General features: G+C 70.2%; 217 protein-coding genes, 5 tRNA genes, 4 pseudogenes and 1 riboswitch (2 of these 227 only partly in view). Of the genes and pseudogenes, 68 read left to right on the top strand and 158 right to left on the bottom strand.

Annotated elements, in window-relative coordinates; genetic code table 11:
• From QC385_RS09010 to QC385_RS08965, 10 genes are all read right to left on the bottom strand, one after another.
• On the bottom strand, positions 1 to 397 hold the 5' end (the start) of the coding sequence (locus QC385_RS09010; protein ID WP_279540712.1) for a quaternary amine ABC transporter ATP-binding protein. Its footprint begins 677 nt before the window's first position; only the first 397 of its 1074 coding nucleotides appear in the window; the start codon lies at positions 395 to 397; the stop codon falls past the left edge of the window.
• A 32-nt stretch (positions 398 to 429) separates the two neighbouring features.
• A complete protein-coding gene (locus tag QC385_RS09005; RefSeq protein ID WP_279540711.1) occupies positions 430 to 1962 on the bottom strand; it encodes a GMC family oxidoreductase in 1533 nt (510 codons plus the stop codon).
• 102 nt (positions 1963 to 2064) lie between these two features.
• On the bottom strand, positions 2065 to 3585 hold the full coding sequence (locus QC385_RS09000) for an aldehyde dehydrogenase family protein (RefSeq protein WP_279540710.1): 1521 nt from the start codon (positions 3583 to 3585) through the stop codon (positions 2065 to 2067).
• Positions 3586 to 3996: 411 nt separating this feature from the next.
• A complete protein-coding gene (locus QC385_RS08995) occupies positions 3997 to 4647 on the bottom strand; it encodes a hypothetical protein (protein ID WP_279540709.1) in 651 nt (216 codons plus the stop codon).
• A 218-nt stretch (positions 4648 to 4865) separates the two neighbouring features.
• Complete coding sequence (locus QC385_RS08990) at positions 4866 to 5243, bottom strand: hypothetical protein (RefSeq protein ID WP_336621280.1); 378 nt, start codon at positions 5241 to 5243, stop codon at positions 4866 to 4868.
• Positions 5236 to 6951 carry a hypothetical protein gene (locus QC385_RS08985; RefSeq protein WP_279540707.1) on the bottom strand — a complete coding sequence of 572 codons (1716 nt, stop codon included), beginning with the start codon at positions 6949 to 6951 and terminating at the stop codon, positions 5236 to 5238. Before QC385_RS08985 ends, QC385_RS08990 begins: the two co-directional genes overlap by 8 nt.
• Positions 6952 to 7166: 215 nt before the next feature.
• A complete protein-coding gene (locus tag QC385_RS08980; RefSeq protein WP_279540706.1) occupies positions 7167 to 8156 on the bottom strand; it encodes a malate dehydrogenase in 990 nt (329 codons plus the stop codon).
• A gap of 359 nt (positions 8157 to 8515) precedes the next feature.
• A complete protein-coding gene (locus QC385_RS08975) occupies positions 8516 to 9772 on the bottom strand; it encodes a helix-turn-helix domain-containing protein (RefSeq protein ID WP_279540705.1) in 1257 nt (418 codons plus the stop codon).
• 379 nt (positions 9773 to 10151) lie between these two features.
• Positions 10152 to 10616: a DUF3017 domain-containing protein gene (locus QC385_RS08970; RefSeq protein WP_279540808.1), complete on the bottom strand. Its 465-nt coding sequence runs from the start codon at positions 10614 to 10616 to the stop codon at positions 10152 to 10154.
• 352 nt (positions 10617 to 10968) lie between these two features.
• The gene (locus tag QC385_RS08965; protein WP_059423424.1) at positions 10969 to 11823 is read right to left on the bottom strand and encodes a bifunctional methylenetetrahydrofolate dehydrogenase/methenyltetrahydrofolate cyclohydrolase; all 855 of its coding nucleotides are present in this window, start codon (positions 11821 to 11823) and stop codon (positions 10969 to 10971) included.
• Between the two features lie 272 nt (positions 11824 to 12095).
• On the opposite strand from QC385_RS08965, the gene QC385_RS08960 reads away from it, so the two are divergent.
• Together QC385_RS08960 and QC385_RS08955 are read left to right on the top strand one after the other, a co-directional pair.
• Positions 12096 to 12701, top strand: coding sequence for a hypothetical protein (locus QC385_RS08960; RefSeq protein WP_279540704.1), 606 nt, complete (start codon positions 12096 to 12098; stop codon positions 12699 to 12701).
• A 178-nt stretch (positions 12702 to 12879) separates the two neighbouring features.
• A protein-coding gene (locus QC385_RS08955; RefSeq protein ID WP_279540703.1) for an IS5 family transposase occupies positions 12880 to 13697 on the top strand; the annotation gives its coding sequence in 2 pieces (ribosomal slippage) (positions 12880 to 13222 and positions 13222 to 13697; 819 coding nt in all).
• A gap of 28 nt (positions 13698 to 13725) precedes the next feature.
• Here QC385_RS08955 and QC385_RS08950 read toward each other — a convergent pair.
• Both QC385_RS08950 and QC385_RS08945 read right to left on the bottom strand, forming a co-directional pair.
• Entirely contained in the window at positions 13726 to 13863 is a 138-nt protein-coding gene (locus QC385_RS08950) for a hypothetical protein (protein WP_279540702.1), read from the bottom strand.
• Positions 13864 to 14186: 323 nt separating this feature from the next.
• Positions 14187 to 14642, bottom strand: coding sequence for a hypothetical protein (locus tag QC385_RS08945; protein ID WP_279540701.1), 456 nt, complete (start codon positions 14640 to 14642; stop codon positions 14187 to 14189).
• A gap of 1357 nt (positions 14643 to 15999) precedes the next feature.
• On the opposite strand from QC385_RS08945, the pseudogene QC385_RS08940 reads away from it, so the two are divergent.
• The 5 genes and pseudogenes from QC385_RS08940 to QC385_RS08920 form a co-directional block, all read left to right on the top strand.
• Positions 16000 to 16107: pseudogene (locus tag QC385_RS08940) on the top strand (FHA domain-containing protein); the annotation flags it as partial.
• A gap of 71 nt (positions 16108 to 16178) precedes the next feature.
• Positions 16179 to 17738, top strand: coding sequence for a protein kinase domain-containing protein (locus tag QC385_RS08935; protein WP_279540700.1), 1560 nt, complete (start codon positions 16179 to 16181; stop codon positions 17736 to 17738).
• Between the two features lie 213 nt (positions 17739 to 17951).
• Positions 17952 to 18695 (top strand): FHA domain-containing protein, encoded by a 744-nt coding sequence (locus tag QC385_RS08930; protein ID WP_279540699.1) that lies wholly within the window; start codon positions 17952 to 17954, stop codon positions 18693 to 18695.
• Complete coding sequence (locus QC385_RS08925) at positions 18692 to 20074, top strand: protein kinase domain-containing protein (protein WP_279540698.1); 1383 nt, start codon at positions 18692 to 18694, stop codon at positions 20072 to 20074. The genes QC385_RS08930 and QC385_RS08925 overlap by 4 nt, the downstream gene beginning before the upstream one ends.
• A gap of 143 nt (positions 20075 to 20217) precedes the next feature.
• On the top strand, positions 20218 to 20616 hold the full coding sequence (locus tag QC385_RS08920; protein WP_279540697.1) for a peptidase inhibitor family I36 protein: 399 nt from the start codon (positions 20218 to 20220) through the stop codon (positions 20614 to 20616).
• Positions 20617 to 20682: 66 nt separating this feature from the next.
• Here QC385_RS08920 and purH read toward each other — a convergent pair whose 3' ends face one another.
• Together purH and purN are read right to left on the bottom strand one after the other, a co-directional pair.
• Positions 20683 to 22248, bottom strand: a complete 1566-nt coding sequence (gene purH / locus QC385_RS08915; protein ID WP_279540696.1) for a bifunctional phosphoribosylaminoimidazolecarboxamide formyltransferase/IMP cyclohydrolase — start codon at positions 22246 to 22248, stop codon at positions 20683 to 20685.
• On the bottom strand, positions 22245 to 22883 hold the full coding sequence (gene purN, locus QC385_RS08910; protein ID WP_150482607.1) for a phosphoribosylglycinamide formyltransferase: 639 nt from the start codon (positions 22881 to 22883) through the stop codon (positions 22245 to 22247). Before purN ends, purH begins: the two co-directional genes overlap by 4 nt.
• Before the next feature lie 321 nt (positions 22884 to 23204).
• Between purN and QC385_RS08905 the strand changes: the two genes are divergently transcribed.
• Positions 23205 to 23981, top strand: coding sequence for a hypothetical protein (locus QC385_RS08905; RefSeq protein ID WP_279540695.1), 777 nt, complete (start codon positions 23205 to 23207; stop codon positions 23979 to 23981).
• 16 nt (positions 23982 to 23997) lie between these two features.
• Here QC385_RS08905 and QC385_RS08900 read toward each other — a convergent pair whose 3' ends face one another.
• On the bottom strand, positions 23998 to 25752 hold the full coding sequence (locus tag QC385_RS08900) for a cell division protein PerM (protein ID WP_279540694.1): 1755 nt from the start codon (positions 25750 to 25752) through the stop codon (positions 23998 to 24000).
• A gap of 96 nt (positions 25753 to 25848) precedes the next feature.
• Between QC385_RS08900 and QC385_RS08895 the strand changes: the two genes are divergently transcribed.
• Positions 25849 to 27222 carry a helix-turn-helix domain-containing protein gene (locus tag QC385_RS08895; RefSeq protein ID WP_279540693.1) on the top strand — a complete coding sequence of 458 codons (1374 nt, stop codon included), beginning with the start codon at positions 25849 to 25851 and terminating at the stop codon, positions 27220 to 27222.
• A 159-nt stretch (positions 27223 to 27381) separates the two neighbouring features.
• Here the strand turns inward: QC385_RS08895 and sucD are convergent, their stop codons facing one another.
• The 5 genes from sucD to QC385_RS08870 form a co-directional block, all read right to left on the bottom strand.
• On the bottom strand, positions 27382 to 28266 hold the full coding sequence (sucD, locus tag QC385_RS08890; RefSeq protein WP_279540692.1) for a succinate--CoA ligase subunit alpha: 885 nt from the start codon (positions 28264 to 28266) through the stop codon (positions 27382 to 27384).
• Positions 28267 to 28287: 21 nt separating this feature from the next.
• Positions 28288 to 29466 (bottom strand): ADP-forming succinate--CoA ligase subunit beta, encoded by a 1179-nt coding sequence (sucC, locus tag QC385_RS08885; RefSeq protein WP_279540691.1) that lies wholly within the window; start codon positions 29464 to 29466, stop codon positions 28288 to 28290.
• 593 nt (positions 29467 to 30059) lie between these two features.
• Positions 30060 to 31223: a VWA domain-containing protein gene (locus QC385_RS08880; protein ID WP_279540690.1), complete on the bottom strand. Its 1164-nt coding sequence runs from the start codon at positions 31221 to 31223 to the stop codon at positions 30060 to 30062.
• A gap of 139 nt (positions 31224 to 31362) precedes the next feature.
• Positions 31363 to 33774 carry a DUF5682 family protein gene (locus QC385_RS08875; RefSeq protein WP_279540689.1) on the bottom strand — a complete coding sequence of 804 codons (2412 nt, stop codon included), beginning with the start codon at positions 33772 to 33774 and terminating at the stop codon, positions 31363 to 31365.
• 115 nt (positions 33775 to 33889) lie between these two features.
• Positions 33890 to 35065, bottom strand: coding sequence for an ATP-binding protein (locus QC385_RS08870; protein ID WP_279540688.1), 1176 nt, complete (start codon positions 35063 to 35065; stop codon positions 33890 to 33892).
• A 145-nt stretch (positions 35066 to 35210) separates the two neighbouring features.
• On the opposite strand from QC385_RS08870, the gene QC385_RS08865 reads away from it, so the two are divergent.
• The gene (locus QC385_RS08865; protein WP_279540687.1) at positions 35211 to 36566 is read left to right on the top strand and encodes an SWIM zinc finger domain-containing protein; all 1356 of its coding nucleotides are present in this window, start codon (positions 35211 to 35213) and stop codon (positions 36564 to 36566) included.
• A gap of 169 nt (positions 36567 to 36735) precedes the next feature.
• On the top strand, positions 36736 to 38430 hold the full coding sequence (locus tag QC385_RS08860; RefSeq protein WP_279540686.1) for a DUF5691 domain-containing protein: 1695 nt from the start codon (positions 36736 to 36738) through the stop codon (positions 38428 to 38430).
• Positions 38431 to 38642: 212 nt separating this feature from the next.
• Here QC385_RS08860 and QC385_RS08855 read toward each other — a convergent pair whose 3' ends face one another.
• On the bottom strand, positions 38643 to 39059 hold the full coding sequence (locus tag QC385_RS08855) for a cobalamin B12-binding domain-containing protein (protein WP_037673345.1): 417 nt from the start codon (positions 39057 to 39059) through the stop codon (positions 38643 to 38645).
• A gap of 500 nt (positions 39060 to 39559) precedes the next feature.
• On the opposite strand from QC385_RS08855, the gene QC385_RS08850 reads away from it, so the two are divergent.
• A complete protein-coding gene (locus QC385_RS08850) occupies positions 39560 to 40423 on the top strand; it encodes a lipase family alpha/beta hydrolase (RefSeq protein ID WP_279540685.1) in 864 nt (287 codons plus the stop codon).
• Between the two features lie 105 nt (positions 40424 to 40528).
• A complete protein-coding gene (locus tag QC385_RS08845; RefSeq protein WP_279540684.1) occupies positions 40529 to 42181 on the top strand; it encodes a M23 family metallopeptidase in 1653 nt (550 codons plus the stop codon).
• A 46-nt stretch (positions 42182 to 42227) separates the two neighbouring features.
• Here the strand turns inward: QC385_RS08845 and pcrA are convergent, their stop codons facing one another.
• Positions 42228 to 44732 (bottom strand): DNA helicase PcrA, encoded by a 2505-nt coding sequence (pcrA, locus tag QC385_RS08840; RefSeq protein WP_279540683.1) that lies wholly within the window; start codon positions 44730 to 44732, stop codon positions 42228 to 42230.
• Between the two features lie 289 nt (positions 44733 to 45021).
• A riboswitch (cyclic di-AMP (ydaO/yuaA leader) is annotated at positions 45022 to 45195 on the top strand.
• Between the two features lie 8 nt (positions 45196 to 45203).
• Here pcrA and QC385_RS08835 point away from each other — a divergent pair.
• Together QC385_RS08835 and QC385_RS08830 are read left to right on the top strand one after the other, a co-directional pair.
• Positions 45204 to 46385, top strand: coding sequence for a C40 family peptidase (locus tag QC385_RS08835; protein WP_279540682.1), 1182 nt, complete (start codon positions 45204 to 45206; stop codon positions 46383 to 46385).
• A 137-nt stretch (positions 46386 to 46522) separates the two neighbouring features.
• A complete protein-coding gene (locus QC385_RS08830) occupies positions 46523 to 47536 on the top strand; it encodes a hypothetical protein (RefSeq protein WP_279540681.1) in 1014 nt (337 codons plus the stop codon).
• Here QC385_RS08830 and QC385_RS08825 read toward each other — a convergent pair.
• Positions 47514 to 47867: a hypothetical protein gene (locus tag QC385_RS08825; protein ID WP_279540680.1), complete on the bottom strand. Its 354-nt coding sequence runs from the start codon at positions 47865 to 47867 to the stop codon at positions 47514 to 47516. The two genes, QC385_RS08830 and QC385_RS08825, sit on opposite strands and share 23 nt — an antisense overlap.
• Before the next feature lie 425 nt (positions 47868 to 48292).
• Here QC385_RS08825 and QC385_RS08820 point away from each other — a divergent pair, with 425 nt between their 5' ends.
• Positions 48293 to 49360 (top strand): C40 family peptidase, encoded by a 1068-nt coding sequence (locus QC385_RS08820; RefSeq protein ID WP_279540679.1) that lies wholly within the window; start codon positions 48293 to 48295, stop codon positions 49358 to 49360.
• Between the two features lie 72 nt (positions 49361 to 49432).
• On the opposite strand, the gene QC385_RS08815 is transcribed toward QC385_RS08820, so the two are convergent.
• Together QC385_RS08815 and QC385_RS08810 are read right to left on the bottom strand one after the other, a co-directional pair.
• On the bottom strand, positions 49433 to 50176 hold the full coding sequence (locus QC385_RS08815; protein ID WP_059424955.1) for a LuxR C-terminal-related transcriptional regulator: 744 nt from the start codon (positions 50174 to 50176) through the stop codon (positions 49433 to 49435).
• Entirely contained in the window at positions 50173 to 51465 is a 1293-nt protein-coding gene (locus tag QC385_RS08810) for an ATP-binding protein (protein ID WP_279540678.1), read from the bottom strand. The genes QC385_RS08815 and QC385_RS08810 overlap by 4 nt, the downstream gene beginning before the upstream one ends.
• A gap of 178 nt (positions 51466 to 51643) precedes the next feature.
• Between QC385_RS08810 and QC385_RS08805 the strand changes: the two genes are divergently transcribed.
• Positions 51644 to 53137 (top strand): PspC domain-containing protein, encoded by a 1494-nt coding sequence (locus tag QC385_RS08805; protein WP_279540677.1) that lies wholly within the window; start codon positions 51644 to 51646, stop codon positions 53135 to 53137.
• On the top strand, positions 53124 to 53366 hold the full coding sequence (locus tag QC385_RS08800) for a hypothetical protein (RefSeq protein ID WP_279540676.1): 243 nt from the start codon (positions 53124 to 53126) through the stop codon (positions 53364 to 53366). The genes QC385_RS08805 and QC385_RS08800 overlap by 14 nt, the downstream gene beginning before the upstream one ends.
• A gap of 37 nt (positions 53367 to 53403) precedes the next feature.
• Here QC385_RS08800 and QC385_RS08795 read toward each other — a convergent pair whose 3' ends face one another.
• Together QC385_RS08795 and QC385_RS08790 are read right to left on the bottom strand one after the other, a co-directional pair.
• Entirely contained in the window at positions 53404 to 53934 is a 531-nt protein-coding gene (locus QC385_RS08795; protein ID WP_279540675.1) for a DoxX family protein, read from the bottom strand.
• 182 nt (positions 53935 to 54116) lie between these two features.
• The gene (locus QC385_RS08790; RefSeq protein WP_279540674.1) at positions 54117 to 55367 is read right to left on the bottom strand and encodes a hypothetical protein; all 1251 of its coding nucleotides are present in this window, start codon (positions 55365 to 55367) and stop codon (positions 54117 to 54119) included.
• A 339-nt stretch (positions 55368 to 55706) separates the two neighbouring features.
• Between QC385_RS08790 and QC385_RS08785 the strand changes: the two genes are divergently transcribed.
• Positions 55707 to 56603, top strand: a complete 897-nt coding sequence (locus QC385_RS08785; protein WP_279540673.1) for a DUF4429 domain-containing protein — start codon at positions 55707 to 55709, stop codon at positions 56601 to 56603.
• Between the two features lie 11 nt (positions 56604 to 56614).
• Here QC385_RS08785 and QC385_RS08780 read toward each other — a convergent pair whose 3' ends face one another.
• Entirely contained in the window at positions 56615 to 57409 is a 795-nt protein-coding gene (locus QC385_RS08780) for a class II aldolase/adducin family protein (protein WP_279540672.1), read from the bottom strand.
• A gap of 243 nt (positions 57410 to 57652) precedes the next feature.
• Between QC385_RS08780 and QC385_RS08775 the strand changes: the two genes are divergently transcribed.
• Positions 57653 to 58126: a pyridoxamine 5'-phosphate oxidase family protein gene (locus QC385_RS08775; RefSeq protein ID WP_059424941.1), complete on the top strand. Its 474-nt coding sequence runs from the start codon at positions 57653 to 57655 to the stop codon at positions 58124 to 58126.
• A gap of 3 nt (positions 58127 to 58129) precedes the next feature.
• Here the strand turns inward: QC385_RS08775 and guaA are convergent, their stop codons facing one another.
• Positions 58130 to 59710 (bottom strand): glutamine-hydrolyzing GMP synthase, encoded by a 1581-nt coding sequence (guaA, locus tag QC385_RS08770; RefSeq protein WP_086843299.1) that lies wholly within the window; start codon positions 59708 to 59710, stop codon positions 58130 to 58132.
• 325 nt (positions 59711 to 60035) lie between these two features.
• On the opposite strand from guaA, the gene QC385_RS08765 reads away from it, so the two are divergent.
• Positions 60036 to 60317, top strand: coding sequence for a chorismate mutase (locus QC385_RS08765; protein ID WP_150482579.1), 282 nt, complete (start codon positions 60036 to 60038; stop codon positions 60315 to 60317).
• Positions 60318 to 60901: 584 nt separating this feature from the next.
• Here QC385_RS08765 and QC385_RS08760 read toward each other — a convergent pair.
• Positions 60902 to 62020, bottom strand: a complete 1119-nt coding sequence (locus QC385_RS08760; RefSeq protein ID WP_279540671.1) for a hypothetical protein — start codon at positions 62018 to 62020, stop codon at positions 60902 to 60904.
• Positions 62021 to 62233: 213 nt separating this feature from the next.
• Here QC385_RS08760 and QC385_RS08755 point away from each other — a divergent pair, with 213 nt between their 5' ends.
• Positions 62234 to 63220 (top strand): LAETG motif-containing sortase-dependent surface protein, encoded by a 987-nt coding sequence (locus tag QC385_RS08755; RefSeq protein ID WP_279540670.1) that lies wholly within the window; start codon positions 62234 to 62236, stop codon positions 63218 to 63220.
• Between the two features lie 90 nt (positions 63221 to 63310).
• On the opposite strand, the gene QC385_RS08750 is transcribed toward QC385_RS08755, so the two are convergent.
• The 8 genes from QC385_RS08750 to QC385_RS08715 form a co-directional block, all read right to left on the bottom strand.
• The gene (locus QC385_RS08750; RefSeq protein WP_279540669.1) at positions 63311 to 65098 is read right to left on the bottom strand and encodes a GMC family oxidoreductase; all 1788 of its coding nucleotides are present in this window, start codon (positions 65096 to 65098) and stop codon (positions 63311 to 63313) included.
• Positions 65099 to 65115: 17 nt separating this feature from the next.
• Positions 65116 to 66744, bottom strand: a complete 1629-nt coding sequence (locus tag QC385_RS08745; RefSeq protein ID WP_279540668.1) for a succinic semialdehyde dehydrogenase — start codon at positions 66742 to 66744, stop codon at positions 65116 to 65118.
• A 161-nt stretch (positions 66745 to 66905) separates the two neighbouring features.
• Positions 66906 to 68588 (bottom strand): serine/threonine-protein kinase, encoded by a 1683-nt coding sequence (locus tag QC385_RS08740; RefSeq protein WP_279540667.1) that lies wholly within the window; start codon positions 68586 to 68588, stop codon positions 66906 to 66908.
• 61 nt (positions 68589 to 68649) lie between these two features.
• Entirely contained in the window at positions 68650 to 70302 is a 1653-nt protein-coding gene (locus QC385_RS08735) for a serine/threonine-protein kinase (protein ID WP_279540666.1), read from the bottom strand.
• 128 nt (positions 70303 to 70430) lie between these two features.
• Positions 70431 to 71651 (bottom strand): serine/threonine-protein kinase, encoded by a 1221-nt coding sequence (locus QC385_RS08730; RefSeq protein ID WP_279540665.1) that lies wholly within the window; start codon positions 71649 to 71651, stop codon positions 70431 to 70433.
• 120 nt (positions 71652 to 71771) lie between these two features.
• Positions 71772 to 73586: a serine/threonine-protein kinase gene (locus QC385_RS08725; RefSeq protein ID WP_279540664.1), complete on the bottom strand. Its 1815-nt coding sequence runs from the start codon at positions 73584 to 73586 to the stop codon at positions 71772 to 71774.
• 167 nt (positions 73587 to 73753) lie between these two features.
• Positions 73754 to 76252: a protein kinase gene (locus QC385_RS08720; RefSeq protein WP_279540663.1), complete on the bottom strand. Its 2499-nt coding sequence runs from the start codon at positions 76250 to 76252 to the stop codon at positions 73754 to 73756.
• Between the two features lie 153 nt (positions 76253 to 76405).
• On the bottom strand, positions 76406 to 78436 hold the full coding sequence (locus QC385_RS08715; RefSeq protein WP_279540662.1) for a serine/threonine-protein kinase: 2031 nt from the start codon (positions 78434 to 78436) through the stop codon (positions 76406 to 76408).
• Positions 78437 to 78618: 182 nt separating this feature from the next.
• Between QC385_RS08715 and QC385_RS08710 the strand changes: the two genes are divergently transcribed.
• Positions 78619 to 79662, top strand: a complete 1044-nt coding sequence (locus QC385_RS08710; RefSeq protein WP_279540661.1) for a serine hydrolase domain-containing protein — start codon at positions 78619 to 78621, stop codon at positions 79660 to 79662.
• Between the two features lie 87 nt (positions 79663 to 79749).
• Here the strand turns inward: QC385_RS08710 and QC385_RS08705 are convergent, their stop codons facing one another.
• The gene (locus QC385_RS08705) at positions 79750 to 81456 is read right to left on the bottom strand and encodes a glycerol-3-phosphate dehydrogenase/oxidase (RefSeq protein ID WP_279540660.1); all 1707 of its coding nucleotides are present in this window, start codon (positions 81454 to 81456) and stop codon (positions 79750 to 79752) included.
• Positions 81457 to 81746: 290 nt separating this feature from the next.
• Here QC385_RS08705 and QC385_RS08700 point away from each other — a divergent pair, with 290 nt between their 5' ends.
• Positions 81747 to 82955: a nucleotide sugar dehydrogenase gene (locus QC385_RS08700; RefSeq protein ID WP_279540659.1), complete on the top strand. Its 1209-nt coding sequence runs from the start codon at positions 81747 to 81749 to the stop codon at positions 82953 to 82955.
• A gap of 659 nt (positions 82956 to 83614) precedes the next feature.
• On the opposite strand, the gene QC385_RS08695 is transcribed toward QC385_RS08700, so the two are convergent.
• The 4 genes from QC385_RS08695 to QC385_RS08680 all read right to left on the bottom strand — a co-directional run bounded on the left by QC385_RS08695 (position 83615) and on the right by QC385_RS08680 (position 88356).
• Positions 83615 to 84739, bottom strand: a complete 1125-nt coding sequence (locus QC385_RS08695; RefSeq protein ID WP_279540658.1) for a GuaB3 family IMP dehydrogenase-related protein — start codon at positions 84737 to 84739, stop codon at positions 83615 to 83617.
• A 116-nt stretch (positions 84740 to 84855) separates the two neighbouring features.
• Positions 84856 to 86361, bottom strand: a complete 1506-nt coding sequence (gene guaB, locus QC385_RS08690; RefSeq protein ID WP_279540657.1) for an IMP dehydrogenase — start codon at positions 86359 to 86361, stop codon at positions 84856 to 84858.
• Between the two features lie 139 nt (positions 86362 to 86500).
• Complete coding sequence (locus QC385_RS08685) at positions 86501 to 87088, bottom strand: sigma-70 family RNA polymerase sigma factor (protein ID WP_010036508.1); 588 nt, start codon at positions 87086 to 87088, stop codon at positions 86501 to 86503.
• Positions 87089 to 87744: 656 nt separating this feature from the next.
• On the bottom strand, positions 87745 to 88356 hold the full coding sequence (locus QC385_RS08680; RefSeq protein WP_003948568.1) for a response regulator transcription factor: 612 nt from the start codon (positions 88354 to 88356) through the stop codon (positions 87745 to 87747).
• A 380-nt stretch (positions 88357 to 88736) separates the two neighbouring features.
• Here QC385_RS08680 and QC385_RS08675 point away from each other — a divergent pair, with 380 nt between their 5' ends.
• The gene (locus QC385_RS08675) at positions 88737 to 89066 is read left to right on the top strand and encodes a WhiB family transcriptional regulator (RefSeq protein WP_086561542.1); all 330 of its coding nucleotides are present in this window, start codon (positions 88737 to 88739) and stop codon (positions 89064 to 89066) included.
• 97 nt (positions 89067 to 89163) lie between these two features.
• Here QC385_RS08675 and QC385_RS08670 read toward each other — a convergent pair whose 3' ends face one another.
• The gene (locus QC385_RS08670; RefSeq protein ID WP_279540656.1) at positions 89164 to 90060 is read right to left on the bottom strand and encodes a LysR family transcriptional regulator; all 897 of its coding nucleotides are present in this window, start codon (positions 90058 to 90060) and stop codon (positions 89164 to 89166) included.
• 80 nt (positions 90061 to 90140) lie between these two features.
• Here QC385_RS08670 and QC385_RS08665 point away from each other — a divergent pair, with 80 nt between their 5' ends.
• The 3 genes from QC385_RS08665 (at position 90141) to QC385_RS08655 (ending at position 92539) form a co-directional block, all read left to right on the top strand.
• Positions 90141 to 90809 (top strand): MOSC domain-containing protein, encoded by a 669-nt coding sequence (locus tag QC385_RS08665; protein WP_279540655.1) that lies wholly within the window; start codon positions 90141 to 90143, stop codon positions 90807 to 90809.
• 94 nt (positions 90810 to 90903) lie between these two features.
• Positions 90904 to 91677 (top strand): SDR family NAD(P)-dependent oxidoreductase, encoded by a 774-nt coding sequence (locus QC385_RS08660; RefSeq protein WP_279540654.1) that lies wholly within the window; start codon positions 90904 to 90906, stop codon positions 91675 to 91677.
• Between the two features lie 154 nt (positions 91678 to 91831).
• Positions 91832 to 92539, top strand: coding sequence for an ester cyclase (locus QC385_RS08655; RefSeq protein WP_279540653.1), 708 nt, complete (start codon positions 91832 to 91834; stop codon positions 92537 to 92539).
• A gap of 79 nt (positions 92540 to 92618) precedes the next feature.
• On the opposite strand, the gene groL is transcribed toward QC385_RS08655, so the two are convergent.
• From groL to QC385_RS08635, 4 genes are all read right to left on the bottom strand, one after another.
• Positions 92619 to 94244 carry a chaperonin GroEL gene (gene groL, locus QC385_RS08650; RefSeq protein WP_279540652.1) on the bottom strand — a complete coding sequence of 542 codons (1626 nt, stop codon included), beginning with the start codon at positions 94242 to 94244 and terminating at the stop codon, positions 92619 to 92621.
• A gap of 116 nt (positions 94245 to 94360) precedes the next feature.
• The gene (groES, locus tag QC385_RS08645; RefSeq protein ID WP_003974211.1) at positions 94361 to 94669 is read right to left on the bottom strand and encodes a co-chaperone GroES; all 309 of its coding nucleotides are present in this window, start codon (positions 94667 to 94669) and stop codon (positions 94361 to 94363) included.
• Between the two features lie 281 nt (positions 94670 to 94950).
• Entirely contained in the window at positions 94951 to 95706 is a 756-nt protein-coding gene (locus QC385_RS08640; protein ID WP_279540651.1) for a polysaccharide deacetylase family protein, read from the bottom strand.
• Entirely contained in the window at positions 95703 to 96626 is a 924-nt protein-coding gene (locus QC385_RS08635; RefSeq protein WP_443032860.1) for a polysaccharide deacetylase family protein, read from the bottom strand. Before QC385_RS08635 ends, QC385_RS08640 begins: the two co-directional genes overlap by 4 nt.
• A gap of 879 nt (positions 96627 to 97505) precedes the next feature.
• Here QC385_RS08635 and QC385_RS08630 point away from each other — a divergent pair.
• Positions 97506 to 98669, top strand: a complete 1164-nt coding sequence (locus QC385_RS08630; protein ID WP_279540650.1) for a class I SAM-dependent methyltransferase — start codon at positions 97506 to 97508, stop codon at positions 98667 to 98669.
• A gap of 33 nt (positions 98670 to 98702) precedes the next feature.
• Here QC385_RS08630 and QC385_RS08625 read toward each other — a convergent pair whose 3' ends face one another.
• From QC385_RS08625 to QC385_RS08605, 5 genes are all read right to left on the bottom strand, one after another.
• Positions 98703 to 99926: an RNA polymerase sigma factor gene (locus tag QC385_RS08625; RefSeq protein ID WP_279540806.1), complete on the bottom strand. Its 1224-nt coding sequence runs from the start codon at positions 99924 to 99926 to the stop codon at positions 98703 to 98705.
• Between the two features lie 281 nt (positions 99927 to 100207).
• Positions 100208 to 100564 (bottom strand): YciI family protein, encoded by a 357-nt coding sequence (locus QC385_RS08620; protein ID WP_279540649.1) that lies wholly within the window; start codon positions 100562 to 100564, stop codon positions 100208 to 100210.
• A 129-nt stretch (positions 100565 to 100693) separates the two neighbouring features.
• Positions 100694 to 101698: an LCP family protein gene (locus QC385_RS08615; protein WP_279540805.1), complete on the bottom strand. Its 1005-nt coding sequence runs from the start codon at positions 101696 to 101698 to the stop codon at positions 100694 to 100696.
• Between the two features lie 131 nt (positions 101699 to 101829).
• Positions 101830 to 103179, bottom strand: coding sequence for an endo-1,4-beta-xylanase (locus QC385_RS08610; protein WP_279540648.1), 1350 nt, complete (start codon positions 103177 to 103179; stop codon positions 101830 to 101832).
• A 99-nt stretch (positions 103180 to 103278) separates the two neighbouring features.
• Positions 103279 to 104343 (bottom strand): LacI family DNA-binding transcriptional regulator, encoded by a 1065-nt coding sequence (locus QC385_RS08605; RefSeq protein WP_150482557.1) that lies wholly within the window; start codon positions 104341 to 104343, stop codon positions 103279 to 103281.
• 163 nt (positions 104344 to 104506) lie between these two features.
• On the opposite strand from QC385_RS08605, the gene QC385_RS08600 reads away from it, so the two are divergent.
• Positions 104507 to 106819, top strand: a complete 2313-nt coding sequence (locus QC385_RS08600; protein WP_279540647.1) for a glycoside hydrolase family 3 N-terminal domain-containing protein — start codon at positions 104507 to 104509, stop codon at positions 106817 to 106819.
• A gap of 7 nt (positions 106820 to 106826) precedes the next feature.
• Positions 106827 to 107000: a hypothetical protein gene (locus QC385_RS08595; protein ID WP_279540646.1), complete on the top strand. Its 174-nt coding sequence runs from the start codon at positions 106827 to 106829 to the stop codon at positions 106998 to 107000.
• Positions 107001 to 107070: 70 nt separating this feature from the next.
• Here the strand turns inward: QC385_RS08595 and QC385_RS08590 are convergent, their stop codons facing one another.
• The 4 genes from QC385_RS08590 to tsaB are packed head-to-tail and all read right to left on the bottom strand — an operon-like array spanning position 107071 to position 109610.
• Positions 107071 to 107328 (bottom strand): hypothetical protein, encoded by a 258-nt coding sequence (locus QC385_RS08590; protein ID WP_279540645.1) that lies wholly within the window; start codon positions 107326 to 107328, stop codon positions 107071 to 107073.
• A complete protein-coding gene (gene tsaD / locus QC385_RS08585; protein WP_279540644.1) occupies positions 107325 to 108437 on the bottom strand; it encodes a tRNA (adenosine(37)-N6)-threonylcarbamoyltransferase complex transferase subunit TsaD in 1113 nt (370 codons plus the stop codon). Before tsaD ends, QC385_RS08590 begins: the two co-directional genes overlap by 4 nt.
• A complete protein-coding gene (gene rimI / locus QC385_RS08580; RefSeq protein ID WP_279540804.1) occupies positions 108430 to 108927 on the bottom strand; it encodes a ribosomal protein S18-alanine N-acetyltransferase in 498 nt (165 codons plus the stop codon). Before rimI ends, tsaD begins: the two co-directional genes overlap by 8 nt.
• Positions 108928 to 108956: 29 nt before the next feature.
• Positions 108957 to 109610, bottom strand: coding sequence for a tRNA (adenosine(37)-N6)-threonylcarbamoyltransferase complex dimerization subunit type 1 TsaB (tsaB, locus tag QC385_RS08575; protein ID WP_279540643.1), 654 nt, complete (start codon positions 109608 to 109610; stop codon positions 108957 to 108959).
• 137 nt (positions 109611 to 109747) lie between these two features.
• Between tsaB and QC385_RS08570 the strand changes: the two genes are divergently transcribed.
• The gene (locus QC385_RS08570) at positions 109748 to 110305 is read left to right on the top strand and encodes a hypothetical protein (RefSeq protein ID WP_279540642.1); all 558 of its coding nucleotides are present in this window, start codon (positions 109748 to 109750) and stop codon (positions 110303 to 110305) included.
• Between the two features lie 616 nt (positions 110306 to 110921).
• Here the strand turns inward: QC385_RS08570 and QC385_RS08565 are convergent.
• From QC385_RS08565 to QC385_RS08540, 6 genes are all read right to left on the bottom strand, one after another.
• Positions 110922 to 111107, bottom strand: a complete 186-nt coding sequence (locus QC385_RS08565; protein ID WP_279540641.1) for a hypothetical protein — start codon at positions 111105 to 111107, stop codon at positions 110922 to 110924.
• Between the two features lie 142 nt (positions 111108 to 111249).
• Positions 111250 to 111771 carry a tRNA (adenosine(37)-N6)-threonylcarbamoyltransferase complex ATPase subunit type 1 TsaE gene (gene tsaE, locus QC385_RS08560; RefSeq protein WP_279540640.1) on the bottom strand — a complete coding sequence of 174 codons (522 nt, stop codon included), beginning with the start codon at positions 111769 to 111771 and terminating at the stop codon, positions 111250 to 111252.
• Positions 111737 to 112996: an alpha/beta fold hydrolase gene (locus tag QC385_RS08555; RefSeq protein ID WP_279540639.1), complete on the bottom strand. Its 1260-nt coding sequence runs from the start codon at positions 112994 to 112996 to the stop codon at positions 111737 to 111739. The genes tsaE and QC385_RS08555 overlap by 35 nt, the downstream gene beginning before the upstream one ends.
• Positions 112997 to 113123: 127 nt before the next feature.
• Positions 113124 to 114293, bottom strand: a complete 1170-nt coding sequence (gene alr, locus QC385_RS08550) for an alanine racemase (RefSeq protein WP_279540638.1) — start codon at positions 114291 to 114293, stop codon at positions 113124 to 113126.
• A 60-nt stretch (positions 114294 to 114353) separates the two neighbouring features.
• A complete protein-coding gene (locus QC385_RS08545) occupies positions 114354 to 115241 on the bottom strand; it encodes a L,D-transpeptidase family protein (RefSeq protein WP_279540637.1) in 888 nt (295 codons plus the stop codon).
• 364 nt (positions 115242 to 115605) lie between these two features.
• Positions 115606 to 117066, bottom strand: coding sequence for an NAD(P)H-hydrate dehydratase (locus QC385_RS08540; protein WP_279540636.1), 1461 nt, complete (start codon positions 117064 to 117066; stop codon positions 115606 to 115608).
• A gap of 160 nt (positions 117067 to 117226) precedes the next feature.
• Between QC385_RS08540 and QC385_RS08535 the strand changes: the two genes are divergently transcribed.
• Positions 117227 to 118381, top strand: a complete 1155-nt coding sequence (locus QC385_RS08535) for a hypothetical protein (protein WP_279540635.1) — start codon at positions 117227 to 117229, stop codon at positions 118379 to 118381.
• A gap of 56 nt (positions 118382 to 118437) precedes the next feature.
• On the opposite strand, the gene QC385_RS08530 is transcribed toward QC385_RS08535, so the two are convergent.
• Together QC385_RS08530 and QC385_RS08525 are read right to left on the bottom strand one after the other, a co-directional pair.
• Entirely contained in the window at positions 118438 to 119442 is a 1005-nt protein-coding gene (locus QC385_RS08530) for a BtrH N-terminal domain-containing protein (RefSeq protein ID WP_279540634.1), read from the bottom strand.
• A 33-nt stretch (positions 119443 to 119475) separates the two neighbouring features.
• Positions 119476 to 119847 carry a holo-ACP synthase gene (locus QC385_RS08525; RefSeq protein ID WP_150482540.1) on the bottom strand — a complete coding sequence of 124 codons (372 nt, stop codon included), beginning with the start codon at positions 119845 to 119847 and terminating at the stop codon, positions 119476 to 119478.
• 56 nt (positions 119848 to 119903) lie between these two features.
• On the opposite strand from QC385_RS08525, the gene QC385_RS08520 reads away from it, so the two are divergent.
• Positions 119904 to 120578, top strand: a complete 675-nt coding sequence (locus QC385_RS08520; protein ID WP_279540633.1) for an ankyrin repeat domain-containing protein — start codon at positions 119904 to 119906, stop codon at positions 120576 to 120578.
• Between the two features lie 93 nt (positions 120579 to 120671).
• On the top strand, positions 120672 to 121019 hold the full coding sequence (locus tag QC385_RS08515; protein WP_279540632.1) for a hypothetical protein: 348 nt from the start codon (positions 120672 to 120674) through the stop codon (positions 121017 to 121019).
• 57 nt (positions 121020 to 121076) lie between these two features.
• On the opposite strand, the gene glmS is transcribed toward QC385_RS08515, so the two are convergent.
• The 3 genes from glmS to QC385_RS08500 all read right to left on the bottom strand — a co-directional run bounded on the left by glmS (position 121077) and on the right by QC385_RS08500 (position 124840).
• Positions 121077 to 122924, bottom strand: a complete 1848-nt coding sequence (glmS, locus tag QC385_RS08510) for a glutamine--fructose-6-phosphate transaminase (isomerizing) (protein WP_279540631.1) — start codon at positions 122922 to 122924, stop codon at positions 121077 to 121079.
• Between the two features lie 96 nt (positions 122925 to 123020).
• Entirely contained in the window at positions 123021 to 123830 is an 810-nt protein-coding gene (locus QC385_RS08505) for an ABC transporter permease (RefSeq protein WP_279540630.1), read from the bottom strand.
• The gene (locus QC385_RS08500; protein WP_279540629.1) at positions 123827 to 124840 is read right to left on the bottom strand and encodes an ATP-binding cassette domain-containing protein; all 1014 of its coding nucleotides are present in this window, start codon (positions 124838 to 124840) and stop codon (positions 123827 to 123829) included. Before QC385_RS08500 ends, QC385_RS08505 begins: the two co-directional genes overlap by 4 nt.
• Before the next feature lie 191 nt (positions 124841 to 125031).
• On the opposite strand from QC385_RS08500, the gene coaA reads away from it, so the two are divergent.
• Together coaA and QC385_RS08490 are read left to right on the top strand one after the other, a co-directional pair.
• Positions 125032 to 126021, top strand: coding sequence for a type I pantothenate kinase (coaA, locus tag QC385_RS08495; RefSeq protein ID WP_279540628.1), 990 nt, complete (start codon positions 125032 to 125034; stop codon positions 126019 to 126021).
• A gap of 32 nt (positions 126022 to 126053) precedes the next feature.
• Complete coding sequence (locus tag QC385_RS08490; RefSeq protein ID WP_279540627.1) at positions 126054 to 126974, top strand: DUF389 domain-containing protein; 921 nt, start codon at positions 126054 to 126056, stop codon at positions 126972 to 126974.
• 110 nt (positions 126975 to 127084) lie between these two features.
• On the opposite strand, the gene glmM is transcribed toward QC385_RS08490, so the two are convergent.
• The 4 genes from glmM to QC385_RS08470 form a co-directional block, all read right to left on the bottom strand.
• Positions 127085 to 128443: a phosphoglucosamine mutase gene (glmM, locus tag QC385_RS08485; protein ID WP_279540626.1), complete on the bottom strand. Its 1359-nt coding sequence runs from the start codon at positions 128441 to 128443 to the stop codon at positions 127085 to 127087.
• Positions 128444 to 128617: 174 nt separating this feature from the next.
• A complete protein-coding gene (rpsI, locus tag QC385_RS08480) occupies positions 128618 to 129130 on the bottom strand; it encodes a 30S ribosomal protein S9 (protein ID WP_059424859.1) in 513 nt (170 codons plus the stop codon).
• 42 nt (positions 129131 to 129172) lie between these two features.
• On the bottom strand, positions 129173 to 129616 hold the full coding sequence (gene rplM / locus QC385_RS08475; protein WP_010036634.1) for a 50S ribosomal protein L13: 444 nt from the start codon (positions 129614 to 129616) through the stop codon (positions 129173 to 129175).
• 214 nt (positions 129617 to 129830) lie between these two features.
• Positions 129831 to 130142 (bottom strand): hypothetical protein, encoded by a 312-nt coding sequence (locus QC385_RS08470; RefSeq protein ID WP_279540625.1) that lies wholly within the window; start codon positions 130140 to 130142, stop codon positions 129831 to 129833.
• Positions 130143 to 130216: 74 nt separating this feature from the next.
• On the opposite strand from QC385_RS08470, the gene QC385_RS08465 reads away from it, so the two are divergent.
• Entirely contained in the window at positions 130217 to 131089 is an 873-nt protein-coding gene (locus tag QC385_RS08465) for a hypothetical protein (RefSeq protein ID WP_279540624.1), read from the top strand.
• 19 nt (positions 131090 to 131108) lie between these two features.
• Here QC385_RS08465 and QC385_RS08460 read toward each other — a convergent pair whose 3' ends face one another.
• The 5 genes from QC385_RS08460 to QC385_RS08440 form a co-directional block, all read right to left on the bottom strand.
• Positions 131109 to 132194 (bottom strand): NlpC/P60 family protein, encoded by a 1086-nt coding sequence (locus QC385_RS08460; RefSeq protein ID WP_279540623.1) that lies wholly within the window; start codon positions 132192 to 132194, stop codon positions 131109 to 131111.
• A gap of 39 nt (positions 132195 to 132233) precedes the next feature.
• The gene (locus QC385_RS08455; protein ID WP_020276280.1) at positions 132234 to 132716 is read right to left on the bottom strand and encodes a poly-gamma-glutamate biosynthesis protein PgsC/CapC; all 483 of its coding nucleotides are present in this window, start codon (positions 132714 to 132716) and stop codon (positions 132234 to 132236) included.
• A gap of 87 nt (positions 132717 to 132803) precedes the next feature.
• Entirely contained in the window at positions 132804 to 134315 is a 1512-nt protein-coding gene (pgsB, locus tag QC385_RS08450; protein ID WP_279540622.1) for a poly-gamma-glutamate synthase PgsB, read from the bottom strand.
• Between the two features lie 7 nt (positions 134316 to 134322).
• A complete protein-coding gene (locus QC385_RS08445) occupies positions 134323 to 136569 on the bottom strand; it encodes a HAMP domain-containing protein (protein ID WP_279540803.1) in 2247 nt (748 codons plus the stop codon).
• Positions 136570 to 136773: 204 nt separating this feature from the next.
• Positions 136774 to 137916, bottom strand: a complete 1143-nt coding sequence (locus QC385_RS08440; RefSeq protein WP_443032859.1) for a CapA family protein — start codon at positions 137914 to 137916, stop codon at positions 136774 to 136776.
• 137 nt (positions 137917 to 138053) lie between these two features.
• Between QC385_RS08440 and QC385_RS08435 the strand changes: the two genes are divergently transcribed.
• Positions 138054 to 138962: a hypothetical protein gene (locus QC385_RS08435; protein ID WP_279540621.1), complete on the top strand. Its 909-nt coding sequence runs from the start codon at positions 138054 to 138056 to the stop codon at positions 138960 to 138962.
• Positions 138963 to 138980: 18 nt separating this feature from the next.
• Here the strand turns inward: QC385_RS08435 and truA are convergent, their stop codons facing one another.
• The 39 genes from truA to QC385_RS08240 form a co-directional block, all read right to left on the bottom strand.
• The gene (gene truA, locus QC385_RS08430) at positions 138981 to 139835 is read right to left on the bottom strand and encodes a tRNA pseudouridine(38-40) synthase TruA (RefSeq protein ID WP_279540620.1); all 855 of its coding nucleotides are present in this window, start codon (positions 139833 to 139835) and stop codon (positions 138981 to 138983) included.
• Between the two features lie 143 nt (positions 139836 to 139978).
• Complete coding sequence (gene rplQ / locus QC385_RS08425) at positions 139979 to 140464, bottom strand: 50S ribosomal protein L17 (RefSeq protein ID WP_086842624.1); 486 nt, start codon at positions 140462 to 140464, stop codon at positions 139979 to 139981.
• Positions 140465 to 140645: 181 nt separating this feature from the next.
• Positions 140646 to 141668 carry a DNA-directed RNA polymerase subunit alpha gene (locus QC385_RS08420; RefSeq protein ID WP_003966937.1) on the bottom strand — a complete coding sequence of 341 codons (1023 nt, stop codon included), beginning with the start codon at positions 141666 to 141668 and terminating at the stop codon, positions 140646 to 140648.
• A gap of 151 nt (positions 141669 to 141819) precedes the next feature.
• Positions 141820 to 142224: a 30S ribosomal protein S11 gene (gene rpsK, locus QC385_RS08415; protein ID WP_003956432.1), complete on the bottom strand. Its 405-nt coding sequence runs from the start codon at positions 142222 to 142224 to the stop codon at positions 141820 to 141822.
• 66 nt (positions 142225 to 142290) lie between these two features.
• Positions 142291 to 142671: a 30S ribosomal protein S13 gene (gene rpsM, locus QC385_RS08410; RefSeq protein WP_004984507.1), complete on the bottom strand. Its 381-nt coding sequence runs from the start codon at positions 142669 to 142671 to the stop codon at positions 142291 to 142293.
• Positions 142672 to 142854: 183 nt separating this feature from the next.
• Positions 142855 to 142968 carry a 50S ribosomal protein L36 gene (gene rpmJ, locus QC385_RS08405; protein WP_003998809.1) on the bottom strand — a complete coding sequence of 38 codons (114 nt, stop codon included), beginning with the start codon at positions 142966 to 142968 and terminating at the stop codon, positions 142855 to 142857.
• A gap of 56 nt (positions 142969 to 143024) precedes the next feature.
• Entirely contained in the window at positions 143025 to 143246 is a 222-nt protein-coding gene (gene infA / locus QC385_RS08400) for a translation initiation factor IF-1 (protein WP_003948620.1), read from the bottom strand.
• A 237-nt stretch (positions 143247 to 143483) separates the two neighbouring features.
• Positions 143484 to 144320, bottom strand: a complete 837-nt coding sequence (gene map, locus QC385_RS08395; protein WP_279540619.1) for a type I methionyl aminopeptidase — start codon at positions 144318 to 144320, stop codon at positions 143484 to 143486.
• Between the two features lie 130 nt (positions 144321 to 144450).
• Positions 144451 to 145113 (bottom strand): adenylate kinase, encoded by a 663-nt coding sequence (locus QC385_RS08390; RefSeq protein ID WP_279540618.1) that lies wholly within the window; start codon positions 145111 to 145113, stop codon positions 144451 to 144453.
• On the bottom strand, positions 145113 to 146426 hold the full coding sequence (gene secY / locus QC385_RS08385) for a preprotein translocase subunit SecY (protein WP_279540617.1): 1314 nt from the start codon (positions 146424 to 146426) through the stop codon (positions 145113 to 145115). The genes QC385_RS08390 and secY overlap by 1 nt, the downstream gene beginning before the upstream one ends.
• Positions 146427 to 146662: 236 nt before the next feature.
• Complete coding sequence (rplO, locus tag QC385_RS08380) at positions 146663 to 147118, bottom strand: 50S ribosomal protein L15 (protein ID WP_059424841.1); 456 nt, start codon at positions 147116 to 147118, stop codon at positions 146663 to 146665.
• 2 nt (positions 147119 to 147120) lie between these two features.
• The gene (gene rpmD / locus QC385_RS08375) at positions 147121 to 147303 is read right to left on the bottom strand and encodes a 50S ribosomal protein L30 (RefSeq protein WP_005481207.1); all 183 of its coding nucleotides are present in this window, start codon (positions 147301 to 147303) and stop codon (positions 147121 to 147123) included.
• A complete protein-coding gene (rpsE, locus tag QC385_RS08370; RefSeq protein WP_030671799.1) occupies positions 147303 to 147911 on the bottom strand; it encodes a 30S ribosomal protein S5 in 609 nt (202 codons plus the stop codon). Before rpsE ends, rpmD begins: the two co-directional genes overlap by 1 nt.
• Before the next feature lie 43 nt (positions 147912 to 147954).
• A complete protein-coding gene (gene rplR, locus QC385_RS08365; protein WP_007494754.1) occupies positions 147955 to 148338 on the bottom strand; it encodes a 50S ribosomal protein L18 in 384 nt (127 codons plus the stop codon).
• A 3-nt stretch (positions 148339 to 148341) separates the two neighbouring features.
• A complete protein-coding gene (gene rplF, locus QC385_RS08360) occupies positions 148342 to 148881 on the bottom strand; it encodes a 50S ribosomal protein L6 (protein ID WP_059424839.1) in 540 nt (179 codons plus the stop codon).
• Between the two features lie 23 nt (positions 148882 to 148904).
• Positions 148905 to 149303, bottom strand: a complete 399-nt coding sequence (gene rpsH / locus QC385_RS08355) for a 30S ribosomal protein S8 (protein ID WP_003992367.1) — start codon at positions 149301 to 149303, stop codon at positions 148905 to 148907.
• A gap of 213 nt (positions 149304 to 149516) precedes the next feature.
• Positions 149517 to 149702 (bottom strand): type Z 30S ribosomal protein S14, encoded by a 186-nt coding sequence (locus tag QC385_RS08350; protein WP_003948630.1) that lies wholly within the window; start codon positions 149700 to 149702, stop codon positions 149517 to 149519.
• Positions 149703 to 149707: 5 nt separating this feature from the next.
• Entirely contained in the window at positions 149708 to 150265 is a 558-nt protein-coding gene (rplE, locus tag QC385_RS08345; protein WP_086842632.1) for a 50S ribosomal protein L5, read from the bottom strand.
• The gene (rplX, locus tag QC385_RS08340; protein WP_003992365.1) at positions 150265 to 150588 is read right to left on the bottom strand and encodes a 50S ribosomal protein L24; all 324 of its coding nucleotides are present in this window, start codon (positions 150586 to 150588) and stop codon (positions 150265 to 150267) included. Before rplX ends, rplE begins: the two co-directional genes overlap by 1 nt.
• Positions 150589 to 150590: 2 nt before the next feature.
• Complete coding sequence (gene rplN / locus QC385_RS08335; protein WP_003998823.1) at positions 150591 to 150959, bottom strand: 50S ribosomal protein L14; 369 nt, start codon at positions 150957 to 150959, stop codon at positions 150591 to 150593.
• 226 nt (positions 150960 to 151185) lie between these two features.
• Positions 151186 to 151473 carry a 30S ribosomal protein S17 gene (rpsQ, locus tag QC385_RS08330; RefSeq protein ID WP_059424838.1) on the bottom strand — a complete coding sequence of 96 codons (288 nt, stop codon included), beginning with the start codon at positions 151471 to 151473 and terminating at the stop codon, positions 151186 to 151188.
• A complete protein-coding gene (gene rpmC / locus QC385_RS08325; RefSeq protein WP_059079052.1) occupies positions 151470 to 151694 on the bottom strand; it encodes a 50S ribosomal protein L29 in 225 nt (74 codons plus the stop codon). Before rpmC ends, rpsQ begins: the two co-directional genes overlap by 4 nt.
• Entirely contained in the window at positions 151694 to 152113 is a 420-nt protein-coding gene (gene rplP, locus QC385_RS08320) for a 50S ribosomal protein L16 (RefSeq protein ID WP_059424836.1), read from the bottom strand. The genes rpmC and rplP overlap by 1 nt, the downstream gene beginning before the upstream one ends.
• A 5-nt stretch (positions 152114 to 152118) precedes the next feature.
• On the bottom strand, positions 152119 to 152943 hold the full coding sequence (gene rpsC, locus QC385_RS08315; RefSeq protein ID WP_086560684.1) for a 30S ribosomal protein S3: 825 nt from the start codon (positions 152941 to 152943) through the stop codon (positions 152119 to 152121).
• Positions 152943 to 153290 carry a 50S ribosomal protein L22 gene (gene rplV / locus QC385_RS08310; protein WP_010036727.1) on the bottom strand — a complete coding sequence of 116 codons (348 nt, stop codon included), beginning with the start codon at positions 153288 to 153290 and terminating at the stop codon, positions 152943 to 152945. The genes rpsC and rplV overlap by 1 nt, the downstream gene beginning before the upstream one ends.
• Before the next feature lie 42 nt (positions 153291 to 153332).
• A complete protein-coding gene (gene rpsS / locus QC385_RS08305; RefSeq protein ID WP_003992359.1) occupies positions 153333 to 153614 on the bottom strand; it encodes a 30S ribosomal protein S19 in 282 nt (93 codons plus the stop codon).
• A 12-nt stretch (positions 153615 to 153626) separates the two neighbouring features.
• Positions 153627 to 154463 (bottom strand): 50S ribosomal protein L2, encoded by an 837-nt coding sequence (gene rplB / locus QC385_RS08300; RefSeq protein WP_010036731.1) that lies wholly within the window; start codon positions 154461 to 154463, stop codon positions 153627 to 153629.
• A 38-nt stretch (positions 154464 to 154501) separates the two neighbouring features.
• A complete protein-coding gene (gene rplW / locus QC385_RS08295; protein ID WP_279540616.1) occupies positions 154502 to 154921 on the bottom strand; it encodes a 50S ribosomal protein L23 in 420 nt (139 codons plus the stop codon).
• Complete coding sequence (rplD, locus tag QC385_RS08290; RefSeq protein ID WP_279540615.1) at positions 154921 to 155577, bottom strand: 50S ribosomal protein L4; 657 nt, start codon at positions 155575 to 155577, stop codon at positions 154921 to 154923. The genes rplW and rplD overlap by 1 nt, the downstream gene beginning before the upstream one ends.
• A 4-nt stretch (positions 155578 to 155581) precedes the next feature.
• Entirely contained in the window at positions 155582 to 156226 is a 645-nt protein-coding gene (gene rplC, locus QC385_RS08285; protein WP_059424828.1) for a 50S ribosomal protein L3, read from the bottom strand.
• 17 nt (positions 156227 to 156243) lie between these two features.
• Positions 156244 to 156552: a 30S ribosomal protein S10 gene (rpsJ, locus tag QC385_RS08280; protein ID WP_003948644.1), complete on the bottom strand. Its 309-nt coding sequence runs from the start codon at positions 156550 to 156552 to the stop codon at positions 156244 to 156246.
• A gap of 441 nt (positions 156553 to 156993) precedes the next feature.
• Entirely contained in the window at positions 156994 to 157962 is a 969-nt protein-coding gene (locus QC385_RS08275) for an SUKH-3 domain-containing protein (RefSeq protein WP_279540614.1), read from the bottom strand.
• Positions 157959 to 158489 carry a hypothetical protein gene (locus QC385_RS08270; protein ID WP_279540613.1) on the bottom strand — a complete coding sequence of 177 codons (531 nt, stop codon included), beginning with the start codon at positions 158487 to 158489 and terminating at the stop codon, positions 157959 to 157961. Before QC385_RS08270 ends, QC385_RS08275 begins: the two co-directional genes overlap by 4 nt.
• A gap of 76 nt (positions 158490 to 158565) precedes the next feature.
• Positions 158566 to 159066, bottom strand: coding sequence for a hypothetical protein (locus QC385_RS08265; RefSeq protein ID WP_279540612.1), 501 nt, complete (start codon positions 159064 to 159066; stop codon positions 158566 to 158568).
• Positions 159067 to 159080: 14 nt separating this feature from the next.
• On the bottom strand, positions 159081 to 163553 hold the full coding sequence (locus QC385_RS08260; protein WP_279540611.1) for a DUF6531 domain-containing protein: 4473 nt from the start codon (positions 163551 to 163553) through the stop codon (positions 159081 to 159083).
• A 222-nt stretch (positions 163554 to 163775) separates the two neighbouring features.
• Positions 163776 to 164423, bottom strand: a complete 648-nt coding sequence (locus QC385_RS08255; protein ID WP_279540610.1) for a hypothetical protein — start codon at positions 164421 to 164423, stop codon at positions 163776 to 163778.
• A 70-nt stretch (positions 164424 to 164493) separates the two neighbouring features.
• Positions 164494 to 165090, bottom strand: a complete 597-nt coding sequence (locus QC385_RS08250) for a hypothetical protein (RefSeq protein WP_279540609.1) — start codon at positions 165088 to 165090, stop codon at positions 164494 to 164496.
• Between the two features lie 3 nt (positions 165091 to 165093).
• The gene (locus QC385_RS08245) at positions 165094 to 165300 is read right to left on the bottom strand and encodes a DUF397 domain-containing protein (RefSeq protein ID WP_279540608.1); all 207 of its coding nucleotides are present in this window, start codon (positions 165298 to 165300) and stop codon (positions 165094 to 165096) included.
• Positions 165297 to 166175, bottom strand: coding sequence for a helix-turn-helix domain-containing protein (locus QC385_RS08240; RefSeq protein WP_279540607.1), 879 nt, complete (start codon positions 166173 to 166175; stop codon positions 165297 to 165299). The genes QC385_RS08245 and QC385_RS08240 overlap by 4 nt, the downstream gene beginning before the upstream one ends.
• 152 nt (positions 166176 to 166327) lie before the next feature.
• On the opposite strand from QC385_RS08240, the gene QC385_RS08235 reads away from it, so the two are divergent.
• The 5 genes and pseudogenes from QC385_RS08235 to QC385_RS08215 all read left to right on the top strand — a co-directional run bounded on the left by QC385_RS08235 (position 166328) and on the right by QC385_RS08215 (position 169039).
• Positions 166328 to 166741, top strand: coding sequence for an ATP-binding protein (locus QC385_RS08235; RefSeq protein WP_279540606.1), 414 nt, complete (start codon positions 166328 to 166330; stop codon positions 166739 to 166741).
• Positions 166742 to 167015: 274 nt separating this feature from the next.
• Positions 167016 to 167880, top strand: a pseudogene (locus QC385_RS08230) (helix-turn-helix domain-containing protein).
• Positions 167877 to 168206, top strand: a complete 330-nt coding sequence (locus tag QC385_RS08225; RefSeq protein WP_279540605.1) for a hypothetical protein — start codon at positions 167877 to 167879, stop codon at positions 168204 to 168206. The pseudogene QC385_RS08230 and the gene QC385_RS08225 overlap by 4 nt, the downstream one beginning before the upstream one ends.
• Positions 168207 to 168384: 178 nt before the next feature.
• Complete coding sequence (locus tag QC385_RS08220; protein WP_336621279.1) at positions 168385 to 168567, top strand: hypothetical protein; 183 nt, start codon at positions 168385 to 168387, stop codon at positions 168565 to 168567.
• Between the two features lie 85 nt (positions 168568 to 168652).
• Positions 168653 to 169039: a phage holin family protein gene (locus QC385_RS08215; RefSeq protein WP_279540604.1), complete on the top strand. Its 387-nt coding sequence runs from the start codon at positions 168653 to 168655 to the stop codon at positions 169037 to 169039.
• Positions 169040 to 169138: 99 nt separating this feature from the next.
• Here QC385_RS08215 and tuf read toward each other — a convergent pair whose 3' ends face one another.
• The 16 genes from tuf to QC385_RS08135 form a co-directional block, all read right to left on the bottom strand.
• The gene (gene tuf / locus QC385_RS08210; protein ID WP_279540603.1) at positions 169139 to 170332 is read right to left on the bottom strand and encodes an elongation factor Tu; all 1194 of its coding nucleotides are present in this window, start codon (positions 170330 to 170332) and stop codon (positions 169139 to 169141) included.
• Between the two features lie 156 nt (positions 170333 to 170488).
• Positions 170489 to 172615: an elongation factor G gene (fusA, locus tag QC385_RS08205; protein WP_279540602.1), complete on the bottom strand. Its 2127-nt coding sequence runs from the start codon at positions 172613 to 172615 to the stop codon at positions 170489 to 170491.
• A 39-nt stretch (positions 172616 to 172654) separates the two neighbouring features.
• On the bottom strand, positions 172655 to 173125 hold the full coding sequence (gene rpsG, locus QC385_RS08200) for a 30S ribosomal protein S7 (RefSeq protein ID WP_003998848.1): 471 nt from the start codon (positions 173123 to 173125) through the stop codon (positions 172655 to 172657).
• Positions 173126 to 173127: 2 nt separating this feature from the next.
• Positions 173128 to 173499 carry a 30S ribosomal protein S12 gene (gene rpsL, locus QC385_RS08195; protein ID WP_003948652.1) on the bottom strand — a complete coding sequence of 124 codons (372 nt, stop codon included), beginning with the start codon at positions 173497 to 173499 and terminating at the stop codon, positions 173128 to 173130.
• A gap of 339 nt (positions 173500 to 173838) precedes the next feature.
• The gene (locus QC385_RS08190) at positions 173839 to 174360 is read right to left on the bottom strand and encodes a DUF1707 and DUF4190 domain-containing protein (protein WP_279540601.1); all 522 of its coding nucleotides are present in this window, start codon (positions 174358 to 174360) and stop codon (positions 173839 to 173841) included.
• A 141-nt stretch (positions 174361 to 174501) separates the two neighbouring features.
• Positions 174502 to 178401: a DNA-directed RNA polymerase subunit beta' gene (locus tag QC385_RS08185; RefSeq protein ID WP_279540600.1), complete on the bottom strand. Its 3900-nt coding sequence runs from the start codon at positions 178399 to 178401 to the stop codon at positions 174502 to 174504.
• Positions 178402 to 178494: 93 nt separating this feature from the next.
• On the bottom strand, positions 178495 to 181980 hold the full coding sequence (gene rpoB, locus QC385_RS08180; RefSeq protein WP_279540599.1) for a DNA-directed RNA polymerase subunit beta: 3486 nt from the start codon (positions 181978 to 181980) through the stop codon (positions 178495 to 178497).
• Positions 181981 to 182553: 573 nt separating this feature from the next.
• Positions 182554 to 182940 carry a 50S ribosomal protein L7/L12 gene (gene rplL / locus QC385_RS08175; RefSeq protein WP_059424784.1) on the bottom strand — a complete coding sequence of 129 codons (387 nt, stop codon included), beginning with the start codon at positions 182938 to 182940 and terminating at the stop codon, positions 182554 to 182556.
• Positions 182941 to 183055: 115 nt separating this feature from the next.
• Complete coding sequence (gene rplJ, locus QC385_RS08170) at positions 183056 to 183586, bottom strand: 50S ribosomal protein L10 (protein WP_279540598.1); 531 nt, start codon at positions 183584 to 183586, stop codon at positions 183056 to 183058.
• A 294-nt stretch (positions 183587 to 183880) separates the two neighbouring features.
• A complete protein-coding gene (locus tag QC385_RS08165) occupies positions 183881 to 184705 on the bottom strand; it encodes a DUF1396 domain-containing protein (RefSeq protein WP_279540597.1) in 825 nt (274 codons plus the stop codon).
• 92 nt (positions 184706 to 184797) lie between these two features.
• The gene (locus QC385_RS08160) at positions 184798 to 185655 is read right to left on the bottom strand and encodes a hypothetical protein (protein ID WP_279540596.1); all 858 of its coding nucleotides are present in this window, start codon (positions 185653 to 185655) and stop codon (positions 184798 to 184800) included.
• A gap of 141 nt (positions 185656 to 185796) precedes the next feature.
• Positions 185797 to 186522: a 50S ribosomal protein L1 gene (gene rplA, locus QC385_RS08155; protein WP_010036794.1), complete on the bottom strand. Its 726-nt coding sequence runs from the start codon at positions 186520 to 186522 to the stop codon at positions 185797 to 185799.
• Between the two features lie 76 nt (positions 186523 to 186598).
• Positions 186599 to 187033 (bottom strand): 50S ribosomal protein L11, encoded by a 435-nt coding sequence (rplK, locus tag QC385_RS08150; RefSeq protein ID WP_086842667.1) that lies wholly within the window; start codon positions 187031 to 187033, stop codon positions 186599 to 186601.
• A 162-nt stretch (positions 187034 to 187195) separates the two neighbouring features.
• Positions 187196 to 188041 carry a transcription termination/antitermination protein NusG gene (nusG, locus tag QC385_RS08145; protein ID WP_279540595.1) on the bottom strand — a complete coding sequence of 282 codons (846 nt, stop codon included), beginning with the start codon at positions 188039 to 188041 and terminating at the stop codon, positions 187196 to 187198.
• An 80-nt stretch (positions 188042 to 188121) separates the two neighbouring features.
• On the bottom strand, positions 188122 to 188406 hold the full coding sequence (gene secE / locus QC385_RS08140; protein ID WP_150482511.1) for a preprotein translocase subunit SecE: 285 nt from the start codon (positions 188404 to 188406) through the stop codon (positions 188122 to 188124).
• Between the two features lie 108 nt (positions 188407 to 188514).
• A tRNA-Trp gene (locus QC385_RS08135) sits at positions 188515 to 188587 on the bottom strand.
• A 306-nt stretch (positions 188588 to 188893) separates the two neighbouring features.
• Here QC385_RS08135 and QC385_RS08130 point away from each other — a divergent pair.
• Together QC385_RS08130 and QC385_RS08125 are read left to right on the top strand one after the other, a co-directional pair.
• Positions 188894 to 190120 carry a pyridoxal phosphate-dependent aminotransferase gene (locus tag QC385_RS08130; protein WP_279540594.1) on the top strand — a complete coding sequence of 409 codons (1227 nt, stop codon included), beginning with the start codon at positions 188894 to 188896 and terminating at the stop codon, positions 190118 to 190120.
• 131 nt (positions 190121 to 190251) lie between these two features.
• Positions 190252 to 191283 carry an adenosine deaminase gene (locus tag QC385_RS08125; protein ID WP_279540593.1) on the top strand — a complete coding sequence of 344 codons (1032 nt, stop codon included), beginning with the start codon at positions 190252 to 190254 and terminating at the stop codon, positions 191281 to 191283.
• 57 nt (positions 191284 to 191340) lie between these two features.
• Here QC385_RS08125 and QC385_RS08120 read toward each other — a convergent pair whose 3' ends face one another.
• The 6 genes from QC385_RS08120 to QC385_RS08095 form a co-directional block, all read right to left on the bottom strand.
• Positions 191341 to 192396, bottom strand: coding sequence for a UDP-N-acetylmuramate dehydrogenase (locus QC385_RS08120; protein ID WP_279540592.1), 1056 nt, complete (start codon positions 192394 to 192396; stop codon positions 191341 to 191343).
• 93 nt (positions 192397 to 192489) lie between these two features.
• Positions 192490 to 192918, bottom strand: a complete 429-nt coding sequence (locus QC385_RS08115) for a MaoC family dehydratase (RefSeq protein ID WP_279540801.1) — start codon at positions 192916 to 192918, stop codon at positions 192490 to 192492.
• Positions 192919 to 192926: 8 nt separating this feature from the next.
• The gene (locus QC385_RS08110; protein ID WP_279540591.1) at positions 192927 to 193379 is read right to left on the bottom strand and encodes a MaoC family dehydratase N-terminal domain-containing protein; all 453 of its coding nucleotides are present in this window, start codon (positions 193377 to 193379) and stop codon (positions 192927 to 192929) included.
• A 100-nt stretch (positions 193380 to 193479) separates the two neighbouring features.
• A complete protein-coding gene (rpmG, locus tag QC385_RS08105) occupies positions 193480 to 193644 on the bottom strand; it encodes a 50S ribosomal protein L33 (protein WP_003948671.1) in 165 nt (54 codons plus the stop codon).
• A gap of 88 nt (positions 193645 to 193732) precedes the next feature.
• Positions 193733 to 193805, bottom strand: a tRNA-Met gene (locus tag QC385_RS08100).
• Between the two features lie 46 nt (positions 193806 to 193851).
• Positions 193852 to 193924 (bottom strand) — tRNA-Thr (locus QC385_RS08095).
• A gap of 235 nt (positions 193925 to 194159) precedes the next feature.
• Here QC385_RS08095 and QC385_RS08090 point away from each other — a divergent pair.
• Together QC385_RS08090 and QC385_RS08085 are read left to right on the top strand one after the other, a co-directional pair.
• Positions 194160 to 195419, top strand: coding sequence for an amidohydrolase family protein (locus QC385_RS08090; RefSeq protein ID WP_279540590.1), 1260 nt, complete (start codon positions 194160 to 194162; stop codon positions 195417 to 195419).
• A gap of 73 nt (positions 195420 to 195492) precedes the next feature.
• Positions 195493 to 196149, top strand: a complete 657-nt coding sequence (locus tag QC385_RS08085; RefSeq protein WP_279540589.1) for an NAD(P)H-binding protein — start codon at positions 195493 to 195495, stop codon at positions 196147 to 196149.
• A 19-nt stretch (positions 196150 to 196168) separates the two neighbouring features.
• On the opposite strand, the gene QC385_RS08080 is transcribed toward QC385_RS08085, so the two are convergent.
• Together QC385_RS08080 and QC385_RS43975 are read right to left on the bottom strand one after the other, a co-directional pair.
• Positions 196169 to 196381, bottom strand: coding sequence for a hypothetical protein (locus tag QC385_RS08080; RefSeq protein ID WP_279540588.1), 213 nt, complete (start codon positions 196379 to 196381; stop codon positions 196169 to 196171).
• 28 nt (positions 196382 to 196409) lie between these two features.
• Positions 196410 to 196484 (bottom strand): annotated as a pseudogene (locus tag QC385_RS43975) (FAD-dependent monooxygenase); the annotation flags it as partial.
• Between the two features lie 158 nt (positions 196485 to 196642).
• Here QC385_RS43975 and QC385_RS08075 point away from each other — a divergent pair.
• The gene (locus tag QC385_RS08075) at positions 196643 to 197716 is read left to right on the top strand and encodes a terpene synthase family protein (protein WP_279540587.1); all 1074 of its coding nucleotides are present in this window, start codon (positions 196643 to 196645) and stop codon (positions 197714 to 197716) included.
• 15 nt (positions 197717 to 197731) lie between these two features.
• Here QC385_RS08075 and QC385_RS08070 read toward each other — a convergent pair whose 3' ends face one another.
• Positions 197732 to 198292 carry a CAP domain-containing protein gene (locus tag QC385_RS08070; protein WP_279540586.1) on the bottom strand — a complete coding sequence of 187 codons (561 nt, stop codon included), beginning with the start codon at positions 198290 to 198292 and terminating at the stop codon, positions 197732 to 197734.
• Positions 198293 to 198513: 221 nt separating this feature from the next.
• Here QC385_RS08070 and QC385_RS08065 point away from each other — a divergent pair, with 221 nt between their 5' ends.
• Positions 198514 to 198747 (top strand): hypothetical protein, encoded by a 234-nt coding sequence (locus QC385_RS08065; RefSeq protein WP_279540585.1) that lies wholly within the window; start codon positions 198514 to 198516, stop codon positions 198745 to 198747.
• Positions 198748 to 198946: 199 nt separating this feature from the next.
• On the opposite strand, the gene QC385_RS43970 is transcribed toward QC385_RS08065, so the two are convergent.
• The 5 genes from QC385_RS43970 to QC385_RS44195 all read right to left on the bottom strand — a co-directional run bounded on the left by QC385_RS43970 (position 198947) and on the right by QC385_RS44195 (position 201686).
• Positions 198947 to 199225 (bottom strand): ABC transporter permease, encoded by a 279-nt coding sequence (locus QC385_RS43970; RefSeq protein ID WP_336621278.1) that lies wholly within the window; start codon positions 199223 to 199225, stop codon positions 198947 to 198949.
• Complete coding sequence (locus QC385_RS43965; protein WP_336621277.1) at positions 199222 to 199707, bottom strand: ABC transporter permease; 486 nt, start codon at positions 199705 to 199707, stop codon at positions 199222 to 199224. The genes QC385_RS43970 and QC385_RS43965 overlap by 4 nt, the downstream gene beginning before the upstream one ends.
• A complete protein-coding gene (locus QC385_RS08055) occupies positions 199704 to 200588 on the bottom strand; it encodes an ABC transporter ATP-binding protein (protein WP_279540584.1) in 885 nt (294 codons plus the stop codon). Before QC385_RS08055 ends, QC385_RS43965 begins: the two co-directional genes overlap by 4 nt.
• 220 nt (positions 200589 to 200808) lie before the next feature.
• Entirely contained in the window at positions 200809 to 201339 is a 531-nt protein-coding gene (locus QC385_RS44200; protein WP_443032857.1) for a polyprenyl synthetase family protein, read from the bottom strand.
• Complete coding sequence (locus QC385_RS44195; protein WP_443032868.1) at positions 201264 to 201686, bottom strand: polyprenyl synthetase family protein; 423 nt, start codon at positions 201684 to 201686, stop codon at positions 201264 to 201266. The genes QC385_RS44200 and QC385_RS44195 overlap by 76 nt, the downstream gene beginning before the upstream one ends.
• A 551-nt stretch (positions 201687 to 202237) precedes the next feature.
• On the opposite strand from QC385_RS44195, the pseudogene QC385_RS08045 reads away from it, so the two are divergent.
• Positions 202238 to 202901 (top strand): annotated as a pseudogene (locus tag QC385_RS08045) (HNH endonuclease family protein).
• Between the two features lie 499 nt (positions 202902 to 203400).
• On the opposite strand, the gene QC385_RS08040 reads toward QC385_RS08045, so the two are convergent.
• From QC385_RS08040 to QC385_RS08020, 5 genes are all read right to left on the bottom strand, one after another.
• Entirely contained in the window at positions 203401 to 203637 is a 237-nt protein-coding gene (locus QC385_RS08040) for a hypothetical protein (RefSeq protein WP_279540583.1), read from the bottom strand.
• Between the two features lie 77 nt (positions 203638 to 203714).
• On the bottom strand, positions 203715 to 203948 hold the full coding sequence (locus tag QC385_RS08035) for a hypothetical protein (protein ID WP_279540582.1): 234 nt from the start codon (positions 203946 to 203948) through the stop codon (positions 203715 to 203717).
• 55 nt (positions 203949 to 204003) lie between these two features.
• A complete protein-coding gene (locus tag QC385_RS08030; protein WP_279540581.1) occupies positions 204004 to 204585 on the bottom strand; it encodes a hypothetical protein in 582 nt (193 codons plus the stop codon).
• Positions 204582 to 204995, bottom strand: a complete 414-nt coding sequence (locus QC385_RS08025; protein WP_279540580.1) for a hypothetical protein — start codon at positions 204993 to 204995, stop codon at positions 204582 to 204584. Before QC385_RS08025 ends, QC385_RS08030 begins: the two co-directional genes overlap by 4 nt.
• The gene (locus tag QC385_RS08020; RefSeq protein ID WP_279540579.1) at positions 204970 to 205149 is read right to left on the bottom strand and encodes a hypothetical protein; all 180 of its coding nucleotides are present in this window, start codon (positions 205147 to 205149) and stop codon (positions 204970 to 204972) included. The genes QC385_RS08025 and QC385_RS08020 overlap by 26 nt, the downstream gene beginning before the upstream one ends.
• 868 nt (positions 205150 to 206017) lie before the next feature.
• Here QC385_RS08020 and QC385_RS08015 point away from each other — a divergent pair.
• Entirely contained in the window at positions 206018 to 206404 is a 387-nt protein-coding gene (locus QC385_RS08015) for a hypothetical protein (protein ID WP_279540578.1), read from the top strand.
• A gap of 173 nt (positions 206405 to 206577) precedes the next feature.
• Here the strand turns inward: QC385_RS08015 and QC385_RS08010 are convergent.
• The 3 genes from QC385_RS08010 to QC385_RS08000 form a co-directional block, all read right to left on the bottom strand.
• A tRNA-OTHER gene (locus tag QC385_RS08010) sits at positions 206578 to 206687 on the bottom strand.
• A 797-nt stretch (positions 206688 to 207484) separates the two neighbouring features.
• The gene (locus tag QC385_RS08005) at positions 207485 to 208486 is read right to left on the bottom strand and encodes a hypothetical protein (protein ID WP_279540577.1); all 1002 of its coding nucleotides are present in this window, start codon (positions 208484 to 208486) and stop codon (positions 207485 to 207487) included.
• A gap of 211 nt (positions 208487 to 208697) precedes the next feature.
• Complete coding sequence (locus QC385_RS08000; RefSeq protein WP_279540576.1) at positions 208698 to 209879, bottom strand: restriction endonuclease; 1182 nt, start codon at positions 209877 to 209879, stop codon at positions 208698 to 208700.
• Between the two features lie 1181 nt (positions 209880 to 211060).
• On the opposite strand from QC385_RS08000, the gene QC385_RS07995 reads away from it, so the two are divergent.
• Positions 211061 to 212074, top strand: coding sequence for a hypothetical protein (locus QC385_RS07995; protein ID WP_279540575.1), 1014 nt, complete (start codon positions 211061 to 211063; stop codon positions 212072 to 212074).
• Between the two features lie 121 nt (positions 212075 to 212195).
• Here QC385_RS07995 and QC385_RS43960 read toward each other — a convergent pair whose 3' ends face one another.
• Both QC385_RS43960 and QC385_RS07985 read right to left on the bottom strand, forming a co-directional pair.
• Positions 212196 to 212561, bottom strand: coding sequence for a hypothetical protein (locus QC385_RS43960; RefSeq protein WP_336621276.1), 366 nt, complete (start codon positions 212559 to 212561; stop codon positions 212196 to 212198).
• Between the two features lie 328 nt (positions 212562 to 212889).
• Positions 212890 to 213651, bottom strand: coding sequence for a GntR family transcriptional regulator (locus tag QC385_RS07985; protein WP_279540573.1), 762 nt, complete (start codon positions 213649 to 213651; stop codon positions 212890 to 212892).
• 408 nt (positions 213652 to 214059) lie between these two features.
• Here QC385_RS07985 and QC385_RS07980 point away from each other — a divergent pair, with 408 nt between their 5' ends.
• From QC385_RS07980 to QC385_RS07920, 13 genes are all read left to right on the top strand, one after another.
• Complete coding sequence (locus tag QC385_RS07980) at positions 214060 to 214239, top strand: hypothetical protein (RefSeq protein WP_279540572.1); 180 nt, start codon at positions 214060 to 214062, stop codon at positions 214237 to 214239.
• Positions 214240 to 214334: 95 nt separating this feature from the next.
• Positions 214335 to 214628 carry a DUF6284 family protein gene (locus QC385_RS07975; protein ID WP_279540571.1) on the top strand — a complete coding sequence of 98 codons (294 nt, stop codon included), beginning with the start codon at positions 214335 to 214337 and terminating at the stop codon, positions 214626 to 214628.
• Complete coding sequence (locus QC385_RS07970) at positions 214609 to 216204, top strand: hypothetical protein (protein WP_279540570.1); 1596 nt, start codon at positions 214609 to 214611, stop codon at positions 216202 to 216204. The genes QC385_RS07975 and QC385_RS07970 overlap by 20 nt, the downstream gene beginning before the upstream one ends.
• A gap of 4 nt (positions 216205 to 216208) precedes the next feature.
• Positions 216209 to 216547 (top strand): RRQRL motif-containing zinc-binding protein, encoded by a 339-nt coding sequence (locus QC385_RS07965; RefSeq protein ID WP_279540569.1) that lies wholly within the window; start codon positions 216209 to 216211, stop codon positions 216545 to 216547.
• A gap of 184 nt (positions 216548 to 216731) precedes the next feature.
• A complete protein-coding gene (locus tag QC385_RS07960) occupies positions 216732 to 218237 on the top strand; it encodes a hypothetical protein (RefSeq protein ID WP_336621275.1) in 1506 nt (501 codons plus the stop codon).
• A 2-nt stretch (positions 218238 to 218239) separates the two neighbouring features.
• Positions 218240 to 220357 carry a hypothetical protein gene (locus tag QC385_RS07955; protein WP_279540567.1) on the top strand — a complete coding sequence of 706 codons (2118 nt, stop codon included), beginning with the start codon at positions 218240 to 218242 and terminating at the stop codon, positions 220355 to 220357.
• Between the two features lie 209 nt (positions 220358 to 220566).
• On the top strand, positions 220567 to 220875 hold the full coding sequence (locus QC385_RS07950; protein WP_279540566.1) for a hypothetical protein: 309 nt from the start codon (positions 220567 to 220569) through the stop codon (positions 220873 to 220875).
• 87 nt (positions 220876 to 220962) lie between these two features.
• Positions 220963 to 221655 carry an SAM-dependent methyltransferase gene (locus tag QC385_RS07945; RefSeq protein WP_279540565.1) on the top strand — a complete coding sequence of 231 codons (693 nt, stop codon included), beginning with the start codon at positions 220963 to 220965 and terminating at the stop codon, positions 221653 to 221655.
• Positions 221652 to 222578, top strand: a complete 927-nt coding sequence (locus tag QC385_RS07940; protein WP_279540564.1) for a bifunctional DNA primase/polymerase — start codon at positions 221652 to 221654, stop codon at positions 222576 to 222578. Before QC385_RS07945 ends, QC385_RS07940 begins: the two co-directional genes overlap by 4 nt.
• On the top strand, positions 222575 to 222997 hold the full coding sequence (locus tag QC385_RS07935) for a hypothetical protein (protein WP_279540563.1): 423 nt from the start codon (positions 222575 to 222577) through the stop codon (positions 222995 to 222997). The genes QC385_RS07940 and QC385_RS07935 overlap by 4 nt, the downstream gene beginning before the upstream one ends.
• The gene (locus tag QC385_RS07930; protein WP_279540562.1) at positions 222994 to 224247 is read left to right on the top strand and encodes a DUF3631 domain-containing protein; all 1254 of its coding nucleotides are present in this window, start codon (positions 222994 to 222996) and stop codon (positions 224245 to 224247) included. The genes QC385_RS07935 and QC385_RS07930 overlap by 4 nt, the downstream gene beginning before the upstream one ends.
• A gap of 159 nt (positions 224248 to 224406) precedes the next feature.
• Positions 224407 to 224595, top strand: coding sequence for a helix-turn-helix transcriptional regulator (locus tag QC385_RS07925; RefSeq protein WP_234846103.1), 189 nt, complete (start codon positions 224407 to 224409; stop codon positions 224593 to 224595).
• A gap of 69 nt (positions 224596 to 224664) precedes the next feature.
• Positions 224665 to 226032 carry a tyrosine-type recombinase/integrase gene (locus tag QC385_RS07920; protein WP_279540561.1) on the top strand — a complete coding sequence of 456 codons (1368 nt, stop codon included), beginning with the start codon at positions 224665 to 224667 and terminating at the stop codon, positions 226030 to 226032.
• 164 nt (positions 226033 to 226196) lie between these two features.
• Here the strand turns inward: QC385_RS07920 and QC385_RS07915 are convergent.
• A tRNA-Tyr gene (locus QC385_RS07915) sits at positions 226197 to 226278 on the bottom strand.
• Between the two features lie 221 nt (positions 226279 to 226499).
• Here QC385_RS07915 and QC385_RS07910 point away from each other — a divergent pair.
• Positions 226500 to 226988, top strand: a complete 489-nt coding sequence (locus tag QC385_RS07910) for a YajQ family cyclic di-GMP-binding protein (RefSeq protein ID WP_086842684.1) — start codon at positions 226500 to 226502, stop codon at positions 226986 to 226988.
• A gap of 272 nt (positions 226989 to 227260) precedes the next feature.
• Here the strand turns inward: QC385_RS07910 and QC385_RS07905 are convergent, their stop codons facing one another.
• On the bottom strand, positions 227261 to 227527 hold the full coding sequence (locus tag QC385_RS07905) for a GlsB/YeaQ/YmgE family stress response membrane protein (RefSeq protein ID WP_279540560.1): 267 nt from the start codon (positions 227525 to 227527) through the stop codon (positions 227261 to 227263).
• A gap of 191 nt (positions 227528 to 227718) precedes the next feature.
• Here QC385_RS07905 and QC385_RS07900 point away from each other — a divergent pair, with 191 nt between their 5' ends.
• Positions 227719 to 227863 carry the start of an APC family permease gene (locus QC385_RS07900; protein WP_279540559.1) on the top strand. 1112 nt of this gene lie beyond the right edge of the window, so only the first 145 of its 1257 coding nucleotides appear in the window; the start codon lies at positions 227719 to 227721; its stop codon lies off the right edge, out of view.

The raw sequence follows: 227863 nt of genomic DNA, 5'->3' as shown, positions 1-227863 counted from the left end.
AGGCGACGTTGTCGAGGACCGTGCGGTGCGGCAGCAGGCCGAAGTGCTGGAAGACCATGGCGGCGCGGTGGCGGCGCAGTTCGCGCAGCCGGGAGCGGTCCATGGCGCGGACGTCCTCGCCGTCGATGGCGATGGTGCCGGCGGTCGGCTCGATCAGCCGCGTCAGACAGCGCACCAGCGTGGACTTGCCGGAGCCGGACAGGCCCATGACGACGAAGACCTCGCCCTTGCGCACGTCGAAGCTGACGTCGCGGACGGCGGCCGTGCAGCCGGTGCGGGCACGCAGCTCGGCGGGGTCGAGGGCGGTGAGCTCGGGGTCGGCGGGAACGCGCTCGGCCTTGGGGCCGAACACCTTCCACAGGCCCTCCACCGAGAAGACAGGCGTCGTGGTGTCCATGGTCTGCTCCGTGGGGGGTTCGAGGGTCGCGGTCACTGGGAACCACCACCGATCAGCTCGGCGGCCTTCTCCCCGACCATGAGCACGCCGATCATCGGGTTGACGGTGGTCATCGTGGGGAACACGGAGGCATCGGCGATCCGGATGCCCTCCAGGCCGCGGACGCGCAGCTCGGGGTCGACGACCGCGAGCCCGTCGTCGGCGGCGCCCATCTTGCAGGTGCCCGCGGGGTGGTAGACGGTGTGCGCGACCTTGCGGGCGTACTCGCCGAGCTCCTCGTCACCGGTGACGTCCGGGCCCGGGGCCACCTCGCGCTTGAGCCAGCCGGCCAGCGGTTCGGTCTTGGCGATCTCGCGGGCGATCTTGATGCCGTCGACGAGGGTCCTGCCGTCGTAGTCGTCCTCGTCGGTGAAGTAGCGGAAGTCCAGGGCGGGCTTGGCCTCGGGGTCGGCGCTGGTGAGGTACAGCCGGCCGCGGCTCTTCGGCTTGGGGATGTTCGGGGTCATCGAGACGCCGAACTCCGGCCGCTGGTAGCCCAGTCGCTCCGGATTGTCCGTGAAGGGGATCTGGTAGAAGTGGAACATCAGGTCCGGGTGCGGCAGTTCGGGGTCGCGGCGCACGAACAGGCCCGCGTCCGAGTCCATCGCGGAGTTCTCCGGGATGGGGCCGTCGGTCTCCCACACGATGACCGACTCCGGGTGGTCGAGCAGGTTCTCGCCGACGCCCGGCAGGTCGTGCGCGACGGGGATGCCGAGCTTCTCCAGGTCCGCCTTCGGGCCGATGCCGGAGTGCATCAGCAGCCGGGGCGAGTCGACGGCTCCGGCGCACAGCAGGACCTCGCCCCGCGCCTTGACGAGGATCTCCTCGCCGTCCTTGGTGCGGACGTGCACGCCCTCGGCGCGGTTGCCGTTCAGCTCCAGCTTGTACGCCCAGGTCTCCAGCCAGATCGTCAGGTTGGGGCGCTCGTCCATCACCGGGTGCAGGTACGCCACCGACGCCGAGGACCGCTTGTTGTTCTCGGGGTGGTAGGCGAGGTCGAAGAAGCCCACGCCCTCGGTGAACGGCTTCTTGTTGAAGCCGTCGACGCGCGGCACGCCCAGCGCCTCCTGTGCGGCGTCGACGAAGTCACGGGCGATGGCGTTCCGGTCCTTCTCGTCGACCGGGACGATGTTGTTGAGCAGGCGCGCGAAGTACGCCTCCATCTGCACCGCGCCCCAGCCCTTGGCGCCGGCGGCCTCCCACTCGTCCCAGTCGGCGGGCAGCGGCTTGAACGCGATCAGCGTGTTGTGCGAGGAGCAGCCGCCCAGGACGCGGGCCCGGCTGTGCCGGATGTGCGAGTTCCCGCGCGGCTGCTCGGTGGTGGGGTAGTCGTAGTCGAGCTCGCCGCCCAGCAGGCCCATCCAGCGGCGCAGGGTCAGCACGTCGTCGCGGCCGACGTCGCTCGGGCCGCCCTCGATGACGGCGACGGTGACGTCGGGGTTCTCGGTCAGTCGGGAGGCGATGACGGAACCAGCGGTTCCGCCGCCTATGACGACGTAGTCGAATTCGTGGGTGTTATCGGGCATGGGGGTGGTACTCCAGTGGGGGCTGAGGTCCAAGGGGCTGAGGTCTGCGGGGAGTCGGGGATCCGGGGAACGAGGTGCGGAGGATGCCGTCAGGGGTGCGGGTCAGCCCGCGAACCAGCGCACCGGCTTCGGCGCGAGGTTCTGGTAGACGTGCTTGGTCTCGCGGTACTCGGCGAGGCCGGCCGGGCCGAGCTCGCGGCCCACTCCGCTCTTGCCGAAACCGCCCCACTCCGCCTGCGGCAGGTAGGGGTGGAAGTCGTTGATCCAGATCGTGCCGTGCCGCAGCCGGCCGGCCACGCGCCGGGCGCGGCCCGCGTCGGTGGTCCAGACGCCGCCCGCGAGCCCGTACTCGGTGTCGTTGGCGAGGGCGACGGCCTCGTCCTCGGTGCGGAAGGTCTCGACGGTGAGCACCGGCCCGAAGACCTCCTCCCGCACGACGCGCATCTCGCGGTGGCAGTGGTCGAGGACGGTCGGCTCGTAGAAGTAGCCGTTCTCCGGGCGCTCGGGGGACGGCTCGGGGCGCTTGCCGCCGGAGCGCAGCACCGCGCCCTCCTTCAGCGCGGACTCGACGTACATCTCGACCTTGGCGCGCTGCTGCTCGGAGACGAGCGGGCCGCACTCGACACCGTCCTCGGTGCCCCGGCCGAGCCGGATCTTCTCGGCCCGGCGGGCGAGTTCGGTGACGAAGCGGTCCCGCACGGACTCCTCGATGATGAGGCGGGCACCGGCCGAGCAGACCTGGCCGCTGTGGATGAAGGCGGCGTTGAGGGCCTGGTCGACGGCGGTGTCGAAGCCCTCGTCGGTGGCGCAGGCGTCGGCGAAGACGACGTTGGGGTTCTTGCCGCCGAGTTCGAGGGCGACCTTCTTGACCGTGGGCGCGGCGGCCTGGGCCACCTTGGTGCCGCTGATCAGGCCGCCGGTGAAGGAGACGAGGTCGACGTCGGGGTGCTCGGAAAGGCGCGCGCCGACCGAATGACCCGGCCCGGTGACGATGTTGGCGACTCCGGCGGGCAGTCCGGCCTCGACGAGCAGCTCGATCAGCGCGATGGTCGTCATCGGGGTGATCTCGCTCGGCTTGACGACGAAGGTGTTGCCGGCGGCCAGGGCCGGGGCGATCTTCCAACTGGCCTGGAGCAGCGGGTAGTTCCAGGGCGTGATCATCGAGCAGACGCCGATGGGCTCGTGCACGACGACGCTGTGGATGTCGGACGAGCCGGCGTCCACGACCCGGCCCGGGCTCTCGGCCGCGACCAGGTCGGCGAAGTACCGGAAGGCGTCGGCGACGCAGTCGATGTCGACGCGGCCCTCCTCGACGGTCTTGCCCGCGTCACGGGCCTCCAGCAGCCCGAGCTGCTCGCGGTCGCGCACGAGCAGATCCGCGACGCGGCGCAGCAGCGCGGCCCGCTCGGCGGCGGGCGTCCGCGGCCACTCCCCCTCGTCGAAGGCGCGCCGGGCGGCGGCGATCGCCAGATCGGTGTCCTTCTCGTCACCCTCCGCGACCACGGCGAACGGCAGGGCGTCCGCGGGGTCGAGGATCTCGCGCGTGGCGCCGGAGACGGCCGCACGCCATTCCCCTCCCGCGTGGATGGTGCTGCGCGCCTGGAGCTCGTTGCTTTCCGCCATGATCGCTTTCGCCTTCCGTTCCTGATCAGCGCCCCTGTGTCACAGATGTGTCACTAAGAGACCGAGTGCGCATGCCCTGGTCCCCCGGATGCATGCGCGATCGGTGGCCGAAAGTGGGCTGTGTCACGGGAGATGCGGGCAAAGCGCCGCAAAATACCCGCCCATCAGGGGCGCCGACGTCACCCGAGGTCGAAAGTTTCCGGTCGGCACTCGGGACGCAGGGGATGATCCGGACGGGCGTGCATCCGGACGGGCGTGCATCCGGACGGCAACCGGCTGCGGCCGGTCGAGCCGCCCCCGGCCGGACGCGTCGAGGTCAAGGAGCGGAACGCCGGGCCGACGCGTTCGCCGCGGGCGGGCGGCTGCACGGAGTTCCCCTTCCACCACGACGGGGTGTGCGCGGCCCGCTTCTCAGCACCCTCCGCCGAGGCAGAGGGAATCGGCCGCCGTGTCCAGGATTTCGCCCTGCTCGGGGTGCGCATCGGCCGGGCCGGTTGCCAGAACGCCGTACAGCTGGGTCTCGCCGGCATGGATGACGCGGTAGTGGCTGCGCATCACCGCTCCCGACTTCTCGCTCCGGTAGGAGTAGGCCAGCTCTGCCGCCTCACCCCTGGGGTCCGGCACCGGGCCCAGGTCGATCCGCCGGTACTCCTTGGCCCGCACCAGATCCTTCTCGGCCGTCTCGAGCGTGCCGAGCGGGGTGGCGCCCGGCTCAGTGACCTTGAAGACCAGGAGGTGAGAGGGTGGTTCGCCGCCCGGTTTCTCGTAGTAGTACTTGGTGGCGCCGTTCTCGCCCGGCTCCGTCCGCTGCTGCCACCCCTCCGGTACGACGATGTCGAACTCCCCCTCCGAGACGCTCCGGTAACCCGGCGGAGGTTCGCTGGGCGACGGGGACGCGGAGGTGCCCTGCGCGGTCCGCACGGATTCGGACGGCGAGGCGCCGGTGGTCGCCGTCGGGGAGGTGGTCGCGGCAGCGGTGGGCGTGCCGTTACCGTCACGGTCCGCCAGATACCAGCCGCCGAACCCCGCCCCGGCGCCGACCAGGACGGCGGCCGACACCACCGCGACCACCTTCCTGACGCCCCTGTTCGGGTCTTCTCCAGAACCAGGGCCGGGCCCGGGACCGGGTGCATGAGTCGTCTCGCCCCTGGGAGCGGAGTCCGGCGTCGGCTCGAACTTGGGCCGGGGCGGCGGCGGTGCGGTGTGCGGGCGCCGCGGAGCGCCGGTCTCCCAGCGCTGCGTCTGAGGATTCCACCGCACCTCGCCCTCACCGGCCACGCTCAGCCCCCCGTCAGCGCGCCGACCGCCTGACCCACCGCCGCGGCGGAGGCCAGCAGTCCGGTCAGCGCGCCCGCGTCCGCGAGAGCCTGCCGGAGACGGGCGAGCCGGCCCTCGCCGGCCCGACCGGTCGCCTCGATCTCGGCCTGGGCGCCGGCGAGTTCGACGTCCAGGGCGGCCGTCCCCTCGCTCTGGACCAGCCGGTCGAGGTCGGCGCGGAGTTCGCGCACGGCCCGCAGCAACTCCTGCTGCTGGGCGTCCGTTTGCGGAGCGCTCACGTCTGTCCGGCTGACGATGGTGTTGCTGTCACCGATGGCGAACGATCCGTTGACGTTGCTGATGGTGATGTCGCCTCGCCCGGCGCTCCGTTCCTCAGCCATTCCCATCTGCTCCCCCCGTACTCGACGCGCCCACGACACCCGGCGCCTTGTGGGTGACGACGTTGTTGTCGCCGATGGCGAACGACCCCTTCACGTTCTCGATCAGGGTGCTGCCGCCACTCACGTTCACGATCTTCTGGGCGAACTCGTCTGTCCGGTAACCCGCTTCCTTCAGCACCTGTCGCACGCCCTGGGCGACGCGGTCCTGGATCGACTTCAGATAGCGGCTGACGTCCATGTCCTGGAAGAGCGAGGCCGCCTCGCCCGACGCCAGCTCGCGGACCGAGCGCGCCGGACCGTCGGGCAGCGCCCCGCCATAGCCGGCGGTCTGGGTCCGAAAGGCCAGGGAGGCGCCGCGGACCAGTGTCGCGATGGCCTCGATCACCGAGCGAGGCGTGTGCGCCAGAGCCCACACGGCTTTGCCCAGCGGGGTGTTGTTCCGGTACTGGTGCGCGACGCGGTCCGCGTTCTCGAAGTCGGCGCGCACCGGAAGCAGGACGTGCGGCGCGATCTCCAGCATCAGCATCCCGCCCTGGGTGTGCACGCGGACGAAGACGGTCGTGACCACCTCCTCCTCCCAGCCGCCGACCCTGGCGCGCAGGAAGTGCCGCCGTGACTCGCCGCCCTCCTCGACCGCCTCGGTGCGGTGCGCGAGGAAGGCGTCCGGGTCGTACGGCGCGAGGTCCCGGCGTGGCAACCCGGCCACCGGAAGGAACACGCACTCGTCGAGCTCCAGAGCGCGCAGCCGGTCCCGCACCGCGTCGCCCGCGTGCGGCGAGGGCAGCCGCAGCCTGGCGAGCAGTTCGTGGACCTTGTCCAGGATCACCCGGTTGTTGACCGGCAGCGGCGGCTGAGTGCGGTCCGGGTCGGGCCGCAGCTCCACCGCGAGAGTCCAGGTGTCATGGGCCTGCCCGGCACCGCAGAAGGGGTGCGCTCCCTGGTACATGACCAGTGGTGAACGCTGCTCGGTGCGGATGCGCTCCCGCAGCCGCTGGAAGCGCCGCCCCGTGAAGTGCTCGGCCGGGTCGGCGGCCATGTCGCCGAACCGCGACGGGTGCAGTTCCTGCCCAAGCGTCCGGGCGAACTGTTCTTGTTGCGCCGCCACGCACCCCGCCACCAGCCCGAGGACGATGAGCGCGGCCCACGCCTGGAGTGGCGCGGTGATCCCACCGGTCGACCCGGGGACACCCGCGGGCATCAAGGCCGCGCCGACCGCGGAGAACACCTGGTCTCCCCCGCCGAAGGCCGCCTGCACCGTCGCGCCCAGGAAGCCGATCAGCGTGAGGATGCCCCACCAGCGCATCGCCGTGGCAGGCACCCGCCGGTACCAGGGCGGTCGTCTCTTGGGGCCGCGGATCCAGGAGGCGGCCGTGAGCAGAAGGTAGGAGAACAGGAAGGAGAGCAGCGAGAACCCGGAAAGCGGGAGGCCCACCAGCCACAGCGCCAGGATCGCGCCCGCCCACCCCAGCTCCATCCGGCGTGCGCGCAGGGCATGGGCCAGGACACGCGCCGCGTCGAAGCCGAGGGAGGGGGCGACGATGCGCTCCTCGTGCACGTACAGCTCATCGATGACCGCGTCGCGGTACGCCGCGTCGGAGTAGGTGCCCGCGCACATCAACCGGGTCGCCTCGCTCGCGCCGGGCGGCACGGGGGGCTCGTCCGGCACACCGGCCTGCGGCTGCCGCGGTAACTGGGGCGTCTGCGTCAACAATGCTCCCCCGAGGTACGAACGACCGTACGTCACGGCGCAATTGCCGTGTGTGACAAGACAGCATAAGGGGAGCGCGGCGGCACTGGTACCGCGCTTGCGCAAGCTGTGCACCGGTTCCCCGTATACACCACGGGAGCATCGCAGAACGACCGCAGGCGCCGGTCCGGATTCCCGGACCGGCGCCTGCCGTCTTGGGGTGGTCGACCCGTCGGCTAGATGAGGCCGAGGCCGCGGACCGCCTCGCGCTCCTCCTCGAGCTCCTTGACGGAGGCGTCGATCCGGGCGCGGGAGAACTCGTTGATCTCCAGGCCCTGGACGATCTCGTACTTGCCGTCCTTGCAGGTGACCGGGAAGGAGGAGATCAGGCCCTCCGGGACGCCGTAGGAGCCGTCCGACGGGATGCCCATGGAGACCCAGTCGCCCTCGGCGGTGCCGTTGACCCAGGTGTGGACGTGGTCGATGGCGGCGTTGGCGGCGGAGGCGGCCGACGAGGCGCCACGGGCCTCGATGATGGCGGCGCCGCGCTTGGCGACGGTCGGGATGAAGTCCTCGGCCAGCCACTTCTCGTCGTTCACGACCTCGGCGGCGTTCTTGCCGGCGACCGTGGCGTGGAAGATGTCCGGGTACTGGGTGGCGGAGTGGTTGCCCCAGATGGTGAGCCGCTTGATGTCGGAGACCGCAGAGCCGGTCTTCTTCGCGAGCTGGGTCAGGGCGCGGTTGTGGTCCAGACGGGTCATCGCGGTGAACCGCTCGGCCGGTACGTCGGGCGCGGCGGCCTGCGCGATGAGCGCGTTCGTGTTGGCCGGGTTGCCGACGACGAGGACCCTCACGTCGTCCGCGGCGTGGTCGTTGATCGCCTTGCCCTGCGGCTTGAAGATGCCGCCGTTGGCCTCCAGCAGGTCGCCGCGCTCCATGCCCTTGGTGCGGGGGCGGGCGCCGACGAGCAGGCCCACGTTCGCGCCGTCGAAGGCGACGTTCGGGTCGTCCGTGATGTCGATGCCCGCCAGGAGCGGGAACGCGCAGTCGTCCAGCTCCATGGCCGTGCCCTCGGCCGCCTTCAGGGCGGGCGTGATCTCCAGCAGGCGCAGCTTCACCGGCACGTCCGCGCCGAGCAGCTGACCGGAGGCGATGCGGAAGAGCAGGGCGTAACCGATCTGGCCGGCCGCGCCGGTGACGGTGACGTTCACGGGAGTGCGGGTCATGGCGTTCTCCGTATGACAGCTGGCGGTGGGGCGTCCCTGCCCCGGACGTTTGATCGATCTCTTGGCGTCAAGAGATCCATCCAGCGGTCAGGCTATCGCGCATCCGGGATCCCGGACGGCCGGGTCGGTGTGGCCCACCCCACAACTCACCCCGCACCCGCACAAAAGGCGGCCGCCCGTCCGGGAGAGGTGGACGAAGGCGGCCGCCTGGGGGGAACCGACCAAGCCGGACTCCCGTGGGGGTACGGTTCGCCTGCCCCCGATTCCGCCGGGCAATCCTCCCTCTCCGGAATTCGTTTCCCCGACAGGTTCTGCTGCCGGGAACCCTGATACCCGGGGCAGCCGGAGCCGGGGCGCCCCTACTCCGTGCAGCCCTGCCGGCCGGACGCGAGTGTGGCGCAGGCCTTGGCGTCGGCGGCGTTCTTGACGGACACCATCGGGGTGTACGCGATGGAGTCGCCGGCGACGGTGATGTTCCCGGTCTGCTTCGCCTTGCCCGCGCTGACCTGGACCTCGTCGCCCTGTGCCGCCTGGGTGATACGGCCCCAGGCCGCCTTGCAGGTGTCGCTGTAGCGGACCTCGACGACGGTCGTGCCGACGGTCGCGGTCTGGGCCGTGGTCACCAGGTCACCACTGCACCCCATGCTCTCCGCGTCCTTGCCGGTGCAACTGTCGCCGCTGCACTTCACGCCGGGCGGCAGATCCGGGTTCGTGCTGGCGGTCGGCGTGGGCGACTTGGTGCCGCCCTTGGCCTCGTCGTCGCCACCGCCACCCGTGAGGTAGAACGCACCGGCGATCACCACGAGCACGCCCACGACACCCGCGAGGAACGTCGCGGTCCGCCGCTTGCCGCCAGGAGCACGAGAACCGCTGGAACCCGGAGAACCGCCAGCGTCACCGGCCCCACCGGCACCCGCCGGGACGGCGTCCTGGGGCGATGTGCCGTACGAGCCCGCCCCGGCGCCCGGGGGCCGGACGGTGCCGGAACCCGAAGCGGGCGTGGAGCCGGTTCCCGGACCTGCGGTGCGCCCGCGACCCTGGGCAGGGCGCTGGTACCCGGCCACTCCCCACGAGTTGACGCCGGTCGAACCGCTGCCGGTGGAGTCCTGCACCTCGGGGGCCGCCGGCTGCGGCGGCACGGTCGGAACCACGCCTGCCGGGCCCGCGATCCCCGGCGTGACCGTGGCGCTGCCGCTTCTGCGGGCCGACTTGCCGTCGCCCTTGGAGCCGGTGGAGCCGGTGGAGCCGGCCGAGGAAGTCCCGAAGTCCTGCCCGCCGAACTCCCCGAGCGCGGCGCGCGCCTGGGAGATCCGTATGGCCTCCATCGTCATGTCGTGCCGCATCTCCGAGCGGCTCCAGGCGCGCTCGGCGAGCTCCCACATGGTGGTCAGGTGCACCGGATTGGTCCCCGTGACCTCGGCCAGCGCCACGATCGCGCCCTTGGGCGCGAGCAGCCGGCCGTTCAGATAACGCTCCCACGACGTCTTGCTGTAGCCCGTGCGGTCCGCCACCGACGCGATGCTCAGACCACTGCGGTCCACGAGTCTGCGCAGCTGGCTGGTGAACTCCCTGATCTGTGGATCGAGCTCATCCGGCAAGGCCCTCCAACGAGGCATTGCGTCCCCCTCTTCCCCCCGGTACGTGCTGTTATTACCCGCGCTGTTCGCCTCGCGCGTCGGCGGCCTTGGCCGAGTCCTCGTTCTGGCTACCCACAGGGATGCGTCCACTCAGGATCTCAGTTCCCTGAGCGGGGGCGCACAGAAGCATAGGAGCCGCGCGCGATACACCCTGGACCGTCCCGATTGTCCATGCCAACCCCGTGGTTGCACCAGTTCGTGCCGAATCTGCCGGAGGAAGTACCGGAACCAGTACCGGAACCGTCACTTCCGTGCCACAGCGCACTGACAGCCGTTGAACAGGCTCTTCGCCGTGCAGGAGGGTTGGCCGTGACGGCGGTCCGTCCTTCCTCGGGGGAGAGGACGGACCGCCGTCCGGTCACTCGCTGGTGACCGTGAAGTGCAGCGTGTCCTTCAGGAACGGGAGCTGGAGCCAGGGATTGGGCTGCGCCATCAGCGCCAGCAGGACGATCGCCAGGCCCATGACGCCGTACGTGACGATGTCCGTGAACCGGGAGCGGACGGCGAGCATACCGACGCCCGGCAGCAGCCACCGCATCGCGCCACCGCCCAGCAGGGCGATGCCGATCAGCAGCGTCCCGACCCGGAACTGACCGAACGCTGTCACCAGCAGTCCGAGTCCGACCAGCCCCAGCACGGCGAGGACGGGCCACTGCCGCGCCGGCGCGAACGCGTCCCCGGGCGCGGCCCGGCCACCGCCCTCGGGTCGCGCGGTGTCCTTGGTGAACAAGGGAAACCGCCGGGTGACCCGCCGCGGGCGCCCCTCGGCATCGGGCGCGCTGACGGGATCCCGCACGGTGAGATCGTCGCCCTCCACCCGCACGCCCGAGTCGGCGTCCCCGTCGCGCCCACCCGGGTCGGCGTCACCGTCGCGCCCACCCGGGTCGGCGTCACCGTCGCGCACCCCCGGGCCGGCGTCACCCTCGCGCGCACCCTGCGCCTCCGCCTCGCTCTGCCCGGCCCGCGCACCCCCGCCGGCCTGAGTGCCCTCCGCGCCCGCGCCGCTGTGGGCACTCCGGCCGCTGGACACTCCGGCGGCGCTCGGAACGGCGGCCGGGGCACTCCGGGCGTCCCGCACGCCCGGGGCACCCTGATCGTCCCGCACGCTCCGGACGGCCGACGCACTCTCCGTGCTCCCGGCACCCGAGGCGCTGTCCGCGCTCCCCGCGTCCCGTTCAGCCGACACTGCGCTCCGCCGCCTCGACCACGTTGACGAGCAGCTGGGCGCGGGTCATCGGGCCGACTCCGCCGGGGTTCGGGGAGATGAAGCCCGCGACCTCGGCCACGTCGGGGTGGACGTCGCCCACGATCTTGCCCTCGGCACTGCGGGAGACACCGACGTCCAGGACGGCCGCGCCCGGCTTGACGTCCTCGGCGCGGATCAGATGGGCGGAACCGGCCGCGGCGACGATGATGTCCGCGCGCTTGAGGTGCGCCGACAGGTCACGCGTGCCGGTGTGGCACTGGGTCACGGTCGCGTTCTCGCTGCGCCGGGTCAGCAGCAGCGGCATCGGCCGGCCGATGGTCACACCCCGGCCGACCACCACGACCTCCGCGCCCTTGATCTCCACGCCGTAGCGGCGCAGGAGGGTCAGCACGCCGTTGGGGGTGCAGGGCAGCGGGGCCGGCTCGTTCAGGACCAGACGGCCGAGGTTCATCGGGTGCAGGCCGTCCGCGTCCTTGTCCGGATCCATGAGTTCCAGGATGCGGTTCTCGTCGATGCCCTTGGGCAGCGGAAGTTGCACGATGTAACCCGTGCAGGCCGGGTCCTCGTTCAGCTCGCGGACGGCAGCCTCGATCTCCTCCTGCGTCGCCGTGGCCGGCAGCTCGCGCTGGATGGAGGCGATGCCGACCTGCGCGCAGTCACGGTGCTTGCCGGCGACGTACTTCTGGCTGCCGGGATCGTCCCCGACCAGGATCGTGCCGAGGCCGGGCGTGACGCCCTTCTCCTTCAGCGCCGCCACGCGGGCGGTCAGGTCGGACTTGATCGCGGCTGCGGTGGCCTTGCCATCGAGAATCTGGGCGGTCATGCCCCCATCCTCGCGGATGACCCGCCCGCGGTTCCAATCCGGCCGCAATCCGGGCACCGCGGGGTCCGTCCTCCCGTATCCGCCCATGATCAGTGATGTTGCACTTGCACAACACATGGGGAATGCGGCTGGACAAGCCCGTCAGTGGTGAAGAACGATGACCTGACAAGTGCCGCGGGCAGCTCAACGGGGGGACGGCCGCAATCTGAAGAACTTTCCTCCGCGGATGCCACGCGTCGTCCCCGCACTCGGACCAACGGAGGAAAGCCCCCATGAGCTACGGCGACCCGAACAACCCCTACGGCGCTCCCCAGGGACATCCGCAGCAGCCGCAGCAGCCGGGCTACGGCTACCCGCAGCAGCAGGGGCAGGCCCCCGGTTACGGCTACCCGCAGGCCCCTCCGGTGTCCCCCTACGGCGGGCCCGCCGCGCCGACGACGATGCCGGGCTCGGTGAAAGCGGCCCGCGTGATGATGTTCGTGCTGGGTGGCTTCCAAGCGCTGGGCGGTGTGCTGATGATGGTGGCCAGTTCCATGTTCGCCGACGCCTTCGAAGACGCTGTCTCGTCCGATGCCAGCGTCTCCTCCCAGGACGCTGACACCATCGCCAATGTGGGCGCGGGCGTGATCATCGTCCTCGGTGTGATTGTGCTTGCCTTCGCCTTCTGGGCAATCTTCACCGGCGTGAAGTTCTCCACCGGCCGTGGTGGCGTGCGCGTTTCAGCGATCGTCTACGGCTCGGTGGTCACGCTGTTCAGCGTCCTTAGCCTTTTCGGAGCCAACGTCTTCGCCCTGTTCAGCCTTGCCGTCGGCATCCTGATCATTGTCTTCTGCGCAGGCAAGCAGGGCAGCGCCTGGTTCAACCGCCCGCGTTACTGACCGCGCCGACAGTTGTGAGTGCGTCAACGCGCCCTGCAGTGACGGGTTGGCGCGCAAAGGCGCACCACCGGGGGCCCTCTTTTCCCTTGTCCGGCGAGACATGACCCTGGACCATGCGTCGCTTGATCAACCTGGCCTAAGACCGTGTCCTACGTGGTGAGGGGTCGTTGACCTCGGTATGGGGCGGGGTACGTGGAGTTGGATTGTTCCGGACGGACTGTGGGAGATCGCGAAGCCGCTGATTCCTCCGTCGAGGGTGCGGCCGCAGGGCGGCGGAACACAGGACACGCCTGATGAGACGCTGTTCGCAGCCATCATCTACGTGCTGGTCAGCGGCTGTGCCTGGCGGGCCTTGCCGCCGTGCTTCGGCATCTCGAAGTCCACTGTTCACCGACGGTTCCTCATCTGGTCCAGGGCCGGCGTCTGGGGCCGCTTGCACGAAGCCGTGCTGCACCGACTCGACGACGCCGGCCTGATCGACGTCACCCGCGTTGTCCTCGACTCCGCCCACGTGAGGGCTAAAAAGGGGGCGAACTCACAGGTCCGAGCCCCGTGGACAGGGGCAAGCCGGGTTCCAAGATGCACGTCCTGTCGGACGCGAACGGACTGCCCCTCCTCGTCGGCGTCTCAGCCGCCAACGTCCACGACAGCGAAGCGCTGAAGCCGATGATGGCCGGTCACCAAACGAGACACGACCCCCACCGCGGCCGCCACTTCAAGCCCCAGCGCCTCCACGCCGACAAGGCCTACGACGTCCCTCACGTGCGGAAATGGTTACGCGGCAAACGCATCGGCGTACGCATCGCGCGCAAGGGCATCGAGTCCAGCGAACGACTCGGCCGCCGCAGGTGGGTCATCGAGCGGACCATCTCCTGGCTGAGCGGCTACCGACGACTCAACCACCGCTACGAGCGAAATCCCCGGAACTACCTGGCCTTTCTCGGACTCGCCGCAGCCCTGTGCTGCTACAAGCGACTCATCCGCCTCACCACGTAGGACACCGTCTAAATGGCCGGAGTTTCATTCAAGACAACAGCTTCTTGTTGGACAGTGCCAAGGCGTCCACGCGGGGAAGGGAGAAGGGCTTCATGACGGAGAGCATGGGCAGTTGAACGTACCGAGCGCCGAGTCGTAGCCGGTCGGGCTGATGCTCAGGCTCCACGCGCTCCTTGCTTCCTCGCTGCCGGGCTCAGCCGGCGGCTTGATGGGGGGGAAGCGGGCAGGGATCGAGTGCCCAGGACGCCCACAGTAGCTTTCCCTCTGTCACGCCAAGTCATGGAGCGTCTGAAGGGCGACTCGTTCATACAGAACCTGCAGGCTGTCCAATCGCGGAAGCTCCGGTCAGCAGGGCGACCCGAGAGGTCACCCGGTCTGACCGGAGCTCCCTTGCGTTGCGGACACCCCTAATGCGAGCTGTCACACGGCCCGAATTGGCACTTCAAGCAGCCAGCGGAGTCCGGAACAACCCGACAGGGCCTAGGCTGATCAGTGATCGTCACCGAAACCCACCACCGAACTGTAGTAGCCGGCGGCTATCGCGACACACGTGTAGCGCAGGGGATTCGCCGAGCCGTAAGCGTAATAGCAGTTTTGCGTCATCTGGGTGTTCAGGACGGCGTCGCATGCCTTCTTGTGGTTGCCAGGTTTGGCGTAGCACAGGTCATGCCGGGCGCAGGGGCCACGGAAATCCGCCTTGTTCCAGCTGTCGGGCGAGCTGGTGCAGTAATCGTGCAGACTGCCCTTGCTCGGCTTGTAGACGTAGTTGGAAGGCACTGTGACCTTACCCGAGGCCATGACAGTTGCGACGTTCGCCGCGGCCGTAGTCCGAACTTCAGCCGTCGCGTTGCCAGTCGCCTGTGCTGGCGCAGCAGTGAAGGCGCCGATTGCCACGGCGGCGAGAAGACCAGTGGCCATCGATCCACGCAAGCGGAACTTACTCATTTACTTATTCTCCCGTTGATTCAAGCGAATGCACACCGCGCGTCAGTACGTGACGCAAGCGCGCTCGTACAGTCAAGAAGAGCGTGAGATGTTAAGCGGTCAGCCGGAGAAAAATTGCAGTGTCACAATGCGTCCCTACGCACACATCACCACAGCTACTGTGCGCCTCTAACAGTGGTCGGCATTCCCGCGACGGCCGATAGGCCACTTCAGCACGGCGCGTGTCACATCTTCGCGAGTCACGACTGCGGCTCGCGGCTCCACCACTGCCGACACAGCTGGGCTCAAAAAGCCCAGTGCCAGCACGAAGCGTCACGCCCACACGGACGGCTATGCGCCGTGCATACCGGCGGTAGCGAACCTAATTCCGACACGAGCTCAGCGCCCGGCATTAGGCAGTGAGGATCACGGCGTTGGCGACAGAAGGCGAATCGTCACCAATACTCAAGCCGCTGCGCATTTGGGGACGGTCATCATCCCACTGGCCCGCTTTCACAAAATCCCCCTTTTGATCCGTACAGCAACTGGTCAGGAAGCTGCGCGCGCACGCCTTCGCGTCTTGCTGCATTCGGTCAGGCGCTGCGCCTCTATTAATACGCGCTTTCGGTGCATCACGCAAGTTCCCAACATCAGACGATGCAGTACGTCATGAGCTGGCATTGCAGACCGCTCACGCACGCTCGCCGAATCTCAAAAAAACCTCAAACACTCGACTCCGATGCGTTGATTTTTCCGTGCACCCGCGTAAGGGACATGTCGGTCCTGAAATTCTTTGTCCTGTCCAGAGATGTGGTGCGCCCTTGCCGTTGCACGTCCGCTGGCTGCTGTGAGTCCAGGTCACGGTGGTGCGACGGCTTGCACCGCACCATTCGCCTTTCGCTGCCCGCGTCGCCTGAGCTTGGCAACCTTGTAGACCCGCTCGGCATCGATGCCGGCGAACGCCAAGAGCACCCGGGCGGGCCCGGCGAACGACTCTCACTTCGCCGGTCCGTGCACGACACCGGCCTCTCCATCAGCCATCACGGATCCTGTCGCGGGGCTGGCGGCAATCACCGCGCAAGCGCCTCCTGAAACTTCAGCGGCTTCAGCCCCGAACGGGATCTACATGGTGGCGAGCACATCTAGGCCGTACCCAAGCGACTGGCCGCGCCGACTGCCAAGCCTGCCTGCTTGGCTGCAGACGTCCCGCTGCCCGTCGACCAGGTCCCCTACCGCCCGGTACTGAACGGGCCAGGTCGACCGGACCAGTTCACGCCATTCACTTCCAAGGGCCGTGTCTCACCCGTTCGAGGGGGGCACGGCCCTGGTGCGTCGCCCTAGTCTGACGTGCATAGCCGTCAGGCACGGGGAGAGCACCTTGTACAGCATCATCGTGGTACCTCCGCCGACCACGGAGGACGAGCGAGACCGCGGCCGGATCCGACTCGCGCCCGGCGAACGCCTCATGTCCGGCCGGTCCGCGCCCGACGACCGTGCCCACCGCTTCGCCCCCGCACGCGAGGACGGTCAGGCCGCCCCGCCGGGTGAGGTGACCCGGTGACCGAGCCCTACGCCGTGCCCGTACCGAAGGGGTACCGGGTCGGCGTCTGGGAGGTGCGCGAGGCCATCGCGACGGGCGCCTTCGGCAGCGTGTACGCGGCCCGGCGCATCGGCGACAGCACCGAGCTGCCGCCCACCGCCGCCCTGAAGTTCCTGCCCACCGGCACGGCCACGCCCCGGCGGCTGACCCATCTGCGCGAGCTGATCGAGCGGGAGGTCGAGCTGTACCGGCGGCTGAGGTATCCGCGGCTGGTGCGGATGTACGAGACGCTGACCGTGGACGACCCGGACCGCCCGCAGCTGGACGGCGCCACCGTCCTCGTCCTGGAGCGGGCCGAGGGCTCCCTGTCCGCCCTGCTCGCCGCCACACCCCGGCCCGCGGCCGGCCCCGCCCTGCTCGCGCAGATCTGCGAGGGCCTGGCCCAGCTGCACGACGCCGGCTGGGTGCACGGCGACCTGAAGCCGGCCAACGTGCTGCTGATGGAGGACGGTTCGGTCCGGCTCGCCGACTTCAACATGGCCGCCGAACTGGAGGGCACGCACGCCTACACGCCCGCCTTCTCCACCCCGGACTACACCCCGCCGGAACTGCTGTGGACCGAGATCGGCGAGCGCGGCCGCCGCATCCGCCCGTCCGCCGACGTATGGGCCTTCGGCGTCCTCGCGCACCTGGTGCTCACCGACTCCTTCCCGTTGCCCGGCGCCACCCCGGCGGCCCGCCGCGACGCGGCGGCGGCCTACGCCCGCCGCACCGACGCGCTGCGCCTGTCGCCCGAACTGCCCGACGACTGGCGGCAGATCATCACCGCCTGCCTGACCCGCACCCACAAGGACCGCATCACCGCCGGGGCACTGCTGTCCCGCGTCCGCGCGGCCACCGGCACCGCGCACCGCCCTTTCCGCCTGCCCCTTCTGCACCCGGGCCGCCGCCGCATCCGCCGCACGTTCCTCGCGGCGGCCGTGGCCGCTGCCGCGTCCGCTCTCGCCGCCCTGGCCTACGGCATCAGCGTCTGGTCCGGCGGGGCCCCGGGCGGCACGGGCTCCGGTTCGACCGCGAACGTCTCCGCCGCGTACGGCGCCTCGGAGCTCCGCACCGACCGGGGCATCCCGCCCGCCTACCGCCTGCTGATCGTGGAGACGGCACACGACTGCGACCAGAAGGAGGTCACGCCGGTCCTGATCGCCGCCATGCTGAAGGTGGAGAGCGACTTCGACCCGGACCTCTCCGACCCCGTCAACGACGAGTACGGGATCGCCCGCTGGACCCCGCGCGTCCTGCGCTGGTGGATGAACGAGGACGGCACGCCCGGCGAGACCGTCCCGCAACCCCCCTTCCCACCCGCCGAGTCCATTCCGGCGATGGGCCGCTACCTGTGCTGGATCGCCCCGCGCCTGCACGGCGACCTCCCGGGCGACCGCCGGGTCCTGATCGCCACCGCGTACCGCAGGTCGTACCGGACGGTGAACAAGGCGGGCGGGGTGCCGCCGGACGTACGCGGCTACGCCGACCGCATCGCCCACTACCTCGAGCAGTACGCACCCGAGGGCCGCAAGTGACCCTGGCCGCCCCGGCCGGTGCCCGATTCGGGGCCGCTCTCTCACGGAACGCGGTCACGGTGACGCGTGCGGCCAGGTTCACGCCCGTTGCCCGCACGAACCCGCCGTACCGGGCGAAAGCTTCGTAGCCGTACGGCACCGTCCCTTACCCTGCCCCTGATCCGTGTCGGACGGAGAGGGTGGCCCTCATGACCAGGGGGAGGGGGACGGCCCATGTACAGCATCATCGTCGTGCCGCCGCCGAGCGGCGGGCCGGCGGAGCAGATCACCATCGCGCCGGGTGAGGTGCTCGCGTTCGGCAGAGCCGCCCCGGACGGCGTCGGTCTCACGATCGCCCACGCCGGGGTGCCGAGAGTCGCCGGAGAGATCACGGCGCACCGCAGCTACTGGCTGCTGAGCAACCTCAGCGAGGACCAGACCTACGTGGTGGAGAACCCGGAGGGCGCGGGTGAACACATCAAGCTCGTGCCGGGACGTCTCGACGCGCCCGTGCCGTTCGAGTTCGCGCGCGTGGTCCTGCCCGCCGCCGGTGACCTGCTCAGTTTCGACGTCTGGGCGCCGCGCCACGCGTTCCGCAGCGTCGCCCGCCATGGGCTCCCGGGAGCGGCCACGGCTCCCGCGTTCGCGCTGGACCGCACCAAGCGGTACTTCGCGGTGCTGGCAGCGCTGTGCGAAGCCCGACTGCGCGGCGAACCCCACGCCCCGATCCCGGCCGTCGACCAGCTGGTGGAGCGCCTGCGGTGTGCCTGGCCAGCGGTCAACCGGTCCGCCGTGTACTGGAACATCGACTACCTGGCCGTCAAACTGCGCCTGCGCCCCGGCCCGGACACGGCGGAACCAGGCCGGCGCGTCAACGGCAAGAAGGAGACCCTGGTGTCCCTGGCGCTGCGGTTCGGCCTCGTGACCGAGGAGGATCTGACCGTGCTGGCCGCGGCCCCGAGCGGGGTGGGCCGATGACCGGGCGGCCGTACGCGGTGCCCGTCCCGAAGGGCTATCGCGTCGGGGCCTGGGAGGTGCGCGAGCCCCTCGCGTCAGGGGCGTTCGCCACGGTCTACGCGGCCCGGCGCACCGCCGGGAACGAAGAACCCCGCCGGGCGGCCCTGAAGTTCCTGCCGACCGGCACCCGCACTCCGCGCCAGCTGCACCACCTGCGCGAACTGGCGGAGCGCGAGGTCACGTTGCTGAGACGGCTGCGCTCGCCCCGGCTGATCCGCATGTACGACACGCTGACCGTCGACGCCCCGGACCACCCGGAGCTCGACGGCGCGACGGTCCTCGTCCTGGAGCGGGCGGAGCACTCCCTGGACGTCGTGCTCACCCGCACGCCGGTTCCGGAGTCCGGGCCCGCCGTCCTCGCCCAGGTCTGCGAGGGCCTGCACCAGCTGCACCGCGCGGGCTGGGTGCACGGCGATCTCAAACCGGCCAACGTGCTGCTGATGAGGGACGGCTCGGTCAGGCTGGCCGACTTCAACATGGCCGCCGAACTGGAAGGCACGCACGCGTACGCACCGGCCTTCGCGACCCCTGACTACACGCCGCCGGAGCTGCACTGGCCGGAGCTCGACGAGCGGGGCACCCGCGTCCGCCCGTCCGCCGACGTGTGGGCCTTCGGGGTCCTGGCCCATGTGGTCCTGACCGGCACGTACCCGTTGCCGGGCGGTTCTGCGGAGGCCCGTACCGAGGCGGCGATGCGCTACGCCCGCGGCCTTGAGGAACTCCGGCTGTCGCCCGGACTTCCGGATGCCTGGCGGGAGATCATCAGCGACTGCCTCGCCCGCACCCACCGGGAACGCGCCGCCCACGGCACGACCGCACTGCTGCGCCGCGTGGAGAAGGCCGCGGGCACCCCCCGCTCGCCCCGGCTGCTCCGGCTGCCCCGGCCGCGCCCCGCTGCCTGGCGGCGTCCCGCCCTGGTGGCGGCCGTCTCGGCGGCGCTCCTTGCGGGTGCGGTGACGGCGACGTACGCGACGCTGCGGGACGACGAACCGTCGTACGGCTACCACCGCTGCCCGTTCGGATCCGTCTGCTTCTTCAGCGAGCAGAACGGCACCGGTGACATGTGCAGCTGGAGCGGGAACGACCCGGACTGGCTCTCGGGCCGGGACACCTGCGAGTGGAGCCGCAGCAAACCGGTGCGGTCCGTCTTCAACAACGGTGACGACTCGGGCGGTCTGGGGGGTGTGGCCTACTTCCGGGGCCGTGACTACGTCCCCGTGGGCCCGGACATCAACCGCCCGAACAACCGGAAACGCACCGGCTGTACGTCCGTGCGCGCCCAGGGCAACCTGGCCGGCACTTACGCACCGCTGTCCCACCGCTTCATCGAGCACTGCTGAAAAGCGCCCTGGAATGTTCCAGGTTCCCCCGGCCCGCTCCGGCGGACACAGTGGTGACGCGCCGCACAGGCGTCACGAAACGGGGGCGAGGGCAGCCCAGCGGTGCATGCTCTCAGCCACTCCATGACCTGGAGGACGTACACATGAAGCGAGTACGAGCGCTGCGCAGCAAGGCGTCTCTCTTCGCCGGAGCCACGCTGCTCGCCGGCCTCGGCGTCGGCGTCGCCGCCTCACCCGCGCAGGCCGCCTACTCCGACTGCGACAAGGGAGAGATCTGCTTCTACACGGGCGACGACGGCACCGGGAAGATGTGTGCCTGGTCCGGCAACGACAACGACTGGCGCAACGGGTCCACCACCTGCTCCTGGGCCGCGGACAACAAGGTGCGGTCCGTCTACAACAGGGGCACCAGCGGCATGGCGGTCGTCTACTACTCCGGCGCCAACTACGAGGACCGTGAGGGCTGTACGACCAGCGGCAAGAAGGGCAACCTGTCCGGCAAGTACATGCTCCGCTCCCACAAGTGGGTCAACAAGTGCTGAGGCACCGCGCATGACGGGGCCCCGCCGGTGACGCACCGGCGGGGCCTTCGCGCTGCCACGGCGGGCTCAGTGGAAGAAGTGCCGCGTCCCCGTGAAGTACATCGTGATGCCGGCCTTCTGCGCGGCCTCGACCACCAGCTCGTCACGGACCGAACCGCCGGGCTGCACGATGGCCTTGACGCCGGCGGCGCCCAGGACGTCGATGTTGTCGGGGAACGGGAAGAATGCGTCCGACGCGACGTACGAGCCCCGGGCCCGCTCGGCCCCGGCCCGCTCCACCGCCAGCTTGCAGGAGTCGACCCGGTTGACCTGGCCCATGCCGACGCCGACCGAGGCACCGTCCTTGGCGAGCAGGATCGCGTTGGACTTCACCGCGCGGCAGGCCTTCCAGGCGAAGGCGAGCTGCTGGAGCTCGTCGGCGTCCAGCGCCTCGCCGGTCGCCAGCGTCCAGTTGGCCGGGTCGTCGCCGTCGGCCTGGAGCCGGTCGGTCACCTGGAGCAGCGCACCGCCGTCGATCGGCTTGACCTCGACCGGGGCGGAGGGCCCGTCGGGGCAGCGCAGCACGCGGATGTTCTTCTTCTTGGTGAGGGCCTCCAGGGCGCCCTCCTCGTAGTCCGGCGCGACGATGACCTCGGTGAAGATCTCGGCGACCTGCTCGGCCATCTCCTTGCTGACCGGGCGGTTGACCGCGATCACACCGCCGAACGCCGACAGCGGGTCACAGGCGTGCGCCTTGCGGTGCGCCTCGGCGACGTCCGCGCCCACCGCGATGCCGCAGGGGTTGGCGTGCTTGATGATCGCGACACAGGGCTCGGCGTGGTCGTACGCGGCACGGCGGGCGGCGTCCGTGTCCGTGTAGTTGTTGTACGACATCTCCTTGCCGTGCAGCTGCTCGGCCTGGGCGAGGCCGCCGCCCTCCGGGGAGACGTAGAGCGCGGCGGGCTGGTGCGGGTTCTCGCCGTAGCGCAGGGTGTGCTCGCGCTCCCAGGTGGCGCCGAGGAAGTCGGGGAACCGCGACTCGTCGACGGGCGCGTAGGAGGAGGCGAACCAGGAGGCGACGGCGACGTCGTACGCGGCCGTGTGCTGGAAGGCCTCGGCGGCGAGCCGCTTGCGGGTGGCGAGGTCGAAGCCGCCGCCCTGGACGGCCTTGAGCACATCGGCGTAGCGGGCCGGGCTGGTGACGACCGCGACCGAGGGGTGGTTCTTGGCGGCCGCCCGGACCATCGACGGGCCGCCGATGTCGATCTGCTCGACGCACTCGTCGGGGGTGGCCCCGGAGGCGACGGTCTCGCGGAACGGGTAGAGGTTGACGACGACGAGGTCGAACGGCTCGACACCCAGCTCGGCGAGCTGCCGCTGGTGGTCCTCCAGGCGCAGGTCGGCGAGGATGCCGGCGTGGACCCTGGGGTGCAGCGTCTTGACGCGGCCGTCCAGGCACTCGGGGAAGCCGGTGAGCTCCTCGACCTTGGTGACCGGGACGCCGGCGGCGGAGATGCGGGCGGCCGTGGACCCGGTGGAGACGAGCTCCACACCGGCCTCGTGCAGGCCGCGGGCGAGCTCCTCCAGCCCGGTCTTGTCGTAGACGCTGACGAGCGCCCGGCGAAGGGGCCGCTTGTTGCTCTCGGCGGTCACTGGATAACTACCTTTCGTCCCTCAATGCGATAGCCGTTGCGGGCGAGCCGCCCCACGACCTCGACGAGCAGCCTTCGCTCGACTTCCTTGATGCGCTCGTGCAGAGCGCTCTCGTCGTCCTCGTCCCGGACCTCGACCACGCCCTGGGCGATGATCGGTCCGGTGTCGACGCCGTCGTCGACGAAGTGGACGGTGCAGCCGGTGACCTTGGCGCCGTACGCGAGCGCGTCCCGTACGCCGTGGGCCCCCGGGAAACTCGGCAGCAGGGCGGGGTGCGTGTTGACGAACCGCCCGCCGAACCGCGCCAGGAACTCCTTGCCGACGATCTTCATGAAGCCGGCGGAGACGACGAGGTCGGGCTCGAAGGCGGCGACGGCCTCGGCGAGCGCGGCGTCCCACTCCTCGCGGCTGCCGTAGTCCCTGACCTTGCGCACGAAGGTCGGCAGCCCGGCGCGCTCGGCGCGGGCCAGCCCCTCGATGCCCTCACGGTCGGCGCCGACGGCCACGATCTCGGCCCCGTAGGCCTGCGCACCGGCGGCGTCGATCTCGTCGAGGAGCGCCTGAAGGTTGGTGCCGGATCCGGAGACCAGCACGACCAGGCGCTTGGCGCGCTGGGCCACGGGCTTGGCGGCCACGGTGGGGGGCCTTTCTCGGGGGAGCGTCTGTCCAGGCGGCCGGCCTCGGGGTTTGTGCATTCATACGAATGCTTCGCGCCCCCGGATACGGGGAAGCCTACGAACCGGCCGACCGTCAGCAACGATACCGGCACACCGGGCGGCCCCCACGGGACGGGGGGACGGCCGGAAGGTAGCGTCTGGGCGGAGCCGGTTCGGGAACGCCGTCCGGACGTGATGCGTTCACGAGGTGTCGGACCCGGGTCCGACACCGTTCGGTTCTGTCCACTCGTCCCTACTCTTCGATTCATTCCTACTCATCCACGGGAAGACGCTCACTTGATGCCGGACCGCAGCATGCGACTCCTCACGTTCCCCCAGCTCTCGGCGCAGGGAGGGGAGCGCGGCAGCGTGCTGCTGCGGGAGCGCCCCAGCTCCCCACCCGACGCACCTTCGGAGGGCGACCGCGGCGACGAGCGGGGGCGCGGGTCCCAGGAGGACAACCCGTTCGCCCCGCCGCCCGAGGGCACCCCGGACCGGCCCTGGCAGCCGCGGCGCCCGTCGGGCGACGACTCCCAGGACGGCGGGGAGGGCGACCGCGGGCCGTGGGCCAGGAAGTGGAGCGACCGGCAGCCCGGCCGCTCGTCCGGCGGCTTCGGCGACCGCCCCCGCGGCGGCCCCGAGGGACCGGGCGACCCCAAGGGCGGCCAGAACCCGCGCTGGGACCCGACGGATCCCGCCCAGCGTCATGCGCGCTACGCCCTGCTCTCGGGCATGTGGGCCTTCTTCTTCGCCCTCTTCAGCTGGCCGTACGTGGCACTGCTGCTGGGCGCGCTCTCCCTCTACTGGGGCATCAGCGCCCTGCGCGCCAAGCCCCGCAGGGCCGACCCGGACAGCCCGGTCCCCGAGCAGACGGGCCGCCCCCAGACGACGGCAGCGGTGAGCGGCCTGGTCACGGCGTCCCTGGCCATCGCCCTGGTCGCCGCGTCCTTCACGGCCCAGCTGGTCTACCGCGACTACTACACCTGCACGAACGACGCCCTCACGAACGAGGCCCGGCAGTCCTGCACGGAGCTCCTGCCGAAGGAGCTGCGGGGGTTGCTGGGGGCGAACGACTGACGCCCGGCCCGCCGCCTCACGGGGTGTCCGGCTCGGGCGCGGAGTCAGGCGGAGGCAGGGCGTCACAGGGCTCGGGGGCCGGGTCGGACGGCAGGAAGTCGTACGGTTCGAACGCGGTGTCGCCGGTGTCGTCCCGCTGGTCCCGGAGGCCGTACAGGGCGTCGTGACCGAAAGGAGCGTAGGGGGCATCCGCCGTGGCGGGTGAGGTGTTCGGCTTCGCGTCCCCGTCGGGCGGGAAGGCGTCGCCCCCGGCGACTCCGGCGATCCCGGCGACTCCTGTGCGGGTGAACCAACCCCGGGCGGAGCGCGTGCCCTTCCAGGGTCGCCCGGCCTTTCGGACACCCTCGGCCGGCACCTCCCGCTGCTTGCCGATCCTCGGACCGTCCGCCTCGGGTGCACGGCATCGCCAGGCCCGTACGGTCACCGCCGTCGGGACGGCCACCAGCACCAGCCACGCCAGTGCCGCCGCACCCACCTGCCACCACACCGGACCGAACCGGGCCAGGACGGTGACCCCGAGCGGCCCGCCCGCCAGCGCCGCGAGACCCGCGAGTGCGGTCGCGCACAGCACGGCCGCGAAGGCGGCGGCACGGGCGGTGCGCCCCGGCGGCCAGACGGCACCGCACCCGCCGCCCGGCCGTGTCCCGCCGCGCTCTGCGGAGGCCGCCCCTCGCGCCACGACCCAGCCGACGACCACCCCGGCGGCCACCGGCACGGCACCGGCCGCCGCCCAGTGCACCAGCCGCCCCTCCCCCGCCTCCGGCACCGCCGCCAGCAGCGGGAACGGCGGCAGGAACGGAACCGGCGCCGAGGACAGCGGACTGACGACATGGCCGGCGCCGAGGGCGAATCCGGGGCCGAGGGCGTAGGCGGCACCCCACACCGCCGCGTTCGGCACCAGCGCCGCGCACAGCAGCAGCACCGCGAAGCGTCCCGACCACCCCTCCGTCAGCCGCAGCAACGCCGCCTGGGCCGCCGCCCCGTGCCCCAGCAGCGACACCGCCACCAGCAGCGCACCGCCCCCGACGAGCACGGCCGCCCCGGCCGCCGCGGCCCGGGCGGCGACACCGGGGCGCCCCTCCGGCCCGAGGACCAGCGGCCGTACGCCCACCGGCAGCCCGCCCAGCAGCCGCCGCAGCGGCCCGCCCGGACGGCCGTACGCCGACCACACGCCCGCTCCCGCCGCCACGACGGCGACCAGCGGCACGCACACCCCCGCCCACACCCACGACGGCCGCAGCGCACCGCCCGCGGCGTACAGGGCGGCGGGCGCGGCGACGGCGAGGTAGCCGAGGACGACACCCGTCCACGCGGTACGGACGGAGACCAGCGGCGGCCCCGCGACCACCGCGATGTCCACGACCTCCTCGATTCCGTCGTCGAAGCCGTCGTCCCCGGCCTCGGCCCCGCCGTCCGTGGCGTCCCGCGCCGCCCGGTGCAGCAGCCACACCGGCAGCGCGAGCAGCAGCAGCGGCGGGACACCCACGGGAGCCGGGACGCCGGCGAGCGTGTCGGTGCGGACCAGTTCGGCTCCGTGGGCCAGCAGCCACAGCGCCGCCGCCACGTGCAGCGCGCCGCCGGGCCCGCTGTCGGGATACGGCGAGGTGATCCACAGCATCATCACCAGCACGGCGAACGACGCGAGTCCGAGTCCGGCCGCGACCGCGCCGCCCACGAGGGCGCCGGCCAGTCCAGGCGAGCGGTCGCGCATCCGGGTGAGCAGGGGTGACGGCCTACGTCGGCGAGCGGTCATCTCGATCACGCCCGCCATGCTCCCAACGACACGCGCTTTCCCGTCGCAACAGGCGAAGTATCGCTGTGTCGCTCAATATACGTTTATGTACTTTTCCGTACGGAGGGGCGTCCTGTGACACAGAGCCCTGCCATCCCGCTCCCCCCGCCCAAGGAACGCCGACGCCTGCGCGAGGCCGCCTCGCTGACGCGGGCTCAGCTGGCCTCCCGGGTGGGCGTCACCAGCGGAACGGTGCGCGGGTGGGAGACCGGCCGCTCGACGCCGCGCGGCCGGAAAGGGGAGAAGTACGCGAGGCTGCTGAACTCACTGGGTGCGCAGGCGGAATTGACACCGCCTCATACGGAGCACGAGACCTCCGCCGCGAGCGATCGGAGCCGTACCTCGGCCGGGGACCGAAGCCGCGCCTCCGGCAGGAGCCGGGGCGGCCGCACCGCCCGCACCGCCAGTACCGGCCAGGACCACACCGCCGTCGGCCAACGCAGCCGCGCCTCGGCCGCCGAACACGGCCGCGTCGCCGACCGGAACCACGCCACCGGCGCCCACCGCGGCCACACCGCCGAGACCGGCCATCGCCACACCACCGTCACCGTCACCGACCGCGACCGTGACCGTGACCGCGCCACTGTCACCGGCCGCCGCCCCGTCCCGGCCGGCGCGGCCACCTCGCTGCGGCCGGATGACGCGGCCGACGCCCTGACCCCCGATCAGGCCTTCGACGCGCTGTACGCGTTCTGCGCGCCCGCACTCGTCCGGCAGACCTATCTGCTGACCGGCCGCCGTGAACTGGCGCGGGAGGCGGTCGAGCGGGCCTTTCACATCGCCTGGCAGCGCTGGCCCGAGGTGGCCCGCGACCGCGACCCGGCGGGCTGGGTACGGGCGGTGGCGTACGACTGTGCCCTCTCCCCGTGGCACCGGTTCCGCCTCCGCCACCGGCACCCCGAGCCACCGCCCTCCGACGCGTTCGACCGCGCGCTGCTGGACACCCTGCTGAAGCTGCCGCCCTCGTACCGCCGCACGCTGCTGCTGTACGACGGTGTCGGTCTCGGCCTGCCGGAGACGGCCGCGGAGACGGAGGCGAGCAGCCGGGCGGCCGCGAACCGGCTGACGCACGCGCGGGAGGCGGTCGCCGAGCGGCTGCCGGAGCTGGCGGACCCGGAGGTGCTGCACTGGCGGCTGGTCGAACTGGCTTCCATCGAGCGGCTGCGGGCCGCCAAGCCGCTCGTCGTGCGCCGCGCCGGGGAACGCCGCGCCCGTTGCTGGACCCGGGCCGCCATCGCCTTCACGATCGCCCTGATCGGAGCCACGGCCCTCACCGCCCGCACGGCCCCCACGCGCTACGAGCCACCGGTGCCGCCGGGCGAGACCGTCCAGGGCGTGCCGCCCCCGATCGCGCCCGGACCTCTGTCGGAGTCGGAGCGGGAGCTGCGGGCGAAGCTGCGCGAGGAGGAGCTGCGGGGACCGGTCCGGCTGATGCCGCAGCCACGTTGACGACGCCTGCTTGGGCGCTTGTTTCCGCTTCCTCTTCCACTTCCGCTTCCGCTTCCACGGAACGGCGGTGGGCCCGCCCCCGTGCGGGGAGCGGGCCCACCTGTGAGCTGTACGACTGAGCCGTAGGGCGCTGAAGCCCTGCTCAGCTCGCGCGGCTGCTCAGCCGGCGAGGATCCCGCGCGCCAGCTTCGCCGTCTCGGTCGGCGTCTTGCCGACCTTGACGCCGGCGGCCTCGAGGGCCTCCTTCTTCGCGGCGGCCGTGCCGGAGGAGCCGGAGACGATGGCGCCGGCGTGGCCCATGGTCTTGCCCTCGGGCGCGGTGAAGCCCGCGACGTAGCCGACGACCGGCTTCTTCACGTTCTCCTTGATGAAGGCCGCGGCCCGCTCCTCGGCGTCGCCGCCGATCTCACCGATCATGACGATCAGGTCGGTGTCGGGGTCGGCCTCGAACGCGGCGAGGGCGTCGATGTGGGTCGTCCCGATGACCGGGTCGCCACCGATGCCGACGGCGGAGGAGAAGCCGATGTCCCGCAGCTCGTACATCATCTGGTACGTCAGCGTGCCGGACTTCGAGACCAGGCCGATGCGGCCCGGCTTGGTGATGTCGCCCGGGATGATGCCGGCGTTCGACTGGCCCGGCGTGATGAGACCGGGGCAGTTCGGGCCGATGATCCGGGTCTTGTTGCCCTTGGACACGGCGTAGGCGTAGAACGCGGCCGAGTCGTGGACCGCGATGCCCTCGGTGATGACGACCGCGAGCGGGATCTCGGCGTCGATGGCCTCGACGACGGCGGCCTTGGCGAAGGCCGGCGGGACGAAGAGGACGGATACGTTCGCGCCCGTCTTCTCGATCGCCTCGGCGACCGTGCCGAAGACCGGGATCTCGTTGCCGTCGATGTCGACCGACGTGCCCGCCTTGCGGGGGTTCACGCCACCGACGATGTTCGTGCCGTCGGCCAGCATGAGCTTGGTGTGCTTCATGCCCGTGGCACCGGTCATGCCCTGGACGATGACCTTGGAGTCCTTGTTGAGGAAGATAGCCATGGCTGTTTAGTCCCTCGTCCCTTACTTCGCAGCCGCGAGCTCGGCGGCCTTGTCGGCCGCGCCGTCCATGGTGTCCACGCGCTGGACCAGCGGGTGGTTGGCGTCGGAGAGGATCTTGCGACCCAGCTCGGCGTTGTTGCCGTCGAGACGGACGACGAGGGGCTTGGTGACTTCCTCGCCCTTGTCCTTGAGCAGCTGAAGCGCCTGCACGATGCCGTTGGCGACCTCGTCGCAGGCGGTGATGCCGCCGAAGACGTTGACGAACACGGACTTGACGTCCGGGTCGCCGAGGATGATCTCCAGGCCGTTCGCCATGACGGCGGCGGAGGCGCCACCGCCGATGTCGAGGAAGTTGGCGGGCTTGACGCCACCGTGCGCCTCACCGGCGTACGCGACGACGTCCAGGGTGCTCATGACGAGACCCGCGCCGTTGCCGATGATGCCGACCTCGCCGTCGAGCTTGACGTAGTTGAGGTTCTTCTCCTTGGCGGCGGCCTCGAGCGGGTTGGCCGCCTCCTTGTCCTGGAGGGCCTCGTGCTCCGGCTGACGGAACTCGGCGTTCTCGTCCAGGGAGACCTTGCCGTCCAGGGCGATGACCTCACCGGAGGCGACCTTCGCCAGCGGGTTGACCTCGACCAGGAGGGCGTCCTCCTTGATGAAGGTGTCCCACAGCTTGACGAGGACGTTCACGACCTTGTCAGCGACCTCGGCCGGGAACTTGGCGGCCGCGACGATCTCGCGGGCCTTCTCCTCGGTGACACCCTCGTTGGCGTCGATCGGCGTCTTGGCGACGGCGTCGGGGCGGGTGGCCGCCACCTCCTCGATCTCCATGCCGCCCTCGACGGACGCGATGGAGAGGAAGGTGCGGTTGGCACGGTCCAGGAGGAAGGAGACGTAGTACTCCTCCACGATCTCCGGGGCCGTCTCGGCGATCATCACCTTGTGGACCGTGTGGCCCTTGATGTCCATGCCGAGGATGTTGGTCGCGTGCTCGACCGCCTCGTCGGGGGTGGCGGCGAGCTTCACGCCGCCGGCCTTGCCACGGCCGCCGACCTTCACCTGGGCCTTGACGACGGACTTGCCACCGAGGCGCTCGGTGGCTGCGCGGGCCGCCTCAGGCGTGTCGATGACTTCACCGGCCAGCACCGGTACATCGTGCTTGGCGAAGAGGTCCCTCGCCTGGTACTCGAACAGGTCCACGCGCTTCCGTCCCTATCAGTGATCTCGCGGTTCGTTGTCTGCGTGGGCGTGCCGCGAGGGCAACGTGACGTCCGCCGTCTGTCACAAGGGAGGCGCACACGGTGTCCGAGCGCGCGGCATGTCCGTCTCGCAGGTTATCGCTGCTTGCGGGGGGCCTCTAAATCGAGGGTCACACCTGAGCGGTGATACCTGTCACATGATGCCGCACTCTCTGGCACGGCGTGCCTGGAGTGAGGGGCCTCACCGGGCCGGGGTTGACCCGGTGAGGCCCGACTGACACCCCCAGAGGCCCACAACACCGGGCAGGAGGCTCGGCGGGGCCCGGTCGCCGTGGGTGACAGCGCGCGGGTCGTCGTGGCGCGACGTGCCGGTGTCGGCGGCGGACCAGTTGCCGAGCGTGGGGTCAGGCCGGTCGACGGGCCCGTGCGTGCCCGGGGCCGTGTCCGGCGTGGACGGACGGTCCGGCGTGGGTGCGGGTCTGGTGTGGTTTGCGGGTCTGGTGGTCTATGGCCTGGTGTGGTCTGTGGGCCTGTGTGGTCTGTGGGCCTGGTGTGGCTCGCGTGGCTCGCGGGCTCTGTCCAGCCGGCGGCACGTCACGCCGCATCCGGTACCGGCAGCGGACGCTTCTCGATCGCCGCCGCCATCACTTCCGGGAACAGATCGGGCGTGCAGGCGAACGCCGGTGCTCCCAGCGCGGCCAGCGCGGCCGCGTGCTCCCGGTCGTATGCCGGCGCCCCCTCGTCCGAAAGCGCCAGCAGCGTCACGAACTGCACCCCCGAGGCCTTCATCGCCGCGACCCGCTTGAGCATCTCGTCCCGTATGCCTCCCTCGTAGAGGTCGCTGATCAGCACGACCACCGTCTCCGCGGGCCGGGTGATCTGCGACTGGCAGTAGGCGAGTGCCCGGTTGATGTCCGTGCCGCCGCCCAACTGCGTCCCGAACAGGACGTCGACGGGGTCGTCGAGCTGGTCCGTGAGGTCGACGACCGCCGTGTCGAAGACGACGAGTCGCGTGGAGATCGTCCGCATCGAGGCGAGCACCGCTCCGAACACCGATGCGTACACGACCGATGCCGCCATGGATCCCGACTGGTCGATACAGAGGATGACCTCCTTCTTCGTGGACTGGGACGCCCGCCCGTACCCGATGAGCCGCTCCGGCACGATCGTTCGGTACTCGGGCAGGTAGTGCTTGAGGTTGGCCGCGATCGTGCGGTTCCAGTCGATGTCGTGATGGCGGGGCCGGCTGATCCGGGCGCTGCGGTCGAGGGCGCCGGTGAGGGTGGCCCGGGTGCGGGTGGCGAGCCGCTTCTCCAGGTCCTCGACGACCTTGCGCACGACGGCCCGTGCCGTCTCCTTCGTCGTCTCGGGCATGGCCTTGTTGAGCGACAGCAGCGTGCCGACGAGATGTACGTCGGCCTCCACCGCCTCGAGCATCTCCGGCTCCAGCAGGAGCGTGGCGAGACCGAGCCGGTCGATGGCGTCGCGCTGCATGACCTGTACGACGGAGGAGGGGAAGTACGTCCGGATGTCGCCGAGCCAGCGCGCCACGGACGGCGCCGACGCCCCGAGCCCCGCCGAACGGTCCCGGCCTCCCTGCGGCTTCTCGCCCTTGCCGTAGAGCGCGGTGAGCGCTCCGTCCACCGCGGCGTCCCGCCCGGACAGTTCGCACCCGGTGCCGTCCGCCGCGTCGCCCCCGAGCACGAGCCGCCATCGCCGCAGCCGCTCCCGCGCCGGGTCCGTCACCTCGGCCGTCATCCCCGTCCTCCCTCGCGAGGCCGTTCCCACAGCGGGATCACCGGCACGGCCGTCGTCGGCCGGCCTTCCGCCGGCGCCCCGTTGCCGACGCCGCGTCCCGTCTCCGCGCTCGGAGCCGGCTGCCTCAGTCCGTCGGTCGTCATCCCGTCGCCCCCACCAGGTCGTTGCCGATGTGCTCTTCCTCTTCGTCCAGCCCGAGCAGCAGCCGCACGACCGGCAGCACGGCGTCCGCGCGCACCGTGTCGAGCTCTGCCGCGAAGCCGGGTATGCCGGAGCCTGTTCCTGCCGCACTGCTCCCGGCCTCCGGTCCGCGCCGGACCAGTTCGCCGAGGGTCCGCCGCACGCCGGGCTCGTACGCCGAGAACGTCCGCCGCAGCAGGGGCAGCACGTCCGTGAAGGCCTCCGCCGGAACCCCGGTCAGCCACGCGTCGACCAGCCCGAGCAGCCGCTCGTCGTGCACCAGGAGCATTCCGCCCCCAAAGCCGCCTCCGACGAAGCCCTCGATCCACGCGGCCGCGTCCGCCGGCGGCGTGCCCGGGGACAGGACGAGCCCCATGAGGCGCGCCGCCTCGTCCTGCGCCAGCTCCCCGTCGTCGAGCAGGAGCCGCACAGCGCGCCCCCTGATCACCCCGGGTACGGTGTCCCGCCCGCACAGCACACGCAGCACGGACTGCCATCGGGCTCGCAGGTGGCCTTGTCCCGCCGCGGGCGCGTCCCCCAGGAGCCCCACCGCCCCGTGCACCGCGTCGACATGACGCCGCATCTCCTCGGCACCGTCCGCGTCGAGCCCGGCGCAGGCCGGGGGCAGGCCGACGAAGACCCGTTCGGCCAGACCCGCCGCGACCTCTCCCAGGGCCCCGGTGTCCGTGCCGCGCACATCGCCGTAGCGCAGGGAGCGGACCAGCGCCGGCAGCGCGCGGGCCAGCTGGCCGACATCACTGTCCAGGGCCGCCCGGTCGGCGAGGATCCGCATCACCACCGGCAGCGCGTCGGGCAGTTCGGCCAGCAGGCAGCGCTCCGCGAGTGCGGTGACGTCGGCGAGCCCCTGCGCGGCGACGGCGTCCGCCTCGGCCTTCGCGGTCGCGGCGGACAGGACGGTCGTCCCCCACACCCCGGCCTCGGCGACCCGTACGGACAGCTCGGGCTCCCAGCGCAGCCGCCACGTCTCCCGGAACGTGCCCGTGCTGCCCCGCGAGGCGGCCGGTTCGCCCCACGCGACACCGAGCAACCGCAGCCGGTGCAGCAGTCTGCTGCGGGCGGCGTCGGTCTCCTTGCGCAGGTCGAGCTCCAACTCCCGCTCCAGCGCCTCCGGCTTCAGCCGCAGCCGGCGCTGGAGCCGGACGAGGTCCCGCTGCAACGGAACCGCCGGCGCCGTCGCGGGCACCTCCCCCAGCACGTCCCCCACGATCAGCCGGTCCCGCACCAGGGCGAGCGGCACGTCCGAGCCCTCGCACATCACCGCCCGCACCGCATCGGTCGTCTCGCTCAGGCCGGGCAGCGGACGGCCGCGCATCGCGGCGAGCGTCTCGGCCAGCCGCACGGCCTCGATGACGTGCGCGGAGGATACGAGCCGGTCCTCGGCGCGCAGCAGCCCCGCCACCTTGGTCATCCACCGCTCGACCGGCCGGTCCGGGGCGCTGAACAGGTGCCCGTACCAACCCGGCGAGTCGATACCGGCGCCGTACCCGCTGATCCGGGACAGCCGGCGGTGGGTCCACGGCACCCACGTCATGTCCGTCTTGACCTTGGGCAGCCCTTTCAGCAGCGCCTTGTCGGCGGTGACGGTGATTTTCCGCCGCAGGGCAGGCACATGCCACGCCCCGCACACCACGGCCACGCCGTCCTCGAACTCCCGCTGCGCGGCCCGCACCTGGATCCGCATGTACGCCTCGCGCACCAGGTCACGGTCGTGTCCCCCGCTGCCGTAGGTCTCCCGCAGCGCCCCCATCGCCTCCTCGAGCACGGTGAACGGCGCGAGCCCGTCCCCCTTCCCCGCGCCCCGGTGTTCCACCACGTCCTCCCACCACCGCTCCGGGTCGTCGTAGCCGGCGGTCTCGGCGAGCACCCCGAGCGGATCGATCCGCAGGTCGGCGGGGCCGGGGCAGGGGTCGGAGCCGGAATCGCCCTCGCTGTCCGCCGTCTCGGCGTCCGCAGGGGATTTCCCCTCCGCTCCGGCCTCGTCCTCCTGCGTCCCCCAGGCCAGCGTGTGCGTGGCCGGCAGGTCGATGAAGCGGGCCGGGACGTCGTGTTCCAGGGCCCAGCGGATGGCGACCCACTCCGGGGAGAACTCGGCCAGCGGCCAGAACGCCGAACGGCCGGGCTCGTCCACGGCATGGGCGAGCAGGGCGACCGGCGGCTGCATCTCCTCATCGGCGGCGAGCGGAATCAAGGCATCGGCCTCGGGCGGTCCCTCGATCAGCACGACCCGCGGCCGGGCCTCCTCCAGCGCCGCCCGCACCGCCCGCGCCGACCCCGGCCCGTGATGCCGCACCCCGAGCAGCAACGGCCCCGCCCCGGTCACCCGGCCCACAGCCCTTTCCCCGCCGGTCATGTCGGCCCCCTCCCGATCCACGCCCACCTCTGACGGCCGCACGCCATGCCGTCACCGAACACGCCACCGAAGACGGCGTCGAGCCGCGCGCGCGGCCGTTCCCGCCGCATGCCGCTCACACGCTCACCTCCCGGCAGGCGCGATAGAAGTCCTTCCAGCCGTCCCGCTCGCGGACCACCGTCTCCAGGTACTCCTGCCAGATGACGCGGTCGGCCGCCGGGTCGCGGACCACCGCGCCGAGGATGCCCGCGGCCACGTCGCCCGGCCGCAGCACGCCGTCGCCGAAGTGGGCCGCAAGGGCGAGTCCGTTCGTGACGACGGAGATCGCCTCGGCCGTCGACAGCGTGCCGCTCGGCGACTTCAGCTTCGTCCGGCCGTCGGTCGTGACACCGTCGCGCAGCTCGCGGAAGACCGTGACGACCCGGCGGATCTCGTCGAGGCCGTCGGGCGCGGCCGGCAGGTCGAGGGAACGGCCGATCTGGTCCACGCGGCGCGAGACGATGTCGACCTCGGCCTCGGGGCTCTCCGGCAAGGGCAGCACCACCGTGTTGAACCGGCGGCGCAGGGCGCTGGACAGGTCGTTGACCCCGCGGTCGCGGTCGTTGGCCGTGGCGATCAGGTTGAAGCCGCGGACCGCCTGCACCTCCTGGCCCAGCTCCGGTATCGGCAGTGTCTTCTCCGACAGGATCGTGATGAGCGTGTCCTGCACGTCGGCCGGGATGCGGGTCAGTTCCTCGACGCGGGCGGTCATGCCGTCGGCCATGGCCCGCATGACCGGGCTGGGCACGAGGGCGTCGCGGCTGGGGCCGTGGGCGAGCAACTGTGCGTAGTTCCAGCCGTACCGGATGGCCTCCTCCGGTGTGCCGGCGGTGCCCTGCACCAGCAGCGTGGAGTCACCGCTGACCGCGGCGGCCAGATGCTCGGAGACCCAGGTCTTCGCCGTGCCGGGCACGCCGAGCAGGAGCAGGGCGCGGTCGGTGGCGAGCGTGGTGACGGCGACCTCGACGATGCGGCGCGGGCCGACGTACTTCGGTGTGATCACCGTGCCGTCCGGCAGCGTGCCGCCGAGCAGGTACGTCGCGACGGCCCACGGCGACAGCTTCCAGCGGACCGGACGCGGACGGTCGTCCTGCGCGGCCAGCGCGGCGAGTTCGCCGGCGAAGGCGTCCTCGGCGTGCGGTCGCAGCGCTTCCGCCTCGGTTACGTCCGCGGGTGCGCCCGCCCCCGTGTTCGCGGGCGCGGACCCGTTCTGGCCCGGGTCGACGGACGTCGGTTCTACGGACACAGGCATGGCTGAGTCCCCCTCCAGCTCGGCCGGTTCGGATCTGGCATCCACGTTGCACCACACCACTGACAATGCGTTCCGACCTGCGCAAACGCCCGGCCTGAGGCGCTCGCCGACCCGATTGTCAGTGGTGGGACCTACCTTCGATGGCATGACTCAGCAGGGGGTGCGCTGGACCGCGGACCAGGTGCTGGCACTGGCGCCTGACGCGGCATCACGCAAAGCGGGGAGCAAACTCGGCGCGGCGGGGCCGTGGTCCGAGGCGGGGAGTTCCGACGAGGGGACGGTGTGGGGGCTGTGCAAGGGCAGCGGCAGCAAGCCGTATCAGACGGTCGTCGACATCGCGGACGCCTCCGGGCCCGCGTACAAGTGCAGTTGCCCGAGCCGCAAGTTCCCGTGCAAGCACGCGCTCGGGCTGCTGATCCTCTGGGCGGGCGGCGAGGGAGCGGTGCCGACGGGAGAGGCACCGGAGTGGGCCGGGCAGTGGATAGCGGGGCGGCGTAGCCGCGCGGAGGAGAAGAAGGCCGCGGACAGCTCCGGTTCGCCGTCCGGATCCGCTGATCCGGAGGCGGCGCGCCGCCGGGCGGAACGGCGGGCGGAGCGGGTCACTTCGGGTGCGGTGGAGCTGGAGCAGCGCCTGGCGGATCTGTTGCGCGCCGGTCTGGCGACGGCGGAGCAGTCGGGTTACGGCCTGTGGGAGGAGACGGCGGCCCGCATGGTCGACGCCCAGGCGCAGGGCCTGGCCGGCCGGGTACGGGAGTTGGGGGCCATCCCGTCCACGGGGCCGGGCTGGCCGGTGCGCCTGCTGGAGGAGTGCGCGCTGCTGCATCTTCTCGGTCAGGGCTGGCTGCGCCGCGAGCGGCTGCCCGAGGCCCTCGCCGCCACGGTCCGCTCCCGCATCGGCCTGCCGGCCTCCGCGGACGGCAAGCCGGTGCGGGACCGCTGGCTGGTGCTCGCCCAGTACGACACGGCGGACACGCGCCTGACGACCCGCCGGATCTGGCTGCACGGCGCCGACTCGGACCGGACCGTGCTGCTCCTCTCCTACGGCGCCGCCGGCCGCGCCCCGGAGCTGGCGCTGCCGGTGGGACTGGCCCTGGAGGCGGAGGTGTCCGCCTACCCGGGCGCCGGGCAGCTGCGGGTGGCCCTGGGCGAACAGTTCGCACCGCCCGTGCCGACGGCGATACGCCCGCGGGGCGTGACGACGTCCCAGGCGGCCGCCCGTTACGGCGACGCCCTGCGCGACGATCCCTGGCTGGAGTCCGTCCCGGTGACGCTGGGCCGGGTCGTCCCCACTCCGGACGGCGACTCCTGGCAGTTGGCGGACGCGGACGAGGACGCGGCGTTGCCGCTCACTGCCTCCGCGCGCTCCCGGCCGGGTCTTTGGCGGCTCGTCGCGCTGTCGGGCGGCGCGCCGGTCAGGGTCTTCGGCGAATGCGGCCACCAGGGCTTCACGCCTCTGACGGCCTGGCCCGAGGGCCCGGGCGACGCGATAGCCCTGTGCTGAGCCGACTTCGATCCCGACACCAACGTCAACGTGATCGCCGGAGCCGACGGCCCGGCCTTTCCGACCCGGCCCACGCCTCTCTCAAATCCGCGAATTTTTCAGGCATCCCGGGACAACCGGTAAGGGTGAGCCTTCAACCACCCCCGGGCGCCCCACGGAAAGGAAGCTCATGAACAGGACCTCCGCTCCTGTGGACGCGCCCGCGACGGGCGCCTGGGAGGGGCTCGTCACCACGGCTCTGCTGGGCACGGACCGGCGCACCCCGCCGGGCACCGGGCCGGGCCCGGAGGCACCGGTGGCCCTGCTGGACGCGGCGGCCGTGGAGACCGTACGCCGACGGGCCGGTCTGCGTCCGGCGCGGGCGGCGGAGCGTCCGCAGCCGGCCCCGGAGGACCCGCGTCCGCCGCTGCCGCCTGCGGCTGCCCGCAGACTCGCGCTGCTGCTGGCCGACCGCCCCGGCGCGTCCGGCGGCGGCCGCCGGGGCACCGCGCCCGACCTGACGGAGCTGCTGCCCCAGTGGCTCACGGCGGCCAACGCCCGTGGTTTCGCACCGCCTCCGCAGCTGCTTCCCGCGTTGCTGGACGCGGCCCGGGGGCGTACCGACCTGCGTCCGTCGGCGCTGGAGTTCGCGGGGCCGCGGGCCCTGTGGCTGGCGCGGCTGAACTCTGACTGGCGGTTCGCCCTGCGCTCGACACCGGGCGGCGGAGCGGCCCTGCCCCATCTCGAGGACGACGACGGCGTCCGGCAGCTGTGGCAGGAGGGTCTGTTCGCCGAACGGGTCGCCCTGCTGTCCGCCCTGCGCTCCCGCGACCCTGCCGCCGCGCGCGATCTGCTCGCGACGACCTGGTCGACGGAACGGGCCGAGGACCGGCTGATGTTCCTCGACTCCCTGCGCACGGGCCTGGGCCCGGACGACGAGCCGTTCCTGGAGCAGGCTTTGGCCGACCGCAGCCGCAACGTCCGGGCGACGGCGGCGGAACTGCTGTCGGCGCTGCCCGGTTCGGCGCTCGCCGCGCGGATGGCGGTCAGGGCGGAGGCGTGCGTGGCGATCGACCACACCCAGGCCACCCAGGACAACCGGGCCAACCAGGCCAATCAGGCAGCGGGGGTCACCCAGCCTTCGGGAGGCACCGTGGCCACGCCGACGATCGCCGTCGAAGCGCCGCACGAATGCGATCCGGGCATGGAGCGCGACGGCGTCGTGGCGAAGGCGCCCACCGGACGGGGTGAACGGTCCTGGTGGTTCGGCCAGTTGGTCGAGGCGGCCCCGCTGGGGACCTGGCCGCGGCGGCTGGGCGGGCGGACGCCCCGGGAGATCGTTGCCCTGCCGGTCACGGACGACTGGCAGGGCGAACTGCACGCGGCGTGGTGCCGGGCCGCCGTGCGTCAGCGGGACGCCGAGTGGTCGCGCGCGCTGCTCGGGGAGCCCTCGGCGCCGGAGGCGGGCGGCCCAGGCGCGGTGTCCCTGGCCGAACGCGCCAAGCTGCTCGGCGCGCTGGACGCCGCCGAGCGGGCCGAGTGGGTGGCCGGCTTCATCGCGACGCACGGCCTGTCCGAAGCGTTTCAGCTGCTCGGGGTGTGTGCGGTGCCGTGGGCGCCGCCGCTTGGCCGGGCGGTGGTGGACGCGCTCAACATCGCGCGGGACGCGGGGAGTTATCCATGGAGTTTCAGCGGAGTCATGGGCCTGGCGGAGCGTTGCCTCGATCCGTCCGAGGCCGGCCGCCTCGACGCCCTGCTGGCCGTACCGGACGAGCCGGAGAACGCCTCACCCGGCGCCGGGGGCTACTGGGCGGAGGCCTTCCAGCGCCTGGTCACGACGTTGCGCCTGCGGGCGGCGATGACCGAGGAGCTGAACACTCCCTGACCACGGCCCGCTTCTCGGAGCCGACAGGAGCCGCAGGGGCCGAGCCTGTTGCCGTCACGGCAGAGGGCGATCACCCACCGACGACACCCCGGGCCACCGGTCCGAACCCCGGTGCCACCGGCCCGGATCTGGGCGCCACCGGCCCGGACTTCGGCGCCACCGGCCCGAACCTCAGGGCCACCGGCCCGGACCTCGGCGCCACCGCCGGAGGCCTACGCCCCGGCCGGCTGGCGTGCGTTCGCCCGGACCCAGTCCACGATCGACGCCGTCGTCGCGCCGGGCGTGAAGATCTCCGCGACGCCCTTCTCCTTCAGCAGGGGAATGTCCGCCTCGGGGATGATCCCGCCGCCGAAGACCAGGATGTCCTCCGCGTCCCGCTCCTTGAGCAGGTCGATCACCGCCGCGAAGAGCGTGTTGTGCGCGCCGGACAGGATGGACAGCCCGATCGCGTCGGCGTCCTCCTGGAGCGCCGTGTCGACGATCTGCTCGGGAGTCTGGTGGAGCCCGGTGTAGATGACCTCCATACCGGCGTCGCGCAGGGCCCGTGCGATCACCTTTGCCCCGCGATCGTGGCCGTCGAGCCCCGGCTTCGCCACCACCACGCGGATCGGACCGGCTGCCACACCCATCACTGCCTCCATGAAGCGACTACATCCATCCGTACCGACAAGTACCGCACACATCGCGCACGCCGTACAGCACGGACACCCCGCCCCGAAATGTCCGGGCAAGTGAACGAACGTTATCTCCGCGATCCCGCGACCGGCAGTTTCACGGTGCGGACCGAGGGGGAAATCACACGATGGGACAAGCGCAAGGGGAGCCGCGACGAAGTCGCCGTACCGCCACCCCACCCACCACGCACAGCGGCGGTACGGCACTTCGGCGAAGGCACGCGGGACACGCAGGGCACGCACAGCACGCAGGGCAGACACGGCGCAACAGCGGGGAGCCTCGTCGCCGCACCGGCAGGGGACCTCGTCGTACCACTGGCGTCACATGCGCCACTAGCCGCGCTCCTTCCCCGCGGCTCACGCCGCTCACGCAGTCATCGGCCGTCTTCGCCGCTGCTTTCCACGAGTGCACACGGGGGGCGGCTGTCCTCCCGCGTGCCGACAGGAGGTCGGCCATGAAGGTCACCAGGGCTGCTCTGCCCTTTCTTCCGTTCTGCCAGCGTCTGCTGCCGAGCCGCCTGGCGGGACTCTCCCTGGCGCTCCTGAAGGCCACGGCCCTGGAGATCGCGATTCTGGCCGGGCATCTCCTCCTCTATCCCTCCGGCATCACGCAGGAGCGACGGGCCCCCACCCCGGCCCTGCCCACGGCCGGCGCCGCCCAACTGCCCACGGAGGCCAAGCCCCCGGTCGTCCTGCTGCACGGCTTCATCGACAACCGCTCGGTCTTCGTCCTGCTCCGCCGCAGCCTCGCCCAGCACGGCAGGCAGCAGATCGAGTCCCTCAACTACTCGCCGCTGACCCGCGACATACGCGCCGCGGCCGAGCTGTTCGGCCGGCACATAGAGGAGGTCTGCGAGCGCACCGGGTCCCCACAGGTCGACGTCGTCGGGCACAGCCTCGGCGGCCTGATAGCGCGTTACTACGTGCAGCGCCTCGGCGGCGACACGCGCGTGCGGACCCTCGTGACACTCGGCACGCCGCATTCGGGCACCCGAGTGGTGCCCCTGGCCGACGCACACCCCATCGTGCGCCAGATGCGCCCCGGCTCACCGGTGCTCGAGGAGCTCACTCGGCCGGCCCCGGGCTGCCGTACGCACTTCGTCAGCTTCTGGAGCGACTTGGACCACGTGATGGATCCGCTGGAGACGGCCTGTATCGACCATCCCGATCTGACGGCTGAGAACGTGCGGGTGACCGGCATCGGCCATCTCGCCCTGCCCGTGCACCCCGCTGTCGCCAACGGAATACGACAGGTCCTCGACACGGCCCGCCCGGGTGAACCGGCCGCCGGCCGGACCGGCGGTCTGACGGTGGCCTGAGACTCGTCATACAGCCGGCACACAGCGTCGAAGCACCGATCAGCCTCGAACAAACTTCGAACACAGGGCCAAGCTCGTGCCCGCAGTCCGCCAAAACACGGCCGAATGCCCGTTTCCTGCGCGCGCGAAACCTGCCGAAGATTGTCGTGCCCGCGTACCGCCGGGTACAGTCGCCGCACTGCTCTGGCAGCCCCTGTTGTCGAGGCGAAAGAGAAGTTGGTGAACGACCGTCACCCGTCGGGGACCATCACCCCGGCTCCGGCTTCCGACGCCGACTCGGCGCACTACGCGTCGTACGGCACCCAGGAAGCCCAGTACGGCGACTTCACCACGTACGGCGACCACGCCGCTACTGGATTTGACGCCACGGGTACCGACGGCACCGGTTTCGCCGCCACCGGCCACACCACCGCGACCTTCGCCACCGATCCCCTCTTCGGTGACATGCCGGGCAGCGGCCACGACACGGGCACGTACGACACCGGCCACTGGCCCACCGGCCAGCACGAGAACCCGCATTACGACGCGTACGCGGCCCAGCACCACGCCTCCTACGACACCGGCGTCTACGACACGACGACCTGGACGGGCGAGCAGCAGCCGCTCTCGGTCATCCCGCCGCAGGCCACCTCCCCGGACGCCACCGGGCAGTGGGACGCCGACGCCTGGCTCCAGCCCGACCAGTCCGGCAATCCGGCCGACCGGACCCAGCAGTGGGAATGGGGCACGCAGGCCTTCGACACCGGTGCCTACGACGCCACGCAGTGGAACACCGACGGCGCCGCCGCCTCGGCGCCCGACGCGTACGAGCAGCACGGCGAAACCTTCGAGCAGCACGAGACCGCGACGTTCGAGCAGGTCGCCTACGACGAAGCCGCCGGAGCCGCCGACCACGACCCCACCGCGGACGGCGGCGAGCCGGCCGCCACGGGCGAACTGCCCACCGTCACCCCGCTCCTGGACGGCCAGGAAGAGGCCGGCCCGCGCGCCGCCTCACGGGCGGCCTCGCGCGCCGGGTCCCGTTCCCGCCGCCGTACGCCCCCCAAGCGCTCGGCGCTGATGACCATCGCGGTGCCCTCGGCCTGCGTGATGGGCGTCGCGGGGATCGCCGCCGCCTCCGTCGGCAGCCTCACCGACGACGGCGCCGTGGAGGCGCAGACGACCGCGGCGGACGTGCAGCCCGTGAAACCGGCCACCGCCAACAACAAGCTGGACACGCAGCTTCAGAGCCTCGCCGCCGGCGCCGACGACTTCGCCGACCGGGCCAGCCGCACGCAGGAGCGCATCGACCTCAAGGCCCAGCAGGCCGCCGAGCGGAAGCGAGCGGCGGAGGAGGCGGCCCGCAAGGAGCGGCTGCGCCCGAAGTTCGCCCTGCCGGTCGCCCGGCACGGACTCAGCGCCTACTACGGCCAGTCCGGCATCAACTGGATGTCCCTGCACTCCGGCATCGACTTCCCCGTCTCGTACGGCACGACCGTGATGGCCGCGACCGACGGCACCGTGCGCACGCAATGGAACAGCGCGTACGGCAACATGATGATCGTGACCGCGAAGGACGGCACGGAGACGTGGTACTGCCACCTCTCCACCTACACGGTCCCCTCCGGTACGACCGTGAAGGCCGGCGATCCGATCGCGCGCTCCGGCAACTCCGGCAACTCGACCGGTCCTCACCTGCACTTCGAGGTGCGCCCGGCCGGCGGCTCGGCGATCGACCCGCTCCCGTGGCTGCGCAGCCACGGCATCGACCCGACGTAACGTCCCGGCAGCCCCCGCCGGTCGCCCGGCAGGGGCTGGTCTCTGCCTACAACTTCTCCACCGGCGCGTACCGCAGCAGCAGCCGCTTGGGCTTGGTGTCCCCGAAGTCGATGGTCGCCTCGGCGTTCGCGCCCGTGCCCTTGACCCCGACGACGGTCCCGAGACCGAACTGGTCGTGCGTGACCCGGTCCCCGACCGCCAGCCCCACGACCGGCTTCTCGGAGGTGCGGCGCGTGGCGAAACCGGACGCGCCCGACGCCGACGAACGCGAACGGGACGACGACAGCGAGGCCGCCACCCCGGAGACCGGCCCGGAGGACGCGGGCGCGGTCGCTCCCGTCCGCTTCCACTCCACGTAGGTCGGCGGGATCTCCTCCAGGAACCGGGAGGGCGGGTTGTACGAGGGCTGGCCCCAGGCGCTGCGCAGGGTGGACCGCGTCAGATACAGCCGCTCCCGCGCGCGCGTGATGCCGACGTACGCCAGGCGCCGCTCCTCCTCCAGCTCCTTGGTCTGGCCGAGGGCGCGCATGTGCGGGAAGACGCCGTCCTCCATGCCGGTGAGGAAGACGACAGGGAACTCCAGGCCCTTGGCGGTGTGCAGGGTCATCAGCGTGATGACGCCGTCGCCGTCCTCCTCGTCGGGGATCTGGTCGGAGTCGGCGACCAGCGCGACCTGTTCGAGGAAGTCGGACAGCGTGCCCCCCGGGGCGGCCGCTCCCGGGGTCTCCGCGCCCTCGCCGCGCTCCTGCTCGAACTCCATGGCGACGGCGGCGAGTTCCTGGAGGTTCTCGATCCGGGTCTCGTCCTGCGGGTCGGTGGAGGCCTGCAACTCGGCGAGGTAGCCGGTGCGTTCCAGCACGGCCTCCAGCACCGTGGCCGGTCCGGCGCCGGACTCGACGATCGTACGGAGGTCCTCCATCAGCGTGTTGAACCGCTTGACGGCGTTGGTGGAGCGCGCGGCCATGCCGTACGCCTCGTCGACGCGCTTCAGCGCCTGCGGGAAGCTGATCTTCTCCCGCTGGGCCAGGGCGTCGATCATCGCCTCGGCACGGTCGCCGATGCCCCGCTTGGGGACGTTGAGGATCCGGCGCAGCGGCACCGAGTCCTCCGGGTTGGCGAGCACACGCAGGTAGGCCAGGACGTCCCGGACCTCCTTGCGCTCGTAGAAGCGGACGCCGCCGACGACCTTGTAGGGCAGGCCGACGCGGATGAAGATCTCTTCGAAGACACGGGACTGGGCGTTGGTGCGGTAGAAGACGGCGACGTCGCCGGCCTTGGCCTCGCCGGCGTCGGTGAGGCGGTCTATCTCGTCGGCGACGAACTGCGCCTCGTCGTGCTCGGTGTCGGCGACGTAGCCGGTGATCGTGGCGCCCGCGCCCGCGTTGGTCCACAGGTTCTTGGGGCGGCGGGACTCGTTGCGCTCGATGACCGCGTTGGCCGCGCTGAGGATCGTCTGGGTGGAGCGGTAGTTCTGCTCCAGCAGGATCGTCGTCGCGTCCGGGTAGTCCTCCTCGAACTGGAGGATGTTGCGGATCGTCGCGCCGCGGAAGGCGTAGATCGACTGGTCGGCGTCACCCACCACGCACAGCTCGGCGGGCGGGACGTCGTCCGGGCCGGGCGGTACGTCGACGGGGTGCTCGGAGGTGCCGACGAGCTCCCGGACGAGGGCGTACTGGGCGTGGTTGGTGTCCTGGTACTCATCCACCAGCACATGGCGGAAGCGGCGGCGGTAGTGCTCGGCGACGTCCGGGAAGGCACGGAGCAGGTTGACCGTCGTCATGATCAGGTCGTCGAAGTCGAGGGCGTTCGCCTCGCGCAGCCGCGACTGGTACATCGCGTAGGCCTGGGCGAGGGTCTTCTCGAAGCCGTCGGAGGCTTGGGCGGCGAAGTCCTCCTCGTCGATCAGCTCGTTCTTCAGATTGCTGATCTTGGCGCTGAAGGACTTCGGCGGGAAGCGCTTGGGGTCGAGGTCCAGGTCGCGGCAGACCAGGGCCATCAGGCGCTTGGAGTCGGCGGCGTCGTAGATCGAGAAGGAGGACGTGAAGCCGAGCTTCTTGCTCTCGCGCCGCAGGATGCGCACGCACGCGCTGTGGAAGGTCATCACCCACATCGCGTTCGCCCGCGGGCCGACGAGCTGCTCGACGCGTTCCTTCATCTCGCCCGCGGCCTTGTTGGTGAAGGTGATCGCGAGGATCTGGCCCGGGTGCACTCCCCGCTCGGCGAGCAGGTGGGCGATGCGGTGCGTGAGCACGCGGGTCTTGCCGGAGCCGGCGCCGGCCACGATGAGCAGCGGGGAGCCGGAGTGGACGACGGCGGCGCGCTGGTTGTCGTTCAGCCCCTCCAGGAGGGTGGCGGTGTCCACCACCGGGCGCGGGGCGCCGTCGCGGTAGTAGGCGTCCCGGTCCGGGGGCACGTCGAACTTCCCGCCGAACAGATCGTCCGGAACCGGCTCCGGTACGTGATCGTCCTCGGGTGGCGGCGGGGGCTCGTCCGCGGGGCCCCGCTGGGCCTGGAGGTCCGCCAGGAAGCTGTCGTCAAAGAGGCTGCTCATCGCTCTCCGAGTCTAGGGCGCCCCACTGACAGCCCGCCGCCGCCCCGAGAACATCGCCGAAAGGATCCCCTCGTCACCCTGCATCCCCGCACGATCACAGCCCGCTACGCCGTCACAATTATGACGAACTCATGACCAAACCTCCTCCGCCGATGACGCTCGGCGACGCCCTCGGCTAAGGTCACGAAAATGTATCGGGCATATCGCCCATCAACCTTCACAAGGGCCACACGAGTTGGCTACCGTGCGGGCAGGCCGCACGACCCCCACCGGCGAACGTCGCCGGGCCGCGCGGCCTCCGCCGAGTCCGGTGTGCCGCAGCGGCAGCCGGAGCCGGGGACCCAACCGAGAACTCTGGGGTGAATCGGCCCCGCTCCCTTCGCGGAGACGGCCGTAGGGCAACCCTTCCGATGTACCCGCCCGAACCCGACAGCTAACCCGGTAGGCGGAGCATGGAAGGAGTCGCCTCCCTTGGCGTCGCACCGCAAGTCGCGTCCCGCGGGTACGCGCGTCGCAGGCATACGGACCCCCGCCCTCGCAACGGCGGCCCTCACGTCCGTGGCCCTGCTGTCCCAGTCGGCCAACGCCGCCCCCGAGGCCGACGACAAGCCGAGCCTGGAAGAAGTCGAGAAGAAGGTCGACGACCTCTACCGCCAGGCCGAGTCGGCCACCGACAAGTACAACGCGGCCAAGGAGAAGACCGCGAAGCAGCGCAAGCGCGTCGACACCCTCCTCGACGGTGTCGCGCAGCGCACCCAGAAGCTCAACGAGGCACGGGAGAAGCTGGGTTCCTTCGCCGCCGCCCAGTACCGCACCGGCGCCTCCGCGCCGGACACGGCGACGTTCCTGCTCGCGGACACCCCGCAGGACTACTTCGACCAGACCCAGCTGATGGACCGGATGACCGGCCGTCAGAAGATCGCGGTCGACGACTACGTCACCCAGCAGTCCGAGACGATGAAGAAGCGTCAGGAGGCCACCGAGAGCCTCCAGACGCTCAACGAGACGCAGGGCGACCTGAAGACGGCCAAGGCGACCGTCCAGCGCAAGCTCGCCGACGCGCGCGAACTGCTGTCGAAGCTGACCGCCGAGGAGAAGGCGCGGCTCGCGGCGATCGAGAGGGAGAAGCAGCAGGAGGCCGCCCGCAAGGCCGCCGAGCTGGCCCGGCAGCAGGCCGCACAGCAGCGGGCGCAGGAGGAGGCCGCCCAGCAGCAGGAGAGCGGTTCGTCCTCGCCGTCGGGCTCGTCCTCCACGGGCTCGTCCTCCTCGACGGCCCCGGCAGACTCCTCGTACGCCACCAAGGCCGAGAAGGCCCTCGCCTTCGCCCGCGCCCAGATCGGCAAGCCGTACGTCTGGGGCGCCGTCGGTCCCGGCTCCTACGACTGCTCCGGCCTCACCCAGGCCGCGTGGAAGGCCGCGGGCGTCACCCTGCCGCGCACGACCTGGGACCAGGTCAACGCCGGCACGACCGTTTCCCTGGCCAACGCACAGCCCGGTGACCTGGTCTTCTTCTACGACGACCTCTCACACGTCGGCATCTACATCGGCAACGGCATGATGATCCACGCCCCGAAGCCCGGCACCTATGTGCGCGAGGAGTCGATCTACTACGACGGCGAGTCGTCGATCCACAGCGTGGTGCGGCCGGCCTGAGAGCCCGTACGTCACCGAGGGCACGCGCGCGTGAGGGCGCTCACGCTTTTTGAAGCGCACGCGCGCGTGCCCCGTTTTTGAAGGCAGGCGCGCGTGCCCCGCATGGAACGGACGCGGCGCCTCCTAGCATCGGCTCCATGCCCGGCCCCTCCCCCTCCACCGCCTGGTGGGCGCAGCGAGCGCCGTCCGCGAGTGCCGCCGTGCTGGCGACCGGCACCCTGGCGGTCGGACTGGATCTGGCGGGGTACGGCGTCCTCTCCCGCATCGCCCTCGGCCTGGCCTGCGCGGCCTGGCTGATGCTCGCCGCGGACTTCACCCTGCGGCTGCTGCTCGCCGGCACGCGATGGCGGGCGTACGCGGCGGTGCCGGGCCTCCTGGACACCGTGGCGACGGCCGCCCTCACCACCGTGGCGGCGACGGCCGTCCTGGGCACCGGCTTCTCGGCGGCCGGCTCGCAGTCCCTGGCGGCGGCACTGCTGGTGCTGGCCGTACTGCTCTGGCCCGTGCCGCTGGCCCTCCCCGCGCAGGACGGGGAGCGGCGCCGGCCCGGGACGGTGTTCGCGCGCTGCATGGCCACGCAGGGCCTAGCCGTGCTCGGTGCCACGCTGGCCGCGGCCGAGTCGGCGGCCTGGCTCGCGCACGCGGCGCTGGTGCTGTTCTGGCTGGGGCTCGTGCTGTACGTCCTCGCCCTGGCCCGTTTCGATGTGCGGCAGGTGGCCGAGGGGCGCGGCGACCACTGGCTCGCGAGCGGGGCGCTCGCCATCTCGGCACTGGCCGGGGCGCGGCTCATCAGCTCCGACAGCGCACGCCTGTACCTGTGGAACGACGACGACCGCGGCGTCCTGCGCCGTGTGACGGCCGTACTGCTCGTGCTCGCACTGGCCGGCTGCGCCGTCCTGCTCGCGGCCGAGTTCCTGCGGCCGCGGCCCCGTCACGACATCCGGCGCTGGGCCAGCGTGTTCGCCTGGGCCAAGACTGCGGCGGCGGCACTGGCCGTCGCCGCGGCCCTCGACGTCTCCTGGCTCGACGGCCTCGGGGAGGTCTTGCTGTGGGTCACGGTGGCCGCGTGGCTCGCAGCCACTTCCTGGGCGGTCGCCTCGGCCCGGACCTACGTCCTGCCCGGCCGGGTCAGGTCCAGAGCACGGCGATGAAGATGTTCGCCGTGGTCAGCGCCCCGACCAGGCCGAACAGGCCCTTGTCCACCTTCTCGTCGTCCCGTTTCACGTAGACCAGGCCGAGGATCACGATCAGCAGGGCCAGCTTCACGCCGATCTTGATGTTGTTCACGGTCTGGCCGTCGGCCTGGTTGAGGCCGACCAGGATCACACCGGTGACCAGCATCGTCAGCGCGCCGTGCAGCATCGCGGGGGTGTAGCGGGCGGTGCCCGCGCCCATCGCCTTCATCTGGGTGAGGAAACCGCCCAGGAGGGCCGCGATGCCGATGATGTGGAGGCCGACGAAGAGGTGGATGAGTACGTCCATGAGGCCGGAGCCTAATCAGGGGCTCCACAGCCGCCCGACACCGGCCCGTCGGATGCATATATGCGCCCCATAGCACCCGCCGACGGTCCCGCGCCCATGATTCTGCGCATCGGTCATCACGCTGAGTTAAGACGACGGCGGCGAGACCACCTCACGGTCGCATACGGTCACCGCCGGTCCTCTCGGAACACTTCCGCGCACCCGCCACCGGGCCGCCGCGGCGAGGTTTAGCGTCCTCCCCCAGGTGCCCGGCTCCCCACCGCCGCCCGGGCCAGGGGCGGCAGTCGGACACCACCGCCGAGAAGGTCCGGCGGCGGTCCGCTTCCCCTGTGCGGGCCGTCGCCGGACGCGCAGGCCGCCCGTCCGCTCCCCCCTGGCGGCCGTACGCACCCGTCGGCGGTCGCAGGAAAGGACGTGGCCCCCAGGTGGCAGCGCATCGCAAGCCCCGCCAGCGCTCCGCGAGCGGCAGCAAGGCCCGTACGGCCGCCACGATCGCCCTGGCGGGCGCGGCGACCGCGACGGGCTTCGACGGCACCGGACACGCCGAACCCGAGCTCACCCCCGGCCAGGTCAGGGCCAAGGTGGACGCGCTGTACCAGGAGGCGGAGGCCGCCACCGAGAAGTACAACGGCGCGAAGGAGAAGGCGGAGGCGACCGGACAGCGGCTGAAGGACCTCCAGGACCAGGCGGCACGCAAGGAGGAACGGCTCAACGCCGCCCGCGAGGCACTGGGTTCGGTCGCCGCCGCCCAGTACCGCGGGGGCGGCCTCGACCCGGCGGTCCAGCTCGCCCTGTCCGACGATCCCGACCGGTACCTCCAGAACGCCGAGTTCGTCGAGCGGACCGGCAACCGGCAGCAGGCCGACGTCGCCCGCGTACGCCGCCAGCTCCGGGAGATCGAGCAGCTGCGCGGGGCCGCCCACATCGAGCTGACCTCCCTGAAATCACGGCAGACGGAGCTGACGCGGCACAAGAAGACGATCACCGGCAAGCTGGGCTCCGCGCGTCAGCTGCTGTCCCGGCTCAGCGCGCAGGAACGTGCCCGCATCAGCGACACGAGGGGCGCGGACCGCGCCTCACGCTCCTCGGCGGGTGCCCGTGACGGCCTGACCACCCCCGGGTCCGTCAACGCCCAGGCACCCAACGCCCGCGCTGCCGCCGCCGTGTCCTACGCCTACCGGAAGCTCGGCAGCCCCTACGTCTGGGGCGCGACCGGACCGAACGCCTTCGACTGCTCGGGCCTCGTCCAGGCCGCGTACCGCTCCGCGGGTGTCTCCCTGCCCCGCACGACGTACTCCCAGATCGACGCGGGCCGCCGCGTCTCCCGCTCCGAACTTCTCCCCGGGGACCTGGTGTTCTTCTACGCCGGCATCAGTCACGTCGGCATCTATGTGGGCAACGGCCGGATGATCCACGCCCCGAACCCCTCCGCGCCGGTCCGGGTCGCCCCGCTCGACGAGATGCCGTTCACGGGCGCCACCCGGGTGGTGTGACCGGGTGTGGCGGCAGCACCGTCACCGCACCTGCCGCTTCCCCCCGTCGTCAGACGGCCCGGGCTTCCCGCGTCACACCAGCCGCCGTGCCGTCGCCCACCGCGTCAGCTCGTGCCGGTTGGAGAGCTGGAGCTTGCGCAGGACCGCCGAGACGTGCGACTCGACCGTCTTCACCGAGATGAACAGCTGCTTGGCGATCTCCTTGTACGCGTATCCCCGGGCGATGAGCCGCAGCACCTCACGCTCGCGCTGGGTGAGGCGGTCCAGGTCCTCGTCGACCGGCGGCGCGTCCGTGGAGGCGAAGGCGTCGAGGACGAACCCGGCCAGCCGCGGGGAGAAGACCGCGTCGCCCTCCTGGACACGGAAGATGGAGTCGACGAGGTCCGTGCCGGTGATCGTCTTGGTGACGTACCCGCGGGCCCCGCCCCGGATCACGCCGATCACGTCCTCGGCGGCGTCCGACACGGACAGCGCCAGGAAACGGACGGGCTGCTCGGCGTCGGCCATCAACGGGGCGCAGCGGCGCAGCACTTCGACACCGCCGCCACCGGGCAGGTGCACGTCGAGGAGGACCACCTCGGGCCGGGTCGCGGTGATGACCGTGACCGCCTGGTCGACGTCCGCGGCCTCGCCGACGACCTCGACACCGGTCTGCTCGGTCTGGCCGATCTCGGCCTGGACCCCCGTACGGAACATGCGGTGGTCGTCCACGAGGACCACGCGCACACGACGCCCGCCGGTGCCACCGCCCGGCTCCCCGGGCCCGGCCGCCTCCGCCGATCCCGCCGTACTGTTCGCTTCGGTCGGGTCGCTCATGACGTCTTATCCGCCCTCTCCATCTCCAGCTCGACCTCCGTGCCGCCGTCCGGTACCGCGCGCAGCCGCGCCGTACCGCCGTTGCGCTCCATGCGGCCGATGATCGATTCTCTGACACCCATCCGGTCGGCGGGTATCGAGTCGAGGTCGAAGCCGGGGCCGCGGTCACGGACGGACACGAAGACCGTCTTCCCCTCGACCTCGGCGAAGACCTGGACGGCTCCGCCCTCGCCACCGTACTTGGCGGCGTTGACCATTGCCTCACGCGCGGCCTGCATCTGTGCGGCAATTCTCTCGTCGAGCGGGCAGTCGCCCACGACCACGACCTCGATGGGCACGCCGTGCTTGTCCTCCACCTCGGCCGCGTTGCGCCGCACGGCGTCGGCGAGCGTGGTGGGTTCGTCGGCCTCGTCCTTGCCGGTGCCCTCGGGCTTGTAGAGCCAGGTGCGCAGATCGCGCTCCTGGGCGCGGGCGAGGCGGCGCACCTCGTTCGCGTTCTCCGCGTTGCGCTGGATCAGGGTGAGGGTGTGCAGCACCGAGTCGTGCACATGCGCGGCGACCTCGGCGCGCTCCTGGGCGCGGATGCGCATCAGGCGCTCCTCGGAGAGGTCCTGGGTCATGCGCACCAGATACGGCCCGGCGAGCAGCGTTATCCCGACGAGGACCGCGAGCGCCGCCTGAAGGACGGAGCCGAGGTGGGCGGCGGAGCCCTGCAGCACGAAGATGCCGGAGACGCCGGCGGTCACCAGCAGCACCCCGCCCACCGAGCGCAGCAGCGTGACCGTGCGCCGGCGGCGGCCGACCTCGACCCAGCGGGCCCGGCGGGCGTTGTCCGCCTGCCGCCAGACCAGGGCGACGCCCGCGCCTACGAGCACGGTCGGCCACAGATACGCCCTGGCCCCGCCGCTGAGGTTCACATTGCCCACGAACACCATGGCCACGACGACCATCAGGAGCAGGGCCACGATCTGGCCCTTGTCGGGTCTGCGGGCGACGAGTCTGCGGCGGCCGTCGGGAGAGGTCTCCGAGGCGACCAGCGACGGCGGCTTCTGTGCGTCGACCCCGCCGACGCCGAGCGGGACGAAGAACCAGAACGCGGCGTACAGCAGCGCACCGAGGCCGTCGGCCATGAACAGGCCGACGAAGACGAGCCGTACCCAGATCACGGGCAGCCCGAGGTGCCCGGCGAGCCCTCGCGCCACACCACCGAGCCAGCGTCCGTCACTGCTGCGGTAGAGCTTGCGCGGCGGCCGCGGTTCGGCGAGTGGCGCTGCTGCGGCTTCCGACATGCCATTGATGGTCACACGGCCGCAAGGCCGGAGCATCAGGGTCGACCCCGGAGACTCCCCTGATCTCCGCACCCGGGCCCCTCGAACGCCTCCCGGGCCGTCCCTCAGGGCCGATATCAGGGTCCGGCCAGGGTCATTCCGACTGCCGCCGCACCGCCGCGCCCGTCACCATGGACCCATGACCGATCACGACCACGCCGCGACGGGTCCGGGACCCGGCTCCGGCCCGCGCCCCGCACCGGGCGCCGGGCCGCAGGATGCCGCGCCCGCCGCGGGCGCCGCCCCCGCCGGCTCCCCCGCTCCCCCGGGCGCGCACGGGCACGGGCGCGCGGGCGCGGAAGAACAGAGAGGGGGTTCGTCCGACGCGGCCGCCCCGGCCGGGGAGGCCGTCCCGCCCGGGCCACCGCACAGATTCCGGCGCGACCGCCGCCACAAGGCCCTGGCCGGCGTCTGCGCCGGGCTCGGGCGGCAGTGCGACATGGACCCGGTGATCTTCCGGATCACCCTCGCGGTGCTCTCCGCCACCGGCGGCATCGGCCTCATCTTCTACGGCTTCGCCTGGCTCCTCGTCCCGTACGACGACGAGGACGAGAACGAGGTGCGCAAGCTGCTGACCGGCCGCGTCGACGGCCAGGCCCTGACGGCCGTGCTGTTCGCGCTGGTGGGCTGCGGAGTGTTCCTGACCCTGCTGAACAACGGCGGGGTGCTGACCTTCGCCGTCGTCCTCTCCCTCCTCCTCGCCGGCGCCGGTTACTGGTCGCGGCAGCGCGGCACCCCGAGCCCCGATCCGCTGGCGGTCCAGGCCGTCGCCGATGCCCCGCCGGAGCCGCAGGCGCCGCCGGTGTTCATCACGTACCCCTCCTGGTGGCGCGACCCCATCGTCAAGGACGGCACCCACATCGGCGGTACGGGCTACCTCTGGGGCCCCCGCGACTCCCGCGACCTGGACGTCGCGGCAGCCGTCAACATCGGCCTCGGCGTCCGGCCCCGCGACCGCGAGGACATGCCCGCCCCGCACACCCGGCCGCCCAAGCCGCGCGGCCCCCGCTGGATCGGCGGCTCGGTCTTCCTGCTGGCCCTGCTGGCGGGCGCCCTGGGCACGGGCCTGACCTGGGATCAGCACCCTCTCGGCACGAGTCTCCAGACCGGCCTGTCCTGCGCACTCGCCGTCCTGGGCCTGGGCATAGCGGTCAGCGCCTTCCTGGGGCGGACCGGCGCGGGCTCGATCCTCCTGGCGATCATCACGGCCGGTCTGCTCGCCGGCTCGGCGGCACTGCCCAAGAACATCGGCACCCAGTGGGACCGCACGACCTGGCAGCCCGCCTCGGTGACGGACGTACGACAGCGGTACGACCTGGGCACAGGCGTAGGGACCCTGGACCTGACCCGGGTGGACATAGGCCGGAACCAGACCGTGACGACACGCGCCGACGTCGGCGTGGGCCAGGTGAAGGTGCTCGTGCCCGAGGACGTGACCGTGCGGCTCAGCGTCGACGTGGGGATCGGAGACCTTCAGCTGCCGGGCGACGACAAGAAGGACGTGGACGTGAAACCGGGCCAGCACCAGGAGATAACCCTCTCCCCCGCCGCGGGCGTCGAGAAGTCGGGCACCATCGACCTGGATCTCCAGGTCGGCATGGGACAGGCGGAGGTGGCCCGTGCTGCGTCATGAACTCCAGCCCGGAAGGCTGGTCGCCGGCACCCTCCTCGTCCTGGTGGGCGTCCTCTACGCCGGTGACGCGGGCGGCGCCTGGGAGACGCCCTGGTTCGTGGCGATACCCCTCGTCACGGGCGGGCTGTTCCTGGCCGGCGCGGTGGGGTTCCTGACGGGCCGTGTCCGCCGGCGCCGCGCGTCGGGCCGTACCGCCACCGACGAGCCCGGGCCGGACATGGCGGCCTGACGAGAGGCCCGCCCGCCGCCCGGCCCACTGCCGCTCGCTACCGGTAACCGCCTGTCCTCTGCCGTCGCCGCGACCGCAGCGCGGCATCCACGGAGAGGAGGGGAGCGCCCGCGAGGACGAGAGGAATCCAGGCCATGAGATAGGCGAGGTCGTTGCCGTAGTAGTACGGGTCGGAGGCCCAGCTCACGGTCAGCCACAGGCTGAGGGAGATGAGCGCGCCGCCGAGTGCGGCGAGGCGGGCGAAGAGGCCGAGCAGGGTGCCGATGCCGACGGCCAGTTCGCCGAAGGCGATGGTGTAGCCGAAGGCGACAGGGTTCTTCAGGGAGAGGTCGACCAGGGCGGGGATGGCTGAGGAGTCGCGGATGGCACGCATCATGTCGCCGATCGAGCCTGAACCGGCGTCCTGCATGAAGGCGCTGTCGGTGAGCTTGTCCAGGCCGGCGTAGATGAAGGTGACGCCGAGGAAGATCCGGAGCGGGAGGAGGGCGTAACGGACGGCGGTGTCCCGCCAGTCTCCTCCGCTGCCGAAGTGGGGGGTGTGCGTGTCCGATCTCATGCCGTGCGTCATCGCTGCTAGCCGCCTCTCGCCCGCCGGTGCCGAGACCCCCTCAACAGACCATACGTACGACAAACCGACCCGGCTCAATCCTGTGCGGCCGCTTTTGTTACCGGGGGGCCCGGCCCCGAGCGGCACGACCGCCCGCAGCCGGGCAGGACGGCCGGCCCTCACTCCGTCACGTCAGCCGGCCTCTACTCCGTCACATCAACCGCGTACCGGTTCGTCTCCACCCCCGCCGCCGTGACCACCTGTACCTCCACCCGCCCCGGCTCCACATCCGCCGGCACCGGCACGGTCAGCAGCGTGTCCGTCGGGTTGCTGAATCCCCCGGGTACCGGCACCAAGGGGACGTGCACATGCACGGCACCGACCCGGACCACCATCCGGGCCAGCCGGTCCGCCCCCTGCGCGCCCGGCGGCACGAACCCGGCGCCCCGGATCTCGATGTCGTCGCCCGTGCGGATCGGCCCGTCCAGGTCTCCCGCCTCCCTCGACCGCACGACGGAGAGGATGACCGGCCGGCCACCTTCCGCGTACTTGCCGGCCAGGTACGTCACCGCCGACACCAGGACCACCACCGCCAGCCCCCACGGCAGATCCGGCAGCTGGTCCGGCCGCCTGGCCAGCCGTACCGCCGCGAAGACCAGGGCGACGCCGCTGATCACGACGTACTGGATGTCGGCGAAGGTGCCCCGGCCCGCGTCGTCGGTCAGCAGGTCGGCGGCTCGCGGCCGGTCGGCCGGCACCTTCTGGAGCCGTTGCCCCAGCACCCGCAGCCCGACCACCCGCCGCACGAGCACGGCGATCCCGCACACCACGGCGAGCACGGTCACGACCCCCGCCCCGCGGGCGAGTTCCAGCCCGGACAGCAGCGCGTCCCGGTCGGTGTGCCGGGAGGCGCCCGCCAGCCGTCCGGCCAGCACGAGCACCGAGTAGGCCACGAAGAGCACCCACGCCCCGGCGACCGTACGGGAGGTGGACAGCCGGTTGTCCTCGCCGATGAGGGGCGCCAGCGCACCGCCCTTCGCCCGGTGGAACCACGACGCCGCCGTCAGCGCTCCGGCGACCGCCAGCGCGGCGGCCAGCCCGGCCGTACGGGCCGCCGTCCAGCCCGCACCGACCGCGGTGAGGGACTGACCGAGCAGCAACAGCACGACGGCCGCCCACACCACACCCGCCGTGCGGCGCCACAGGCCTGCCAGCCAGGCCTTGCCCTCGGCCCGGCCGCGCTCGGCGACGAGTTCCGCGGACTGCGCCAGTTCCTCCGAGACCCACTGGCGGGAAGCCGAGGCGGAGTGGGCCACCGCGGCCGGCAGCCCCTGCCCGGCCGCGAACTCGTCGCGCCTGCGCAGGAACGCGGCGACGGCCCGCCGGTGCCCCTCCCGTGCCCCGTGCGGACAGTCGCCGCAGGCGCACCCGCCTCCGTGCACACCGCTGCGCATATCTCCGGGCGCACCTCCCCGCACACCGCCGTGGCCGCCCGCATACCCACCGCCGTACGCGCTCCCGGCCCCACCGGTGTACCGCCCCGCATACGCACCCGCGTCCGCATACCCACCCGCGTCCGCGCCGCCCTGTCCCGTCTCGCGCACCGTCACGCCCGACGCCCGCCTTCCCGCGACCCAACCACCGTCGGTCTTCCGGACCCCGGAAACACCGCTGTACAACTCCCGTGCGACGACAGCGGATTATCCCTTCACCACCCGGTCCGCGTCCGCCCCGTCCGGTCACCACGGGTGAACTTCCGCGTGTCGTGTTGACCCGGCTGCGAGAATTCCCCTATGGCCGAGATCATCCAGCGTGACGGGACCTGGGCCTTCGACGGCAGCACGGTCCGGATCACGCCCGGTCTGCACCGCTCCGTGCCGCTGTTCCGGCAGACGTACGGAGAGGTCGCCGTGCCGCTGGAGGCGGTGTCGGGGGTCGCCATCGAACCCGAACGCAAGCGCGCACGACTCCGCTTGCGGCTGCGGGAGGGCGCCGACCCGCTGCTCCAGGCGACCGGCGGGCGGCTGCCGGACGCGGCCGACCCCTACCGGCTGGCGGTGGACGTCGACCGGACGGGGGTCGCCGAGTACGTCGCCGAGGAGATCCGCCGCGCGCTGCTGCTCGACCGCATCCCGAAGGAGGCGGCGAAGGCCTATCTGCTGCCCGGCCCGCCGGTTCCGGTGTCGGTGCGTTCGTCCGACGGGACGGTCTCATTCGACGGGAGCCGGGTACGGATCGACTGGGCCGACACCTCCGAGCGGGTCAAACGCGCCACCGGCCCGCGCATCATCGGCCTGGGTGACCTGGTCCGGGTCGAGTGGCTGCCGAACTCCGGCCACGAGGACGGCTTTCTGCGGTTCGTCACCCGCGAGACGGTGTTCTCGAAACTGCCGCCCGAAAAGGACCCGTACGCCCTGGACCTGTGGGGCAGCACCCGCCGGGACCTGCTGACCGCGCTCGTCGCGACGGCGGTGACCGCCAGGCTGCCGCACCCGTCCACCCACGCCGCGGCCGGGAACCACGAGGCCGACGCCCACGGCTCCCGCCCGGCACCCGCCGTGCCGCCCGCGGCCGACCACCACGACGTACTGCTGCGCCGCCTGCGCGAGCTGGGCGCGCTGTACCGGGACGGTGTGCTCACCGACGAGGAGTTCGCCCTGACCAAGGCGGCAGTGCTCCGCGGCTTCTGACGGCCGGCCGCTCAGCTCATCAGATCCGGCTCACTCCGGCTGACCTCCTGCCACATCGGCTGGTAGTTGATCCACGCCACCAGGTCGCCCCCCAGCTGCTCCCGCGTCGCCACCGCCATCCGGTGGTCGATGCGGACCGGCCGCCCGGCCGCCTGCGCCGTCAGCTGCACCTGGCACGACCGTTCCATCGACACGAACCACCAGGCGGCGGCGTCCACCGAGTCGCCGACGGTCAGCAGCCCGTGGTTGCGCAGCACGAGCGCCTTGCGGGAGCCGAGCGCGGCCGCGATGCGCCGCCCCTCCTCGGCGTCGACGACGACGCCGGTGTAGGCGTCGTAGAGGGCGTGGTCCTCGTAGAAGGCGCAGCTCTCCTGGGTGATCGGCTCCAGCAGCTCGCCGAGGGCGGCGAGCGCCCGGCCGTGCACGGTGTGGCAGTGGGCGACGGCGACCACGTCGGGGCGGGCGGCGTGGACCTGGGCGTGCACGGTGAAGGCGGCCTGGTTGACGTGGTAGCGGCCGTCGACGACCTGGCCGTCCTGGTTGGCGAGCACCAGGTCGCTCACGGTGACGTGCCGGAAGGGAATCCCGAACGGGTTGACCCAGAAGCAGTCGCTGTACTCGGGGTCGCGGGCGGTGATGTGCCCGGACACGCCGTCCTCGTAGCCGAGCCGTCCGAAGATCCGCAGGGCGCCCGCGAGCCGTTCCTTGCGGTGGCGGCGCTCGTCCTCGAGCGACTCGTGCATCGGCGGCATGGCGAACCGCAGCCGGTCGGTGGGCAGCGGCAGGGGCGGGGTGGGCCCGTGCATAGGTCCTCCAGCGCTGGTGCTACGTACGGGGCGGAAGCTACCGCCGGTCGGGCAGGGAAGAACAGAACCGTTTCGTGAAGATGAGGCGAGCGCCCCGGCGAACACCTCGGGAGCGCCCCGCCGAACACCTCGTGAGCACCCGCGCGCTCCGCGCGCACCCGTGCGCACCCCTTTCGCCCCCGGTCACCCCGACCCCACGAATAGCGGACAGAGGATGTCGGGTTTCGGCGCCAGACTCTCCGTATGACAGAGAACTGGGCGGCTTTCGCCACCGCCGAACCGGATCTGGCCGGCACCGTCGAGAAGCGCTTCGGCGCCTACACCCACCACATCCTCGCCACCCTCCGGAAGGACGGCTCGCCCCGCACCAGTGGCCTGGAGGTGCGGTTCCTGAACGGCGAACTGTGGCTCGGCATGATGCCGAACTCGCTCAAGGCGCTCGACCTGCGCCGCGACCCGCGCTTCGCGCTCCAGGCCAACCCCGGGGAGGGCACCGGCATGGGCGGCGGCGACGTCCGGATCAGCGGCCGGGCGATCGAGGTCGACGACGTGGAGACGAAGGCCGGGTACGTGGAAGAGGTGGAGCCGCCCGAGCCGTTCCACCTCTTCCGTACCGAGCTCACGGAGGTCGTGCGGACCTACGTCGAGGACGACAAGTACCTCGTCGTCCAGATCTGGACACCCGGCGAGCCCCTGCGCACGATCAAGCGCACGTAGGGGTCACTCCCACTCGATCGTCCCCGGCGGCTTCGAGGTCACGTCGAGGACGACGCGGTTGACGTCCCGCACCTCGTTGGTGATCCGGGTCGAGATCTTCGCGAGGACGTCGTACGGCAGGCGCGACCAGTCGGCCGTCATCGCGTCCTCGGAGGAGACGGGCCGCAGGACGATCGGGTGGCCGTACGTACGGCCGTCGCCCTGGACGCCGACGCTGCGGACGTCCGCGAGCAGGACCACCGGGCACTGCCAGATGTCACGGTCGAGGCCGGCCGCCGTCAGCTCCTCGCGGGCGATGGCGTCGGCCTCGCGCAGCAGGTCCAGACGCTCCTTGGTGACCTCGCCGACGATCCGGATACCGAGGCCGGGGCCGGGGAAGGGCTGGCGCTGGACGATCTCGTCCGGCAGGCCGAGCTCCTGGCCGACCATGCGGACCTCGTCCTTGAAGAGCTTGCGCAGCGGCTCGATCAGCTGGAACTCGAGGTCCTCGGGGAGGCCGCCCACGTTGTGGTGGGACTTGATGTTGGCGGTGCCGGTGCCGCCGCCGGACTCGACCACGTCCGGGTAGAGGGTGCCCTGGACGAGGAACTCCACCGCCGGGCCCTCGTCCGCGATGATCTCGGCCTGGGCCTGCTCGAAGACCCGGATGAACTCCCGGCCGATGATCTTCCGCTTCTCCTCGGGGTCCGAGACCCCGGCGAGCGCCTTGAGGAACCGCTCCTCGGCGTCCACGACCTTCAGCTGCACGCCGGTCGCAGCGACGAAGTCCTTCTCGACCTGCTCGGTCTCGCCCTTGCGCATCAGGCCGTGGTCGACGTACACGCAGGTCAGCTGGGAGCCGATGGCCTTCTGGACGAGGGCGGCGGCGACGGCGGAGTCCACGCCGCCGGACAGCCCGCAGATGGCGCGCTTGTCGCCGACCTGCTCGCGGATCGCGGCGACCTGCTCCTCGATCACGCTGCCCGTGGTCCAGGACGGGGTCAGGCCCGCGCCCCGGTACAGGAAGTGCTCCAGCACCTGCTGCCCGTGCGTGGAGTGCATCACCTCGGGGTGGTACTGGACGCCGTACAGCTTCTTCTCGTCGTTCTCGAACGCGGCGACCGGCACGACGTCCGTGGAGGCCGTCACGGAGAAGCCCTCGGGGGCGGCGGAGCAGGCGTCGCCGTGCGACATCCAGACGGCCTGCTCGGCGGGGGTGCCCTCGAAGAGGGTGGAGGACGACTTGGACACGTGCAGCTCGGTGCGGCCGTACTCGCGGGCTCCGGTGTTGTCGACGGTGCCGCCGAGGGTCCGCGCCATCAGCTGGAAGCCGTAGCACATGCCGAAGACGGGGACGCCGGCCTCGAAGATCTCGCGGTCCAGGCTCGGGGCGCCCTCCTCGTACACCGACGAGGGGCCGCCGGAGAGGATGATCGCCGCGGGGTTCTTGGCGAGCATCTCGGCGACCGGCATGGTGCTCGGCACGATCTCGCTGTAGACCCGCGCCTCGCGGACACGACGGGCGATGAGCTGGGCGTACTGCGCGCCGAAGTCGACGACCAGGACGGTGTCGGTGGCGCTGGCAGCGGGAGTCGCTGATGACACAGGGTGCCTTCCGGCGGTGGGGCGGGAGTCTTGTGCCACCCGATTCTACCGGGGTGCCGCCGGGCACCGTCCGGGGCCGGGGACCGGGGCCGTCTCAGGATGCGAACCGTGTTGGACGTCCTCGGGGAGCGGGGCATACTTGCCCCATGCTCCAGCACCAGACGTTCGTCTTTACCTATGGCACCCGGCCCGCCGGCTGCCATGGTCGTGCTGCTTGAGCAACTGACAAGCGACTTCCCAGGCGCCCCGGGCCGACAAGGCCCGGGGCGTCTGCCGTCGTCCGGGCCTTGCCGCTCCGGGGCACCCTTTGATGACAAGGAGCCCCATGAACGCCACCGAAGTGACCGGCGCCCGTACCCCCGAGGCCGCCGGCGTGATCACCGGCGCGCGTGAGCGCATCGACGCGCTGGACGACCGGATCATCGGCCTGATCCAGGAGCGGGCGGCGGTCTCCGCCGTCATCCAGGAGGCCCGGATCTCCTCCGGCGGCCGGCGCGTGAACCTCTCCCGCGAGATGGAGGTCCTCGGCCGCTACCGGGAGGCGCTGGGCAAGCCGGGCACGGCCCTCGCGATGACCCTGCTGGAGCTGTGCCGCGGCAGGATCTGAAACCCCGTTCCCAGGACAGACGTGCGCCCCCTTCTCACCCGTACGGCACGTGACCGTCCCGCGGGCCGCTTCGTTGGTCCCGGTGTCCGCGCCAGCCAGGCGCGGGCCCGAGAGAAACCACGCGTGGCTCGCTGGAGCGATGAGACGCACGGATCGTGCCGTGCGTCGTGGGACCTCGCTCCAGGGACGTGACCGGACGGCAGGGGACAGCAGCCCGGTCACCCCAGAGAACGGCCGGCTCCGGGGACGCCCGGGGCCGGCCGGCGGACCTTGCAAAAACGCACCGAGGCCGGGCCGAACGGTTGCGGGCGCCGCATTCATCCAGCACGATGCGTAGACAGCCCAAGTCCCCCCGCGGACACCCGCATTGCCCGACCGCCAAAGGTCGAGACCAATGGTCCGGTCGGAGTCCGGCCGAGACCAGCGGCGCAACCCCCCGGCGCCGCTTCCCGGCACCGGCGCTGCCCTGACGTCGGTGCTGACGAGAAGAAGGGCCCCGCGGCTCCACCCCGCGGGGCCCTTCGCTCTGCGTCGGCAGTGGTCCTGCGCCGGCAGTCGTTCCGGGGACCGTCACTCGAGGGCCGTCAGGTGCGCGACACCGTCCCGCACTCGTCCGGGTCGCGGTCGAGGTCCTTGCTCCGGTCGTACGGATCCGTCGTCGGGCCGCTCGGCGGCGCGCCCGTGGGCTCGCTCGACGCGAACTCCGGGTTCAGATAGCCGTCGTGGACGTCGCAGGAGGAGTTGCCGATCTCCTGGTCGTACTCCAGGAGCAGCAACCGGCCCGGGGTGACCTCGTACTGCGCGGGGTCGGCGAGTTCGACGTCGAGCACCCGGCGCACGATGGTGCGGGTGACCTCGACGGGGCCGTCGGCGCGCACGACGGGGTAGACGAAGGTGTAGTCGGCGCGTACCGCCACGCCCCCGTGCGATCCCTTCTTGAGCGTCATGCGCCCGCGTGTCTTGATCACGTCACCGGCCGGCCGCACCTCGTCGGGGTCGAAACGGCTGAACAGCGTCACCGGGTCGTGCTTCGCGCTCGGGGAACGCAGGGCGGTGTCGAGCTCGTCCAGGAGCTTCGGCTGCTTGGGGTCGAGCACGGAGAGCGCGGCCTCGGGGCGGGCGCCGCGCACCGCCTTCGGGTCGAGGTTGGCGCCCACCAGCAGCTTCTTCGTCAGCTTCAGCGCCTGCCGCACGCGCTCCTCGGGGACCGAACCGACGGCCTTGGCCTCGGGCAGCACGATGCCGGCCTCGCCATCGGCCCAGCGCAGCGCCGGGGAGCCGGCGAACGGCTCGTCCAGGGTGGGGGTTTCGGGGTCCGACGCCCCGGGCGCGGCGGTGGGGGCGGCGGTCTCGGCGGGCAGCGGTGAGGCCGCGGCGCCCGTCTCGTCCGTGCCGAAGGGGTCGCCGGGCAGCAGCGACGGTTTCAGCGCCACCACGGCGACGGCGACGGGCACGCCGAGAAGGGCCCACAGCTTGCGGCGTCGTGCCACACGGCCGTTCGATATGGCCGGGCCCGTTCGCCAGCCCGGAGGCGACTCCCCCCGGGCCTCCTGCTGCCGCAGCCGCTCGGTCACCATGCGCGCCCGCGCGGAGGGTTCCTTCGGGGCGGAGGTGTTCCGCGCGGTGTCGCGGGTGAACTGCTCCCAGACGTCGTCGGGGATCTCCGGGGCCGACGGCTGATCGTCGGACGGCTTCTCAGACACGAAGTCCAGATCTAAGCGGATGGGAAGCGCCTTCACAAGAAGATCTTGGATGTGACCCAGCCCACATAAAAATTCTGTGAGTGCCAGCACAACCATTCACAGGTCTCACGGATCAAACCTGCCGAACCACGGGCACTCCCGCGCCCCACACGCGGAGGCCTCCCCCAACGTTCGTACCGCCTCCCGCGGTACGCCGGACTCTCCGAGGTCTTCATGAAGCTTCGCCGCGCAATGGCAGCAGCGGCCGCTACGGCGGTCATAGCCCCGGTGGCACTGCTCGCGGCACCGGCCGCGTACGCGACCGACGAAACGACACCCACCCCGAGCCCGTCCGTGAGCGAGTCCACTCCCGAGACGTCGCCCTCGCCGAGCACCTCCGTGAGCGAGTCCGCCCCGGAGACGTCGCCCTCGCCGAGCACCTCCGTGAGCGAGTCCGCCCCGGAGACGTCGCCCTCGCCGAGCACCTCCGTGAGCGAGTCCGCCCCGGAGCCGAGCACGTCGGCGCCCGAGGAGTCCGAGACCCCGGACCCCGAGCCCTCCGTGTGCGAGGACACCAAGGTCGACGTGAGCATCACCGGCCTGCCCGGCAAGATCGCCGCGGGCAGCGGCTGGCACAAGTTCTCGCTGAACGTGGCCAACAACTCCGACTCCACGCTGAACGACCTCGACTTCTTCGCCGGGGCCTCCCCCGACAAGAACGGCGAGGAGCTGTTCTCCAGCAAGCAGGTCCAGCTCCAGGCCTGGGACCCCCAGGACAAGATCTGGGTCGACCTCAACGAGGGCGGTTACGCGGTCGGTTACGTCGGCTACACCGACGAGCTGAAGCCCGAGTACCAGGTCAACATCCCGCTGCGCCTCAACGTCAGCAAGTCCGCCCCGGTCGGCGCCGGCTTCTCGCTCGGCGCGACGATCTACGGCGACAACGACGACGAGTGCATCGGCTTCGGTGACGTCTCGTACAAGTTCCAGATCGTCGCCGCGGGTACGGACACCGGTGGCACCAAGCCGACCGAAGGCGGCAAGGCGCCCGTCACCGACGAGAAGCCGAGCGGCGACACGCCGGAGGTCACCGGCAGCCTCGCCGAGACCGGCTCCAGCTCCGCGCTGCCGATGATCAGCCTCGTCGGCGGTGCCGCGGTCGTCGCCGGTGCCGGTGCGGTCTTCGTGGTGCGTCGCCGTAAGGCCGGCGTCCAGGCGTAAGCCACAGCGGCCGGCAGGCCGTTGCACAAGCAGAAGAGGGACCTGTGCTCGGAGGGGGGTGCAGGTCCCTCTTCTGCTGTCCGCCGCCGGTCAGTTCTTCGGCGGCACGGCCGGCATGCCCAGGAACGGCAGCCGCAGCGCGCCGAACGCCTCCGCCGGGACCGCCGGGGACTTCGGCTCGACCGGCTGGAGACGCTCGTAGGCCGCGCCCTGCCGCGGACGCGGGTCGGGCTCGCCCTTGTTGGGCCAGAACGACATCGCCCGCTCGGCCTGGGCGGTGATGGTGAGGGACGGGTTGACGCCCAGGTTGGCGGAGACCGCGGCGCCGTCGACCACCGAGATGCCCGGGTGGCCGTAGAGGCGGTGGTAGGGGTCGATCACGCCGGTCTCGCGGGAGTCGCCGATCGGGCAGCCGCCCAGGAAGTGGGCCGTGAGCGGGGTGCCCATCAGTTCGCCGACGTTCGAGCCCGCGAAGCCGTTGATCTCGGCGGCGAGCGCCGACGCGCTCTGCGTGGCCGCCTCGATCTGCTTCGGGTTGGGCGCGCCGTGGCCCTGGCGGGCGGTGAGCAGCCCGCGGCCTACGCCCGACGGTTTCAGGTAGGTCGTCAGCGAGTTGTCCAGCGACTGCATCACCAGGCCGATGATGGTCCGCTCCGACCAGCGGCGGTTGGACAGGGAGCGCAGCACCAGCAAGGGGTGTTTCGCCGCGTGGGCGAGGAAGCCCAGCACCCGGGAGGCACCCGAGTCGTTCCCGGCGTACGGGACCTGGAGGATCGACAGGCTGCCCATCGAGTTGGAGCCCTTGCCGTAGCGGACCGGCTCGATGTGGGTGTTCTGGTCCGGGTGGATCGAGGACGTGATGGCCACGCCCCGCGTGAAGTCGGCCTTCGGCGCGCCGTGCGCCTTGCGGTAGCGCCGGTCGTCGGTCTGGGCGCCGACCAGGGCCTCGGAGTTGGTGCGGGTCAGCCCACCCAGCTTGTCCGATATGTGCGGCAGCTGGCCGCCGGCCTTCATGCGGTGCAGCAGCGTCTGGGTGCCGTACGTGCCGGCGGCGAGGACGACTTGGCGGGCCCTGTAGGTCCGGCCCTTGGCCTTGCGGCGGTCGTCGGTGGGCAGGGTGGCGACCGCGTACCCGCCGCGCGAGTCGTCGGTGACCGAGACGACCGTGGTCAGGGGGTGCACGACCGCGCCGGCCTTCTCGGCGAGGTAGAGGTAGTTCTCGTTGAGGGTGTTCTTCGCGCCGTGCCGGCAGCCGGTCATGCACTCGCCGCACTCCGCGCAGGCCCTGCGGGCCGGGCCCGCCCCGCCGAAGTACGGGTCGGGCACCTCCTGGCCCGGCTTAGCCTTCGCCGTGCCGTCCGCGTCCTCCCCGTCGCCGAAGAAGACGCCGACGGGTGCGAGGTGGAAGGAGTCGCCGCAGCCCATGCGTTCCGCCGCGGCCTTCAGGTGCACGTCGGACGGGGTCATGGTCGGGTTGAGCCGTACGCCGAGCATGCGCCGGGCCTGGTCGTAGTACGGCTTGAGCTCCTCCTGCCAGTTGGTGATGTCCCGCCACTGCGGGTCCTCGAAGAACGGTTCGGGCGGGACGTAGAGGGTGTTGGCGTAGTTGAGGGAGCCGCCGCCCACGCCCGCTCCCGCCAGGACCATGACGTTGCCCAGCAGGTGGATGCGCTGGATGCCGTACATGCCGAGTTTCGGCGCCCACAGGTAGTTCTTGAGGTCCCAGGAGTTCTTGGGGAGCGTCTCGCGGGTGAAGCGGCGGCCGGCCTCCAGGACGCCGACCTTGTAGCCCTTTTCCGTGAGGCGCAGGGCGGTCACCGAGCCGCCGAAGCCGGAGCCGACCACGATGACGTCGTAGTCGTAAGCGTCCTGAGGCACGTGCTCTCCTCGCTGCATCACCGGAACCGGAACGCCTTCATCAGGCGCAGGCTCCTGCTCATGAACTGTGCGTACTGCTCGTCGTCCATGCCCAGCGCGGGGGCCATCGGGAGCACACGCTGGTGGGCGACCGTCTGGGCCTCGGTGTACTTGAGGATGCCCTCGGCACCGTGGCGGCGGCCGAGGCCGGAGTCCTTCATGCCGCCCATGGGCGACTGGACGCTGCCGTACGCGGGTGCGTAGCCCTCGTTGATGTTGACGGTGCCGGTGCGCAGACGGGCGGCGACCTCCTGGCCGCGTCGGCCGTTCTTCGTCCACACCGAGGAGTTCAGGCCGTACGCCGTGGCGTTGGCGCGCTCGATCGCCTCGTCCTCGCTCTTGAAGCGGTAGACCGAGACGACCGGGCCGAACGTCTCCTCCGCGCAGACGGACATGTCCGTGGCGATCCCGTCGAGGATCGTGGGCTCGAAGAAGTAGGGGCCGATGTCCGGTCGGGCCACGCCGCCGGCGAGGACCTTCGCGCCCTTGGCGACCGCCTCCTCGACGTGCCGCGTGACGGTCTCCAACTGGCGTTCGCCGACCAGGGAGCCCATGTCGGCGCCGTACGCCAGGGACGTGCCGAGGCGCATGGCCTTCGTTCGGGCGGCGAAGCGCTCCAGGAAGGCGTCCGCGATCGACTCGTGGACGTAGAGCCGCTCGATGGAGATGCACAGCTGGCCGGCCGAGGAGAAGCAGGCGCGGACGGCGCCGGCCGCGGCCTTCTCGATGTCGGCGTCCTCCAGCACCAGCATGGCGTTCTTGCCGCCGAGTTCGAGGGAGACGCCGACCAGCCGGGCGGCGGCGCCCTGGGCGACCTCGCGGCCGGTGCGGGTGGAGCCGGTGAAGGAGACGTAGTCGGCGTGCCGGACGACCTCCGGACCGACGACCGGGCCGTCGCCGAGGACGACCTGGAACACGTCGGCGGGCAGGCCGGCCTCGATGAGCAGGTCACGGGCCCAGAGGGCGGTGAGGCAGGTCTCCGTGTCCGGCTTCATGACGACGGCGTTGCCCGCGACGAAGGCCGGCAGCGCGTCGCCGACCGACAGCTCCAGGGGGTAGTTCCAGGGCGCGATCTGGCCGACGACACCGCGCGGGTGGCGCCGTTCGACGACCTTGGTGAGGGTCGGCATGGCACCTGCGTGCCGCTTCGGGCGGAGATACGAGGAGGCCCTGCGGCCGTAGTGCCGGGCTGCGACCGCGACGGCCTGGACCTCCTCGTGGGCGTGCAGCCGGGCCTTGCCGGTCTCCAGCTGGACCAGGTCGAGCACCTCGGCCTGACGCTCCAGCACCAGGTCGTGGAAGCGCAGCAGGACGGCGGCGCGCTGCCGTATCGGCGTCTGCGCCCACACGGTCTGGGCGGCGCGGGCCAGTTCGAAGGCCCTCGCCACGTCCTCGGGCGTCGACTCGGGCAGGTCGGCCAGCTTCTCACCGGTGAACGGCGTGTGGTTGGCGGTCCGGCCGGAGCCGGTCACGCCCTTGGTGAGCTGGGCGACCAGCTCGGGGGTCACCACGTCGGCGGCCGTGCGGGCGCCCTCCGGGGCGGGGGCGAGGGGGTTCGTGCCGGCCTGTGCCGTGCCGGGCTTCTCCAGGGCGTGCGCGTCCGTCATGAGCCGCAGGGTATGCCCCGGCGAAGCCTTTGGGTACCCGTCGGTAATACGGCTTCACCGAGTGCACACAAGGCGCCAGTGGCTGCTGGCAACGAACGCCCTGATCAGGGCGTTGTGCGGTGACGAGTTGGTGTGATTCAGCCTTTTACGATCCCGGTGATTCAGCCTTCCACGATGTCGAGCCGCTCCCGGGCCCCCTCGAACACCGAGGTGCCCTCCGTCTCCTCGGGCGTGCCCTTGGGCATGTCGACGCGCAGTTCGTACAGGCGGTCGTCGTCGGTGCGGATCATCACCCGCATGACCCGCCTGGTGTCCTCGCCCCGGCGGTAGGTGGTGTCGGCGAGAGCGGCCTCGTACCCCTGGACGCTGGTGTGCGTGTACTGCGTGTCCCCGCGGACGACGGGTGCGTTCCGGAGCTGGTCCATCGGGGAGCCCGGAGCCCGGTCCCAGAGGAGGAGGCGGACCTGGACGGTGCCGCCCTGTTCGTCGCCGTAGAGCACCGTGCGGGGCTGGTCGGTCGCGCTGCCGGTCCGGTCGAGTTCGCGGTAGCGGCGCGGGAGATGGAGTACGGCCGCCAGGTCCGGATCGCTGTGCGGGGTCCAGATCTCCGTCGCTTCGGCGGTCTCCGCGCTGCTGGTGTCGCCGAGGTGAGTGACGGCACTTATGCCGCCGGTGAGCAGCGCGCCCAGCAGGGCGATGGGGGCGGGGCGCAGGAGGCTCTGGCGCTTGGGGGGTGAGGGGTCCTGCCGCTCTGCGGTGCCGGCCTCCGGCGGTTCGGCGGCCCCTGGGCGTTCGGTGGCCTCGGGCGGTTCGGCCGCCTCCTCGGGCCGTGGCGTGCCGGGGTCCTCCATGAACTGCTGTATGTGCTCGGCCTCTATGTGCCCGGCCCCCTGAGCTTCTTCCGGCACCTCGGCCGCCGCCGGCCCGGCCGTCTGCGCCAGCGCCGCCGCGACCTCCTCGGCGTCCGGGCGCTGGTCGGGGTCCCGCCGCAGCAGTCGTGCGATCAACGGGCCGAGGGGTCCGGCCTGTTTCGGTTCGGGCGGCTCGGCGGCGAGGATCGCGGCGAGCGTGGCCTCGGGTGTGGTCCGGCGGAACGGGGATTCCCCCTCGACGGCGGCGTACAGCAGTACGCCCAGGGACCACAGGTCGGAGGCGGGTCCGGCGATGCGGCCGGACATCCGCTCGGGGGCGACGAACTCCAGCGAGCCGACGGACTCCCCGCCGGCCGTGAGCAACTCCTCGCCCTGCACATGGGCGATGCCGAAGTCGGTGAGGACGACGCGCCGGTGCGGGCCGAGCAGCACATTGGCCGGTTTCACGTCCCGGTGCACGATGCCGACGGCGTGCGCGGCACGCAGGGCACCGAGGACGGCGAGGCCGATCCGGGCGGCTTCACGCGGGTCGACCGGGCCGCGCCGGAGCACCTCGTGCAGGGATTCGCCCCGCACCAACTCCATGACGATCCAGGGGAATCCGTCGAGCGCCGCGTCGATCGCGTTCAGCCCGTCGCGTCCGACCGGCCGGTGGCGATCGATCCGCCCGTCGCGTGCGTCCGGCTGCCGCTCCGGCTCGACGACCACGTCGTGGATGGTGACGGCGGCGGGGTGGTCGACGCGGGCGGCGGCGCGGGCCTCCCGGTAGAGCCGGTGGGCCGCGCGCCGGCGGCTCTCGTCCTCCGGGTCGCCCGGCAACCGGGGCTGCTTGACGGCGACGTCACGCTGCACGAGTTCGTCGTAGGCCCGCCAGACGGTGCCCATCCCGCCGGAGCCGATGCGCTCGATCAGCCGGTACCGCCCGCCGACCGACCGGCTCTGGGCGCCCGTCCCGCCCCCGTCGTTGCTCATGCCCCATCAGTACCCCGCGGGGCGGCGGCTTGTCGAAGCGGGTCAGTGGCCGGACACCGGTTCAGGTCCCGTCGATGTCCAGGTTCGCGATCGCCGTGTCGGCGACCTCTCGCCCGCGATCGGTGAAGTCGCCCTTGCCCGGGTAGCCGACGGTGAGCTTGTACATGTCGCCGCCGGAGGTCTTGTAGTAGAAGATCCTGAGCTCGCGGGGGCGGGGGTTCTCGCTGTCGTCGGTGTCGTAGGTGACGGTGTTCTCGGCGGCCTTCCCGCCCCTGTACGTGGTGTCCTTCGGCTTCGTCCCCGGGTTCTCCGGCATGTCCAGGCGGTAGTTGCCGCTGTCCTTGAACGCACTGTCGTCCTCGTACATCTCGGCGGCAGCGGAGCCGGCGATGGCGCTGCCGGTGTCCTCCGCCTTCTTCTCGAGCGCCAGGCTGATCCAGATGCTGCCGCTCCAGTCGGTGTACGTGACCCAGTGCGTCTGGTCGGACTCCCGGTCGGGCACGGTCCGCCGGTAGTCGCCGGGCACGGCCAGCGACGCGGCGAGTTCCTTCTCCTGGCGTGTCTTCCAGCCCTCGGGCAGCGGCCCGGCGAACGGGTTCGCGAGCACCAGGTACGCCGTCACCGCCGCCGCGACGACCGCCGCACCGAGCCCGGTCCACCCCTTGCGTCCGAGCCGGAGGCCTCGGCCCCCGCCGCCCTGGCCGCCCATGACCTGGACGACCTGCGTGGGCCGGTCCGCCGGCGGGTTCGCGGCGGCCTCCAGCAGGGCTCGCACCCGGGCAGCGTCCGGGCGGCGGGCCGGATCCTTGTGCAGCAGGCCCGTGATGGCCTCCGCGAGGGGGCCCTGGGCGGAGGCGGGCGGCGCGGGCGTGGCGTTGAGGACGGACTGGAGTGTGGCGGGGGTGTTGCTCCGGCGGAACGGCGAGACGCCCTCCGTCGCCGCGTACAGCACCACGCCCAGGGACCACAGGTCGCTGGCCGGGCCCGGGCGCTGGCCCAGCACCCGCTCCGGCGCGATGTACTCGGGCGAGCCGACGAAGCCGCCGGTGTCGGTCAGGTTGGTCTCGCCCTCGATCTGCGCGATGCCGAAGTCGGTGAGGACAACCCGGTCGTAGCGGCCGAGCAGCACGTTGTCCGGTTTCACGTCGCGGTGCAGGATGCCCGCCGCGTGCGCGGCCTCCAGCGCGCCGAGCACCTCCAGGCCGATCCGGGCCGCCTCGCGCGCGGACAGGGTGCCCTCCTGGAGCGCGTCGCCCAGCGAACGGCCCCGCACGAGCTCCATCACGATCCACGGCTGTCCCTCCACGACCGCGACGTCGTGGACGTCGACCACCGCCGGGTGGTCGAGCCGGGCCGCGGCACGTGCCTCGCGGCGCATCCGCTCGAAGGCGTTGGCGCGTTCGCGTTCGGGAAGGTGCTCTGGGACGCGGGGTTCCTTGACGGCGACCTCCCGGTCCACCGTCTCGTCCTTGGCGCACCACACCGTGCCCATGCCGCCGTGGCCGAGCTTGGCGATCAGCCGGTAACGCCCGGCGATGAGCCGACCGGCACCGGGATCCTGGACCGCTGCCACCGACTGGGTCGGTACGACCTGGGTGGGCGTCGCGTACGGGTTGCCCGGTACCGGCGCCGGCGGATTCGACGGATTCGGTGGTTGCAGAGCGAAACTCGTTGGCTCGTCGGCCCCGGATCGGGCTCCCCCGTTGTTGCTCATGAGGTCATCCATATCGCGCCAAGCCCTTGCGCATCCAGCACGGGCGCGTCCCGGTCACAGACCCGTGACGCGATCCGGGGCTTATCTCCTCTTCATCCCGGTTACGGGGCTCGTCGGATGCCGCCGAGTCAGGGCGAGGGTGAGGTCGTGCCGGTGGCAGCGGTCGTGGTGGCGCCGGTGGCCGCCGGAGTGCTCGGAGTGCGCGTGCCGTGGGTGGACGGTGCGGCCGAAGGCGTCTTGGGCGCGGAACTCGTCGGCGTGCGGCCGCCGTCACCGCCGCCCCCGTCCATGAGCAACGCCGCCGCCGACACACCCGCCCCGGCCATCGCGGCGACCAGCAGCGCGGCCACGAGTACCCGGCGCGTGGGCTGCCGGAGCATCTGCTCGTACCGCTGGTCCGGGCCGGGCATGCCCGTCGGCGGCACCGGCGGTCGCTGACCGGCGTCGTCCTGCGGCCGTCCGTGCGGGGCACCGCGCACCGTCGGCGCGTACCCGGGCGGCGGAGCCTGCGGCGTGCTGCCCGTCTCGCGGAACACCCGCAGCATCCGCTCCGCCCGGTCCGCGTCCAGCCGCCGGTCCGGGTCGCGTTCCAGCAGGCCCTGTACGACGGGCAGGAGCGGCCCGGCCTGCGCGGGCGGGCGTATGTCGCCGACGACGACCGCGTGCAGGACGCCGCCCAGCGAGTCCCGGTGGAACGGCGACTCGCCGCTGAGGGCCGCGCACAGCAGCGCGCCCAGGGACCACAGGTCGGACTCGGGCCCGGTCCGGACCCCGGACATCCGCTCGGGAGCGGTGTACTCGGGCGAGCCGACGAAGGAACCGTTCTCGGTGAGCGTGGGGGCACCCGCGACCTGGGCGATACCGAAGTCGGTGAGGACGATCCGGTCGGTACCGTCCTCCAGCAGCACGTTGTCGGGCTTGAGATCGCGGTGCAGCACCCCGGCCGCGTGCGCGGCCCGCAGCGCGCCGAGCAGGGCGATACCGATCCGTGCGGCCTCGGCGGCGTCGACCGGGCCCTGGGTGGCGAGACGGTCGGCGAGCGAGCCGCCCTCGATCAACTCCATGACGATGTACGGGCGTTCGTCGTCCTCCACGACGTCGTGGACGACGATGATGTGCGGGTGGCTCAGCTGCGCGACCGCCCGCGCCTCGCGCAGCGTGCGGTCCCGCTGCCGGCGCGCTTCCGCCGCGGAGAGCGACTCGTCGAAGGGGAGCTCCTTGACGGCCACGCCCCGGCCGAGCAGCTGGTCGGTGGCCCGCCAGACCACGCCCATGCCACCGCGCCCGAGCCTCGCCTCGAGCCGGTAACGGCCCGCGATGACACGCGTGTTGTGCCCCTCGGTCCCCATGCGGCAATCATGCCCCAACGGAGGGACGGGCTCCGGGGCAGCGGCCCGCGGGTGGCCGAAACGCACGGCCCTGTGACGACGGCGCTGTGACGCACGGTCCCGTGTCGGGGACCTGCCGCGTCAGGGGGTCTTCTCGTGCCAGCCCTGCAACAGCGACGTGAACTGCTTGCGCGCCTTCGCCCAGTCCTGCGCGGGCGCCGACATGTAGAGCGCGTACTCGGTGCCGTCGCGGGCGACGTACGTCTCCTCGATGGCCCGGCGCGGCCCGGGGAACTTGGTGTCCTTGGCCTGCGCGGTCCAGGTGTACTCCCACAGCGCGCCGTCCCGGTCACGGTAGACGTTGCGCTCCAGCTTCACCCGCTTGTAGTCGACCAGCCGCTGCAACTGCTGTTCCAGGTCGAGCTGGTGGGCGTACGGGTCGGCGAAGTCCGGGGAGGTGTCGACGGCGATGCGGACGAAGTGCCGGCCGCCGTCGGGCGTGTAGTCGATCTGCTTGAGCTCACCCTGCGGCCCGAAGGTCTTGCGCTTCCAGCCCTTGGGCAGGTAGAGGCTGAAACCCGCGGGGTCGTCGCGACGGGTCCAGCCTGCGGGAACCGAGCCTCCGGGCTGCTCCACGGTCGTGGAACCGGCCGATCCGGATGCGCCGCCCGTCTGCCGGCTCTCGTTCCACTGCTGGAGCACCACCGCGGTGCCTCCGCCGATGATGGCCGCGAGCGCGACGACGAGGGCGAGGGTCCGAAGCCGGCGGCGCCGGCCCGAACCGGTCGGCTGCGGGCCCATCGCCGTCGGGCCGACGGAGGTGGGCCCGGTCGTTCCGTGCCCGGTGGCGAAGGCCCCGGCCGCGGGAGGGCCGGCCGTGGCGGCGCCGGCCGTCGGCGTCCCGGGGGCCGATGCCCCGGCCGGCGGCGGGAGCGGAGTCCGGCTGTGCGGTCCCGAGCCGGTACCGGCCGTGCCCGTACCGGAGGTGCCCTTGCCGGACGGGTACGTGCCCGGGGGATTCGTGCCGGACGGGTACGTGCCGGAGGGGTTCGTGCCGGACGCGCCCGTGCCGCTGTGCACGTCCCGGTACGGCGACGATCCCCCGTACTGCGTCGGCACGTACGCCTGCGCCCCGCTCGGCCGCCGTCCCTCCGCCGCCTCGGCGAGCATCTGCTCGGCCTCGGCGAGTTCGGGCCGGGTGGCCGGATCCTTGCGCAGCAGGGCGGTGATGACGGGCGCGAGCGGACCCGCGTACTGAAGCTCGGCGGCCTCCTCCTCGACCACGGCCTGCATGGTGGTCAGCGGTGTGGTGCGGCGGAACGGCGACCGGCCCTCCACGGCCGTGTAGAGCGTCGCGCCGAGCGCCCAGAGGTCGGAGGACGGGCCCGGGTCGTGGCCGCGCACGCGCTCGGGAGCCAGGTAGTCGACCGAGCCGACGACCTCTCCGGTCCGGGTGATGGTGGTGTCGCCCTCGATCTGGGCGATGCCGAAGTCGGTGAGCAGGACACGTCCGTCCCGGGCGAGGAGGACGTTGCCCGGCTTGACGTCGCGGTGCAGGACGCCGGCGGTGTGCGCGGCGCGCAGGGCCCGCAGCACCCACATGCCGATGCGCGCCGCCTCGCGCGGCTCGACGCGCCCCTCCTCCTTGACCGCGTCGGCCAGGGAGCGGCCCTCGACCAGCTCCATCACGATCCACGGGCGGCCGTCGTGCTCCAGCACGTCGTGCACCGTGACGACCGCGGAGTGGTTGATCCGCGCGGCGGCCCTGGCCTCGGCCCGCGTGCGCGCCAGCAGGATGGCCTGCTCGCTCTCGGAGACGTAGAGGGCAGCCGTCAGCTCCTTGATGGCGACGGACCGGTGCAGCACCTCGTCATGTGCCCGCCATACCCGACCCATACCGCCACTGCCGATGGAGTCGGCAAGCCGGTAGCGGCCCGCGACGAGCAGGCCCTGCATCTGATTCACGTTGCCCCGCAATGGTCTTGACAGGGTCAGCGTAAGGACCTGCCCTTCCCCAGGGAACAAGCGGGGTACCACGGTGACCGCACTGTGACGGTTGCAGCCGTCTGGGACGGGAGGGAACCGTGAGGTGAACTGCAGTACACGGCAGCCGGCTCAGAAGATCACTTCGTCGCCTTGTACGTCGCCGCCGCCTGCTCGTACAGCCGCGTCACCTCGTCCCGTTCGGACTCCGGACCGCGCACCTGGACCACGTGGTACCGCCCGTCGACCAGCATCGCGAGGTTGCGCACGTACAGCTCGCCCCCGTCGTCGCCGGTCCAGGTGAACTGCCCCTCGGCCATGGTCCGCCCGCCCACCTCGATCGTCTTCAGCCCGGTGGAGGTGGCCCAGCTGGAGTCGCGGTACGGCTGCAACTCGCGCTCCTCCTCCCGCTGGTAGGCCATCGGGTCGCTGCCGAACTCCGACGCGCTGTCCCGGCCCGGTACGACGATGAGCTCGAAGTCGCCCTTGGCGTAGACGACCTGGCCGCTGCCGCCCCGCGAGGTGCGGTCCCAGTCCTTGGCGACGGCGACCTGGAAGCCCGCCGAGTCCTTGCGCAGGGTGAAGCCGTCGGCGACCTCGGGATCGGTGGTCTGCGTCTGGGTGGAACCGGCCGATGTCGACGGGCTCTTCTCCGGCTCGGGCGACGCCTGGTCGGGCCGGGGCTCGCCGCTGGCGTCCGGCTCGGGCGCCTGGCTGACTTCACCGGCGGCACCGGTGCGATCGGTGCCCTGCGCGCCGTCGGTCCCCGACTTGGGCATGAAGAGCATGGCGTAGGCGACCGCCGCGGCCATCGCGAGCAGGACGAGCAGGAGCAGGGTGCGGCCGAGCCGGTGCGGCGACCGCGAGTCCTTCTTGGCCCGCTTGTGCCGCCCGTGGTGCGCGGGCAGCCCGGCCCGCCGCCTGCGCACGAGCTCGCCCCGGCGCCGTACGACGGGCAGCCGGCTGGCGTCGGCGGGCGGGGCCGCGACGACGTGCACACCGGCCTCCGGCTCGGGCGCCGAGCGTACGAGCGAGCGCAGCCAGCCGCGCAGTTCCTCGAAGTCGAGGCGCTCGGTCGGGTCCTGACGCAGCAGCGACTCCACGACCGGCCTGAGCGGCCCGCACTCCTCGGCGTACGCGGGCGGTTCCGCACACACCATCTGCACCAGCTCGGCCGTCGACTCCTCCGGGTAGGGCGCATGCCCCTGTACGGCCCGGAAGAGCAGCGCGCCGAGCGCCCACAGGTCGGTGGCGGGGCCGATCGGCGCGGCCAACTGCCAGTTCTCGTGCACGGGTCCGGCCTGCTCCGGCGCCCAGCGCTCCGTCACGGGCCCCACCACGGCCATCCGTGCCTGCCGCGCCCGCTCGGCGGCCAGCGCCGTGGCCGGACCGCGCCGGGGCGCGGGGGTGTGGGCGACCAGGTCGTCCCACCGGGTGGGCTCGCTGTGGGCAGCGGGGTCCGAGGCCGGAGGAAGAGCCGCCTGGTCGTGAGCCTGCGGCGAGGGCGCGCCGCCCGTTCCGCCGCGGGGTGTGGCGCCGTGCCAGGCGCTGGTGCGGGGAGCGCCGCCGACGCCGTAGGGGTCGGCTATCTGCCCGGGCGGGTCCGCACCGGGCCCCGTGCTCTGCCCGGGGACGTACGGCGACCGCGCCGAGCCGTGGCCGTGGTGCCCTGGCCCTTCGTCCGGGGCGGGCCGGGCTCCGGGCAGCGCCGCGCGGCCGTTCTGCTGCGTCTCCTGGACCCGGGCGGCGGCCCGGGTACCCGCCCGGTAGGCCGCGATCGCCCCGGCTCGCGCGGCCCTCGGGTCGTCGCCGTCCTCCACGCTCCTGCGGGCCGGCACGGCCGGGCCCGCGCTCCCCGTGCCGGCTCCGGCCGCCGGCAGCCCCCGGGACTCCCGGGCCTCTATCGCGGCACGCCGCGCGGCCTCGGGATCGGTCGCACCGGGACTTCCCGGGCCGCCGGCACCACCGGGGCCGTCGACCAGCCCGGCGCCGCCGGTCTCCTGGCCGGGTTCGCCGAAGGCCGGAGCGGGAACGGGGTCGTACCCGCACAGGGCCTCTTCCGCAGCGCCCACCGCCAGCCCGGTCAGCATCACCCGGCCGTCGTCACAGACCAGGACCGTCCGCGCGGTGACGTTCCGGTGCACCCAGCCGTGCGCGTGCAGCACCCGCAGCGCCATGAGGACGTCGGAGGCCACCTCGGCCGCCCGGTACGGCGTCAGCGGCTTCTCGGCGAGCAGCGCCGCCAGGGGACGTGCGGCCACCAGCTCGCTGACGATCCACAGCGAACCGCCCTCGGCGAACACGTCGAAGACCTGGTCGAGGCGGGGATGGTCGGGAATGGCCGCCGCGGCCTGCGCGGCCTCGACCGCGCGCCGCACCACCGGGTCCGCGGGCCGCCGGGTGCCCGGGCGTGCTCCGGGCCGCCGCGCGCCACCGTCACGTGCCGTGAAGCCGTCGGGCAGCCCCTCCGCGTCGAGGACCTCCGCCTCGACCACCTCTGGCAACGGCACTGCCCTGACCAGGACTTCCTGGCCGCTGTAGGTGTCGAAAGCCCGGGACTCGGTGAGTTCGTACTCGTCGGACGGCGGCAGCGGCAGGCGGTAGCGGTCGGCGAGCACCCGTCCCGCATAGTCGTCCACGTTGCCTCCCCCGGCAGCCTGGTCGGTCACATCCGTTCGCCCCACGGTCCGTTCCGGCTGCGTACGGTCCGCAAACATTTACGATACGTGCCGCAGACAACCCGCAATGTGGGGATGCCAGATCTCACTCCCCAAACCCGGGGCCGCTCATGCTCAGGACTTGGGTTCGAAGGTCTTCGTCAGCGTCCGCCAGGTCTCCTTGCGCAGCTCACCGCTCCAGTCGGCCGCTTTCGCCGTGTACATCAGCGCGTAGCCCTGCCGGTCGTCGACGACGAAACCGCGGTCGATGGTCCGGTACTTGGTGCCGCTGTCCACGTAGGTGAACTCCCAGTCGGCCGTGTTCCAGCCGCGGTAGTCCACCTGCTCTATCCGGATCTTCTTGTACTGCGCGCGCTGCATGAAGCGCTCCTGGCTCTTCCAGTCCGCCACCGGGTCGCCCTTGGGCGTGGACGTCCAGGCGATGAGCAGCTTCTGCCCGTCGGGCCCGGTGAACCGGTCGCCCGCGGCGCCCGTGGACTGGTACTTCCACCCCTTCGGCAGCCCGATCGAGTACCCCTGGCTGCCCTGGTGTGTCGACTCCGCGGCGGTGCCCTTGCCGCCACCGGACGACCCGCCCGCCTGGTCGCCGGACGGGCTGTCCGAGGCCGGCTTCGACGGCGCGGGCTGTGTCGCCCCGCTGTCGGTGCGCGTGCCGTCGCTCTCGTCGCCCTTGGTGTCGGCGCTGCCCGACGCGGTGGCGACCGTCTTGCCGCCGCTCTCGCCGGCGGCCCCCTTGAGGTCCTTGTCGTCCCCGCTGAGCGCGATGGCGAGCACGGTGCCGATCACGGCGAGCGCCACGACCACCGCGATGATCAACAGGGTCCGCCGCGGCACGACGTCGGTGAGCGGCGCCCTGGGCGGCGCGGGCCGCGGCGGCAGGTCCGGCGGCGTCATGACGGGCCACCCCGAACTCCGGCCCGCGGAGGCCGCCTTCTCCCCCTGCGCACCCCGCTCACCGGCCCCGGCAGCGGCCCCCGAGGCCGGCGCCGAACCCGACTTCGAGACGGACGCTCCCGTGCCCCCGGCAGCCCCGGCCTTCCCGCCCTCCGGCCCGGAAGAGGCCGCGGCGTCCTCGGACTCGGTCCGGGACGCGGCCGACGCCCCGGCCGTTCCGGCGGCGGCCTTGCGCACGGAACGCAGCGCCCCGCGCAGCCGCTCCGCGGGCTCCTCGCCCCGCTTGCCCCCCGCCCCGGCGGAACTCCCCTTGCGGGAGGACTTGTCCGGCTGCGCCGGCAGCGGCACGACCTTCGTCGCGTCCAGGGGCTCCGGCTCGGTCTTCTCGGGCGCGTGGATGACCGCGTTGAGCATGGCCCGGGCACCCGTGTCGTCGAGCCGCTTGGCGGGGTCCTTGGTGAGCAGGCCGTGGATGACGTCCCGCAGCGGACCGGCGTTCTTCGGCTCCTCCAACTGCTCGGTCATCACCGCCGTGAGAGTCGCTATGGCCGACCCCTTGTCGTACGGCGGCGCGCCCTCCACCGCCGCGTACAGCAGCCCGCCGAGCGACCACAGGTCGGCGGCCGGGCCCGGCTTGTGCCCGCGCGCCCGCTCCGGGGAGATGTAGGAGGGCGCGCCGACGAGCATGCCGGTCGAGGTGATGGACGGGTCGCCCTCGACCTGGGCGATGCCGAAGTCCGTGAGCACGACCCGGCCGTCCTCGGCGATCAGCACGTTCGACGGCTTCACGTCGCGGTGCAGGATGCCCTCGCGGTGCGCGGACCGCAGCACGTCCAGGACGGCGAGCCCGACCTCCGCGGCCCGCTTCGGTTCGAGGAGGCCGTCCTCCCGGATGACCTCGGCGAGCGACTTGCCCTCGACGAGCTCCATCACGATCCAGGGCCGGTCGTCCTCCTGGACGACGTCGAAGACCGTCACGGCGCTGTTGTTGCGGATCCGCGCGATCGCCTTGGCCTCGCGCAGCGTCCGCGTGATCAGCCGCCGCTTCTCCTCCTCGTCGATGTTCGACGGGAACCGCAGCTCCTTGACGGCGACCGTCCGCCCCAGGGTCTCGTCCTCGGCCCGCCACACCGTGCCCATGCCGCCGCGGCCGAGCACTTCGCCCAGCCGGTAACGCCCCGCGAGGAGACGCTCCCTGTTGTCCTGACGAGTGTCCTGACGAGATGTGCCCGCCCGCTCCGCCTCCGACATGCGTCCCCTCATACAACCCGCCCTGACAGAGCCTCCATTGTCTCTCACCCGACAAGTGCCCAGCGCCCAGGGGCCCCCTGGCGGACTGCCCCCGCCTGTCCGCCCGCCGGAACCCGGCCGCGGCGCACCGCGCGCCGCCTTGCATGATGGGCCCCCGATGCCCCGACCAGGGAGGAGCCCGCGTGCCGTCCTTTCGGACATTGCTGGCCCTGCCCGTGTCCGCCGCCCTCCTCGGCCTGCTTCCGGCCGACTCGTCGGCTCTCTCCGCCCCGCCCACGGACGCGGTGCTCCCGCTGCTGGTCACCCAGGGCAGAGCACCCGCCGCGGCCCTGCTGGCCCGAGAGGGGACCACCACCCGCTATGCCCACGCCGGGCAGGGAATCGCCCGGTCGGACCACTTCCGTGCCGGCAGCGTCACGAAGACGTTCATCGCGACGGTCGTGCTGCAACTGGCGGCCGAACACCGGCTGTCACTGTCCGACACCGTGGAGCGGCACCTGCCCGGCCTGGTGCGGGGAGCGGGCAACGACGGCCGCGCGCTGACCCTGCGTTCCCTGCTCACCCACACCAGTGGCCTGTACGACTACACCGGGGACACCGGCGGAACCGCACCCGTCACACCCCGTCAGGCCGTACACATCGCACTCACCCACCCCCCGGCCGAACGCGGCCGCTTCTCCTACTCGAACACCAACTACGTCCTGCTCGGCCTGGTCGTCGAGCAGGTCACCGGCCACTCGTACGCCGCCGAGGCCGAGCGCCGCATCATCACTCTCCTGCGTCTGACGGGCACCTCCTTCCCCGGATCCCGCTCCTCGCTGCCCTCTCCGCACGGCCGCGCCTACGCCGCCGACGGAACCGACGTCACCGATCTCGACCCGCGGGTGGCCGGCGCCGCGGGCGAGTTGGTGACCACGCTCGACGATCTGGACCGCTTCTACTCGGCCCTGCTCGGCGGGCGGCTGCTGCCCTCGCGCGAGCTGCGCGAGATGCTCGACACCCGTGCCGCACACGGCGCGTACGGCATGGGCCTGTTGCCCGAGAAACTGCCGTGCGGCACCACGGTGTGGGGGCACAACGGGCACATATCCGGCAGCTACGTGCGCACCGCGGCCACCGTCGACGGCCGGCGTGTCCTCACCTTCCGCGTGAACACGGACGCGATGGCCGATCCCGGTCTCGAACCCGCGGTGCTCGCGGCCGAGTTCTGCCCCCGCACCTCGTAGAACGACCGGGTTCCGAACGAAGATCCCGGCTCCCGACACTCATTCGGGTGATGTGGAAAGCGCCGCCCGACTCGCGGGAACAGCCGCCTACAGCGGCACGATGTCCGGCGCCCCCAGCCGCGCCGCGTCCGCCGTCAGGTCGTCCGGCTGCCGCTGCGACTCCCGCTCCGCCTCCACCCGCTTCTCGTAGTGCTGCACCTCGCGCTCGATCTGGTCCTTGTCCCAGCCGAGGACCGGCGCCATCAGCCCGGCGGCGTCGCGTGCGCTGCGCGTGCCCCGGTCGAAGGTCTCGATGGAGATGCGCGTACGCCGGGTCAGCACGTCGTCCAGGTGCCGCGCCCCTTCGTGCGAGGCCGCGTACACAATCTCGGCGCGCAGATAGTCGTCGGCCGCCGCCAGGGGCTCGCCCAGCGACGGGTTCTCGGCGATGAGGGCGAGGACCTCCTCGGCCAGCGTGCCGTACCGGTTCAGCAGGTGTTCCACCCGCACCACGTGGAGTCCGGTCCGGGCCGCGATCCGCGCCCGCGCGTTCCACAGCGCCCGGTAGCCCTCGGCGCCCAGCAGCGGTACGTCCTCGGTGACGCACTCGGCGACGCGCATGTCCAGCCCGTGCACCGCCGCGTCCACCGCGTCCTTGGCCATGACCCGGTAGGTGGTGTACTTGCCGCCCGCCACGACGACGAGCCCGGGCACGGGATGCGCCACGGTGTGCTCGCGCGACAGCTTGCTGGTGGCGTCCGACTCCCCCGCCAGCAGCGGCCGCAGCCCCGCGTACACGCCCTGGACGTCGTCCCTCGTGAGCGGCACCGCGAGCACCGAGTTCACGTGTTCCAGCAGGTAGTCGATGTCCGCGCTGGACGCGGCCGGGTGGGCCTTGTCGAGGTCCCATTCGGTGTCCGTGGTCCCGACGATCCAGTGCCGGCCCCAGGGGATGACGAACAGCACGGACTTCTCCGTGCGCAGGATCAGCCCGGTCGTGGAGTGGATCCGGTCGCGCGGCACCACCAGGTGGATGCCCTTGGACGCCCGTACGTGGAACTGGCCGCGCTCCCCGACCATCCCCTGGGTGTCGTCCGTCCACACGCCGGTCGCGTTGACGACCTGCTTGGCGCGGATCTCGTACTCGCCGCCGGCCTCGACGTCCTGCACCTTCGCGCCGACGACCCGCTCGCCCTCGCGCAGGAAGCCCGTGACCCGCGCGCGGTTGGCGGCCTTCGCGCCGTACGCCACCGCCGTGCGCACCAGGGTCGCCACGTAGCGGGCGTCGTCCATCTGGGCGTCGTAGTACTGAAGCGCCCCCACCAGCGCGTCCTTCTTCAGGCAGGGCGCCACGCGCAGGGCGTGAGAGCGGGTCAGATGGCGGTGCATGGGCAGGCCACGGCCATGGCCTCGGGCCATGGACATGGCGTCGTACATCGCGACGCCCGATCCTGCGTACAGGCGCTCCCAGCCCTTGTGCTGCAAGGGGTACAGGAACGGCACGGGCTTCACCAGATGCGGGGCCAGCCGCTCCAGCAGCAGGCCGCGTTCCTTCAGCGCCTCCCGTACGAGCGCGAAGTCGAGCATCTCCAGGTAGCGCAGGCCGCCGTGGATCAGCTTGCTGGACCGGCTGGAGGTGCCGGACGCCCAGTCGCGCGCCTCCACCAGTCCCGTGGACAGGCCCCTGGTCGCGGCGTCCAGGGCGGTGCCCGCACCGACCACGCCTGCGCCCACCACCAGCACGTCCAGCTCGCGCTCGGCCATAGATGCGAGTGACTCGACGCGCTGCGCCGGCCCGAGTGTCGCTGTCCTCACCGCTGCCTCCCGCTCATCGCGGCGGCTGGTGCCGCCTCGGTCGCGCAGGCCGCACCCGTCGGGTGAGACCCCGTCCGTATCCCATGCCCAAATTCTGACCGTGTTGCCCGACTTCAGCCACCACGGGCCGTAAGCCTGTGAACAACGCCCACGGAACACTCACCGAAACTCGGGCGAGCAATCCCGCATATCGGTCATATTTACTCCTAGTCTGACATTGCGCTCGCCCGTCCTGTCCACAGGGCTTGCGCACCTGTCCCACTTCGGCTATCGGGAAGGACGGCCACGCCATGCCCGCAGATCTCGCCGTCATCGGACTCGGCCCGTACGGCCTGCCCCTGGCTCAGGCCGCCGTCGCCGCAGGCGTCGCCACCATCGGCTACCGGACCGGCCCCGAGGCCGGCTCCCTCAGCGCCGCCGAACAGCGCCGGATGCTCTCGGGGGGCTTCCGGCCGGCCACGAACGCCGCCGAGCTCGGCCGGGTGCGCACCGCGGTCATCTGCGCACCGACCCCGCGGGGCGCGGACGGCGGACTCGACCTGAGCCAGCTGGAGGCGGCCGCCCGCACCCTGGCCGCGCACCTGCGCCCGCACACCACTGTGATCCTGGAGTCACCTGTGTACCCAGGGACGACAGAGGAATGTCTGCGCCCTCTCCTCGAAGAGGGATCGGGTCTGCGCGCGGGCCGTGACTTCCACCTCGCCTACTCCCCCAGCCGCGTCGACCCCGGCAACCGCGACTTCACGCCCGCCAACACCCCCAAGGTCATCGGTGGCCTCACCCCGGCCTGCACGGAGTCGGCCGCCGCCTTCTACGGACGGCTCACCGACAAGGTGGTACGCGCGCGTGGACCCCGCGAGGCGGAAACCGTGCAGCTCCTCGAGACCAACTACCGGCACGTCAACATCGCCCTGGTCAACGAGATGGCCGTCCTCTGCCACGACCTGGGCGTCGACCTGTGGGACGTCGTGCGCTGCGCGGAGACCAAGCCGTTCGGCTTCCAGGCCTTCCGCCCCGGCCCCGGCGTCGGCGGCCACGCCGTCCCGCAGGACCTGACCGCCCACGGCGGCCGCACCCTGCGCATGGTGGAACTGGCCCAGCAGGTCAACAGCCGCATGCCCGGCTACGTCGTCCAGCGCGCGGCCACGCTCCTCAACGAGCACGGCAAGTCGGCCCGCGGTGCCCGCGTGCTGCTCCTGGGAGTCACCTACAAGCCCGACCTCGCCGACCTGCACGGCACGCCCGCCCAGGAGGTCGCCCTGCGCCTGATGGAACTGGGCGCCTCGGTCAGCTACCACGACCCGCACGTCCCCGCCTGGAGCGTCCTGGACCGCCCCGTCCCCCGCGTGGACTCCCTCTACGAGGCGGTAGCCGACGCGGACCTGACCATCCTCCTCCAGCAGCACCGCACCTACGACCTGCAAGGCCTGTCGGTGAAGGCACAGCTGCTGCTGGACACACGGGGGGCGGCGCCCACGGGTGCGGCGCATCGGTTGTGAAGAGGGGCGCGTGGGGGCGCTGAGCCCCCTGGGCTGGTGGCGCGGGGCACCCCGCCGCCAGTACCTTGGGAGACGGCGGAGCTCACCGCAGGGGGCACTGCGGCAGGCTCCTGGATGGATCACGGAGTGTCCGCCCCTAGTCTTCGTGGGGGCGGCCGCTCACCATCCGAAGCAAGGTGGAGCCCACCGCAGCGGGTACTGCGGCAGGCTCCTGGATGGATCACGGAGTGTCCGCCCCTAGGTCTCTTGGGGGCGGCCGCTCACCATCCGAAAAGTCGCAAGATCCACCTCCTCCGGCACTGCACCATCCGAAGACGGAGTCGGTCCCAGCGGGTGGGCTTGCGGTGGCGCCCCATGGGCGCCCCCTTCCACGACGCCACCCATTGACCCGGTAGGCGGCACGTCGGAATCGGGCCGGGCCCCGAGGGGCCGGGGTCCGGAACCGTGTCCTTGGAAGGGGGCGCCCAGAGGAACCTGGGGCGCCGATCACGGACACCAGCGCCTCGAAACCGCCCTCCACCGCGCCATCCGGCCCGAAGGCAACCACGCGCCCCCATACGCCAACACGCGCCCCGCCAGGGCCAGTTGGACACACAAAAGGGCCTGGTCACTCACCCGAGTGACCAGGCCCTTCCTCGTCCCGTCCTGGGGGCTAGCGACTACCGCCGGTGCTGCGAGTCCGCCACCGTCACCTCGACCCGCTGGAACTCCTTCAGCTCGCTGTACCCGGTCGTGGCCATCGCCCGCCGCAGCGCGCCGAAGAGGTTCATCGAACCGTCGGGCGTGTGGGACGGACCCGTGAGGATCTCCTCGATCGTGCCGACCGTGCCGAGGTCGACCTTCTGGCCGCGCGGCAGCTCCTCGTTCACGGCCTCCATGCCCCAGTGGTTGCCCTTGCCCGGGCCGTCGGTCGCGCGGGCGAGCGGGGAGCCCATCATGACCGCGTCGGCGCCGCAGGCGATCGCCTTCGGCAGGTCGCCGGACCAGCCGACACCGCCGTCCGCGATCACGTGCACGTACCGGCCGCCGGACTCGTCCATGTAGTCCCGGCGGGCCGCGGCCACGTCGGCGACCGCCGTCGCCATCGGAACCTGGATGCCCAGCACGTTGCGCGTGGTGTGCGCGGCGCCACCGCCGAAGCCGACCAGCACGCCCGCCGCGCCCGTGCGCATCAGGTGCAGGGCCGCGGTGTACGTGGCGCAGCCGCCGACGATCACCGGGACGTCCAGCTCGTAGATGAACTGCTTCAGGTTCAGCGGCTCGTGCGAACCGGAGACGTGCTCCGCCGAGACCGTCGTACCGCGGATGACGAAGATGTCCACGCCCGCGTCGACGACGGCCTTGGAGAACTGGGCCGTGCGCTGCGGGGAGAGCGCCGCGGCCGTGACCACGCCCGAGTCGCGCACCTCCTTGATCCGCGCGCCGATCAGCTCCTCCTTGATGGGCGCGGCGTAGATCTCCTGGAGGCGCCGGGTCGCCGCCTCGACGGGCAGCTCGGCGATCTCGTCCAGCAGCGGCTGCGGGTCCTCGTAGCGCGTCCACAGACCTTCGAGGTTCAGCACGCCGAGGCCGCCGAGCTCGCCGATACGGATGGCGGTGGCCGGGGAGACGACCGAGTCCATGGGAGCGGCCAGGAACGGCAGCTCGAAGCGGTAGGCGTCGATCTGCCAGGCGATCGAGACCTCCTTCGGGTCCCGCGTACGGCGGCTGGGGACGACGGCGATGTCGTCGAAGGCATACGCCCGGCGGCCGCGCTTGCCGCGCCCGATCTCGATCTCAGTCACGTTGGTGGCCTTTCCCTGTTGCGTTTCAGCGTCTTCCAGTATCGCCGACGGGTATGACGAAGGCGGCCCCGGATGCTCCGGGGCCGCCCTCGCCGTGCCTCACGCGCGCGTGGCCGTCACTTGCTACGGCTGTAGTTCGGCGCCTCGACCGTCATCTGGATGTCGTGCGGGTGACTCTCCTTGAGGCCCGCCGAGGTGATCCGGACGAAGCGGCCCTTGGACTCCATCTCCTCGATGGTGGCGGCACCCACGTAGCCCATGGTCTGGCGCAGACCGCCGACGAGCTGGTGCAGCACGTTGGCCAGCGGGCCGCGGTAGGGCACCTGGCCCTCGATGCCCTCGGGCACGAGCTTGTCGTCGGCCGCCACCTCCGCCTGGAAGTAGCGGTCCTTCGAGTACGATTTGCCCTGACCCCGGGACTGCATGGCGCCGAGCGAGCCCATGCCGCGGTAGGACTTGAACTGCTTGCCATTGATGAACTGGAGCTCGCCGGGCGACTCCTCACAGCCGGCGAGCAGGCTGCCCAGCATCACCGTGTCCGCGCCGGCGGCCAGGGCCTTGCCGATGTCGCCGGAGTACTGGAGACCACCGTCGCCGATCAGCGGGACGCCCGCCGCACGGGCCGCGAGGGACGCCTCGTAGATGGCGGTGACCTGCGGAACGCCGATGCCGGCGACCACGCGCGTGGTGCAGATCGAGCCGGGGCCGACGCCCACCTTGATGCCGTCGACGCCGGCGTCGATCAGCGCCTGGGCGCCGTCACGGGTGGCGACGTTGCCGCCGATCACGTCGACACCGACGCTCGACTTGATCTTCGACATCCAGCTCAGGGCGTTGCTGTTGTGGCCGTGCGAGGTGTCGACGACCAGGAAGTCCACCCCGGCCTCGGCCAGCGCCTGGGCCCGCTCGAGCGCCTCGGGGCTGGCGCCCACGGCGGCACCGACGATCAGACGGCCCTCGGCGTCCTTCGCGGCGTTGGGGTACTGCTCGGCCTTGACGAAGTCCTTGACCGTGATGAGGCCCTTGAGGATGCCCGCCTCGTCGACCAGGGGAAGCTTCTCGATCTTGTGGCGGCGCAGCAGCTCCATGGCGTCGGCGCCGGAGATGCCGACCTTGCCGGTGACCAGCGGCATCGGGGTCATGACCTCGCGCACCTGACGGGAGCGGTCGGTCTCGAAGGCCATGTCACGGTTGGTGACGATGCCGAGCAGCTTGCCGGCCGGGTCGGTGACCGGGACACCGCTGATGCGGAACTTGGCGCACAGGGCGTCGGCCTCGGCCAGCGTCGCGTCCGGGTGCACCGTGATGGGGTCGGTGACCATGCCGGACTCGGAGCGCTTCACCAGGTCGACCTGGTTGACCTGGTCCTCGACGGAGAGGTTGCGGTGCAGTACGCCGACGCCGCCCTGGCGGGCCATGGCGATCGCCATGCGGGACTCGGTGACCTTGTCCATCGCCGCGGAGAGCAGCGGGATGTTCACCCGGACGTTGCGGGAGATGCGGGACGAGGTGTCGACCGCGTTGGGGAGCACCTCGGATGCACCCGGCAGCAGCAGCACGTCGTCGTAGGTCAGCCCGAGTGTCGCGAATTTCTCGGGCACGCCGTCGACGTTGGCAGTCATGACACCTTCCCCAAATGGCCTTGATCGGTGCGGATGTCCATGCTAACGGGAAGCAGAGAGCCCGAATTCCAGTGTTCCGCCTGACCGGGGGCTTCGTATCTTCGTACGGAACCGGCGCACCCCCTGTTCAACGAAGGCACTACTGCTCGGCGAGCGCCCTCAGTCTGCTCAGGGCCCGGTGCTGGGCCACACGGACCGCGCCGGGTGACATTCCCAACATCTGCCCCGTCTCCTCCGCCGTCAAGCCCACCGCGATCCGCAGCAGCAGCAGCTCGCGCTGGTTCTCCGGCAGGTTGGCCAGGAGCTTCTTGGCCCATTCCGCGTCACTGCTGAGCAGGGCGCGCTCCTCCGGGCCCAGGGAGTCGTCGGGCCGCTCGGGCATCTCGTCCGAGGGGACGGCCGTCGAGCCGGGGTGCCGCATCGCCGCGCGCTGGAGGTCGGCGACCTTGTGCGCGGCGATCGCGAAGACGAACGCCTCGAAGGGGCGCCCGGTGTCCCGGTAGCGGGGCAGCGCGAGGAGCACCGCCACGCAGACCTCCTGGGCGAGGTCCTCCACGAAGTGCCGGGCGTCACCCGGCAGGCGGGACAGACGGGTGCGGCAGTAGCGCAGGGCCAAGGGGTGGACATGGGCGAGCAGGTCGTGCGTGGCCTGCTCGTCCCCGTCGACGGCGCGGTGGACGAGCGCGCCGATCGCCCCTTGGGCATTGACCGCCTCGTCGTCGCGCATCGGTCCATGGTGCCTTGCGGCCGCCTGGTCCGTGGCACCGCGCCCGTTGTTGTGCACCGAAGCGTTATGAGCAGGTGCGCCGGAACTCATACCCTGCGCCCTCCCCTTCCGCTCGACCGACTCGTCCCCGAGGAACTCCACACCCTCAAGGATGCGGCATCCGCGGCGAAACGAGCAGCGGGCATCCGGCGGACCCCCGGCCCGCCCCCGCCGACCTGGCTTTCCGTGCCCCCATTGCGACCGCCGCCACACCCGCGGCTGTCCCCGGGGCATGCCGTTCGGACCATCCCCGGGGTGTGGGTCCTCGTAGGCACCCTGCCGAGCTCTCGGCCTCGCTGGGGCAGGGCGGTACCCCCATGGGCGTTGTCGTCGGCCACCGGCCTGCGCGGGCACTCGTGCGGCTCGCGCCGGATGCCGCGCGTAGAGGCCGGCCCGATCCGAAGGTCAGGCCCCAGGAGGTGTCCGCGAAGCCCCGTCCGTCCCGCGACGTCCGGTACCTCCCCAAGCTCTTCGAGCAGGGGGGACCCCCACTCGCCGCACCGGGCGAACACCGGTGTGCAACCAGTACGCGGGCGCCCGCCCGGCACGCCGAGAGCACGCACCGAACGCCGCAGCGCCCGCCCTCCGGGCGGACGCCGGGACTGTGCGGACACCCTCTAGCGCACCAGACCCCACCGGAAGCCGAGCGCCACGGCGTGGGCCCGGTCCGAGGCGCCGAGCTTCTTGAACAGGCGCCGGGCGTGTGTCTTGACGGTGTCCTCGGAGAGGAACAGCTCGCGGCCGATCTCGGCGTTCGAGCGGCCGTGGCTCATGCCTTCGAGGACCTGGATCTCACGCGCCGTGAGCGTCGGCGCGGCGCCCATCTCGGCCGAACGCAGCCGGCGCGGGGCGAGCCGCCAGGTCGGGTCGGCCAGGGCCTGGGTCACCGTCGCGCGGAGCTCCGCGCGGGAGGCGTCCTTGTGCAGATAGCCGCGGGCACCGGCGGCGACCGCGAGGGCCACACCGTCCAGGTCCTCGGCGACGGTGAGCATGATGATGCGCGCACCGGGGTCGGCGGACAGCAGCCGCCGGACCGTCTCGACGCCGCCCAGTCCGGGCATGCGTACGTCCATCAGAATCAGGTCCGAGCGGTCGGCCCCCCAGCGGCGGAGGACTTCCTCGCCGTTGGCCGCCGTCGTCACGCGCTCTACGCCGGGCACGGTTGCGACCGCGCGACGGAGCGCCTCTCGGGCAAGCGGGGAGTCGTCGCAGACGAGGACGGAAGTCATGACCGCCCTCCGCAGCTGATGCGCGTCACCTTGAGCCTCCAGGCTGGTACGAAATCGTCACCTGTGCGGTCGACCGTCTCGGACGCCCGCCCGAGCGCTTGTTCCTTCAACCGCCTCGCACTCTCAACGACGGTCACTCGAAAGAGTTACGGGGGCGGCTGACATCTTCGGCACTCTACGTGAGGGGCCGGACACGGTGCAGATATGCGCAACAGACCCTCGAACTTTCATCACAAGCTATGCCCCATTCAGACCCATTTCTTCCGCTTTGCCGGTGTCTGGAGCTAGATTCGCAATGAGTCATATTTTCATCTCCTTAGATCGTAGTTGTACGGTCGTGGACACCGGATCCGCCCAAAACGGCTACAAGGGGTCACGTAATGGCAGATTTCTCCCGCCTTCCCGGACCGAACGCGGACCTGTGGGACTGGCAGCTGCTGGCTGCCTGTCGCGGGGTGGACAGCTCGCTCTTCTTCCATCCGGAGGGCGAGCGCGGTGCGGCTCGGAGCGCTCGCGAGAACTCGGCCAAAGAGGTCTGCATGAGGTGCCCGGTGCGTGCCGAGTGCGCCGCCCACGCGCTGGCGGTGCGTGAGCCGTACGGCGTGTGGGGCGGGCTGACCGAGGACGAACGCGAAGAGCTGATGGGGCGGGCGCGCAACCGGCTGGTGTCGGCGTCGACATCCGGCGGGCACGCCGCCTCGAACACCTGAAGGAACGTTTCTGCGGACGGGCACGCACACGCGTGCCGTTGGTTTTTGACGCGCTTCCACGGCGCCCGGACGCCCGGGCCCGTCACCACCGTGGTCGCTAGCGGTGGCCCGCCCGTGCCAGTTGGTCGAGCGTCGCCGCGACCGCCGGGACCTGTGCGAGGTCGGGCAGGGTGAGCGCGACGATCTCCCGGCGCACCGCCGGTTCCAGCGTCACGGCCCGCACCCCCCGGGGCCGTACGGACTCGACGGCCAGCTGGGGCAGCACGGCCACGCCGAGGCCGGCGCCCACCAGGCCGGCGACCGCCGGGTAGTCGTCGGTCGCGAAGTCGATGCGCGGGGTGAAGCCGGCCGCCGCGCAGACCTCGACCAGCTGGCCGCGGCAGCGGGGGCAGCCGGCGATCCACGGCTCCCGCGCGAGCTCGCCGATCGCGACGGACTCCGCGCCCGCGAGCCGGTGCCGCTCCGGCACGAGTGCCACGAGCCGGTCCGTCAGCAGCGGCCGTACGACCAGGTCCTCCCACTCCTCGGCGCCCGCCGCTCCCTCGTAGCGGAAGGCGAGCGCCACGTCGCAGTCGCCCTCGCGCAGCATGCCGACCGACGCGGGCGGTTCGGCCTCCTCCAGGAAGACCCGGGTGCCTGGGTGCGCGTCGCGCAGTGCGGCGAGGGCCGTCGGCACGAGCGTGGAGCTCCCGCTGGGGAAGGAGACGAGCCGGACCCGCCCGGCCCGCAGCCCGGCGATGGCGGCGACCTCCTCCTCCGCGGCCGTGAGCCCGGCGAGGATCCCGGCGGCGTGCCGCACCAGCGCCTCGCCGGCCTGGGTCAGGCGCATCTCGCGTCCCGTGCGGATCAGCAGAGGTGTGCCGACGGAGGCTTCCAGGGCCTTCATCTGCTGGCTGACGGCGGGCTGGGTGCAGCCCAGTTCGCGTCCGGCGGCGGAGAAGGAGCCGGTGGTCGCGACGGCGCGCAGTACGCGGAGATGGCGAGCTTCGATCACCCTTCGAGGATAAGCGACCCTTTGAAGCGGCTCCCAATAATGCGTCGACGCTTTGGGGGCGGGTCGCCTACCGTGCGGGCATGAGGCTTCTGTCTGTGAATCTGGGCCGTGCCAGGGCTGTGCCGTACACGGACAACCCGGAGGGTGTGACCGGAATCGACAAGCAGTCGGTGGACGGGCCGGTGCGGGTGTCGGCGCCCGGGCCCAAGGGCGTCGGCGGGAGCGGGCTGGCCGGGGACGCGGTGTGCAAGCTGGAGCACCACGGCGGCGACGACCAGGCGGTCTACGCGATGGCCCGCGAGGACATGGACGCGTGGGAGCTCGAGCTGGGCCGGCCGCTGGCGCACGGGGCGTTCGGCGAGAACCTCACGACCGAGGGCCTCGACGTCTCCGGGGCGCGGATCGGCGAGCGCTGGCGTGTCGGGCCCGAGGTGCTGCTGGAGGTCACCTGCGGGCGGATCCCGTGCCGCACGTTCCAGGGCCACCTGGGCGAGAAGCAGTGGGTGAAGCGGTTCACGCGGCGAGGAGCGCCCGGGGCGTATCTGCGGGTGATCGAGCCCGGTGAGATCCGGGCGGGGGACCCGGTGGAGATCGCGCACCGGCCGGACCACGACGTGACCGTGGCCCTTCAGTTCCGCGCGGTGACCACCGAGCGGACGCTGCTGCCGCGGCTGCTGGCGGCCGGCGAGGCGCTGCACCCCGAGTCGCTGAGGCTGGCGCGGGAGTACGCGGAGAAGCACGGGGCCTGACGGCCGCTCGCCGTGCGGGTCTCCACCGACCCTTCACCGGGGAGGCCCCCGCACGGAAGCGGACGCACATGGTCCAGGTCACTAACCTTCTGCCATGACAACGGCTCTGATTACGGGATCGACGGCAGGCATCGGGGCCGCGTTCGCGCGGCGACTGGCGGCGGACGGGCACAACCTGGTGCTGGTGGCCCGCGACACCAAGCGGCTCCGGGAGCAGGCGACCGAGCTGCACGACCGGCACGGCATCGAGGCGGAGGTGCTGACGGCCGACCTCGCCGAGGACAAGGGCATCGAGTCGGTGGCCGACCGGCTGGGCGACCGGAAGAACCCCGTCGACCTGCTGATCAACAACGCGGGCTTCGGCAACAAGGGACGCTATCTGGACGTGCCCATGGCCGACGAGCTGCGGATGCTGAAGGTGCACTGCGAGGCGGTGCTGCGGCTGACGTCCGCGGCGACGGAGGCCATGCGGGAGCGCGGCCGCGGCGGCGTGGTGAACGTCGCGTCGGTGGCCGCGTTCGTCCCGCGGGGCACCTACGGCGCGTCCAAGGCCTGGGTCGTGCAGTTCTCCCAGGGCGCCGCACGCGACCTGGTCGGCAGCGGCGTACGGCTGATGGCGCTCTGCCCCGGTTTTGTCCGCACCGAGTTCCACGAGCGGGCCGGCATGGGCACGGACAACATCCCGAGCTGGATGTGGCTCGACGCGGACAAGCTGGTGGCGGCGGCACTGCACGACCTGGCCCGCGGCAGGACGCTGTCCATCCCGGACCCACGCTACAAGGCGCTGATGGGGGCGGCGAAGCTGGTGCCGCGGGGCGTGCTCGGGGCCGTCTCGTCCAGGACGGGCCGGAAGTACGGGCCGCAGTAGGCGCGGGCGGGAAGGGCGTCGACGAGGATCGCCCGGCGACCGGTCCCCCGTGCGCACATGCCGTCATGGTGCCGGAGCCCCGACAGGCACAGCGCGCCTCCGCCCAGGACAATGGAGCTGTTCAGCCGGACCCAGGGGGGCCGGAGGCGAGAGCATGACCTTCGTACAGCTCATCGAATGCAGGACCAGCCGGCTCGACGAGATGAACCGGCTGATGGACAGGTGGGTCGAGCAGACCAAGGGGAAACGGACCGCTACGCACAGTGTGGTGGCGAAGGACCGGGCCGACGCCTCGCACATCGTCGAGATCGTGGAGTTCCCGTCGTACGAGGAGGCGATGCGGAACTCCGGGCTTCCGGAGACCGACCGGATCTTCCAGGAGATGGTGGCGCTCTGCGACGAGACGCCGACGTTCACGGACCTGGACGTGGTGCGGGACGAGCAGCTGTACTCGGCCACCGCGCGCAGGTTCTTCGAGCTGGCGCCCGGGCAAGGTGCGGCCCCCGCGTTCAACGACGTCTTCATCGAGGACTACCACGACCACGATCCCGCCAGAGTGCAGGACGTCATCGGGCTGGACGCGATGCGGCGCGAGGTGGAGGTGTGGCGGGGCGGGTTCGACTTCTCGTTCACGATCGAGGACCAGATGGCCCAGGGCGACCGGGTGTGCACCCGGTGGACCTTCCGGGGCAGGCACAAGGGCGACTTCCTCGGGATTCCGCCGACCGGGCAGGACGTCACCATGACCGGGACGACCATCCACCGCTGCACGCCGGACGGGAAGATCGCCGAGGGCTGGTGGCAGTACGACCGGCTGGGGCTGATGCAGCAGCTCGGGGCGCTGGACCCGCTGGAGTTGTGAGCCGCGCAGGACCGGCCTACGGGAGAAGCCCCCGTTCCGCACGAGGCGGGACGGGGGCTTCTCTCACGAGGTCGGTGCCTCAGTGGGAGTGGCCGTGGCTGTGGCCTCCGGCCGCCGGCTCCTCCTCTTCCTTCTTCTCGACGACCAGGGTCTCGGTCGTGAGCAGGAGGGAGGCGATGGAGGCGGCGTTCTCCAGGGCGGAGCGGGTGACCTTGACCGGGTCGATGACGCCGGCCTTGATCAGGTCGCCGTACTCGCCGGTGGCGGCGTTGAAGCCCTGGCCCTTGTCGAGCTCGGCGACCTTGGAGGTGATGACGTAGCCCTCCAGGCCGGCGTTCTCGGCGATCCAGCGCAGCGGCTCGACGACCGCGCGGCGGACGACCGCGACACCGGTGGCCTCGTCGCCGGTCTTGCCGAGGCTGCCCTCGAGGACCTTGGCGGCGTGGACCAGAGCGGAGCCACCACCGGAGACGATGCCCTCCTCGACCGCGGCGCGGGTCGCGGAGATGGCGTCCTCCAGACGGTGCTTGCGCTCCTTGAGCTCGACCTCGGTGGCGGCACCCACGCGGATGACGCACACGCCGCCGGCCAGCTTCGCGAGGCGCTCCTGGAGCTTCTCGCGGTCCCAGTCGGAGTCGGTGCTCTCGATCTCGGCCTTGATCTGGGCGACGCGGCCCTGCACGTCGTCCTTGTTGCCGGCGCCGTCGACGACCGTGGTGTCGTCCTTGGTGACGGTGACGCGGCGGGCGGAGCCGAGGACGTCCAGACCGACCTGGTCGAGCTTGAGGCCGACCTCCTCGGAGACGACCGTGGCGCCGGTGAGGACCGCCAGGTCCTGCAGCATCGCCTTGCGGCGGTCACCGAAGCCGGGGGCCTTCACCGCGACGGCGTTGAAGGTGCCGCGGATCTTGTTCACGACCAGGGTCGACAGGGCCTCGCCCTCGACGTCCTCGGCGATGATCAGCAGCGGCTTGGAGGAGTTGGACTGGATGACCTTCTCCAGCAGCGGCAGGAGGTCCGCGATGGCGGAGATCTTGCCCTGCGTGATGAGGATGTACGGGTCGTCCAGGACGGCTTCCATGCGCTCCTGGTCCGTCACGAAGTACGGCGACAGGTAGCCCTTGTCGAAGGCCATGCCCTCGGTGAAGTCCAGCTCCAGACCGAAGGTGTTGGACTCCTCGACGGTGATGACACCGTCCTTGCCGACCTTGTCCATCGCCTCGGCGATGAGCTCGCCGACCTGCTGGTCCTGGGCGGACAGCCCGGCGACGGCGGCGATGTCGGACTTCTCGTCGATCGGGCGGGCCGAGGCGAGCAGGTCCTCGGAGATCGCGGCGACGGCGGCGTCGATGCCCTTCTTCAGGGCGGCCGGGGAGGCGCCGGCGGCGACGTTCTTCAGGCCCTCGCGCACGAGCGCCTGGGCGAGCACGGTCGCGGTGGTCGTACCGTCACCCGCGATGTCGTTGGTCTTGGTCGCCACCTCCTTGACCAGCTGGGCACCGAGGTTCTCGTACGGGTCCTCGATCTCGACCTCGCGGGCGATCGTGACACCGTCGTTGGTGATGGTGGGGGCGCCGAACTTCTTGTCGATGACGACGTTGCGGCCCTTGGGGCCGATCGTCACCTTGACCGTGTCGGCAAGCTTGTTGACGCCGCGCTCGAGGGCGCGACGGGCGTCCTCGTCGAACTTCAGGATCTTCGCCATGGGAGCGTGAGCCCTCTTCCGGAATCAGGGTTAACGGCACTGCGCCCCGGGCGCCCGGCTTCTTATCGATCGCGGGGGGCCAGGGGCGCAGCTCAAAGCAATGTGCTTGGGGTGAATTACTTCTCGACGATCGCGAGCACGTCACGGGCCGAGAGGACGAGGTACTCCTCGCCGTTGTACTTCACCTCGGTGCCGCCGTACTTGCTGTAGAGCACGACGTCGCCGACGGAGACGTCGAGCGGAAGACGGTTGCCGTCCTCGAAGCGGCCCGGGCCCACGGCCAGGACGACGCCCTCCTGGGGCTTCTCCTTGGCGGTGTCCGGGATGACCAGGCCAGAGGCGGTGGTCTGCTCGGCGTCGAGCGGCTGGACCACAATGCGGTCCTCGAGCGGCTTGATGGCAACCTTGGAGCTGGTGGTCGTCACGATCCGACCTCCCCCTTCGGAGATCTCACGGGGTTAACTGTCTGAGGTGGCGACCAGGTGGATCCGTCGTCGCGGGTGCCGGACCTGCCCGTCGCTGTGTTGGCACTCTCCAGTGGGGAGTGCCAGAGCCGAGACTATGACTGCGATTAGCACTCGGTCAAGCGGAGTGCCAATTGCCGGCGGCGCGTCGGCCGTGGAGCCGGGTCGGCGGACGTTTGTGCTGGGCACCCGGCGTCGGGGTCCTGGCCTCTGGGGGCCGGCGCCATCCGGCGCCCACAGGTTCAGAGGTAGTCCTCCAACCGCCCCACCCGCAGCCCCCTTCCCTCGATCTCTCGCAGCAGGCGCTCCGTCCGTTCGGTCAGCGTCAGGGTGGCGGTCTCGCCGGACGGCAGCGAGATGACGTCGCCGGGGCGCAGGCCGGGCTTGCCGCGGGTGTACGTCAGGGCGCCGTCGGGTCCCAGGGACGCCCTCCAGAGGACGACCGCCCGGATGCCGCAGTCGGCGGCGGCGCGCAGGGTCGTCGTGTCGTACGCCCCGTACGGCGGGCGGAAGAGGCGGGGACGGATGCCGAAGCGGGAGCGGAGTTTGTGCTGCTGGCCGCAGATCTCGGCGCGCTGGCCGGCATAGGGCAGGCCGCGCAGGGCGGGGTGGTCGAGGGTGTGGTTCTGGATGGACGCGCCGACCGCGCGCAGGCGGGCGAAGTGGCCGTAGCCGGGCCCCACGACGCTGTCCGTGAGGAACATGCTGACCGGGAGCCGCCGTTCGCGGACGAGGCCGATGAAGCGGGGGTCGCGCTCGGCGCCGTCGTCGTAGGTCAGGAAGACCACCCGGTCGCGGGTGCGGACGTGGTCCACGACGGGCGGGAGACCGCGTCGGTCACCTCGGTCGTCCCGGTCCGGCCAGCGGACGTCGCTCGACGCGTGCGTCGGTGACTGGCCCCGGCCGTCCGCCGCCGTCCGCTCCCCCGCGGCCCCGGCGCAGCCCGCCAGCAGGATCACCCCCGCGCACACCACGGCGACCGGCGACCGCCGCCTCACAGGTAGTCCTCCAGCCGGCCCACCGCGTACCCCTCGGCCGTGACCTTGTTCAGGAAGCGGCGGATCATGTCGGGCATCGTGCCCTGCCACTGGCCGCGGCCGCGGAAGTGGGTGAGGACGATGTCGCCCGGGTGGAGTTTGCGGTCCCACTCGCGGTACTCCCAGCGGTCGGCGAAGACCTCCTCGTTCCAGAGGGGGACGTACTCGATTCCGCAGGCCTTGGCGGCGCGCAGGGTCGCCCTGTCGTAGCTGCCGAAGGGCGGGCGGAAGAGGACCGGGCGCTTGCCGTAGCGCTTCTCGATGAGGCGCTGCATGCCGCAGATCTCGCGCTTCTGCGCCCGGTACGACAGGCCCGGCATATAGCGGTGGCGGAGGGTGTGGTTGTTCAGGACCACACCTGCGTCCTGCATCTTCTCGAAGTAGCGGTAGTCGTCCTTGATCAGGTAGCCGCTGAGGAAGGCGCTGTACGGGATCTTCAGGTCGCTCATCATCCGCAGGAACGCCGGGTCCTTCTCGGCGCCGTCGTCGATGGTGAGGAAGACGACCTTGTCCCGGGTGGGGACCGTGGTGAAGACGGGCGGCAGGTTCCGTCGCCGGTGGTCTTCCACCTCGAAGCCCTCACGGGTCCTGATCCTCGGCTTCTTCTCTGGGACCGGCGGGGCGGTCAGAGGGACCCTTCTCAGTCCCCAGCGCTGCGCCGCGACGATCCGGGCGGCGTGCGCGGCGCGCAGCTTGGAGGCGTAGGAGTCGAGCGCGCGGGCCGGGGGCGCGTCAAGGGGCTGCTGGCCGCCGGCCGGGGGGATCCGGCCGCTGTCGCCCTGCGCGCAGCCCGAGGCGATGGCGGCGAGGGTGAGCACGGCGAGGCCGATCCGCACACCGCCAGATGCCCGGCTTTTGTCATTTTGTACGACTGCTCGCATGATGCGGGATCCTCGCAGCCGGCCTTCCCGGATCGGCCCCGACACCGCGACCGGCGGCGCACCATCCACCGACTGGCCCACACGCGGTCCGGTCCGGCTCCGCGCGCACGCGGACGGACCATGCCGGTTCACCCGGGCCGGGGCCGGCCTTCGGGCGAGCACGCGGACGGAGCACGGACCAGGTCCGCGGGCCGGGCCGGACCGGGCTGGGCTGGGCAGGACCGGGCTGGGTCGGGCTGCGCCGGGCCGGACCGCGCCGGGCCGGGTCATGCCGTGCCGCGCCGCGCCGGGTCGCCCCGGGCCGCGCCTGGGCCTGCCCGGCACGGCGGACCACTGGGTCGGCCGTGCCGGTTCCGGCGGCGCCGCAGGATGGCGGAGCCGTTTGCGCCGCTCCCGGCGCAGCCGGGGCAACCGGGGCAGCCGGCGCCGTCGGCGCAACCGGGGCAGCCGGGGCAGCCGGCGCAACCGGGGCAGCCGGGGCAGCGGACGCCCGCAGAGCAGGAGCTCGGCGCCCGGCGCCCGGCGCCCGCGCGCGGACCGACCGGTGTCCCTGTCCCGAACCGATCCGCGTCTCTGGCCCGGACCCGGTCCGCGTCCCGGCCCGGATCGGTTCGTGTCCCGGCCCGGATCGGTTCGTGTCCCCGGCCCGAACCCGGCCCGCATCCCCGGCTCCAACCCCGATCCGCGTCTCTGGCCCGAACCCGGCCCGCATCCCCGGCCCGAGTTCGACCCGCATCCCCGGCCCCGGTCGGTCCGTGTCCCAGGCCCGGACCGACCCGCCCCCCAAGTTGGACCGACGGCCACCCCAGCCCAGACCGCCCCGCCCCGCCGCCGAGACCACCCCCACCACTCCCACCACCCGTGGCCGACAATGATCCGGTGAACGACCTCGCCCTCCTCCTCAGCCCCGAAGGCCGCGCCCTCCTCGACGAGGTGCGGGACACCGATCCGGCGCGGGAGCTGGCCGTCGCGACCCGGTTGCGTCGCGAGCACCCCGCCGAGCTGGTGTCGGCGGCGCTGGGCCAGGCGCGGCTGCGGCAGCGGGCGGTGGTGAAGTTCGGGGCCGAGGACGCGGGACGGATGTTCTTCACGCCGAACGGGGTCGAGCAGTCGACCCGGGCGAGCGTGGCGGCCTACCGGGCGCGGCGGCTCGCGGAGGCGGGCGTGACCTCGGTCGCCGACCTGTGCTGCGGCATCGGCGGTGACGCGATCGCGCTGGCCCGGGCCGGGATCCGGGTCCTGGCCGTCGACCGTGATCCGACGACGGCCGCGGTGGCACGGGCGAACGCCGAGGCCCTGGGCCTGTCAGGCCTGATCGAGGTGCGGGAGGCGGATGTCACCGAGGTGGACACGGCCGGGTACGACGCCGTGTTCGTCGACCCGGCCAGGCGCGGCGGCCGGGGCCGGATCTTCGACCCCGAGGCGTACTCGCCGCCGCTGTCCTGGGCGGTCTCCGCCGCCCGCCGCGCCCCTCGCGCCGCCGCGCTGAAGATCGCCCCCGGCATCCCGCACGAGGCGGTCCCCGAGGACGCCGAGGCCGAGTGGATCTCCGACGGCGGCGATGTGAAGGAGGCGGTGCTGTGGTTCGGCACCGCGCCCGGGGCCGTACGGGCCACCCTGCTGCCGGGCCCGCGCACGCTGCTCTCCCGCGGCCTGCCCGACCCGGCGGTCCGCCCGCCCGGCCGTTACCTCTACGAGCCCGACGGTGCCGTCATCCGGGCCCATCTGGTCGCCGAGGTGGCCGACGAGGTCGGCGGCGGACTGCTCGACGCGACCATCGCGTACGTCACGGCCGACGCACTGCACCCGACCCCGTACGCGACCGCCTACGAGATCACCGACCATCTCCCCTTCAACGTCAAGAAGCTGAAGGCCCTGTTGCGGGAGCGGGAGGTCGGCAACCTCACGGTGAAGAAGCGGGGCTCGGCGGTCGAGCCGGAGGAGCTCCGCAGGAAGGTCAAGCCCCAGGGCCGCCACTCGGCCACGGTGTTCCTGACGCGGGTGGCGGGAGCACCGGCGATGCTCATCGGGCACCCCGCGTAGGCAGGAGCCGGCACGCTGCGCGGGCAGCAGCCGTCAGGCCTGTTCCGCCGCCCGCCGCGACAGCAGCTCCCTTTCCCGCTCGTTGCGCGTCAGCGATGCGGCCCGCTCGAACTCGGCCCGGGCCTCCTGCGTGCGGCCGAGGCGGGACAGGAGGTCGCCGCGCACACTGGGCAGCAGGTGGTAGTCCCGCAGGGCGGGGTCGGCCAGCAGGGAGTCGACGATGGCCAGGGCGGCGGCCGGGCCCTCGGCCATCGAGACGGCCACCGCGCGGTTCAGTTCCACGACCGGGGACGGGGAGCGGGCGGCCAGGACGCCGTACAGGGTGGCGATGCGGGTCCAGTCGGTCTCCTCGTAGGAGTACGCGTGCGCGTGGCAGGCGGCGATGGCGGCCTGGAGGAGGTACGGGCCCGGTGCGCCGGAGCAGGCGGCCTCGGCCCTGCCCAGCGCGGCGATGCCGCGGGTGATGAGCATGCGGTTCCAGCGGGCGCGGTTCTGGTCCTTGAGGAGGACCGGTTCGCCGGAGGGGCCCGTGCGGGCTGCCGTGCGGGACGCCTGGAACTCCAGGAGAGCTGTCAGGCCGTGCACCTCGGGTTCCTTCGGCATGAGGGCCGAGAGCACACGGGCCAGGCGCAGGGCGTCCTCGCACAGGGACGGGCGGAGCCAGTCGTCGCCGGCCGTGGCTGCGTATCCCTCGTTGAAGACGAGGTAGATGACGTCGAGGACCGAGCCGAGGCGGGCCTCGCGGTCGGGGCCGTAGGGCACCTCGAAGGCGATGTTCCGCGTGGCCAGGGTGCGTTTGGCGCGGACGATGCGCTGGGCGACGGTCGGCTCGGGGACCAGGAACGCGCGGGCGATCTCGGCCGTGGTGAGGCCGCCGAGGAGGCGCAGGGTGAGGGCGGTGCGGGCCTCGGTGGACAGGACGGGGTGGCAGGCGGTGAAGACCAGGCGAAGCAGGTCGTCGTCGATGCCGTCCGGGTCGGCGGGTTCTTCCGGGGGAGACACCGTCGACAGGTCCCGGCCGATCTCCGCCAGCTTGCGGGCGTAGTTCTCGCGGCGGCGGACCAGGTCGACGGCGCGGTTGCGGGCGGTGGCCATGAGCCAGGCGCCCGGGTTGTCGGGCACCCCGTCCCGCGGCCACTGCTCCAACGCGGCGACCAGCGCGTCCTGCGCGAGTTCCTCCGCGATGCCGACGTCCCGGACGACCCGGGCGACGCCGGCGATGATGCGGGGCGACTCGATGCGGAAGACGGTTTCGATGGCTGTGCTGGTGCCGCTCGGGTCGGCCGTGGCGCGGCTCGGATCGGCCGTGGTGCGGCTCGAACCGGCCGTGGCGCGGCTCAAATCAGCGGCGGTGCCGCTCGAACCGGCCGTGGCGCCGCTCGAATCAGCGGCGGTGCCGCTCGAACCGGCCGTGGCGCGGCTCAAATCAGCGGCGGTGCCGCTCGGCTCGGCGGTGGTGCCGCTCGGGTCGGCGGTGGGCTGCGGGGTCACAGCCCACCATCAGACACCCGTGGCGCCTCCCGGCCAAGGAGGACCGGTCAGCCCTCGGCGATCTGCCGGACCTCAGCGGTGATCGTCCAGTAGTCCTCGTGCACGGACAGGAATCGCTTGGTCCACTCGATCGCCTCGGCCTTGTCCTTGCACTGGCTGATCGAGTAGCCGCCGATGACCTCCTTGGACTCCGTGAACGGCCCGTCGGTGACGGACAGCTTCCCGTCCTCCCAGGTCACCCGGCTGCCGTCCGCGGTCGGGGTGAGCCCGGCCGTGTCGAGCATGACTCCGGCCTTGGTGATCTCCTCCAGGAGCTTGCCCATCCGCTCCTGGAGTTCGGGGCTCGGGCCCTCGGCGGGGGCGTTCTTCTCGTCGATGCGGATCAGGGTGAGAAAGCGCGGCATGGTGACTCCTCGGGGCTCTGCGGAGCGAGGCCTCTCCTCGCTCTCACCCCTGCGTCGATCGGGAGACGTCCGGATCGACACGCTCGCCGGACTTTTCTCAGAGAATTCTTCCGAGCGCGTTTTTGCAGGTCAGCGCAGCGACTCCCACAGCTCCCGCGCCTCCGGCTCCTCGGCCACCACCCGGTTGGGATCCGACGGCGCCCGCACCACCGGCATCGTCACGGTCCGTACCGCGCTCGCCGACAGATCCTTCAGGCTCTGCCCGAGCCGGGTCAGCTCGGCGAGGGAGTCCAGGCCGGTGTCGGTGGTGAGGCCGGCGGTCACGGCGTCCGCGACCCGGTACAGCTTCGCCGGGTCGGTGAGCAGGTTCTGCGCGGCGATCTGTTCCAGCAGCGCCCTCACCAGCTTCTGCTGGAGGCCTATGCGGCCCAGGTCGCTGCCGTCGCCTATGCCGTGCCGGGTGCGGGCCAGGGCGAGGGCCCGGGTGCCGTCCAGGTGGTGGGTGCCCGCCTTGAGGTGCAGATGGCTGTCGTCGTCGGCGATGTCCTCGTCCGTGGTCACGGTGACGCCGCCGAGCGCGTCGACGAGTTTCGCGAAGCCTGAGAAGTCGATCTCGATGTAGTGGTCCATACGGACGCCGGTAACCGCCTCGACCGTTTTCACGGCGCAGACCGGACCGCCCACCGCGTAGGCGTCGTTGAACATGGAGTTGTACGCGACGGCCGTCGACCCGCCGGACGGGCGCGGGCAGGAGGGGCGGGTGACCAGGGTGTCGCGCGGGATGCTCACCACCGTCGCGCCGGTCCGCCCGGCGTCGAGGTGGACGACCATCGCCGTGTCGGAGCGCGCACCGGAGCTGTCGCCGCCGCCGAGCCTGCGGTTCTCCTCGCCGCTGCGCGAGTCGGAGCCCAGGACCAGGATGTTGAGCGCCTCGCTGGGCAGGGCCGATGCGGAGGTGGACGGCGTGACCTCCGGCTTCGGCGGGCGGTTGTCGCCCAGCGCGTTGTCGATGTCGACGCTGGTGATGTTGTCGCTGAGATGCCGGTAGGCCCAGCCCGCCGCCCCGACGCCCAGCACCAGCGCACCCGCGAGGGAGAAGCCGGCGATCCGCAGCGCTCTCGACCGCCGGCCCATTGCTCTGCCCGCGTCCCCGTTCCCGTCGCGTCCCGTCACGGGCAGAACGTAAGTCCGAATTATTACGAGCAGGACCCCCGGGGCGGTTTTCTTCGGAAATTCTCAGACTTCTCGACCTTGTCGGCCCTGCCTCACCCCAGAGTCACCACGGGCACCGGGTTGCTCCCGCTCCACGAGCCGTTGAAGCCGAACGTGACCGAACCGCCGTCCGGCACGGACCCGTTGTAGGGGGCGTTCACGCAACTGACCGCCGCGCCCGACTGCGTGCAGCTCGCGTTCCAGGCCTGTGTGATGCGCTGCCCGGCGCCGAACGCCCAGTCCGCCTTCCACGACGACAGCGAGGCCCCCGAGCAGGCGATCCGCACCTGGCCCGTGTAGCCCGTGTCCCACTGGCTGGTGACGCTGTACGTCGCCGAGCAGGCGCCCGTGGGCGGGGTCGTCGTCCCGCCGAGGGCCTCCCCGATGGCGTGGTACGCCGGTTTCGGCTGGTAGTTCTCGTCGTACGGCGTGGCCGCACCCTCGCCGGGGAAGGTGTCCGGAATCCAGGAGTCGGAGTCGGTGAAGCCCCAGACGGTGACGCCGGAACAGCGCGCGACCGCCACGCAGGCGTTCATGACCGCCTTGTAGTCGGCGGCCTGCTGGGTCAGCTTCGCCTGCGTCACCGGCAGCTGCATCCGGATGTCCAGCTCGGTGATCGCCACGTCGACGCCCAGGTCGGCGAAGCGCTGGATGTTCTGCCGCATCGTCGAGGGCACCTGGCCGACGATGAGATGGGCCTGGAGCCCGACTCCGTCGATCGGGACTCCGCGCTCCTTCAGCGACTTGACCAGGTTGTAGAGGGCCGTGCTCTTCGCGTTGACGCCTTCGACGTTGTAGTCGTTGATGTACAGCCTGGCGCTGGGGTCGGCGGCCCGGGCCCAGGTGAGGGCCTGCGCGATGTAGTCCTGGCCGAGGGTGTCGTGGAAGAGGGTCCGGCGGTAGGTGCCGTCCTCGTTGAAGGGCTCGTTGACCACGTCCCAGGCGGCCAGCCGGCCCTTGTAGCGGCCGACCTCGGTGGCGATGTGGTCCTGGACGATGGCGCTGAGCTGGTCCCGGGTCCAGCTGCCGTTCGTCAGCCAGCCCGGGTTCTGCTGGTGCCAGAGGAGGGTGTGGCCGCGCACCTGCTGACCGTGGGCCTCGGCGAAGTCCACGATCCGGTCGGCCTCGGCCCAGTCGTGGCTGCCTCGGCTCGGCTCGACGGTGCCCCACTTCATGGCGTTGCCGGGGGTGAGCCAGTTGAACTCGCGCCCGGCGATCTCGCCGTAGGTGCCGGTGAGTTTCGAGCCGGTGACCGCCGTGCCCATGACCTTGCCCTTGGCTTCGGCGAGGTCGCGCAGCGGAGTGTCGGCGGCGTGTGACGCGGGGGCCGAGAGCAGCAGGGAACCGGCCGCGACGACTCCGGCCAGCAGGGATGCGAGTAAGCCCGAGCTCAGCGATCTCATTGCGGGTGCCTCCGAAAGTTTCGGTGGTGCAACCGATTGGCTTCGGTGCAGTGTGGAGACGCTCGGAACACCCGTCAATACGGCAACAGCGGTCGGCGGTCAGCCGCCCGCGGGCGCCGCCGTACTGCTGCGCACCACCAGGCTCGTCGCCAGCTCCACGCGGGTGGCAGCCGGGGTGCCGGCCTCGCGACCGAGGTCGAGGACCAGCTTGGCCGCGGCCTCGGCCATCTCCGTCAGCGGCTGCCGTACGGTCGTCAGCGGCGGCCCGACCAGGGGCGCCACCGGCAGATCGTCGAACCCGACCACGCTCAGGTCCTCGGGGATGCGCAGTCCCAGCTCGCGCGCGGCCTCGTACAGTCCGAGCGCCTGGAGGTCGTTCCCGGCGAAGACGGCGGTCGGCCGGTCCGGGCGGCGCAGCAGCTCCAGACCCAGCCGGTAGCCGGCCTCGTGGTGGAAGTCGCCGTTCGCGATCAGCCCCGGGTCGACCGGCAGCCCGGCCGTCTCCAGCGCGGCCCGGTAGCCGTCGACCCGGGCGCGGCTGCACATCATCTGCGTCGGCCCGCTGATCGCGCCGATCCTGCGGTGCCCCAGCTCGACCAGATGCCGGGTGGCCGCGAGGCCGCCCTGCCAGTTGGTCGCGCCGATCGACGGCACGTCGGCCCCCGGGTCACCGGCCGGGTCCATCACCACGAACGGGATGGCGCGGCTGGTCAGCAGCGCCCGCTGCGACTCGTCGAGCCCGGACAGCACGAGGACCACGCCGTGCGGGCGGCGAGCGGCGACCTGGTCGGCCCAGGTCCGCCCGGGGGTGAGCCGCCCCGCGCTCTCCGACAGCACCACGCTGAGCCCCGCGTCCCGGGCCACGTTCTCCACACCCCGGATGACCTCCAGAGCCCAGGCGCTCTCCAGCTCGTGGAAGACCAGGTCGATCAGGGGTGAGCGGGTCGCCTCGGCCCGGCGCCGCCGGTAGCCGTGGGCCCGCAGCAGATCCTCAACACGGGCCCGGGTGGCGGGGGCGACGTCGGCGCGGCCGTTGAGGACCTTCGAAACAGTCGGCGCCGACACACCGGCCTCACGGGCGATCTCGGCGAGCGTCGCTGTCTGCGCGCTGCGCCCCTGCGTCCGGTTTTGCGTCCGGCTTTCCACCGGCTCCGGGGATGTCATGGCGGCGATCGTATCCCTGCGGGCCCCCTTGACGAAGTCCCCGGGGCGCCATAGGTTCCCGGAACATTCGACATAGTTACCGAAACATTCGTGGAAGCGGGCGTGCACGACGCTCGTGAGCACCGTTCGTGAGAGGGCCGTCCGTCCACCCGACAGGAGCTTCATGACCACCGCGCCCTGGCGTGACCCCGCCCTGCCCGCCGCCGCCCGCGTCGACGACCTGCTCTCCCGGATGACCCTGGAGGAGAAGACCGCCCAGCTGTACGGCGTGTGGGTGGGCGCCTCGACGGACGGCGACGGAGTCGCTCCGCACCAGCACGACATGACGGTCGACTACGACTGGGACGACCTGATCAGCCGCGGCCTGGGCCAGCTCACGCGCTCCTTCGGCACCGCCCCCGTGGACCCGGCGCTGGGCGCGCAGGCACTGGCCCGCGCCCAGCGCCGCATCACCGAGGCCGGCCGCTTCGGCATCCCGGCGATCGCGCACGAGGAGTGCCTGGCCGGCTTCACCGCCTGGCAGGCCACGGCCTACCCGGTCCCGCTGGCCTGGGGAGCGACCTGGGATCCCCCGCTGGTCGAGGAGATGGCCCGCCGCATCGGCGACGACCTGCGCTCGGCCGGCGTGCACCAGGGCCTCGCGCCCGTCCTGGACGTCGTACGCGATCCGCGCTGGGGCCGCGTGGAGGAGACGATCGGCGAGGACCCGTACCTGGTCGGCACGGTCGGCACGGCCTATGTGCGGGGCCTGGAGTCGGCCGGGATCGTCGCCACGCTGAAGCACTTCGCCGGGTACGCCTCCTCGGCCGGCGCCCGCAACCTGGCCCCCGTACGGGCGGGCACCCGCGAGTTCGCGGACGTCACGCTCCCGCCCTTCGAGATGGCGCTGCGCGAGGGCGGGGCCCGTTCGGTGATGGCCGCGTACACGGAGCGGGACGGCGTCCCGGCCTCGGCGGACCCCGAGCTGCTGACCGGGCTCCTGCGCGAGGAGTGGGGCTTCACCGGCACGGTCGTCGCGGACTACTTCGGCATCGGCTTCCTCCAGACCCTCCACCGGGTCGCCGGCACCCCGGCCGAGGCGGCCCACGCGGCTCTGGAGGCCGGCATCGACGTCGAACTGCCGAGCCTCAAGTGCTACGGCGATCCCCTGGTGGACGCGGTCCGCTCGGGCGAGATCCCCGAGGAGCTCGTGGACCGCGCGGCCCGCCGCGTCCTGCTCCAGAAGTGCGAGCTGGGCCTGCTGGACGAGGACTGGACGCCCGAGCCGGCCGCCGCGGTCGAGCTGGACTCGACGGGCAACCGCATCCTGGCCCGCCGCCTGGCCGAGGAGTCGGTCGTCCTGCTCGACAACCCCGACGGCCTGCTCCCGCTGGCCCCCGACACCCGGATCGCGGTGATCGGCCCCCGGGCGGCCGACGCCCTGGCCATGCTGGGCTGCTACTCCTTCCCCTCCCACGTCCTCACCCACCACCCCGGCGTCCCGACCGGCATCGAGATCCCGACCGTCCTCGACGCCCTGCGCACCGAACTCCCCGACGCCAAGGTGACGTTCGCGCCGGGCTGCGACGTGACGGACCCGGACGCCTCCGGCTTCGAGGAGGCCATCGCCCGCACCGCCGAGGCGGACGTGTGCGTGGCGGTCCTCGGCGACCGGGCGGGCCTGTTCGGCCGCGGCACGTCGGGCGAGGGCTGCGACGCGACGGACCTCGCCCTGCCGGGCGCCCAGGGCGAACTGCTGGACGCACTGGTCGCCACGGGCGTCCCCGTGGTGCTGGTACTGCTGACCGGCCGTCCCTACGCCCTCGGCCGCTGGCACGGCCGCCTGAGCGCGGTCGTCCAGGCGTTCTTCCCCGGGGAGGAGGGCGGCCCGGCGGTGGCGGGAGTGCTGTCGGGCCGCGTGAACCCGTCGGGCCGCCTCCCCGTGAGCGTCCCGCAGGTCCCCGGCGGCCAGCCCTGGACGTACCTCCAGCCGCCCCTCGGCCTCGCGGGCGAGGTCAGCAACCTCGACCCGACCCCGCTGTACGCCTTCGGGCACGGCCGCTCGTACACGACGTTCGTCTGGGAGGACGGCACGGGCGGCGAGGAGCCGGCGGAGATCGGCACCGACGGGACGTACGACGTCTCGGTGACCGTCCGCAACACCGGCGACCGCGAAGGGGCGGAGGTCGTGCAGCTGTATCTGCACGACCCGGTGGCGTCGGTGACCCGGCCCGATGTGCGGCTGGTGGGCTACCGGCGCGTGGCGGCGGCCCCGGGCGAGGCGGTGCGGGTGACGTTCCGCTTCCACGCGGACCTGTCGGCGTTCACCGACCGCACCGGCCGCCGGATCGTCGAACCGGGGGCGCTGGAGCTGAGGTTGGCGGCCTCCAGCGCGGACACCCGCCACACCGTCCGGCTCACCCTCACGGGCCCGCGTCGGACACTCGGCACCGACCGGCGGCTGCGCTGCGAGACGGAGGTCTCGGAGCTGCCGTGAGATCGTCGTGATCGAGGACGGCCGCCTGGCGGAGGAGGGCACCCACGGCGAGCTGATGGAGCACGACGGCATCTACGCCTACCTGTTCAACCTCCAGGCGGCCGGCTACCGGGCCGAGGACGGCCCCGACGGCACCGGCGACGAGGAGAGGCAGGACCGGGAGGAGGCGGCGCTGCGATGACGCTGTCCGTGATGTTCCCCGTCATGCCGGAGCGCATCGAGGACCTGGTCCGCTCGCCCGCCGAGTGGAGTCAGGCGCCGCCGACCGACTCGAACCGCCACCGGTGCACGGCCCGGGTCACCAACTCCCCGTCCGGCTCCGGCAGTTCCGGCAGCTCGGCGTCGTACGGAGCGTCCCACCAGGTGATGACGAGGACCCGGTCCTGAGGAGCGCGCAGGGTCTCCCGGCGCAGGGGGGCGCTGGGCAGTTCCTGCGCCCGCGCCCAGGCCAGCAGGTCCTCGCCCCGGCCGGGCACCGCCCGCGCCTCCCACATCAAGGCGACCGTCACGAGTAGAGGTTCTCCTTGCTGATCTCGTGCACGTGGTCGTGGTCGTGGTCGTGCCGGTGGCCCGGCACATGCGGCTCCGTCACCGGCAGCGAGGAGTCCGCCGGCAGGTCCCAGCTCGACGCGGGCCGGTTCCGGGCCACCATCTCGGCGCCGAGCGCGGCGACCATCGCGCCGTTGTCCGTGCACAGCTTGGGCCGCGGCACCCGCAACCGGATCCCGGCCGCCTCGCAGCGCTCCTGGGCCAGGGCGCGCAGCCGGGAGTTGGCGGCCACACCGCCGCCGATCATCAGGTGGTCGACGCCCTCGTCCTTGCAGGCCCGGACGGCCTTGCGGGTCAGCACGTCCACGACCGCCTCCTGGAAGGAGGCCGCAACGTCCCGCACCGGGACCTCCTCCCCCGCCGCCCGCTTCGCCTCGATCCAGCGCGCCACGGCCGTCTTCAGCCCGGAGAAGGAGAAGTCGTAGGCCGGGTCGCGCGGACCGGTCAGCCCGCGCGGGAAGGCGATCGCGCCCGGGTCGCCCTCGCGTGCGTACCGGTCGATGACCGGGCCGCCCGGGAAGCCGAGGTTCAGCACGCGGGCGATCTTGTCGAAGGCCTCACCGGCCGCGTCGTCGATGGTCGCGCCCATCGGGCGGACGTCGGAGGTGATGTCCGAGGACAGCAGCAGCGAGGAGTGGCCGCCGGACACCAGCAGGGCCATGGTCGGCTCGGGCAGCGCACCGTGCTCCAGCTGGTCGACGCAGATGTGCGAGGCGAGGTGGTTGACGCCGTACAGCGGCTTGCCGAGGGCGTACGCGTACGCCTTCGCCGCCGAGACGCCGACCAGCAGGGCACCGGCGAGGCCGGGACCGGCGGTGACGGCGATGCCGTCGAGGTCGCGGGCGCTGACTCCCGCCTCCTTCAGGGCGCGGTCGATGGTGGGCACCATCGCCTCCAGGTGCGCCCGGGAGGCGACCTCGGGCACGACACCGCCGAAGCGGGCGTGCTCGTCGACGCTGGAGGCGACGGCGTCGGCGAGCAGGGTGTTGCCGCGGACGACGCCGACGCCGGTCTCGTCGCAGGAGGTCTCGATGCCGAGAACGAGAGGCTCGTCGCGTGAGTCAGTCATTGATCTGGGTTCCTTGTACGGGAGCCGAACCCGCGGCGGAGCCGCTGTCGGGTTTCGTGGTCAGTCGCATCACCAGGGCGTCCACGTTCCCCGGCTGGTAGTAGCCGCGCCTGAAGCCGATGGCCTCGAAGCCGAAGCGCTCGTACAGCTTCTGCGCGCGGATGTTGTCCACCCGGCACTCCAGCATCACTTCGGCGCACTCGAAGGCGGTCGCGGCCCGCAGCAGTTCGCTGAGGAGCCGGCCGCCCAGCCCCGTCCCCCAGTAATCCCGGGTGACGGCGATGGTCTGGATGTCGGCCTGCTCGCCGGAGGAGGCGACACCGGCGTACCCGACGATCCGCTCCCCCTCCTCGGCCACGAGGTACTTCCGGCTCGCCTCCGGCCCGCGCGCATGGGCCAGCTCGGACCAGAACATGCCCCGCGACCAGGCGTCGTCGGGGAACAGGTTCCGCTCCAGCTCCAGCACGGAGTCGATGTCCCACCAGCGCATCTCGCGCAGCACACACGTCTCGGACCCGGTCACTTGGGGGTGACCACCTTGTAGTTCTTGGGGACTTGGGCGTCGGGGCGGCGCAGATACAGCGGCCGGGGCGCGGGGAGTTCCTCGCCCGCCGCCAGCCGTTCGGCGGCCAGCCGGGCGAGCGCGGCGGCGGACACGTGCTCGGGTTCGTGCGCCTGGGGGAAGGTGTCCGGGTACAGCAGCGCGCCCGCGCCGACCGCGGGCAGCCCCGCGACCTGCTCGGCGATGTCGGCGGGCCGGTCGACGGCCGGGTCGGTGACGCGGGTGCGGGAATCGGCGTAGCGCGCCCAGTACACCTCCTTGCGGCGGGCGTCGGTCGCCACGACGAACGGGCCCCCGATGTCGGCGGCGTAGGCGAGGCCGTCCAGCGTGCACACGCCGTGCACGGGGACGCCGAGCGCGAGCCCGAAGGTCTCGGCGGTCATCAGTCCGACGCGCAGTCCGGTGTACGGGCCCGGCCCGATGCCGGCGACGACACCGGTGACGGCGTCGAGCTTCAGACCGGCCTCGGCGAGCACCCGGTCGATCGCCGGCAGCAGCAGTTCCCCGTGCCGGCGCGCGTCCACCTGACTCGACGAGGCGATGACGTCCCGGCCGTCGTGCAGCGCGACGGTGACGGCGGGTGTGGCGGTATCCAGAGCGAGCAAGAGCACGCAAACAGCCTACGGCTCCCCGGGGCCCGTGTCGGACGTACCTGGCGGGCCGTCACCTGCTGCTACCGTCACCTACCGTCACGGCGCGGCATACGCACCGTGCGCGACAGGGACGTACGACACGGAGGTGGGAGCCGGTGGCACTCAGCAGCTCGGGGATCGTGGCCGGGCTCACCGCCGCGGCCCTCGCGACGGTCGGCTACCTCGCCCACCAGGCGTCACAGACCCTCCCGGCCGGCCTGGGCAGGTCACAGGCGGGCGCCGCACCGGCGGCCGGCGTCTCGAAGGCGCCGCCCCAGGCCAGGAAGGACCCCGCCGCGCTGCCCGGCGATTCCGGCAAGGGCGCACGGGTCGTGTACTCCCTGCGCGGCGACCGGGTGTGGCTGGTCGGCGAGGACGGGACGGTCACCCGTACGTTCGGGGTCCGCCCGAGCGCGGTGGACCCCGCCCCGGGCGGCTACTCGGTCACGTCCCGCTCGAACACGATCACCGGCTCCGACGGCGTCCCCGTCGAGCACGTCGTACGTTTCACCAGCGTGGACGGCGTGGTCATCGGCTTCAGCGCGGCCGTCGACGACTCGACCGCCGCACCGGCCCCGAAGGTCCGCACGGGCGGCATCCGCGAGTCACGCGAGGACGGCGAGGCGATGTGGACCTTCGCAACGATCGGCCGCAAGGTCGTGGTGGTCCGCTAGGCCGCTTCACGGTTGCCCGCAGGCCGCTTCGCGGTGGTCCGCAAGGCCGCCGAGCCGCTGGGTCGCCGAGCGGCAAGGTTGCGGTCGTCCGCAAGGCCGCCGGGGTGCTGGGCCCGCCGGGCCGCAAGGCGGTGGTCGTCCGCCGGGCCGCTGGACTGCTAGGCCACCGCGCCGCTAGGCCGCAGGTCTGGTCGTCCGCCGGGCCGCCAGGCCACCGTGCTGCTACGCCGCAGGGCGTGATCGCCCACGGGGCCGCCAGGCCACGGGGCCGCAGGTCGTGGTCATCCGCTGGGCTAGGCCACCGCGCTGCTAGGCCGCAGGTCGTGGTCGTCCGCCGGGCCGCCAAGCCACCAGGCCACGGGGCCGTGGGAGCCGCAAAGCCGTGGGGCCGCAAGGCCGTCGTGGTCGCCCACTGGGCCGCCAGGCCACGGGGCCGCAAGGTCGTGGTCATCCGCTGGGCTAGGCCACCGGGCTGCTAGGCCGCAGGCCGTGGTCGTCCGCCGAGCCACCGGGCTGCTACGCCGCAGGGCGTGATCGCCCTGGGCCGCTGGCCTGGGCCGCCAGCCACGGGCCACCGAGCCATCAGGCCACCAGGCCACGCTCGGCCGCCAGGCCGCTACGCCGCTTCGCGGTGGTCCGCCACCGGCTCGGTCGGTCCGAGCGGATCGGCGAACCCCGGCTCGGGAGCCCGCGGTGGTGTGGAGATCAGCGCCGCCGCCTCGCCCGCCGCCAGCAGGTCCCGCATGGACACCCCGGCGACCGCGAACGGCAGCGGCTGCGCCTTGCTCTCTGTAGCCGACATGGACGCCTCCCGAAGGCGGGGCGGACGTAGTTAGGTACACCTAACTACGGACTGGATACCATGTGACCACGCACAAGACGCCGAACGCAACATTTTGCCGACGCCTTGTCGGAACGTTCATCAAAACACCACGCGGCAGGAGCTACGCCGCGAGCACGCTCAGGTCCGCCGAAGCCCAGCGTTCCCCCACACCGGTGATCGTCATCTGCCGGACCTCGTCGGTCGTGTCGCCCACCGCGCGGTGGATGACCACCTGGAGCCGGTCCTCGGTCAGCTCCTCGACCTTGCCCTCGCCCCACTCCACGACGACCACGGACTCGGGCAGCGAGACGTCGAGGTCGAGGTCCTCCATCTCGTCCAGCCCGCCGGACAGCCGGTACGCGTCGACATGGACCAGCGGCGGCCCGTCGCCCAGCGACGGATGCACCCGGGCGATCACGAACGTCGGCGAGGTGACGGCCCCGCGCACGCCGAGCCCCTCGCCCAGCCCACGCGTCAGTGTCGTCTTGCCCGCCCCGAGCTCCCCGCTGAGCATCACCAGGTCACCCGCGCGCAGCAGTTTCGCGAGCCGGCGGCCCAGCTCCCGCATCTGCTCGGGGGACGTGACGACGATCTGGACGGATCCGGACTCAGCCGGGTTGTGCGGTGCTGCTGGTGCTCCCATAACCCTTCACGGTAGCTCCTGCGGGCACGGCACCCGTGCGGGTGAGCAGGTCGGCGAGGCGGTCGGTGACCACTTCCGGGTGTTCCAGCATCACCAGGTGCCCCGCGTCCGGCACCAGCACCAGCTCGGCGTCCGGCAGCAGATCGGCGATGGCCTCGCTGTGCTCACTCGGCGTGACCAGATCCTGCACCCCGGCCAGGACGAGGACCGGCATATCCGCGAAACACCCGAGCGCCTCGGTCTTGTCGTGGTCGTTGAACGCCGGGTAGTACTCGGCGACTACGTCGATGGGCGTGCTCTCGATCATCCGCTCGGCGAACCGGGCGATGGCCGGGTCGACGTCCCGGGAGGCGAAGGAGTACCGCTTGATGATCCCGGCGAACAGGTCCGCGGTCGCCCGGCGCCCCTTCTCCACCAGGTCGGCCCGCTGCCCCATCGCCTTCAGCACGCCGGGCAGCACCCGCCGCACCGCGTTGACGCCGGCCACCGGAAGCCCGTAGTTGACCTCGCCGAGCCGCCCCGACGACGTCCCCACGAAGGCCACCCCGACGACCCGCTCCCGGACCAGCTCGGGGTACTGGTCGGCCAGCGCCATCACCGTCATGCCGCCCATCGAGTGCCCGACCAGCACTATCGGCCCCTCGGGCGCGGCCGCGTCGATGACGGCCTTGAGGTCGCGGCCCAGTTGCTCGATGGTGATCGGCTCGCCCCGCCCCTGGGCCACGCCCCGACCCGAGCGGCCGTGGCTGCGCTGGTCCCAGTGGACGGTCCGTACGACGCCTCTGAGCGCCGCCCGCTGGAAGTGCCAGGAGTCCTGGTTGAGGCAGTAGCCGTGGCTGAAGACGACGGTGACGGGGGCGGGGGCCTTGCGGCCGAAGAGCCGGCGGCGGCGCGGGCCGAGGGCGGCGGGGGCGGCCTCCGGGTCGAGGTCGTCGACCTCGTAGTACAGCTCCGTGCCGTCGTCGGCGAACGCCTTGCCGGGCATGCCGCGCAGCGAGCCGTAGGGTCCGGCGGAGTCGAGGACGAGGCGGGCCTTCTGGCGCATGCCCCGGCCGACCGTCATCCGCTCCAGGGCGACACCGGCGGCCGCGCCCGCGGCCACCACGCCTATCGCGACACCGGCGATGCCGGTCGCCCGGCGCCAGCCTCCCGCCGCCCCCGCGGCGGAGGCCGCGACGGCCGCCGTGGCGGCGTTCGCGACGACCTCCGCGCTGCTCTCGCTCACGTACCGCTCCTCTTCGCCGGGGTGCTGCTGTGGATGGTGTGGTGCTGTTCAAGCTGCCTGGTGCTGTGCTGGTGCTTGTGTGGCCAGGGTGCCCGTTGTTCTTCGCGTGACCGGTCCTCTGTGCGAGTTACCCGTCCTGTTCCTCATTCACATAGACGCGCGGAACACGCGTTCCGATCCGGGTCACGATCTCGTAGGCGATGGTTCCGGCCGCCTGGGCCCAGTCCTCGGCGGTGGGCTCGCCGCGGTCCCCCGGCCCGAAGAGCACCGCCTCGGCGCCCGGCTCGGGCTCGTCGCCGCCCAGGTCGACCACGAACTGGTCCATGGCGACCCGTCCCGCGATCGTGCGCCACTTGCCCTCCACCAGGACCGGACCGGCCGAGGAGGCGTGGCGCGGGATGCCGTCGGCGTACCCCAGCGGGACGAGGCCGAGGGTGGTCGCGCCGGGCGTCACGTACCGGTGGCCGTAGCTGACGCCGTGCCCGCCCGGCACGTGCTTGACCAGGGCCAGCGAGGCGGACAGCGTCATCACCGGGCGCAGTCCGAAGTCGGCCGGGGTGCCGAGCTCGGGGCTGGGCGAGATGCCGTAGGTGGCGATGCCCGTGCGGACCAGGTCGAAATGGCTCTCGGGCAGCGTGAGCGTGGCCGGCGAGTTGGCGATGTGCCGGACCTCGGGGCGGGCGCCCTGCTCCTCGGCGTACGCGACCATCTCCCGGAAACGGCGGAGCTGGGCGGCGATGGAGGGATGGCCGGGTTCGTCGGCACAGGCGAAGTGCGACCAGAGCCCCGTGACGCGCAGGAGCCCCTCGGCCTCGGCGCGCAGCGCCTCCCGGACCAGCCCGGCCCAGTCGTCCCCGGGCTGGCAGCCGCCCCGCCCGAGCCCCGTGTCGGCCTTGAGCTGCACCCGGGCGGGCCGACCGGCGATCCGGGCCGCCTCGGTGACCTCGGCCAGGGCCCACATCCCGCTGACGGACACGTCGAGGTCCGCCTCGATCGCCTCGCGCCAGGGTCCGCCGGGCGTCCACAGCCAGCACATGATGCGGCCCGGCAGCCCGGCGGCCCGCAGGGCGAGGGCCTCCTCGGGCGTCGCCGTGCCCAGCCAGTCCGCCCCGGCGGCGACGGCCGCGCGGGCACACGGCACAGCCCCGTGGCCGTACGCCTCGGACTTCACGACGGCCATCAGGGCCGCGCCCGGCGCGTGGGCACGCAGCGTCCGCACATTGGCCCGCAGGGCGGCCAGGTCGATCTCCGCTCGGGCGCGCAGGGGCGCGGTACGCGGGGCTGTTCTCTCGCTCATCGCGCCCAGTGTCTCAGAGGGGCCCGACACGCCCGAGGCGGCGGCCTCCGACGACAGGCCCTACGCCCCGGGCCTGCGCCCCCACACGAACACGCGGTCACCCTTCTTCAGCACGCCCCACAGCCTCCGCGCGTCGGGGACGGAGAGATTGACGCAGCCCATGGAGCCGACGGTGGTGTTGAGACTGCCGTAGACACCGTGGAAGGCCTGCCCGCCGCTGAAGAACTGCGAGTACGGCATGGGCGTGTTGTACAGCGTCGACCAGTGGTTCTTGTGCCGCCAGTAGACCTTGTGCCACCCGGCCCGGGTCCGGTACCCGGCCCGGCCGCTGCGGATCGGGACCGCCCCGAACACGATCTTGCGCCCCTTCTGCAGCCAGGTCAGCTGCCGGCTGAGATCCACACACGCCACGGGGTAGCTCCGCACCGGGCACCGACCGGCGGCATTGGGGTTCCGGCGCGCCGACAGATACTGCATCCGGGCCCATGTCACGGGCCCGGCGAACCCGATGGCCGGTTTGATCCCCTGCCTCACCTGGAACGCCCGGACGGCCCGGCAGTCGGCCGCCGACTGCCTCCCGTCCACCCTCAGCCCCAGCCACCGCTCGACCTGCCGCTGATACGGCCCGGTCTTCCCGGTACAGCTCACCCGCGCGACCGCCTCCCCCAGCGGCACGTACTCGACGAGCGCGTACGTCCCCTCCACCGCCCCGCGCGGCTCGACGGCCTCCTCCACGGCCGACGGCGTGTACACCACCGGCGGCAGCGCCTGGTCGGGCGTGTCGACGGACCAGGGCTGCGCGGGCCCCGGAGCCACGCCCGGGACCAGCTCGCCCAGGGGCCCCGGGGCGGGCGGTACGGGAGCGGCCCCGGCGACACCGGCGGGCAGCGCGGCGACGGCGGCGAGCAGGAGGGCGAGGGCGCGCCCGGCGGTACGTCTGCTGGTCATGTCATCAGAGAAACGGGGTGCCGGGGCGGCCCGGAGTTGCCGCGCGGCCGGTCCTCCGGACGGCCCGCACCTGACAGCGGCGCCCAGTCAGTCTCAGCCCGTCAGGCGCTTGAGGACGAGGCCGTCCAAGCCGAAGCGGTGGCCCGGGGGCGGCAGCCCCCCGGACTCGGGACGGCAAGGGGAGGAGAGGGCGACCCACCTCGACGGCAACCCACTCCCGACAGCGCCCCACCTCCGACGGCGCCCCGCCCTCGACGCCAACCCACTCCCGACGGCGCCCCACCCCCGACGCCACCCCAACCCCGACGGCGCCCCAACCCCGACGCCAACCCACTCCCGACGACGCCCCACCCCTCCCTCTCACTCAGCCCAGAACATTCCGCCACGCCCCCGGAACCGCCTCCGCCACGTCATGCGCCCCCACCGGCGCCCCGTCCGCCGCCAGCCTCCCGGCCAGCCCGTGCACATACGCCCCCACACTCCCCGCGTCCACCGCGGAGAGCCCCGCGGCCAGCAACGACCCCGCCAGCCCCGACAGCACGTCCCCGCTCCCCGCCGTGGCCAGCCAGGACGTCCCCGTCGGATTGACCCGCACCGCACCGCCCCCCGAGTCGGCGACCAACGTCGTGGACCCCTTCAGCAGCACGGTCGCCCCGTACCGCCCTGCCAGCTCCCGCGCCGCCGCCAGCCGTCCGCCTTCGACCTCCGCCCGGTCGACCCCGAGCAGCGCCGCCGCCTCCCCGGCGTGCGGCGTCATCAGGGTCGGGGCCCGCCGCGCCCGTACGACCCCAGCCTCGGCCAACCGCAGTCCGTCCGCGTCGACCAGCACCGGGACGTCCGCCGCCAGCACCTCCCCGACCGTCGCCGCGTCGTCCCCGGCCCCCGGCCCGACGACCCATGCCTGCACCCGCCCGGCGTGCTTCGGCCCCTGGTCCGACACAAGTGTCTCGGGGAACCGTGTGAGGACGGCCTCCCCGGCCGGTCCGACGTACCGCACGGCCCCGGCCCCGCCCCGCAGCGCCCCGGCGACGGCGAGCACGGCGGCCCCCGGGTAACGCGCGGACCCGGCGGCGATACCGACGACACCCCGCCGGTACTTGTCGCTCTCGGCCCGCGGCACCGGCAGCAGCCGCGCCACGTCCGCGTGCTGCAACGCCTCCAGCTCCGGCTCGGCCGGCAGCTCCAGGCCGATGTCGACAAGCCGCACGGACCCCGCGTACTCGCGGGCCGGATCGATCAGCAGCCCGGGCTTGTGCGTCCCGAACGTCACCGTCAGATCGGCCCGGACGGCGACGCCGCGCACCTCACCGGTGTCGGCGTCGACCCCGCTCGGCAGATCGACGGCGACCACGGCGCCCCGCGACCGCTCGGCGGCGGCGGCCAGCGGCACCGCGTCCGGCCGCAGCCCGCCCTTCCCACCGATCCCGACGATCCCGTCGACGACGAGATCCGCCCGCTCGACCAGCTCCTCGACGCCCTGCGCGCCCCGGCCGGCGGCTTCGGCCCCGCCGGCGCTCACGACCCGCCCCCCGGCCCGCCGCAGCGCCGCGAGTCCCCCGGCGTGAGCCCGCTCCGGCGCGAGCAGGACCGCCGTGACACCGGCCCCGCGCCGGGCCAGCCGGGCACCGGCGTACAGCGCGTCACCGCCGTTGTCCCCGCTCCCGACCAGCAGCACGACCCTGCTCCCGTACACCCGACCCAGCAGGTCGGCGCAGGCCGCGGCGAGTCCGGCGGCGGCGCGCTGCATCAGCGCCCCCTCCGGCAGCCGCGCCATCAGCTCCCGTTCGGCGGTCCTGACCGTGTCCACGCTGTACGCACTACGCATGCGGTCGAGTTTCCCGTAGGACCGCCCGGCCACTCCCCCGTATCCCGGGCAACTGCGGACCGTGTCGCATCCATTGACGCTTTGCCTGCCCTTTGCCAGACTCACCGGCCGCGCAGAAAGCGCTTGCACACCCCCCACATTCGACGAAACCGAGGCCACCATGGGACGCAGAGCCGCATTCCTCGCCGCCGCCGGTGCCACCGCCGTCCTCACCGCCGCCGGCACCCTGACCGCCCCCGCCACCGCAGCCCCCACACGAGCGGCCGCCTGCGGAGACGGCTCCTTCCAGGCCGAGGCCGTGCAGAACGGCGGCAACTGGACCGCCCGGCGCGGCGGCAGCACGGTCTACACCGGAACCGACATGCGCGCGGCCGTCCAAGCGGCCGTCAACAGCCTCAGCTCCGGACGCACCTCGAAGGAGCGGGTCGTGGTCCGCGGCTCGGGCTCGATCTCGGCGGGCTCACGCATCTCGCTCCCGAGCTACACCGTCCTCGACGTCTGCGGCACCATCAACGTCACCGGCAGCGGCTCCGGCGACCAGGCGCCGGTCTACTCCCGCGGCACCCGCGACGTCGAGGTCCAGAACCTCAGGCTCACCGGCACCCCGCTCTACGGCATCTTCCTGCGCAACGTCCAGAACGTCGTGCTCGGCCAGATAGACATGCGCCTCTCCCGCGGCCTGGGCATCCGCATCGACAACCGCGGCGACACCAGCCAGTGGACGCGCAACGTCCGCATCGACAACGTCTACGTCTCCGGCGCCTCCAGCCACGCCGTCGAGACCTACGGCGTCGACGGCATCACCATCGGCACGGTCACCGCCCGCAACGTGGGCGAGTCCGGGCTGCTGCTCAACCAGACCATCAACGCCAACGTCACCAAGGTGGACGCGGAGAACGCGGGCACGGGCACCGGCTACGCGGCCTTCCGCATGGCCAACCGCAACGGCCGCGTCGGCAGCGGCTACCCGACCAACATCCGCGTCGGCGAGGTCATCGCGCGCGGCGGCGGACGCGGGGTGTTCTGCGTGTCGGAGAGCGGCGGGGCGACGATCAACAAGGTGACGATCTCCAACACCGGCAACAACTCGGTCCTGATCGAGAACTGCTACAACGTCAGCCTCGCGGCCCAGAGCGGCACGATCTCGGGCGGCGGTGAACTGCGCCTGGCGGCCCGCTCGGAGTTCCCGAACAACAAGGACATCACCATCCAGAACCTGACGGTCACCAACTCGGCCATCAGGGAGAGCCCGTGCGGCGAGAACACGACGTTCCGCAACATCACGCGGGTGAACAGCAGCCAGTCGATCTGCTGACGCCCGCGCCCGCGGAGCCCTGGTCCGCGAAGCCCGAGACCGTGGAGCCCTCGCCCTCACCCGGCGGGGGCTTCACCGCGCAGGCGGCTCAGCGCCTCCATGGCTTCGCGTTCGATGCGCGCGATGTCGCGGAGGACGGTGCCCGCCCGTCCGAGGTACTGCTCGTCGCCCGACTCACCGGCGTTCGTGACGAGCGCCGCGACGTCCGTCCACAGGCCTGCCGCTTCCGAGTACAGGGCGTGCCCGGTGCGCAGATGGCCGCTGTCGAGCCACTCGGCGCACTCGGCGAGGAAGTCGCGGTACAGGTTCCGGAACAGGGCGCCGCCGGTGCCGGCCTTCTCCATCAGCAGGGCGGCCTGCGGCAGGTCCCGCCGGGGGGCGTCGGTGCGCCGGAGCCAGCCGGGTACGAGCTTCCCGGCCTTCTCGATGCCCCGGTGGCCGAGGTTGGCGATGGGCGGGCTCAGGAAGGCGTCGGCGCACGCGGTGATGGCGGGGACGATCCGGCTTCGTGGGTCGGGCGCCGTCCCCGCGGCGGTGAGCGTGAAGGACCGGTGCCTGGCGGTCATCGGCCCGCGCTCGGCCCTGGCCCGCGCGAGGCTGCTCAGGCTGGTGGTCACCGCTCCGCCCTGCTGGTCGGTGTCCACCAGGTAGGCGTCATGCTCGTCGTAGCCGTACAGGGCGACGACATGGCCGCCGAAGTGCACCTTCGAGGTGAAGTAGTCCAGGTGGTAGCTGTCGAGCTGGAGCCCGACGGGCAGTCCGGCGTCGATGGCACTCGCAACGTTCTCCCATCCCTTACGGGCCGATCCGGTCTCCTGGACCGCGAGCTCCAGCCCCAGCCTGGCGGCCAGGTTCCTGGTGAGCTCGAAGGGCTTGACCCGCCCGCCGAGAAAGGGAAAGTCCATGTTCTTGCTGTCCCAGTAGATGAAGGACAGCCCGGACCCGAGGCCGAAGAGCATGGGCTCGGACAGATCGAGCCCCTGGTGCCGCAGCAACACTCCCAGAGCCGACGTCTCGCAGTGCTGCGTACCGCGAGGGTCGACGTCCTTCACCGTGGTCATGCCATTCCCTCCTGGACGGGGACGCGGCCCCTGTCACCCCTCGGCGATCACAACGGCCGAGGCGACACCCGCGTCGTGACTCAGGGACAGGTGCCAGGACCGCACGCCGAGCTCGGCGGCCCGCGCCGCCACGGTCCCGGTCACCCGCAGCCAGGGCTGCCCACTGTCCTCGACACACACCTCGGCATCGGTCCACAGCAGCCCGGGCGGAGCCCCGAGCGCCTTGGCCAGGGCCTCCTTGGCGGCGAACCGCGCGGCCAGGGAGGCGACCCCCCGGCGCTCCCCGCTGGGCAGCAACAACTCCCGCTCCACGAACAGCCGTCCGGCCAACGCGGGCGTACGCTCCAGCGACGCCGCGAACCGATCGATCTCGGCGACGTCGATCCCGACCCCGATGATGCTCATGCGCAGCACCCTACGGTGAGACTCCGCCGCTTCCTGCCTCGACGGTGGTGACTAGCATGATCAGCATGGAATGGGACGGCCTCACCGACCGCGAGCGCTACGGGGACTGGTACCTGAAGGAGCGGGACCGGTTCTCGGACCTGGCCCGGGACGCCGACTGGGACGGCCTGTTCGGGGAGCTGGTGACGAATCCCGAGCGGGTCAATCTCGCCCGCCCGGGCAACCGCAGCGGGTTCGCCCCACTGCACCAGGCCGCCTGGCGCGGCGCCACGATCGCGGTCGTCTCCCGGCTGATCGCGCACGGCGCCTGGCGCACGCAGCGCACCCGGGACGGACGGCGCCCGGTGGACATCGCGCGGGAGCGGGGCCACACGCATCTGCTGGAGCTGCTGGAACCGGTCGCGGTGCGGCAACTCCCCGCCCCCTCCGAAGCGTTGGAGCGCCACTTCCACGCGATGCTGCGGGAGCGCACCGGCAGCTGCTTCGACGAGATCGAGCACCTCCTGCCACCGCTGTCCCCCCTGACGGAGGGGCTGGACGTGCGGATCTTCTTCCGGGTGGTCGGCATGATGGGCGGCTTCCACTACCGCCTCCACGCGGACATCGTGCACGTGCACGGCAGCTCGCGGATGGACGGCGACAACGGGGACTTCTACCACGTGACCCCCGACGGCTGGACCAAGCTCCCCTACAGCCCCAAGCCGCCGCCGCCCTGGAACTTCCCCTACTGAACCCCTGAAAGTGAACTCCCCCTCCCCCTTGTACAGTTCGCGATGACCGCGATGTGCAAACGGCATCGCACACAACGGGAGGAACGCACCACCATGAAGTTCAAGTCGCTGGGAACCGCGGCCACTTCGATAGCTCTCTTCGCAACGGCCCTCACCGGCACCGTCGCGACCGCCGGCACCGCCGCCGCGGCCCCGCCGAAGGACTGCAGCAAGGCGATCGTGAACGTCAAGGCCAAGGAGACCGTCAAGGTCCGCACCTCGCCGAAGACGAGCGCCACCGCCCTCGGCATCTGGGGCAAGGGCAAGCGGGGCGCGATCTGCAACGACGGCAAGGCCTACAAGGGCGGCTCGTACACGGCCTGCGGCAAGAAGAGCAACATGTGGTACTACGGCGGCGACAAGGTGAACGGCTGGGTCCCGAAGACCTGCATCAACTGGTAGTCGCCAGCCGCACAGGGGCGAACGGCGACCGGCCGTTCGCCCCTTTCCGTTGCTCCGCTACTCCACCGTCACCGACTTCGCCAGGTTCCGGGGCTGGTCCACCTCGTTCCCGCGAGCCGTCGCGAGCTCGCACGCGAACACCTGGAGCGGCACCGTGGCCACCAGCGGCTGGAGCAGCGTCGGTGTGACCGGTACCCGGATCAAGTGGTCCGCGTACGGCACCACCGCCTCGTCCCCCTCCTCCGCGATGACGATCGTCCGCGCACCCCGCGCCCGGATCTCCTGGATGTTGGACACGATCTTGTCGTGCAGCACGGACCGCCCGCGCGGCGACGGCACCACGACGACCACCGGCAGATCCTCCTCGATCAAGGCGATCGGGCCGTGCTTCAGCTCTCCCGCCGCGAACCCCTCGGCGTGCATGTAGGCCAGCTCCTTGAGCTTCAGCGCGCCCTCCAGCGCCACCGGATACCCCACGTGCCGGCCGAGGAACAGCACCGTGTTCTTCGAGGCGAGCGTGCGCGCCAGCTCCCGCACGGGCTCCATCGTGCCCAGGACCTGCTCCACCGCACCGGAGATCGAGGACAGGTCGCGGATCACCGCCCGGATCTCGTCGCCCCACTTGGTGCCCCGCACCTGGCCCAGGTACAGCGCGACCAGGTAGCAGGCGACGAGCTGCGTCAGGAACGCCTTGGTGGAGGCGACGGCCACCTCGGGGCCGGCGTGCGTGTACAGCACCGCGTCCGACTCCCGCGGGATCGTCGAACCGTTGGTGTTGCAGATCGCCAGCACCTTGGAGCCCTGCTCGCGGGCATGCCGCAGCGCCATGAGCGTGTCCATGGTCTCGCCGGACTGGGAGATGGCGATGACGAGGGTCTGCGCGTCCAGGATCGGGTCCCGGTACCGGAATTCACTGGCCAGTTCCACCTCGCACGGCAGGCGCGTCCAGTGCTCGATGGCGTACTTGGCGATCATCCCGGCGTGGAAGGCCGTACCGCACGCGACGATGACGACCTTGTCGATCTCCCGCAGCACCCCCGCGGGGATCCGCACCTCGTCCAGGCTCAGCGAACCGGAGCCGTCGATCCGGCCCAGCAGCGTGTCGGCGACCGCCTTGGGCTGCTCGGCGATCTCCTTGAGCATGAAGTAGTCGTAGCCCCCCTTTTCCGCGGCCGACGCGTCCCAGTCGACGTGGTACGAGCGGACGTCGGCCGGGCGGCCGTCGAAGCCCGTCACCGTCACGCCGTCCCGGCGCAGCTCCACCACCTGGTCCTGGCCCAGCTCGATCGCCGACCGCGTGTGGGCGATGAACGCGGCGACGTCCGAGGCGAGAAAGGCCTCGCCCTCTCCGACGCCCACCACCAGCGGCGAGTTGCGCCGCGCACCCACCACCACGTCCGGCTCGTCGGCGTGCACCGCGACCAGCGTGAAGGCGCCTTCCAGCCGCCGGCACACCAGCCGCATCGCCTCGGCGAGGTCCGCGCACGACGAGAACTCCTCGGCGAGCAGATGCGCGACGACCTCGGTGTCGGTCTCGGAGGCCAGCTCGTGCCCCCGTTCCTCCAACTCGGCCCGCAGCAGGGCGAAGTTCTCGATGATGCCGTTGTGCACCACCGCGACCCGGCCCGCGTTGTCGATGTGCGGGTGGGCGTTGGTGTCCGTCGGTCCGCCGTGTGTGGCCCACCGGGTGTGTCCGATGCCCGTCGTACCCGTCGGCAGTGGCCTGCCGTCCAGTTCCTTCTCCAGGTTGAGGAGCTTGCCGGCCTTCTTGGCCGCCGCCAGCCCGCCGTCGGCCAGCACGGCGACGCCCGCCGAGTCGTACCCCCGGTACTCCAGCCGCTTCAGCCCGGCCATCACGACCTCGAGCGCCGACTGCGGTCCCACGTATCCCACGATTCCACACATGGGCGGCAGCTTAGGGTCCATGTCCGCGCCGAACCGGCCGCAGCGTGCCCGAAATCGGAAATTCCCACCGGGGTACGAAGGCCTGGCCCCTTGTTCTCACACCTTCGCCCGATAGGCCCTCATCGCCAGCGGATAGAACACGAGCGCGATCCCCGCCGCCCACACCAGCGACCACAGCACCGGCTCCGCCACCGCCCCGCCGAGCAGCAGCCCGCGGAAGGCGTCGGACAGGTGCGTGACGGGGTTGACGTCGCTCCACGCCTGGAGCCACCCCGGCATGGTGTCGACGACGACGAAGGCGCTGCTGGTGAAGGTGATCGGGAAGATGAGGGTGAAGGCGAACGCCTGCACCTTCTCCGCGTCACCGGCCAGCATCCCGATCAGCACCGCGCACCACGACACGGCCGCGGCGAACACCACCACCAGCAGCACGCCGAGCAGGAACCCGTCGAACCCGCCGGTGACGCGGAAGCCGAGCGCCAGCCCGAGGCCGATCATCAGCAGCATCGCCCACACGTGCTTCGCGAGGTCAGCCGTGATCCGCCCGATCAGCGGGGCGGAGCGCGCGATGGGCAGGCTGCGCAGCCGGTCGAAGACACCTTTGGTGAGGTCGGTGTTGAGCGCCATCGCCGTGTACATCGTCATGAACAGGGTGTTCTGCACGATGATCCCGGGCAGCGCGTACTTCAGGTACGCGTCGGGCGATCCGGCCATCTGTCCGCCCAGCACGTAGGTGAACAGGAACACGAACATGATCGGCGTGATGCTGTAGTCGACCAGTTCGAGCGGGTTGTGTTTGACGGCGACCAGGCTCCGCCAGGCCATCGTGAAGGTCTGCCGCATTCCGGCGAGGGGCGGCACGCGGCCCGACGCGGTGACGGGCGCGGTGATGGTGGTGGCGGTCATGACCGGCTCACCGCCTTCTCCAGCTCGCCCTCGTCCTCGTCCCGGACGGCCGTGCCGCCGTCCTGTTCGGGCTCGCCCGGTTCCGCTCGGTGGCCGGTCAGGGCGAGGAAGACCTCGTCGAGCGAGGAGCGGCGCAGGGCCAGCTCGCCCACCGCGATCCCCTCCCGGTCCAGGGCGCGCACGACGGCCGGCATCAGCTCGGGGTCCTTCACCGGCGCGGTGATCATCTCGCCTTCGATCCGGGCTTCCGGCCCGGCGGCCCCGGCCACCAGCGCGTGCGCCCGCGTAAGGTCCTGCCCGAGGATCGGCCGGAGCTCCAGCACCTGGCCGCCGACCTGGGCCTTCAGCCGGTCCGGCGTGCCCTCGGCGATCACCCGGCCCTTGTCGATCACCACGATCTCGTCGGCGAGCACATCGGCCTCGTTCAGATACTGCGTCGTCAGCAGGGCGGTCGCACCGTCCGCGACCAGGCCGCGCAGCATGTCCCACAGCTCACCACGGCTGTGCGGGTCGAGGCCCGTGGTCGGCTCGTCGAGGAAGAGGATGCGGGGCCGCCCCACCAGGCTGGCCGCCAGGTCCAGGCGTCGGCGCATGCCTCCCGAGAACGTCTTCACGGCCCGGCCTGCCGCGTCCGTCAGCTGGAAACGCTCCAGCAGCTCCCCCGCCCGCGCCTTCGCCCCCCGCCTCGGCAGGCCCAGCAGCCGGCCGATGAGCAGCAGATTCTCCGTGCCGGTCAGGTTCTCGTCGACCGCCGCGTACTGCCCGGTCAGCCCGACCATGGCCCGCACGACCCCAGCCTCCCGGACAACGTCGTGGCCGGCCACCCGGGCCGTGCCCCCGTCCGGGCGCAGCAGCGTCGCGAAGATCCGCACCGCGGTCGTCTTGCCCGCACCGTTGGGGCCCAGCAGCCCGAGCACCGTGCCCTTGCGGGCCGCCAGATCGACACCGGCCAGCGCCTCGGTCTCCTTGAACCGTTTGACCAGACCTTCCGCCTCTATCGCATACGTCATGGGTCACCCCTCGGCGTTCCTGGACCCCGGCCTGGGCCCACCCTTCCCACAACTGTGACGCACGCCACTGACATTCCTCCCCTTCGCCGGTTTTCTGCCGAATGGAGATGGTTGCGGTCCGTGGAGAACGTCACCGGCCCGCGTGACGGATCCCACCTCACGGTCCGTTCGTACGCCCGTAACAATGGACTGTGATCTCTCCGGTCTCCTCGATACCCCGGAGCGCCCACCGGCAGCGGCCGGAGGCGACTCCCTACGTCGACCTCACCCGAGCCGAGTGGAGCGCGTTGCGTGACAAGACGCCGCTGCCGCTGACGGCCGAGGAGGTCGAGAAACTGCGCGGCCTGGGTGATGTCATCGACCTCGACGAGGTGCGGGACATCTACCTCCCGCTGTCCAGACTCCTCAACCTCTACGTCGGTGCCACGGACGGCCTCAGAGGCGCGCTCAACACGTTCCTGGGCGAACAGGGCTCGCAGTCCGGCACCCCGTTCGTCATAGGAGTCGCCGGCTCGGTCGCCGTGGGCAAGTCGACGGTCGCCCGGCTCCTCCAGGCCCTGCTCTCGCGCTGGCCGGAACACCCGCGCGTCGAGCTGGTCACCACCGACGGCTTCCTGCTGCCCACCAAGGAGCTCCAGGCCCGCGGCCTGATGTCGCGGAAGGGATTCCCCGAGTCCTTCGACCGCCGCGCGCTGACCCGTTTCGTCGCCGACATCAAGGCCGGCAAGGACGAGGTCACGGCCCCCGTCTACTCCCACCTGATCTACGACATCGTCCCCGACAAGAAGCTCACGGTCCGCCGCCCCGACATCCTGATCGTCGAGGGCCTGAACGTCCTCCAGCCCGCCCTCCCCGGCAAGGACGGCCGCACCCGGGTCGGTCTCGCCGACTACTTCGACTTCAGCGTGTACGTCGACGCCCGCGTCGAGGACATCGAGCGCTGGTACCTCAACCGCTTCCGCAAGCTGCGCGCGACCGCCTTCCAGAACCCGTCCTCGTACTTCCGCAAGTACACCCAGGTCTCGGAGGAGGAGGCCCTCGACTACGCCCGGACGATGTGGCGCACGATCAACCAGCCCAATCTGGTCGAGAACATCGCCCCCACCCGCGGCCGCGCCACCCTCGTCCTGCGCAAGGGCCCGGACCACAAGGTGCAGCGCCTCAGCCTGCGCAAGCTGTGACGCCCGGGGCAAAGACCGGTTAGATAACCGTCATGCTCCATCTGCGCCTGATCACACCGTCCGGGAAGACCGACGACGTGGTGCGGCTGATCGACAAGACGGTCGGCACCGCCCACCTCGTCGTGCTGCCGGAGGCCGCCCGCAACCCCGCCGGGGACGTCGTGATGTGCGACGTGGCGCGCGAGGCGGGTGACGAACTGCTCGCCGGCCTGCGCGAACTCGGCATCGACACCCATGGCTCCATCGCCGTCGAGGCCATCGACCTGTCGCTGTCCAACCGGGCGGACCAGGCCGCGGCCGACGCACCCGGCGAGGGCGCCGACGCGGTCCTGTGGGAGCACCTCAGCGACGCGACGCACGAGGAGTCGACCCTCTCCGTCACCTACCTCGCGTTCATCACCCTCGCCACGATGCTCGCCGCCTGCGGTGTGGTCCTGGACAACGCGATCCTGATCGTGGGCGCCATGGCGGTGGGCCCGGAGTTCGGCCCTCTCGCCGGCATCTGCACCGCGATCGTCCGCAGCAAAGCACGCCTGGCCCTGCGCTCGCTGATCGCCCTCCTGGTGGGCTTCGCGGTGGCGATGGCGGTGACGGTCGGCTTCAGTCTCTTCATGGACGCGGTCGACCTGTTCAGCGAGGGGCAACTCAGGGCGGACCGCCCCAACACGGGCTTCATCTACGCCCCCGACTGGTTCTCGTTCGTCGTGGCGGTCCTGGCCGGCATCGCCGGCACGCTCTCCCTGACCTCCGCCAAGTCGGGCGCCCTGGTGGGCGTGGCCATCTCGGTGACCACGGTCCCGGCCGCGGCGAACGCGGCGGTGGCCCTGAGCTACGGCGACATGACCCAGACGAAGGGCTCCACCGAACAACTCCTGCTGAACCTGCTGGGCATCATCGTCGCCGGCACGCTGACCTTGCTGACCCAGAAATGGCTCTGGTCGAAGCGACCATAAGGGGCGCGGGGCTGCATCCATCTGCGCTCCGCCGCGTGGGCGCGAGAAGCCACAACGAAACGGTCAGCCCGCAACGAACCGCGGCCCCACCCCGAACCCGGAACAGCCGACTACCCCAACGCAGACTTCACGACATCAGCCAAGCGCCCGGCAACAGCCCGAGCCTGCTCGATATCCGCCGCCTCCACCATCACCCGCACCAACGGCTCGGTCCCCGAGGACCGCAGCAGCACCCGCCCGGTGGCACCCAGCTCCCGCTCCGCGTCGGCGACCGCCGCGGACAGCTCGGCCGACGTCGTCACGCGGGACTTGTCGACGTCCCGCACATTGATCAGCACCTGCGGCAGCCGCTCCATCACGGACGCCAGCTCCCGCAACGGACGCCCGCTCCGCGCGACCCGTGCCGCCAGCAGCAACCCGGTCAGCGTGCCGTCGCCCGTCGTCGCGTGGTCGAGGATGATCACGTGCCCGGACTGCTCGCCCCCGAGGGCGAACCCGTGCTCCTTCATCTCCTCCAGCACGTACCGGTCGCCCACGGCGGTCTGCACGAGCCGGATGCCCTCACGCTCCATGGCGAGCTTGAAGCCGAGGTTGGACATCACCGTCGCCACGACCGTGTCGGACCGCAGGGTGGAGGCCTCGCGCATGGCCAGGGCGAGCACGGCCAGGATCTGGTCGCCGTCCACCTCTTCGCCGGTGTGGTCCACGGCGAGGCACCGGTCGGCGTCCCCGTCGTGCGCGATGCCCAGGTCGGCCCCGTGCTCGACGACGGCGGCCTTGATCTTGTCCAGGTGCGTGGATCCGCACCCGTCGTTGATGTTGAGCCCGTCCGGCTCGGCCCCGATCGTGACGACCTCGGCACCGGCCCGCTGGAACGCCTCGGGCGAGACCCGGGCGGCGGCGCCGTGCGCCTCGTCGAGGACGACCTTCAGACCGTCGAGCCGGTTCGGCAGGACGCGCAGCAGATGCGCGACGTACCGGTCGGCGCCCTCCTCGGAGTCGCGCACGCGGCCCACTCCGGCCCCGGTCGGCCGGTCCCACGGGGCGCCGGTGCGGTGCTCCTCGTAGACGGACTCGATCCGGTCCTCCAGCTCGTCGGCGAGCTTGTGCCCGCCGCGGGCGAAGAACTTGATGCCGTTGTCGGGCATGGCGTTGTGGCTCGCGGAGAGCATCACACCGAGGTCGGCGCCGAGCTCTCCGGTCAGGAACGCCACCGCCGGGGTCGGCAGCACACCGACCCGCAGGACGTCGACGCCGGCGCTGGCGAGGCCCGCGACCACGGCGGCCTCCAGGAACTCCCCGGACGCGCGCGGATCACGCCCGACCACCGCGGTCGGCCGGTGTCCCTCGAAGGTGCCCGCCTCGGCCAGTACGTGCGCCGCGGCCACGGAGAGGCCGAGGGCCATCTCCGCCGTCAGGTCCGCGTTGGCGACACCGCGCACGCCGTCCGTGCCGAAGAGTCGTCCCACTGTGGTGTCCTCCGAATTGCGAGAGAGTGCGGCTCCAGTACATCCCCGGGGACGGTCCGACATCCGCAGGGGTGATGTACGGGAACGCCCCGGCGGCACAGAACGTGCCGCCGGGGCGATCGTTGCGAAATCAGGCGCAACGTTGCGAAGACAGTCGCAACGACAGCGACGCGATTAGCGCTTGCTGTACTGCGGGGCCTTGCGGGCCTTCTTCAGACCGGCCTTCTTGCGCTCGACCGCACGGTCGTCGCGCTTGAGGAAGCCGGCCTTCTTCAGCGGGCCGCGGTTGTTGTCGACGTCCGCCTCGTTCAGCGCACGGGCGACACCGAGACGGAGCGCACCGGCCTGGCCGGAGACACCGCCACCGGCGATGCGGGCGACGACGTCGTAGCGGCCCTCGAGCTCGAGCACCTTGAAGGGCTCGTTGACTTCCTGCTGGTGCACCTTGTTCGGGAAGTAGTCCTCGAGGGTGCGACCGTTGATCTTCCACTTGCCGGTGCCCGGGATGATCCGGACGCGGGCGATGGCGTTCTTGCGACGGCCCAGGCCGGCGGCCGGCTGGGGCTCGCCGAAGCGGGAGGCCATGGACTCCGAGGTGTACTCACCCTCGACGGGGACCTCGGACTCGGTGGTGTAGCTGTCGATGTCAAGCTCTTCGAGCGGCTGCTCGGCAGTGGTCTCGGCCACGATTCTCCTCAGATTCTCTTCAGTCTTAGGGGGTGGCCGGACTTACTGCGCGACCTGGGTGATCTCGTACGGCTGCGGCTGCTGCGCGCCGTGCGGGTGCTGGTCACCCTTGTAGACCTTCAGCTTCGAGAGCATCTGACGGCCCAGAGTGTTCTTGGGGAGCATGCCCTTGACGGCCTTCTCGATGGCCTTCTCGGGGTTCTTGTCGAGCAGCTCGTCGTAACGGACGGAGCGCAGACCACCCGGGTAACCGGAGTGGCGGTACGCCATCTTCTGGGTCCGCTTGTTGCCGGACAGGTGCACCTTGTCCGCGTTGATGATGATGACGAAGTCACCAGCGTCGACGTGGGGCGCGTAGATCGGCTTGTGCTTGCCCCGGAGGAGGGTCGCTGCGGTGGTGGCGAGACGACCCAGGACAACGTCCTGGGCGTCGATGACGTGCCACTGGCGCGTCACATCGCCGGGCTTGGGGCTGTACGTACGCACGGTTCGTAGCCTTCGCTTCGAGTGAATGGTCCTGAACAGGTCACCGAAACGATCACGACAGCCTTGACCGCACTGCGGTGACGCAAACCGCGTGCTGGTCGCTGGTCATCGGCCCGGTGGACCGGTGTAAGGGCCCGTCCCGTGAGAATGAGCAAGCCAATACACAACGAAAGAGCAGAATACCGGGGCTCACGACAGGGGTCAAAACGCGGGATCATCGCCGACGATCCGCCACGCAGACGCACAAGCCCGCACACAGGGTAACGGCCCTCCTCAGCGTCCGGCGCCGCACCGGCCGCGCGTACGGGAACACCGACGACAGCAGCACGTCGACGGCCACGGCGGCGCACCACCCCGGCAGGGAGCCGCCGCCACGTGGACGGCGCAGCGCCCGCAGCGCCCCGACCACGACGGACGGCCACATCCCGACCGCGGCCACCGGCCAGGACCACAGGCACACCAGCAGCACCCCGGCCGGCAGCAGTCGTCCCAACCACCCGAAGATGTCGCCTTTGCCCGTCCGCATGGGAGGAACGCTAGGGGCTGGAGGGCCCCTCCAGGCGGACCAGCACGCGCCATGTCCCGTCTAAGATGCGCCACATGAGCTTTGGGCAGGGGGGACCCCAGTCCCAGTGGGATCCATGGAAACCGCAGTCGCAGCAGCCCTGGAGCAGCGGGGGCGGCCAGTCTCCGGACTGGGCCGCGCTCGCCGAGGCGTCCGAGGCCCGTAACAAACGACGCCGGCTGTTCCTGGTCGGCGGCGGCGCGCTCGCCACCGTCGCGATCGGCGCTGCCGTGGCCGTGGCCGTGGTCTCGGCGGGCGGCGACAACCAGGCGAACAGCCCGACCTCGCAGGTGCCCTCGGCCGACATCCCGAGCGAGTCGGCCTCGGCCCCGTCGTTCGCCCCGACCAGCGCCCCGCCTCCGCTGGACCCGAAGGACTTCATCGCCAGCGCGAAGAAGGACACGGCTCCGCTCAGCCCGGACGCCCTCTTCCCCGGCACCCAGCTGACCATGGGCGAGACGACGTACAAGAAGGGCCCCACGGCCGACACCAAGAACTGCGCCTCGGCCTCGGGCGGCACCCTCCCGAAGATCCTCACCGCGAACGACTGCACGCGCCTGATACGCGTCACCTACACCAGGGACGGCATCGCGGTGACGGTCGGCGTGGCGGTCTTCGACACCGAGGCGCAGGCCGCCAAGGCCAAGGGGCAGACCAACAAGAAGAGCTTCGTCAAGTCGCTCTCCGGCGGCGGCGTGAAGCCTTTCTGCGAAGCCGGGTTCTGCCGTACGACCAGCAACTCCTACGGCCGCTACGCCTACTTCACCAACGCCGGCTTCACCAGCGGCAAGGACGTGACGGAGAAGGACACGAAGGTGTTCGCCACGGGCGACAACCTCCAGCTGTTCACGTTCCGCCAGATCCACCGCCGCGGCCAGGCGCAGGCGTCGGCCGCGGCCGACGGGTGACCGGCCGCGGCACGCCCGGTCACAGCCTCTTCGCGCTGCGCAGCGTCTTGGCGTAGTAGCCGTTGCCGTCCAGCCGGGACACTCCGCCGACGTCGCCGATGGTCGGTCCGTTGACCTCCTCGCGGCTGGAGACGAAGAGCAGGTGGCCCTCGGTGTCGTAGCCGAGCACCATGCCGACGTGGTCCAGGCGCTGCTTCGTCCGGGTGTCGAGCTTGAAGAAGACGAGGTCCCCGGGCTGGAGCTGGTCGATGCCGGTGGGCCGGTCCTTGGGCGAGATGCCGGTGAGCGGCAGGATGTCGGCACCCTGATCGGAGCGGGCCATGCCGTTGGCGGTGCGCGGCAGGCCGTCACCCGACTCGTCCGAGGACATCAGCGGGTAGCGGGCGCGGTAGCCGAACACCATCCGCATGTAGCCCGAGCAGTCGATCGACCGGGCACGCGCGGTCTCCGGCTGGCCGATCACGCCGTCCCGGAAGGGGTACTGGACGCCGAGGTAGTCGTAGAAGTCGGACTGCTCCAGGCGCAGGTCGCCGCCCTCCGCCCCGTTCGCGTTGAGGGGCCCGAAGTTGGCGTCACCGGCGATGACGGTGCCCTGCTCGTCCTTCTTCTGCTTGGCGCCCGCGACGTACTGGAAGGAGATCGCCAGGAGGTCGTCCTCCTTGCTGGACTCGTACTCCTTGTACCAGTCCTTGAACCACTTCTCCTTGTCCGCGCCCTTCTTCCAGGCCTCGGGCATGAGGCGGACCCAGTCCGTCGTGGAGACCTTGGAGCTCGTCGAGGACGGCTCGGTGAAGGTGCGGGCCGGTCCGGTCAGGGTCGCGGTGCGCGCCCCGTCGGTGAACACCGCCCTGACCTGGCCGTCGGACCCGCGCAGCACGGAGCGTGCGGGGTTCTCCAGCCGGGACCAGGTCTCCCCGCCCTTGTCGCGGGTCTTCGCCGCGCCGCCGGCCCGGTCCGAGCCGTCCAGCACGCCGACGTTCGTGATCTCCGGGACGCCCTTCTCCTCCTGCTTGCGGAGCTCCACGGTGAGGTAGCCGGAGGTCGCGACGAGCCCCAGCACCACGAGGCCGGACAGGACCGGCCTCGATTTCTTCTTCCCTGCCATGTGTTCTCTCCTGGGTTCTCGGTCGCCGGGACGCCGGTCTCAGACGGTGGGCATGATGCCGAGCAGCAGTCCGGCGGCGACGACGATGTAGGCCATGAGCGAGACGGTGCCGGTCGCCAGCAGCGTCGCCCCCTTGGGCTGGCGGACCATCTGGTAGGCGATCAGGCCGGGCACGATGAAGCCGAGGGTCTGGTTGCCGTACAGCAGCGGGAACTCGATCGACAGCACGATCATCACGGTGGCCTGGAGCAGCACGCCCAGCAGCACCACCGCGGCGAACAGCCGCTTGCCGTAGAGGATCACCAGCCGCTGCATGACCTTGGTGCCCGCGTAGGTGAGGGCGGTGACGCCGACCACCATGGCCGCCCGCTGGAGGTCCTCGATGAGGGTCAGGGCGAGCCAGCCGGGCGTGATCATGCCGCCGGGCGACAGGTTGGTGGTCAGGTAGCACAGCAACGAGAAGAACAGGCCGATGGCGATGCCGAGGGCGGCCATCTCGGGGGTCAGGGCGGCGGTGGTCAACGGGATCTCCGGGCACGGGTGCGGGTCGTGGTGCGGGGCGGTCGGCTCAGGCGTGCGGGCGCTGGGTGTCGTCCCCGCCCGTGGAGGTCAGTGGCGCGGATGCTGCCCACCGCCGTCGGCCGCCGGGTACGGATGACCGCCGCCCGCGTCGTCGCCGTACGGCCAGGTCTCCTGGACCGGGGCGGCGTACTGGCCCTGCCCCTGGCCGTACTGGCCCTGGTGCTGAGCGGCGTGCTGCTGGGCCCACGACGGCTGGCGCTGCTGAGCGGGGATGCGGACCACCGGGATCTCCTGGGTCTGCGAGGCCTGGTAGCGCTCCTCATAGGCCACGGGGTACGAGGCGTACGGGTCCAGGCGCGCCGGCTGATGCGGCGGCACCGGGGCGTCCACGGGCCGGTCCGCTTCCGCGGGGGCGGACTCGTCCGCCGGGAGTTCGGCCAGGTACTCCAGCAGTTCCTCGCCCTGGCCGTGGATGTTGCCGATGGCGACCAGGGAGGAGTCGGCGGCCAGGCGCTCCAGCAGGGCGGGCATGAACTCCTCGGCCGACCGGCGCTCACCCCCGAGGTCGATCGCGCGGTCGCGCCACTCGGCCGGGATGGCGTCGATCGCGCTCTTGGCGGGGTGCCCGATGACGAAGACGTGGTCCGGCTGGAGATCGGGGATGATCTCGCCCATCTGCCCGTTGCGCTCCACGCGGTCGGGCCGGCAGTTGATCACGACGTTCAGCGGCCGGTGGATGGCTCCGAGGTCGAGCAGCTGGTTGATGTTCATCAGCGTCGACTCGGGGTCGTTGGCCGCGAAGACGTTGGCGAAGGCGAGCCGCTTGCCCTCGGGCGTCGCGTAACGCTCGACGGACAGCACGCCCGGGTCCGGCGGGGCGTCGTACATGCCCTGGAGGGCGACCCGCCGTTCCACGCCGAGCAGTTCGGCCACGACGAGGGCGATCGCGACGTTCTCCTTGAAGGTGAACCAGCTGAAGCCGCGCAGCTCCTCGTCGGTGACGGTCTCCGGGTCGGCGTAGATCAACTGGCAGTTACGGGCGTCGGCCTCCTCCTGGAGGATGTGGAAGCGCTCCTTCTCGGCGGTGACGCAGATGCCGTTCTCCGGCATGGAGCGGCACAGCGACCGCGCCACGTCGTCGAGGGTGGGCCCCATCTCGGCGAGGTGGTCCTCGCGGACGTTGCACAGCACGCCGATCGTGGAGCGGATCAGCTTGCTCTGGTTCACCTCCTGGAGGGCCGGCATGACGGCCATGCACTCGATGACGAGGGCGTCGGGCCGGTAGGTGGCGGCCCGGCGCACGATGCCGATCTGCTCCACCACGTTGGCGATGCCGAACTTGCGGTAGACCGGCTCCTCGGTGGCGTCCGGGTGGATGAACCGGGCCGCCGTGCCCGTGGTCTTCGCCACGGTGACCAGGTCGCCGCCGCGCAGCGCCCCGGCGCACAGCCGGGTGATGGAGGACTTGCCGCGGATGCCGTTCACGAGCACGCGCGACGGGATGCTGTGCAGGCTGGCGTAGTGCCGGCGCTGTTCCACGATGCCCGCCACCAGCAGCAGCACACTGCCGGTGAGCAGGACGAAGTACAGATAGAGCACGGCTGGGTCACCTTCCCCGAACGCCGGCTTCCGGCTCCGCGAGCCGGCGCGCCTGGGTCTGCTTACGGGCCTGGAGTTGCTGGCGGAGCAGTTCGAGGCTGCGCACGACGGCGCCGACCTCGTCCTGGTAGCGGGGGTACAGCACGGACTTGAGGTCGCCGTCGGCCAGCTTCTCCGCGCCGGCCGCCAGAGCCCGCATCGGCCGGGCCACGACCAGGTACAACCAGCCGAGGCAGACGACGATCAGGGCCAGACCGAGCAGTCCGGCCAGGACGCTGCGGTCCTCGCGCTCGTACGGGGTGATCTGGAAGTCCTTGGCGTTCTGCCAGCTGACCACGGTCCAGCCGATGTCGGCCGCCACACCGCCGCCGGAGAACGGGGCGGCCGCGGCGACCGTGGTCCCGCGTCCTTCGCGGATCAGCAGGCCGTTCTCGACGGGACCGGCGCCGACGTGGACGCTGCCGGCCCGGACGAGGTCGGTGAGCGCGTCGCGCGGCAGGTCCTCGAAGGCCAGGAAGCCGTCGCTGGCGGCGATGGTCTGCGTCTTGGAGTCGACCACGCGGACCTCGCCGAGGCCGGGCCGCTTCAGCAGGGAGTTGAGGAACTCGACCCGGACCTCGCCGACCAGGGTCATGCCCTTGTGGTCCGGCAGGGGCGCCCCGGCCTGGACGACCGGCTTCTTCTCGCCCTTGCCGGCCACGCGGACCAGCGGCTGCTCGTCCGCGTCGGCGAAACCGGCGCGCGGCTCCTCGCCCGCACGGGCGACGACCTCGCCGTCCTCGTCGAGGAGGTACAGCGCCTCGTAGCGGGTGTGCTCGCGCAGGGTCTCCTCGAGCAGTGCCCGGCCGGCGTCGGCGTCGTCCGGGTCGATCAGCCGGGACGTGGAGACCAGGTCCGCCTGCGCTTCGTTGAGCGCCCGGCGCACCCGGTCGGCGACCAGGTCGGTGCGGTCGCGCTGGTCCGCGACCATGCTGGCCGGGATGCTGACGGAGTCGTCGGTGCGGTTCAGCAGGAGGCCGACGGGCACACACCACAGCAGCAGCAGTACGGCGGTCAGCGCGAGCGGTCCGCGCACCCCGAACCGCCCCTTGACGCGCTGGCGCCCGCCGGGATCATCGGCCGGGCCGCCCAGCTGCGCGCGCAGCCTCTCCAGTGCGGAGCCGATGCGCGCGGCCTCGCCCCAGCGGGGCACGTCCACCGGGCGGGTCAGGTCGCCCCGGGCCAGTCGGCGGGACTCCAGGAACAGCCGCAGCAGCGGCCGCTGCACGGTCACCCACAGCACGGCCGCGGCGAGCAGTCCGAGCACCACCAGAGCTCCGGCCGCCAGCAGCCCGTACAGCTCCCGGTCCGCAGCGGCGCCCTCCTGCTGGACCACGGGCAGCAGGGCGACGACGGTGAGCCCGAGGCCCGCGCCGACGCTCTTCTTCTCCTCCGGGTCGGCGGACGAGAGGGAGGCGTAACCGGCGGTGGCGACACGGCCGTTGTAGCTCCCGCCGACCAGGGCCCCGCTGACACCGGGGTAGCCGCGGGAGCCCGGCTCCCTGGCGCTGACCGGGTCCTGCTCGGTCTCCCGTGCCGCCTGGGCGGACAGCCCGCTCATCTGCTTCTGGAGGAAGCCCAGCTCCTTGCGCTCCTGGTCGGAGTTGAGCGCCTCGGACTGCTCGAAGCCGGCCGTCGCGAGGATCTCCCCGCCGGTGGCGACGACCGCCATGGAGCGGAACTGGCCCAGGTTGATGGCGGGCACGGACAAGCTGTTGGAGGCGACCAGCAGCTGCTGCGGCCGGTCATCGAAGTCGAGGACCGCCATGGTCATCAGGCGCACGTCACCGGTCTCCAGCCGCACCATGCGGGGCTTGAGGGCCGTGTCCCCGGTGAGGACGTCCTTGTCGAGCCACCCGAGGGGAATCGTTTCACCCCTGGCGGCCAGCACCTTGCCGCTCTCCAGGTCCAGGACCGTGGTGCCCGTCCACTTCTGGTAGGTCTTCCCCAGGTCGGACAGGACGCGCTCGGGCTTGACCGGTGACCCCGCGTTCAGCGCGGCGGCGGTGCGGTTGAGGTCGGTGACCCGCTCGTCGATCGAGGCGCGCAGGGCGATGGCGCCGTCCTCCGCGAAGTGCCGCTGCGAGGAGAGCACCGCCTGCGGTACGGCCTGCTCGCCGGCGGGGCCGAGCACCTGGGCGGTGAGGCCGGCGAGGGCCAGCACCAGCACGCACAGCAGCGCGATCGGGGGACGGACGCCGCCCAGCAGCGGCATGTCCGCACGTCTCCGGCTGCGCCGCCGTCCCCCCTTCACGGGGCGCACGGCGCGGGTGGGTGTCACCGGTGGTCTCCTCCGGCCTCTCTGGGTGAAGAACGGCCGCACAGAACACCGCTCCCGCGGGAGAGGCAACGGACCGCCGTATACAAGACTGTTGGGGAGCGCCGAAGTTGTGCCCGTCGCCCCGTATGCGCTGTGGCGCTAGTCACGCCCCAGCGTGAGCTCCTTCAGACCGTCGCCCCCCGGCGCCCCGCGGTTGTACAGGAAGCCGCGCGTGCGGTCGGCCGCCAGCCGGTAGCGGGCGAGCCGCTCCTCGGAGAGGTCGCCCGGCTCGTCGAGCGCCCGCCGTACGTCCACCACCCGGTGGTCCTCGACCGCGCCGGCGGGCGGCTTCTCACCGGCCTCCACCTCGGGCGGGATGTCCACCAGCGTCGTGGCGTAGCGGGCGGAGACGTCCCAGCCGTCGGTCGTCTCGCGGAACTCGAACCAGCCGATCGCGCCCTCCTCGGTGAGCCCGGTGGGCGAGGAGTGACGCGCGACCTGGTTGCCCAGGCTGTAGGCGACCCAGGTGCCGTTCACCTTCTGGATCGGCTGCACCACGTGGGCGTGGTGCCCGATCACCAGGTCGACCCCGGTCTCCGTGGTGAGCCGCTCCGCCAGCTGCAACTGGGGGACGCTCGGTTCGTTGTAGTGCTCGAGCCCCCAGTGGACCGAGAGGATGACCACCTCGGCACCCTTCTCACGGGCCCGGGCCTCGGCGTCCTTGATCACGTCCGTGCCGATCTGGTTGAACGCCCACTTCTCCTTCTCCGGCGTGGGGTTCAGGAACGACATCCAGGAGAACGAGAGGTGGGCGACCTTGACGCCGTTGACGTCCCGGATGTTGATCCGTTCCGCTTCCTCGGGCGTGCGGGCGGAGCCCGTGTGCCCGAGGCCGGCCTTGTCCATGGCGTTCAAGGTGCGCCGCACGGCCCCGAGGCCGTGGTCGTAAGTGTGGTTGGAGGCCGTCGAGCAGGTGTCGTAGCCCACATCCTTGAGCGACGTCAGGATCTGCGGCGGCACGAGGAACTCCGGGTACCCCTCGAAGGGCCCCCGCGGCTTTCCGACGGGCGTCTCCATGTGACAGATGGCGAGATCGGCCTCGCTGATGACCGGCTTGATCCCGGCGAGCAGCGGCCCGAAGTCCAGCCCGGCCTCGCCCTCGCCGGTCTTCTTGGCATCCTTGGCGGCCTGGTCGACCAGCTCGGGGTGGATCAGCACGTCACCGGCGGCGGCGACGGTGAACGAGCGGCCGTCCGGCTTCACCTGAGGGGCGGAGGCCGCGGAGGTACACGCGGTCGTCACGGCGATGATGGCCGCGAAAGCGCTTGCCGCCCGGGCGATCCGGAGAGGTTTACGAAGTGTCACCGCATCATATTCACATGAAGCGCACAACCACCACGGAAGTTACCGTCACAAGACAGTCACACTTGACTCGAATTATGGTCCAAATCGGACTCGTCCTGGCCTTGTTCGGCTGTCAATCGGCACCGGACCGGTCAACGGACGACTCCACGCCGGGCGCCCGGGAGCTGGTGGACCTCCGCGGCAGGATCCTCGCGTACACGGCGGACCTGGAGCCCGACGCCGAGTACTCCCCACCGGACGACGCCCAGCGCGGGCGCGTCGCCGAGAGCGTCGGCCACCTCCTGGACGGCGACGCCACGAAGGCCGAACGACTGCTCGACCCCCTCGGCCTCAAGCTCACCCGCCTCACCGACACCGAGTCCGGCCGCAGGTACGACGAGATCGCCGCCGCCCGCCCCGGCCGGGCCGAACAATGGGGGCGCCTCTACCTGACCGCCGACTCCGACGTCCGCTGGAACGCGCAGGTGCCGCACCCGGTCTCCGACCGGGACACCGAACGCCTCGGCGTGCGGCTCCTGGAGGACAACCCCGGCGGCTCGCTGGTCCTCGCCGGCGCACACCGCGATGCGGGCCGGGGCGACGCCGCCGACGTCGCCCACCGGAAGGACAGCGTCTTCCACGCCATCGTCGTGGAACTCCAGAAACGCGACGTCCCGGGCGTCCAACTGCACGGCTTCGCCAGGGACTCGGACCGCCCCTACGAGGCCGTCCTCTCCACCGGGGCCGCGCGGAGCACCCTCACCGAGGCCGCCGCCCTGGCCGACGCCATGCAGGACGACGGGCTGCGGGTGTGCCGGGGCTGGTCGGCCCGCTGCCCACTGGAAGGCGCCACGAACGTCCAGGGCAAGGCCGCGGAGCGCCACCACGCCAAGTTCCTCCACGTGGAGCTCTCCCCCAAGGCACGCGGCCGCGGCAACGACGCCGACGCCGCCACCGCGGCCCTCTCGGGCCTGGTCACCACCTGGAACTCCGCCCGCCGGTGAGGAGCCCCCGGAAGCCGGTCAGCAGCACCCCGCCGACGGCAGCGACCGCTTGTTCCGCGCCTCCTTGCTGCGCGCGGCGAGCAGTTCGTCGGCCGGGTAGCCGACCTCCTCCAGCGTCAGTCCGTGCGGCCGTACGACATGCACGGCCGAGTCCCGTACGCCGGCCGCCAGCACCTTCGCGGGCCAGTCCGGCGGCCGGTGCCCGTCGCCCACGAACAGCAGCGCCCCGATCAGCGAACGCACCATGTTGTGGCAGAAGGCGTCGGCCCGCACGGTCGCGGTGATGATCCCGTCGTCGCCCTTCACGAGACTCAGCTCCTGGAGCGTACGGATCGTCGTCGCGCCCTCCCGCTTCTTGCAGTAGGCGGCGAAGTCGTGCTCCCCGAGCAGCCGCCGCGCGGCCTCGTTCATGGCATCGACGTCCAAGGGCCAGTCGTGCCACAGCACATGGTTGCGCAGCAGCGGATCGACGCCCCCCGGATTGTCGGTGACCCGGTACGCGTACCGCCTCCAGACCGCCGAGAACCGGGCGTTGAAGCCACTGGGCGCCTCCCTGAGCGCCCACACCCGTACATCCCTGGGCAGCCGCCCGGCGAGCCGCTTCAGCAGCTTCTGGTGGTGCTCGGCCCAGACCTCACGCGGCAGATCGACATGCGCCACCTGCCCCCGGGCATGCACCCCGGCATCGGTACGCCCCGCCACCGTCAGCTCGTACGTCTCGCCCGACCGCGTCACGGTCCGCAGAGCGTCCTCGATCTCCCCCTGCACGGTCCGCCGCCCCCCGGCCTGCTTGGCCCACCCGGAGAACTCGCTCCCGTCGTACGACAGATCCAGACGCACACGCACATAACCGGCTGCTGCTTCATCACTCACGTACAGATCCTCTCAGCAACACAAAAGCGGGCCCGCCCCTCAAAGAGGAGCGGGCCCGCCAACGCCCCTTCGAGGGGCGCGGGGCACTGCGCGAACAACCACGACGAAGCCGCAGCCGCCGACGAACAATCCCCGGCAGACGCTTAGGCGTCCTTGGACTCCTCGGCGTCATCGGCCTTGGTCACATCGACCTGAGCCTCAGAGGCCTCGGCATCCTTCGCGGCACGCTTGGTCGCGGCCTCGGCCTCGCCGGTCGCCTCCTGCGCCACCGTCAGCGCCTCGACCAGCTCGATGACAGCCATGGGCGCGTTGTCGCCACGGCGGTTACCGATCTTGGTGATGCGGGTGTAGCCACCCGGACGGTTCTCGTAGCGCGGGCCGATCTCGGTGAAGAGCGTGTGGACGATGCTCTTGTCCGTGATGACCTGGAGCACCTGACGGCGGTTGTGAAGGTCGCCCTTCTTCGCCTTGGTGACCAGACGCTCGGCGTACGGACGCAGCTTGCGCGCCTTCGCCTCGGTGGTGGTGATCCGGCCGTGCTCGAACAGCGACTTCGCGAGGTTCGCGAGCATCAGCTTCTCGTGCGCGGCGCTGCCGCCCATACGGGCACCCTTGGTGGGCTTCGGCATGGTGTTTCTCCTAGGTGTCTGCCCCGGCCGTATCAGGTACCGGGGTCAGTATCCGAGCGAGCGGTTGCCCGTCGGAGATCCGGACGCGGCCCCGCAGGGGCCCGTTCGGAAGGGGCGCGGGGAACTGCGCGATCAAGCACAGCGCACCCGCGCCCGAGTACGGACCGGAAGGCCCGAGCTCTCAGTACTGCTCGGTCTCGACGAATCCGGCGTCCGCGTCGTCATCGGCCCCGAAAGCATCCGCCGCAGCGGTCGGGTCGAATCCGGGCGGGCTGTCCTTCAGGGCCAGGCCCATGCCGGCCAGCTTCGCCTTGACCTCGTCGATCGACTTCGCACCGAAGTTGCGGATGTCGAGCAGGTCGGCCTCGGAACGCGCCACGAGCTCACCCACGGAGTGGATGCCCTCGCGCTTGAGGCAGTTGTACGACCGAACGGTGAGCTCCAGCTCCTCGATCGGCAGGGCGAGATCGGCGGCGAGAGCGGCGTCCGTCGGGGACGGACCCATGTCGATGCCCTCGGCGTCGATGTTGAGCTCGCGGGCCAGACCGAACAGCTCGACCAGGGTCTTACCGGCCGACGCCATGGCGTCACGGGGACGCATGGCCTGCTTGGTCTCGACGTCGACGATCAGCTTGTCGAAGTCGGTCCGCTGCTCGACACGCGTGGCCTCGACCTTGTACGTGACCTTGAGCACCGGCGAGTAGATCGAGTCGACCGGGATCCGGCCGATCTCCTGGCCGACCTGCTTGTTCTGCACGGCGGAGACGTAACCGCGGCCACGCTCGACCGTCAGCTCCATCTCCAGCTTGCCCTTGCCGTTGAGCGTGGCGAGGACGAGGTCGGGGTTGTGCACCTCGACACCGGCCGGCGGCGCGATGTCGGCGGCGGTGACCAGACCCGGGCCCTGCTTGCGCAGGTACATCACGACCGGCTCGTCGTGCTCCGAGGAGACGACCAGCTGCTTGATGTTGAGGATCAGGTCGGTGACGTCCTCCTTGACGCCCGGCACGGTGGTGAACTCGTGCAGCACGCCGTCGATGCGGATGGACGTGACCGCCGCACCCGGGATCGAGGAGAGGAGGGTCCGGCGCAGGGAGTTGCCGAGGGTGTAACCGAAGCCCGGCTCCAGCGGCTCGATCACGAACCGGGAGCGGAATTCGTCGACGACCTCTTCGGTCAACGAGGGACGCTGAGCGATCAGCATGTGTGGATCAGATCCTTCAGTCGGGGGCGCCCGCTATATGACGCCCGACTTGAACCGTCCCCGACGAAAAGGGACGGGTACTGCAAGGGTACGGGCGATACGCCCCTTTGCAGAGCCGTACCGCCCGAAACCGCTGCCCGTGAAACGAACGTCAGACGCGACGGCGCTTCGGCGGACGGCAACCGTTGTGCGGGGTCGGGGTGACGTCCTGGATGGAGCCGACCTCGAGGCCCGTGGCCTGCAGGGAGCGGATCGCGGTCTCACGACCGGAACCCGGGCCCTTCACGAACACGTCGACCTTGCGCATGCCGTGCTCCTGGGCGCGGCGGGCAGCCGACTCGGCGGCCATCTGCGCGGCGAACGGCGTGGACTTCCGGGAGCCCTTGAAGCCGACGTGGCCGGCGGAGGCCCAGGAGATCACGTTGCCGGACGGGTCCGTGATGGAGACGATCGTGTTGTTGAACGTGCTCTTGATGTGCGCGTGGCCGTGAGCGACGTTCTTCTTTTCCTTGCGGCGCACCTTCTTGGCAGCGCCCTGACGACCCTTGGGGGGCATCTATAACTCCTACGGGAGGTGGTCGGTCCTACAGCGAAGACCGCTGGACGGCGAGTCCGCTGCGGACTACTTCTTGCCCGGCTTCTTCTTGCCGGCGATGGCGCGACGCGGGCCCTTGCGGGTACGAGCGTTCGTGCTGGTGCGCTGACCGCGGACGGGCAGACCGCGGCGGTGGCGCAGACCCTGGTAGGTACCGATCTCGACCTTGCGGCGGATGTCGGCCTGGATCTCGCGACGGAGGTCACCCTCGGTCTTGATGTTGTTGTCGACGTACTCGCGGATCGCGACGAGCTGCTCCTCGGAGAGGTCGCGAACGCGGGTGTTCGGGTCGACGCCGGTGGCGGCCAGCGTCTGCTGCGAGAGAGTCCGGCCGATGCCGAACACATAGGTGAGGGCGATCTCCACGCGCTTTTCGCGCGGGATGTCAACACCGGAAACGCGTGCCATTCAATGGCTCCAGTTACTTGACGGAGGTCTTCCACAGAACCGACTCCCAGCCGCCGTACTAGGTACGAACTGGGTCCCCGGCCTCCGACCGGGGGTGTCAGACCCGGGGGTCTGGGTCCTGCGTATGAACATATTCAGCTTGCGTCGCGCGAAATTCTGCGGATGCAGAGGTGCGGTCGTGCGTCAGCCCTGGCGCTGCTTGTGGCGCGGGTTCTCGCAGATGACCATGACCCGGCCGTGACGGCGGATCACCCTGCACTTGTCGCAGATCTTCTTGACGCTCGGCTTGACCTTCATGGGTGAGGTTCTCCGGGTCAGTGCCACCACCCCGGAAGCCGGGGCGCGGGCAAGATCTACTTGTAGCGGTAGACGATCCGGCCACGCGTCAGGTCGTACGGAGACAGCTCCACCACGACCCGGTCGTCAGGGAGGATGCGGATGTAGTGCATGCGCATCTTGCCGCTGATGTGTGCCAGGACCTGGTGGCCGTTCTGGAGCTCGACCTTGAACATGGCGTTCGGAAGAGACTCGACGACAGTGCCCTCGATCTCGATGGCACCTTGCTTCTTGGCCACGCTTCGCCCTTCGAATCGACTACCTTGATCGGCTCAGTGCGAGTGCATGCAGACATGCGGATGCACAAGAGCCGACGAGTCAGTCTACGTCAGGGCCCTCGGAAACACGAATCGAGAGAGCCTGCCCCAGCGGACAGATCTTTAAGCGCCCCCCAAGGGGGCGCGGAGAAGTGCGCGACAAGCCCCCACGCACCCGCAGCCGCCAGCCGGCAGGGGGACCAGCCCTGGTAGGCGGACTCAGCCCAGCGGGTCCGGCGCGGCGACGATCCCGAGCTCGGCGAGTTTCGCCTTGCCCCCGTCGGGAGACGTCAGCACCAGCGGCCCCTCCTCCGTCAGCGCGACGGAGTGCTCCCAGTGCGATGACCACGTACCGTCCGTGGTGACGACCGTCCAGTCGTCCTCCAGGACCTCCGTCTTCGGCGTCCCCAGCGACACCATGGGCTCGATCGCGAGGCAGAACCCGGGCACCAGCTTCGGGCCCTTGCCGCGCCGGCGGTCCACGTAGTTCAGCAGGTGCGGGTCCATGTGCATCTCGGTGCCGATGCCGTGGCCGCCGTAGTCCTCGATGATCCCGTAGCGGCCGCCGCCGGGCTTGGGCTGGCGGCGGATGTACGTCTCGATCGCCCGGGAGACGTCGACCAGCCGGTTGCCCTGCTTCATGGCCGCGATGCCGGCCCACATCGACTCCTCGGTCACCCGGGAGAGCTCGACCAGCTCCGGCGCGTGACCGGAGCCCACGAAGGCCGTGTACGCGGCGTCGCCGTGCCAGCCGTCGATGATCGCGCCGCAGTCGATGGAGATGACGTCCCCGTCCTTGAGGACGACGTCGTCGGACGGGATGCCGTGCACGACGACCTCGTTCACGGACGTGCAGATCGTCGCCGGGAAACCGCCGTACCCGAGGAAGTTCGGCTTGGCGTCGTGCTCGGCGAGCACCTTGCGCGCGACCTGGTCCAGATCCTTCGTCGTGGCCCCCGGCACGGCGGCTTCGCGCGTCGCCGCGTGGATGGCCGCAACGACCAGCCCCGCCTCACGCATCTTGGCGATCTGCTCGGGGGTCTTGATCTGCACCATGGGGGCTACGGCCTTTCTGGACCTTCGGAGAACATGAACGCCTTCAACGATACGGGGCCGCGCGAGGACCCCGCCCACACAGCAGCCGCGGCCCCCGAGGGGAACCGCGGCCGTAGCTGTGCATGAACGACTACTTGCCGTCCTCGCCACGCTTGAGCGCCTCCATGGCGCGCGTCGTGACGTCCTCCACCTTGCCGAGCGCGGAGATCGTGACCACCAGGCCCTGCGCCTTGTAGTAGTCGATGATCGGCTCGGTCTGCGTGTGGTAGACCTCCAGCCGCTTGCGGACGGTCTCCTCGGAGTCGTCGTCCCGCTGGTAGAGCTCGCCGCCGCAGACGTCGCAGACGCCCTCCTTGGCCGGCGGCTTGTACGTCACGTGGAAGACGTGCGCCGACTCGTTGCGGCAGACGCGACGGCCGGCGATCCGCTTGACCACCTCGTCCTCGGGGACCTCCAGGTCCAGCACCGCGTCGAGCTGCATGCTCTCGGCCTCGAGCAGCTCGTCGAGGGCCTCGGCCTGGGAGACGTTGCGGGGGAAGCCGTCCAGCAGGAAGCCGTTCTCGGCGTCCGGCTGCTCCATGCGGTCCTTGGCCATCGCGATCGTGACCTCGTCGGGCACGAGATTGCCCGCGTCCATGTAGGACTTCGCCAGTTTGCCGAGTTCCGTCTGCTGGCTGATGTTGGCCCGGAACAGGTCGCCCGTGGAGATGTGCGGGATCGACAGGTTCTTGGCCAGGAACGCGGCCTGCGTTCCCTTACCGGCGCCCGGCGGCCCGACGAGGACGATACGCATCAGCGGAGGAACCCTTCGTAATTGCGCTGCTGGAGCTGGCTCTCGATCTGCTTCACCGTCTCAAGACCCACACCCACGATGATCAGGATGCTGGTCCCGCCGAACGGGAAGTTCTGGTTTGCCCCGAAACCAGCCAACGCCATCGTCGGCACGAGAGCGATCAGTCCCAAGTACAGCGAACCCGGCCAGGTGATCCGGTTGAGCACGTACGACAGGTACTCAGCGGTCGGTCGGCCAGCCCGGATGCCCGGGATGAAGCCACCATACTTCTTCATGTTGTCGGCGACTTCCTCGGGGTTGAACGAGATGGCCACATAGAAGAAGGCGAAGAAGATGATCAGGAGGAAGTAGAGAACCATGTGCATCGGGGCGTCCGGCAGCGCAAGATTCTTCTCGATCCAGACCTTCCAACCGGAGTTTCCACCGGCGAACTGCGCGACCAGCGCCGGGATGTAGAGCAGCGACGAGGCGAAGATCACAGGGATGATGCCGGCCTGGTTGACCTTCAGCGGGATGTACGTCGACGTACCGCCGTAGGACCGGCGGCCGATCATGCGCTTCGCGTACTGGACCGGAATACGGCGCTGAGCCTGCTCGACGAAGACCACGAGGCCGATCACGACGAGGCCGACCGCGATGACGGTGCCGAACTCGATCCAGCCGCCGGCCAGCGAGCCCTGCTCCTTGATGGCCCACAGGGCGGACGGGAAGGTGGCGGCGATCGAGATGAACATCAGGATCGACATGCCGTTGCCGATGCCGCGGTCGGTGATGAGCTCGCCGAGCCACATCACGAACGCCGTACCGGCGGTCATGGTGATGACCATGGTGATGGTGACGAAGATCGACTGGTCAGGGACGATCTGGCTGGCCACCGGGCACCCGGAGAACAGGGCGCCGCTGCGAGCGGTGGCGACGAGGCCGGTGCCCTGGAGGATGGCGAGGGCCACCGTCAGGTAGCGGGTGTACTGCGTGATCTTCGCCGTACCGGCCTGGCCCTCCTTCTTCAGGGCTTCCAGGCGCGGGATCACCACGGTCAGCAGCTGCAGAATGATGCTCGCCGTGATGTACGGCATGATGCCCAGCGCGAAGATCGTGATCTGGAGCAGCGCGCCGCCGCTGAACATGTTCACCAGACCGAACAGGCCCTGGTTGGCCTGGGCGTTATCGATACAGGTCTGGACGTTCCGGTAGTCGACACCCGGGATCGGGACGTGCGTACCGACCCGGTAGATCACGATGATGCCGAGCGTGAAGAGCAGCTTCTTGCGCAGGTCGGGCGTCTTGAACGCCCGGGCGAACGCGGTGAGCACGGTGCCTCCTGCGACCCCCGCGCAACTGCGTCAAGGGTGACGGTCTTGAGGTTCGACGAATAAGTAACGGTCAACTGCCGCTCAGAGTGCCCGAAGTGCAGCACCCTGTGAAAAGAGGGCAGTGCAGGCCACCTTACCGGCGAGACTGCCGCCCTAGGAACGACCAACCGGGGATACCCCATATGTTGGGGTATCCCCGGTCGGGATCGCTCAGGTCATCGAGACGCCTGTGGTGTTCAGACGAGCTCGGTGACGGTACCGCCGGCAGCGGTGATCTTCTCCTTGGCGGAACCGGAGACGGCGTCGACCGTCACCTGGAGCGCCACGGAGATCTCGCCCTGGCCGAGGACCTTGACGAGGCTGTTCTTGCGAACAGCGCCCTTGGCCACCAGCGACTCGACGGTGACCTCGCCGCCCTCGGGGTAGAGGGAGGCGAGCTTGTCGAGGTTCACGACCTGGTACTCGGTCTTGAACGGGTTCTTGAAGCCCTTCAGCTTCGGGAGACGCATGTGGAGGGGCATCTGCCCGCCCTCGAAGCGCTCCGGAACCTGGTAGCGGGCCTTGGTGCCCTTGGTACCACGACCGGCCGTCTTACCCTTCGACGCCTCACCACGACCGACACGGGTCTTGGCGGTCTTGGCGCCCGGGGCGGGACGGAGGTTGTGGATCTTGAGCGGGTTGTTCTCCGCCATGATCAGTCGACCTCCTCGACCGTCACGAGGTGGCGGACGGTGTGCACCATGCCGCGGAACTCGGGGCGGTCCTCCTTGACGACCTGCGTGTTGATGCCCTTGAGACCAAGGGAGCGCAGGGTGTCACGGTGGTTCTGCTTGCTGCCGATGTACGACTTCGTCTGCGTGATCTTGAGCTGAGCCATTACGCAGCACCAGCCCCGGCACGCGCACGCAGCAGAGCCGCGGGAGCGACATCCTCGAGCGGCAGACCACGGCGGGCCGCGATCTCCTCGGGACGCTGCAGACCCTTCAGGGCCTCCACGGTCGCGTGCACGATGTTGATCGCGTTCGACGAGCCGAGCGACTTCGACAGCACGTCGTGGATACCGGCGCACTCCAGGACGGCACGCACGGGACCACCGGCGATAACACCGGTACCCGGCGAAGCCGGCTTGAGGAGAACGACGCCGGCAGCCTTCTCACCCGTGATCGGGTGCGGGATGGTGCCCTGGATACGCGGGACCTTGAAGAAGTGCTTCTTGGCCTCCTCAACGCCCTTGGCGATGGCGGCCGGCACCTCCTTGGCCTTGCCGTAACCGACACCCACGGTGCCGTCACCGTCGCCCACCACGACCAGCGCGGTGAAGCTGAAGCGACGACCACCCTTCACAACCTTGGCGACGCGGTTGATCGCGACAACGCGCTCAACGTACGCGGTCTTCTCGGCGGCAGCTGCGCCGCCGTCACGGCCCTTCCGGTCCCGCCGCTCGCCGCCACCGGCACCGCCACCGCGGCGCTGGGGTCCAGCCATTGGAATTACCTCTCTCTGTCTCCGCTAGCTACGGAACCAGGACTCAGAACTTGAGTCCGGCCTCGCGGGCGGCGTCCGCCAGGGCGGCGATGCGCCCCGCGTACTGGTTACCACCACGGTCGAACACGACGGCCTCGACACCGGCGGCCTTGGCGCGCTCGGCGACCAGGGCCCCGACCTGCTTGGCCTGCGCGGACTTGTCGCCCTCGCCACCGCGGATCGAGGTGTCCAGGGTGGACGCCGACGCAAGGGTGTGACCCTTGATGTCGTCGATCACCTGGGCCACGATGTGGCGGTTCGAGCGGGTAACGACCAGACGCGGACGCTCCGCCGTACCGTTGATGTGCTTACGGATCCGGATGTGGCGGCGCTTGATCGCGGCGCGCTTGTAGGCGTCGCCCTTAAGGATCTTCTGTCCGTATGCCATGGCTTACTTACCCGCCTTTCCGACCTTGCGGCGGATGACTTCGCCCTCGTACTTGACGCCCTTGGCCTTGTACGGGTCGGGCCTGCGCAGCTTGCGGATGTTGGCCGCAACCTCGCCGACCTTCTGCTTGTCGATGCCCTCGACCGAGAAACGGGTCGGGGACTCCACCTTGAAGGTGATGCCCTCGGGGGCCTCGACCAGGATCGGGTGGCTGTAGCCCAGGGAGAACTCCAGGTTGGAGCCCTTGGCCTGGACGCGGTAACCGACACCGCTGATTTCGAGCTTCTTGACGTATCCCTGGGTCACACCGGTGATCATGTTCGCCACCAGCGTGCGGGACAGGCCGTGCAGGGCCTTGCTCTGCCGCTCGTCGTTGGGCCGCAGCACCTGAAGGGTGCCGTCCTCGGCCTTGGCGATGTCGATCGGCGCGATGACGGTGTGGGTCAGTTCGCCCTTGGGGCCCTTGACCGCGACCGTACGGCCGTCGATGGTGACGTCCACGCCGGCGGGAACCGGGATGGGGAGCTTGCCGATACGCGACATTGTCTCTCTCCTCCGTTCCCGAACTACCAGACGTAGGCGAGGACTTCCCCACCCACGCCCTTCTTCTGCGCCTGCTTGTCGGTCAGGAGACCGTGGGACGTGGAGATGATGGCCACGCCCAGGCCGCCCAGAACCTTCGGCAGATTGGTGGACTTCGCGTACACCCGGAGACCGGGCTTGGAGATCCGCTTGATCCCCGCGATGGAGCGCTCACGGTTGGGGCCGAACTTCAGCTCCAGGACGAGGTTCTTGCCGACCTCGGCGTCCTCGACCTTCCAGCCCGTGATGAAGCCCTCCTGCTGGAGGATCTCCGCGATGTGCGACTTGATCTTCGAGTGCGGCATCGCCACGGAGTCGTGGTATGCCGAGTTCGCGTTCCGCAGACGCGTCAGCATGTCTGCGATCGGATCAGTCATGGTCATGAATTGGCCTTCGGCCTCTCTCGCCGGGGTTTCCTGGTGCGCCATCCCTCTCCCCGATCCGAGACGGGACGGGTGCGGCGCGGTGGACCTACGGCGTAGTAAGTCGTAAGGGCGGCGGCAGACGCCCAACCCCACAAGCCTAAGGCATGCGAGCTGGACGTCCTGCCGCCCCAGATGCTTACCGAGAGCCCTGCTAATCCCTGATTGGGGGGATTACCAGGAGCTCTTGGTCACGCCCGGCAGCTCGCCACGGTGAGCCATCTCACGAAGGCACACGCGGCACAGGCCGAACTTGCGGTACACGGAGTGCGGACGACCACAGCGCTGGCAGCGCGTGTAGCCACGTACGCCGAACTTGGGCTTACGAGCAGCCTTCGCGATCAGAGCCTTCTTCGCCATCTCGCTCACGCCTCCTTGAAGGGGAAGCCGAGGTGACGGAGGAGCGCGCGGCCCTCAGCGTCGTTGGTCGCCGTGGTGACCACGGTGATGTCCATACCCCGGACGCGGTCGATCTTGTCCTGGTCGATCTCGTGGAACATGACCTGCTCCGTGAGACCGAAGGTGTAGTTGCCACGGCCGTCGAACTGCTTGGGGGACAGGCCGCGGAAGTCGCGGATGCGCGGCAGCGCGAGCGACAGGGTGCGGTCCAGGAACTCCCACATGCGGTCGCCACGGAGCGTGACGTGGGCACCGATCGGCTGGCCCTCACGCAGCTTGAACTGCGCGATGGACTTGCGGGCCTTGGTGACGGCCGGCTTCTGACCGGTGATCGTGGTGAGGTCGCGGATGGCGCCCTCGATCAGCTTGGAGTCGCGGGCGGCGTCGCCCACACCCATGTTGACCACGATCTTGACGAGACCGGGGATCTGCATGACGTTCTCGTACTTGAACTCGTCACGCAGCTTGCCCGTGATCTCCTCACGGTACTTCTGCTTCAGACGCGGGCTGGTGGTGGTCGTCATCAGATGTCCTCACCCGTCCGCTTGGCAACGCGGATCTTGTTGCCTTCGTCGTCGAAGCGGTAACCGACGCGGGTCACGACCTTGTTGCCGTCCTTCTCCACGACCAGCTGGACGTTGGAGACGTGGATCGGCGCCTCGGTGGTGACGATGCCGCCGGCCTGCGAACCGCGAGCCGTCGGACCGGCCTTGGTGTGCTTCTTGACCCGGTTGACACCCTCGACCAGGACACGGTCCTCGCGGGGGAAGGCCGCGATGACCTTGCCCTGCTTGCCCTTGTCCTTACCGGTGATGACCTGGACCAGGTCGCCCTTCTTGATCTTCATGCTCACAGCACCTCCGGCGCGAGGGAGATGATCTTCATGAACTTCTTCTCGCGCAGCTCACGGCCCACCGGGCCGAAGATACGGGTGCCACGAGGGTCGCCGTCGTTCTTCAGAATGACGGCGGCGTTCTCGTCGAAGCGGATGTACGAGCCGTCCGGACGGCGGCGCTCCTTGACGGTGCGAACGATGACCGCCTTGACGACGTCACCCTTCTTCACGTTGCCACCGGGGATCGCGTCCTTGACGGTGGCGACGATGACGTCACCGATACCCGCGTAGCGGCGACCGGAGCCGCCGAGCACACGGATGCAGAGGATCTCCTTCGCACCCGTGTTGTCGGCGACACGCAGTCGCGACTCCTGCTGGATCACGTCTATCTCCTGGTTGTCTGCCGGTTCCCTCCGGGGTTGAGCCGGAGAGCCTGGCGGAACTGTCCTGCGGGGTAGCCCCCGAAGGAATTACTTAGGCCTCTACAGGCGAGAACCTCCGCCGGGGGCCGCACGGCCGCCGCGGCCGAGGCCGACGGCGAGCCGCCGGCCCGGGGCCGGGGGGGCGGAGCCCCCGGCGGGGGTCAGCGGGGGCGGGGCCCCCGCTTGATTACTTCGCCTTCTCGAGGATCTCCACGACGCGCCAGCGCTTGGTCGCCGAGAGCGGGCGGGTCTCCATGAGGAGAACCCGGTCGCCAACGCCGACGGCGTTCTGCTCGTCGTGCGCCTTGACCTTGTTCGTACGGCGGATGACCTTGCCGTACAGCGCGTGCTTGACGCGGTCCTCGACGGCGACGACGACGGTCTTGTCCATCTTGTCGCTGACGACCAGACCCTCACGGGTCTTGCGGAAACCGCGGTCCGTCTTGGTCTCTTCAGTCACGTTGTTCTCGCTCATGCGTTCTCCACCGTCTCGATGCCCAGCTCGCGCTCACGCATCAGGGTGTAGATCCGCGCGATGTCCTTGCGGACGGCCTTGAGCCGACCGTGGTTCTCGAGCTGGCCCGTCGCCGCCTGGAAGCGGAGGTTGAACAGCTCTTCCTTGGCCTCGCGGAGCTTGTTGAGAAGCTCCTCGTTGCCCAGCTCGCGCAGCTCCGACGCCTTGGTACCGGCCGACATCACGCTTCACCTGCCTCGCGCTTGACGATCTTGCACTTCATCGGCAGCTTGTGAGCCGCACGGGTCAGGGCCTCGCGCGCGATCTTCTCGTTGGGGTACGACAGCTCGAACATCACGCGTCCGGGCTTGACGTTGGCCACCCACCACTCCGGCGAACCCTTACCGGAACCCATGCGGGTCTCGGCAGGCTTCTTGGTGAGGGGGCGGTCCGGGTAGATGTTGATCCAGACCTTGCCACCACGCTTGATGTGACGCGTCATGGCGATACGAGCGGCCTCGATCTGACGGTTCGTCACATACGCCGGGGTCAGCGCCTGGATGCCGTACTCGCCGAACGCAACCTGCGTGCCACCCTTGGACATGCCGCTGCGCTTGGGGTGGTGCTGCTTGCGGTGCTTGACCCTACGGGGGATCAGCATTTCGGTCAGGCCTCCGTTCCGGTGCTCTCAGCCGGAGCGGCGGACGCGGGAGCCTCGGCCTTGGGGGCCTCGGCGCCGGCAGCCTGCTGCGGCTTACGACCGCGCCGCTCGCCACCGCGGCCACCACGGGCCGGGCGGTCTGCACCGCCGCGGGCCGGGCGGTTACCCGCACGGGCAGCGGCGTTCTCGGCGCGGACCTCGGCGATGTTCTTGACGTCGCCCTTGTAGATCCAGACCTTCACACCGATGCGGCCGAAGGTCGTCTTGGCCTCGAAGAAGCCGTAGTCCACGTTCGCGCGGAGCGTGTGCAGGGGCACACGGCCCTCGCGGTAGAACTCCGAGCGGGACATCTCGGCGCCACCGAGGCGGCCACCGCACTGGATCTTGATGCCCTTGGCGCCGGCCTTCATCGCCGACTGCATGCTCTTGCGCATGGCACGGCGGAAGGAGACGCGGGAGGACAGCTGCTCGGCGACGGCCTGGGCCACCAGCTGAGCGTCCGTCTCCGGGTTCTTGACCTCGAGGATGTTCAGCTGGACCTGCTTGCCGGTCAGCTTCTCCAGGTCACCGCGGATGCGGTCGGCCTCGGCGCCGCGGCGGCCGATGACGATGCCCGGACGCGCGGTGTGGATGTCCACACGCACACGGTCACGGGTGCGCTCGATCTCGACCTTGGAGATGCCGGCGCGCTCCATGCCGGACGTCATCATCCGACGGATGGCGACGTCTTCCTTGACGTAGTCCTTGTACAGCTTGTCGGCGTACCAGCGCGACTTGAAGTCGGTCGTAACGCCGAGCCGGAACCCGTGCGGGTTTACCTTCTGGCCCATTACCGGGTTCCTTCCTTGCTGCTGACGACCACGGTGATGTGGCTGGTCCGCTTGCGGATCCGGTAGGCACGGCCCTGGGCGCGCGGACGGAACCGCTTCAGGGTCGGGCCCTCGTCGACGTAGGCCTCGGAGATGTAGAGGCTGTCGACATCGGTGTGGTCGTAGTTGTGCGCGGCGTTGGCGATGGCGCTGTCCAGCACCTTGCCGACCGGCACGCTCGCGGCCTGCGGGGCGAAACGCAGGACCGCCTGAGCCTCCGTGGCGTTGAGGCCACGGATGAGGTCCACCACGCGGCGGGCCTTCATGGGCGTGACGCGGATGTACCGCGCCTGGGCCCTGGCTTCCATGGTTGTCCTTCCAGTGTCTGTCATGGTCATTCCACCCCGCGCTTAGCGGCGCTTCGACTTCCGGTCGTCCTTGACGTGACCCCGGAAGGTGCGCGTCGGCGAGAACTCGCCGAGCTTGTGGCCGACCATCGACTCGGTGACAAACACCGGAATGTGGGTCTTGCCGTTGTGCACCGCGAGCGTGTGGCCGAGCATGGCCGGCACGATCATGGAGCGACGGGACCAGGTCTTGATGACGTTCTTGGTGCCGGCTTCGTTCTGGGCGTCCACCTTCTTGATCAGGTGGTCGTCGACGAAGGGCCCCTTCTTGAGACTGCGCGGCATCTAAACCCGCTCCTAGCGCTTCTTGTTCGTCTTGCGGCGGCGGACGATGTACTTGTTCGACGCCTTCTTGGGCGAACGAGTACGGCCTTCCTTCTTGCCCCACGGGGACACCGGGTGGCGACCACCGGAGGTACGGCCCTCACCACCACCGTGCGGGTGGTCAACCGGGTTCATGACCACACCACGCACGGTCGGGCGGACGCCCAGCCAGCGCTTGCGGCCGGCCTTGCCCCAGTTGATGTTGCTCTGCTCGGCGTTGCCGACCTCGCCCACAGTGGCGCGGCAGCGGACGTCGACCAGGCGGATCTCACCGGACGGCATGCGCAGGTGGGCCATGGAGCCCTCCTTCGCGAGCAGCTGCACCGAGGCGCCGGCGGAGCGGGCGAACTTCGCGCCGCCGCCCGGACGCAGCTCGATGGCGTGCAGCGTGGTACCGACCGGGATGTTGCGCAGGGCCAGGTTGTTGCCCGGCTTGATGTCGGCCCCGGGACCGTTCTCGACGCGGTCGCCCTGCGACAGGCCACGCGGCGCGAGGATGTAGCGCTTCTCGCCGTCCGCGTAGTGCAGCAGCGCGATGCGCGCGGTGCGGTTGGGGTCGTACTCGATGTGCGCGACCTTCGCCGGCACGCCGTCCTTGTCGTGACGACGGAAGTCGATCACGCGGTAGGCGCGCTTGTGGCCACCACCCTGGTGGCGGACGGTCACACGACCGGAGTTGTTACGGCCACCCTTGCTGTGCAGGGGGCGAACCAGCGACTTCTCCGGCGTGGACCGCGTGACCTCGACGAAGTCGGCGACGCTGGAGCCACGGCGGCCCGGCGTAGTCGGCTTGTACTTGCGGATTCCCATTTCTCAGTCCTCGTCCGATATCGGACGATCCGACCCGCTTACGCGGTCGGACCGCCGAAGATGTCGATACGGTCGCCCTCGGCAAGGGTCACGATCGCGCGCTTGCTGTCGGCACGCTTGCCGAAGCCCGTGCGGGTCCGCTTGCGCTTGCCCTGGCGGTTGATCGTGTTGACCCCGGTGACCTTGACCGAGAAGACCGACTGGACGGCCTGCTTGATCTGGGTCTTGTTGGCGCTCGGGTCGACGAGGAAGGTGTACTTGCCCTCGTCGAGAAGCGCGTAGCTCTTCTCCGAGACGACCGGCTTGAGCAGCACGTCACGGGGGTCCGTGAAGGACTTGCTCAGCGGGGTCTCGACGGTGTTCTTGCCCTCGGTGGCGTGGCGGCGCGCCTTCTTGACGCGAGCCTCCTTGGCCTTCTTCGCGGCCTTCGAGGCGATAGCGGGGTGACGGATAGCCATCAGACCTCGCTCCCTTCGGTGTCGTTGGCCTTCGGGCCGGCGACGAAGGACTCGAAAGCGGCCTTGGTGAAGACCACGTCGTCCGAGACGAGAACGTCGTACGTGTTCAGCTGGCCCGGCTCCAGGATGTGGATCTGGGGCAGGTTGCGGGCGGACAGCCACGCGGCCTCGTCGGAGCGGTCGACGACCAGGAGCAGGTTCTTGCGCTCGCTGATCTTGCCGAACAGGCTCTTGGCGGCCTTGGTGGAGGGGGTCTCGCCCTCGACCACGCCGGAGACGACGTGGATGCGGTTGTGGCGGGCCCGGTCGGTGAGGGCGTGACGCAGCGCGGCAGCCTTCATCTTCTTGGGCGTCCGCTGCGAGTAGTCACGCGGCACGGGACCGTGCACGACGCCACCACCGGCGAACTGCGGCGCGCGGGTCGAACCCTGACGGGCGCGACCGGTGCCCTTCTGGCGGTACGGCTTCTTGCCACCGCCGCGGACCTCGCCACGAGTCTTGGTCTTGTGCGTGCCCTGGCGGGCAGCGGCCAGCTGTGCGACGACGACCTGGTGGATCAGCGGAATGCTGACCTTCTCGACGTCGAAGATCTCCGCGGGGAGCTCGACGGAACCGGCCTTGTCGCCCGCCGGCGAAAGGATGTCAACAGTGCTCATTACCTCAGGCCCCCTTGGCCGCGGTGCGGACCAGGACGAGGCCGCCGTTCGGACCGGGAACCGCGCCCTTGATGAGCAGCAGACCCTTCTCCGCGTCAACGGCGTGGACGGTCAGGTTCTGGGTGGTGACCCGCTCGTTGCCCATGCGACCCGCCATGCGGAGGCCCTTGAACACGCGGCCCGGGGTGGCACAGCCACCGATGGAACCGGGAGAGCGGTGCTTGCGCTGGGTGCCGTGTCCGGCGCCGAGGCCCTTGAAGTTGTGACGCTTCATGACACCGGCGAAGCCCTTGCCCTTGCTCTTGCCGGTCACGTCGACCTTCACGCCGGCCTCGAACACCTCAGCGGTGATCTCCTGGCCCAGCGTGTACTCGGAGGCGTCCGCGGTGCGGATCTCGACGAGGTGGCGACGGGGAGTGACGTCGGCCTTGGAGAAGTGGCCCTTGAGGGGCTTGTTCACCTTGCGCGGGTCGATCTCGCCGAAGGCGATCTGGACGGACTCGTAGCCGTCGACATCGTTCGTACGGACCTGGGTGACGACGTTGGGCCCGGCCTTGACGACGGTGACCGGGACGACGCGGTTGTTCGCGTCCCACACCTGCGTCATACCGAGCTTCTCGCCCAGGATGCCCTTGATCTGCTTAGCCATCTCTCAGATCACCGGCCTCAGAGCTTGATCTCGATGTCGACACCGGCCGGGAGGTCGAGTCGCATCAGAGAGTCAACGGTCTTGGGGGTCGGGTCGAGGATGTCGATCAGGCGCTTGTGGGTGCGCATCTCGAAGTGCTCGCGCGAGTCCTTGTACTTGTGCGGCGACTTGATGACGCAGTACACGTTCTTCTCAGTGGGCAGCGGCACCGGGCCCGCGACCGACGCACCAGTACGCGTCACCGTCTCGACGATCTTCTTCGCCGAGCTGTCGATGACTTCGTGGTCGTAGGCCTTGAGCCGGATGCGGATCTTCTGTCCCGCCATGGCTACTAGTAGTCCTGTCTCTCGTAACGCTCTGGAACCCGGCGTTCCAGCCCTTCTGTCCGACCCACGCGGTCGGGCGTGTCGCTCTTCCGCTGACACAGATGTCCCTTGTTCGAACATCCCTTCCAGGGAATGCACACGGCCCTTCCGGAACCGCAGACCGAGGCCAGAAGGCCACCGGGTGCCTGGCCAGTGCCGCACTGACACTTCCCGAAAGATTCCCGTACGTCCGCCCCAGCGCTGCCGTGTGGCAGTTAGGACGACGAGTACTGTGGGACTCGCTTCCGGTCCTCCCGGCGGGAGGCGCGCAGCATCAACACTCGACCGAGCAACTCGGACAGTCTGCCATACGGGGCATGGCAGACGCCAATCGAGCCGGAGAGAATACCCCGGGGGTGATGTAGGTCAAACCGGGTGCCCGCACGCTCCTGCCGCCGATGATCAATCGGAAGCCGTCGGCCGGATCCTCCTGGTGAGCTTCTGCACTGTCTCGTCGGGGGTGGGAGCCAGAAGCCAGACGTCGTCCATGCCGGCGTAGACCGATCCGTCCTCCGCCATGGCCAGGTGCTGGTTCCCACGGTCACGCATGCCGATGGGGTACAGACAGACGCCCGCCCGCTCGGCGAGGTCTTCGATGATCTCCGCGTCCCAGATGGCGAGCAGCGGGTCGAGCGAGAACTCCAGCCAAGGCATGGAGTCCCACGGTTCCCGGTGAGGAGCGCCCACGGCTCCGAACTCCGTCAGGAAGCGCCGTGCCGCGTCGTGGATCTCGAACTCGCAGGTCTGCAGAAGGATGCTCTCCCAGGTCTCCGTGGGAACGGACCGGCCCGGGAACCAGCCGCCCGCCCGCAGCACCCGGTCCGTCTCCTCGGACCAGCGCAGCCCGGCGTCATGGCCGGTCTCCACGGTGTGCAGTCGACGCCAGAATGCGTGCTCACCCGCCGACACCGCGGGCGTCCAGAGGTCGCACCGGGCCGCCTGCGCCTCGACCAGACGGTCCAGCGCCCGGTCGGTTGTCTCGGCCAGCAGCTCCACGCGGTCTCTTACGAGGTAGAGCGCCCCGTCCTCGGTGATGCCGAGGAAGCCGGCGCCTTCGTCGGCCGTCCCAACGGGGTAGAGGGACGCCCCCGCTTCCCGGCTTGCCGCCGCGAACCGCTCGTCCTGCCAGCCGGCCTTGAGGGGGTCGAAACGGATTGCCGACGAGGTGGTGATCGTGTCGGCAGGCCAGCCGTACGTCACCAGAGCGCCGAATTCGGAGAGGAACCGGCGCGCGGCGTCGTGGGCCACGAAGGACCCGCGCTCGCGCAGGATCGACTCCCAGGTGCCTGTCGGCACCGAACGGCCGGGGCACCAGCCTGCGCGGCGCAGCACCTCATCGGTCCGCGGGGACCAGCCTGGCGTTTCTCTCATGCCCGTCTGGGCGCCGGGACGCCATCGACGGCGCTGGGGGTCAGGTCGGGAAGTGTCGTCCCGTACTCGCGCAGGACAACGACGAGCTGCACCGGTGCTTCGGTGTCGTCGTGCTTGACCCCTGCCAGAAGCACCTTGTCGGAGACTCTCCATGCGGTGTGATCGATGAAGTCCGCCCCGCCCGTCAGGTCTTCGTCGCACACCTCGAGGCGAGCGCCGAGCACCCCGGACTCAAACTGGGAGACGACACCTGGGAGTTCGGCGACAGCGGCGTCGTACAAGTCGTCCAAGTACGTGTCCGGGTCGGGCCACTCGTCGGCGACCTCGCGAAACCAGAGGGTGAACTCCACCTCCACAGGCCCGTGGCCCTGGATCCAGGCGCTGGCGTCGTCACGCCTCCAGGTGGTCGCCCAGTCCTTTGCCGGATTCCGGCGCTCGCCTTCCCAGCCCGATGCGGAGAGCACCGCTTCCACGGCCTGACCAGTGAGCCCGTCGAGGTCGGACAGCTGACTCAGTTCTCCGCTCACGTTTGAGCAAACCGTCGGCTGTGTCGAACTCGTCCTGCGCGAGGTCCTGCCCCGGCCTGTCCGGCCTTCATGCCTGTCATCCGTCATCCGGACGCGCCTCACAATGTTCCTTGAACGCTTTCTTGAAGGACTGCGGGCTCGAGTCGTCCACCGGGTTGTCCATGTCCATCAGGGGGAGGTTGATCTCCACCACGGAAATCTGCCGCTCGAAGTGGTGAGCATTCCACTCCTCGATTGCGCGAAAAGAGCGCGATGCCGCGAAGTAGGCGGGTTGAATGTGCGCGTATTCGGCCTGGACTTTCCATCCTCCCTCGGCGTCCCTGGTCATGGGCCTGCCGGGAGGCACGATGATGAGGCTGTGCCAGCCATCGCCCCGCCGGTTCTCCAGGATCTGGGCATGGTTGACGCCGGGGCGTCCGCCGTACCGTTCGAGGGCGAAGATGCCGGCCATGAGTACCGCGTCGACAGGAGTCTCGGCCCGCAGTCCCGGCTGGCAGATCACGTCTCCGCACCCCTCGAAGACGCGCTGCCACCTGTCCAGCGTGTCGGTCTTCTGCGAGGTGATCACTAGGCGCACAACAGCTCTCCTGCTCAGGGAATCGGCATGCCGGGGAGGATCCGAATCCTCCCCATCTGTTCGAGGACCTCGGTGGGCAACGCGAGCGCTTCGATTCCGCCCGCCTCCACCAGATCAACTCGACTGATATCCGGAATGGTATCTCTTCGGATGGTGGACCGCACCAGCGTATACGCTCCTTCGTGGGGGAACCTGCTGTACATCTCCCGTGCGTAGGAGGCTGCGGCCTCAGCGGTGGTGGAAAAGTACTTGGTCTCGATTCCTTGCGGATTCTGGAACGTTCGTGTGCGCAGGATCTGACCGAGTTCCCCGTCCATCACGGCACGGTAGAGATACATTTCACCCGGATTCAATTTGTCCAGGCGGCCTGTGCAGGACAGCAATCCCAGGGGATCGATCCAGCTGTGAGGATTGTCCACATAGCCGTAGTGGTTCGGGTCCGGCTCCAGTCCCAGAGGGTCAGGAGTCGTGTACCGGCCGATCGCCGGGTCGTAGTGACGCTGGTAGTTGTAGTTCCACCCGGTTTCCGGGTCGTGGTATTGGCCGGGGAAACGCAATGGCATGTCGACTGTGCCGTCCATGCGCCCCTCGGACACGCCCCACAGCGTGGAGCGGGCCTGCCAGGCGATGGCGCCGGCCTCATCGATGAGTTCGGTCGGTGTCCCGACAAGGTCGGTCACGATGGCGTAGAAGCGGGAGTCCACGTCTTGCTGGGACAGCCGCCGACGCTGCGTCAAGGCGTGCTGGTCGCGATAGTCCCACGTCAGAACTTCCCGTTCCGCATCGTCACTCGCGCCGCCGCCGGTCTGCTCGACCAGCGTCGCGTCATGCCAGGTGAAGCGGACCTCCTCGTCGACCTTCCCCTCGGCGGTCAGGCGCTGCTTGGCCACTCGTCGGCCCAGTGGGTCGTACCGGTACCTCCACCGGGTGCCATCAGGCGTGGTCACCGCGATGAGACGGTCCTCCGCGTCCCATGCGTATGTCCAGGTGGACGTCCTGCCCGACAGGGTCCTGGCGCGCCGAAGGACAGTCCTGCCGGCCCCGTCGTACTCGTAGCGGGTCCTCCCCGCACGCGCCACCCGCGTGCCCAGGTATTCCCGCTCGCCCAGGGCCTCATGATGCTCCGGCCAGTCGGCGATCAGCTGATTGCCGATGGCGTCGTAGGCGTAGTTCTCCCGTCCTGTCGGACGCTCGACTTCCGTGACCCGGCCCAGCGGATCCAGACCGAACGTCGTCGTACCCAGCCGGTCGTCCGCGATCGAGGTCAGATGGTGATCGTCACGGTAGGAGAAGGTGCGCTGCCACAGTGTGCGGTCCTGGGAGTTGGCCGCCTGGTTCCGCAGGTTGCCGGCCGCGTCCCAGGAGTGGCCGAGGACGATACCCGCCGTGAGACTCCGTTGTGCTTCCCTGCCGGTGGCGTCGTAGGTGAAATCGAGCCGGTGGTCGCCCGCGAGCAGACTGACGGGACGCCCCACCGGGTCATAGTCGTAGCGGCTCTCGGCTCCGCTGGGGGTCCTGCGCCACACCATGCGGCCCAGGGGGTCGTACGCGTATCGGGAGACGCGATCGTCGCAGACTTCCGTGAGGATCCTGCCCAGTGGATCCCTCTCGAAGGTGAGCTCCGCATCCGGACCGACCGCCTGTACGAGCCGACCCGACAGGTCATACGCGAAGGTGGTACGCGCCCCGGCGGCGTCTTTCTCGCGGATCCGCCCCAGCACGTCGCGGACGTAATGGATCTGCTGTCCCAAGGAGTTCACCCGGGCCGTCAACTGGCCCGCCGCGTCGTGCACATAGCGAACCGTGCGGTCGTCGAAGTCTGTCTCCTGAATGAGCCGTCCGGCGGCGTCGTAGGAATACCGCCAGCTTGCGCCGAGCGGGTTGGTTACCGCGGTGAGGCGGAGTTCGGTGTCCCGCTCGAACTCGAAGCGTGACCCGTCGGGGTTCGTCTGGGCCCGCAGAGCGTCGAACGGTCCGTACTCGTACCGATGGACGGCGCCTGCCGCGTCAGTGCGGCTCAGGCAGTTGCCCTCTCCGTCCCAGGTCCAGGACCACTGAGAGCCGAGCGGGTCGATGTGGCGCGTCGGCCTCCCCTCGATCGTCCACTCGAGGCGAGTGAACGCGCCCCCCGGAGCGATGATCTCGACAGGGCGACCGAAGGCGTCGCGGCGGTAGGAGGTGGTCTCACCGAGCGGGCTCACGACGCGGACGGGGAGGCCCGCAGCATCGCACACAAACTCCGTCGTGTTGCCCGTCTCGTCTGTGACGGACGCAAGCCCGCCGTGGTCGTCGTAGGTGTAACGGACAACGCCACCGGCGGGATCGACGACGGCGGTGCGGTTGCCGGCCGCGTCGAAGGTCTGCTGCCACTGAGCTCCGTCGGCGTGGGTGATGCGCTCCGGCATTCCCAGTTCGTGATAGTCCACACTCAGCCTCCGGCCGTCCGCACGCGTCACCGTGGTGGCCCGGCCCAACTCGTCGTAGGCGTAGGCGGTGGTACGGCCGAGTGCGTCAGTGATCGTCAGGAGGTTGTCGTGGTCGTCCCAGGTCCGGTGAGTCCGCCCACCTAGTGGATCGGTTTCAGTGACGAGTTGGTACCAGTCGTTGAAGTCGTAGACCGTGGTGTGACCCAGCGAGTCGGTGAAGAGTGTGCGGGAGCCGTCGCTCTCATAGGCGATGTCGCTGTTGAGGACACCTTCGGCGCCTCGGGTACGGACACACCGGCCCTGGTCGTCATAGACGTAGCGGTACCAGACGCCGTTCCTGTCCTGCCAGCCGGTGATCCGACGATGACTGTCGTAGGCGAACCGCAAGGGCTGGGCAGAGGAATTGTGGATCTCGGCCAGGTTTCCCTGGCCGTCGTAGTCGTACCGCACAAGAGTGGGCTGCTCGGGATGGCTGAGCAGAGTCAGCTCGGTGACACGGCCGCTCTGGCAGGTCACTCCCAGGCGGTAGCCACCGCTGTGCACCAACTCGCGAAGGTCACCCCCCGGACCGTAACAGACGGTCATCATATTGCCGTTATGGTCGCTGATCGCAGCGAGGAGCAGCTCGTCGGTGCGGCAACCAGGCAAGGAACGGAAGTGGAGCATCCGCTCAGCCTCGGTGTCGCGCACCACGATCTCGCCCCCGGATGACCCGTCCCAGGTCAGCGGCCAGCGTGGCCCCACCACCGGAAAGACGGCCGCGTCCGCCTCCGGTACCGGATAGTGCAGAACCATTCCGTCGGCGGCGTCGAACCGTACTCCGGTCGAGTCGAGCTCAAGGCGCTGGTCGAGTGTGGACATCCAGGTCACTCCGAAGAGCCGGCCGGTACGCACACTGCTGCGATGGTGGCGTTCCAGGGCGAGCGGGAGTACACCCGGCAGGCTCACGTCGGTCGCCGACATGACGACCTCGCCGGTCGCCATGTCCACCGGGTCGGTGCGGCAGAAGAGCTTCTTCATCTGGCGACCCAGGGCGCCTGCGCTTTTGCCGAGCCCCTTGACCCCGAGCGCCATGCCTTTGAGCCCGGTCTTGCCGAAGGCCTTCAGCCCCTTGGCAAGGCCGCCGAGGGTGGTCAGCCCCTTCATGCCGGGTATGCAGTCCAGCGCGGCCAACCCCACGTCCCATAGAGACGCTTGGCCCTTGGAGTATTTGTAGAGCGTGTCGGCCAGGACGACCGCCGCAGCGATCAGCACGATCGCACCCAGGATCGGGCCACCGATGATCATCGCGACGATCCCGAGCACGGCCACGACGACCTTGCAGACCGCGACGATCGTGTCCCAGTTGTCGACGAACCAGTCGCCGACCTCCTCCCACCACGACCGGTTCTGAATACCGGCATCCGAGGCCTCGTCGATCTTCGACTTCGCCTCGCGGGCCGCCTCCTCGCGCATCTTGCGCGCGTCCTCGGCCATCTTCTTGGCGGCAGCCAGGGCGTCCTGCGCGTCGGACACGTCCGACTGCGCCTTGGACTGGGCCGACTTGGCGTGCTGCACATCCCGGGTCGCCGCCCGCACCTTCGCCTCGTCCGGCTTCTCGGCGCTCTTGCTACCGGTCGGGTCGTCCTTGTACTTGTCCGCCTCCTTGCCGGCCCGCGTCACCCACGAATCGGCCGAGGTGAGACGCGACTGGGCCGAGGAGAGGTTGTCCCGCGCCTCACGACCCTTGACCAGAGCCTTGTCCGCCAGCGACTGCGCCCGCTCCAGCTTCGGCCAGAAGTCCGTCAGCGCATCCCCGCACATCTCATAGGACTTCTTCAGCTTCTTGAGGTTCTTCGGGACATCCGCGAAGTCCTCCTTGAAGACATCCGCCGACTTGCCCGCCCACTCAAGCAGCGTCCCCTCCCCCGCCATGCCCTTGACCAGTCGTAGCGCCTCGGAGACATCGTCGGCGAAGTCGTGCAACTGCTTCGCAAGCGTGCGCACCCGCTGCGGATCACCAGGGGTCGGATCCTTGTCCAGATCCAGGACATGCCAGTCCGCAGGCCTGTGCCCCGCCATACCGCAACCCCCGTCACGCCCACACCAACGTCAACAACCGTATGCACACGTGAACTTACAGGGCACAGTCATTCGAGGTAAACGCGAGGTCCGACACCACGAACGGTGCCTGTGCGCGACTCGCCGTCAGTCACCGTCCATGTCTGCCTGATCTATGCCGCAGAGGCGACGGAGGTGACGGGGCCGCCTGCCCCGCCCAAGACGGTGGGGGTCTGACCGGAGTCAGCTCGTGAACCGAAACGTCGACGTGATCGCGTCGAAGATGTCGAAGAAGGAGTCCGCGAGGTCGAGGACCTGACTGCTGCCGGCGACCAACGCCACCTTGCCCTCCTGGCCCGGCACGGGAATGTACGTCTGCACCAGCACAGCCCGGATGGTGCGGTTCAGCGCGTCGCCCGGAACGGCGATGTCCTCGATGCCGTACGTCCGCGCCGCCGGACCGACTCCCGGGATGTCGACGGTCGTCACCTTCCGCCAGGAGTCCCCTTCCCGCTTGGCCTCCTTGACCGCGAGCTGGCTCGCGATGGCGGCCGGGTCGTTCGACAGCGGCTCACCGCGCTCGTTGCGGCCACCGACCAGAGAGACGGTCACCGAGCCCGTGATCGGCGTGTCCCCGCCGAAGTTCTCCGCCATGCAGCCGCAGTACAGCGCGCCCGACTTCCACGCGTCCGCAGCCGCCTTCCGGAGAAAGTCGACGTACGTGTCCCGGTACTGCTCCAACTCCGGCCGCTGCTGCACCCGTTCGGTCACCATCCGCCGGATCGAGTCGTCCCGCGACTCCGGTCGTACGTCGAACTCCCACCACGACTCCGGCACCTTGATCCGGAAACCGCCCCTCTCGACGGTCAGTGCCTCCATGTAGCGGGCCATGACGCCGGCCTCCCCGTTCGCTCGATCACACGATGACTCGATCACTCGTGCGCTCATCGTGCCACTACTCCTACAGCGTCCAGAACGGTGAGTCCTTCGGTGGCGCAGGGCGTACGGGGTGCGTGCTGAAGTCGATGTCCGCGTCAGCGGTCGGGTCTCCGATCGGCAGGCGGTGCTGGCTGTCCGGGGCGTAGTACACCGCGTAGGCCCAGTACTCGGGCAGTTCATGTCCCATGAGCTGTAGGTCCAGGGCGACCCACTGTCGCGTGCCGTACGCCGCGTTGATCCTGGCGACCGCTTCTGCGCGGGAGATGCCGATGTGTTCCACCAGTACGTCTGTCATCTCGCGGAAGTAGGCGAGCATCTCGTCGTCGAGGGGCAGTACGAACTCCGTGCCCGTCGTGCCGGCCGTGTGGCACGCTCCGAATTCGACGAGCCAGCGCAGGCGCCTGACCTCCGCCACGAGACGCGGTACAGCATCTCTGGCCATGGCGATGAACGCGGCGTTCTCGCCCCGGCCCGTGTCCTCCACGGTGCCGACCCCGACCAGGTTCATGGCGTGGTCGTCGTCGAGGTTCCTGACGAACCACGGCCCCGGCGTGGCAGCCGCGCACAGCTCCTCGATCGCGTCCAGGTCGAGGTCGTCCGATGCGGGTTCCGAAGGCATGCCCTACGCCTGGACGGAGGCCACGAAGTCCGACCAGGCCTTCGGTGCGAGTGCGAGTCGGGGGCCTGCGGTGTGCTTGGAGTCTCGGACGTGCACGGTGCGGGGCACTATCGCGATCTCGACGCAGGAGTTGCCGTCCGTGCCGCTGCTGTAGCTGCTCTTGAACCAAGTCAGTTCGGAGGTGTCCCCGGCAGAAGCGTTGCGGATCATGTTTCTCCCAGCACTTGCTCGATGAAGGCCAGCGACTCCCGCGGTGGGAGTGCCTGCGCTCGGATGGTGCCATACCGCAGCTCAAGGATGCGGAGCTGCTTGGGATCGGTGGTCGGCCGCCCGCTGAACGCACCGTCGGAACGCCCCACCGCCGATCCGTCCGGGAACTTCAGTAGCTCGATCTTGCCGTCCACGCCCGGGTGGGCATCGGTGTTCGTCGGCATGATCTGAAGCGTGACGCTACGCAACCTCCCCACGTCCAGCAGGTGTTCGAGCTGCTGTCGCCACACCATTGTGCCCCCGACCCGTCGACGCAGCACCGCCTCCTCCAGGACGTAGTGCACCGACGGGGCCGGATCGCGTTCGAAGACCGACTGCCGGGCCATCCGGGCGGCCACCATCCGTTCCACATCGTCCGGCGAATACCGGGGCTGCGCCGCCTCGAACAAGGCACGCGCGTGCTCCGGCGTCTGCAACAGCCCGTGGACGCTGTTGCACTCGTACACCCCGATCTCAACCGCCTGCCCCTCCAACTTGGCCAGCTCCCGCACCTTCTTGGGATACCGGACCCTCTTCACGTCCTCCCACGTCGCCGCGATGAGCCCACCCGCCCCCAGCACCTCGTCAGCCCTGAGCAGATAGTCCTGCCGAGGGATCCGCTTCCCGCCCTCGATCTTGTAGACCATGTCCTCGCCGTACCCCACCGCCGTCCCGAACTCGGCGGCCCGCATCCCCACCGTCTCCCGCCGCAGCTTCAACTGCCGCCCGACCGTGGCGATGACCGCGACTCCCCACTCGTCGTCCGGATCCACCTCCCAACCCGGCTCGTCCGCCTCGCCCTTGAGACGACCCGCGTCCGCCTCGACCGCCGTCATCCCGCACCCTTCCGTCGTACGATCGTGCCCAGCGCCCTACCCGTACGCCCGGCTCCGACAGCCCGGACACGACCGGACAGGCTCCGGACAGTTACCGTACGCACCCGCTGAGTCACTGTTCACAGTAATCACGGGCCGCCACGCTGAGTGACGTGACGCAGAAATCCCCCGAACTCACCACCGGCATCCGACACTTCAGCATCCAGCTGTCCCCCACCCCACGCGGCGCCCGCCTGGCCCGTCTCCTGGCCACCGAACAACTCCGCTCCTGGGGACTGCCGTTGGACCCGGCGAGGCAGGTCATCGCGGAGCTGTCGGCCAACGCGGCGCACCACGGTCGCATCCCCGGCCGTGACTTCCGCCTGCTCCTGTACGTCGTGGCCGACACCCTCCGCATCGAGGTCACGGACACCCGCGACGACCAGCTGCCGGCACCACCCCGGCTCCCCGCCCCGGAGTCCGAGTCCGGCCGCGGCCTGCTGCTCGTCGACGCGCTCGCCGACCGCTGGGGCGTCACCCCCGGTCCGCCACCACGCAAGACTGTCTGGGCCGAACTCACCCTCTGACCCCCGAAGCACCGGGTCCCGACACCTCGCGCTCCGGTGCCGCAGGCGGTCTTTTCCAAGAACCATTACGTGGAAAGAACCCCACCGAACCCCACCCCTCCCGCCCAGGCCGCCGCCTCACTCACGCGAGTGAACATCGCCAACTCAGCTGGATTCGGGAGCCCTTGCCTGCCCTACGCTCAGCGCAACACAACCGCAGACATGCGACGGCCCCCGCCGGGACGGCAATCCCAGTGCGAGGGCCTGACCACCGAGGAAGACGAGACCTTCCCTGATGGATACACAAAACCCTAGCGTGCCCTCGCCTGCCCACACCCCGGTAACCGGGAAGAAGCACCCGAACCGGCGGCACCCCCACACCGGCCTGGTTCACGACAACACCCGCCACACCACCCGCTTCACGGTGATCGGCAACCACCTCGCCCAGCACCCGGAGCTGTCGCTGCTCGCGATCGGGCTCGGCACGCACATCCAGTCGCTCCCAGCGGGCGCCCGAGTCGACATCAAGTCCCTCGCCGCCCGCTTCCCGGAGGGCACGACCCGCATCGCCGCCGCTCTGCGCGAGCTGGAGGCCCACGGCTACCTGCGGCGAGAGCGTGAACGCGTCCCCGGCGGCCGGATCATCACCCGCACGATCTCCTGCAACCAGCCAGGTCACAGCGGTAGAGACGCCCCTCGCCCAGCCCCGAGAAAGCGGACGAGGACGCCCGGCAGCAAGCTCCTCCCAGCGGTACCGCACCCGGCCTACCCTGCACCCGCCCTCCTCCAACAGGCTGCGGAGCTCCTCACAGAACTCCGCCGCCACGACCCCCGCCTCCTCCTCTCCGCCCGCGACACCGCCCACCTCGCCCCCGGCGTCGCCGCCTGGCTCGAGCGCGACGTCACCCCTGCCGCCGTACGCCACGCCCTGACTACCGACCTCCCACCCGAGGACCTCCGTCGCCCGGCCGCCCTCCTGGCCCACCGCCTCACAGCCCAACTACCGCCCCCACCCCCGTTCCGTGCCCCCGCTCCAGCACCGACCCGCCCGGCACCCACTCCAGACCTGCGACGGCTGCGACCGTGCCTTCCGCGCACCGGCCCCCGGCCGCTGCCACGACTGCCGACCCGAGCGGGCCGAGCTTCTGGAGGCCGCATGAGAAGAGCAACTGCCGCACACGTCGCCGCGCCCACCGGCAACACGGGCGGGATAGCCTGGCCGAGGCACTCCCTGGAGGTGGACACGATGAGCACTCAGGCCGACCACGGACATGAGCTGATCCCCCGCCCCCAGCAGACTCCTGACGCCCTGCGCGCGGCCCTCGCCGCCGTCGATCCGGCCCGCCTGGAAGAGATGCAGGCCACCAAGGACGAAGCCTTCGCCAAGGCGGTTGAGTGGCAGTCGCTGAGCCCGGTGCGGAGCTGGGTGCTGACCTGGGCCCGGGACATCGAGATCGCCCGGCGCCCCGATCTGTCCACCCGCTAGGCCGAGCGAAGGGCAACCTGGAACACGAGGACCCCGCCATCGCCCAAGAGGCCCTGCGTGAACTGAGCGGTGTCCTGGACGAAGCCATGAAGGCAGTCCGCGGGTGAGCTGGAAATGGGAGTACGCCTTCGGCGGGTAGGAAGCGGCCCGAACTGCTCCCACCAGCTTCCTCGCCGAGGTGGAAAGCAAGGCGGACGAACTGGTCAGGGCAGCCGAAGCCTTCCATGTCCACGGACAGGCCCATGACGGTGTCGACCCGAAGGGCGGCGACATCATCGTCCCCGGCGGCATGTTCACGTATCAGGTCGTCGTCCGCAGCGAGCGTGTCTACGTCGTCCAGATCACGTACCTGGGCTTCTGACACCCGAAACGCGTCTCACGATCGTGACGCCGCAACCGCACACGCCAGGACCTCGCCAGACATGCCCTAAGTCATGATCCGCCCCATGGACAAGCGAAGACGCGTACTCGGCACGTTTCTCGGGGTCACACTGGCCACCGTGCTCCTCCCCGGCATCAGCACGATCCTCGACTCGCCCCCGTGGGAGGTGGTCCTCGCCGGCGCGGTCTTCCTCATCGTGAACCAGCTGATCTACAGCTACCCGAGCGACATCCGGACCGCTCCCCCGGTCCTCCTGCTGCTCCTGGGCGTGGTCGGCATCGCTCAGGACACCCTGATCTGGCTGCTGGTGTCCTGGCTCGGCTCCGACATGGAGTACGGCCTTCACGTCGACGGCTTCCTCGCCGCCCTGCTCGGCGGCGTCATCGTGCGGGTGACGGTCCTGGTTCTCCTCGCCCTCGGACCGGCCGATGCCGCGTCCCAGCCGTCGTAGAACGGGCGTCGGAAACAGCGGAAGGGACCCGCACGACCGAAGTCGTACGGGCCCCTCCGAGCCACTCAGGTCAGTCGACCCTCAAGCCAGTCCGGAGACTCACTTGGTGATCTTGGTGACCTGGCCGGCGCCCACGGTCCGGCCACCCTCACGGATGGCGAACTTCAGGCCCTCCTCCATGGCGACGGGCTGGATGAGCTCCACCTTCATCTCGGTGTTGTCACCCGGCATGACCATCTCGGTGCCCTCGGGGAGGGTCACGACGCCGGTCACGTCCGTCGTACGGAAGTAGAACTGCGGGCGGTAGTTGTTGAAGAACGGCGTGTGGCGGCCACCCTCGTCCTTGGACAGGATGTAGGCCTGCGCCTCGAACTCGGTGTGCGGGGTGACCGAGCCCGGCTTGATGATGACCTGGCCGCGCTCGACGTCCTCGCGCTTGATGCCACGGAGGAGCAGACCGACGTTCTCACCGGCCTGGCCCTCGTCGAGGAGCTTCCGGAACATCTCGATACCGGTGACCGTGGTGGTGGTCTTCTCCGGCTTGATGCCCACGATGTCAACGGTCTCGTTGACCTTGAGGACACCACGCTCGATACGGCCGGTGACGACCGTACCGCGACCGGTGATCGTGAATACGTCCTCGATCGGCATGAGGAACGGCTTGTCGACGTCACGCTCGGGCTGCGGGATCGCCTCGTCGACGGCCTTCATCAGCTCGAGGACGGAGTTGCCCCACTCCTTGTCGCCCTCGAGGGCCTTGAGCGCCGAGACCTTGACGACCGGCAGGTCGTCGCCCGGGAACTCGTACTCGGAGAGGAGCTCACGGACCTCGAGCTCGACGAGCTCCAGGATCTCCTCGTCGTCCACCATGTCGGCCTTGTTCAGCGCGACGACGATGTACGGGACGCCGACCTGGCGGGCCAGGAGCACGTGCTCCTTGGTCTGCGGCATCGGGCCGTCGGTGGCGGCGACCACGAGGATGGCGCCGTCCATCTGCGCCGCACCCGTGATCATGTTCTTGATGTAGTCCGCGTGACCGGGGCAGTCGACGTGGGCGTAGTGACGCGTCTCGGTCTGGTACTCGACGTGCGCGATGGAGATGGTGATACCGCGCTGGCGCTCCTCAGGAGCCTTGTCGATCTGGTCGAAGGCCGAGGCCTCGTTCAGGTCCGGGTACGCGTCGTGCAGCACCTTGGTAATGGCGGCCGTGAGGGTCGTCTTACCGTGGTCGATGTGACCGATGGTGCCGATGTTGACGTGCGGCTTAGTCCGCTCGAACTTCGCCTTCGCCACTGGGGTCCTCCTGTGGAGTGGTTCTGGTACGCCTTACTCATCGGCGCCAGGTGATCTTTGCTGGAAAGCCCGGGCCCCGGGGCATTCTCACCATGATTGCGGCGGAATGCCCCTCAAGGCTCCGGAGTCAAGCCTACGGCGTGTAGACGCGGTGCGTTACTCGCCCTTGGCCTTCGCGATGATCTCCTCGGCGACGTTCCGGGGAACCTCGGCGTAGGAGTCGAACTGCATGGAGTAGCTGGCACGGCCGGACGTCTTGCTGCGCAGGTCGCCGACGTAACCGAACATCTCCGAAAGGGGCACGAGGCCCTTCACGACGCGGGCACCGGCCCGCTCCTCCATGGCCTGGATCTGGCCACGGCGGGAGTTGATGTCGCCGACGACCTCACCCATGTAGTCATCGGGCGTGGTGACCTCTACGGCCATCATCGGCTCGAGCAGCACGGGGCTGGCCTTGCGCGCGGCCTCCTTGAAGGCCTGCGAACCGGCGATCTTGAACGCGAGCTCGGAGGAGTCGACCTCGTGGTAGGCACCGTCGAGCAGCGTCACGCGGACACCGGTCATCTCGTAACCGGCGAGGATGCCGAACTGCATGGCCTCCTGCGCACCGGCGTCCACCGAAGGAATGTACTCCTTCGGCACACGGCCACCGGTCACCTTGTTGACGAACTCGTACGAGGCGTCGCCGCCCTCGATCGGCTCGATCGCGATGATGACGCGGGCGAACTGGCCGGTACCACCCGTCTGCTTCTTGTGGGTGAACTCGACCTTCTCGACGGCCTTGCGAATGGTCTCGCGGTACGCGACCTGCGGCTTGCCGACGTTGGCCTCGACCTTGAACTCACGGCGCATACGGTCGACCAGCACCTCGAGGTGCAGCTCGCCCATACCACCGATGATGGTCTGGCCGGTCTCCTCGTCCGAGTGGACCTGGAAGGACGGGTCCTCCTCGGCCAGGCGCTGGATCGCGACGCCCAGCTTCTCCTGGTCGCCCTTCGACTTGGGCTCGATGGCGACCTGGATGACCGGCGCCGGGAAGTCCATGGACTCCAGGATGACCGGGTTCTTGTCGTCCGACAGCGTCTCACCGGTGGTGGTCTGCTTCAGGCCCATGACGGCGACGATGTCGCCGGCGCCCACCGACTCGATCTCCTCACGCTTGTTCGCGTGCATGCGGTAGATCTTGCCGATGCGCTCCTTCTTGCCCTTCACCGAGTTCAGCACCTGGGTGCCGGAGTGAAGACGGCCGGAGTACACGCGGACGAAGGTGAGCTTGCCGAGGTGCGGGTCGCTCATGATCTTGAACGCGAGCGCGGAGAGGGGCTCCTCGTCCGACGGCTTGCGCGCGACGACCTTCTCCGGGTCCTTGACGTCGTGGCCCTCGATGGCCTCGACGTCGAGCGGAGTGGGCAGGTAGCGCACGACCGCGTCGAGCAGGGGCTGAACGCCCTTGTTCTTGAACGCGGTGCCGCAGAACACGGGGGTGACGGTGGTGCCGCCGCCCTTGCCGGACGCGATGGTGATGCGACGGATCGCGGCGTAGAGCTGCTCCACGGTGGGCTCGGTGCCCTCCAGGTACAGCTCCATCAGCTCTTCGTCGTTCTCGGCGACGGCCTCGAGCAGCTTGCCGCGGTACTCCTCGGCAGCCTCGGCGTGGGTGTCCGGGATGTCGACGGTGTCGTACATCTCACCCTTGGTCGCCTCGGCCGACCAGACCAGGGCCTTCATCGTCACGAGGTCGATGACGCCCTTGAAGTCCGCCTCGGCACCGATCGGCAGCTGCATGACCAGCGGCTGCGCGCCCAGACGGTCGCTGATCATGTCGACGCAGCGGTGGAACTCGGCACCGGTGCGGTCGAGCTTGTTGACGAAGCAGATCCGCGGAACGCCGTAGCGGTCCGCCTGACGCCACACCGTCTCGGACTGGGGCTCAACGCCGGCGACACCGTCGAACACCGTCACGGCACCGTCGAGCACGCGCAGGGAGCGCTCCACCTCGACGGTGAAGTCGACGTGACCCGGGGTGTCGATGATGTTGATGGTGTAGTCGTTGTCCTCGAGCGGCCAGTGACAGGTGGTGGCAGCAGAGGTGATCGTGATGCCACGCTCCTGCTCCTGCTCCATCCAGTCCATGGTGGCAGCGCCGTCGTGGACCTCACCGATCTTGTAGGAAACGCCGGTGTAGAACAGGATCCGCTCGGTGGTGGTCGTCTTGCCCGCGTCGATGTGGGCCATGATCCCGATGTTGCGGACCTTGGCCAGGTCAAGTGAAGTGGTAGCCATAAGGCTTCAGTCTTCTCTCGGTCTCGATGTGGGTAGCGACTACCAGCGGTAGTGCGCGAAGGCCTTGTTGGACTCGGCCATCTTGTGGGTGTCCTCGCGCTTCTTCACGGCCGCACCGAGCCCGTTGGAGGCGTCGAGAAGCTCGTTGAGGAGACGCTCGGTCATGGTCTTCTCGCGGCGGGCGCGGGAGTAACCGACGAGCCAGCGCAGCGCCAGGGTGTTGGCGCGGCCGGGCTTGACCTCGACCGGCACCTGGTAGGTGGCACCACCGACACGGCGGGACTTGACCTCGAGGGTCGGCTTGATGTTCTCGAGAGCGCGCTTCAGCGTGATGACCGGGTCGTTGCCGGTCTTCTCGCGCAGACCCTCCATGGCGCCGTAGACGATGCGCTCGGCGGTGGAGCGCTTGCCGTTCAGCAGCACCTTGTTGATCAGGGAGGTCACCAGAGGAGAGCCGTAGACCGGGTCGATGATGACCGGGCGCTTCGGGGCGGGGCCCTTACGAGGCATTCTTACTTCTCCTTCTTGGCGCCGTAGCGGCTGCGGGCCTGCTTGCGGTTCTTGACACCCTGGGTGTCCAGCGAACCGCGGATGATCTTGTAGCGAACACCCGGCAGGTCCTTCACACGGCCGCCGCGCACGAGCACGATGGAGTGCTCCTGCAGGTTGTGTCCCTCACCCGGAATGTAAGCGGTGACCTCGATCCCGCTGGTCAGACGCACACGCGCGACCTTACGCAGGGCCGAGTTCGGCTTCTTCGGGGTGGTCGTGAACACACGCGTGCAGACGCCACGACGCTGAGGGGAACCCTCGAGTGCGGGCGTCTTGTTCTTCTCGACCTTGTCCTGCCGGCCCTTGCGGACCAGCTGCTGGATCGTAGGCACTACTTCTCCGGTTTCTGTGTGCCGATAGGTGAAGCTAACCTGGAACGTCGCCGACCCACGCGGTCGGGTGTGTCGAATCCCGCGGACTCCCGCCGCCAGGCAGAATTAAGCGCGGATCACGGTGGCCGGTATCAGCTCGACGTGCGGTTCATGGCACGCACGAGAGCCAGGGCACACCCCAGGCACAAGGTCTGAGCGTACCTATCGCATTGGCTGCGGTCAAAACAAATGGGTGTCGGCCGCATCGCCACACGGGGCATGTCAAGACCCCCGGCCGTTGTCGATCTTCAATTCGATGACGGCTGTCCGCTTTGCGCACGTTTCTCGCAGCGCCGGACGTCACCCCGCCACGATGGACACCACCGTCAGCAACACCAGGACGAGTGCCCAGCCGACGGTGGACAACCACCCCAGTACGAGACCGGTCAGCGCGAGCCCGTCCCCGAGCTCCCCCCGGCTGCGGATCTCGGCCCGCGCCACGTGCCCCAGCACCACGGCCGGGATCCCCGTCAGCCCCATGGTCGGCACACACAGCAGCCCGCACACGCCGGCCGCCACCGCCTTCCCGTTCGTCTGCGGCCGCGGCACGGGCAGAAACGTCCGCGGCACGGGCATCACCCCGGCCGGCTGCGGCATGGGCCCCTGAGGCAGATCGGCGACGAGCATCGCCAGCTCCCCCACGGTCCGCGCCGCGTACGCCCGCGCCACCCGCTTCTCGAACTCACCGTGCTCCATCCGCCCCTCGCCGTACCCGGCTCTGAGCACGTCCACGGCCCGCTCCCGATCGGCATGCGAGGCGAGCATGGACGGGACACTGGGGCCCTGCCAGGGCTGCCAGGAGGGATAGGGCGGCTGGGACACGTCGGGCACCTCCCCGGAGCGCGGAGTCCCTCCATGATGCGCCCTGGCGGCCCTCCTGGCACCGGCGCGTCCCCGCTGACACGCCGAAGGGCGGCCACCCCGAGAGGTGACCGCCCTTCAGTGACTCAGACGACGTACGCCTTACTGGTTGTACGGACCGTAGTCGTAGTCCTCCAGCGGCACGGCCTGGCCGGAGCCCGTGCCGAACGGCGAGTAGTCGATGTCGTCGTAGCCGACGGCCGAGTACATCGCGGCCTTGGCCTCCTCGGTCGGCTCGACCCGGATGTTGCGGTAGCGGGACAGACCCGTACCGGCCGGGATGAGCTTACCGATGATGACGTTCTCCTTGAGGCCGATGAGGCTGTCGGACTTGGCGTTGATCGCCGCGTCCGTCAGGACTCGGGTCGTCTCCTGGAAGGAGGCGGCCGACAGCCAGGATTCCGTCGCCAGCGAGGCCTTGGTGATACCCATCAGCTGCGGACGACCGGAGGCCGGGTGACCGCCCTCCTGGACCACACGACGGTTCTCGGTCTCGAACTTCGAGCGCTCGACCAGCTCGCCGGGCAGCAGCTCGGCGTCGCCGGACTCGATGATCGTCACGCGGCGGAGCATCTGCCGGATGATGATCTCGATGTGCTTGTCGTGGATCGACACACCCTGCGAGTTGTAGACCTTCTGGACCTCGCCGACCAGGTGGACCTGGACGGCACGCTGACCCAGGATGCGCAGCACGTCGTGCGGGTTGGTGGCACCCACGGTGAGCTTCTGGCCCACCTCGACGTGCTCGCCCTCGCTGACCATCAGACGGGCACGCTTCGAGATCGGGTAGGCCATCTCGTCGCTGCCGTCGTCCGGAGTGACGACGATCTTCTTGGTCTTCTCGGTCTCCTCGATCCGGACGCGGCCGGAGGCCTCGGAGATCGGGGCGACACCCTTCGGGGTACGGGCCTCGAAGAGCTCGACGACACGCGGCAGACCCTGGGTGATGTCGTCACCGGCCACACCACCGGTGTGGAAGGTACGCATCGTCAGCTGGGTACCGGGCTCACCGATGGACTGGGCGGCGATGATGCCGACCGCCTCACCGATGTCGACCAGCTTGCCGGTGGCCAGCGAACGGCCGTAGCACATCGCGCAGGTACCGACGGCGGACTCGCAGGTCAGGACCGAGCGGGTCTTGACCTCCTCGACGCCGTGGCGGACCAGCTCGTCGATGAGCACGTCGCCGAGGTCGGTACCGGCCGGGGCCAGCACCTTGCCGTCGACCACGATGTCCTCGGCGAGGCAGCGCGCGTACACGGACGTCTCGACGTCCTCCGCCTTGAGCAGCGTGCCCTCGGCGTTCCGGCTCGCGATCTGCAGACGCAGACCGCGCTCGGTGCCGCAGTCCTCCTCGCGAATGATGACGTCCTGGGAGACGTCGACCAGACGACGCGTGAGGTAACCCGAGTCGGCGGTACGCAGAGCGGTGTCCGCCAGACCCTTACGGGCACCGTGCGTGGAGATGAAGTACTCCAGCACGGACAGGCCCTCACGGAAGGAAGCCTTGATCGGACGCGGGATCGTCTCGTTCTTCGCGTTCGACACCAGACCACGCATACCGGCGATCTGACGCATCTGCATCATGTTGCCTCGTGCACCCGAGTTCACCATCATGAAGATCGGGTTGGTCTTCGGGAAGTTGTCGTTCATCGCCTCGGCGACCTCGTTGGTCGCCTTGGTCCAGATCGCGATGAGCTCCTGCGTGCGCTCGTCCTTGGTGATCAGACCGCGCTCGTACTGCTTCTGGACCTTCTCGTCCTGCGCCTCGTAGCCCTTGACGATCTCCTTCTTCGCCTCGGGAACGACGACGTCGGAGATGGCCACGGTGACGCCGGAGCGGGTCGCCCAGAAGAAGCCGGACGCCTTCAGGTTGTCGAGCGTCGCCGCCACGATGACCTTCGGGTAGCGCTCGGCGAGGTCGTTGACGATCTCGGAGAGCTGCTTCTTGCCGACCTCGTAGTCGACGAACGGGTAGTCCTCGGGCAGCAGCTCGTTGAAGAGCGCGCGGCCCAGCGTGGTGTTCAGCCGGAAGCTGTCACCCTGCTGCCACTCGGGCTCGCCCTCCTCGCGCGCCGGCGGGGTCCAGCCGCGGGGCGGGATGGTGCCGACCGGGAAGCGGACGTCGATCCTCGACTGGAGCGACAGCTCGCCCGCGTCGAAGGCCATGATCGCCTCGGCGACCGAGGCGAAGGAACGGCCCTCGCCCTTGAGGTCGCGCATCTCGCCGTCGGTGGTGAGGAAGAACAGACCGAGGACCATGTCCTGGGTCGGCATCGTCACCGGACGGCCGTCGGCCGGCTTGAGGATGTTGTTCGAGGACAGCATCAGGATGCGGGCCTCGGCCTGCGCCTCCGCGGACAGCGGAAGGTGCACGGCCATCTGGTCACCGTCGAAGTCCGCGTTGAACGCGGTGCAGACGAGCGGGTGGATCTGGATGGCCTTGCCCTCGACCAGCTGCGGCTCGAAGGCCTGGATGCCGAGGCGGTGCAGCGTGGGCGCACGGTTCAGCAGAACCGGGTGCTCCGCGATGACCTCTTCCAGCACGTCGTACACGACCGTGCGGCCGCGCTCGACCATGCGCTTGGCGCTCTTGATGTTCTGCGCGTGGTTCAGGTCGACCAGGCGCTTCATCACGAACGGCTTGAAGAGCTCCAGCGCCATCGCCTTCGGCAGACCGCACTGGTGCAGCTTCAGCTGCGGACCGACGACGATCACGGAACGCGCGGAGTAGTCCACACGCTTACCGAGCAGGTTCTGACGGAAGCGACCCTGCTTACCCTTCAGCATGTCGCTGAGGGACTTCAGCGGGCGGTTACCGGGACCGGTGACCGGGCGACCACGGCGGCCGTTGTCGAACAGCGCGTCGACGGCCTCCTGGAGCATGCGCTTCTCGTTGTTGACGATGATCTCGGGCGCACCGAGGTCGAGAAGGCGCTTCAGCCGGTTGTTCCGGTTGATCACACGGCGGTACAGGTCGTTCAGGTCGGAGGTCGCGAAGCGGCCACCGTCCAGCTGCACCATCGGGCGAAGGTCCGGCGGGATGACCGGCACGCAGTCCAGCACCATACCCTTGGGGCTGTTGCTGGTCTGGAGGAACGCGGAGACGACCTTCAGGCGCTTGAGCGCACGGGTCTTCTTCTGGCCCTTGCCGGTGCGGATGATCTCGCGGAGGCGCTCGGCCTCCTCGTCGAGGTCGAAGGACTCCAGGCGCTTCTGCAGCGCCGCGGCACCCATCGAGCCGTCGAAGTACGTGCCGAAGCGGTCGCGCAGCTCGCGGTAGAGCAGCTCGTCGCCCTCGAGGTCCTGGACCTTGAGGTTCTTGAACCGGTTCCACACCTCGTCGAGACGGTCGATCTCGCGCTGCGCACGGTCGCGCAGCTGCTTCATCTCGCGCTCGGCACCCTCGCGCACCTTGCGGCGCACGTCGGCCTTGGCGCCCTCGGCCTCCAGCTCGGCCAGGTCGGTCTCGAGCTTCTTGGCCCGGGCCTCCAGGTCGGCGTCGCGGCGCTGCTCGATCTGCTGGCGCTCGACGGAGACGTGGGCCTCCAGCGAGGGCAGGTCGCGCGTGCGGCGCTCCTCGTCGACGTACGTGATCATGTACGCCGCGAAGTAGATGACCTTCTCCAGGTCCTTCGGGGCGAGGTCGAGCAGGTAACCCAGCCGCGACGGGACGCCCTTGAAGTACCAGATGTGCGTGACGGGCGCGGCGAGCTCGATGTGGCCCATCCGCTCACGGCGCACCTTGGCACGCGTGACCTCGACGCCACAGCGCTCACAGATGATGCCCTTGAAGCGGACACGCTTGTACTTGCCGCAGTAGCACTCCCAGTCCCGGGTCGGACCGAAGATCTTCTCGCAGAAGAGTCCGTCCTTTTCGGGCTTGAGCGTGCGGTAGTTGATGGTCTCGGGCTTCTTGACCTCGCCGTGGCTCCACTGACGGATGTCGTCAGCGGTAGCCAGACCGATCCGGAGCTCGTCGAAGAAGTTGACGTCGAGCACTATGCGTCAATCCCTCTCAGGGTTGTAAGTCTTTGGTCTGATACGGGGGTCCTGGGGCCGGCGGCCTTCATGACGAAGGCCGCCGAACTCCCGTCAGACCTCTTCGACGCTGCTCGGCTCGCGCCGGGACAGGTCGATGCCGAGCTCCTCCGCAGCGCGGAAGACGTCCTCGTCGGTGTCACGCATCTCGATGGACATACCGTCGCTGGACAGCACCTCCACGTTCAGGCAGAGAGACTGCATCTCCTTGATGAGCACCTTGAAGGACTCGGGGATGCCGGGCTCGGGGATGTTCTCGCCCTTGACGATGGCCTCGTAGACCTTCACGCGGCCGGTGACGTCGTCGGACTTGATGGTCAGCAGCTCCTGGAGCGCGTAGGCGGCGCCGTACGCCTCGAGTGCCCACACCTCCATCTCGCCGAACCGCTGGCCACCGAACTGGGCCTTACCACCCAGCGGCTGCTGGGTGATCATGGAGTACGGGCCGGTCGAACGGGCGTGCAGCTTGTCGTCGACCAGGTGGTGCAGCTTCAGGATGTACATGTAGCCGACCGAGATCGGCTCCGGGAACGGCTCGCCGGAGCGGCCGTCGAACAGTCGCGCCTTGCCGGACGGGAGCACCATGCGCTCGCCGTCGCGGTTCGGGATGGTGTGGTTCAGCAGACCGGCCAGCTCGTCCTCGCGGGCACCGTCGAAGACCGGCGTCGCGACGTTGGTCCGCGGCGGGACCTGGTCGGCGTCGATGGCCTGGAGACGCTGCGCCCACTCGTCGGCGAGACCGGAGACGTCCCAGCCCTGGCTGGCGAGCCAGCCGAGGTGGATCTCCAGCACCTGTCCCGGGTTCATTCGGGACGGCACACCAAGCGGGTTGAGGATGATGTCGACCGGGGTGCCGTCCTCCAGGAACGGCATGTCCTCGATCGGCAGGATCTTCGAGATGACGCCCTTGTTGCCGTGGCGGCCGGCGAGCTTGTCACCGTCGGTGATCTTGCGCTTCTGCGCGACGTAGACGCGCACCAGCTGGTTCACACCGGGGGGAAGCTCGTCGCCCTCCTCGCGGTCGAAGACGCGAACGCCGATGACCTTGCCGATCTCGCCGTGCGGCACCTTCAGCGAGGTGTCACGGACCTCACGGGCCTTCTCACCGAAGATCGCGCGCAGCAGGCGCTCCTCCGGCGTCAGCTCGGTCTCACCCTTGGGCGTGACCTTGCCGACCAGGATGTCACCGGCGACGACCTCGGCACCGATCCGGATGATGCCGCGCTCGTCGAGGTCGGCGAGGACCTCCTCGGAGACGTTCGGGATGTCCCGCGTGATCTCCTCGGGGCCGAGCTTGGTGTCACGGGCGTCGACCTCGTGCTCCTCGATGTGGATCGAGGAGAGGACGTCGTCCTGCACGAGGCGCTGCGACAGGATGATCGCGTCCTCGTAGTTGTGACCCTCCCACGGCATGAACGCCACGAGCAGGTTCTTGCCCAGCGCCATCTCGCCGTTCTGGGTGGCCGGACCGTCGGCCAGGACCTGGCCCTCGATGATCCGGTCGCCCTCGGCCACGATGACCTTCTGGTTGACCGAGGTGCCCTGGTTGGAGCGGGCGAACTTGGCCAGGCGGTACGTGATGTACGTGCCGTCGTCGTTGGCGGTGGTGATGTAGTCGGCGGAGACCTCCTGGACCACACCGGCCTTCTCGGCCTTGACCACGTCGCCGGCGTCGACCGCGGAGCGGTACTCCATGCCGGTGCCGACGAGCGGGGCTTCCGCCTGGATCAGCGGAACGGCCTGGCGCATCATGTTCGCGCCCATGAGGGCACGGTTGGCGTCGTCGTGCTCCAGGAAGGGGATCATGGCGGTCGCGACCGACACCATCTGGCGCGGCGAGACGTCCATGTAATCCACGTCCTCGCCGCCGACGTAGTCGACCTCACCGCCCTTGCGGCGGACCAGGACGCGGGCCTCGGCGAAGCGGAGGTCGTCCGTCAGCGGCGCGTTGGCCTGCGCGATGACGAAGCGGTCCTCCTCGTCGGCGGTCAGGTAGTCGACCTCGTCGGTGACCTGGCCCTCGAACACCTTGCGGTACGGGGTCTCGACAAAACCGAACGCGTTGACCCGGCCGTAGGAGGCGAGCGAGCCGATCAGACCGATGTTCGGGCCTTCAGGGGTCTCGATCGGGCACATGCGGCCGTAGTGCGAGGGGTGCACGTCACGGACCTCGAAGCCGGCCCGCTCACGGGACAGACCACCCGGGCCGAGCGCGGACAGACGCCGCTTGTGCGTCAGACCCGACAGCGGGTTGTTCTGGTCCATGAACTGGGACAGCTGGCTGGTGCCGAAGAACTCCTTGATGGAGGCGACGACCGGCCGGATGTTGATCAGGGTCTGCGGCGTGATCGCCTCGACGTCCTGGGTCGTCATCCGCTCGCGGACGACACGCTCCATACGCGCCAGACCCGTACGGACCTGGTTCTGGATGAGCTCGCCGACGCTGCGCAGGCGGCGGTTGCCGAAGTGGTCGATGTCGTCGGTCTCGACGACCACGGACGTGCCGTTGTCACCGACCGTCTCGGTCTCGCCGGCGTGCAGCTTCACCAGGTACTTGATCGTCGCGATGATGTCCTCGACGGTCAGGATCCCGGCGTCCAGCGGGGTGTCGGTACCCAGCTTCTTGTTGACCTTGTAGCGGCCGACCTTGGCCAGGTCGTAGCGCTTGGGGTTGAAGTAGAGGTTCTCGAGCAGCGTCTGCGCGGCCTCACGCGTGGGGGGCTCGCCCGGGCGCAGCTTGCGGTAGATGTCGAGCAGCGCGTCGTCCTGGCCCTGGGTGTGGTCCTTCTCCAGGGTGGCGCGCATGGACTCGTACTCGCCGAACTCCTCGAGGATCTGCTCGGTGGTCCAGCCGAGCGCCTTGAGCAGGACGGTGACGGACTGCTTGCGCTTGCGGTCGATGCGGACACCGACCATGTCGCGCTTGTCGATCTCCATCTCCAGCCAGGCACCCCGGGACGGGATGATCTTCGCGGAGAAGATGTCCTTGTCGGACGTCTTGTCGATGGAGGAGTCGAAGTAGACGCCGGGCGAACGGACGAGCTGCGACACCACGACACGCTCGGTGCCGTTGATGACGAAGGTGCCCTTGTTCGTCATGAGCGGGAAGTCGCCCATGAAGACCGTCTGGGACTTGATCTCACCGGTCTCGTTGTTGGTGAACTCGGCGGTGACGAAGAGCGGGGCCGCGTACGTGAAGTCGCGCTCCTTGCACTCGTCGATCGAGTTCTTCGGCGGCTCGAAGCGGTGGTCGCGGAAGGTCAGCGACATCGACCCGCTGAAGTCCTCGATCGGGGAGATCTCCTCGAAGATCTCCTCGAGCCCGGACTTGGTGGGGACGTCCTGACCGTTCTCGAGAGCCTCCTCGACCCGACTCTGCCAGGCGGTGTTGCCGAGCAGCCAGTCGAAGCTCTCGGTCTGCAGCGCGAGCAGGTTCGGAACCTCGAGAGGCTCCTTGATCTTTGCAAAAGAGATGCGCAGCGGGGCAGTGCTGGCGGCGTTGTTCGTATTCGCGGTCGAGGCGTTGCGCGAGGCGGCCAAGAGGGGGTCCTTCCGAGGGCTCGGACTCACTACGCGCGTACCGGCCCCTCTCCCGTACACAGAGACAAGCTATGTCGGTCCGGCCGAAAAGCCAGGTCAGACAGGTCTTGTCGTCGATGCTCGGGCGAGGGCAGACCCCTGGTGACGGGCAGGGGACAGCTAACAGGCAGCGCAAAGGGTCAGTGTAGCCATACGGCACACTGATGTCCAGTCCGGGTTCGGAAACCCGTGTTCACCCTCGTTGTTCCACTCCTGCGACACGGCGCTGCCCTCAACGCACGTTGATACTGCCCTCTTCGTCGCCGATCCATGCCTCGGATTCGGATCCTGTGACGACGCGTCCTGAGAATTGCGCGCTGCGTGCGGTTCGTCAAGGCCCCCCTGCCCGATCCGGGGCCGGCCCAGAGACACGACGAAGATCACCATACCCCCCGTCACAGAGGGTTCAAGGCAACCGTGGCCGGACCCCGGAAACGCCGAAGAGCGACCACCCGGATGGATGATCGCTCTTCCGCGCTTACGCGTTACACGTCCAGTGGGACGTGTCGTGGATCCTGGCGGATCCGAGAGGTCTTACTTGACCTCGACGGAGGCACCGGCGCCCTCGAGGGACTCCTTGGCCTTGTCGGCGGCCTCCTTGTTGACCTTCTCCAGAACCGGCTTCGGCGCACCGTCGACCAGGTCCTTGGCCTCCTTCAGGCCCAGGGAGGTCAGCTCACGCACGACCTTGATGACCTGGATCTTCTTGTCACCGGCGCCGGTGAGGACGACGTCGAACTCGTCCTTCTCCTCCTCGGCCGGGGCAGCCGGGCCACCCTGGGCCGGGCCCGCGACGGCGACCGCGGCGGCGGCGGCGGTGACGTCGAACTTCTCCTCGAACGCCTTCACGAACTCGGAGAGCTCGATGAGGGTCATCTCCTCGAACTGCGCGAGCAGGTCTTCCTGGCTGAGCTTCGCCATGATTGGCGGTCCTTCCACTAAATCGGCAGGTGCCGGATGTACATGTGAGGCGGGCGTACTACTGGCCCGCGACGGCCTCCGCGTTCAGGCAGCGGAAGCCGGGATGCGAGCCGAGTTACTCGGCACCGCCCTGCTCGTCCTGCTTGGCACGGAGCGCGTCCACGGTGCGGACGAGCTTCGACGGCAGCGCCTGGAAGACAGAGGCAGCCTGGGACTGCTTGCCCTTCATGGCACCGGCCAGCTTGGAGAGCAGAACCTCGCGGGACTCGAGGTCCGCAAGCTTCTTGATGTCGTCAGCGGACAACACCTTGCCGTCAAGGACGCCGCCCTTGATGACCAGGCTGGGGTTGTCCTTGGCGAAGTCACGGAGACCCTTCGCCGCCTCGACCGGGTCACCGGTCACGAAGGCGACGGCCGACGAACCCGTGAAGAGGTCGTCGATCTCGTTGATCCCGGCCTCGTTGGCCGCAATCTTGGTCAGCGTGTTCTTTGCCACACGGTAGTTAGCGTTCTCACCGAGTGAACGACGCAGCTTCTGGAGCTGCGCCACGGTGAGACCGGTGTACGCGGTGATGACGGCGCCGTTGGAGTTACGGAACTTGTCCCGCATCTCCTCGACGGCATCGACCTTGTCAGGCCTCGCCATGAGCCTCGGCCTCCTTCCGGGTGATTCGGACCGCGCGGACCCGAAGGAGGACTGGGGAAAACGAAACGCCCCGGCGCAGGCGCACGGGGCGTAGCTCGACCGTTTGCACGCACGCACGAGGCGGCGGGCTCCGGGAGCTTCTCCAAGTGTCACCTGCGCGGGTCGTCCGCCGTTCAGCGGATCCTTCGGCCACCGCGCCCTCATCCGAGCGCGCGGTAACGACCAGCGGTCTTTGGCTTCTGTAGGAGAGTACGGGAACGGATCGCCGTCAAGCAAATCCGCCCGTACGACGGATCAGCTCGCGTCGAGTTCCTTGAACAGGTCGGCGAGGTCGGCGACGTCCTTGGCCGGCGGGGCCGTGACGTTCACCGGCTTGTTGTAGTCGAGGAAGGTGATGGTCATGTCGAGCGGGCCCTTGTCGCCCTGGCCCTTCATACGGAACTGCTTGGTGCGGCCGTCACCGATCCAGGTGTCCATCGTGAACTTCTCGATGCCCATTTGCTCGTACTGCTTGATGCGCTTCTCGCGGTTCTCGCGGACTTTCGCGTCCTTGCCCTTCAGGGAGGCGCGGAGCTCGGCGAGGGTGAACGTGCCCGAGTAGTGGGTCGTCTCGACGCCCTCGACCTTCTCGGTGCCGACCTTCTTCACGTCCTTGGCGCTCGTGAGGAATGTGGACTCCGCCGCCGGATTCTGCTCGGCCTGGCTCGCGGGCCCCGGCCGGTCCGGCTTCTTGCCGGCGTCGGACCCGGACAGGTCGAACTTCATCCAGGTCTTGCCGTCCATCTCCTTGGCCATCTCGGCTCCCCCACCGAGGTACGCGACCTTGCCGACGAGGCGAAGCTCCACGGCCTCGGTGGCTCCCTGGTCGATCGCCGTCACCTTCATGCTCACGGCGATCGTGGGCTTCAGGCGCATCGACGCCTCGCCCTCGACCTTGCCGGACTCCGGCGACGTGCCGCTCATGCGGTACCGGACGGACGTGATGTCCTCGGTGTTCTTCGCCGCCTTGGCGACGGCGGCCACGGGCGTCATCTCAGGCGACTGCTCGGAACCGCAGCCGACCGCACCGGCGGCGAGAAGCAGAGCGCCCAGCCCGGCGACAGGTACGGATGTCCTCATTGATTCCCCCCAAGGAATACATGCTTGCTCCACAGCAAGGCGGTGAGCCTATCCCAGAGGGGCACAAGTGATCTATGGGAAATCAGGGGAGCTCAGGACGTACCGCCCTTCTTCCGCATCAGGTCCTCGAAGTCCCCGGTGTCGGACAGCGGGGGCCGCTGGGCCCGGACCCGCACGCCGTAGTCGCCGTAGTGCGCGGTCTGGGTCATCCGGCCCGTGGTCATCCGCGCCTTCTCCACCTTCTTGACCAGCAGGTTCCGCTCGTCGATCCAGACGTCGACGGTCTCGCTGGTGACGCCGGCCGAGGTGAGCTGCTTCTTCAGGGCGGCGTCGGTGACGTCCGCGGCGGCCACGGTGCCGGAGTAGTGCGTGGCGGGCCGGCCGCGCACGGACTCCTCGCCGACCTTCCGGACGTCCCCGGAGGCCAGCAGGAGCTTCACGGACTGGTTCGGCGTGGTGGTGCGCATCTGGTCGCCGAGGTGCGCGCCGGAGCCCCCGGCGAGGGCTTCCAGGTCCTCGTAGGCGTACCGGACCCAGTGTCTGCCGCCGGTCTGCTCGGCGAACTTCTCGCCCATGCGCGCGTAGTAGGCGTCGGGCAGGTAGCGCGCCTCCATGGAGGTGCTGCCGAGCCGGCGCATGGTGTCGGCCAGGGTGCCGCCGGTGTACGTGATGGTCAGGGTGCCGGTGATGCCGTCGCCCCAGCCGAGGGTGCCGTCGGCGGTCATGGACATCAGCGAGCCCATGGTCGTCGTGGACTCGACCCGGGCCGACGCGGCCCGCCGGGTGGCGCGCTCGGCGGAGCGCAGGGCTTCCACGGACCTGCCGTGGGCGGCACGGTCGTCCTTGCCCGGGCCGTCCGAGAAGTCCGGGGACGTGCAGGCGGCCACGCCCGTCAGCGCGGTCGCCGCCGCGAGCGCCAGGCTCACGCGGCGTACGGTCCTGCCCTGCATACGTCCCCCGTTCCCATCCGGTTCCCGCACGTTAACCCAGGCCACCGGCGTACGTACCGGAAAGTACGTACCGGAAAAGGGAACGGGCCCCGCACCTGTGAGAGGTGCGGGGCCCGTGACCGGACAGGTGAGCCGTCAGGCTCAGACCGCGGCCGGGTCCTCCTCGACGAGGAGGTTGCGGGTGCGGTTCGGGTCGACCGGAATACCGGGGCCCATCGTGGTGGTGATGGCGGCCTTCTTGATGTAGCGGCCCTTGGCGGCGGACGGCTTCAGACGGAGGATCTCCTCCAGCGCGGCGCCGTAGTTCTCCACCAGCTTGGTGTCGTCGAAGGACGACTTGCCGATGATGAAGTGCAGGTTCGCGTGCTTGTCGACACGGAACTCGATCTTGCCGCCCTTGATCTCGGTGACGGCCTTGGCGACGTCGGGGGTGACGGTGCCGGTCTTCGGGTTCGGCATCAGACCACGCGGACCGAGCACGCGGCCGAGGCGGCCGACCTTGCCCATGAGGTCCGGGGTGGCGACGACGGCGTCGAAGTCCAGACGGCCCTTCGACACCTCGTCGATCAGCTCGTCGGCGCCGACGATGTCGGCGCCCGCGGCACGCGCGGCCTCGGCACGGTCGCCGGTCGCGAAGACCAGGACCCGGGCGGTCTTACCGGTGCCGTGCGGGAGGTTCACGGTGCCACGGACCATCTGGTCGGCCTTGCGCGGGTCGACACCCAGACGGAAGGCGACCTCGACGGTGCCGTCGAACTTGGTCGTGGAGGTCTCCTTGGCGAGACGGACGGCCTCGAGCGGGGCGTAGAGCTTCTCCCGGTCGATCTTGGCGTCCGCAGCGCGAAGGGACTTGCTGCGCTTGCTCACTACTGCTCCTGTGGATTCTTAGGAGTCGTGGTCCGGGCCGAGCAGGCCCTGCCACTTCTGCTGATGGGGTGGGGGCTCAGCCTTCGACCGTGACGCCCATGGAACGGGCGGTGCCGGCGATGATCTTCTCGGCGGCGTCCAGGTTGTTGGCGTTGAGGTCGGGCATCTTGGTGGTGGCGATCTCGCGGACCTGGTCACGCGTGATCTTCGCGACCTTGGTCTTGTGCGGCTCGCCGGAGCCCTTGTCCACGCCCGCGGCCTTGAGGATCATCTTCGCGGCCGGCGGCGTCTTGGTGATGAAGGTGAAGGAACGGTCCTCGTAGACCGTGATCTCCACCGGGATCACCCAGCCACGCTGCGACTCGGTCGCGGCGTTGTAGGCCTTGCAGAACTCCATGATGTTCACGCCGTGCTGACCCAGCGCGGGGCCGACCGGCGGGGCCGGGTTGGCGGCACCGGCCTGGATCTGGAGCTTGATGAGCCCCGTGACCTTCTTCTTCTTGGGAGGCATGTGCTCTCTCCGGGTCCTAGTGAGAGTTTTCCAGCCTCCGAACCGGATCATCCGGATGGAGGCATACCGCACAACGATAACGGGTATCCATGTGCGGCCAAAAACCGAGCAGGTCAGACGGGCCGCGAGGCCTGCCTGACCTGTTCGGAAGTCGGGGTGCTGCTAGTTCTTCTGGATCTGGTCGAAGGAGAGCTCGACCGGCGTCTCGCGGCCGAAGATCTCCACGAGGCCCTTGACCTTCTTCGAGTCCGGGTTGATCTCGTTGATGGTCGCCTGGAGCGTGGCGAACGGGCCGTCGGTGACGGTGACCGAGTCGCCGACCTCGAAGTCCAGCACCTGGACCTCGACCTTGCGCTGCGGAGCGGGCTTGCCCTCGGCCTCGGCGGCCTCGCGGGCGGCCTTCTCCTCGGCCTCGGGGGCGAGCATCTTGACGATCTCGTCCAGCGTCAGCGGGTACGGGTCGTAGGCGTTGCCCACGAAGCCGGTGACACCGGGGGTGTTGCGGACGACGCCCCAGGACTCGTTGGTCAGGTCCATGCGGACGAGGACGTAGCCCGGGAGCTTGTTCTGCTTGATCGTCTTGCGGTCGCCGTTCTTGATCTGGACGACCTCTTCCTGCGGCACCTCGGCCTGGAAGATGTAGTCCTCGACGTTCAGCGAGACGGCGCGCTGCTCCAGGTTGGTCTTCACGCGGTTCTCGTAGCCGGCGTAGGTGTGGATGACGTACCACTCGCCGGGCAGGACCCGCAGTTCCTCGCGGAGCTTCTCGATCGGGTCGCGGTCGTCCTCGGGCTCGTCCTCGGGCTCTTCCTCGAGTTCTTCCGCTTCGTCCGCGGCCTCTTCGTCGACCTCGGTCTCCGCCTCGACGGCGTCGTCCGCGACGGCGTCGGCAGCCTCGACCTCGGCGGAGGCCTCGGTGTCCTCGCTGTCCGCGCCCTCGACGGTGTCGAGCTCGTCCTCGACGGACTCGACAGGCTCGATGGCGTCGTTCACGTTCGGGTCAGACACGGTGGCTGCTTCTTCCTGGATACATAGGGGTGGAACATGCGAAAGGAGCGCCGGGTACCTCGGCGCTCTTCGCTGGTGGATCAGCCGAACACGTACTTGGCGGCGTTGCTGAGCCCATAGTCAATCACGGTGACCAGGCCGATCATGATGACCACGAAGATGATCACCACGGTCGTGTACGTCGTCAGCTGGTTGCGGGTCGGCCAGACGACCTTGCGCAGCTCCGCGACGATCTGGCGGTAGAACAGGGCGAGCCGCTTCAGCGGGCCCTTCTTGCCGCGCTTGCCGCCCTTGCGGGCCTTCCTGGACTCCGGCGCCTCGTCCTGGGCATCAGGCATGTCGATGGAGCCCACGGCGTCCGTCACTCGTCCTCACCTGATTCCGGGTCGTGGCCGTGCCGCGCCCGGTCTGAGCCGCACGGCGGTGCATTGCTGTACGTACATGCGCACACATCCTGGCGAAGGTGTGTGTAGCAGGGCCGGAGGGACTTGAACCCCCAACCGCTGGTTTTGGAGACCAGTGCTCTACCAATTGAGCTACGACCCTTTGTGTGTCCCCCAACGTACCGCATCCGTCCGGATGCTTGGTGTGCACCGAACGGGCGCGGCCTGCTGAAGGCCAACGAGGTGAGAGTGTACGTGGTCCGCGGCCGGTCGTCGAACAGAAAGAGCTCCGGGGAGGCCTCGTTGGCGGAAGATCGCCTGCGGAACGGGGTGCGGACGACCGGGCTCCGGCTGAAGATCGCCCAGGCCGGGCGGTCGATCCGGACTGTTGTTCTGGGGTTTGCCCGACGTTGTTCAGTCTGTGAAACCCCGGTGCCGCCCAGGTTTCCTGTCTGAAACGATGGGGCCCATGAGCCCTGCAACCCCTCCCACCGAGCGCCGGGTCTCCGCCCGAGTCGGCGCGATCTCCGAGTCCGCCACCCTCGCCGTGGACGCCAAGGCCAAGGCCCTCAAGGCCGCCGGGCGGCCGGTGATCGGCTTCGGCGCCGGTGAGCCCGACTTCCCCACCCCGGACTACATCGTCGCGGCCGCGATCGAGGCCTGCAAGAACCCGAAGTTCCACCGCTACACGCCGGCCGGCGGGCTGCCCGAGCTGAAGGCCGCGATCGCCGCGAAGACGCTGCGCGACTCGGGCCTCGAGGTCGACGCGTCGCAGATCCTCGTCACCAACGGCGGCAAGCAGGCCATCTACGAGGCCTTCGCCGCGATCCTCGACCCGGGCGACGAGGTCATCGTGCCCGCGCCGTACTGGACGACGTACCCGGAGTCGATCCGGCTGGCCGGGGGTGTCCCGGTGGAGGTCGTCGCCGACGAGACGACCGGCTACCGGGTGTCCGTCGAGCAGTTGGAGGCGGCCCGCACGGAGAAGACGAAGGTCGTCCTGTTCGTCTCCCCGTCGAACCCGACCGGCGCGGTCTACAGCGAGCAGGAGACCGAGGCGATCGGCCGCTGGGCCGTCGAGCACGGTCTGTGGGTGATGACCGATGAGATCTACGAGCACCTGGTCTACGGCGACGCCGCCGCCGTGTCGCTGCCGGCGGTGCTGCCCGAGCTGCGCGACAAGTGCGTCGTGGTGAACGGTGTCGCGAAGACGTACGCGATGACCGGCTGGCGCGTCGGGTGGATCATCGGCCCGAAGGACGTGATCAAGGCCGCGACGAACCTCCAGTCGCACGCCACGTCGAACGTGTCCAACGTCGCCCAGGCCGCCGCGCTGGCCGCAGTCTCCGGTGACCTGGTCGCCGTGGAGAAGATGCGCGAGGCGTTCGACCGGCGCCGCAAGACCATGGTCCGGATGCTGAACGAGATCGACGGCGTGGTGTGCCCGGAGCCGGAGGGCGCGTTCTACGCGTACCCGTCGGTGAAGGCGCTGGTCGGCAAGGAGATCCGGGGCCGGCGGCCCAAGGACACGGTCGAGCTGGCCGCGCTGATCCTCGAGGAGGCCGAGGTCGCGGTGGTGCCGGGCGAGGCGTTCGGTACGCCCGGGTATCTGCGGCTGTCGTACGCGCTCGGTGACGAGGATCTCGTCGAGGGCGTGAGCCGGATGCAGAAGCTGCTGGCGGAGGCCAAGGACTGACGTCCGCCGCGTCGGCCTCCCGGCCTGGGGCACATACCGAATCCGGTATGTGCCCCATTTGTTTGTGCGAGCAAGACCACGAAAGGGGAAACGGCTTCCGGGACGGCTGGGGCGTACGGCAGGATCCTGGAATGGAGCGTGTACGTGATGTCTCTGAACTGCCGAAAGCCCACCTGCACCTGCACTTCACCGGGTCGATGCGGCCAGCGACCGTGCTGGAACTGGCCGACAAGCACGGGGTGCGCCTGCCCGACGCGCTGACCGAGGCGCTGAGCGGCGGGGAGCCGCCGAGACTGCGGGCGACGGACGAGCGGGGCTGGTTCCGCTTTCAGCGGCTGTACGACGCGGCGCGCTCGTGTCTGCGGGAGCCGGAGGACATCCAGCGGCTGGTGCGGGAAGCCGCGGAGGAGGACGTGCGGGACGGGTCGGGCTGGCTGGAGATCCAGGTCGATCCGACGTCGTACGCGCCGATGCTGGGCGGGTTGATCCCGGCGCTGGAGGTCATCCTGGACGCGGTGGAGACGACGTCGCGGGAGACCGGGCTCGGTATGCGGGTGCTGGTCGCGGCGAACCGGATGAAGCACCCGCTGGACGCGCGCACCCTGGCGCGGCTGGCGGTGCGGTACGCGGACCGGGGGGTCGTCGGGTTCGGGCTGTCGAACGACGAGCGGCGGGGCATGGCCCGGGACTTCGACCGGGCGTTCGGGATCGCGCGGGAGGCCGGGCTGTTGTCGACGCCGCACGGGGGCGAGCTGGCGGGGCCGTCGTCGGTGCGGGACTGTCTGGACGACCTGGGGGCGAACCGGGTGGGGCACGGAGTGCGCGCCGCGGAGGATCCCCGGCTGATGAAGCGGCTGGCCGACCGGCAGGTGACCTGTGAGGTGTGCCCGGCGTCGAACGTGGCGCTGGGGGTGTACGAGAAGCCGGAGGACGTGCCGCTGCGGACGCTGTTCGAGGCGGGGGTGCCGCTGGCGCTGGGCGCGGACGACCCGTTGCTGTTCGGGTCGCGTCTCGCCGCGCAGTACGAGATCGCGCGGCGGCATCACGGGTTCACGGATGCGGAGCTGGCAGAGGTGGCGCGGCAGTCGGTACGGGGGTCGGCGGCGCCGGAGGACGTGAAGGCGAAGCTGCTGGCCGGGGTGGACGACTGGCTGGCGTCGTAGCGCCGGTAGGGGTGCGGACCCACCCGTCCTCGGCCCTCGCGCCGACCGCCCGCGCCCCTACAGGCTCACTCCCACCGTCACCGGCTCGTTGACCAGCGTGATCCCGAAGGCCTCGCGGACACCGGCCACGACCTCGCGGGCCAGGGCGAGCAGGTCCTCCGTGGTCGCGGTGCCCCGGTTGGTGAGGGCCAGGGTGTGCTTCGTGGAGATGCGGGCCGGGCCGTCGCCGTAGCCCTTGGTGAAGCCCGCCTTGTCGATCAGCCAGGCCGCGGACGTCTTGGTGCGGCCCTCCCCCGCGGGGTACGCGGGCGGCTCCACGCCCTCGCCGAGGCGCTCCCGCGCACGCGCGCGGAACGTCGCGAAGTCGGCGTCCGTGAGGATCGGGTTGGTGAAGAAGGACCCGGCCGACCAGGTGTCGTGGTCCTCGGGGTCCAGGACCATGCCCTTGCCGGCGCGCAGCTTCAGCACGGTGTCGCGGGCCGATGCGAGCGGGACGCGGTCGCCGGGGCCGACGCCGAGGGCGCGGGCCGTCTCGGCGTACCTGAGGGGGGCGGAGAGGCCGTCGGCGTCCTCCAGGGAGAAGCGGACGCGCAGGACCACGTAGCGCTCCGGGTCGGACTTGAAGCGGCTGTGGCGGTAGGAGAAGGCGCAGTCCTCGTTGGCCAGGGTGACCGTCTCGCCGGTCCGGCGGTCGTAGGCGACGACCTCGGTGATCGTCGAGGAGACCTCCTGGCCGTACGCCCCGACGTTCTGGATGGGGGTCGCGCCCGCCGAGCCGGGGATGCCGGCCAGGCACTCGATGCCGGCCAGGCCCGCCTCGACCGTGCGGGCGACGGCGTCGGTCCACACCTCGCCGGCGGCCAGCTCCAGTCTCGTGCCGTCGAGGGAGTAGCCCTTGGTGGCGATGACGAGGGCGGTGCCCTCGAAGCCCTTGTCGCCGATGACCAGGTTCGAGCCGCCGCCGATGAGCAACAGCGGGGTGCCCGCCTCGTCGGCTTCCCGTACGACGGCGATCACCTCGTCGTCCGTCGTCGCGGTGACCAGCCGGGTCGCGGGGCCGCCCAGCCGGAAGGTGGTCAGCGGGGCGAGGGGGGCGTCGTGGAGTTCCTGCACGGGCTCAAGAGTACGAGACGGCATGACAGGGTCTGCGTACGAGTAAGGGGCGCCCCGCAATGGAGAGCGCCCCTTACCTCCGGCACCGCGGTCTCAGGCCAGCCGCACGACCGCACGCGACATGCCCAGCACCTTCTGCCCGGCGCTCGTGGCCGTGAGGTCGACGCGGACCGTGTTGTCGTCGAGCTTGGCCGCGACCTTGCCGCCGACCTCGATCACGGCGCCCTCATCGTCGTTCGGGACGACGACCGGCTTGGTGAAGCGGACGCCGTACTCGACGACCGAGCCCGGGTCGCCGGCCCAGTCGGTGACCACGCGGATCGCCTCGGCCATGGTGAACATGCCGTGCGCGATGACGTCGGGCAAGCCGACTTCCTTGGCGAACTTCTCGTTCCAGTGGATCGGGTTGAAGTCGCCGGAGGCGCCCGCGTACTGGACGAGGGTCGCGCGGGTCACGGTGAAGGTCTGCGCGGGCAGTTCCGTGCCGACCTCGACGTCGGAGTAGGAGATCTTCGCCGTCATGAGATCGCTCACGCCTCCTCGGCCGCGCGGGCCACGAGCTTGGTCCAGGCGGTCACGACGTGCTCGCCGGCCTCGTCGTGGACCTCGCCGCGGATGTCCAGGATGTCGTTGCCCGCGAGGGACTTGATCGCCTCGATGGTGGAGGTGACCGTGAGCCGGTCGCCGACGCGGACCGGGCGGCGGTAGGCGAACTTCTGGTCGCCGTGCACCACGCGGCTGTAGTCCAGGCCGAGCTGGGGGTCCTGGACGACCTGTCCGGCGGCCTTGAAGGTGATCGAGAAGACGAAGGTCGGCGGCGCGATCACGTCGGGGTGGCCGAGCGCCTTGGCGGCGTCCGCGTCCGTGTACGCCGGGTTGGCGTCCCCGACCGCCTCGGCGAACTCACGGATCTTCTCCCGGCCCACCTCGTAGGGCTCGGTGGGCGGGTACGTCCGCCCCACGAAGGACTGGTCGAGAGCCATGGCCCGGCACCTCCTGGTTGCACTACTGAACGATAGGGGTCATTCAACGACGCGAGGCCGCCCCCGATCACTCGGGAACGGCCTCGCGTACGAGCCTGATTTATCGCGTTTCGCGGTGCGCGGTGTGCGCGTTGCAACGCGGGCAGTGCTTCTTCATCTCAAGACGGTCCGGGTTGTTACGCCGGTTCTTCTTGGTGATGTAGTTCCGCTCCTTGCACTCCACGCAGGCCAGCGTGATCTTCGGGCGGACGTCGGTGGCAGCCACGTGAGTGCTCCTAAGACGAACGGATGGACTGTTTAACGCAAGAAGAGTAGCCGATCGAAGGACCGACCCCGCAATCGGCTACTTAGAGTAGCGGTGACCGGACTTGAACCGGTGACACAGCGATTATGAGCCGCTTGCTCTACCGACTGAGCTACACCGCTTTGATGTGGTCGGGACCCGCCTCGCGACGGGAACCGTTCACACCAGAGCCCCAAAACGGAATCGAACCGTTGACCTTCTCCTTACCATGGAGACGCTCTGCCGACTGAGCTATTGGGGCGAGCGATGAAGACATTACACGCTCCGCCGCCGTTCGCCCAAATCCGTTTCGGGTACCCGCCCCGGACGTGTGCACCGTCCTCCCGAAGCCTCGTGCGTGCCTCTCGTCCCGCACGGCGGGCCACGCCGGTACGACTATTTCGCTCCTCCCCGCGACGGGCGGGAGGCCGTCCTAGGCTCGACTCACTCTGAGTGATCATGCGTCCTCGCGTGCGCAGCCGAGCCCCAGGAGCGCGATGCCCGACAGCCAGCCGCAGCCACCGCCACCCCCGTCGTCCTCGCCGGATCCGGCCGACCCGTCGTCGCTGCTGCTGTGCGGGGCGCGGCTCACCGACGGCCGGACCGTGGACGTACGGCTGGGCGGCGGGCGTATCGAGGCGGTCGGCACGGCCGGCAGCCTGGCGGCGGGCGGCACGCGCGCGTGCGGGGCGCGAGTGGATCTCGGCGGCTATCTGCTGCTGCCGGCCCCGGCCGAGCCGCACGCCCATGCCGACACGGCGCTGTCGGCCGATGCCGAGGGCCCGGTCTCGTACGAGCCCCAGGACGTCCAGCGCCGGGCGACCGAGGCCGCGCTGCTCCAGCTCGGGCACGGGGCGACGGCGGTGCGGGCCCATGTGCGCGTGGGCGACGTCCAGGGGCTGGCCGCGCTGGCGGCCGTGTTGCAGGCGCGGCGGGCGCTGCGGGGACTTGCCGAGCTGACGACGGTGGCGATGCCCCGGGTGCTGACCGGGATGGCCGGGGCGGACGGGCTGGCGGTGCTGCGGGACGCGGTGAAGATGGGCGCCTCGGTGGTGGGCGGCCGGCCGGATCTCGACCCGGATCCGACGGGCTACGTGGAGGCGGTCCTGGAGGTGGCCTCCGAGCACGGCTGTCCCGTCGACCTGCACACGGACGCCGGGGATCCGGCGCGGCTGGCCCGGCTCGCGGCGATGGCGGGCGGGCTGCGGTCCGGGGTGACCCTCAGCCCGTGCGGCGATCTTGGGCGGCTGCCCTCCGAGGTGGCCTCGCGCACCGCTGACCAACTCGCGGCGGCCGGGGTGGCGGTGGTGTGCCTGCCGCAGGGCGGCTGCGGAGGCGTGGACCGGCGGGGGGCGGCTCCGGTGCGGCTGCTGCGCGCGGCGGGGGTGCGGGTGGCCGCCGGGAGCGGAGCGCTGCGGGACGTGTCGAACCCCGTGGGGCGCGGCGACCCGCTGGAGGCGGCGTTCCTGCTGGCCTCGCGCTACGGACTGTCGCCCGAGGAGGCGTACGACACGGTGAGCGGGTCGGCGCGGGCGGTGCTGGGGCTGCCGGAGGTGCGGGTGGAGGCGGGTTTCCCGGCCGAGCTGCTCGCGGTGCGCGGGGACCGGCTGGCGGGGGTGCTCTCGCTGGCGTACAGCCGGGTGGTGGTGCACCAGGGGCGCGTGGTGGCGCGGACCAGCGCGGTGCGGGAGTTCTGCAGTTCGGCGGCTTCGGTGGAGCTGGGGCTGCCTCGGCAGGGGCGGGGGCAGTTGTCGTAGAGCCCTGCGTGGGCGCCGGGGTGGGACTCAAGTCATGCGGCGGACGGTGCTGTCCGGGCGTACGGTCGAAGGCATGCGTACTGTCATCGCTGGTGGTCATGGTCAGATCGCGCTGCGGCTCGAGCGGCTGCTCGCCGCGCGCGGGGACGAGGTCGCGGGGATCATCCGCAAGGCCGAACAAGCCGACGATCTGCGGGAGGCCGGTGCCGAACCGGTCGTGCTCGACCTGGAGTCGGCGTCCGTGGAGGAGGTCGCGGAGCGGCTCAGGGGTGCCGACGCGGCGGTGTTCGCGGCGGGCGCGGGCCCGGGCAGCGGGGCGGCCCGCAAGGACACCGTGGACAAGGCCGCGGCGGTCCTCTTCGCGGACGCGGCGGTGCGGGCGGGCGTACGGCGCTTCGTGATCGTGTCGTCCATGGGCGCCGACCCGCGGCACCAGGGCGACGAGATCTTCGACGTGTACCTGCGTGCCAAGGGCGAGGCGGACGCGTACGTGAGCGGCCTGGACGCCCTGGACTGGACGATTCTGCGCCCCGGTCAGCTCACCGACGACGCCGGCACCGGCCTCGTCCGCCTGGAGGCGCGCACGGGTCGTGGCCCGATTCCGCGCGACGACGTCGCCGCCGTGCTGGCGGAGCTGGTGGACACCCCCGCGACGGCCGGCCTCACGCTGGAGCTGATCAGCGGGCCGGCTCCGGTGTCCGTGGCGGTGAAGTCGGTGGCGGGGAACTGACGACGCCGGGGAACCGTTCCTAGAACAAGGGCAGTTGGCCCGGGAAGTCGGGGAGCGCGTAGCCGTCCAGAGAGGGCTGTTCCGGGCCGAGCCGCGCCTGGCGGCGGGAGCCCGGGCATGAGGTGAGCTCGCCGTGTTCCCGGGCGCCGGGCGGGTCGTGACGCGCGTACCGCCCGGCGACGACGGCGATCTCTCGACGACACTCGGGGCAGATTCTGCGGCGGGAGGACATGGGGCCAGTGTGCCGCGCTTGCGGCTTCCACACCGCGCAGCCGCAGTTCACCGGCCGGCATCATCCCGGTCGGTCCCCCGCCGGCCACGATCACGTCCACCACCGCAGCCCCGGTTTCCCGGATTTCGACTTCGACCATTTCCTCCCTGCCTTTTCCCCGTTTTCATTTCTCCTTTCTTGTTCTCTGCGACCTGTCTGTCTTTTGGGTATGAGCGGGTGTTCCCGTCGCATCGGCACACCAGGTCCCAGATGATCGTTCCCATGGGATCTCGTGTGTACGAGGTGGAACTTCCACCTCTCTTCTGCCCTCTGGAATCCGCCGTTCATCCGCGGGTCCGGCAGGTCGATAAACGCGCCGTGGAGTGGATCGGCAGCAGCGGTATGTGCGCCTCCGAAGAGGAAAAGGCCTGGGTCGTCGCCACGCACAGCACCGATTTCTACGGCCGGTTCGCCCCAGTCGCGGACGACGACCGGCTGCTGGCGACGGCCCTGTGGGTGTACTGGGGTGCCGGATTCGACGACGCACGCTGCGACCAAGGGCCGCTCAGCAACCGCCCGGCGCAGTTCAACGCACTGGCCTGTCAGGTGCAGCGGGCGTGCGAGACCGGCACGGCGATCGGGGAGGACCGGTACATCGGTGCTCTCCAGGACATCATGCGCCGCTTCCGGTCACTCGCCACGCCCACGCAGGTGAGCCGGTTCACGCACGCGCACCGCACCTGGCTGTCGGGCGTGGCCTGGCAGATCGGCAACCAGGCGCTGGGCCGGATGCCCGGCCTGGACGACTTCCTGACGATGCGGCTGCTGTCGGCGGGCGGGGAGCCGACCCTCGCGATGCTGGAGATCGCGACCGGCGCCGAAGTACCCGCCCGTGACCTGCACCGGCCGGCGGTACGCGCGCTGACGGAGATGGCCATGCTGGTGGCCTCCCTCGACAACGACCGGCACTCGCTGCACAAGGAACTGGCCCGGGACCAGGCCGACCAGAACATCTACACGGTCCTGATGCACGAGCGGGGCCTCCCTCTGGAGGAGGCGGTGAAGGCCGCGAGCGGGCTGCGGGACCGCGTGCTGCTGCGGTTCCTTGAACTGCACGACCGTGTCCGCCCTACGGCCGGCCTGGAACTCGCCACCTACCTCCAGGGGCTGCGGTACGGCATCCGCGGCAACAACGAATGGGGGATGCGCGTGCCCCGCTACCTCAGTCTCGGCCACTGGCCCGACGCTATGGAGGACACGGCGCTGACCTGGTCCGAGGAACCGTCCGACACCCGTCCGGGCCCGCTGGAGGGCGCTCCCGGCATCGCCTGGTGGTGGGACGAGGAGCTGGGCTGAGCCCCGTCTCGCGTGTCAGTGGCCCGTGGCCAGGTCCAGCGTCCACCAGGGTCCTCCCGAGCCGCCGGCCACACCGGCCCCGGCGTGCGTGTAACGGCAGGTGAGGACGATGGCCCGGTGCGGGGCGCTGTCCATCCATGTACGGACGGCGGCCTCCGGCGTGCCCGCGCCGGCGGCGATGACCTCGGCGCTGTGGCGGGGGTGGTAGCCGGCGGTCCGCATCCGGTCGGCCGGGCTGCTGCCGTCGGATCCGGTGTGGCTGAGGCGCTGTCCGCGGGCCATGTCGGCGCTGTGCCGCTGGGCCGCCCGGTTGAGGGCCGACCGCAGCCGCCCGGGACCGCAGCCGGCCTGGGCGCGGTGGCGGTTGACGACGGCGACCACCTCGGCCGCCGGGCCGCCGCGGGACCGGCCCTGACGGGAGTACGTGGTGCCGCCCTCGGACGCCTGGAAGGACCCGGGCGCCGGCACGGGCCACAGGGGCGCGGCGTAGTGCGGCGGCGGCGCCGGTACGGGCGGACCGCCCCCCGCGATGAGGGCGATTCCCAGAGCAAGAGCGGCCCTGCGCATCCCGGTCATCTTTTCCTCTGCATTTCTCTGCGGTCTCTCTGCGGTCTCTCTACGATCTGTGAATTGCCGTGCACACCGTACCGATATTTATTTCCGCTGTTGCGCTCAGCCGTTCGTTCGGGGGAACACGGCATTTCCCGCGCCGTTTCCGATCACCTTGGTGACTAGGGTGGGATGCGCTCGTTCACTCTTCTCTGCGCTTCCATTCCTTTCCCTTCCGGAGGTTTTTCATGTCGCTGCGGGTTCGCCGCATCGCTGTCCTGTCACTGGCCGCGCTGGCTTTCACCGCGGGCGGGACCGTGGTGGCCGCCGCCTCGGCACAGCCGGCGGCCACCACCGTCGTCAACCCCGGCCCCGAAGGATTCGGCGGCGGCCACCACGACAGGCCCCTGCACTTCGGGCCGTTCGAATTCCCCCGCTACGGCTCCGTCTCGGGCGGCTTCTCCTGGGGTGTGCGGGGCTGACGGCAGGTGATCGCACCGAGGGCCGTCCCCGGGCCGGGGCGGCCCTCAGTCATGTCCCGGTGCTCAGCCACGTGCCGGTCCTCTGCCATGTGCCGGTCCTCAGCCACGTGCCGGTCCTCAGCCACGTGCCGGTCCTCAGCCACGTGCCGGTCCTCAGCCACGTGCGGGGCCTCAGCCACGTGCGGGGCCTGCCTGCTGTTCAGCGCTTGAGCGTGGTCGCGCTGACGACGAGGACCAGGACCACGCACGCCAGGATGAGCAGCGCGTCGCGGACGAACAGTCCGGTGATGCCGGTGTGCGTGGCGGCCTCGCCGGCGGCCTGGACGGCGTACGTCATCGGCATGACCTTGGCGATGGCCGACAGGGCGCCGTGCAGCTCGTCGCGTGGCACGAACAGGCCGCACACCAGGAACTGCGGCAGCACCCCGGCGGGCAGGAACTGCACCGCCTGGAACTCGTTGCGCTCGAAGGCGCTCACCAGCAACCCCAGCGCCAGCCCAGCAGGGCTCCGTGCATGGCGATGACCATCAGCAGATACGCGGGGCCCTTGATGTCCAGGCCGAGCGGGCCGATGGACAGCAGGGTGGAGAGCACCGCCTGCAACAGGGCCAGGAAGGCGAAGGCGAGGCTGTAGCCGAGCACGATGTCCAGCCGCTGCACGGGCATCGTCAGCAGTCTCTCGGCGGTTCCGGTGGTGCGTTCCCGCAGCGTCGACACGGACGCCACCAGGTACATCACGATGACCGGGAAGATGCCGAAGACCTGGGGTCCGACCCGCTCGAAGGTGGCCTCGGAGTCATGGAACATCAGCTTCAGCAGCACCATGAGCATGCACGGGATGGCCAGCAGCAGTGCGGTACTGCCCTTGTCCCGGGAGATCTGCTGGAGCACCCGGACCGCGGTCGCGCCCGCGATGGTGGGCGAGAACGGCAGCCGCTCGGCCACGCGGACGCCGCTCACCGCACGGTGTCCGCGGCGAAGTAGGCCCGTTCCGCCTCGGGGGCGCCGGCCTGGTCGAGGAGGCCCGGCAGAGCGGGCAGCAGGCTCTGCTCCGCCGCCCGCCGTCGCGCGCGTTCCTCGGCGTCGGACGCGGCCTGCACCAGATGCATGAACGCCTCTTCCACGTCGTCGCAGCCGGTGTGTTCCAGCAGCGTGTCCCGGTCGGCTCCGGCCAGCAGCCGTCCGGACCGCATCAGCAGCAGCCGGTCGCAGCGGTCGGCCTCGTCCATCACATGGCTGGACACCAGCAGGGTCGTGCCTTCCTCGGCCAGCCGCTGGAACACCAGCCACAACTCCCGGCGCACCATGAGATCCAGGCCGACGGTCGGCTCGTCCATCACGAGCAGGTCGGGCTTGTTCAGCAGCGCGACCGCCAGCGACACCCGCGAGTACTGGCCGCCCGACAGACGGGCGACCAGTTTGTCGGCGTAGGAGGCCAGATCGACCTCCTTCACCACCCGGACCACCGCGTCCTCCCGGTGCCAGCCCCGCATACCGAGGGCGGCGGCGAAGTAGCGCAGGTTCTCCAGCACCGTCAGGTCCGCGTAGACCGACGGCGCCTGGGTGACGTAGCCGACCCGCGTCCTCAGCTGCGGGGCGCCGGCCGCGTAACCGAGGACCTGGACGTGGCCCGCCGTGGTCTGCTGCACGCCGACCACGGACCGCAGCAGCGTCGTCTTCCCGCAGCCGCTCGGCCCGAGCAGGCCCACGATGCAGCCCCGGGGCACGGTGAAGCTGACGTCCTGAAGGACGGTGTGGCGGCCTCGGACCACCCGCAGCCCGTAGGCGGCCACGGCGGGAAGGTCACCCGGCAGCGCTGTGCTCGTCTCGGTCTGCTGCACGGCTCCACTGTGTTTCGTCACGATCGTTCCGCTCCGAGCGGCCGGGGTGAGGCCGGGGCTACGGCGGTTGGTTCACGGCTGTGGATGGTGAGGGCTCCGGGCCGCCGCACAGACAACGGCCCACCCCAGCCGAAGTCAGGCCGCGGACGTCCCACTCCCCCGTCTGCGCGAGGTGGCGCCCGCGTTGCCTCCGGACAGGGCGACTCACGTGGATCGGGGATCAGGTTTCGCGGTGGGTCATCGCCCAGGCGATGTCGTGGAGTTGCCGGTAGACGTCGGGGGTGGGCTGCGCCCACGACAGGGCCCGCAGCGCGGCCGACACCCGGCGGCGCGCCTCCTGCTCGGCGGCCTGGCGGCCACCGGCCTCCTCGACCAGTTCACGCGCCAGGGCGACATCCTGCTCGTCCAGGGGGTGCGTGGCGGCGTACAGCTCGCGGAGCCGCTCGGCCGCCGCACCCTCACCGCTCAGGGCCGCCACGACGGGCAGCGACTTCTTCCGCGCCGCGAGGTCGGCCCCCACCGGCTTGCCGCTGCGTGCGGTGCGGCCCCAGATGCCCAGGACGTCGTCGGCGCACTGGAAGGCCACGCCCAGTCGACGGCCGAACTCCCGCAGCCCGCGGACCCGTTCGCTGTCCGCCCCGGCCAGAACGCCGCCCAGGGCGCACGAACACCCCATCAGCGACCCCCTTTTGCCCTCGGCCATGGCGAGGTACTGGGCCACCGACACCTCCGGCGCCTTCTCGAACGCCACATCGCGGGCTCTGTCCCTCGACCAGCTCCCACAGGGACGTGACCAGCTCCTTCACCGCTTCGGCGGCACGCCTGTGGGGAACATCCGCCAGCACCCGCAGCGCCGACACCTAGGGCGTCGCCGGTCAGAACCGCCGCCGGGGTGCCGAACACCGACCAGGCGGCCGGCCGGTGCCGGCGCAGTGCGTCGCCGTCGATGACGTCGTCGTGCAGCAGGGTGAAGTCGTGCACCAACTCCACGGCGACCGCGCCCGGTACGGCGAGTTCAGCACTGCCCCCGACCGCCGCGGCGGACAGCAGCACCAGGGCCGGGCGCACCGACTTGCCCCTCCGGGACACCGGCGCCATCGGCGTGCCGTCTGCCTCGCACCAGCCGCGGTGGTAACCGGCCACCCGGCTCTCGTCCGTCGGCAGCGCCGCGACGGCCGACCGGAGGGCGAGATTCAGCAGGTCGTCAACCCAGCCCAGACGAGGAAACGTGCCGACCGGGGCCGGGTCGTGATCTGCGCCATGTACTGCTCCTCAAGACCGCGAACGGGGACCTCGTTCGGCATCGCCGCCTGGTCACGTACCGGCCTCAGTCAAGCGCCGGTCCCACGCCCTGGCGAAGCGGTGGCACACCGCCCACAGAAAGATCACTTGGCCGGACCAGCCCTACTACGGTGCACCTAGCCGACAATCCGGCCATGCCATCGGCGAGTTGGCGTACAGGGTGCTACAGCCGAGGTCAGACGACTGGACGAGCGTGGCGGTGCAGGCTGATGCCGCTGCCGTCGTCAACCTCCGACTGACGCCCGGCGCCTGCGGCATCGTTTCTGCATACGGCCGCCGAGTGATCCCCGCGCCGTCCGTCGCGTCCCACCGGCCCGGTCGGCAGCCGTTCGCTCATCCTGCTGGACGTGATCGCTTCCCTGGCACGAGCCTGTGCCGCCGCCCTGCTGGGCACCGCCTGCACCTTCGCCCTGTCCTGTCCCGCCCACGCCGCGAAATCGCTGCCGCTGGACCAAGCCGTCGCCGCCCTGCCCCAGGCCGCAGAGTCCCGGGACGGCTACGAGCGCACCAGCTTCACGTACTGGAACGCCGGCGCCCACCCCGGACGACGGGTGCGACACCCGCGCCGAGGTCCTGATCGCCGAGGCGATCGAACCACCGGCCACCGGCCCGGACTGCAAGCTGAAGGGCGGCACCTGGTCGTCCTATTACGACGACCGCAGGATCACTTCCGCCGCGGCGATGGACGTCGACCACATGGTGCCGCTGCCCGAGGCCTGGGACTCCGGCGCCTCCCAGTGGACGGCCGCCCGCCGCGAGGCCTACGCCAACGACCTCGCCGACCCGCGCGCCCTGGTGGCCGTGTCCGCCGCGGCGCACCGCAGCAAGGCCGACCAGGATCCCGCCCAGTGGCTGCCGCCCAACACGAAGGCCATGTGCCGCTACATCGTCGAATGGACGGCCGTGAAACTGCGCTGGAGCCTCACCGCGGACACCGAGGAACGCGAGTCCCTGACCCGCCTCGCCGAGGCCTGCCCGGACACGACCGTCACGTACACACCGGCGCCGTAGCTGTACTGACCCCGGACGCCGACCGGTGCCTCGGCTGGGGCCTGGGGCACCGGCGCGCGTTGCGCTGGGCCGTGATCCACATCACCCACCCCGGAGGCAGCCGGCTCTCGGACCGGCATCAGATACGGACCCCCCATACGAAAAGACCCCCTCTCCACTGCTTTTCCGCAGTTGAGAGGGGGTTTTCCCCAGTGTGGCGGCGCCAGGATTCGAACTTGGGAAGGCTGAGCCGGCAGATTTACAGCGGGCCACCTTCAGCATCAGTGACCTGCGCTTCTTCCTGTCCTTGCCTTAGCTGGGGGACGTGTGGGGGAATCGGGCCCGCCTCTAATCACGCTCGGCTCTCTCAGTTCCTCGTCGGGCGCCATCTTGCCGACCAGCCGGAGCAGGGCTCCGCCATTAGAGGTCGTCTCAATTGGTGAGGTGCCGTCGCGGCTGACGTCCTGGTCGATCGCCATGCCCGAGATGGTGTCCGAGTACTGGCGCAGGGCCCGTCCCGTCAGCTCCACCACTCGCTCGTCTCCACGAGGGCGTCGCCGGCGCGCCGCTGAGCCCCGTTCCGCGTGGGGAACTCGTGCACCCGGTTGACGTCGACCTCCCGCTCACGGCGACCGCGCCCGCGATGCGCACCCGCGGGGCCGCCCGGGTGCACGAACCGTACGTACCGGGGAGCCGTCCCCTCGGACTGCCCGCACGGCACATACACCTGCCCGCGCCTGAGGTGGTGACTCTCCACGGCAACTCCCAGGGCTCGCGCAGCGTCCCGGCGACGCTATCCCCGCGCGGTCCATCCCACCGGCCCGGCCGGGTGGGTCAGAAGTTGGAGACCTCGTCCTCGGCCCAGTCGTAGGTGGCGCGCCACAGGGCGTACGAACGCCAGCGGCTGGCCCGGGCGTTGCGGGAGCCGCGCGGGACGGCGTGGATGAGCTTGCGGGCAGCGGAGGCTGAGATCCGCTCGCCGGTGGCGGAGACGATGTCCGGCGCGGCGCCGGCGCCGACGGCCGGGGCGTGTCCGGGCCCGGCGGGGGCGAGTTCGCTCGACATCATGACGCGGACTCCGCGGGTGCGGTGCGGATGGGTGCAGAGGCCGTTTGACGGGTGGTCATAGAGAGCTGAGGCGGTTGAGGAGACGTCCGGGCAGTGACACCAGAGCACCGCGCGTCGTGAGGTTGCGCGTGTAGACGCCCTCAAGGACGAGAGCGAGACTGATGTCGAGGGCATCCGCCTCGCCCAGGCATGTCCCAGAAAGGGTGCGGGGGTTGCTCCAGCTCGAACGCCTCATGTGCACGGCGGCGGCTGCGCGCACCAGTTCATGGCTGCGCTTGCCGCCCCGCTCGGCGTAGGTGTACTCACGCCCCTTGACCGAGATCCGCAGGGCACGCCCCCTGCGGCCGGGCCACCACACGTTCCTGGAGAGCTCCGCCGGGTCCCAGTCGACCCGCAGCTCCCCACTGGCCAGCAGGGGGCGGCGGAGATAGCGCAGCCCGAGGTAGGTGGTGAGCGGCAAGTTCTGCCCGCTCGCGGCCACCTCGCACATTTCCGGCGGGTAGTCGCTGTACTCCGTGGGGAAGGCCAGCTCGATACGGCCGAGTCCCTCCACGTGCCCCACCCACGAGTAGGTATGGCCATGAGGGCCCTTGCCCGATGACGCGGCACGCTGCAGCTCGAACGAGACCCCACTCATACGCTGGACGCCTTGGCCATGCGGGAACGCTGCCAGGTGTGCTCGGACAGCCGGTCTGCCGGGTCGACGGGAGCGAAACCGTGATGCCAATGGAAGGCTTCCAGACGGGCTCGGTCGGCGCCGAACTCGTCGGTGGGTGTGCACGCCAGGACCGGTCCGCGGGCGTCGGCCTCCGCGCACAGCCGTGCCAGCACCCGGGTGTCGTGGCCGTCGCCGCGGTGCCCGATGGATCCCCGCAGGTATCGCAGCTCCAGCAGGCGATCGTCAGCGGCCAGGCCGAGGCCCAGCAGCCCGTCTGGTGGCATCGACCGCTTGAGCTCTCTGACCAGGTCCTGCACCCAGCCGTCTTCGCAGGCCGCAGTGCCGCAGTCGCCGCTTTCCGCGTCATGCAGGTCCTGATAGGCGGTCATGAGGCGGCTCCGTACGGCGGGTCTTGGCGGCGGGGACGGCGGGTACGTCGGGGCACACGCCGCACTCGGCGCCGCGCCAGTTGCGGTGCGGGAGGTGCGGGGCGGCGTTGTCGCACGGTTCGTCGAGCATGGGCTGCCAGATCTTCGCCGTCATCTTCTCCCCCGCTCCTCTCCGGCCGTCTCAAAGAAGTCCTTGCGCGAGCAGGATAGCTGCGGACGCGGCTTGTCGTGTCCCCCGCGATTCCTGATTCCGGCTAAAGTCGCTGGTCCGGCCGCTGTGCGGTCCAGCTCGAAGAGCGAAGCGCTACCCCGTAGGCGTGTTCGGTGTCTCATCTGCGCTAACGGAAGGACCCGAGACTATGAACCTGTCCATGGACTGCCCTTAAGGCCACCGAGCCAATACCTCAAGCGTTGCAGCGTCCCTTTGTGGGATGGGCTCAGAGCGCAAGAAGGCGCCGAGGCAGGCGATGCTGTCCAGGCACAAACTCATCCCATCCGCACGACGTTGCACGTCACTTCGCGGATCACCGGCCGGCCCAATCTGGGTGTACAGGGCGTTGATGCTGAGTCGCGTCCTCAGCGAAAGAGGCATCTCCGCGCATCGCGAAGCGCAAGCGGACCTGCCTGAGTGACGTTCTCGGACTCGCCGTGGAAGAGCAGTACTTCACCATGCCGGTCAACCCGATCACGGCCGTGAAGTGGACCGCCCCGAAGTCGGTGGAAGCGGTGGACCCTGAGAGCGTCGCCAACCCTCGCCAGGTCCGCGCGCTGCTAGCAGGGGTGCGTGCGCAGGGCCCGCGTGGGCGGCACATGGAAGCGTTCTTCGGGTGCCTGTACTACGCGGCCATGCGTCCCGCCGAGGCCGCCGGACCGCGCGTTAGCCAGTGCCACCTTCCGGAGACGGGGTGGGGGATGCTCACCTGCGGCAAGGAGTTGTCCGGGCCGGACGGAGCTGGACCGACGACGGATCGGCGCATGAGACGCGCCACCTCAAGGCCCGCGCCAAGAAGGACTCTCGTCCGGTGCCGATCCCGCCGCACTTCGTTCGTCTGCTGCGGCAGCACATCGACACGCACGGCACGGCGCCCGATGGTCGGCTCTTCCGGACGAACCGTGATGGCCTGCTACAGGAAACCGGTTATGGGGAGGTGGTGTGGGCGAAGGCCCGAAAGAACGTGTTGAGCGAGGCGGAAACGGCCTCGCTGCTGGCCCGACGCCCCTACGACCTGCGGCACGCCGGCGTCTCGTTCTGGCTCAGTTCCGGGGTGGATGCGATGGAGTGTGCCCGCCGTGCCGGGCACAGCATCGCGGTGCTGCACAAGGTGTACGCCAAGGTCCTTGACCAGACGCGCGAGCGGGCGAACAGCCGGATCGATGCGGCCCTGCGGGAGTGGAACGAGCCGGAGTGATCATGCTCACCCCCGGGGGACGCCTGGGGGACACGCACTGATCAAAGGCGGGATACGGGCGGTACGAGGTGAGACACGTCCACGCCCCGTCCACCGTGAGTCGAGCACCGAGGCACAACAAAAACCCCCTCCGACCAGGTGAAAAGCCTGATCAGAGGGGGTCTTCCCCAGTGTGGCGGCGCCAGGATTCGAACCTGGGAAGGCTGAGCCGGCAGATTTACAGTCTGCGCGACAGACGGCGTGTGGCCTGCACCTCTGGCCGCTTCAGGCTCGACTACCCCGCGGGGGCCCCACGGTTGGTGACACCCGGTGGTTCAGCGTCCAGCCGAGCTACCGTGGTCGGGCGGCACCCTCGGTAGCTGAGCATCTGCAGTTGCGCCGTAGCACACTGCAGGCCGCCACAGGCGTACAGTCTCACCTCACGTTCCCGCCTCAGCTGCCACGGCCCTGCAGAGCGCCGCGAATTGTTCCGGTGCAATAGGCTCCCGAATAGCCGTCCCAGCAGGTTCAGCCGGGTGAGGCGCGAAGATCATTGGCCCGGGGGAACCGGGGGGATCGTCTTGTGTAACAAGCAAGGTGACAACCGGCGCTCGAACAATAACGGTCTCGTGAATCGATCGTGATGGGATTTCATACATCTCACCAGCCGTCACGTATCGGCGACTAGTCTCCTGCAAGACCACTCTACCTTCGTGAGCAAACTCGTTCACTTTCCCATATGTTACGCGGATCGCATCATGAGAGCCTTGCGGATCAGGAACTGCCCTGATTGCGATATCGGCCAGTTGACCTAGCAAAACCATACTACTGAGGCGCCACATGTGATCGTGAACTAGCCCGAGTGCGTCGCCGCCCCGAGTGGGCTCGGTCCAAACATGCACGCGCACCCTAGTGCCGCACGATACCTCACCCGCAAGAGCAGTGAGTTCAGCATGCACGAACCCCAGAGGATGCCGAAACGCAGTAAAGCTGTCCGATTCATCGGCGAGAAACCGTAGAAGCTCTGGACCGTCAGGAAAATCCTGGCCATTCAGTGGAGCTGTGCGAAAAATATCAACGGCACGCCGGAGTGGGTTCATGTTAGCTGGACCTCCCCATAAAGGGCATGCTTGCGATCTTCTCGAAGTCTAGAGCCGAGCTGTCGGCCCAGCCTGTCAGCAACGACTGACTTGACTGGCCAGAGAGCCTGCTAGGTCGGATCCTAACCGCTTCCAAAGCTGCCCTTACGTGAGGCGCGCGGACATCTCTCCAATGTTGCGGAAACATGCCCTGACCTGACGGTAGTACGGCAGCTGAAAGCGCCTTACTTGCCTGATCCATCTCATCCCGAACCGAAGTGCAGTACCAACCGCCAGCCGGAGCGTAGATGGCCCGCTCCTGCATGTCGGGCACGGTGACGATAAGCCCAGCATCACTCAAGTCGTAGCGTAGCGGGCTGTAGCTGTGAAGAAATGACACTTCAGCCTTGATACGAGTTCGCTCGTTATACCAGGATACCGCGTAAAGAAGAGCAAGTAGCTCATCGCGCACATTCTCAGGATCTGTAGTACCGGTCCGCTGCCCCGCACTTGCACGATAACTTGCATATCGACGACATAGATCCTCGTCGGCCGGATTCAAGATGTGCATAGAATATGTAATATCTCGATTCGTAACAGTCGACAGGGAAGGAAGCGCGGTGCTTCGCTGCCAGCCGCCCAATCCTCCACGAAAATGCCAGGAATGAGTCGAATTCAAAAGTTCATCAAGGCGGGCACCGATTTCCTCTTGTGGAATCTCAATGACATGAGCCCCCACTCCTCGAATTTCGATATCTCGCTTGATGACGCTTAGGTCAGTTACGACGCCATGCAGCACTTGTTTTTGCTCGATGGCATCCTTCCGGCTAGCCAACAAGGTCACTAGGAATGCGCTGAGCACCACAATAGCCGCCCCGGACAGGAACTCCTGACCAAGGGAAATAACCTCGAACATGTCGAGCAGTGTGACTGCAACGATTGCCGCAACCGTGAGGTATGTAACGGCATCACCGGGAGACTCTTTTACCGTGTTGAGAATGTGCCTGAATCGAGAGGACGCCATGTTGAGATCATAGCTACCGCCCGGCAACACCGCTGATGAACGTGAATCCAGACACGTTTGCGTGTTGCGAATGACGGCCGCGGGCGGGAGCTTCGACCAGTAAGCGCAGGCCCTGATTTGGCCGCTTCACGTCGACAGGGAGGTAGGGGAGATATCTCGAAAAATATGGTATTTCACAGCAGCATTGGACGAAACAGCTGATACGGGACTCTCACTGGTTATTAGATGACTCGGGCCCATCTACCTCGACTGGGCGCGGGAAGCTCTGTCGCAGCCACTCACACACGGCTGCGGGAGTCGTCCTGTCATGCTGCCTCAGCGCGTCAATCATGTCGCGGCCACAGACGAGCGCAATCGGGTGCCCGTCCTCGTGCACCTCGCTCTGCACTTGTCGGTTGAAATGGGAAGTGGTGACCAGCACGCCGAAATTGCGGTGCCGAAGGCGGGAGATAAGGCGGGAGACCTCCCGGACGCCGACGCTGTTGTCGGGTTCGTAGCACTTGGCTTCCAGGGCGAAGTCAATGCTGATCGGGGCCGCCGGGGGTCCCAGAACGTATGAGCCGACCGCATCCCGTCCACCGTCCCGGCTCGGCCGCGTCACATCAACTGTTCCCGTGGCCGGAGCGATCAGCCGCCAGACGGCTACGGCGCACGCCTCGAAGTCTGTTTCACACCCGCGGAAGTACTCCCGGATCTCCGCCAGCATGGCCTGGCCGACGCGGTCATCGGGAAGCTGCTGGGCAGCTGAGCGTATGACCGTCGTGGCCGGTGCGAGCAGCGGCCGATACACGCGGCTTTCCACCCAGGCCCGCCAGGCTTCCGGACACTCGCCTTCCAGGGGGTTGCCGCCGGCCAACACATGCCGGATCCAGGCACGAGGGATGCGCGCCTGGTCCAGCACGGTGAAGCGGGAGCGGTAATTCTGGAACCGCTGCGCGTCGGTCGTGCGCCAGATCGCCGAGAGTTCGTCGTCGGTTGCCAGTGTCGGTCCGCCTGGGGCAAGCAATCCGCGGAAGCGGACCGCACGGCCGGGTGCCGCCTTCTCGAAGAGCAGGAACGGGGGAACTCTGCTGGCCCGGTCCTCAGCAGACCCATGAGAGAGAGCGAAGGCATCGCGCAGCAGCACGTTGCCCTTACGCGGTGTCTCATGGAGACCCTTGCCTGGGGTGCGGTTGTCACCGTAGTAGGTGAAGGTGCCGGTCTCGGTGTCCAGGTGATCCGGCCAGTCCACCGCTCCGCCGCTGGTGTACAGCACCGCCAGGCGCACCGTCCCCTTCACCGGGGACCCGGCATAGCGGAAGCCTCCCTGGTTGCCGGTACCGGGTAGCAGCTTGCCGATGGGGTCATCGCCGGAGTGTCCAAGGGTCCCGCCGGCGTAGACAGCGTCGACCACCAAGTCAGCTTCACCAAGGTCCGTGAAGGGAACGTCCAGTTCGGCTAAGCGAGGAGAGGGAATCACGGACTACATCTACCAGGCGGCTACGACACCACCAGCAGCCCGCCCCGCGCCGACTCAGCCACCGACTGCCCCTCATCGGCCCCACCACGCCGACCGGCAGCTTTACAGCGGGCTAGCTGAGCCCCGGCTGACCTGCCCAATTTCCGAGCGGCGCTCTCGCTGGGGGAGGCATGGGGGACGCACGTCTTTTTCGCCCCCGATACCTGAAGCCCGCGAGATCAGGAGGGATTACCCACGCCGGGGTTGATAGCGTCGCTTGCGTCGTGGTTCGTAGCCCGCTGCTCTTGCTGAGCGCTCCGGCGACCACTGAGTCCGTGGACGGAAGCGGCCAGGACAGCGGCGGCTGTGCTGACTGGAGCCGCGAGGTCCGGACAGACCCACACAATTGGGATTACTCCCAGCGACAGCATTATGGGCACATAGATCGACGGCCTGATTCGGCGGCCCTGCATTCGGGCGGCGCGACCGCGTAAGGTCATGACAACACCTTCTTCCTCGTATGCCTGGGGTGGGTGTTAGAGCGGCCTCCCGATAGCGCGGGAGGTCGCTCACTTTCTAGAACAGCGCGGCAGCTCACGTGGTACCGGCTGATCAGCTCGTCACTCGCCGCCGCCCCTAACGGCAAAACTCCGCGTTTCCCGTTCGATCACGAAGCGTGTCACCCATACTCCGTGCAGGGAAGTGGCCCATGTCGCGGTGGCCAATCCACGTAGGGTGCGCAAGGCACCCGCACCCCTTTCCGCGCAGGTCGAGGGTCGCACCGGGGGTTGTCCCGGAAGGTGTCCCAGGGGGACGATAGTTGGCTAAAAACTGATCCTCGCGGAATGAAAAACAGGTCAAACAACCTGCACCCTTCTTGCAGGTCGGAGCGGTCTCCGTGCCGTTCGAGCGGCCTCCGCACCCTCGCTCCGTTTGCAGTGTGATCCACCTGTGTTGGCTGGGGATGTTTGCAGTGTGGCCAAAGCGTCGCTTGAGTCCCCTGCGGCTGCTCGGCTCAGTGGGCTCTCATTCCGATGACGAGCCACTGCGAAGAGCCCACACAACCCAGCGGAAACCGGCACAATCACTAGCACCGATGCGGGGGGGGCGCTCACCTGCACTGAAGTAGGAGAAGTATGATATTCCGGCTGACACGCAAACAGAGGTCGCAGGTTCTTCTCGACGCCGACATATTAGTACACGCATTTGATGGCGCGGCTCGCACTCACGGCTTGCAGACGGGCCGCACCCCTCTACACGTTCGCGCAGAGATACGACGCTCGGCATACGAATTTCAGGCTCGCCGGCTCATACTCTTTCGCCTGGCGATCATCTTCGGCGGCTTATCCACCCTGGATTACATCCTAACCAAAACAGGGACGTACCCGAGCGTTAATGGTTCGCCTCCTTTTCAACCTCTTTCACTTTCCTGGCTCCTTGGCGCCGATCAATCATGGGCTGGCTGGGTCCTCATCTCCGCGGCCTACATTATGTTGCTTATTGAGGCGGCTGGCCAAAAAGTTAATGCGCTGTTGTTCCATGATCGACCCACTGACTACAACCGCAGCATTCGCCAACCCATACCGGCACTATGTGCCGCATTATTGTGGGAAACCACGCTAGCGTTGAACGCTTCAATACCGCACCGCAGATCGGCCTACCGCCGAGTCGACCAGATCGCCCAGCAACTCATAAAAGTTCTTCCGAAGGTGGCTACGGATCGACGTTTGACTTCGAGAGGATCAGGCCGCCGCAAAGCACTCAAGGAACACACTGCCCTAGTAGCAGCAGCAATCCAAAGAGCCACATCAAAAGTTGACGTCGATCCCAGTGCTGGACTGAGTGAGCTCGCCGAATTGAGCTTCGTGATCGCGATTCGCTGTGCAGAATGCCGCCCAGGTGCACTACTGGACAGCGCAAATCTTTCCGGCCTCACTCCTCTCCGAAGTCATGAAACTTTGCGGTTGTTCGGTGCCGTCATACTCACCCTAGCCGCCGCCATCGGTATCGGCTTCCTCGATGCGCCAGCAGCAGCCACCCCCCTGCTCATCGGCGGGGTCGGATTGGTGTGCTTCTCCGCGGTTTACGGACACACCAATCCACGATCACTTGAACTGCTTGATTCCGTACGGGGCATCCAGCGACCATGAATCCACGGCAGGCAACCTATGAACTGGGGGATGCTGCGGTGGACAATCGTCGGCGCGGCGCTGGGATCGCCGCAACCTTGATGCAGTAGAGAATGTTGTACCGCGCCGGCAGCCCAGCGGTTCAAATTTCCTCGCCCAAGAGATCACAGATGGCCTGCTCCGACCAGTGACCGGCGGCACCGGGGCATGTCGATACGTATGAAGCCACCGCCTCTACGTCCCATGCGCCGGCGGTCAGTAGTCCTGAAGCCAAGAAACGTACGTAGGCGGCGGAAGGCGGAACCCATTCGACGTCCTGCACGCCCCACGGGGCGGTGAAGGTCAGGACCGGCAATTTATCGACCTGACCAGCGCACACAAGGGTCTCGTATCGGCCCTCACCTAGCACTGCGCGGCCCTGTGCGAGCACGTCCACCAGATCAAGGCCTGCGCCCGGTTGCCTGTACATCTCTTGAGCAGCGATGTCATAAAACTGATCGGTAGTCACCAGGTGAGCTCTGGCCAGCACTCGCCCACTCACCTGGGGGTCATAGAAGGCCCTCCCCCCTCCCCACACAGGTGACTCGGTTGCGAAGTACATTGCGCCGGTCAGTTCAACTGGGATGGACCGGGCGGGCATTGCCGGGTTTCGGCACCCTGGGTACTTCCTTGCCGCACCGGGTGGGCGACCACCCTGGATGTACGCGGCAAGTCGATCGAGGTGCATGTTCGAGCCGTAGGACGTGTACCAGACCCGTTCCGGGTATTGGTCGGTCGGCAACGTCGGATCGATGCTGTGTAGGGCCTTCACTCTTACCTGCTCCTGGGAGACGCGCTCAGTCTGCCGAAACGTCGTACCTGATGACATGACGGTCTCCCGGAAGGATCGTGATCATTACTCGTAGGGGCCGGTTGTTCTCGTCGTAGCCGGTGCGCATGTGTACAGCGACAGGGGTGGCGGAGGGCAGAGATAGCTTTTCGACCTCAGCACGAGTCGGCATCCGCACAGTGATCTCGTCCCGATAGCGAGCCTGGACAAGGCCGACGCTGGCCAGCACGCCACCCGGCGCTGACACGTCTTCGGGCAGCATCAACGGCGTGCCTCGGACTAGCTCTTCCGGGAAGTAGGAGTCAGCTAGGGCATACGGGTCGTGATCCACTATGCGCACTCGTTCCCGGACGACAGTCAGCGCCGTCTCAGGATCTAGCTCCAGACGTTCCGCCACTTCGGCTGGTGGGCGCCGGATGGAGACACGAACTTCCTGGCGAGGCTGGCGACCGCTTTCGGCCACGATGCTGGCCCACTGGTCACCGCGATCGTTGGACTGGTGCCGGGTCCGTGACTCCAGCACGGACCAGTCCCAGACGGCCGGTGTCAGGCTGCGACGAACGAAGCTACCCCGCCCCTGACCAGCGATGATGAGCCCTTCTTCAGTCAGGCGTCGCAGAGCAAGGCGGACCGTGTTACGACTCGCTTCGTATCGCTCGACCAACTCGAACTCCGTTGGGAGCTGTTGACCCGGTTCCAGCTCTCCCCGCTCGATCTGTCCTCGCAGGTCATCCGCGATTCGGTGATACCTGGGGCGCTGCTCCCGCACGGTGCCTCCCTGCTAGTTGGCTGACTTGTGCCAACAACATACGCCCTTTGCCTTGACGGTCGTAGCGACTTGAGGCAACACTCAGGGCATCGGTTGTTGGTACAACACCACCAACACCGTTGAGTCGGTCTTTATGCCGGACAGGGCTACTGCGGTTCGCCGTAAGTCCCTGAACTGGATGTTCCTTGACAACTGCATGGGGATCACGCCGCCTCTCCTCGGCCAAGTAGGCGGCCACGCGGAACTCCCGCGTGACGAACAGCGCGATTCGACCTCTCCGCAGCCCTGAGCGGCTGCGGGCCGGTTGCCTCCCCCGTCCGTCCGGCTCCGCACCTAGTGCGCGTGCCGTACGGGCGGGGTGCGGGGAGCCGTGTGGGCTTCAACCTTTCTCAGTCGAGAGGACTGTTCATGGACCGCCTGAAGGCACAGGCCTCGAAAAACCGTGAGGCGGCGCAGGTTCTGCGTGACCGGGGCAAGGACGCTGCCGCTAAGCAGATGGAGGACCGGGCCGACGAGCTGGAGTCGGGCCGGGTTACCGACTGCACCAACGCCGTCAGTGGCCTCATCTCCTGGGCCCTGCGCCGCTGACTTCAGACCTGCTTCATCCATCAACGGCGCGCCCCCGGAGCTGGCACTCCGGGGGCGCTGTCGGGCCGTACACCTGTGAGAGGACACACGACCCAATGAAGACCATCGTTACTGTTCAGGCCGCTGTTACCGCGTTCGCTCCGTTCATGGAGCCCACGGATGCGGAGCTGGATGCCATCGAGCGTGAGGCGCCGCTGATTGAGGCGGAGCTGGAGCTGCTGGACGTGCAGATTGCGCTGCTGGACCGGCCGGCGTCCGCTCTCGGTGCGCGGCGGCTGCGCCGGGCGGCGAACAAGGTGTTGGCCGAGCGGGCGGCGCTCGCCAACCGCGCCACCGGCCCCGCTGAGGCCGCTGGGGAGGTGGCCGGCGGTGCTGTCCTGGCTTCCTGACCTCCCCTCCGGCCCCTGGCTGTGGCTGGCCGGCGCGGTGGCCGCCCTCGCTTTGGCGATGTGGGGTGTGGGGCAGCTGCGCAGGTCGTCGTGGCTGTCCGGCATCGGCCCGCAGGCCGTGGTCGCCCTTGGGGGCGTGGCGGTCAGCGTGCACGGCCTGTGGGGCTTCGCCACCGACACCTGCAACCTGCCGGTACCTCTGGCGGTCGCTTTCATCGCGGTGTTCGATGCCGCGGAGATGACGCTGCTGGTCATGATGTACCGCGCGGCCGACCCCGAGCAGGGGTGGACGCGTGAGCTGCGGCTGATGCACCGCACCGCGTGGATGCTGGTGGCCTTCTCCGCAGCCATGAACGCGGTACACGCCCCGAACTGGTGGGCCCGTCCCGTGCTGGCCGCAGTGCCGGCGCTGGCCGCGTGGCTGATCGAACTCCAGCTGCGCAGCAAGCTGCACCACATCCGCCCCGACCAGGACGACGACACCGCCCGGCCGGGCCCCGCCCGGATGGTGGCGCTGCTGTGGCAGCACGCCTGGGCTGAGCTGTTCGCCCTGCTCGGACTGGACGCCCGCACCTCGTCGTCGGCGATCGCGCGAGCTGCATTGGCGCAGCGGGCTGCGCTGCGTGTCTACCGGCTGCGCCTGGCCCTGGAGGCCGGGAAGGCGCGGAAGGTGCGCCGCTGGCGGCGCAAGGCACAGAAGGCGCTGGATCGGGCCGACGTTGCCGTCGACCGCGAGCAGGCGCTCGCCCTGGCTCGCCGACTGTCCTGTCTGACGGGCGCGGACGCGTTCGCCGCCCTGGACTACCGTCAACCGGCCGCCATCCTGGCCCTGATCGAGAATCTCGCGATCACCCCGGCGGTGGAGCGTGAGCAGGTCTCCACACTGGCCGAGCAGGCGGAGGATGCGCGGCAGCGCGCGGAAGCCGCACGGCACGAGGCCGAGAGTGCGCGGCAGCGCGCGGCCGAGGAACTGGCCGCCGCGCGCACCGAGCTCGAAGAGGTTCGCCGGCAGCAGGCAAGCCTGCTGGAGCAGGGCGACGATGTGGCCGGTCGCGCGGAGGCTGCGCGGCAAGAGGAGCAGGCCGCGCGGCAGCGCGCGGAAGCCGCGCAGCTGGACGAACAGCACGCGCGGCAGCATGCGCAGGAGGTCATCAACGAGGCGCAACAGAAGGTCGACGCCAAGCGGCAGACCCTCGATGCACTCAACGCTCAGGCCGAGCAGGCGCAGGCCAACTACCAGGCCCGGGTGCGCGCGGTGCAGGTGCTGGACGGGCAGATCAACGAGGCCAGGGCCCTGTATGAGCGGCTCTGCGGCGACCTGGCCGCCCTGAACCCGCAAGGCCCGGACGGGGCCATGGTGGGCGGGGAGACGGCGTGGAAGTCGCCCGCAAAGCAGAACGGCTGGGTGTACTACCTGAACGCCCTCAGCGGCCCCGACCCTACTGAGCCGAGCGCTGCGGAGCTGGCGGAGCGGTTCGGGGTGGACCCCGGAAACGCGCGGAACTGGCTGCGGGACTTCCGTGCCGCGCGCGCCGCGCAGCTTGCCGCGCAGCCGCGCGCGCTGAGCACCGCCTGACGCCATGGCCAGCATCCCCACCTACCCGTGGCACCTGGCCCCGGAAAGACTAGCGACCCTGCGACAGCTCCGGGCGCGCGGCTTGCGGCCCGGCGGGCAGGACGTAGCCGCGCAGATCGAACGCCCGCGGCGCCGCCGCGCACCGCTGGTCGCCTACCTCTACCGCATCGACACCGCGAAGCCCGTCCGCCCGATGACGCCCGCGAAGTGGGCGGCCCTGGCCAAGGCCAACGCCGCCCGCCGCATCTGCCCCGAATGCCGACGGGATGCCGGATACGTCATCCCCACTTCGCTCGGCATGTGCGTCACCTGCGCCTACCCCGACGAACAGCGCGCCGCCTGACCCCTGTTGGCAGGCCCGGCCAGCAACCTCCTACAGCCCTGGCCGGGCCCTACTCCCCTTAAGGAGTGCTCACAGCATGACGGAACTCAGCACAGAGCCGGTAGCCGTAGAGGCTCCCGCACCCGCACCGCCCCCGCCCCCACCTGCACCAACGGAGCAAGCTCCGGCCCCGGTTGAGGCCGAGGTGGAGCACACGCCCGGCGGCTGGCCGGTCGTCCCGCTCGCTCTTTCCGGGGCGAACAGCACCGTGGGCATGGTCGCCACCGCGGCCCTGGCCGGCGGCCCGGTCGCCGCGATGGTTGCCGCGACCGGCGCCGTGGTCCTCGGCACCGTCGCCGCCACTCGCAGCCGCAAGGCCAACCCCCGCAAGGAGGCCCGTCGGGCCGCCGCCCGTACCGCCGGCCGGTCCGTCGCCCACAGTGCGGGCCTGCGCCGCAGCGGTGCCGGAGCTCCCAGCAGCCGCGCCGCGGGGCGTTCGTCTGCGGCTCGCAGTGGTCGCTCCGGTGGCCGGTCTGGCAGTGTGCCCGGTCAGCACCGCCGCGGATCCGGCTCGTCTGCCCGGCACGGCAGCACCGCCGCCACGGTCGGGAAGGCCCGCAGCAAGGCTGGTCATGGTGTGTCCAAGCGCGCGGCCGCCGCCCTCGGTAGGGCTGCGGGCCGGGTTGGGCAGGTCAAGGCTCTGCGGTCGGCGGAGCAGGCTGCGGCCGGGTCCCGTGCCGGGCAGCGGGCGCAGACCACCGCCGCACGCCGCGCGGTCGCGGACGCCCGCCGCAACGCCAAGGCCCGCGCAGCAGGCGGCGGCACCGGGAAAGCGTCCCGGGCAGGGCGCCGGGGCGGCCTGGCAGGCCGGATGCTCGGGGCCGCTGTCCGTAAGGCCCGCGCCGCTCGGGACGGGGCGGTCGGCAAGAGCCGTGCGCTGCGGGATGCGCAGGCGGCCGGCACGGTCGCGGCCAAGCGCGCGGCAGTCCGTAAGGCCCCGGCTCGCAGGGAGGCCCGACAGGCGCTGCGCCGGTCCGCGGCCCGCTGTCACGGCCGTCGCCTGCTCGCCGCGCTGCTCGCCCTCCCGGCCGGGCTGCTTGGGCTGGTCACCAGCCCGATCGGCCGCAAGCTCGGCATCCCCGCCCTCGTCCACCCGGGGCGGCGCCTGTACCGGCGGCTGGCCGGTGTCGCTGCCGAGCAGCGGGCCGCGCGGGATGAGTTGATCCGCCAGGAACAGGCCGAGCAGGAAGCTGCCGCCGATGCGGAGGCAGTCAAGGACGGCACCGAGGGCATCGCGGACGGCGTCGAGCGGCCCGCATCCACCGTTCCCACCAGCACGAACACCCCGTCGATCGAGGGAGAGCACGTGTCCGGTTTCCGCTTTGAAGAGGCCGCTTCCGAGATGGAGGAGGCCGCCAACTCCTACGAGCCCGATGGCTGCATGGAGATCCTGGCGATGGTCGAGAGCCTGCCCGCCGCGCTGGCCAGCGTGGCGAACGTGATGAAGATCCTCGCCGAGCGCTCCGACAGTGAGTTCCCGCTGGAGAAGCAGATCGCCGACAACTTCAACGACATCTTCGGCGCCCTGATGAGCGCCGTCGCCGTGGCCGAGGACATGGGCCCGGTGTTCCGCCAGGTCCACGCCCAGGACATCGCCCGGCACGAGGACCCCCGCAACGGCACCGAGGCCGAGAAGGGCTGGAACGTCTGATCATGGCCACCACCGCCACGAAGCAACAGCAGCCCAGTGGCCCGGTGCTGGACTGGGCGGCCGGTCACGGACCCGTGACCGGCGCCCTGTCCGCCACCACCGGAGCCTTCGCCGTCGCCACCACCGGCGCCGCCACCTCCATGCCCCCGGGCTGGGCCCTCGCCGTCGGCGCGGCCGGCGCCCTCGGCCACACCGTGGTCGGCCTGCGCGTGCGCAACGCCGGCCGCACCCTCGCCACCCGCGCCGCCAGTTGGTTGATCGGTGCTGGCTGGACCACCTGGGCCATGACCCACGGCCCTCTGACCTGGGCCGCTCTCGGCTCCCTCGCCACGATGGGTGTGGGCATGGGTGCTGCCGCCCGCTCTAGTGCCCTGTTCGAGGAAGCCCGCGAGGAGGAGGCCATCGCGGCCGAGCAGCGGCAGATCGCTGCCGAGCTGTCCGCCGACCGTCGGGCCATCGCCGCGGAATGGGTCGACCGCATTCAGCGGGTCTGCTCGATCACCGTGCGCGTGGTCGGAGTCGAGCGGTGGGAGACCGGTGCGGGGTACTCCATCGACGCTGAACTCCCGCCCGGCGGCGCCACCTGGAACAGGATTGCTGCCCAATCGGCAGCGTTGTCCGCGGACGCGGGCCTGCCGCACGGCTGCACCGCCACCGCTGGGCCCGGCATCCACCAAGGCCGCGTCATCATCGACGTGACCACCGTCAACGTCCTGGAGCAGGAACGCACCTACCCCAGCGACTACGGGCCCCTCTCCGTACACACGGGCATCCCGTGGGGCTACCGGACCAACGCCGAACAGATCCTCACCTACCTGCGCGAGCAGTGCGCCCTCATCGTCGGCCCGACCGGATCGGGCAAGACCAACATGGTCCACTCGATCCTCGCCGGGTTCGCCCGCGCCGACGACATCCTGACCTGGGTGATCGACCTCAACGCCGGATCCGCGGGCCTGCCCTGGGTGCTCCCCGCCCTCAACGGCGAGATCAGCGCTCCGGACGGCAGGGCGGTCCGGCCTGGTATCGACTGGTTGGCCGGGACGTACGACGAGGCCATGGTCATGCTGGAGGCCGCGGTCAGGGTCGCCAAGCACCGCAAGATGGGCTACCAGGACCTGTTGGCCAAGGCCAATACCGATTTGCTGCCGATTAGCGCGAAGATTCCGCAGATCATGCTGGTCATCGACGAGGGTGCGGAGATCCTTTCCAGCCCGGACCGGCAGGTGCGCAAGCTCGGAGAGAAGATCCTGGAAGTGATCCGGATCGCCCGCGCCATGGGCATCCGCACCGTGCTGACCGCTCTCGGAGCGACCGGCAGCGTGCTGAGCAACCTCATGATCCGCCGGGAGGCCAAGGTCAGGGTTGCCCTGACCGGCGGTGAGACCGAGGGCATGGACCTGTCCAAGATGTTCCCCGGCTCCCGCGGACTGCGCGTCGACCAGGCACCCCACAAGGGCGCCGGGTTCATGGGCACCCCGGAGTCCCCGGCCGCGCTGTTCAAGGCCTGGCGGATCCTTCCCAACCAGATTCGGGAGATCATCGCCGCCACCTCCGACCGGCACCCCACCCTCGACGCCGTGTCCGCCAAGGCCGCCGGGCCCGCCTACGCCCGCCGCTGGGACAGCGACCGCACCGCCTGGATGCGCGAGCAGGCCTCCAGCGACGCCGACACCAACACCACCGGCACGGTGGCGACGGGGCTGAACCTGTCCGCCCTGAACAGCTCGGAGCAGGTTCCCGCCTCGCCGGAAGACGAGATGCTGCGCCGCTTCCGCGAGCAGATCGACGCCCAGTTCGGCACCGCCCCCGAACCGCAGACCCCCACGGGAAGCGACCGGCTACCGGCCCCGGGCGGGCTGAACCTGTCCGCGCTGCGCGGCGAGCAGGACAACCCCGCCCAACAGGCCGCCCTGGCGCTGCTGCTCGCCGCCGGCCGTGAAGGCACCGGAGCATCCGCGATCGCCCGCGCGCTCGCCGACGAGCACGGCACATCCCGTCAGACGGTCGTCGGATGGCTGCGGGACTGGGTCAAGGACGGCACCGCTGTCCGCGTCGGGGAGGGCACCAAGGCCCGTTACGTCCACCGCCAGCACGCCCCCGAACAGCCTCCCGAGAGCTGATCACTTGTCGCTTGTCGCGCCCCAAAACACAAGCCGCTCTCACGGGTCTGAGAGGCCCTGAAACGGCTTGTGACCTGCAAGGCGACAAGCGACAAGACAAGACAAGCGACAAGCCACACGACAAGCACGCGACAAGCACCACCACCCATCCGAGGGGGCCCGCACCACCTGTTGGTGCGGGCCCGCGGCTCACCCAAGGAGCCTGCGAAATGGACCACCGCACCCCGCCGGGCAACATCGCCCCGCACATTCCCGCCGACGCCTACCGCCGCGCCGAAGCCACCGGACAGCCGGTTGTCATCGTCGTCCGCGACCCCGCCCCGACCGGCATCCCGTGGCGGCGCTTACTGATCCCGTTCGCCATTGCCGGTGCCACCGCGGCCGGCGGCTGGGGACTGGTTGCCGCCCTGTGCCTCCTGCTCGACGCCGCGGCCCACACCGCCACCGTCATCGCCGGAGTCGCCGGACCCATCGGCATCGGCGGCATCACCCTGCGCCTGGCCCGCAGCAAGACCTAGCTATGCCAAGGGCGGCCCCCACTCCGCCAAGAACCGGGGCCGCCCTTGTCCACCTGCCAAGCACTTGACCTGTGGAGGTCTCCCAGCATGACGCAATGTGCCATCTTCCGGCGAGTGCACGGCCGACGGCCGCGCTTACTGGACCTGTACTGCTGCCAGGGCGGCGCCGGCAAGGGCTACGGCGACGCCGGGTTCGACGTGACCGGCGTCGACAAAGACCCGCAGCCCCGCTACCCGTTCCGGTTCGTGCAGGCGGACGCGATCGCGTTCGTCCTGGAGCACGGCTCGGAGTTCGACTTCATCCATGCCTCCCCGCCCTGCCAGCACGACACCGAATGCCAGCGCATCCAAGGCAACGATCACCCCGACCTGATCGCCCCAACCCGCGCGGCGCTGGAGACGACCGGCCGTCCGTGGGTGCTGGAGAACGTGCGGGGCGCGGTGCCTAAGCTCCGCGCTCCGGTGATGCTGTGCGGGCAGATGTTCCGGCTGGCCAACTACCGGCACCGGTACTTCGAGACCGGCGGCGGCTTCACCCTCACCCAACCCGATCACCCGGCCCATCTGGTGCCACAGGCCAAGATGGGCCGCCCCGTCCCGCCCGGGCACTACGGACAGTTCGTCGGCAACTTCTCCGGCGTCGACCTCGCCCGTCGCGTGATGGGTGTGCCGTGGATGAACCGCGACGGCATCCGCGAGTGCATCCCCCCGGCCTACACCGAGCACATCGGCCACGCCGCACTCGATCGGCTCGCCCCCATGCTGGGGGTGGCGGCATGAGCAGCATCATGTCCGCCGATCTGGCCTGCCTCCCCCGGCTTGCCTCCGCGCTCACCGCGGCGGAACGCGGCTGGCCCGTCATCCCGCTGATCCCGCATGCCAAGCGCCCGGCAGGGCATGCCGAACGGGACTGCCCCGGCACGGGCCGCTGCGCCAGCGGACACCGCACCCCCGAACAGCGCGCCACCACCAACCCCGGACTGATCCACACCACGTGGGCCACGCGCCCGTACAACGTGGGGATTGCGACCGGCCCGGCCGGTCTGCTCGTGGTCGACCTGGACGTGTGCAAGCCCGAAGAGCCGAAAGGGGCGCCTGACGGCGCGACTTCCCTTGCGGCGCTCTGCGAGCGCACCGGCCAGACCGTCCCCGCCACCTACCGGGTGCGGACCGCGCGAGGAGGCGAGCACCTGTATCTCACCGCCCCGCCCGGGGTGCGGTTGAAGTGCAGCGCGAACCGGCTCGGGCCGCACATCGACACCCGCGCATGGGGCGGATACGTCGTCGCCCCCGGCAGCACCACCCCCGACGGGGCCTACGAGGTGACCGACGATGCGCCGGTCGCGCCGCTCCCGGAGTGGCTCGCCGTGCTGCTAACCGAGCCCCGCAAGCCCACCGTGGTGGACCTTGCCCCGCTGCGGGACGGCACCAAGGCCGCCCGGGCCGCCCTGGAACGGGAGTGCGCGGTTATCGCCGGGACGAGCGAGGGCGGGCCGAACGGCCGCAACAACACCCTGCACAGAAGCGCCTGCAAGGTGGCGCGGTTCGTCGCGTGGGGCGACCTCCCCCGGGATGCGGCGGAGCAGGCAATCCAGGCGGCGGGGGAGGCCAGCGGACTGCCGTCGGCCGAGTGCCGCACCACCATCCGCAGCGCCATGGACTGGGTCATCGCCCACGCCACCCCACGGCAGGCAGCCTCATGACCGCCCCCGACTCCCCCCGCCTGGATTGCCCCACATCCCGCCCCACCGGGCCGAACGCCGCTCCACAGCCTGTGGACCGCGCGGCCGGGGGCGAGCCGAAAGGCGCCGCCCGCAAGGGCGTCGTCACTGGTCTTGGTCGCTCGAACCGCTCCCCGGCCCGGCCGGGAGCAGACCCGACGCCGGACGAACCTGGTATCCGGATCTTCGCCCCACCGGTCTACCGCCACCACTACGACGGGGCCCGCTGGTCCACCCGGCCCGGCGCCCTGCCCACCGCCGCCTACGCCTGCACCTGCGGACTGACAGCCACCGCCACTGGCCCGGACGCCGTGGCCGCACTGGTCGCCGAGTACGAGGCCCACAAGTCCGCCTGCACCGGGGCGCCCGCCGCGCCCACCGAAGGGAGGAACGCCGCATGACCCCCATCAACGCCATCGACGGCGCCGCGCTGCTCGACGAGGTGGAAGCCTTCCACCGGCGCTTCAACGTCTTCCCCACCGAACACGCCTACGTCGCCGTCACGTTGTGGGACGCCCACGCCCACCTCATCGACGCACTCGACGGCACCGCCCGCATCGCGTTCCTGAGCCCCGAACCCGGATCCGGGAAGTCCCGCGCGCTGGAGATCATCGAAACGCTCACCCCGCGCTCCGCGACCACCGTCAACGCCTCCGCCAACGCCCTGTTCCGACTCGTGGCGGCGGATGCTGGAACACCTACGCTGCTGTTCGACGAGATCGACACCGTTTTCGGGCCCAAGGCCGGCGGGAACGAAGAGGTCCGCGGCTTCCTCAACTCCGGCTACCGGCGCGGCGCCAAGTCCCTGCGCTGCGTCGGAGAAGGCTCCGAGCAGAAGGCAGGGTTCTTCCCGTCGTTCTGCGCGGTCGCCATGGCCGGACTCGGCTCGCTGCCCGACACGATCCTGACCAGGTCGGTCATCATCCGCATGCGTAAGAAGGCGCCCAACGAAAAGTGTGAGCCCTACCGGCGCCGCATCCACGAGAAGCAGGGCCACATCCTGCGTGACCGGCTCGCAGAGTGGACCGCCACCATCCACGACGAGATCGCCGCCGCGTGGCCGGAGATGCCCGAGGGCGTAACCGACCGGCCGGCGGACGTGTGGGAACCACTGCTCGCAGTCGCGGACGCGGCCGGCGGACACTGGCCCGAGCGGGCGCGCGCCGCGTGTGTCGCGCTCATCAAGGCCGCATCCGAGGGTGACCAGGCCTCCCTCGGCGTCAAGCTCCTCACAGACCTTCGGGACCGCGTGTTCTGCGGCGTGGACCGCATGCCCACCGCCGCCATCCTGGAAGTCCTCCTCCAGCTCGATGACGCTCCCTGGTCCGACATGAGCGAGGACGGACAGAGCAGCAAGCCGCTCACCGCGCGCGCCCTGTCCAAGCTCCTGAGCCAGTACGTGCGCCCCGACAACACCCCGATCAAGCCGCGCGGAATCCGGGTCGGCAGCACGACCCCGAAGGGCTACTACGCCGAGGACCTCAGCGACGCCTGGGCCCGATACTGCCCCCCGGGCCCCCGAGAATCCGCAACATCCGCAACACCCGCAACACCGCAGGTCAACGGGGGTGAATCTGTGGCGGAAGACCCTTCCGGCAGCCGCCACATGCACGCGGAAACCGACACACGCCAGCTCCGCATCGCTGGCTGACCAGCCGTTCCCCGACCATGCCGCCGCGCAGCACGCGTGGCTGCATCTATCCGCAACACAACCGGCATCCGCCACAGATTCCAGCCGCTGACCAGCAATGTTGCGGCGTGGCGGATGTTGCGGGTTCCCCAGAAGAGAGACAGAGACAAGGAGTGCACCTTGGCCCGCCCCCAGATGCTCAAGCTCCCCGAAGTCCTCACTGAGATCGGCATGAGCCGCGCCGCCTTCTACCGCATGCGTGCCCGTGGACAGGCGCCGCGACTCGTGAAGCTGCCCAACGGTCACCTGCGCGTCCGCCGCAACGACCTGGACGACTGGCTCAACAACCTGGACTCCCCCGCCTATTGATTACTCCGACTGACCAACCCACCCACGGGGCCCGGCTCATACCGGGCCCCGTTCGCAGGAAGGCCCCCGATGGGGAAGACGTACGACGTTCGAATCTGGTCCGTTCGGCAACGGAAGGACCGAGGACAGACCTCCGCGGAACTGCGCTGGAAAACGGGTGAGACTCCGCACTCTCAGACGTTCCGCACCAAGACGCTGGCCGAGGGCCGACGTGCTGAGCTGCTGCGGGCGGCACACGCCGGCGAGCCGTTCGACGAGTCCACCGGGGTACCGCTCTCTGAGTTGCGACAGCGCAACGACGTGAGTTGGTACCAGCACGCCCGCGAGTACATCGAGATGAAGTGGCAGCACTCCCCCGGCTCGACTCGCCGGACACTCGCGGAAGCCATGGCCACTGTGACGCCGGCTCTCGTCAAGGACACCAAGGGCATGGCCGACGCCACGACGGTTCGAACGGCTCTCTATAGCTGGGCATTCAACGTGAGCCGCCGTGACCAGGACCCGCCCGACGATGTAGCCGCCGTGCTGGCGTGGTTCGAGCGGAAGTCCCTGCCCACGTCCGCGCTGGCCGACCGCATGCAGGTACGCGCCGCCCTGGACGCCCTGACCAGGAAGCTAGACGGCACCACGGCGGCGGCGTCGACCATCCGCCGGAAGCGGGCCATCTTCCACAACTCACTCGGCTACGCCGTTGAGGCCGGACGCCTGACGGATAACCCCCTGCCACAGGTGCAGTGGAAGGCTCCGGAGCAGGTAGCTGAGGAACTGGACCCCGCTTCAGTGCCAGAGCCCCGGCAGGCTCTCGCCCTGCTCAATGCCGTGCGTACACAGAGCCCCCGCGGCCGGCGCTTGGTCGCGTTCTTCGGCTGCATGTACTACGCGGCAGCACGGCCGGCGGAAGTCATCGGTCTCCGTCTCCAGGACTGCGACCTGCCCCGCCGGGGATGGGGCACTCTGCGACTGCGGGAGACCCGTCCTCGCTCGGGGTCAGCCTGGACTGACAGCGGCGAGGCTCACGACCGGCGAGGGCTCAAGCACCGGCCCCGGAAAGCAGTCCGCACCGTGCCGATCCCGCCCGATCTCGTGAACCTGCTCCGGTGGCACGTCACGGCGTACGGCGTCGCCCCTGACGGGCGGCTGTTCCGGACACAACGCGGCGGACTCATCCAGGACACCGGATACGGCGAGGTGTGGGCGGAAGCCCGTGCGCGTGCGCTCACGCCCGCCCAGTGCGCGTCGCTGCTGGCGAAGCGTCCATATGATCTTCGCCACGCCGCCGTGTCCACGTGGCTCAGCTCCGGGGTGGAACCACAGGAGGTGGCCGCACGGGCCGGCCACAGTGTGGCCGTGTTGTTCCGGGTGTACGCGAAGTGCCTGGACGGCGGCGCCGCCACGGCGAACGCCCGAATCGAGCGGGCGCTGAAGAACGGCAGCTAGGACGCCCGGAAGCTGCCCCACGCCTGCCCCACACGCACTGGTCAGCACCCGAATCAGGGTGAGACACACTGGGAAAAAGCACCCATAACGATCAGTTCGGGCCCGTCAACGCCAAAAGGGCCTGCGATCAGCATTGCTGCTGGTCACAGACCCTTTCGGTCTTGTGGCGGCGCCAGGATTCGAACCTGGGAAGGCTGAGCCGGCAGATTTACAGTCTGCTCCCTTTGGCCGCTCGGGCACACCGCCGGGGTTGCTGCCCGTCGAACCGCCTTTCCGGCGGCGCTCCGTGGCAACGACGTAAACAATACCTGATGTGGAGGGGTGCTTCGCCACCCGATTGATCGGCGCTCGGAGGGCGGGGGGTGGCTAGGCTTGTGCGGATGCGGCCCGGGATCTGAACAGGCCCGGCGGCCGCCCACGTACGCCGGTACGCACGATACGCACCCCGATACAAGGAGCCACAGGACATGGCCGACTCCAGTTTCGACATCGTCTCGAAGGTCGAGCGGCAGGAGGTCGACAACGCACTGAATCAGGCCGCCAAGGAGATCTCGCAGCGCTACGACTTCAAGGGCGTGGGTGCCTCGATCTCGTGGTCCGGTGAGCAGATCCTCATGGAGGCGAACTCCGAGGACCGGGTGAAGGCCATCCTCGACGTCTTCCAGTCCAAGCTGATCAAGCGCGGCATCTCGCTGAAGGCTCTGGACGCGGGCGAGCCGCAGCTCTCCGGCAAGGAGTACAAGATCTTCGCGTCGATCAAGGAGGGCATCTCCCAGGAGAACGCGAAGAAGGTTGCGAAGACCATCCGCGACGAGGGCCCCAAGGGCGTGAAGGCGCAGGTGCAGGGCGAGGAGCTGCGGGTCAGCTCCAAGAGCCGTGACGATCTTCAGGCCGTCATCACCCTGCTGAAGGGCAAGGACTTCGACTTCGCCATGCAGTTCGTGAACTACCGGTAGGTCCGGTCGGGGCCTCGGGGCTCCCGGTCTGCACGGGCTGGCTCCCGGTCTGCATGGTTACGAGGAAGGGTGGGCACCTGCTGGGTGCCCACCCTTCTCGCATGCAGGCCGCGGTCGATGGGCGCGTCCCGGGCGCGGGCGGTGTGCGTGCCGGGCACGGCGTGGGCCGTGGGCGCCGGCCAGTCGTGGCGCGTGCTCACGGGCGGTGGGCGCCGACCCGTACTGGGGCTGTGCGGGGCGGTGGGCGTATGCCGGCCGCGCGTCGCGCGCGGTCAGCTGCGTGAGTTGCCGAACAGGAGGCGGTAGGCGATCAGGAGGACGAGCGATCCGCCGATCGCCGCACCCCAGGTCGCGCCGTCGTAGAAGTTCTGGGTGATCGGGTGGTCCATCCAGCGGGCCGATATCCAGCCGCCGATGAAGGCTCCCGCGATGCCTATCAGAGTCGTGCCGATGAGGCCGCCCGGGTCGCGCCCCGGCAGCAGGAACTTCGCGATGGCTCCGGCCAACAGTCCCAGGAGGATCCAGCTGATGATGGTCATGCCGTGAACCTGCCCTTTCGCGCTGTGCCCGCACTGCCCGGCCATGTGATCTTGCTCCCGGCGGGCCGTGCTCGTGCGTCGTACGCCGGTGTTCCGCGTGCGGCGTCCTTGCCGGGCGCGTTCACACCGTCTTGGTGCGGAGGACGCCCTGACGGCATCCGCCGGTTGCACTGATCAGTAGGGTGCGGTGCATGACAGCCTCCGCTTCCGGACTGCGCCGCACCCTCGGCGTCGGGGACGCCGTCGTCGTCGGACTCGGCTCGATGGTGGGAGCCGGGATCTTCGCCGCCCTCGCGCCCGCGGCGCACGCGGCCGGCTCCGGACTGCTCCTCGGGC

Origin of the sequence: Streptomyces sp. DH10 (assembly GCF_029813805.1) — a bacterium.
In the GTDB taxonomy this organism is placed as follows: Bacteria; Actinomycetota; Actinomycetes; order Streptomycetales; family Streptomycetaceae; genus Streptomyces; species Streptomyces coeruleofuscus.
The sequence above is the reverse complement of the archived record's forward strand: the minus strand, read 5'-3'. Positions and strand labels throughout refer to the sequence as shown.

Bases quoted from the DNA above. Each gene is read 5' to 3' on its own strand.
- rplV (WP_010036727.1), bottom strand. From the start codon at position 153,290: ATGGAAGCCAGGGCCCAGGCGCGGTACATCCGCGTCACGCCCATGAAG.
- rplD (WP_279540615.1), bottom strand. From the start codon at position 155,577: ATGAGCACTGTTGACATCCTTTCGCCGGCGGGCGACAAGGCCGGTTCC.
- QC385_RS08620 (WP_279540649.1), bottom strand. From the start codon at position 100,564: ATGCCGCGCTTTCTCACCCTGATCCGCATCGACGAGAAGAACGCCCCC.
- QC385_RS08740 (WP_279540667.1), bottom strand. From the start codon at position 68,588: ATGAGCAACGACGGGGGCGGGACGGGCGCCCAGAGCCGGTCGGTCGGC.
- QC385_RS08730 (WP_279540665.1), bottom strand. From the start codon at position 71,651: ATGGGGACCGAGGGGCACAACACGCGTGTCATCGCGGGCCGTTACCGG.
- QC385_RS08035 (WP_279540582.1), bottom strand. From the start codon at position 203,948: ATGATGTCGAGCGAACTCGCCCCCGCCGGGCCCGGACACGCCCCGGCC.
- QC385_RS08795 (WP_279540675.1), bottom strand. From the start codon at position 53,934: ATGACGCACGGCATGAGATCGGACACGCACACCCCCCACTTCGGCAGC.
- QC385_RS08735 (WP_279540666.1), bottom strand. From the start codon at position 70,302: ATGAGCAACAACGGGGGAGCCCGATCCGGGGCCGACGAGCCAACGAGT.
- QC385_RS08605 (WP_150482557.1), bottom strand. From the start codon at position 104,343: ATGACATCCCCGGAGCCGGTGGAAAGCCGGACGCAAAACCGGACGCAG.
- map (WP_279540619.1), bottom strand. From the start codon at position 144,320: ATGGTGCAGATCAAGACCCCCGAGCAGATCGCCAAGATGCGTGAGGCG.
- rpsM (WP_004984507.1), bottom strand. From the start codon at position 142,671: ATGGCACGCGTTTCCGGTGTTGACATCCCGCGCGAAAAGCGCGTGGAG.
- QC385_RS08815 (WP_059424955.1), bottom strand. From the start codon at position 50,176: ATGAGCGACCCGACCGAAGCGAACAGTACGGCGGGATCGGCGGAGGCG.
- rplK (WP_086842667.1), bottom strand. From the start codon at position 187,033: ATGCCTCCCAAGAAGAAGAAGGTCACGGGGCTCATCAAGCTCCAGATC.
- QC385_RS08545 (WP_279540637.1), bottom strand. From the start codon at position 115,241: ATGACCAGCAGACGTACCGCCGGGCGCGCCCTCGCCCTCCTGCTCGCC.
- rplW (WP_279540616.1), bottom strand. From the start codon at position 154,921: ATGGCTATCCGTCACCCCGCTATCGCCTCGAAGGCCGCGAAGAAGGCC.
- QC385_RS07945 (WP_279540565.1), top strand. From the start codon at position 220,963: ATGACGCAATGTGCCATCTTCCGGCGAGTGCACGGCCGACGGCCGCGC.
- QC385_RS08490 (WP_279540627.1), top strand. From the start codon at position 126,054: ATGCTCCATCTGCGCCTGATCACACCGTCCGGGAAGACCGACGACGTG.
- QC385_RS08505 (WP_279540630.1), bottom strand. From the start codon at position 123,830: ATGACCGCCACCACCATCACCGCGCCCGTCACCGCGTCGGGCCGCGTG.
- QC385_RS08685 (WP_010036508.1), bottom strand. From the start codon at position 87,088: ATGCGCGACGACGAGGCGGTCAATGCCCAAGGGGCGATCGGCGCGCTC.
- QC385_RS08870 (WP_279540688.1), bottom strand. From the start codon at position 35,065: ATGCCTGTGTCCGTAGAACCGACGTCCGTCGACCCGGGCCAGAACGGG.
- QC385_RS08020 (WP_279540579.1), bottom strand. From the start codon at position 205,149: ATGACGGCGAAGATCTGGCAGCCCATGCTCGACGAACCGTGCGACAAC.
- alr (WP_279540638.1), bottom strand. From the start codon at position 114,293: ATGAGCGAGAGAACAGCCCCGCGTACCGCGCCCCTGCGCGCCCGAGCG.
- QC385_RS08350 (WP_003948630.1), bottom strand. From the start codon at position 149,702: ATGGCGAAGAAGGCTCTGATCGCGAAGGCTGCTCGTAAGCCCAAGTTC.
- QC385_RS08435 (WP_279540621.1), top strand. From the start codon at position 138,054: ATGGTCCAAATCGGACTCGTCCTGGCCTTGTTCGGCTGTCAATCGGCA.
- QC385_RS08390 (WP_279540618.1), bottom strand. From the start codon at position 145,113: ATGCGTATCGTCCTCGTCGGGCCGCCGGGCGCCGGTAAGGGAACGCAG.
- QC385_RS08420 (WP_003966937.1), bottom strand. From the start codon at position 141,668: ATGCTGATCGCTCAGCGTCCCTCGTTGACCGAAGAGGTCGTCGACGAA.
- QC385_RS08655 (WP_279540653.1), top strand. From the start codon at position 91,832: ATGACCTTCGTACAGCTCATCGAATGCAGGACCAGCCGGCTCGACGAG.
- rpsK (WP_003956432.1), bottom strand. From the start codon at position 142,224: ATGCCCCCCAAGGGTCGTCAGGGCGCTGCCAAGAAGGTGCGCCGCAAG.
- QC385_RS07975 (WP_279540571.1), top strand. From the start codon at position 214,335: ATGAAGACCATCGTTACTGTTCAGGCCGCTGTTACCGCGTTCGCTCCG.
- tsaD (WP_279540644.1), bottom strand. From the start codon at position 108,437: ATGACTGACTCACGCGACGAGCCTCTCGTTCTCGGCATCGAGACCTCC.
- QC385_RS08065 (WP_279540585.1), top strand. From the start codon at position 198,514: ATGTCGCTGCGGGTTCGCCGCATCGCTGTCCTGTCACTGGCCGCGCTG.
- QC385_RS09005 (WP_279540711.1), bottom strand. From the start codon at position 1,962: ATGCCCGATAACACCCACGAATTCGACTACGTCGTCATAGGCGGCGGA.
- rplC (WP_059424828.1), bottom strand. From the start codon at position 156,226: ATGGCTAAGCAGATCAAGGGCATCCTGGGCGAGAAGCTCGGTATGACG.
- QC385_RS08845 (WP_279540684.1), top strand. From the start codon at position 40,529: ATGCCCGTTTCCTGCGCGCGCGAAACCTGCCGAAGATTGTCGTGCCCG.
- QC385_RS08790 (WP_279540674.1), bottom strand. From the start codon at position 55,367: ATGCGCAGCGGTGTGCACGGAGGCGGGTGCGCCTGCGGCGACTGTCCG.
- rpsH (WP_003992367.1), bottom strand. From the start codon at position 149,303: ATGACCATGACTGATCCGATCGCAGACATGCTGACGCGTCTGCGGAAC.
- QC385_RS08905 (WP_279540695.1), top strand. From the start codon at position 23,205: ATGCCGGACCGCAGCATGCGACTCCTCACGTTCCCCCAGCTCTCGGCG.
- QC385_RS08025 (WP_279540580.1), bottom strand. From the start codon at position 204,995: ATGACCGCCTATCAGGACCTGCATGACGCGGAAAGCGGCGACTGCGGC.
- QC385_RS08775 (WP_059424941.1), top strand. From the start codon at position 57,653: ATGACAGAGAACTGGGCGGCTTTCGCCACCGCCGAACCGGATCTGGCC.
- QC385_RS08990 (WP_336621280.1), bottom strand. From the start codon at position 5,243: ATGGCTGAGGAACGGAGCGCCGGGCGAGGCGACATCACCATCAGCAAC.
- QC385_RS08875 (WP_279540689.1), bottom strand. From the start codon at position 33,774: ATGACCGGCGGGGAAAGGGCTGTGGGCCGGGTGACCGGGGCGGGGCCG.
- QC385_RS07910 (WP_086842684.1), top strand. From the start codon at position 226,500: ATGGCCGACTCCAGTTTCGACATCGTCTCGAAGGTCGAGCGGCAGGAG.
- QC385_RS08975 (WP_279540705.1), bottom strand. From the start codon at position 9,772: ATGCCTCGTTGGAGGGCCTTGCCGGATGAGCTCGATCCACAGATCAGG.
- QC385_RS08945 (WP_279540701.1), bottom strand. From the start codon at position 14,642: ATGAGTAAGTTCCGCTTGCGTGGATCGATGGCCACTGGTCTTCTCGCC.
- QC385_RS08110 (WP_279540591.1), bottom strand. From the start codon at position 193,379: ATGGCTCTCGACCAGTCCTTCGTGGGGCGGACGTACCCGCCCACCGAG.
- QC385_RS08785 (WP_279540673.1), top strand. From the start codon at position 55,707: ATGGCCGAGATCATCCAGCGTGACGGGACCTGGGCCTTCGACGGCAGC.
- rplF (WP_059424839.1), bottom strand. From the start codon at position 148,881: ATGTCGCGTATCGGCAAGCTCCCCATCCCGGTTCCCGCCGGCGTGGAC.
- QC385_RS07940 (WP_279540564.1), top strand. From the start codon at position 221,652: ATGAGCAGCATCATGTCCGCCGATCTGGCCTGCCTCCCCCGGCTTGCC.
- QC385_RS07950 (WP_279540566.1), top strand. From the start codon at position 220,567: ATGGACCACCGCACCCCGCCGGGCAACATCGCCCCGCACATTCCCGCC.
- QC385_RS08130 (WP_279540594.1), top strand. From the start codon at position 188,894: ATGAGCCCTGCAACCCCTCCCACCGAGCGCCGGGTCTCCGCCCGAGTC.
- QC385_RS07995 (WP_279540575.1), top strand. From the start codon at position 211,061: ATGATATTCCGGCTGACACGCAAACAGAGGTCGCAGGTTCTTCTCGAC.
- QC385_RS08465 (WP_279540624.1), top strand. From the start codon at position 130,217: ATGAGCTTTGGGCAGGGGGGACCCCAGTCCCAGTGGGATCCATGGAAA.
- QC385_RS08005 (WP_279540577.1), bottom strand. From the start codon at position 208,486: ATGGCGTCCTCTCGATTCAGGCACATTCTCAACACGGTAAAAGAGTCT.
- QC385_RS08165 (WP_279540597.1), bottom strand. From the start codon at position 184,705: ATGAGGACATCCGTACCTGTCGCCGGGCTGGGCGCTCTGCTTCTCGCC.
- QC385_RS08535 (WP_279540635.1), top strand. From the start codon at position 117,227: ATGGGACGCAGAGCCGCATTCCTCGCCGCCGCCGGTGCCACCGCCGTC.
- QC385_RS08090 (WP_279540590.1), top strand. From the start codon at position 194,160: ATGCCCGACAGCCAGCCGCAGCCACCGCCACCCCCGTCGTCCTCGCCG.
- rpmC (WP_059079052.1), bottom strand. From the start codon at position 151,694: ATGTCGGCCGGTACCAAGGCGTCGGAGCTGCGCGAGCTGGGCAACGAG.
- QC385_RS08460 (WP_279540623.1), bottom strand. From the start codon at position 132,194: ATGGCAGGGAAGAAGAAATCGAGGCCGGTCCTGTCCGGCCTCGTGGTG.
- QC385_RS08540 (WP_279540636.1), bottom strand. From the start codon at position 117,066: ATGCGTAGTGCGTACAGCGTGGACACGGTCAGGACCGCCGAACGGGAG.
- QC385_RS08125 (WP_279540593.1), top strand. From the start codon at position 190,252: ATGGAGCGTGTACGTGATGTCTCTGAACTGCCGAAAGCCCACCTGCAC.
- QC385_RS08245 (WP_279540608.1), bottom strand. From the start codon at position 165,300: ATGATCCGCAACGCTTCTGCCGGGGACACCTCCGAACTGACTTGGTTC.
- rpsJ (WP_003948644.1), bottom strand. From the start codon at position 156,552: ATGGCGGGACAGAAGATCCGCATCCGGCTCAAGGCCTACGACCACGAA.
- QC385_RS07955 (WP_279540567.1), top strand. From the start codon at position 218,240: ATGGCCACCACCGCCACGAAGCAACAGCAGCCCAGTGGCCCGGTGCTG.
- rpmJ (WP_003998809.1), bottom strand. From the start codon at position 142,968: ATGAAGGTCAAGCCGAGCGTCAAGAAGATCTGCGACAAGTGCAGGGTG.
- QC385_RS08900 (WP_279540694.1), bottom strand. From the start codon at position 25,752: ATGGCGGGCGTGATCGAGATGACCGCTCGCCGACGTAGGCCGTCACCC.
- QC385_RS08515 (WP_279540632.1), top strand. From the start codon at position 120,672: ATGAAGTTCAAGTCGCTGGGAACCGCGGCCACTTCGATAGCTCTCTTC.
- QC385_RS07980 (WP_279540572.1), top strand. From the start codon at position 214,060: ATGGACCGCCTGAAGGCACAGGCCTCGAAAAACCGTGAGGCGGCGCAG.
- QC385_RS08860 (WP_279540686.1), top strand. From the start codon at position 36,736: ATGAACAGGACCTCCGCTCCTGTGGACGCGCCCGCGACGGGCGCCTGG.
- QC385_RS08445 (WP_279540803.1), bottom strand. From the start codon at position 136,569: ATGCCGCTGCTGGGCGGCGTCCGTCCCCCGATCGCGCTGCTGTGCGTG.
- QC385_RS44195 (WP_443032868.1), bottom strand. From the start codon at position 201,686: ATGGCGCCGGTGTCCCGGAGGGGCAAGTCGGTGCGCCCGGCCCTGGTG.
- QC385_RS08965 (WP_059423424.1), bottom strand. From the start codon at position 11,823: ATGACCGCCCAGATTCTCGATGGCAAGGCCACCGCAGCCGCGATCAAG.
- QC385_RS08500 (WP_279540629.1), bottom strand. From the start codon at position 124,840: ATGACGTATGCGATAGAGGCGGAAGGTCTGGTCAAACGGTTCAAGGAG.
- QC385_RS07905 (WP_279540560.1), bottom strand. From the start codon at position 227,527: ATGACCATCATCAGCTGGATCCTCCTGGGACTGTTGGCCGGAGCCATC.
- rplQ (WP_086842624.1), bottom strand. From the start codon at position 140,464: ATGCCGAAGCCCACCAAGGGTGCCCGTATGGGCGGCAGCGCCGCGCAC.
- QC385_RS08755 (WP_279540670.1), top strand. From the start codon at position 62,234: ATGAAGCTTCGCCGCGCAATGGCAGCAGCGGCCGCTACGGCGGTCATA.
- rpsS (WP_003992359.1), bottom strand. From the start codon at position 153,614: ATGCCGCGCAGTCTCAAGAAGGGGCCCTTCGTCGACGACCACCTGATC.
- QC385_RS08240 (WP_279540607.1), bottom strand. From the start codon at position 166,175: ATGACGGCGGTCGAGGCGGACGCGGGTCGTCTCAAGGGCGAGGCGGAC.
- QC385_RS08260 (WP_279540611.1), bottom strand. From the start codon at position 163,553: ATGGCGGGGCACAGGCCTGCGGACTGGCATGTCCTGGATCTGGACAAG.
- rimI (WP_279540804.1), bottom strand. From the start codon at position 108,927: ATGCGCTGGTGGGACATCGACTCCGTGCTGGAGCTGGAGCGGAACCTG.
- QC385_RS08880 (WP_279540690.1), bottom strand. From the start codon at position 31,223: ATGACGGCCGAGGTGACGGACCCGGCGCGGGAGCGGCTGCGGCGATGG.
- rplP (WP_059424836.1), bottom strand. From the start codon at position 152,113: ATGCTGATCCCCCGTAGGGTCAAGCACCGCAAGCAGCACCACCCCAAG.
- QC385_RS08080 (WP_279540588.1), bottom strand. From the start codon at position 196,381: ATGTCCTCCCGCCGCAGAATCTGCCCCGAGTGTCGTCGAGAGATCGCC.
- QC385_RS07965 (WP_279540569.1), top strand. From the start codon at position 216,209: ATGGCCAGCATCCCCACCTACCCGTGGCACCTGGCCCCGGAAAGACTA.
- sucD (WP_279540692.1), bottom strand. From the start codon at position 28,266: ATGGCTATCTTCCTCAACAAGGACTCCAAGGTCATCGTCCAGGGCATG.
- QC385_RS08530 (WP_279540634.1), bottom strand. From the start codon at position 119,442: ATGACCACGGTGAAGGACGTCGACCCTCGCGGTACGCAGCACTGCGAG.
- QC385_RS08765 (WP_150482579.1), top strand. From the start codon at position 60,036: ATGAACGCCACCGAAGTGACCGGCGCCCGTACCCCCGAGGCCGCCGGC.
- QC385_RS08255 (WP_279540610.1), bottom strand. From the start codon at position 164,423: ATGGCCCGCTACATGGAGGCACTGACCGTCGAGAGGGGCGGTTTCCGG.
- QC385_RS08250 (WP_279540609.1), bottom strand. From the start codon at position 165,090: ATGCCTTCGGAACCCGCATCGGACGACCTCGACCTGGACGCGATCGAG.
- QC385_RS08470 (WP_279540625.1), bottom strand. From the start codon at position 130,142: ATGCGGACGGGCAAAGGCGACATCTTCGGGTGGTTGGGACGACTGCTG.
- rplB (WP_010036731.1), bottom strand. From the start codon at position 154,463: ATGGGAATCCGCAAGTACAAGCCGACTACGCCGGGCCGCCGTGGCTCC.
- rplE (WP_086842632.1), bottom strand. From the start codon at position 150,265: ATGACGACCACCACCAGCCCGCGTCTGAAGCAGAAGTACCGTGAGGAG.
- QC385_RS08810 (WP_279540678.1), bottom strand. From the start codon at position 51,465: ATGTCGGAAGCCGCAGCAGCGCCACTCGCCGAACCGCGGCCGCCGCGC.
- QC385_RS08070 (WP_279540586.1), bottom strand. From the start codon at position 198,292: ATGACCGGGATGCGCAGGGCCGCTCTTGCTCTGGGAATCGCCCTCATC.
- QC385_RS08565 (WP_279540641.1), bottom strand. From the start codon at position 111,107: ATGTCGGCTACAGAGAGCAAGGCGCAGCCGCTGCCGTTCGCGGTCGCC.
- pcrA (WP_279540683.1), bottom strand. From the start codon at position 44,732: ATGAGCAGCCTCTTTGACGACAGCTTCCTGGCGGACCTCCAGGCCCAG.
- QC385_RS08980 (WP_279540706.1), bottom strand. From the start codon at position 8,156: ATGACCCGCACTCCCGTGAACGTCACCGTCACCGGCGCGGCCGGCCAG.
- QC385_RS08215 (WP_279540604.1), top strand. From the start codon at position 168,653: ATGGACAAGCGAAGACGCGTACTCGGCACGTTTCTCGGGGTCACACTG.
- QC385_RS08920 (WP_279540697.1), top strand. From the start codon at position 20,218: ATGAAGCGAGTACGAGCGCTGCGCAGCAAGGCGTCTCTCTTCGCCGGA.
- QC385_RS08680 (WP_003948568.1), bottom strand. From the start codon at position 88,356: ATGACTTCCGTCCTCGTCTGCGACGACTCCCCGCTTGCCCGAGAGGCG.
- rplL (WP_059424784.1), bottom strand. From the start codon at position 182,940: ATGGCGAAGCTCAGCCAGGAAGACCTGCTCGCGCAGTTCGAGGAGATG.
- rpsC (WP_086560684.1), bottom strand. From the start codon at position 152,943: ATGGGCCAGAAGGTAAACCCGCACGGGTTCCGGCTCGGCGTTACGACC.
- QC385_RS08930 (WP_279540699.1), top strand. From the start codon at position 17,952: ATGTACAGCATCATCGTCGTGCCGCCGCCGAGCGGCGGGCCGGCGGAG.
- QC385_RS07920 (WP_279540561.1), top strand. From the start codon at position 224,665: ATGGGGAAGACGTACGACGTTCGAATCTGGTCCGTTCGGCAACGGAAG.
- QC385_RS08075 (WP_279540587.1), top strand. From the start codon at position 196,643: ATGGGATCTCGTGTGTACGAGGTGGAACTTCCACCTCTCTTCTGCCCT.
- glmS (WP_279540631.1), bottom strand. From the start codon at position 122,924: ATGTGTGGAATCGTGGGATACGTGGGACCGCAGTCGGCGCTCGAGGTC.
- QC385_RS08825 (WP_279540680.1), bottom strand. From the start codon at position 47,867: ATGGACGTACTCATCCACCTCTTCGTCGGCCTCCACATCATCGGCATC.
- QC385_RS08600 (WP_279540647.1), top strand. From the start codon at position 104,507: ATGACCACCGCGCCCTGGCGTGACCCCGCCCTGCCCGCCGCCGCCCGC.
- QC385_RS08525 (WP_150482540.1), bottom strand. From the start codon at position 119,847: ATGAGCATCATCGGGGTCGGGATCGACGTCGCCGAGATCGATCGGTTC.
- QC385_RS08675 (WP_086561542.1), top strand. From the start codon at position 88,737: ATGGCAGATTTCTCCCGCCTTCCCGGACCGAACGCGGACCTGTGGGAC.
- QC385_RS07935 (WP_279540563.1), top strand. From the start codon at position 222,575: ATGACCGCCCCCGACTCCCCCCGCCTGGATTGCCCCACATCCCGCCCC.
- QC385_RS07930 (WP_279540562.1), top strand. From the start codon at position 222,994: ATGACCCCCATCAACGCCATCGACGGCGCCGCGCTGCTCGACGAGGTG.
- QC385_RS08635 (WP_443032860.1), bottom strand. From the start codon at position 96,626: ATGCGAGCAGTCGTACAAAATGACAAAAGCCGGGCATCTGGCGGTGTG.
- QC385_RS08660 (WP_279540654.1), top strand. From the start codon at position 90,904: ATGACAACGGCTCTGATTACGGGATCGACGGCAGGCATCGGGGCCGCG.
- QC385_RS08960 (WP_279540704.1), top strand. From the start codon at position 12,096: ATGAGCTACGGCGACCCGAACAACCCCTACGGCGCTCCCCAGGGACAT.
- rpsG (WP_003998848.1), bottom strand. From the start codon at position 173,125: ATGCCTCGTAAGGGCCCCGCCCCGAAGCGCCCGGTCATCATCGACCCG.
- QC385_RS08780 (WP_279540672.1), bottom strand. From the start codon at position 57,409: ATGCACGGGCCCACCCCGCCCCTGCCGCTGCCCACCGACCGGCTGCGG.
- rpsQ (WP_059424838.1), bottom strand. From the start codon at position 151,473: ATGAGCGAGAACAACGTGACTGAAGAGACCAAGACGGACCGCGGTTTC.
- tsaE (WP_279540640.1), bottom strand. From the start codon at position 111,771: ATGGGAGCACCAGCAGCACCGCACAACCCGGCTGAGTCCGGATCCGTC.
- QC385_RS08700 (WP_279540659.1), top strand. From the start codon at position 81,747: ATGCCCGCAGATCTCGCCGTCATCGGACTCGGCCCGTACGGCCTGCCC.
- QC385_RS08925 (WP_279540698.1), top strand. From the start codon at position 18,692: ATGACCGGGCGGCCGTACGCGGTGCCCGTCCCGAAGGGCTATCGCGTC.
- QC385_RS08275 (WP_279540614.1), bottom strand. From the start codon at position 157,962: ATGAGAGAAACGCCAGGCTGGTCCCCGCGGACCGATGAGGTGCTGCGC.
- QC385_RS09000 (WP_279540710.1), bottom strand. From the start codon at position 3,585: ATGGCGGAAAGCAACGAGCTCCAGGCGCGCAGCACCATCCACGCGGGA.
- QC385_RS08715 (WP_279540662.1), bottom strand. From the start codon at position 78,436: ATGTCGGAGGCGGAGCGGGCGGGCACATCTCGTCAGGACACTCGTCAG.
- QC385_RS08855 (WP_037673345.1), bottom strand. From the start codon at position 39,059: ATGGGTGTGGCAGCCGGTCCGATCCGCGTGGTGGTGGCGAAGCCGGGG.
- QC385_RS08610 (WP_279540648.1), bottom strand. From the start codon at position 103,179: ATGAGATCGCTGAGCTCGGGCTTACTCGCATCCCTGCTGGCCGGAGTC.
- QC385_RS08225 (WP_279540605.1), top strand. From the start codon at position 167,877: ATGAGAAGAGCAACTGCCGCACACGTCGCCGCGCCCACCGGCAACACG.
- rplR (WP_007494754.1), bottom strand. From the start codon at position 148,338: ATGGCATACGGACAGAAGATCCTTAAGGGCGACGCCTACAAGCGCGCC.
- QC385_RS08115 (WP_279540801.1), bottom strand. From the start codon at position 192,918: ATGACGGCGAAGATCTCCTACTCCGACGTCGAGGTCGGCACGGAACTG.
- fusA (WP_279540602.1), bottom strand. From the start codon at position 172,615: ATGGCTACCACTTCACTTGACCTGGCCAAGGTCCGCAACATCGGGATC.
- groL (WP_279540652.1), bottom strand. From the start codon at position 94,244: ATGGCGAAGATCCTGAAGTTCGACGAGGACGCCCGTCGCGCCCTCGAG.
- QC385_RS08865 (WP_279540687.1), top strand. From the start codon at position 35,211: ATGACTCAGCAGGGGGTGCGCTGGACCGCGGACCAGGTGCTGGCACTG.
- rplX (WP_003992365.1), bottom strand. From the start codon at position 150,588: ATGAAGATCAAGAAGGGCGACCTGGTCCAGGTCATCACCGGTAAGGAC.
- QC385_RS08160 (WP_279540596.1), bottom strand. From the start codon at position 185,655: ATGCAGGGCAGGACCGTACGCCGCGTGAGCCTGGCGCTCGCGGCGGCG.
- QC385_RS08615 (WP_279540805.1), bottom strand. From the start codon at position 101,698: ATGGGCCGGCGGTCGAGAGCGCTGCGGATCGCCGGCTTCTCCCTCGCG.
- rpsE (WP_030671799.1), bottom strand. From the start codon at position 147,911: ATGGCTGGACCCCAGCGCCGCGGTGGCGGTGCCGGTGGCGGCGAGCGG.
- QC385_RS08745 (WP_279540668.1), bottom strand. From the start codon at position 66,744: ATGACGGACGCGCACGCCCTGGAGAAGCCCGGCACGGCACAGGCCGGC.
- QC385_RS08085 (WP_279540589.1), top strand. From the start codon at position 195,493: ATGCGTACTGTCATCGCTGGTGGTCATGGTCAGATCGCGCTGCGGCTC.
- QC385_RS08520 (WP_279540633.1), top strand. From the start codon at position 119,904: ATGATCAGCATGGAATGGGACGGCCTCACCGACCGCGAGCGCTACGGG.
- QC385_RS08725 (WP_279540664.1), bottom strand. From the start codon at position 73,586: ATGCAGGGCCTGCTCGTCGCGGGCCGCTACCGGCTTGCCGACTCCATC.
- QC385_RS08850 (WP_279540685.1), top strand. From the start codon at position 39,560: ATGAAGGTCACCAGGGCTGCTCTGCCCTTTCTTCCGTTCTGCCAGCGT.
- guaB (WP_279540657.1), bottom strand. From the start codon at position 86,361: ATGACTGCCAACGTCGACGGCGTGCCCGAGAAATTCGCGACACTCGGG.
- QC385_RS08830 (WP_279540681.1), top strand. From the start codon at position 46,523: ATGCCCGGCCCCTCCCCCTCCACCGCCTGGTGGGCGCAGCGAGCGCCG.
- QC385_RS08805 (WP_279540677.1), top strand. From the start codon at position 51,644: ATGACCGATCACGACCACGCCGCGACGGGTCCGGGACCCGGCTCCGGC.
- rpmD (WP_005481207.1), bottom strand. From the start codon at position 147,303: ATGGCTCAGCTCAAGATCACGCAGACGAAGTCGTACATCGGCAGCAAG.
- rplJ (WP_279540598.1), bottom strand. From the start codon at position 183,586: ATGGCGAGGCCTGACAAGGTCGATGCCGTCGAGGAGATGCGGGACAAG.
- QC385_RS08030 (WP_279540581.1), bottom strand. From the start codon at position 204,585: ATGAGTGGGGTCTCGTTCGAGCTGCAGCGTGCCGCGTCATCGGGCAAG.
- QC385_RS08665 (WP_279540655.1), top strand. From the start codon at position 90,141: ATGAGGCTTCTGTCTGTGAATCTGGGCCGTGCCAGGGCTGTGCCGTAC.
- rplO (WP_059424841.1), bottom strand. From the start codon at position 147,118: ATGGCGGAGAACAACCCGCTCAAGATCCACAACCTCCGTCCCGCCCCG.